We start from the raw sequence: 176,400 nt of genomic DNA on the forward strand, positions 1-176,400 counted from the left end.
AGAAGCGCTGGTCGCAGTCATCGGCCTTGACGATGTGGCCGTGATATCGACCCGCGACGCGGTGCTGGTGACACCCAAGGCGAAGGCCGACAAGGTCAAGGAGATGGTGGCACTGATCACGGCCCGGGGAGAATCCGAAGCCGGTGCCCATCGCGAGGTCCAGCGGCCGTGGGGTAAATATCTTTCGATCGATCTCGGTACCCGCCACCAGGTCAAGCGCATCACGGTGAAGCCGGGCGGCGTTCTGTCTTTGCAGAAGCACTACCATCGGGCCGAACATTGGGTCGTCGTGCGCGGCACCGCCGAGGTGACACGCAACCAGGAAACGATCGTGGTGCACGAAAACGAGTCCATCTATCTGCCGATCGGTTGTGTGCATCGCATGGCCAATCCGGGCAAGATCCCGCTCGAGATCATTGAGGTGCAGGTCGGGTCCTATCTCGGCGAGGACGACATCGTTCGTCTGGAAGACGTCTATAAGCGCGCCTGATCAGCTATGCCAACGCCTGTCCAAGCAAGGATGGAATTGATATGCTTGGTCGACGCGCCTCGACACGCCATCCGAACGCAGATAAGCAGATCATGAGGTGGTGGAGCCCTGCTCCACCATTACGATTTCCTCGATGGGTCGTGCGGGCCGTCGGCATCAAGGCGGACAGCAGAGAGGCCTCTCGCATCGGCAACGCCTGGTCGGGAAATAGCCGGACGCAACGCGCGCCACGTTGACTTTCAGGCCATGCCGCGGGTACCAGCGCCCGCATCGACCATTCAGCACTGCGGACAAAGCGGAGCCACTTCACGACATGACTCAAAAGCGTGCTCTCATCACCGGGGTGACCGGGCAGGATGGTGCCTATCTATCCCAACTCCTGCTGTCGAAAGACTATGAAGTCCACGGCCTCTTGCGCCGGAGCGCCTCGGCAGATGTCGTCAACAGCCGTCTGACCTGGCTTGGAATTGCCGACAAGGTGATCCTTCACGACGGCAATCTGACCGACCTTTCGGGCCTGATCCGCACCTTTGAGGAGATTCAGCCGGACGAAATCTACAATCTGGCCGCGCAATCCTTCGTCAAATCTTCCTGGCAGCAGCCGCTCCTGACAGGGGCCGTCACCGGGCTCGGTGCCGGAAACATGCTGGAAGCGACCCGCATCGTCTGTCCCAAGGCGCGCTATTATCAAGCTTCCTCTTCCGAAATGTACGGCTTGATTCAGGAGCCGGTGCAGTCGGAGAAAACGCCCTTCTATCCGCGCTCGCCCTATGCCGTGGCCAAACTCTACGCGCACTGGATGACGGTGAACTACCGCGAGAGCTTTGGCCTGCATGCTTCGAGCGGCATCCTGTTCAATCACGAATCGCCGCTGCGTGGCATCGAATTCGTGACACGCAAGATCACCGACGGCGTTGCCCGCATCAAGCTTGGCCTGCGCAAGGATCTGGCGCTGGGCAATCTCGATGCGAAGCGCGACTGGGGACATGCTCGTGATTATGTCAAAGCCATGTGGCTCATGCTGCAGCAAGAAACGCCTGACGATTACGTTGTAGCCACAGGTCGTACCGTTTCGGTGCGCGAGTTCTGCGAACTCGCCTTCGGCCATGTCGGGCTGAATATGGAAGACCATGTGGTGATCGATCCGCGCTATATGCGGCCTGCCGAGGTCGAGGTTCTGCTGGGCGATCCGGGCAAGGCCCGCAAGGCACTGGGTTGGGAGGCGGAAACCCGTCTCGAGCAGCTCGTTGCCGAAATGGTCGAGGCCGACCTCGCTCGCCTGAAACAGCACGCGCATCTTTGATCGCGCCATGCCGACGATGATGCGCGTTCTGGTCACAGGTGCTGCCGGCTTCGTCGGCTCCCATCTGGCGCAGGCTCTGAAGCGCGCCTGCGGCGATGATGCTCTCGTCCGCGCAACATCGAAAACGGCGGGGCAGCACCCGGACTATGGGCCAGTCAGCGCCCTGGATATCGAAGATGCGGCGGCCGTCGCGCAAGCAATCCAGGACCATGCACCGACGCATGTGATCCACCTCGCGGGCATCGCCGCCCCATCTGCGGCCAACGCCAATCCGCGCCTCGCCTGGAACGTCCACCTCGGCGGCGCCCTCAATCTCGGCGAGGCCATTCTCCGGCATGCCCCGGCCTGCCATTTGCTGCATGTCGGGACCGGGCTCGTTTATGGCGCCACGGCAAAATCGGGACAGCCGCTCAGCGAGGATGCCCTGCTCGCGCCAACCGATGGATATGCGGCCAGTAAGGCTGCCGCCGACCTCGCACTTGGCGCGATGAACCAGCAGGGGCTCAAATGCATTCGCCTGCGGCCATTCAATCATTCCGGGCTCGGGCAGAGCGATGCCTTTGTGATTCCGGCCTTCGCGCGGCAGATTGCCGAGATCGAGGCGGGGCTCTCCCCGCCGCAATTGCGGGTTGGCAATCTCGACGCCGAACGCGACTTCCTCGACGTGCGTGATGTTGCGCGAGCCTATATACTCGCGATGCTACGTGCGGACACGCTCGAGGCAGGCGCGATCCTAAACATTGCTTCCGGCATGCCTCGACGTATCGGCGATGTTCTCGAAACCCTCCTAACGCAAGCGAAAGTCAAGATCGAAGTGGTCAGCGATCCTGCGCGCATGCGACCGAGCGACCTGCCCCGAATCGTTGGCGACGCCAAACGTGCCGAGAATATCCTCGGCTGGTCGCCGCAACATGGCTTCAGCGACATGATCCAAGTCGTCCTGGATGATTGGAGAACGCGTACAACCGTTCGCTAACGCTCAAAGTGGAGCTGCTTGAGCCCACGGGAGGAGAATATCCATGCCCCATTCGAGCACAACAAATCATGCGCCGCGAACAAGAACCCGCCATTGGCGCTGAGCGGGACCAAGCATCACACGGGTTGCTCCGTCCGTCCAGCTTTTTGAATTAATCCGGACCTGCCAGCCATTCCCCTGTCGGTGCGTCCGCATCGTTCACGCGGGGAAGGCCGGTCTGGCCCACTTGCGGTCCGCAATATCGAAGGTCCCGCCGAGAACGAGGATTCGGGAAACGATGACGATCCATTCGAGCGGGAACTTGGTCATCCTCAGCACCTATCCGATCGCGGAAGCTCGCCATGGCGGACAGCTACGTGTCGCCAATATGAAACGCGCCTATGAAACCGCGGGTTGGGCAGTCACGACGTTGGCAGTCTATCAAGCAGAAGCCTACGGCGCCTCACAGGTCGGTTCCCGCGACGTCCCTTTTCCGATGAGCAGCACTTATCGGCGGTTTGCGGGACAAGACGTTCCTTTCATCGCGGACCTCCAAACTGGCGCATTTGCAGTCGCGGCGGACGGTGGCTTCGATCATATTCTGGACAATTTGCCAACCAGTGTTGCCGTGTTTCAAGTGGAACACCCCTGGCTCTGGCCATTGGTTGCGAAGCTAAGGCAGCGACCTGAATTTGCGTCCAGTCTCGCGGTCTATTCCTCGCACAATATCGAAACCCCTTTAAAAGAAGGCATCCTTGCGCCTTTCGAAAATAAGCTGATACCGCAAGCAATCGAAGCGGTCGAAGCTGCAGAAAAACGCGCGGCCCGCGAGGCGGATCTAACGATTGCGGTATCGGCAGATGATGCGAAGACACTGCGCAAATGGGGGGCACGCCAAGTTGTCGTAGCGCCCAACGGCATTGCTCCCTGGCAGGCGACAGAGAACGATTTGCGGCGCTGGAGAGAACGGCTGCCCGCATTCCCTTGGTTGCTGTATATCGCCAGCGGACATCCGCCGAACTATTCTCATTTTCTGGAGATTTTCGGTGGATCACTGGCGTGCTTTCCGCCGACGAGCCGGCTGGTCGTCGTCGGGGGCGTCTGTGAGCCCCTCTATCACCTGGTTGCAACGTCCAAATGGAACAGCCTCAATCTGTCGCGTCTTCAACTACTCCATCAGATCAATGACGAGGACCTTGCGGCGGTCAGATCCCTTGCGCATGGCTTCATCCTGCCAATTCCCTTTGGCGGCGGAACGAACATAAAAACGGCTGAAGCTCTTTTTTCCGGTAAGCATGTAGTTGGCACTCAAGCAGCCTTCCGCGGCTACGAACACTATCTGGACCTTCCGGGTGTTGTGGTCTCGTCAACAGCGCAGGGCCTGCAGGCAGCAATACGGAAGATAATCCTCATGCCACCAAAAGCTGCCGACAACGACCCGACAAATCGCGAGCGACGTCAGTCGCTGCGATGGGATAAAAGCCTGGAACGAGCAGTTCAGGCCGTTGACGAATTGACTAGAAGGGAAAGCGCTCGTGGGTAAGATCTGGCTCGATGTCACGACAATCCTCAGCTGGAACCGTCCAGCTGTCGGAATCGTTCGCGTTGAGGCCGAATGCGCGCGGTTTGCGCTCGCGGAGCGGTCTGACGACATTCGTTTTTGCCGTTACGAACATGGCACGGGTTATCTGCCGGTCTCCACGCAAGCCGTCGAGCAAACAATCGAGCGTATCAGTCAAGGCCATCCGGCCCGTGCACATCTGGTTTCGGATGCTCACAGTTCTTTTCCCGAGCCAAGGCGCCCGCTTGAGAAAAGGCTTGGAGCGCTCGTGCAACGGCTGACTAGCTATCTGCCTGATGCCACAAAGGTCCGCCTCCTGACCTTTCTCGGAAGCAAGCGCGAATCGGCAGGCGCGGTCATCAATGCCGCAAGGGAACTCCGGCGCGCACTCCGGACCTGGCGTACTTCGAGATCCGTGGGCCTTACAGAAACGCCAGGTATTCCGCTGCGCGATTCCGTCTGCTGCCCCTTCGCAACCGGGGACGTCTACATGACCCTCGGCCTTGATTGGGACCAAAAGGAACTACCCGTTATTCTTGAGTTGAAAGCGGCAATAAATTTCAAAGCAATATTTTGTTGCTACGACATCATTCCGGTCAAATTTCCACACCTCTGCGTTGGCGACGTCGCTGCAATATTTGCGCGTTATTTTTCCGACGTTGCCTGGTGTGCCGATGAAATCTTGTGTATTTCAGAGTGCAGCAAGCGCGATCTCGTTGACCTCCTTCGCACGCTCGGCGCCCCTACTCCCCAAGCAACGGTCTTCCGGCTTGGTAGCAACATCTCTGTCGCGAACGGGGCGGAGGTATCTGAAAACATCAAGAAGACGGTTGGAGATCGCTTCGTTCTATTCGTCTCCACTATCGAGCGGCGTAAAAATCACGAGACTCTCTACCGAGCCTATACGCGCCTTGTTGATAAGGGTGAAACCGACCTTCCAAAACTCATCTTCGTCGGGATGCCAGGTTGGGGCGTTATAGATTTTTTGGCCGATATAAGACTTGATCCGCGCGTACAAGGGTTGATCGAAAATCTGAGTAACGTAAGCGATTCAGATCTCGCGTGGCTTTATCGGAATGCCCTGTTCACCGTATTCCCCTCGCTTTATGAAGGGTGGGGTCTTGCCGTAGCCGAGAGCTTGGCCGCTGGGAAGTTCTGTCTTGCATCCGATCAAGGTTCCATTCCGGAAGTCGGAGAAGATCTAGTTGAGTACCTTGACCCATGGGATGTTCCGCTCTGGGCCGAGCGTTTGAAATGGTATCTCGACAATCCGACCGCTCTCAAAAATGCGGAAGAGCGAATCCGGATGCACTATGTGCCGTCGCACTGGGACGCAGCAGCAAAAAGCGTATTTGAGCGAGCCTATCGCCTCGTCACACCGACAACGGCGCTCCAGATCGCGCCAAACGGCCCGTTTAACGATGGCCGCTCTAGGCAAAAAATGGCCGCGGACGAGACGTCCTCAAGAACAGAAGCCCCGCTTCATCCATCAATGAAGCAATCTCACACACCATGTACCAGCGCAACATTGACATAACGCAAAAACGGGAGGTTATTGACCCCGCGGGTTCTTGTCCGCCACTCGACGGGACCTGTTCGATCACGTTCAGGGCCAGGCCATAGGGCCGCAGAGCGGGCAGCTTTGCACCGAAAGGCTAAGTGCATCTTCTATCCTTTTTTGCTGCCGAGATTGTTGACGACGACAATGTCGCCGGGCCGCAAGGGCGGCAGCAGCGGTTTTTCGACATAAATCGCGAGGCCGCGCCTTTGATCAACGTGCCGAAGACACAAGACGCCTCGATGCCGATGCAGCGGTGCACTGCCAGAAAGCTCCGCCTCTCCGGGGGATGCGCCAGCCTGGCGGCCAGCTGTCGCCGCGCGATCTCCAGCCTCGAAGTGGAACAATATTGGTCTTGACCCCGGTCTCGCCAACGAAGACTGGGTGGCATGGATCCTGCTTGCCCTAATGACACTTCCAAAGGCCCAGCGACAGGCGATTTTGGCAAGGTCCTATTCGCGCACCAAACCTCCTCTAATCGACCGAGTCTCTCAGCGCGAACAAATTCTCAAACCGCCCTATAGCTGAGCTTGGTGTCCCACGCCGCCAGCGCCGCCTGTAGCCGCCGCAGGTTCACTAGGCATCCAGCGTCTCATTCCATTAGCCAAGCACGGCGCACGGCCGCCCAAAGTGGCGTTGCTCGCCCATTGGATAGGATGCTGCGCCCGCGGTTTGCCCACAGCGCCGCCACCATTTCACGACATTGCATCGCCTACCTGAAAGACCTATGCTACCGAGCGAATTGTCTCGCTGCGGCAACCATCCACTCGCGCTGGTGAAAGAAATAAGACTTCACCATACTCTACAAACCTCGGTCCAGCCGATCATTTGAATAGATCCGCGCCTCCAAGGCAGCCCCTTCGATTCGACCTGAGACGTCACCAACTGGCACTTCCGCACGGCTTTGCGATGCTTCCGCTTGGCTGCCGACTATCTTGCAGATTCTCGCTCCTTTCCCCACGCCTATGGCGCCTTGCTAACAGTAAGATGGACTCATTCCACGACGAGACACTTATGAAAACGGGAGCATATATCTCACTGAATTATTTCTGCTTTACTCGCGCAGGCAGCTCAGTCGGGTGCTCCATTCCAAGAGATTTCTCCGGTACAATTGAAATACGTTTCACCGGGCTCTTGATAGCGGCAGTGACGCCAGATAAATTCGCGCTCAAATCTGCCTGACAGATCTCTCACCTTATGGCGGGCAGCTTCTCCCACTTCGGAAGCTGGATCTCCATGCTGTCTCTTGAAATACTGATCGTTGTCCAGGAATAATAATATAAACTTCGCTCAGTGTGAAAGCGTCAAATCGATGATTTCGTATGCCCAGAACTTCGAAGATGTTATTCTGTCACGTGCCCTTAAGCATGTCGTTGACGGATTTTATATAGATATCGGCGCGCAAGATCCTATTATCGATTCGGTGAGCCTCACGTTCTACGAGCGAGGCTGGCGCGGAATTCACGTCGAACCAAATCACGTCTATGCTAATGCACTCCGCGAGGCACGCCCTCACGAGACCGTCATACAGGCTGCGATCGGCCGCAAAGGTGGCATCATTCAGTTTTGGGAGTTTCCAGAGACGGGATTGAGCACGGGCATTGCGGAGATCGCTTCACAGCATCGAAGCGACAATCGGCCGAGCAAATCAACTGACGTGCCTTGTATTTCCTTGGCTGATCTTCTTGATACTTATGGCAATCGTCCTGTTCATTGGCTCAAAATCGATGTTGAAGGCATGGAAGCCGATGTCATCGGCAGTTGGGCACCATCCTCTATCAGGCCATGGATTGTCGTCGTAGAAAGCACAAAACCCAATTCGCAAGAGCCCAGCTTTATGGCATGGGAACCAGCACTTAAGGAGTTGGGCTATCAGTTTGTTTACTTTGATGGATTGAATCGTTTTTATGTTAACTCTGAGCAGGAGGATCTAAAAACGTTCTTTGGGGCCGGCCCCAATCTTTTCGATGCTTTTGAACTTTCAGAGCGCTCGATATTTGTTCGGAACGTCATCGCAGCGCACGCGGCGCGCGATCAGGAACGCACACAGGAGATTGCGCGACTCGCCAACGTCGCGGACGGAATGAGTCGTGATGTCTCCGTGGTCGACGCGGCGCTGGATCGAGCGCTCGGCTTTTTAGCCGATCTCAGAGGGGCCACGAAGGGCGTGCAGGGCGAGGCCGGTCAACATCCGACGTCGGGATCGGAGAATCGCGCGGAGTTTCATGCGCTACTGGCCGACCTCGCGCTCGAACGCGTAGGACGACCTCCCGAGTGTTCCGAACAACTGAAACTGACCCTTCAAAAAATAGCAGATCTTGTCGAGATCGAGGTGCACAACATTTCCTCGCTTAGCCACCGTGTCCAAACGGCAGAATGGCAGGTCGAAGCAGCACGCCAGAGGAGCACGGCAGACCTTGGCACGATTGCTGATCTATCTGGCATGCTGGAACAAAAGACGAGAGAACTAGATCTGGTCAGCGGCCAGCTGTCAGCTGTGCTAGCCTCCACTTCATGGCGGGTGTCGGCACCAATTCGATGGACTGGTCGGCGCGTTCGTTGTGCGCTCCGCCCCCTTCTTGAGCAACTTTACACCGCTGCGCGGCGCTTCCCAGCGCTGAAGCCGTTCGCTTGGTCGCTGGTAAGCACGGTTCCGCCACTCAAACGCAAGCTCGTTCATTTCGCGCAGGCGCGGGCTTCCGCGGCGCCCGAGCAGCATGAAGCGAAGCTAACCGAAGCGGCGGGCTCTGCTGCCGACGCGCCCGCTATTCCAATACGCGATGTGCCACTTTCACTTCGCGCCAGGCAAATCTTCACCGACCTTAGCCGTAATTGAATAGTCGGAAGTGCAATGAAATTGGTCGTTGACTTAGCGGGATTGGATTCCGCTAGCCGTTTTCGCGGCATCGGGCGCTACACGCGTGGTTTAGTTGCGGGGCTTTTGCGCAATAAGGACCAGCATGATGTCTGGCTCGTCGCCAGCGCCAGCCAGACTGAATCCCTGGCTGCGATCCGTGCGGATTTCAGCGAGTTGATTCCGTCATCGCATATCGTCCCTTATGAAACCTTGCGCTGCGATTCATATCATGAACCTACAGATCGCTGGCGCCGAATGGCAAGCGAGCTGGTAAAGGAACATGTTTTAGCGAGCCTCGAGCCAGACGTTATTCTGCATACTAGCATTTTTGAGGGGTTTCGAGGTGATGTCTTTACGTCGATCCAGCCCCTGGCCGGAACGGCGCGCCGTGTCGCGATCGCGTACGATCTGATACCGGCACGGAATCCAGATCACTATCTTCCGTCGCCCGCTATTCGGGCCTGGTACGCGGATAAGCTGCGAGCATTCAGTAGCAGCCACCTTTTCCTCGCCATCTCCGATTCGGCGGGTAAGGAGGTCGCCGCAGATCTCAAGATTCCACCCGAGCGCATCATCAGCATTATGGGGGGTGCAGATGAATTTTCGGAGCGATCGACCTATCGGTCGTCACAAAAAATATTAACCGCGGAAGATTGGCATATTGATAAACCATACTTTATTTACACAGCGACATACGAAAAGAGAAAAAATTTCGAAACACTGTTAAAAGCCTTCGGACGGCTCTCGAAGCGAATCGTAAATTCCTACAAACTCGTTCTTGTGACTTCTAACGAACCTGCCGTGATTTATGAAATCAAGCGAATTACACAGATGGCGGGTGTAAACTATGCTGATATTGTCATCACAGGCAACATTTCTGACGCACACCTGCGGCATCTTTACGAAAATTGCCTAGCAATGGTATATCCATCAACCCACGAAGGATTCGGACTACCTATACTCGAAGCAATGCACTGCGATGCAGCCGTTATCGGCGCTAATACTTCTAGTATACCCGAGATCATCGGCCTACAAGAGGCGATGTTCGACCCCTATTCCGTCGAAGCGCTTGCCGAAATGATGATGCGTATCACGAGCGATGAAAAATACCGTCAACGGCTCAAGAAAAATGCAGTTGCCCGACGGGCCTTGTTCAATTGGGACAGGACGGCGCGTGCGGCATGGCGAGCACTAGAACGTATTCCCGATCTCGGGGACCAACGAGGTCGTACGAGTCGGTCTTCTTGCTATGGGGCGCTCATCTCTGCCATCCGCGCGATACCTCCCGCCCACGCACATCCGACTCCCACCGATCTGCGGGAATTAGCTAACGTCGTGGCGACCAATCTCGATGCAATCGACTCCGTATCTCCTCGAACGGCGAACGGCGGCCGGCGGGCCTACCGTTTGGAAGGACCGTTCGATTCAACTTATAGTCTTGCTCTTCTCAACAGGGAAACAGCGCGGGCGCTCAAGGCCAAAGGAGAGTTTGTTGTCCTCCACTCAACTGAAGGGCCAGGCGACTATCGACCTGATGAGGCGTTCTTGCAAAAGAACCATCCGGATATTTTGCCACTTTTCGGGAATAACTTGGAAGACTGGCAAAATAGATCGCTCATCATATCGCGAAACCTCTATCCGCCGCGCGTGAATGATGCTGCGGGCGCGGGTAACTTCCTCCATCACTATGCTTGGGAAGAGAGCCGCTTCCCCACCGAATGGGTGGACCAGTTCAATCTTCACCTCGATGGGCTGACCTGTCTGTCCACGCACGTGATGAAAGTGCTGCAAGACAATGGCGTTGCCGTGCCGATGAAGGTATCGGGGGCCGGCGTCGATCACTGGGAGAGCATCGTCCCCGGTCCGGAGGTGGATTTCCCGGGCAAGACATTTCGCTTTCTTCACGTATCGTCTTGCTTTCCGCGGAAGGGCGCCGATGTCTTGCTTGCTGCTTACGGGAAGGCCTTTCGTCAAGCAGACGACGTAACTCTCATAATCAAGACGTTTGAGAATCCACACAATACGATTCGAGCCGATCTGCAGGCATTGCAAGCCAGCGACCCAGACTTTCCCGACGTTTTGTTGATTTTCGATGATCTGCCTGACGCTAAGCTCAAGGCCCTTTATCGGCACTGCCAGGTTCTTGTGGCGCCGAGCCGGGCGGAGGGCTATGGGTTGCCTCTGGCCGAGGCCATGCTGACCGGCATACCGGTCATCGCCACCGGATGGAGCGGACAGCTCGATTTCTGCAATGAAGAAACCTCGTGGCTTGTCGATTACCAGTATGTACCGGCGAAGACACATTTCGAAATGTCATCGTCCGTCTGGGCCGAGCCCGATTGCCACCACCTTGCGGAACGCATGCGCGAGGCGCATGCCGCGTCGCCAACAGAACGGGCACGGAAGGCGGCGGCGGGGCGCGAGTTGCTCTTGGCCCAACACAAATGGAGCGACGTCGTAGATAGATTCTGCAGCGCTGTAGACGACTGGGCCGCACAGAGGCCTCCGCCGCCTCACCGGATCGGCTGGATTACGACTTGGAACTGTGAATGCGGAATTGCAACCTATTCCGAGCATCTCATCCGCTGGCTTGCACCGAGGCCGATTATTTTCGGTGCCATCGACGATGCTTTGATCACGCCCGACGAGGATGGCGTTGTCCGTGCTTGGCAAAAAGCCGCCCCGGGTTCATCACTCCAACCTTTAGCCGAAGCCGTGGAGCAATCGAAGGTTGATGTTATCGTTATTCAATTCAATTTCGGCTTCTTTGATTTTGAGAATCTCAAATCATTTGTCCTGGAGCAAAAACAAAACGATCGAACGGTTCTCATAACCTTGCATTCGACAATAGACCCGCCCGGATATCCCGAAAAGAAATTATCCAATCTTGCCGATGTCTTGAGAGCTTGCGATCGTGTTCTGGTGCATTCCCACCACGACCTGAACCGGTTAAAAGAGATCGGGGTTGTGACCAATGCGACGCTTTTCCCGCACGGGGTTATCGACGGACCGGCTTCCAATTTTGCAGCGCCTCCATCTCATGCTCCCTTTACTGTTGGCAGTTATGGGTTCTGCTTGCCTCACAAGGGGCTCCGCGAGTTGGTGAAAGCCTTTAGCATTCTAGCGCAAGCAGATCCCTTACTCACTCTACAGCTTTTCAACGCGGAATATCCGGTCGACCTATCCAAGGATCTTGCGCGTGACCTGCGCGCCGATATCGAAGCGCTGGGCCTTACGGAGAGGGCACAATTGCGGACCGAATTCTTGCCGGATGAGACCGCACTTGCGCATCTGAGTCAGTGTAATCTTCTCGTTTTTCCCTATGAAAAAACAGGCGAGTCGGCGAGCGGCGCCGTTCGGTTTGGTCTGGCGACGGGGCGGCCCGTCCTCACGACAGATTTGCCGATCTTCGAAGACGTCAAAGCATTGGTCTTTCAGGCAACAAGTAACGAGCCCGCCACTCTGGCAGGCGATATTGCCGAGATCATCAACCGCCTCCGCGTCGGAGATTCCTCCATCGCGGATCGCGCTCGGGCTGCCGAAAAGTGGCGCCGGGAGAATTCCTACGAGGCGTTAGCCTCTAGGCTGGCGGGCTTGATCAAAGCATTGCGACTAGAGCGTTTCCGTGGTTGATCGAATCGGGAGGGATTCCCGCGGTCATTGGATTGTGATTCAAGATGCCGGCTGAGCGGAGGCCAGCATCTAATGGTCCGACCTCTTTCGAATGATCTGCGCGAACGAGTGGTGGTGGCTGTGTTGGCCGGCGAGACGAGCCGGTCGGTTGCGGTTCGGGGCGGCGGTGTCTTCCTTGGTGAAATGGTCACAGCGCCAGCGGACGACCGGCTCGGTGGCCCCGGGCCAGATGGGTGGCCACCGCAAGTGGGTACTGGAACCCCATCGTGCCGTCATCGCCGAGCGGATCGGCCAGAATTCAAGCCTGACGCTGCATGCCCTGAAGGCGGAGCTGGCGGCGCGGGGGATCGCGGTCTCGCATGATGCGATCTGGCGCTTTCTGCGCCGCGAGGGCCTGCGCTTCAAAAAAAAAACGATACTCGCCCTTGAGCAGGCCAGAGCCGACGTGGCCGCAAACGCCAGCGCTGGCGGGCGTGGCAGGCGCGGCTGGATCCCGGCAAACTCGTTTTCATCGACGAGACCTGGATCAAGACCAACATGGCTCCGCTCTATGGCTGGGGCCAGAAGGGCAAGCGCCTGAGGGCGTCGCGCCGCACGGGCACTGGCGCACCCTGACTTTCCTCGGCGCCCTTCGCGCCGGCGCGCTCGCCGCCCCTTGTGTCTTCGATGGCCCGATCAACGGTTCATGCTTCCGCGCCTATGTCGCGCAACTGCTCGTCCCCACGCTGAACGCCGGCGACATCGTCATCATGGACAATCTCGGCAGCCACAAATCCCCGGCGATCCGTCCGCTCATCAAGGCCGCCGGCGCAAGGCTCCGGTTCCTGCCGCCCTATTCGCCCGACCTCAATCCGATCGAGCAGGCCTTCGCCAAGATCAAGCACAGGATGCGCACAGCCCGGAAGCGAATCGTCGACGACACTTGGCGGCACATCGGCACACTCGTCGCCGGCATCGGCCCTGCCAAATGTACCAACTACTTCGAAAGTGCCGGCTATGCTTCAATCAAAACATGAAACGCTCTAGGTGGTGGACTCATAAGTCCTAAGCCAGAGGCGGGTTGAAGCGAGCAGCACGGCGGCGAGGAAGTTCCTGGCGAGCTTGTCGAAGCGCGTTGCGACGCGCCTGAAGTGCTTGAGCTTGCAGAAGAAGCGCTCGACCTGGTTGCGTTGACGGTAGATGGTCGGATCGACGGAGCGCTGGATTTTCCGATCGCGCTGGGTCGGGATGTGAGGGCAACCTCCGCGATCTCGAACCAGGTCGAGGATGGCTTGGGCGTCGTAGCCCCTGTCGGCGACGAGAGCTTGCGTTGGCGGCAAGCCGTCGATGAGGGCCTCAACGGCAGCCTTGTCGGAGGCTTGGCCAGCCGAGAGCACGATCCGGAGCGCTGGCACTCCATTGCACCTGGCCAGCCGATGCAGAACGGCTTCATCGAAAGCTTCAACGGCCGGCTGCGTGACGAGTTGCTCAACGAGACCCTGTTCTCGTCGCTGTCGCGGGCGCGCACCGCCTCGGCCAACTGGCGCGTCGACTACAACACCGCATGCCCTCATTCGCAACTCGGATGGCAGACCCCAACTGTCTTCGCCTCGACCTTCACCCCGCGTCGGCCGCTGGCGCCGCGCCATGCGACAAGCACAGCGCCAGAACTCGCCGCTTCACCTGCCCCAAAGGGCTCCACAACCGCCAGAAACGAACTCAGAACTGGATAAAAACTGGGGGCAACGTCAGCAACGACAAATTCACTTCAGCATACCGCGATACTTGTTGCCCCAATCAACTTTATTCGACTAAATTGCCTGTGAAAATCCCTTCACGTCTTCTTCCGCAAGAAGACCATGAACGATGTCCATTGGACAAAGCCGTCATTTAAAATCACATGTCGACGCCTACGGTGAACTCCATCGCTTCTGAAACAGATCTGGTCAATAAGGTAATCCAATGGAGGCAAGTCCCAGCTCATACCATCCACCAACTCCAATTCGGGCGATGCACCGATAACATATTTCTCTATCTGATCTCGCGTAAAAAATTCCGCATGCCGATACTCAGGAAGAAGAAGATATTCGGTCGCAATACATACAATTCCGCTTGGCTTTACCACTCGACCCATTTCCCGGACCGCACGGGCCGATGCCTCGTGTCCACCAAAATGCTCAATTGATGATAGAGACCAGCAAAAATCGAACGAATTTGAAGCATAAGGAATATCGGTTCCGTCGACATTAGCGAATGTTACCTTTTTAGAATTAAATTCCCTTGCGCAAAATCTCTTGGCATCTTTTACAATTTCGGCAGGCGCTTCAGCCCCATTGCTGCCTGCCCAAGCCTCGTTTCCATAGAGATCGGTCGCTGTGACGTGGCCGATTCGGTCGGCAAGCCAAAATATGACCGGCTCGCGCCCCGCTCCTACCCCAAGCGCCTGCGCATTCGGTTGTAATGCACCAAGCTTTTCGAGACCGTATAAGCAATGCGTCCATTCCCATCCCTTTCGGTATATCTCTCCTTCGTGCGTCTTAAAAACATGCTTGTCTATCGAATATGTTTCGAGCTCAAGATGTAGAGATAGCCATCGCTCATCACTGTAACGCGAAACGTTCATGACTTCAGATAGGGGCACGAGCGAATTCCTCGGAGCAGATATGACAATAGTGGAGCGAGGTTTTTACGCCACCTGGTGGACGCTTGCGAACGACTCGCCCGTTCAACTGAGAAAGCACGAAATGGGTTTCTATTGCAATGAGAACGAGAATTACATGCGATCCCAATGCTACTAACGTGTCTTGACAGCAGTGTCGACGATATCTTGAACCTAATCCCAGCCTCCATCCGATGGCCCCGGGCCACGCTCTGTCGTGCAAGGATGCGCCGGGACGGGTGGTTCGCTATGAGACGCCTTTCTCAATCGAATATAGGCACCCCCTTCGTGATCACTCCGCTTTTCCAACTCTTGCATCACCATGTCTGGCGTCGATTGCCGGTTGGACCGCGACGAGCCCTCTTCGCACGCATTTCGGCTTGGCGGGCGCCTGCCATCAGCACGGAAGCCCAGGCCAGGCAGCCGTTTATCATCGTTGGCTTTCTGAATCAGACCTCCGGCCTCGGCGATGCGGCGCGCAAGTCGCATGACGCGCTGAAAGCGGCTGGCTTCGAGGTCTATGGCATCGACGTCACCGCGACGCTGATGCATGAGGCGAACTACCCCGATTTCCGGTTCGACGATGGCCGCGAGCTGGTCGGCGCCGGCACCCTCATCATCCACGTGAGCGGCCCGTCGATCCCGCGCGTCATGGCCTTTCTCGGCAGACGCCTCGTCACCGGCAAGCGCGTCGTCGCTCACTGGTTTTGGGAACTGCCGAAACTGCCGCGCGACTGGCGAAGGGCGCTTCCCTTCGTCCACGATTTCTGCGCCAGCACACGCTTCGTTGCCGATGCCATCCGACCGCTCGCGGAAGCAAGGCCGGTGCATGTCGTCAACTATCCACTGACGGTGCCGGCGAGTGGCGGGCGCGCGCCCAAGGCGGCCGCAAGCCCCTTCACCGCCCTCGTCCTGTTCAACATCGCGTCGAATTTCGCGCGAAAGAACCCGTGCGCGGCCATTCGGGCCTTCCGTCGAGCCTTCGGTGACGATCCCGGCGTCAGGCTGGTGGTCAAATATCTCAACGCTGCGGCCTGGCCCGAGGCGATGAAGGAGATGCGTGCGGCCGCCGGCGGCGCGGCGAACATCGTCATGAACGGCGAGGTGCTCGACGATGCCGGTATCGATGCCCTCTATGCCGAGGCCGACGCGGTCGTCTCGCTGCACCGGGCGGAAGGGCTGGGGCTCGCGGTTGCCGAAGCGATGATGCGCGGCATTCCGGTCATCGCCACCGACTGGTCCGGCAATACCGATTTCTTCTCCGCCCAGTGCGGTTTCCCGATCGGCTACCGCCTGGTTCCGATCGAGGATCCGCAAAGCAATTACGCCGGCAAGGGCGTTGCCTGGGACGACCCTGCGGACGCCCGTTGGGCCGAGCCCGATATCGAGGAAGCCGCCGACGCGCTGAAAATCCTGCGTTCCGACCCCGATCTTCGCCAGCGCCTCGGCGCTGCCGGGATCCGGCAGGCGCGGGCCTTCTTCGACCCGGCCCTGCATGTGGAACGGCTTTCGGCCCTTCTCCTCAGCGAGCCTCCGCGCTGAAGGCCCCTCACCTCACCACCCACGCCACCCCAAACATCGCCAGCCCGAAAATGGTGTGGCTGACGATGTTGAGGGCCCGGATCTGGCCGGCATTCGGGCGGCGCGACGCGGCGATGCCGGCGCCCATGCCGGGCTGGAGGATGAACCAGCCGCAGCCGACGGTGACGAGGCCGACGACGAGCGGCCAGGCGGGGGTCGGGGCGAGGCGCCAGGCGGGACCTGCGAGAACGAGGGTCGCCGCGGCGAAGAGGATGCCGACGGCATAGTGGCAGAGCCAGCCGAGCGCGAGCTCGTTGGCGATCGGTTCGGCCTTGGCGATGTCGGCATGGACGACGGTGCCGCGCGGCAGATGGCCGAACCAGCGGCCGACCATGGCCCAGTTGGCTGGCGGAATGCCGAAGGCGCGCTTCAGGACCAGCGCCCAGAGATCGATCACGGCGGTCGCGGCAAGGCCGATCACCACCGCGCGCCAGATGAAATCCACCATGCCCAGCCCCTCGGACGCCCGTGTGCGGCCTCGAGGCACGCATCCCCGCCATGGTTGCAGCGATTCGCCGAAAGGGAAAGCAAGGCGGCTGCAGAGCCAGCCTGCATGAGCGGCGCGTGGCGCGTGGGGCGTGGGGCGTGGCGAGCGGCGAGCGGCGCGTGGCGCGTGGCGCGTGGCGCGTGGCGCGTGGCGCGTGGCGCGTGGCGCGTGGCGAGTGGCGAGTGGCGAGTGGCGAGTGGCGAGTGGCGAGTGGCGAGTGGCGAGTGGCGAGTGACAGATCCCGCGATCCCCGGCCGCCCCGCAACCCCTTTTTGCCCCTTCCCTGATCCCCATTCGCCACTCGCTATTCGCCCACCCCCTACCGCAGCCCCGCATTGATCCGGTCGAGGGCGGCGGCGCCCGGCACGAGGTCCCGGTCGCCGAGGGCGTTCAGGGGCCGCGCATCGGTGTTGAGCCGGGCGTGCAGGTCGCCCGCCCCTTCCTCGAGATAGATGAGGCCGGTGGCGATCTCGCCGGAGGCCTGGACGCGGTAGAGATGGCCGAGCGCGGCGGCGCGGTCGGCAATGTCGTAGTCGCCGTTCAGCTTGCGCAGGCGGATGGTCGAGCCGTCGTGCAGGGCGATCTCCTGCATCGCGCCCTCCGCATAGTCGGCGGTGATCGGCGCCTTGCCGGTCATGAAGTCGAGGCTGTTCAGCGCGGCATTGTGGGCGCGCACATAGTCGAAGCTCTTGGTCGAGCCGTCATGGTTGTTGAAGGCGATGCAGGGCGAGATGCAGTCGATGAAGGCAGCGCCCTCGTGCTCGAGCGCCGCCTTGATCAGCGGCACGAGCTGGTCCTTGTCGCCGGAGAAGGAGCGGGCGACGAAGGTCGCGCCGAGCTGCAGCGCGATCGTCACGAGGTCGATCGGCGAATCGGCGTTGAGCACGCCCTTCTTGCTCTTCGAGCCCCGGTCGGAGGTCGCCGAGAACTGGCCCTTGGTCAGGCCGTAGACGCCGTTGTTCTCGACGATATAGACCATGTTCACCGCCCGGCGGATGGCATGGGCGAACTGGCCGAAACCGATCGAGGCGCTGTCGCCGTCGCCGGACACGCCGAGATAGATGAGGTCGCGATTGGCAAGGTTCGCCCCGGTCAGCACCGAGGGCATGCGGCCATGCACCGAATTGAAGCCGTGCGACTGGCCGAGAAAGTAGGTCGGCGTCTTCGACGAGCAGCCGATGCCGGAGAGCTTGGCGATGCGATGCGGCGGCAGGCTCAGCTCGAAACAGGCGCGCATGATGGCGGCGGAAATGGAATCGTGGCCGCAGCCGGCGCAGAGCGTGGAGATCGCGCCCTCGTAGTCGCGATGGGTGAAGCCGAGCGCGTTGGTCTCGATCGCCGGATGATGGAACTTGGGCTTGGCAAGATAGGTCATGACAATACCTCGCGCCGGGCGGCGGCTGGCACCACCGCGGCCTTGGCCTTGATGTCGCGATGAATGAAGCGGGCGGTGATCGGCGTGCCGTCATAGTGGAGCACCGGCACGAGCTGCGCCGGGTCGATGCCGCACTCGGCGATCAGCAGCGTGCGCAGCTGGGCGTCGCGGTTCTGCTCCACCACGAAGACCTGCTCGTGCGCCGCGATGAAATCGGTCACCTCCCGGCCGAACGGAAAGCCGCGCACCCTGAGCGTGTCGACATGCAGGCCGTCGGCGCCGAGCAGGGCCGCCGCCTCGTCCATCGCCGGGCCGGTCGAGCCGTAATGGATGACCCCGAGCCGGGTCGGCTGGGCTGCGCTGGCCAGAACCGGCTGCGGCACCAGCGCCTTGGCGGTTTCGAACTTGCGCAGCAGCCGCTCCATATTGTCGACGTAAGGGGCGCCCTCTTCCGTATAGCGGGCATAGCGGTCGCGCGTCGAACCGCGGGTGAAGAACGAGCCGCGGGTCGGGTGGGTGCCGGGATAGGTGCGGTAGGGAATGCCGTCGCCGTCGACGTCGAGATAGCGGCCGAAATCGCGCCCCGCCTCCAGTTCCTCCGCCGTCATCACCTTGCCGCGGTCCATCGCGCGGGCATCGTCCCAGGCGAAGGGCGCGCAGAGGTGCTGGTTCATGCCGATGTCGAGATCGAGCATGACGAAAATCGGCGTCTGCAGCCGGTCGGCCAGGTCGAAGGCGAGTGCCGAAAAGGTGAAGGCCTCGTTCGGGTCGCGCGGAAACAGCAGCACATGCTTGGTGTCGCCATGGGCTGCATAGGCGGCGATCAGGATGTCGGACTGCTGCGTGCGCGTCGGCATGCCGGTCGAGGGCCCGCCGCGCTGCACATCGAACAGCACGGCCGGGATCTCGGCGAAATAGGCAAGGCCGAGAAATTCCTGCATCAGGGAGATGCCCGGCCCCGAGGTCGCGGTGAAGGCGCGCGCGCCGTTCCAGGCCGCGCCCACCACCATGCCGATGGAGGCGAGCTCGTCCTCGGCCTGGACGATGGCGAATTTCTTCCGGCCCGTCTCGGCATCGACGCGCAGCCGGCCGCAATAGCGCTCGAAGGCCTCGGCGAGCGAGGTCGAGGGCGTGATCGGGTACCAGGCGCACACCGTCGCGCCGCCATAGACGGCGCCGAGGCCGGCCGCGGCATTGCCCTCGACGAAGATGCGGTCGCCGATGCCGTCGGCGCGGCGCACGCGCAAACCGATCGGACAAGCGAAATGTGCCTTGGCATAGTCGTTGCCGATCGCCAGCGCCTTCAGGTTCGGCTGGATCAGCTTGTCCTTGCCCTTGAACTGCTCGCCGATCAGCGTCTCGATGACACCGATCTCGATGTCGAGCAGGGCGGCGAGCGCGCCGACATAGATGATGTTCTTGAACAGCTGGCGCTGGCGCGGATCGGAATATTCGCGGTTGACGATGTCGGTCAGCGGCATGCCGATCACGCTGATGTCGTCGCGCAGCCTGGAGGCCGGCACCGGCCGCGAGGAGTCATAGAAGAGATAGCCGCCCGGCTCGATCGACGCGATGTCCTTGTCCCAGGTCTGCGGGTTCATCGCCACCATCATGTCGGTGCCGCCGCGGGCGCCGAGATGGCCCTGTTCGGTCACCCTGACCTCGTACCAGGTCGGCAGGCCCTGAATGTTCGAGGGGAAGATGTTGCGCGGCGCGATCGGCACGCCCATGCGCATGATCGATCGCGCAAAGAGGAGATTGGCGCTCGCCGAACCCGACCCGTTCACATTGGCGAAGCGAATGACGAAGTCGTTCACGCTCTGGATTGGCATGCATGCCCCGCATGGATCGTGTCGATGATCGATTTCTGCATGTCCCAGGCCCCGGTCGGACAGCGCTCGGCGCAGAAGCCGCAATGCAGGCAGACGTCCTCGTCCTTGACCATGACGCGGCCGGTCTTCAGCCCGGCCGAGAGATAGATCGCCTGGTCGCGGTTCTCGGCCGGCGCGTTGAGCCGCCCGCGCAGGTCCTCCTCCGGTCCGTCGCCGGTGAAGGTGATGCAGTCCATCGGGCAGATGTCGACGCAGGCATCGCATTCGATACAGAGCTTCGGCTCGAACACGGTCTGAACGTCGCAGTTCAGGCAGCGCTGCGCCTCGGCATAGCCGAGCTTGCCGTCGAAGCCGAGCTCCACCTCGGTGCGGATGTCCTTCAGCGCGATGGCATTGTCGAGCGTCGGCACCTTGAAGCGCAGGTCGTTCGCGATGGCATTGTCATAGGACCATTCGTGGATGCCCATCTTCTGGCTGATCAGGGTCACCGTCGGCGGCGGCCGCACGGCGACATCGGCGCCACGGCAGAAGGCATCGATCGAGATCGCCGCCTCGTGGCCGTGGGCGACCGCCCAGATGATGTTTTTCGGGCCGAGCGCGGCATCACCGCCGAAAAACACGTTGGGCAGGCTCGACTGGAAGGTCTTCGGATCGACCACCGGCAGGCCCCAGCGGTCGAACCGGATGCCGGCATCCTCCTCGATCCAGGGAAAGGCATTCTCCTGGCCGACCGCGATCAGCACGTCGTCGCAGGCGATATGCTCGTCCGGCTCGTCCGTCGGCACCAGCTGGCGCCGTCCCTTGTCGTCATATTCGGCCTTCACCTTCTCGAAAATCATGCCGGTGAGCCGGCCGTTCTCATGGGTGAAGGCCTTGGGCACCCGGTAGTTGAGGATCGGGATGCCCTCGTGCATGGCATCCTCCTTCTCCCAGGGCGAAGCCTTCATCTCCTCGAAGCCCGAGCGCACCACCACGGTCACCTCGACGCCGCCGAGACGGCGGGATGAACGGCAGCAATCCATCGCGGTATTGCCGCCGCCGAGCACGATGACGCGCCGGCCGATCGTGTCGACATGGCCGAACGAGACGGAGGCGAGCCAGTCGATGCCGACATGGATGTTGGCCGCCGCCTCGCGTCGGCCGGGCAGGTCGAGATCGCGGCCGCGCGGCGCGCCGGTGCCGACGAAGACCGCGTCGAAGCCCTCGGCGAGAACGCTCTTCAAGCTGTCGATGCGCTTCGCCCCGCGAAAGGTGACGCCGGTCGCCATGACATAGCCCACCTCCTCGTCGATGACGCTGTCGGGCAGCCGGAATTTCGGGATCTGCGAGCGCATCATGCCGCCCGCCTTGGGATCCTGGTCGAACACCACCACGTCGTAGCCGAGCGGCGCGAGATCGCGGGCGACCGTGAGCGACGCGGGACCGCCGCCGATGCAGGCGATGCGCCGGCCGTTGCGGACCGGCGCCGGGCCGGGCATCAGGCCTGCCACCTCACCCTTGAAATCCGCTGCGACACGTTTCAGGCGGCAGATGGCGACCGGCTCCTCCTCGACCCGCCCGCGCCGGCAGGCCGGCTCGCAGGGGCGGTCGCAGGTGCGGCCGAGGATGCCGGGGAAGACGTTGGACTTCCAGTTGATCAGATAGGCCCCGGTATAGTCTCCCGCGGAGATCCGCCTGATATATTCGGGGACCGGCGTATGTGCGGGGCAGGCCCATTGGCAGTCGACGACTTTATGAAAGTAATCGGGATGCGCGATGTCAGTAGGCGTCACTCATTCCTCCTGGAGCAATGAATTCGCCTTCCGCCGGCTGGCTGGCGCTTCGACGCGCCGCAGCGGCATCGGACGACATGACGGGCCAGGTTCCCTTGAGGCGCCACCATGTTGGAACCAGTCTGAACAGAATTCAGGCAATATGTCGATGACCTGACACGATCTTTTGTTCAGGCCCGGCATGAACGCCACGCGCGGCGACGCCTCATGTGCATCGCTGCCGAATTGTTGTGCATCTGCTTTGCGACACCTTTCGCTGCTGCGGCGATTTCGACGGCACTGCAAAAGGAATATTGTCCGACACACTCACGACGGTGCCCTGCGATCCCCACCGTCGCACCAGCACCGCCAAGCATTCGCGGGGCGCGGACCGCTCCTTGTGCGGATGCGAAAAGAATAAAACTTCCCCATGCGCGGGTTTGGCATCTAGGAGGCCGGCGAATTTTATCGTTTACTGACCGCCGTCGTCCGAGCCTCACGGGATCCATGAACCGCGCTCGCCTGTCTGAGACGCGCTCATCATCCACAACAATCAGGGGCCGGCGCGCCCATGCGCGGGAACCTGCCGCGCATGCCGAGAGAGGGAGGATCAAGGCGATGCACGGGAAGACTGTACAGGGGAAGACTTGGACGCGGCGCCGCTTCATGGCGAGCACGGCCGCATTGACGACGGTGGCGCTGGCCGCGCCCCATGTGCGCGGCGCTCACGCCGCCGGCAAGCTGTCGCTCGGCCTGTGGGACCACTGGGTGCCCGGCGCCAATGCGGCGGCCACCGCGGTCATCAACGAATGGGCGGCCAAGGAACGGGTCGAGGTGACGATCGACTTCATTCCCTCGCAGGGCAACAAGAACCTCCTGACGATCGCCGCCGAGGCCCAGGCCAAATCCGGCCACGACATCCTGGCCATGCCGACATGGTGGCCGCATGCCCATGCCGAGCAGCTCGAACCCTGCAACGACATCATGACGCAGCTGATCGCCGAGAACGGGCAGGTCAACGGCACCGTGCAGTATCTCGGCAAGCTCGGCGACAAATGGCTCGGCGTGCCCTCCACCATCGGCTCGCAGATCAAGGGCCCGGTCGCGCGGCTCGACCTGATGAAGCAGCATGCCGGCATCGACATCCAGGCCATGTATCCGGCCGGCGCCGCGCCGAAGGCGGATACCTGGAACATGGAGACCTATGCCAAGGCGGCGGAAGCCTGCAGCAAGGCCGGCTTCGCCTTCGGCGTCGGGCTCGGCGAGACGACCGATTCCGTCGACACGGCGGGCGCCTTCTTCCACGCCTTCGGCGCGGCACTGGTCGATGCCAAGGGCGAGGTCACGGTCAAGTCCGACGCCGTGCGCCAGGCGCTCGAATATGGCGCGCGGGTCGCCAAGTTCTATCCGCAGGACGCGCCGGCCTGGGACGATTCCTCCAACAACAAATGGATCGTCTCCGGCCGCGGCGCGATGGTGATGAACCCGCCGAGCGCCTGGGCGGTCGCCAAGCGCGACGCGCCGCAGGTCGCCCAGCAGCTCTGGCACCATGGCTTCCCGTCGGGCCCGAAGGGACGCTATGCACCCTTCCTGCCCTATTTCTGGAACATCTGGAGCTTCTCGCAGAACAAGGCGGCGGCGAAGAGCGTGCTCGTGCACATGTCGACGGCGGCGGCGGCGGCCAAGTTCGTCGAGGCCTCCGGCGGCTACGACATCCCCTCCTTCGAAAAATTCCTCACCTTCAAGACCTGGGCCGAGGCCGAGCCGCCCAAGGGAACGCTCTACCACTACCCGAACCCGCACAACCACCAGACGCTGTCGATCGCGGCCGCCCCGGCGCCGCCGAAGATCGCCCAGCAGATCTACGCACAGGCGACGCTCACCAAGATGATCGTGCGCCACATGCAGGGCGAGGCCATCGACCGCACGCTCGCCTGGGCCGAAAGCGAGGTGGAAGGCTTCCTGCGCGGCTAGGCCGGCGGAGCTGCCCCTTCCCCCGCCGCAGCGCGCGGCGTTCCGTCCTCGTCGCTCCGCCGGGCCATACCGCCCGGCGGACCCGATCCTTCATCATGCGAGGCAGCCCATGGTCGATGCGGCCCTGTCTTCGAACTCCACCGGAACGACGGCACGAGCCGCCAAGGCCCGGCCCTCGGCGCTCAGGCGCTTCTTCCAGCGCAAGTCGACCATCGCCTTCCTGATGGCGCTGCCGCTGATCCTCCTGATCCTGGTCCTGGTGGTCTATCCGGCCTTCTATGCGATCTATCTCTCGACCCTGCGCAAGTCGATGACCAGCATCGCCTGGATGCGCAACTGCACGTGGGTGACGCAGAGCATTTGCGGCTACATCCCGTTCGGCAACATCCAGTTCCTGTTCACCCGCGAAACCTTCTGGATGGTGGTTTGGCAGTCGTGCCTCTTCGCCATCACCGCGGTGATCTTCAAGGCGCTGATCGGCTTCATCGTCGCCCATTTCGTGCACAACATTCCGGCCAAGGGCCAGCGCAAATGGCGCGGCATGCTGCTGATCCCCTGGGTGATCCCGCCGGCCATGAGCACGCTCGCCTGGCTCTGGCTGTTCGACCCCTCCTACAGCGCCTTCAACTACACCCTCTCGCTGTTCGGGCTCGGCCCCATCGCCTGGACCGGCAATGCCAACTGGGCCCGCTTCTCGGTGATCCTGGTCAATATCTGGGTCGGCGCGCCGTTCTTCATGATCATGTATCTGGCGGCGCTGAAATCGGTGCCCGACCAGCTCTACGAGGCCGCCGCCATCGACGGCGCCAACTGGTGGCAGCGCATCTGGTACGTGACGCTGCCGATGATGCGCAACATCATCGCCATCACCGCGCTGTTCTCGACCATCGTCACCTTCGCCAATTTCGACATCGTGCGGGTGCTCACCGCCGGCGGACCGCTCGACAAGACCCATCTCTTCGCCACCTGGGCGTTCCGGCTCGGCATCGAGGGCAGCGACATCCCGCTCGGCGCCTCGGTGTCGCTGTTCATGGTGCCGATCCTCGGCATCGCCGCGATCTTCATCCTGCGCGACATCAACAAACGGGGGAACGAAGCCTGATGGCCACAGCCGTTCTCGACAAGGGCGCGCCGACCCGCAAGACAGGCTACGGCTCGATGAGCCGGGACCGCGCCTGGGCGCTGCGCTGGTCCTATTTCTTTCTCGTCCTGTTCGTCATCTTCTTCCTGGTGCCGCCGCTCTACATGCTGATCACCTCGCTGAAGGGCAGCGCGGAGATCTCGGCGGCGACCAATCCCTGGTGGGTGTTCAACCCGACCCTGGAGAACTACCGCGCCCTGCTCGGCTCCGGCCAGTTCCTCACCTTCGCGCGCAATTCGGCCGTCGTCTCGACCGTCGTGGTGGCGATCACCATGCTGATCTCGATCCCCGCGGCGTTTGCCCTGTCGCGCATGCGTTTCTGGGGTTCGGCGACGCTCGCCACCGGCGTGTTCCTCACCTATCTCGTGCCTGACACGCTCCTGTTCATCCCGCTGTTCAAGATGTTCGCCGTGTTCCACGAATGGACCGGCATCCAGCTGCTCAATCGCTGGTGGGTGCTCCTCGTGGTCTATCCGACCCTCACCGTGCCGTTCTGCACCTGGATCATGATCGGCTATTTCGCCTCGATCCCGAAGGAGCTCGACGAGGCGGCGATCATCGACGGGGCGAGCTGGCTGCAGACGCTCACCCGCATCTTCGTGCCGGTGGCGCTGCCCGGCATCATCGCAGCCACCATCTTCGCCTTCACGGTGAGCTGGGCGCAGTTCCTCTATCCGCTCGCCTTCACCACCTCGGTCGACCAGCTCGTCCTGCCGGTCGGCATCATCACGACGCTGATCAAGGGCGACGTGTTCAACTGGGGGCAGATCATGACCGGGGCGCTGCTCGGCGCCGCCCCGCCGCTGATCATCTACGCCTTCCTGATGGACTATTACATCGCGGGGCTCACCGCCGGCGCGACCAAGGGCTGAAGAGGGACATATGGCAGGCGTTACCCTGACCGACGTCGTCAAGCGCTATGACGACGTCGAAGCCGTGCGCGGCATCAATCTCGACATTGCCGACCACGAATTCGTCGTGCTGGTCGGCCCGTCCGGCTGCGGCAAGTCGACGACGCTGCGCATGATCGCGGGCCTCGAGGACATTTCCGGCGGCGAGATCGCCATCGACGGCGAGGTGGTCAACGACGTGCCGCCGAAGGACCGGGACATCGCCATGGTGTTCCAGAACTACGCGCTCTACCCGCACATGACGGTGGCCGAGAACATGTCCTTCGGCCTGCGCCTGAAGCGCTTCCCGAAGGCCGAGATCAAGAGCCGCGTCGACGAGGCCGCGCGCATCCTCGACATTGCCGAGCTGCTCAACCGCAAGCCGAAGGCGCTGTCCGGCGGCCAGCGCCAGCGCGTCGCCATGGGCCGCGCCATCGTGCGCCACCCGAAGGTCTTCCTGTTCGACGAGCCGCTGTCCAATCTCGACGCCAAGCTGCGCGTGCAGATGCGCACCGAGATCAAGAAGGTGCACCTCAGGGTGCGCACCACCACCGTCTATGTCACCCACGACCAGATCGAGGCGATGACGCTCGCCGATCGTGTGGTGGTGATGAACAACGGGCGGATCGAGCAGATCGGCCCGCCGAACGAACTCTATCACCATCCGAAGACACGGTTCGTCGCCGGCTTCATCGGTTCACCGGCCATGAACTTCGTGCCGGTCCGGCTTGAAGAGGCGAGCGGGGCGCTGCGCGTCCGGCTCACCGACACGATCGCGCTCGCCGTGCCCGAAGCCAAGACCGCGCGCTACAGGCCGCATGCCGGCAAGGCGGATCTCCTGCTCGGCATCCGGCCGGAGCATCTGACCGAGACCGACCCGCACATGCCGCCCGGCAAGGAGCCGTTCGAGATCAAGCTCGACGTGATCGAGCCGATGGGCAACGAGACGCTGGTCTATTTCACCATTGCCGGAGCCCAGCTCTGCGGCCGCGTCGATCCCAATGCCGGTGCCGCCGACGGCCAGCCGATGCGCCTTGCCGCCGACCTCAATCACATGCACCTGATCGACGCGGCGACCGGCCTCGTGCTCTGAGGCCGGGCGGCCCGGCGCGCCGCCTATTCCGGCCTGAAATTCATCGCCACGCCGTTGATGCAATAGCGCAGCCCGGTCGGCGGCGGGCCGTCCGGGAAGACATGGCCGAGATGGCCGCCGCAGCGGCTGCAATGCACCTCGGTGCGCACCATGCCGTAGGACCTGTCGATGCTTTCCTCGACGCTGCCGGCCACCGGCGTGTCGAAGCTCGGCCAGCCCGTGCCGCTCTCGAACTTCTTGTGCGAGACGAAGAGGTCCTGGCCGCAGCCGGCGCAGGAGAAGGTGCCGGCGCGCTTTTCGTAGTTGAGCGCGCAGCTGCCCGGCCGCTCGGTGCCATGGCCGCGCAGCACGGCATATTGCTCCGGCGTCAGCAGGCGGCGCCACTCCTCGTCCGTATGGGTGACGGGATAGCGGCTGGCCTGTTCGGCTGATGAGGTCATGGTTCCGATCCTGGCGCTGTGCGGGCGGCGGCCGGCGCACCTTCGGCGCGCGCCGGCCGGAGGCCGCGTTTCAGGTCCAAAGATGTGGTGCCGGACCCGACTTGTCGAGCCCGGCCAGCCGATCCGCCCGTGCCGGACCCGTCCGGCGCGAAAGGCGGCTACCGTAGCGGCCGTTGCGCCCGCGGGCCGCGCCGAAGCACCGAATGGCGGCTGCCATAGGCGGCATAGATGACAAGCCCGATGGCCAGCCAGACGATTAGCCGCAGCCAGGTCTCCCAGGGCAGCGCGATCATCAGGGCAAGGCAGCACAGGACACCGCCGAGCGGGACGACCGGCACGGCGGGGGTGCGGAACGGCCGGGCGATCTCGGCGTCGGAGCGCCGGAGATAGATCACCGCGCAGCAGACCAGGATGAACGCGAACAGCGTGCCGATACTGACCATTTCGCCGAGGATGTGGATCGGCACCAGGGCGGAGATGGCGGCGACGACGACGCCGACCAGTCCGAGACTCGCGCTCGGCGTGCCGAGGCGCGGATGAACGCGGCGGAACAGGCCCGGCAGGAGGCCATCATTGGCCATGGTGAAGAAGATGCGGCTCTGGCCGTAAAGCAGGACGAGAATCACGGTGGTGAGGCCGGCAAGCGCCCCGACCTTGATCAGCACGGCGAACCAGGCCCAGCCGATGACGTCGACGGCGCGAGCGATGGGGTCGGCCACGTTCAGCTGCTGGTAGGAGACCAGGCCGGTCAGCACCGCCGAGACGAGGACATAAAGCGCCGTGCAGATGAACAGCGAGCCGAGAATGCCGATCGGCATGTCCTTCTGCGGGTTCGCGGTTTCCTGCGCCGCCGTCGAGACCGCATCGAAGCCGATGAAGGCGAAGAACACCACCGACGCGCCGCGCAGAATGCCGGACCAGCCGAAATGGCCGAACTCGCCGGTATTGGCAGGAATGAACGGCGTCCAGTTGCTGGACGTGACGAAGCCGGCGCCGATCAGGATGAAGGCCAGCACCACGGCAAGCTTCACCGCCACCATGATGTTGTTGAGGCGAGCCGATTCCTTGGTGCCGCCGATCAGCATCGCGGTGAGGAACAGGATGATGAAGGCGGCCGGCAGGTTGACGATGCCGGTCACCGTCGAGCCGTCGACAAGCCTGACGACCGTACCGGGCGCGGCCGCATAGGCGGGCGGGACATGGATGCCGAAATTGGCGAGCAGCGAGACGGCATAGCCGGACCAGCCGACCCCGACCGTCGCCGCGCCCATGGCATATTCCAGCACCAGATCCCAGCCGATGATCCAGGCGACGAGCTCGCCGAGCGTCGCATAGGTATAGGTATAGGTGCTGCCCGAGACCGGCAGAAGCGCCGCGAGCTCGGCATAGCACAGACCGACGAAGGCACAGGCGATGCCGCCGACGACGAAGGACAGCATGATGGCGGGTCCGGCATATTGGGCTGCCGCCGTGCCGGTCAGCACGAAGATGCCGGCGCCAATGATGCAGCCGATGCCCAGCGCGGTGATGCTCCAGGGCCCGAGTGTCTTCGGCAAGGTGTGATGGGCGCCTTCGGCAATGATGTCCGACACTGTCTTGCGGCACATCATGCCCGGGTCGACGGCCCGGTCGGCCAAACCTTGGTCAGCCATTGTCCATGTCCCCTTCACTGCCGCTTCGTCGGGCCGGTGCAGCGCTCCCCCTTGGCTTTCCGCCGCTGACGAACGGATGGCCGGCCGGTATTGGCCGGTCGCCTAGGGGTAGGCCCAAAGGGAAGTCATGTCTACAGATCTGTCATAGGACAATATCGGCAGTCTCGACAGACGATTTTCCCTGCCCGCACGCGCCGTTCCACCCGATCACTCCGCCGCGCTGCCGGCGGCGGCCGGCACCGGCCGTGTCCGGCGCCGTTCCGGCGCGCGTGCCGCACGGCGGACCAGCGCGAGGGCCGAAACGACAAGGCCCGCGATCAGCACCCAGGCGGCCGGCCTCAGGCCGATATCGATGGAGAAATTGGCCATGAACACCCGGGAAGCCATGACGCCGGTGCGCAGGGCGTACCAGGCGGTCTCCAGGAGCGCGGTCGCCGCGCTCGCCGCGACCGCCAGTCCGGCGAGCTGCAGCGGCGTCGCGGCCAGGTTCAGCCGGCGCATGAGCCGGAAGCCCATGAGCCAGAGGAACAGGCCCGCCATCAGCGTCGGCTCGGTGACGTCGATCTTGCTCTGCAGGAAGAAGTGCAGGATGGCGAGCACCGCCAGCCCATAGACGATGCGGTGCAGCCGGTTCCACCGGGCGGCCCCGAGGCGGCGGATCATGGCGTCGGTCGAGGTCGCGCCGAGCACGGCAAGGCCGACCAGCGCGGCAAAGCCGATGGTGAGATAGAAGCGCAGCACGATCTCGCTGGCGACCTTGGAAAGATCATAGGCCTGATCGACGACATAGAGGCCGAGATGCAGCACCGCATAGGCGAGCGCCGCGACGCCGACCATGCGGCGGACGAGGATCAGCCGCGGCCAGTTGAAAATGTGGCGGGCCGGCGTCACCGCGAGCGACAGCAGCAGGAGCCGCACCGTCCAGTCGCCGGTCTGGTGGATCGCTTCCGTCACGGGCTTGGAGCCGAGCAGCCCGCCCGCCGCCTGGACGGCGAGCCAGAGGCCGGGCGCGATGACGCCGGCAAAGGCAGCGAGTTTCAGCCAGGACAATCGGCCGGTCCGGTCGTTCCATGGCAGCATGCGCCCGATCTCCGCGAAGGTTGCGATGTGACGCCATACGGTGGCGCACGGCAAGCCGTTACGGCACCGGCCTCACGAATCGGTGATGCCCGGCGGCCGGCCGCCCCCTTCGCAGGCCCGGGCAAATAGCGGATACAACATGAAACAATAAAACTGTGCCCGGAACCGAGCGGCCGCGCGATAACACAGCCATGTCCAGCCAACCGCACATTCTCGTCGTCGAAGACGACAATGAAATCAGCAAGTTGCTGACACGCTACCTGCGCAGCAACAATTTCCGCGTCACCGTCGCACCCGATGGCCGGGATTTCGATCGGCTGCTCACCGACAACCGTTTCGATCTCATCATCCTCGACATCATGCTGCCGGGCGAGGACGGGCTGAGCCTTTGCCGGCGGGTCCGGGCGCAGAGCTCCATTCCCGTCATCATGCTCTCGGCGCGCGGCGAGGATCTCGACCGCATCATCGGCCTCGAAGTGGGCGCCGACGACTATCTCGCCAAGCCGTTCAACCCGCGCGAGCTGCTCGCCCGGATCCGCGCCGTGCTGCGCCGGACCAGCGAGACCGCGGCCGCCCCGGCCCGCCCCGAGGGCGTGCGGCAGTACCGCTTCCTCGGCTGGACGGTCGATACCATCCATCGCACGCTGACCAATGCCAGCGGCGCGCGCATCGCCATCACCAGCGCCGAATTCGACCTCCTGCACGTCTTCTGCGAGCGGCCCGGCCGCACGCTCAGCCGCGAGCAGATCGTCGATCTCACTCAGGGCCGCGCCGTCGGCCCGTTCGAGCGCAGCGTCGACATCCTGGTCAGCCGCCTGCGCGGCAAGATCCGCCTCGGCCCGGACGAACCGAGCATCATCGTCACGGTCCGCTCGTCGGGCTACCAGTTCACCCCGCAGGTGGAAGCGGCCTGATGCGCTGGATGCTCGATCTCCGGCCGCGGCGGATCACGGTGCAGATCGCCGCGCTGGTGGTCAGCGCGGTGGCGATCTTCCATCTCATCGTGACCATCGTCTATTCCTTTTCCAATCCCGAGCTCGGGCCGCGCCATCCCGGCGAGCTCGCCGGCCGGGCCGCCGCGCTCCTGTCGCTGATCACCGCGACGCCGCCCGCCGAGCGCGACCGGCTGATGGCGAACCTCGCCAGCGCGCGCCCGGACATCACCATCCGCCGCGAAACGGCGGCCGTGCCGCCCGACAGGCCGCCCGCGGTGCCGGACCGGTTCCGGCGCATCGGCGCGGTGCCCGGCATTTCCGTCTGGTCGCTGGGGCGTGTCGCCGAGCCGCGGCCAGATGCGGCCGAAGACCTCCTGGTGCGGCTGCGCGACGGCGACATCTACCGCGTCACCTTCCCGCCGACCCTGCGGCCGAAGCCGTTCGGACCGGGCGTCTCGACGCTGACCTTCCTCGGCATCAGCGTGATCATCCTCAGCCTCTGGGCCGCCCATGCGCTGGCCGGCCCGCTCAACCGCATCGCCGAGGCGGCGCGGCGCTATTCCGCCGACGGCGTCGCCATCGACCTGCCAGAGCGCGGCCCCGAGGAGGTGCGCCAGCTCGCCCGCGCGATGAACCAGATGCAGGCGCGCATCTCCAAGTTCGTCGCCGAGCGCACGCGCATGCTGGCCGCCGTCAGCCACGACCTCAGGACGCCGATCACCCGGCTGCGGCTGCGCGCCGAGTTCATGGACGACCAGAGCCAGAAGGCCGCCATGCTCAACGACCTCGACCAGATGGAGACGCTGGTGCGCGGCACGCTCAGCTATCTGCGCGACGGGCGCGGCGGCGAGCCGCTGACGCCGACCGAGCTGCCGAGCATCCTGATGGCGGTGAGCGACCAGTTCTCCGACATGGGCGTCAACGTGCCCTACGAGGGGCCCGAGGCGCTGCGCATGGACGTGCGGCCGACGGAGATCCAGCGCGCCGTGACCAATCTCGTCGAGAACGCGCTGAAATATGCCGGCGGCGCGCGCATGCGGCTCGCGCTCGAGCCGGCCGGCGGCGTCGCCATCGAGGTGCGCGACGACGGCCCGGGCATTCCCGACAACGAACGCGAACAGATGCTCGAGCCCTTCGCCCGCGGCGATGCCGCCCGTAACCTCAACAGCGACACCGGCTTCGGCCTCGGCCTGACCATCGCCCGCGCCATCGCCGAGGGCCATGGCGGCCGCCTGGTGCTGACCAACCGCGCCCCGCGCGGCCTGACCGCGCGGCTGGAGCTGAACACGGCACGGATGGCGCAGCCGGCGTGAAGGGCTTGAGCGGAACCGCGGCGAGCGGCCCGCCGCTCAGCATCATCGCCTGCGCCTATCGCCCTTCCCGACTCAATTCGCGAAAATGAAGTCGTCAGCATGCAGGTTCGACAGGCCGACATTCTTCAACAACAACGTGTCTCCGCCTCCTGTCGAGATCAGGACATCGCTGCCGTTTTGGGTCGCGGCCGCCATCACCGCAGCGAAGTCGGCGAAAATCGACGACTTGAACTGAATGATGTCGGGTGATGCAGCGCCTGCGATGAAATCAGCAATCGTGTCCTGGCCGAAATTCGGATCGAACACAAAGGTATCGCTGCCCCCTCCACCGGAGAGGAGGTCGTTTCCGCCACCGCCTGAAATGACGTTGGCAGCGCCGTCGCCATAAATCCTGTCATCACCGGCGCCCCCCACGAGCGATTTCTGGAAGAGCACGGAACGATCCCAAAGAGTGCCATCGGCAAACCGCACCTGATCGACGCCGCCCCAGGTGCCTGCCAATTGATCATCGAGAACAATGCTGTCGCCGTCGGCGATGGAGAGCACAAGGTCCTGTCCGGCATCGGCCTGCGTTACTGCAACATCGGCGGCGCCGATCCCTCCGCCAAAGACCAGTTCGTCGACATCCAAAGACGAGCCGCTGTCTCGGATGCGATCCTGACCGTCGCCGAGACTGAACAGATAGGTGTCGTTGCCGTAGTCCCCCTGCAGATAGTCGTTGCCCGTACCACCGGACAAGGTGTCGCCGTCGAGCCCACCATGGAGCTTATCGTCGCCAGCTCCGCCCGACAGCGTGTTGGTGGAGAAATCACCGTAGAACGTGTCGTCTCCGGCGGTCGGCTGGGTTGCGCTCGCGAGCAGCGCTATCCTGTCCCACACCGTGCCATCGGCAAAATGCACTTTATCGACGCCTCCCCAGGCCCCGACCAACTGGTCGTCGAGAACAATGCTCCCGCCGCCGACAATCGAGAGGACGAGATCCTGCCCCGAATCGGCCTGCGTTACCGTTACATCGCCGCTGCTGATCCCTACTCCGAGAATCAGTTCATCAACATCCAAAGACGAGCCGCTGTCTCGGATGCGATCCTGGCCGTCGCCGAGACTGAACAGATAGGTGTCGTTGCCGTAGTCCCCTTGCAGGTAGTCGTCACCCGTGCCACCGGACAAGGTATCGCTGCCGTTGCCGCCGTAGAGCTTGTCGTTACCAGCCTCGCCAGACAGTGTGTTGGCGGAGAAGTCCCCGTAGAACGTGTCGTCACCAGACGTTGACTGGGTCGCACGTGCGAGCAGGGCTTCCCTGTCCCACACCACACCGTCTGCAAAGCGTACCCGGTCGACGCCTCCCCAGGTCGCGACCGACTGGTCATCGAGGATGATGCTGCCACCCCCCGCAATCGAGAGCACGAGGTCTTGACCAGCATCTGCCTGCATTACCGTGACATCGCCAGTGCTGATGCCTGTTCCCAACACCAGCTCGTCGAGATCCGAAGACGAGCCGCTGTCGCGAATACGATCCTGCCCATCGCCAAGGTCGAACAGATAGGTATCGTCGCCATAGTCCCCTTGCAGGTAGTCGTCACCCGCGCCGCCGGACAAGGTATCGCTGCCGTTGCCGCCGTAGAGCTTGTCGTTACCAGCCTCGCCAGACAGTGCGTTGGCGGAGAAGTCCCCGTAGAACGTGTCGTCACCGGACGTTGACTGGGTCGCACGTGCGAGCAAGGCTTCCCTGTCCCACACCGTACCGTCGGCAAAGCGCACCTGCTCGACGCCTCCCCAGGTCGCGACCAACTGGTCGTCGAGGATGATGCTGCCGCCCCCCGCAATCGAGAGCACGAGGTCTTGACCAGCATCTGCCTGCGTTACCGTGACATCGCCAGTGCTGATGCCTGTTCCCAACACCAGCTCGTCGAGATCCGAAGACGAGCCGCTGTCGCGAATACGATCCTGCCCATCGCCAAGGTCGAACAGATAGGTATCGTTGCCATAGTCTCCCTGCAGGTAGTCGTTACCAGCTCCGCCGGACAGCATGTCGGCACCGGATTCGCCATACAGTCTGTCGTCGCCACCATAACCCGAGATGACGTCGTTGCCCGCACTACCATAGAGTGTATCAGGGCCCGACGTTCCCGCATGCGTGTCCGGCCAGGCCATCACGCGCGTCTCGATGTCCGCCCGGCTCCAGGAAGAGCCATCGCCGAACACAATAGCCTCAAGGCCTCTTCCTCCAGCACCAAACTGGTCGACGACGGTAATGACGTGCCCGGTTGAATTGACCTTGATGAAGAGGTCCGCCGCGGATCGCGACCAGGAAAGGTCCGCGAGCACCAGGTCCGCCAACTTCAGCTTGTCCGTCTCGCTCGCGACCGTCGACGTCTCGACAATCCGGTCGGAGCCATCACCGGCGCGATAGATGAACGTATCGCTACCACCGGCAGACTGGATGGTATCGTCGCCCTCGCCTCCGACGAAGGTATCGGCGCCGTCAGTGCCGCTCAACGTATCGTCGCCTGCGGTTCCGCGGAAAGCAGCCTCGCTGCCGATCCGGGTGCGATCCCAAATCTCTCCATTGGAAAAGACTATGCGATCGAGGCCGTAATGAACAGACGAAGAAGAAAAATGCTCCTCGTCCTCGATAACCTCCCCGGTGGCCAGGATCTTCAGCAACAGGTCATTGCCGGATCTTGCCAGCTCGACGCCGTCGGCATCGATATCGACGAAGCGTAACGTGTCGATCTCGGACGTTGAACTCGACCATTCCCTGATGATGTCATTGCCGTCGCCCATGGCATAAATAAACGTGTCATTACCAGCCGACGAGTGGAAGACGTCGGCACCGCCAGCACCACGAAATCGATCATCTCCATCGGTACCGTAGAGCGCCTCGCCACCGTCCCCCCCACCGATAAAGACCCGACTTTCGATTTCGGCACGATCCCAAATCTCTCCGCCGGCGAATGTGATCCGGTCCAGGCCATAATTAGCATCTGCTGAATAAAAATGATCGTTATCTTCGATCATTTCACCAGAGCAGAGCGAGTTTGATTTCCGTATTCATTGCATGCTCCCCAATTCTGTCTTGAGGCCAAAACGTCCATTCGCCCATAGATATTCATCATTCTCGACGATGGTCATTCCCGGCAATAGCGAGGAAAGACCCGGCGCCTCTGCGACCAGATTGCCGTCGATGAAGTATCTCTGATCGCGTGGCGGAAGCCGATTGTTCGAATCCCTCAGAAAGAACGCGGACCCCGCGTCGCGGAAGCAATAGGCAAACCCCTGATCCGCACCGCCTGCGGTATCGATGTTCAGATCAAGCGTCCGTTGAAGATGAAGCCGTTGATCAACCCAGGGATAACCAGTCTCGACGCGATAAGGGATTCGTGGAGCTTGTCCCGCGGCCACATCTCGCCCTCGGACACCGAGATGCCCCGTGCCTGAAGGACGCAGGAGACCAAGGCCGGGTTCGAGAGGCCCAGGCCCCCCATTCGTATCGCCCCAAGTGCCGAAGTTGCGCCGGTTGACCTCATCCCTGAGTTCGACGTGATAGCGGGCCCTCAAGGTTGCCGCGGTCTGATGGGGTATGAGCCAAAAGCGAGGCTCCCCGGGCGGACGCAGGGCGCGCAGCTCGGCGCGCATGACCTCGGGCAGGGGCAGGCGCAGATAGTAATGGCAATAAAGGATCGACGATATGCCAAAGGATCGAAGGTCGTCGCGTGGGAAGAAGCGGTCGCCTCGAAAATACTGAACGCCCAGGAGCTGGTCGTCGTAACGATCCGCCAGCGGAATGATGTTGTCCTTCCACCTGGTCGCGCGCCACGCCTTGTGATCCGCTTCGGTCACCTCGGTAATCGTCGCGCGAACGAATTTCAGCCTGGAAACCGGTTGCTCGTAGGCTCGCTCGTGGAGATAGGCGATCAGAAATTCGAGATTGTTCGCATCAGGCGCCCAGAAGATGATGGGGAGGTAGTCGTCCGGCACCGGGAAGCGCTCGAAATTGCGCTGGCAAATGCTGGGCGACTGCACCAGCACGCCATGACCGCCACGCACGCGCACCCCGAACATATAGGGCGCATAGACGGCGCGCACGCTGCGTCCCTCGCCGAAGATCTGGCGCGCCTGGGAGGCACAGGCGACGATGATCTCGATGTCGAGCGGTTCGTTCTCGTAGATGAGCTGAACATTGACGCGGTAGAACCAGCCGAATTTGAGTTGCCACCGATACTTGATGAAATCCGGGGTCAACTGCTCCAGGAGGGCCCCGGCCGGCATGACGGCCGTGACGACATAGGCGCCAGCAAGCATGCCCGCGCCGAGCAGAACGGCCAATGCCAGCACGACCCTCTTGAGACCCTTGCTCACGACGAGAACTCCGAGGCAATCCGGACCATCCAAAGGAACATCGCTTCAGATTTCACGAAATACCCTCTTCACCTGATCCATCAGCGGCTTCATCAGATAGGACAGCGTCGTGCGCTCCTCCGTCCGCACAAAAACCTCCGCCGGCATGCCCGGGACGATCTTCATGCCGCGCAGCTTGGCGAGTTCGGTTTCGTCGACGGCGACGCGCGCCAGATAGAACGGGATCTGGTTCTGCGGATCGCGCGCGACGTCCGCCGAAAGGCGGATCAACCGTCCCTCCACTTCCGGCGTCGTGCGCTGGGGGAAAGCCGTCAGCCGGATGAACGCGGACTGCCCCGGCGCGACATGGTGGATGTCGTTCGGCTGGACGCGGATCTCGATGACGAGCCGATCATCGCCCGGCACGACCTGCATGATCGGCTGACCGGCCTGAACGACGCCGCCAATGGTGTGATAGGCGAGCTGATGGACGAAGCCCGATTGCGGCGCGCGGATATCGATGCGTTTCAACTGATCTTCGGCCGCCACACGCCGTTCGATGAGTTCGCCGAGCTTCATTTGAACCTCGCGCAGCTCGGTCGAAACCTCGCGGCGCATGTCCTGGTCGATCTGCAGCATCTGCAATTCGGCTTCGGCGATACGCCCCTCGGCACGGGCACGCTCGGCGACGAACTGGCCGACCTCGCCATCGAGGCGAGCGGCCTCGCGCTCCAGTTCGACGAGGCGGGTGCGCGGCACCAGGTTCTGCCGGAACAGCGCCCTGATATCGGTGAGCTCCCGCTTGATCAGTTCGACCTGCCGGCGCCGGGCGGCTTCCTGCGCCTGAAGGCCGACCATCTCCTCGCGGATCTGCGCGATGCGCTCGCGCAACTGGCCGCGCTGGCCGTCGCGCGCAGCGCGGCGGTCGGAGAAGAGGCGTATTTCGCCGTCGAAGGCCCGGCGCGCATCGCCGTCCTGGTCGGCCTCTCGCAAGGCCGGCGGCAGGGTCAAAACGATGCCGTCGCGTTCGGCCTCCAGCCTAACGCGCCGCGCTTCGCTCTCGTGCAACTGCTTGACGACGACCTGCAGGTTGGCGCGGGTCACGGTGTCGTCGAGCCGCATGACGAGGTCGCCCTCGCGCACCGCCGTGCCGTCGCGCACCCGGATCTCGCCGATCACCCCGCCGAAGGGATGCTGCACCGTCTTGACGTTGGAATCGACGACGACGGTCCCCTGCGCAACCACCGCGCCCGCTATCGGCACGGTCGCGGCCACCACGCCGCCGCCGCCGACCAGCACCACGGCGACAGCAAGACCGAAACGGATATGCCGCGCGATCGAGCGATCCTCGCCGCCTGTAGCCACACGATCCGGCCGGCTCACAGCCTCGCCCGTCATGGCGCCCTCGTTCCGGCGCGCGGCGCCAGCACCTTGTTCAACACTTCGTCCTTCGGGCCGAAGGCAGCGATGCGCCCCTCCTTCATCACCGCCACCATGTCGACGGCGGCGATCGCGCTCGGCCGATGGGCAATGACGATGGCGATGCCACCGGCCTGCCGCACGGCCTGGATGGCACCGGTCACGGCGGCTTCGCCCTCCGCGTCGAGATTGGCATTGGGTTCGTCGAGCACGACGAGGAAGGGACTGCCGTAGAGCGCCCGGGCAAGCGCAATGCGCTGGCGCTGGCCGCCCGACAGCGTGATGCCGCCCTCGCCGATCCGCGTGTCATAACCGTCGGGCAGGCGGCGGATGACCTCGTCGGCGCCGGCGGTCCGGGCGGCCTCGACGATGGCGTCCGCCTCGGCATCGAGACGGAACCGGGCAATGTTCTCCGCCACAGTGCCGTCGAACAGGCCGATATCCTGCGGCAGGTAGCCGATGAAGCTGCCGCGCGCTTCGTCGCTCCACTGGTCGAGTTCGGCGCCATCGAGGCGCAGGGAGCCGCGCAGCGGTTTCCAGGCTCCAGTCAGCACACGCGCAAGGGTCGATTTGCCTGACGCCGATGGCCCGATGACGCCGAGGGCCTGGCCGGCCAGAAGCGAAAAGGAGATCCCCGAAATGATCGCGTCCTGCGCGCCCGGCGGGCCGGCAAAGATCTGCTCGGCCGTCAGCATGCGTTTCGGCGCCGGCAGCGCCATGGGCTCGCGCGCCACGCCAACGGCGCCGAAGATCGTCTTGAGCCGGGCCAGGGCCTGCCGCGCCGCGACGAACCCCTTCCAATGGGTGACGCACAATTCGATCGGCGCCAGCGCGCGTCCCATCAGGATGGAGGCGGCAATCATCACGCCGCCCGTCGCTTCGCCGCGGATCACCAGATAGGCGCCGAGCCCCAGCACGGCCGACTGCATGAACATGCGGAAGACCCGCGACACCGTGCCGTAGCCGGCGCCGGCATCGGCCTGACGCCCGCTGGCCGCGAGGTAGCGGCCATGCACCGCCTGATAGCGGGCGCCGAGGGCCTGGCGCATGCCCATGGCGGCAATCGTCTCGGCATTGCGCCTGACGGCTTCGGTCAGGCGGCCGCGGCTGGCAGCCTCCTGCGCGAGATCGCGCGTCGGCGCGCGCGTCGCACGGTCGGTGAGGAGCGTGACCAGGATCAGCAGCACGGCCGCGATCAGCACGGCAATGCCGATCCAGATGTGCAGGAAAAAGCAGAGCACGAGAAAGAGCGAAACCCAGGGCAGGTCGAAGAACGCCGTCGGCCCGAGGCCCGACATGAAGGCTCTGATGGCGTCGAGGTCGCGACTCGGCTGGAGGGCATCATGGCGCGCACCGGCGCGCACCGGAATCTCGGCTGTCAGAGCAAAAATATCGGGCGCGAGGCGCCGGTCGATAGCCGCTCCAATACGGGTCAGCAGCCGCTGGCGCGTCACATCGATCAGGCCCTGCACCAGAAAGACGGCGAAAAGCATCAATGTGAGCGCCACGAGCGTCGGCACGCTGTGGCTTGCCAACACCCGGTCATAGACCTGCAGCATATAGATCGAGCCGGCGAGCATGAGCAGGTTCATGACGCCGGAGAACAGCGCGACCCAGCCGAGCGCCCCGCGATAGCCGGCAAAGATCATGCGCAGCGGATCGCCGCGTGCAACTGATGACGAACCGCGCATGCGCCCCCGCATTGCCAACGGCAGATTCTCAGCCCCGATGCAGTCAGCCAAGCATGTCAGCTTTCCGTAAGCTAGCCCCCCTTTTCTGCGCAGTCGAACAATAAAGCGACTTCCCCTTTATAGTGGCAGAGACGATACACAATAATTCGAGATAAAAATACACTTGGAATGTATGTATTTTCAGACAGGCGCTCGAGCTGCCAGAACGCGGTCTCTGCCGATCACGCCTTGAAGCTGCCGATCAGGCGAAAGACCGCCGCGTCTTCCTCACCGGCATGGCCGGCGGCAAGCCGCTGCAGCGCGGCCTCGTCCGTGCCATCGGCCAGGAGCACGCCGCCGCCCTTTGGCACTGGCGGCGCGAGCGGATGGCCGGGCGCGTCGGCGGCCACCCGGCCCCATTGCACCGCGCAGCCCGCAGGGGACGCGACGGCGACCCGGGCATTCCCGACAACGAACGCGAACAGATGCTCGAGCCCTTCGCCCGCGACGATGCTGCCCACAACCTCAACAGCGACACCGGCTTCGGCCTCGGCCTGACCATCGCCCGCGCCATCGCCGAGGGCCATGGCGGCCGCCTGGCGCTGACCAAGCGCGCCCCGCGCGGCCTGACCGCGCGGCTGGAGCAGAACACGGCACACGGATGGCGCAGCCGGCGTGAAGGGCTTGAGCGGAACCGCGGCAAGCGGCCCGCCGCTCAACATCATCGCCTGGGCCCATCGCCCTTCCCGACTCAATTCGCTAAAATGAAATGCCGCACATCGGCCGGTGATTTCGATGTAGCGGTATCTGTTAGTGTACGCCGCAAGTTCAAAAATACCGGATCGTTCGTAGCTTTGTAAGAAATGGAGTTTATCGTGCCCGAACTCGACAACTTCGGAAGGTGCTCAATGTTTTGCGACCGAACAAACGTCAGCGTGTGATCTCCTCTTGTATCTCGGCGATCAGTCGCGAAATGATTGTTTTGCGACGGCCAATCCGGCAGCGTCATTTATTAGACCGGAATAATCAGGAGTATTTGTCTCAGTGGCAAAAGCGGCCGCTGTGGCCTCTGCGTTTCGCAGCAAATTGCGCGAATTTTCCGTACCTAGAAACACCTAGCCAAATATTTGTCAAATTGACATAACTTGCGTATTCTGTACTTGCATCATTTGAAGCACTACTTGCATACTTGCGATATTGGCTTGAATGCGAGCCAGCGGCGCTTCGCCGAAATTTGTCATTCTTCGCTCCAATTCTACGTTCAGCCTAATTTAGAAGCGCAAAAAGCCCACTCGCGCATACCACCGACGCAAAGCTAAGAATAAATGCAACTGAAATCCAAAAAATTATCCCCAGCCAATACTTAAATGGACTCTCTGATTTTGAATAAACAGCGCCTCGCGCCAACAGATAACCTGTCTTAATCGCAACAAAAACAATAGGAATTCCTACACGTAAAACTATATAATTTGCATAGAAGACCGCGAAACTTGTAAAAAATATCCCAAAACTCATCGAGCACCCCACTGGGAAAATAAGATTATTTCCCGCATTTGATATATAAAATTATATTATTTCTACATTCTACTCAATTTTATGCTATAAACACTGAAGTCCATGCGTGCTAAATTTCCCTAAATGCACGTCTCACCTGATCATTCAGCGGTTTCAGCAAGTATCATAGCGTCGTTCTATTTTTCGTCCTCACAAAGGCGTCCGCTGGCATCCCTGGCACAATCTTCAAGCCCTGAAGCTTCGCCAACTCTAATTCGTCCACCGCACGTCCGGAAGCTGCCGATCAGGCGAAAGACCGCCGCGGCTTCCTCATCGGCAAGTCCGGCGGCGAGCCGCTGCAGCATGGCCTCGTCCGCTCCGTCCACCAGGAGCACGCCGCCGCCCGACGGCACCGGCGGCGCGAGCGGATGGCCGGGCGCGTCGGCGGCCACCCGGCCCCATTGCACGGCGCAGCCCTCAGGAGATGCGACGGCGGCCGGCTGGCCGCCCAGAACGATCGGCGCGAGAAAAGCCCCGGCCGGTGACGGCTCACGCCGATCGAGGCGGCAGACGATGCGGCTGAAATGGGTGAGATGCGGGCGCATGAGCCGGCTCATCGGGCTCGGCGTGTCGACCAGCCGGCGGTACTCGGCGCTGTCGAGCACGCCGACGCCGGCAAGATCGTAGAGCGTGAAGAAACGGGCCTCGTCCCCGTCTCTCGCCTGGTAGCGCCATGCGGCGAGGATGCCCGGCACGGTGAGCCGTTCCGGCACGTGCTCGATGCCGTGCCAGGCCTCATAGGCGTCGAGCCGACCCGGCGCGACGCCGTTCCACAAGGCGAGGAAGGCCGAACCCTGAAGCTTCATGCCGCCGTCTCCGGCCGCAGCATGACCTTGACGCCGGAACGGTCGCGCATGGCCGCGAAGCCGTCGAGAGCCGCGACCAGCGGCAGGCGGTGGCTGATCAGCCCGCGGAAGCGCTCGGGCTCGGCGGCGAGGGCGGCGAGCACGCGCGGCCAGGTGGCGAGCGGCGCGCGATAGGAGCCGCGCACGGTCTGGCCGGAGCGCACCAGCCTGACGAGATCGAGCGAAGCAGCCCGGGAATGGATGCCGACGACGATGAGCGTGCCGTCCTGGTCGAGCACCGCCAGCGCCTCGCCGACGAGCCGGGCGACGCCGGTCGCCTCGATGACGGCATCGAAGGGCCGCCCCTCGTTGGCCGCCGTCAGCGCCTCGGCCAGCGGCCGCGCGCCGACATCGACAAGCCTGTCGAAGCCGAGCGCGCGGGCCACGACGAAACGGGCGGCATCGTCGCGCCCGGCAAGCACGATCTCGCCGGCGCCTGCGCTTTCAGCAAACAGCGCGACGCCGAGGCCGATCGGCCCCGGCCCGAGCACCAGGACACGGGCGCCGGGACGGAGCGCGGCCCGGTCGACCGCCTCCGCCGCCACCGTCATCGGCTCGGCGAGCGCGGCGATCTCGGCATCGAGCTCCGCCGGCACGGCGACGCAATTGACGGCGGGAACGGCGACCTCGGCGGCAAAGCCGCCATCGCGGCGAATGCCGATGCCGGTGCGCGCCGCGCAGCGTTCGGCGGTTCCCGCGCGGCAGGCCGGACAGGCGCCGCAGACGACCGAAGGCCTGACGACGACCCGGGTGCCGGCGGCAAGGCCGGCGCCCGCCACGACACGGCCGGAAAATTCATGGCCGAGGGTCACCGGCATGGCGCTCGTCATGGCCTCATAACCGCCGGTCCAGTCGGCAATGTGCAGGTCGGTGCCACAGATGCCCGCTGCCTCGACGGCGACGATCACCTCGCCGGCGCCCGGACGGGGCCGCGGCACCTCGACGCGGCCTATGCCGGGAGCCGGTTCGAATTTGCGCAGGGCCTGCATGGGCAACCTCCTGACGTGGCCATGGTTTGCACGGAGACGCATTGCACCAAAGCTGGCGGTCCTTCGCAGCTCGCGCCTCGGGATGAGGACGGTATCGTTGTGGATGCCGCGAGCTTACGCGGCGCGACTCAACGAACCTCATCCCGAGGCGGGCGCGTCAGCGCGGGCCCCGAAGGACAGCTGACCTTGCTTGGGATCGATCAATTCCCTGCTCGCCGCTCGCCGTTCACCACTGGCCTTCACTCCGGCTTCAGGCCGATGGCACGCACCACCTCGGCCCACTGGGCGGCCTCCTTGGCCATGAAGGCGGCGAGCTCGGCCGGGGTTCCCGGCACCGGCTCGGCGCCCAGCACCTTCATCCGATCGCGGACGGACTGGGTCGCCAGCGCCGCGGCGAAGGCCCTCTGCATGGCGTCGATCGCCTCCTGCGGCGTGCCGCGCGGCGCGACCAGGGCGAGCCAGGCGGAGACGTCGTAGTCGGGGTAGCCCTGCTCGACCAGGGTCGGCACGCCGGGCAGGAGGCCCGTGCGGTCCTTGGTGGTGACGCCGAGCGCCTTCACCGTGCCGCCCTCGATCTGGCCGGAGACGGAAGCAAGCGTCGCGAATGAGACCTTCAGCGTGCCGCCGATCAGATCGGAGAGCGCCGGCCCCTCGCCGCGATAGGGCACGTGCTGCAGCTTGATGCCGGTGCGCAGCGCGAACAGCTCGCCGGCAAGATGCGCCACCGTGCCGGTGCCGCCGGAGGAGAAGGTGAGCGGGTCGCGCGCCGCGCGCGCGGCCGCCTCCAGCTCCCTCATGGTCGAATAGGGCGCATCCCTGCGCGCCACCACGACGAGCGGCAGCTTGGCGATCATCGAGACCGGGACGAGATCGGTCTTCCAGTCGAACGGCAGGTTGTCGCGCGAGGCGGCGTTGATCACCATGGTGGTCGGCGCGGTCAGCACGGTGTAGCCGTCGGGCGCTGCCCGCACCACCGCGGTCGTCGCCGTGATGGTGGCGCCGCCGCCGCGGTTCTCGACGACGAAGCGCTGGCCGATGAGATCGCCGGCGGCCTCGGCCGCGACACGCATGGTGACGTCGACGCCGCCGCCGGCGGCGAAGGGCACGATCACCTGGATCGGGCGGCTCGGAAAGCCCTGAGCGAAAGCCGGGCCGGCAAGGCCCGCCAACGCCAGCGCGCCCAGGCCGCGCCGCGACAGAACCAGTTCCCGCTCACCCATGACGTCCTCAGGTCCCATGCCCATGCTCCCATGCGGCGCGCGGCGCGCCAGGCGCCATTGCGAGAGCCGCCCGCGCCGGCAGATCCAAGGACATAGCATAGCCGGCGCCGACCGCACCCGCGGCCTGCGCTTCGGGGGCATTTTGCTGCACCGCACAATTCATCGGTGGCGTTTTCCGCGCCGATGGCTTAAGGGCAAGGCTTCAGCGTTCAATCGAGCCGACCGCAGCGCGCCTCGCGCGGCATGGCATCGGCCGTGCCCTTCCAGTCTCCGAACCAAGGCCATATCCGCCCGTGACGATCTCCGCCGCCATTTCCCCGCCGCTGGCCGAAGCGCTGGCCGAGCGCAACTACACCGACCTCACCCCGGTGCAGAGCGCTGTGATCGGCCCCGGCGCGCTCGACCGGGACCTGCTCGTCTCGGCCCAGACCGGCTCGGGCAAGACGGTTGCCTATGGCCTTGCCCTCGCTCCCACCCTGCTCGGCGGGCTCGAGCGGATGGCGCCGGCCGGCGATCCGCTCGCCCTGATCATCGCGCCGACGCGCGAGCTCGCCCTGCAGGTGCAGCGCGAGCTCGCCTGGCTCTATGCCAAGGCGGGCGCGCGCATCATCGCCTGCGTCGGCGGCATGGATCCCCGGCGCGAAAGGCGCCTGCTGGAGGAAGGCGCCCATATCGTGGTCGGCACGCCCGGCCGCCTGCGCGACCATATCGAGCGCAATGCGCTGATCCCCTACGGCGCCCGGGCCGTGGTGCTGGACGAAGCCGACGAGATGCTCGATCTCGGCTTCCGCGAGGATCTCGAATTCATCCTCGGCACCCTGCCGGAGGACCGCCGGACGCTGCTGTTCTCGGCCACCCTGCCTTCGGGCATCGTGACGCTCGCCAGGCGCTTCCAGCACGATGCCTTCCGGATCGAGGCCTCGCGCGGCGAGCGCGGCCATGGCGACATCGAATATCGCGCCATCAGGGTGGTGCCGAACGAGGTCGAGCATGCCGTGGTCAACGTGCTCAGGCTGATCGACTCGCCGAGCACCATCATCTTCTGCAACACGCGCGAGGCGGTGCGGCGGCTGCAGGCCATGCTGGCCGAGCGCGGCTTCTCGGCCGTGTTCCTGTCGGGCGAGCTCGGCCAGCACGAGCGCAACATGGCCCTGCAGGCGCTGCGCGACGGCCGGGCGCGCATCTGCGTCGCGACCGACGTCGCCGCCCGCGGCATCGACCTGCCCAATCTCGGCCTGGTCATCCATGCCGAGCTGCCGACCGGACCGGAAACGCTGCAGCACCGCAGCGGCCGCACCGGCCGGGCCGGCCGCAAGGGCATCAGCGTCCTGATCGTGCCGCCGGCGCGCCACCGCCGCGCCGAGAGCCTGCTCGCCAACGCCGGCATCCGCGCCGAATGGTCGGGCCCGCCGAGCGCCGAGGAGATCCGCAAGCTCGACGGCGAGCGGCTGGTCGAGGATCCCCTGTTCAGCGAGGAAGCGACCGACGAGGACCGCGACATGGCGGCGGCGCTGATGGAGAAGAAATCGGCGGAGGAGATCGCCATCGCCTTCGTCCGCAGCTACCGCGCCCGCCAGCCGGAGCCGGAAGAGGTGACCCAGCCCGGCTTCGGCCGCGAAGGCCGGGGCAAGCACGAACGCGACCGTGACGGCGACGGCGAGCGTCCGGCCCGCTCGGCCGCCGGCATGGCCTGGTTCCGGCTCGATGCCGGCCGCGACAACAATGCCGATCCGAAATGGATCCTGCCCATGCTGTGCCGGCGCGGCAATGTGACGAGGCGCGATATCGGCGCCATCAGGATCTTCGACGACGTCACCGAGTTCGAGGTGGCCGAGGCGGTGGCCGAGGCCTTCGCGGTCAATGCCCGGCGCGCCAACAGCGAGGATATCCATATCGAGCCGATGAGCGGCTCGCCCGCCGAGCAGCGGGCGCTCAGGCCGGGCCGCAAGCCCGGCGGAAAGCCGTTCGGCAAGGGCGGCAAGCCGTTCGGCGACGGCAAGCGGCCGCGCCCGAAGGGCAAGGCCGAGCGCGGCGGCTTCAAGCACCGCCGCGGCCGGTGAGGTTACGGGCATGAGCGCGCCGGCCAAGCCGATCGCGGTGTTCGTCGACGCCGACGCTTGTCCCGTGAAGGACGAGGTCTACCGCGTCGCCCAGCGCTGCGGTCTCATCGTGCATGTCGTCGCCAACATGCCGCTCGCCGTGCCGCGCGAAAGCTGGATCCACCGCGTCGTGGTGAGCGAGGGCCCCGATGTCGCCGACGACTGGATCGCCGAGCGGGCGGGCGCCGGCGACGTGGTGGTGACCGCCGACATTCCGCTTGCCGCCCGCGCGGTGAAGGCCGGCGCCGTGGTGCTCGCGCCCGACGGGCGCCTGTTCGACGAAGCCTCGATCGGCCTCGCGCTCGCCACCCGCAACCTGATGGATGGCCTGCGTTCGGCCGGCGAGACGACGCGCGGCCCGAAACCCTTCGGCCCGCGCGACCGCTCGGCCTTCCTCTCGGCGCTGGACCTTGCGGTGAACCGGCTGAAACGCGCGGGTTTCGTGACGCGATAAGGGGATGCGTGCTATCGCATTCTTCCCGTCGATGGGCTCAACGGAAACATTGCGACGTCGTCGTACCAAGGGTCGAACACCGCGGCTCCCGACAGTCTGACATCCCTTGCATTGCGGGCCGCCAGGTAGAGATCATGCGCGATCGCCGTCGCTGCAAGCATCGTACCGATCACCGGCGGGGCATGGCCGCTGGCCCGCTTCACCTCTCCCGACAGGCGCCCCCAGGACCTGACGATCGCATCGCTCAATGACAGGACGCGCCCATCGAACCGGGCCGCCAGCGCGTCGCGCGCCGCCACATAGCGTGGCCGATCCGGATCGCCGGGAGCGAGATTGTGAATACCCTTGTCGTATTCGGCGAGGGTCAGCACGCTCAGATGAAAGCTCGCCTCATCCTGCCCGGCCGCCCATGCCTTCACCGAAGCCGCGCCGCGTGGATTGACCAGGGCGGCAACGACATTGGTGTCCAGCAACCACCCCTTCACAGCTCGACATCCCGTCCGCGGTCCGTTTCGCGTTCCAGGTCGAGGCCGCCAAGATGCAAGCTCGCCATGAACTGGAGGAACGGCATTCTGGGCGTCTGCGGCACAAGGCGCTCGAAATCCTCGACGCTCAACACGACAACCGCGTCCTGGCCGCGCACGGTCACCCGCTGCGGCCCCTTCTGGCGCGCCCACCGCACCACCTCGCTGAAACGCGCTTTCGCGTCTTCGAGCTTCCACAGGTTCGCCGCGACACGGCTGCCGGCCCCTTTCGCCGTGGTCATGTCCGCCACCTGTCCATTCGCGCCAATCTAGTCAGCTGGTCAGATATATGGCCAGTGCGGCGTCGAATGGCCAGCGCGGGCCTCATGCCACGTCACGACGGTGACAACGCATCCGCGCCTTGAACACATCGCTATTTCCGACACCAAATGCCTGGCGGAAATAGCGAGTCGGAACCACGAGTCATTTCTTGATGACTCGCGGTGTCACGCCACGCGCGGCCTCGGCGCCGTGGCGCGGTTGAGGAGCACGAGGCCGGCAATGATCGCGGCGAAACCCGCAACATGGAACCAGGCGAGCCGCTCGCCGAGCCAGAGCATGGCGAAACCCGCCGAGAAGACCGGGCTGAGATAGAGGAAGACGGCCGCGCGCTGCGGGCCGTTGGTCATCACGCCATAGAGATAGAAGAGATTGCCGAGCATGGTCGGGCCGAGCCCGACATAGGCGATGGCCGCCAGCGCCGTCCCGGGATCGGCCTCCGGCCAGGCGAGCCAGGGGCCGCCGAGGGCGAGCCAGACGAGATAGACCGGCAGGAAGACGAGGAGCAGCGCTACCCAGCCGGTGGCGACCGACAGCGGCAGCGCATCGATGGTGCGCGTCCAGTCGCGCAAGCGCAGCGAGAACCAGGCGAACGTGATGGCCGCGCAGAGCGAGAGCAGGTTGCCGAGATTGAAGTCGAGCCCGGCGAGGACGGCCGGATCGCCCTTGGTGATGATCAGCACCGTGCCGGCGAAGGCGATCGCCAGCGACATCCAGGTCAGCGGCGCGACCCGCTCGCCGCCCGAAAAAAGGCCGATCAGCGCCACCCAGATCGGCGTCGTCGCATTGATGAAGCCGACCTCGATGGCGATGCTGCGATAGGCGCCGCCGAGCAGCAGGTAGGAGAACAGGCCGACGCCGACGATGCCGCCGACGACGAGATCGCCGGCGCGGGCGCGGATCGCCGGAAGGGCCGCCCGCAGCGTCGGCAGGGCGACAAGGGTCAGGACGGCGAGCCCGATCGCCCAGCGCCAGAACACCAGCGACGGCAGGGGCACGATGTCGCGCGCGGCGCGCGCCACCACATGGTTGCTGCCCCAGAGCGCGCCGGTCGCAATCAGCGCGGCGATGCCGAGGAGAGCGCGGGGATGGGGTGCTTGCGGATCGTTCATGCCAGTCCCGGTGACCTTCGCGGAGCGAATGCGACATCCCCTATCACGATCGTCGGACGCCTCGCGCGAAACGCAGCCCTGCATCAAAACGGGCCGTGCGGCACGCCCCTTCGCGCAGGTTCACTGCATCAGGACCGGTGGTCGGGTGCGGCACCGCGGGGACGCATGAACCAATGGGTTAGCGCGCATTCTGCACCCTCGTCGAGGCCATGACTTTTCCATCCCTCATGGCAAGGTGCGAGCCGAAGGCGAGCCTCGAAACGGCCGCCCTCGCCGCAGCACCCGTCATCCCGAAGCGCCCACGCTGTGGCGGGCGCGCTGCGAGACGTGCCAGGGCAGGAGCAGGCGCTCGGCGAAGTCGACCAGGAAGAACAGGATGGTGCCGACGATGCCGAGCAGCATGAGCGAAACGAAGACGCGCACCGTGTCGAACTGGCCCTGGGCCAGCAGGATCTGGAAGCCGAGGCCCTGGCTGCCGGCGACGAACTCGCCGACGATGGCGCCGACCAGCGCGAAGGAGATGGCGACCTTCATGCCGGCGAAGAGGCTCGGCAGCGCGCAGGGAAAGCGGATCTTGAACAGAATGGCCCAGGGCGAGGCGCGCGAGACCCTGGCGAGATACAGCATGTCCGGGTCGACAGAACGCAGGCCCAGCACGGTGTCGATGACGACGGGAAAGATCGCCAGCATCAGCGCGATCGCCACCTTCGGCTCGGTGCCGGTGCCGAGCCAGATGACGAAGAGCGGCGCCAGCGCGACCTTCGGGATCGAGTTGAGCGCCACCAGCATGGTGTAGACGGTGCGCTCGAGCAGCGGCGAATAGACGATGCCGACGGCGAGCGCGACGCCCAGCGCCACCGCCAGCACGAAACCGAGCGAGGTCATCGCCAGGGTGAAGCCGAGATGGCGCAGGAACAGGCCGGGCGTCTCCATGAAGGCGGCGACGATGGCGGTCGGCGACGGCAGGATCAGGGGCGAGGGCTGGAAGATCAGGACGCCGATCTCCCAGAGCACCAGGGCAGCGGCCAGGACCGCGACGACGTCCCGAACCTCGTTGTCGGCGGCGAACAGCCGTTTCAGGGCGCGCATCATGGGCTATTCCTTGACGATCCCGAGCTCGGCGAAGTGGTGGCGGATGCGTTTCACATAGGCCGCGAATTCCGCGCTCTCGCGAATGGCGAGCGAGCGCGGGCGCGGCAGGTCGATCGCGACGATGTCGATGATCCGGCCCGGTGCCCTGCCCATCATCACGACACGATCGGAGAGGAACACGGCTTCGGCGATCGAATGGGTGATGAACAGAAGCGTCTTGCGCGTCTCCTGCCAGATCCGGGCGAGCTCGATGTTGAGGTCGTCGCGGGTCATGGCGTCGAGCGCGCCGAACGGCTCGTCCATCAGCAGCAGGTCGGGATCGGCGAGCAGCGCCCGGCAGATCGAGGCGCGCTGGCGCATGCCGCCGGACAGCTCCCAGGGGTAGCGATGCTCGAAGCCGCCGAGCCCGAAACGGTCGAGCAGGGCCAGCGCCCGGTCGTGATAGTCGGCGCGCTTGAGGCCGAGGAACTCGATCGACAGGAGCACATTGTCGAGGACGCTGCGCCAGTCGAGCAGCACGTCGCGCTGGAACACCACGCCGAGGCCCTGCGGCGGGCCGTCGATCGGCGCGGAGCCGACCCGGATCTCGCCGGAAGAGACCGCTTCGAGGCCCGCGACGCATTTCATCAGCGTGCTCTTGCCGCAGCCCGAGGGCCCGACCACGCTGACGAACTCGCCCGGCGCGATGTCGAGATCGATATCGGCGAGCGCCGAGACCGGGCCGCGCGGCGACATGTAGGTCTTGCCGGCGCCGCGAACCGAGACATAGGCTTCGGCCACGACGGGCGTGCTCATCCGGATCGTCATGGCCTGGCGACCCACTGGCTGGTGAAACAGTCGGTCATGGCCGGCCGGCCCGCTGGTTGGTGAGGCGGATCGTCATGGTCACTCGACCAGCTGGTTGGTGAAGTAGTCGGTGACCGTCCATCCCGGGCGGACGACGCCGGCCGCCTCCAGCGATTTCAGCGCCGCCTCCCAGTCCTCGCGCGCCTGCCAGCCGATCGGCCGGCCCTGCGACGCCGGCGTGTCGAAATAGTCGATGGTCAGCTTGATCTGGCCGCGCAGCACTTCGGGATCGAGGCGCGCATCGGGCCGCTCGGCGATCATGGCGCGTACACCGTCGTCGGGATTGCCGCGCAGATGCTCCCAGGCGCGCTGCTGCACCGCAATCAGCCGGCGCAGCACCGGGCCGCGGCTCGCGATGACGTCCTCGCGCGCGACCAGGCCATAGCTCGGGAAGGCGATGCCCTCGTCGGCCGCGAGCAGGCATTTCGAGGGGCGAGAGCGCTCGGCGATCGGCAGGGCCGAGCCGACCGTCGACATCAGCCCGTCGGCCCGCCGGGCGGTATAGGTGCCCCAGAGCGCTGCGGGGTCGACGAAGTCGACCTTGACGTCGTTGCGGGTGAGCCCACCGGCCTTCAGGTAGAGATCGATGAACGGCGCCCAGGGGCTGGCGGCGAAGACGACCAGCGAGCGGCCGCGCAGATCCGCCGCGCGGGCGGCGGTCGCGGTGCGATCGACCAGGATGCAGAGATCGGTGCGGCGCTGGAAGGTCGCGATCGCGCGGATCTTGGCGCCTTGGGCCCGCGCCGAGCCGACCAGCCCGACCTGGACCTGACCGATATCGGCCTGGCCGGCATTGACGAGCTGGATCGTGTTGCCGGAGCCGCGGCCGTCCTGGATGTCGACGTCGAGATTGGCCTCGCGGAACCAGCCGCGGTTGCGGGCGAGATGCATCGCGGCCTGCACGCCCCAGGGCGAGAAATCCAGCCGCACCGAGACCTTGTCGGGCGGCCCGGCGGGCGCTGCCGCCTGGGCCGCGGCCGGCGCGGCCTTACAGGCGAATACCGCTGCAACGAGCAGCGTGGCCGTCACCAATCGCTTCATGGTCCATTCTCCGTTCACCTCTGGTTTTTTGCGCCGTCCGCCTCTCCGGGCGAACTTTGCGTCAAATAGCTCAGCACCATCTCGACGACATGCCGCCGCCGGCCCGCGATGCGCTCGGGCGCGACGAAATCGCGCTCCAGGAGCCAGGACAGGGTGTGCTGGTTGGACAGGAAGAAATAGGCGAGGCCCGAGATCGAGAGGTAGAGATCGACCTCGTCGACATGGGCGCGGAACACGCCCTCGGCCTGGCCGCGCCTGAGGATCTGGCGCAGCGTGTCGAGCAGGCGGCCATAGAGCGGCCGGATCGCCTCGGAGCGCTTCAGGTGCTGGCCGTAGTGGATGTTCTCCACGCTCATCAGGCGGATCAGGTCGGGGGTCGCGACGAAATGGTCGAACGTGTTGCCGACCAGCCGGCGCATGCCTTCGAGCGGCGGCAGGCCGCGCAGGTCCTCGTCCTTCTGGCTCTCGCGCAGGCCCGCATAGATGCGCTCCAGGACGGCGAGATAGAGCGCCTCCTTGGAGCCGAAATAGTGGTAGATGAGGTTCTTGTTGGCACCCGACTGCTCGGCGATGCGATCGACGCGGGCGCCGTTCAGGCCATGGGTGACGAACTCGATGCGCGCGGCCTCGAGGATGCGGGCGCGGCTTGCCTCGGGGTTGCGCGTGATCTTGTCACGCACGCCCCCGGTTCCAGGCCTGACCGCCGCGCCGGCCATGTCAGGCGACCTCGGCAATGGCGGAACGGTTCGCCCGCGCGTCGGCCGTCGCCGCCAGATCGAGAACGCCCGCGGTGTCGATGACGACGCCATGATGCCGCGCCGCAAAGGCGGCGGTGATCTTGCCGTCGATCACATCCTCGCGGACGAGCGCCGGATCGCGCTCGAACGGATCGCCGAATCCGCCGGCGCCGGCCTGCTCGTGAACGATCAGCGTGTTCGCGCCGACGGTGGTGGTGATCTTGCCGGGCAGGTCGCGCCTGACGCCGTCGACCTCCATGCTGTTGCGCGAGGGGCCGCCGGGCTCGCCACCGGCAAGGCCATAGGGCCGGAAGGCCACCCGGTCGGTGCGCATCTGCAGCAGCGCCTCGGGGGCGAGAATGCGGTAGGAGCGGCGGATGCCGACGCCGCCGCGCCAGCGGCCGGCACCGCAGCTGTCGGTGACGAAGCCATAGTCCTCGATGCGCACGGGATGCTCGGCCTCCATCACCTCGACCGGCATGTTGGAGAGGTTCTGCGAGGCGTTCGTCACCGCCTCTAGCCCGTCCTTGTCGGGCCGGCCGCCCCAGGCGCCGCAGATCATGTCGACGATGATGAACGGCTGGCGGTTGGGCCTGAGGCCCGAAATGCAGATGACGCTATTGCCGCCCTCGCCGGCCGCCGGCACCTTGTCCGGCACGATCTTGGCGAGCGCGCCGAGCATGGTGTCGAAGACGCGGTAGCCGGTGAGCGCGCGCGCCGCGCAGGGCCCGGGCATGACCGGATTCAGGACGGAAGCCTCCGGCGCCCTGACCTCGACGCAGCGGAACATGCCGACATTGTTCGGAATGTCGCGGGCGAGCACGCAGCGCACGCTCAGATAGGTCAGCGAATGGGTGAAACTGAGCGTCGCATTGAGCGCGCCGCGCACCTGCGGCGAGGAGCCGGTATAGTCGACGAACAGCGAGCCGTCGTCGCGCACGGTGATCGCGACATTGATCGGGATCGGCCGGTCCGAGAAGCCGTCGTCGTCGATATGGTCGGTGAAGCGATAGGTGCCCTTCGGCCAGGTCCTGATTTCCTGGCGGGTCAGCCGCTCGGCATAGTCGAGCAGTTCCTGCATATAGGCGTCGACCTCGTCGGCGCCGTAGCGCTGGATCAGCTTGTCGATGCCGCGCCTGCCGACCTGGGCGGCGGCGAACTGGGCCGAGAGGTCGCCCCAAACCCGGTCGGGCACGCGGACATTGATCTTGATCATCGTCTCGAGGGTCGTGTTGAGCACGCCGCGCTCATAGAGCTTGAGCGGCGGGATGCGCAGGCCCTCCTGGTAGATCTCGGTGGAATCGGAAGCGTTCGATCCCGGCACCCGCCCGCCGACATCGGTGTGGTGGCAGATCACCACCGCGAAGGCCCGCCGGCGGCCGGCGGCGAAGATCGGCACGAACATGAAGATGTCGGGCAGGTGCATGCCGCCGTGATAGGGGTCGTTCATGATCACGACGTCGCCCTCGGCGAGGTCGTCGCCGAACTTGTCGAGCACAGCGGCCATCGCCTCGGGAATCGCGCCGAGATGCTGGGCGATGGTCTTGGCCTGGGCGACCATCTGACCGTCGCCCGCGCAGATCGCCGCGGAGAAGTCCATCACGTCCTTGACGATCTCGGAGCGCGCGATGCGCACCACCGTATAGGCCATCTCGTCGGCGATCGAATCGAGCCCGCTCTTGATGACGGCGAAGGTGATGGGATCCACTTTCATCCTCAGGCTCCGAATTCCAGCACGATGCAACCGATGGCGTCGCGGTGGACGCGGGCATCCGGCGGCACGACGATGGTGGCGTCATATTCCTCGATGATCAGGGGACCCTGCTGCGGCTCGCGGCCGACCGCCGCGCGCGGCACGATGCCGACCGGCACCGGCTTCTCGCCACGGGCGAAGGCGACCTCGCGGGTGCGCGCCTTCGCGGCGCCCGGCCGGTGGGCGATCGTCATGGCGGCGAAATCCAGCCGGTTGCCGCGCAGGCCGCGGCCGATGACGCGCAGCTTCATCAGCTCGATCGGCGTCTCGTCGCGATAGCCGTAGGTCTTGAAATATTCGGCGACGAAACGCTCGGCGATCTCGCCGATATCCTCGCCCTCGAAGGCGACGGGCAGTTCCGTCGCCTGCCCCTCGTGGCGCAGGTCCGCCTCCCAGAGGAAGGCCTGGCGTTCGGGCGGATAGCCGTCGCCGGAGAGCCGGCCGGCCACCTCGGCGGCAAGGCCCGCCTTGAGGGCGGCGAGCTCGGCCGGCGTCATGGCCGCGAGCGGCCGGGTGACGGTGGCGAGGGCGGTGTGCTCGACATCGGAGGCGAGCATGCCGACTGCGCAGAAGATGCCCGAGAGCGGCGGCACCACCACCCGGGGGATGCCGAGCTGACGGGCGAGGTCGGGCGCGTGCACGCCGCCATTGCCGCCGAAGGCCATGAGGGTGAGGTCGCGCGGGTCGCGGCCGCGCTCGACGGTGACCGCGCGCACGGCCCGCGCCATGGCGGCGTTGGCGACCTGGCGGATGCCGTGGGCGGCGTCGGCCATATCGAGGCCGAGCGGCCGCGCGACATGCTCACCGATGGCCTGTTCCGACAGGGCCCGGTCGATCGCCAGGCGCCCGCCGGCCAGTTCCTCGGCATTGACGAAACCGAGCACGACATTGGCGTCGGTGACGGTCGGCCGGTCGTTGCCGAGGCCATAGCAGGCCGGGCCCGGCACGGCGCCGGCCGATTGCGGCCCGACGGTGAGAAGGCCGCCCTTGTCGATGCCGGCCATGGAGCCGCCGCCGGCGCCGACCTCGGCAATGTCGATGGCGGGAACCTTCAGCATGTAGCCACCGGCCTTGATGAACCGGCTGGAAGCCGACATGCCGTCCCGGAACTCGTATTCCGAGGTCATGGTCGGCCGGCCGTCCTCGATGATCACGGCCTTGGCGGTGGTGCCGCCCATGTCGAAGACGATAATGTCGCGCTCGTCGCGGGCAAGGCCGAGCCTTGCCGCGCCGACCACGCCGCCGGCCGGGCCGGATGCGACCACCAGGACCGGCTTCTCGCAGGTGGCGCCGGCCGCCAGCATGCCGCCGTTGGAGGTCATGACCAGGATCGGTGCGGCGATGCCGGTGGCGCGCAGGCCCGCTTCCAACTTCTGGAGATAGGCGCGCATCGCCGCCAGCAGATAGGCGTTCACCACCGTCGTGCTGGTGCGCTCGTATTCCTTCATCTCCGGCAGCACCGCGCAGGAGGTGGTGATGAGCAGATCGGGGAAATGGCGGCGGAGAATGTCTTCGGCGGCCCGCTCGTGGACGGGATTGCGGTAGCTGTTGATGAAGCAGATGCCGACCGCCTCGATGCCGGCCTCGACCAGCGCGCGCCCGGCGGCGATCACCTCGGCCTCGACCAGCGGCTCGACCACCGTGCCGTCCGCGGCGAGCCGCTCGGTGACCTCGAGCCTGTGGCGGCGCGGCACCAGCGGCTTCGGCTTGTCCCAGGTGAGGTCGAACATGTCGGGCATCCGGATGCGGCCGATCTCCAGGACGTCGCGAAAGCCGCGGGTGGTGATCAGGCCGGTGCGGGCGCCCGAGCGCTGCAGGATGGTGTTGGAGCCGACAGTCGTGCCGTGCAGCACCTCGGCGACGCGCGCCGGCGCGATGCCGAGCTCGGCGAGGAGCTGGGCGAGCCCCTCGACCACGGCCCGGCTCGGATCGTCCGGGGTCGAGGACACCTTGCTCTCGTGGACGAGGCCGTCCTCGGTGGTGAGCGCGATATCGGTAAAGGTGCCGCCGATATCGACGGCAACCCGGACATGCCCGCTCGTCTGATCGCCCGCCATCGTCCCCTGCCGTCTAAACTAACCAGTTAGTCAATAACAGCGCCAAGCGGGGATGACGTCAAGAGGCGATAAGGGGTGGCGACCAGAGAATGGTCAGGCGAGCGCGCCGAGGGCCGTGCGCAGGCCCTTGCCGTCGATCGTGCCGAGTTCCGCGTCGACTGCCGCGTGGGTGTCGCGCCAGATCGGCACGGCCGCGGCGAGCAGTGTCCTGCCCTCGGCAGTCAGCGCCAGCAGGCGGCTGCGCCGGTCCGCCGGGTCGACCTTGAGGACCACGAGCCCGCGCCGCTCCAGGGGCTTCAGGTTGGCCGTGAGGGTCGTGCGGTCCATGGCGAGCAAGGTCGCCACCGAGCCGATCGGCGGCGGATCCGGCCGGTTGAGCGACATCAGGAGCGAAAACTGGCCGCTGGTGATGCCGACCGGCCGCAGGGCCACGTCGAAGCGGCGGGCGAGCGAGCGCGCGGCCCGCTGCGTCGCAAGGCACAGGCAATGATCGCGGACGTGATGGGTGACTTCGAGCGGGACGGCGTTTGACATGAATCAAATATGTTGATATCAACCTATCTCGTCAAGCACAAAGCGGCCCGCCAGGCGGCGCCGGGGGCCTTTCCGACCCGACAATCATCAGGATGACGTCATGGCCTATGTGGAAGGTTTCGTCGCGGCAGTCCCCGCTGCGAACAAGGACGCCTATCTGGAGCACGCAACCGAAGCCGCGGTCATCTTCAAGGATCACGGTGCAACGCGGGTGGTCGAAGCCTGGGGCGACGCGGTGCCCGAAGGCAAGGTGACCGACTTCAACCGCGCGGTGAAGGCCAAGCCCGGCGAGGTCATCGTCTTCTCCTGGATCGAATTTCCGAGCAAGGCGGTGGCCGAGGAGGCCTTCCAGAAGTTCATGGCCGATCCGCGCGCCGAAGGCATGGGCGCGCGCATGCCGTTCGACGGCCAACGCATGATCTATGGCGGCTTCAGCCCGATCGTGGACAGCAAGGGTAGCATCAAGCCGGGCTACATCGATGGGATGCTGCTGCCGGTGCCCGAAAGCAACAAGACTGCCTACCAGGAACTCGCCAACCGGGCGCAGGCGATCTTCGTCGAGCATGGCGCGAGCCGCGTGGTCGAGGCCTGGGGCGAGGATGTGCCGGACGGCAAGGTCACCGACTACAAGGGCGCCGTCAAAGCGGAAGGCGACGAGAACGTCGTCTATTCCTGGGTCGAGTGGCCCTCGAAGCAGGCCCGCGACGATGGCTGGCAGAAGATCATGGCCGACGAGCGCATGAACGGCGGCGGCGGGCTCTACGACGGCAAGCGCATGGTCTATGGCGGCTTCGCGCCGATCCTCGACGCCTGAGGTCGGGGTCGGCCGCGCCTGCCCTGACGCCGACGTTCGCCTCGTTTCCTTGGTGAGGCCGAGGCGAACTTCGAGGCCAATAGGCGCTTGAAGCTGAAGCTCGCTCGGCGCTCGCGGCGCGCTTCAGGTGCGCGCCCGGGCACCATGCGACCGACAGCGCGCCTTTCGGCCTCAGCCCCTGGCGCCGGCGACGGACGGCATGTCCATCGCGGCCGCCACGACGGCGCGTCTCAACCATCTATGCCGCGGCGCATCCTGCTGCCGCACATGCCAGGCAAGGCTCATCGTGACACGCTCGAGATCAAGGGGCGGCGGCAACGACACGAAGCGCCTCATGTCGGCGGCCGCGCGTGCCAGGCTCGACGGCAAGGTCATGACGAGGTCGGAGCGCGCGGCGATCTCGACCGCCGCGAAGAAGTTCGGTACGCGCAGCCTCACCCGCCGCGTTCGTCCCATTTGCGCCAGCGCCTCATCGACCGGCGCGGACCCGACCCCGGTAACGCTGACCACGATATGCTCGAGCGCGAGGAAGCGATCGAGCGTGAGGTCTCCGGCGAGCGCAGGGTGATGTGCCCGCATGAGCGTCACGAGCTCTTCGTCATAGAGACGGCGTCGCCGGATGCCAGCCGGCGCCTCGTCGATCAGCGCCACCATCGCATCCGCGGCGCCGTGCTCCAGCGCTTCGATCGGGTTCACGCCCGGCGCGATGATATCGAGATCGAGCAGTGGCGCCTCGCCCGCAAGGCGGGCGAGCAGGCGCGGCGCGAGCACGACGGCCTGCAGATCCGGCATGAGAAGCCGGATCCGCCCCGTCGCGGTAGCCGGATAGAACCTGTTCGCCTCCAGCATGTCGCCGACATCCGCCAGGATCCGGCGCAGCGCGGGCCGCGCCCCTTCGGCACGGGCGCTCAGGACATAGCCACCGGGCCCATCGACCAGCAGCGAATCCGAAAACAGCGCACGCAATCGCGCGAGCGCCCGGCTCGCGGCCGGCTGGCTCATGCCGAGCCGGTGGGCGGCACGTGTGACATTCCTCTCGTCCAGCAGCGCCTGGAGCACCACCAGCAGATTGAGATCGGTCCCACGTAAATCCACTTCGCGCATTTTGACTATATAGAGCATGCATTGGACGCATGGAACGACCACACCTATCCGTTTTCGCCATTGAACAACGGATGGAGGTGCCATCATGCATGTCGTGCTTGGAGCAAACGGACGGGCCGGCGGCGAGGTCGCCCGCGCCTTGATCGGCAGCGGCGAAGCCGTGCGTGTTGTCCTGCGCCACCGGGAGCAGGGCGAAAAATGGTCTGCCCTCGGCGCGGAGGTCGCCGTCGCGCGCATCGAGGATATCAGCGCGATGGCCGCGGCGCTGAACGGCGCCACGGGCGCTTTCCTGCTCAATCCGCCGCCGGTGGCGGGGGATCCTTACGCCCGCACGGAAGAACTCGGCGCTGCGCTGGCCGAAGCGGCGCGGCGGGCGGCCCTGCCGAAGGCCGTCGTCCTGTCGTCGGTCGGAGCGCAGCATGCCACCGGCACCGGCGTCATTGTGACGCTCAACCGGCTCGAAGCCCTGCTCGACGGCGTGGCCCCGGCGACCGCCTTCCTGCGGCCGGGCTATTTTGTCGAGACCTGGGGCGAGGTGGCGGAAGCGGCAAGATCGGAAAGCACGCTTCCGACCTTTCTCGAACCTTCGCAGAAAATCCCGATGGTGAGCACCATCGATGTCGGACGCACGGCGGCGGCCTTGCTTCGCGAGACGTGGACCGGCAGGCGGATCGTCGAGCTCGGCGGCCCCGCAGAGTGGAGCGCCAGCGACGTGGCGGCGGCCTTCGCGAGCGTTCTCGGCCGCCCGGTCACGCCGGTGTTCGTCGCGCCGGAGCGCCGCGCCGCATTGCTCGCCGCGGAAGGCGTGCCCGGCGAAGTGGCGAGCGCGCTGCTCGGCCTGTATGAGGGCATAGCCAACGGCCTGATCGTGCACCAGGCCGGCAACGAACACCGGCGCGGCACGACGTCGCTGACGACCGCCATAGAGCGTGTCCTCGTGCCGGTCGAACCGGCGCACCGCTGACCTCGGCCACCTCACGCGTCTTGCGCGAGCGGCCCGCCGGACAGGCTTTCGCCAGGATCCAGGGGCGCCCGGCCGCCTCCGCGCCTATCGCGTCACGCCCCGTCCTCGGCGACGAGGAAATCGAAGTCGCAGCCTTCGTCCGCCTGCAGCACGCTGTCGTGGAAGAGCCGGGCGTAGCCGCGCTTCGCCCAGGCCGGGCGCTCGGGCGGCGGCAGGGCGGCGCGACGCGCGGCAAGCTCGGCCTCGTCGACCAGCAGGTCGATGCGGCGTCCGGCGACATCGAGCCGGATCATGTCGCCGGACCGGACCAGGGCGAGCGGCCCGCCGACCGCCGATTCCGGCGTCATGTGCAGCACGATGGTGCCAAAGGCCGTGCCGCTCATGCGCGCGTCGGAAATGCGCACCATGTCCTTGACGCCCTGGCGGCCGAGCTTTTTCGGGATCGGCAGGTAGCCCGCCTCCGGCATGCCCGGCGCGCCCTTGGGACCGGCATTGCGCAGCACCAGCACATCGTCCGCCGTCACGTCGAGATCGGGATCGTCGATGCGATTGGTCATGTCCTCGACCGATTCGAACACCACCGCCCGGCCGGTATGCTGCAGCAGGCGCTGGGTTGCCGCTGCCTGCTTGATGACGGCCCCGCGCGGGGCGAGATTGCCGCCGAGCATGGCCATCGAGCCTTCGGCCTTGATCGGATTGTCGCGCGGCCGGATGACGTCCTGGCCGGGCACGTCCTCGGCCGCCGCGGCGATCTCGCCGAGCGTCCTGCCAGACACCGTCATCGCCGCGCCGTCGATGAGATCGCCGAGCTGCTTCAGGAGCTTCGGCACGCCGCCGGCATGGTGGAAATGCTCCATGTAATGGGCACCGGACGGCTTCAGGTCGACCAGCACGGGCACCTTTCGGCCAAGCTGGTCGACCAGGTCGAGATCGAGCCGGTGCTTCGTCCTGGCGGCGATGGCGGAGAGATGGATGACGCCATTGGTCGAGCCGCCGATTGCCTGCATCACGACCGCGGCGTTGCGGAAGGCGGCCGGCGTCAGCAATTCGCTGGGGCGCGGCCCGCCGGCGACGGCCAGTTCCGCCGCCCGCCGGCCGCTCGCCTCCGCCGAGCGGATGCGCTCGGCATGGGGCGCGGGAATGGAGGCGCTCATCGGCAGGGAAAGGCCGAGCGCCTCGGTGACGCAGGCCATGGTCGAGGCCGTGCCCATGACCATGCAGGTGCCGACCGAGGGTGCCAGCCGGCCGTTGACCACCTCGATCTCCTCGGCATCGATCTCGCCGGCGCGATGCATGCCCCAAAGGCGACGGCAGTCGGTGCAGGCGCCGAGCACCTCGCCCTTGTGATGGCCGACCACCATCGGTCCGACCGGCACCACGATGGTCGGCAGGTCGACGCTGGCCGCCGCCATGATCTGCGCCGGCAGCGTCTTGTCGCAGCCGCCGATGATCACCACCGCGTCCATCGGCTGGGCGCGCACCATCTCCTCGGTGTCCATCGCCATCAGGTTGCGCAGGAACATGGAGGTGGGATGGGCGAAGCTCTCGGCGATCGAGATGGTCGGGAACACCATCGGCATGCCGCCGGCCAGCATGACGCCGCGCTTCACCGCCTCGATGAGCTGCGGGGCATTGCCGTGGCAGGGATTGTAGTCGCTGTGGGTGTTGGTGATGCCGACGATCGGCCGGTCCAGCGCGTCGTCGGAATAGCCGGCCGCCTTGATGAAGGCCTTGCGCAGGAACAGCGAGAACCCCGCATCGCCGTAACTGGTCAGGCCCTTGCGCAATCCCTTGGTCATCCGCTGCTCCCGCTGCACCATTGTCGCCGGGCGATTATCATTCGCCCCGCTAAAGGATTAAACGGGGAGCGGCCACGAGGCCAGCCGCGGCACGGCAGGGAGCCCCTGCGCGCGCCGCCGGCCGGCGTCCGTCAGAACGGATAGGGCCTCGGCCCGGTCTGGATGGTGATCCAGCGCAGCTCGGTGAAGGCATCGACCGCGGCCGTGCCGCCGAAGCGGCCGTAACCGGAGGCCTTCATGCCGCCGAACGGCATCTGGGCCTCGTCATGCACCGTCGGTGCGTTGATGTGGCAGATGCCGGCCTCGATGCGCTTCGCCACCCCGAGCGCGCGGCCGATGTCGCGGGAGAACACCGCGGAGGACAGGCCATATTCGGTATCGTTGGCGACCCGGATCGCCTCCTCGTCGCCGCCGACACGCACGACCGAGACGACCGGGCCGAAGCTCTCCTCGCCATAGATGCGCATGGCCGGCGTGACATGGTCGACGATCGTCGCCGGCATGACCGTACCCTCACGCGTGCCGCCGGCGGCAATATGCGCGCCCTTCGCCGTGGCGTCGCCGATCAGCTCGACGACACGGTCGGCCGCGGCCGTCGAAACCAGCGAGCCGAGCACGACCTGGCCGCGCGGATCGCCTGACGGCAGCGACTTCGCCTTGGCGGCGAACTTCGCGACGAAGGCGTCGGCGACCTTGGCGTCGACCACGATGCGTTCGGTCGACATGCAGATCTGGCCCTGGTTCATGAAGGCGCCGAAGGCCGCCGCCTTGACCGCCTCGTCGAGATCGGCATCGTCGAGAATGACCAGCGGCGCCTTGCCGCCGAGCTCCAGCAGCGCGGGCTTCAGGTGGCGCGCCGCGGTTTCGGCAATGATCCGGCCGACCCGTGTCGAGCCGGTGAAATTGACCCGCTTGACCGCGGGATGGGCGATCAGCGCCTCGACGACGGCGGGGGCGTCGGCGGGGGCATTGGTGACGACGTTGAGGACACCCGGCGGCAGGCCGGCCTCGTTCAGCACCGCGCCGATCAGCTGATGGGTCGCCGGACAGAGTTCCGAGGCCTTGAACACCACCGTATTGCCACAGGCGAGCGGCATGGCGAGCGCGCGCACGCCGAGGATGACAGGCGCGTTCCACGGCGCGATGCCGAGGATGACGCCCACCGGCTGCCGGACCGCCAGCGCCAGGTTGTTCGGCTTGTCGGACGGGATGACGTCGCCGGTGATCTGGGTCGTCATCGCGCCGGCCTCGCGCAGCATGCCGGCGGCGAGCGAGACGTTGAACATGGCCCAGCCGCGGGTCGCGCCGATCTCGGTCAGCATGGCCTGGACGAAATCCTCGGCCCGGGCCTCCAGCGCCGCGGCGGCGGCGAGCAGTTTCGCGCGCCGCTCGTTCGGCCCGGTCGTCGACCAGGCCGGGAAGGCCGCGGCGGCGGCATCCGCCGCCGCCCGGGCATCGGCGGTGCCGGCGGCCGCCGCGCGCGAGGCGATCGCGCCGGTCATCGGATCGAGCCGGTCGAAGGTGCGGCCGTCGCTCGCCGCGACCTCGCGGGCATCGATCATCAGGTTGACGTGTTTCATGGCAGCTCCTTCATGGCTTCGGGCTCGTTCAAAGCATCAGGCTTGGCCGCCGAGATAGGCGGCGGCGACCTTCGGATCTTCGGCAAGCGCCGCCGCCGGGCCCTGGCCGACGATGCGGCCATTGGCGATGAGATAGGCACGGTCGGCCAGCTTCAGGCTGCGGCGCGCATTCTGCTCGACGATGAGGATGGCCATGCCGGCGGCTCTCACCCGGCCGAGCACCTTGAACAGCTCGGCCGTCATCAGCGGCGAGAGGCCGAGCGAGGGTTCGTCCAGCATCAGGAGAACGGGCGCCGACATCAGGGCCCGGCCGATCGCGACCATCTGCTGTTCGCCGCCCGACATGGTATGGACGCGCTGGCCGAGCCGTTCGGCGAGCCGCGGGAAGAGCGCGAGAACGCGGTCGAGATTATCCGTCTCGCCGGCCCTGGCGCGGCGCGGAAAGGCGCCGAGCCCGAGATTTTCCCTGACCGTCAGGTCGGCGAAGATGCCGCGTCCTTCGGGAACCAGCGCAACGCCGGCCTCGACGATCAGGTGCGGCGCCAGGCCGACCAGCGGCCGGCCGTTCAGCGTGATGCGCGCGCCGGCGGCCGCCGGCGTCAGTCCGGCAATGACCTTGAGCAGCGTCGACTTGCCGGCCCCGTTGGCGCCGAGAATGGCGACGGTCTCCCCGGCTCCGACATGGATGTCGACGGCATCGACGGCGACATGCGGCCCATAGGCCGCGGTGAGCGCGCCGACCTCAAGCATCGTCGTCTCCGAGATAGGCGCGGATGACGGCCGGCTCGGCGAGCACGGCGGCGGTCGGACCTTGAGCGATGCTGCGGCCGGCATTCATGACGATGCAGCGCCCGCACAGCGCGCGGATCGCGTCCATCACGTGCTCGACCATGATGATGGCGATGCCCTCCGCCGCGATCGAGCGGATCAGCGCGATGCCATCCCTGAGCTCGGTCGGGTTGAGGCCGGCGAGCCACTCGTCGAGCAGCAGCAGCTTCGGCCTGCCGGCGAGCGCGCGGGCCAGCTCCAGCCGCTTCTGGTCGATATAGGTGAGGCGCGCCGCCGGCAGGGCGGCACGGTCGCCAAGCCCGACGCGCTCGATCAGCGGCCGGGCCCGGGCGAGTGCTTCGGCCGGCGCGCAGGGCGCCGCGCCGAACATGGCACCGACGGCGACGTTCTCGGCGATCGACAGCGAAGGCATGACGCGGACGAGCTGGAAGGTGCGGGCGATGCCGGCGCGGGCGATGCGATAGGCGGGCTCCGCCTCGATCGCCCGGCCGTCGAAACGGATGGTGCCGGCATCGGGCTTCAGGTTGCCGGTGATCAGGTTGAGCGCGGTGGTCTTGCCGGAGCCGTTCGGCCCGACGAGACCGACCACCTCGCCCGGCCCGACCGAGGCGTCGAGCCCGTCGACCGCCTTCAGGCCGCCGAAGGCCCTGGCGAGACCGGAGATCGTGATGAGCGCGGTCATGGCTGCGGCTCCGCGCTCGCACGCCGGCCGGCAAGGCCGCGCAACAGGCCGGAAACGCCGTCGGGCACGAAATAGACGACCAGCAGGAAGGTCGTCCCGAGCAGGATCGAGAAATAGTTCGGGAAATTGGCCGAAAGCACCTCGAACAGAAGGACCAGCGGGATGACGCCAAGCAGCGGCCCATACAGCCGGCCGGCGCCGCCGAGCAGCGCCATGATCAAGACCTGGAACGAGACGATCGGATTGAAGGCGATGGTCGGATCGACATAGGTCCAGCGTGGCGCCATGACCGCGCCGGTCAGCGTCATGAAGGTGGCGCTGACGATGAAGACGGCGACCTTGGCGCGGGTCGCGTCGACGCCGGCATGGCGCGCCACCGTCTCGTCCTCGCCGATGGCGCGCAGGGCCCAGCCGAGCCGCGAGCGGCCGATGGCGAGGCCGGCGAGGAAGACGGTGACGCAAAGCGCGGTGAGCAGCCAATAGATGTCGCGCTGGCTGATGTCGACAAAGATGAACCGGCCCACCGTGCCGCCGAACTTGGCTTCGGCCCAGGTGACGAGCTGACGGACGAGCTCGGCGAGGCCGAAGGTGAAGATGACGAAATAGACCCCGGACAAGCGCAGGGTGGAAAGGCCGACCACCGCTGCGACGAGCGCGCCGGCCAGGGCCGCCACGGCGAGCACGGCCGGCCAGGGCAGCGCCTCGCCGAGAAAGGCCATGCAATAGGCGCCGAGCCCGAAGAAGGCGACGGTGGCCAGCGAGACGTAGCGGGTCGGCCCGGAGAACAGCGCCCAGGCGGTGGCGAGCGCGGCATACATCAGAATGTTGATGGCGAGCGACTGCCAGTAGGCGTCGAGCACGAGCGGCAGCGGCGCCAGCGCGAGCCCCACGGCGATGACGGCGAGCGGCGCTTTCAGGTCGTGCCTCATCGGGCCGCCCTGCCGAAGAGCCCGGTCGGCCGGATCAGCAGCACGACGAGAAACAGGGCGAAGTTGATGGCGAGCGTCAGGCCGGTATCGACGAAGGCGCCGCCGAAGGCCTCCGCCAGGCCGAGGATGAGGCCGGCGGCCAGCGCGCCGAGGAGGTTGCCGACCCCGCCCATGATCACCACGATCAGCGCCTTCATGGTGAAGACGACGCCCATTGCAGCATTGAAGGTGAGGAACATCGAGACGAGCACGCCGGAGGCGCCGACGAGGGCGCCGCCGAGGGCGAAGGCGAAGGCGGCGAAGGCCGCGGTGTCGATGCCGACGAGGCTCGCCGAAGCAGGGCTGGCGGCGACCGCCCGCACCGCGGTGCCGATGCGCGTGCGGGTGAGCAGAAGATAGAGCCCCGCGCCGAGCAGAAGCGCGACGAGCGCCGCGAGCAGCCGGTTGGCGGCCATGGTCGTGCCGACGATCTCGACGGGGACGGCCAGATAGGAATAGCTGAAATAGGTGCCGCCGAAGATCACCAGCAGCACGCCCTGCACGACGAAGAGCAGGCCGAAAGTCGCCAGGATCGTATCGACCTCCAGCGCGCCGGCATCGGGCGCGCGGCGCACCAGCGGCGTCATCAGCCAGCGATAGACGAGCCAGTTGGCCGCGAACGAGGCCGGCATCACCACGGCGAGCGCCAGGATCGGGTTGATGCCGACCGCGGTGAACAGGACATAGGCGGCGAAGGCGGCGGCGACGGTGAATTCGCCATAGGCGAGATTCATGATCCGCGCGACGCCATATTGCAGCGACAGGCCGATCGCGATCAGCGCATAGATGCCGCCGAGGACGAGGCCGGACAGTACGACATCGACAAGATGCATGGAGAACCCGTTGTTGCCGCGGCGGCCCGCGAGCCGCCGCGCCGCTTGGCGATCCCGTCGCGTCAGGCCTGCGACCAGGCGGGTTTCGGAAATTTCGCCGCCTCGACGCCGGCAAGGCCTGGCGGGGCGACGGCGACGAACTGGTCGCCCTGCCACTGGCCGACCCAGGCCTGCTCGATGCGCTGGTTGTCCTTCAGCTTGATGGTGCCGACGATGGTCTCGAAGGTGCCGCTGCCGATCTCCTTGATCAGCGCGGCGCGATCGACCGAGCCGATGCGCTCGATCGCCTGCTGCAGCACTTCGAGCGAGGCATAGGTGACGGGAGAGGCCCAGCCGTCCGGCGGCCGGCCGACCGCCTGGACGTGGCGGGCGACGTAGTCCCGGATCTTCGGGCTGGACATGTCGACGCCGCCGATGCCCATGACGCCCTCGGCATTCGCCCCGAAGCGCTGCTTGAACAGCGGAAAGGCGGTGCCGACGGCGGTGTAGAAGACCTTCGGATTGAGCTTGGCGATGCGGGCCTGCTCGGTCAGCGCCAGCGTGTCGGGCGGATAGGAGAAGGCGATGAACACCTCCGGATTGAGCCGGGCCGCCTCGACCGCGAGCGGCGCGAGGTCCTGGCTGCCGAGCGGGTACTGGCGGTCCATGACCAGCTCGAAGCCGGCCTGTTTCAGCGCGGGACGCGCGACATTGACGAGCTCGATGCCGAACTGGTCCTGCACCGAGACGAGGGCGACGGTCTTGCCGAGGCCGTTCGAGCGGGTGAGCGCGGTGAGCTTGGCGACCAGCGCCTCCGCTGCGGCCGAGGAACGGCCGAGAAAAAAGAAGGCGTTGGGCCAGCGCTTGGCGAGCTCGGGAATGCGCTCGGTGACCGAGGTGACGGCCAGGTGAGGATAGCCGGCGCGGTTGAGAATCGGCCCGACGGCGAGATTGAGCCCCGTGCCCCAGGGCGGCAGGACGATATCGACCTTGTCCTGGTTGATCAGCCGCTCGACGTTGCGTACGGCCTCTTCGGACTGCGAGCGGTCGTCATATTCGACGAGCTCGACCGGCCGGCGCGCACTGCCGACGCGCAGGCCGCCGGCGTCGTTCACGGTCTTCGCCCAGAGCTGGTAGTTCGGCAGCGTCGTGACGTTGGCGCCGCCGGCGTTCGGCCCGGTCTTGGAAATCGAAAAGCCGATCCTGACCGGTCCCGTGCCCTGGGCGCGGGCACCGGTCCCAAGCACCGCGACCGCCGCGAGGCCGCCGACAGCCCCGCCGATCACACCCCGGCGATCAGGCCTGAAAAAATCCGACATGATGTCCCTCCCTCACAGGTGCCGGCGCTGTCGTCCGGCCTTGCCCCTCGATGCCGCCAGGGCGTCTTGCGCGCCCGCTGCGGCCCGTCTCCGTCATTCCGAGATCCTGATGCCGGCCGACTTGATCACCGGCGCCCACAGCTTCTCCTCCTCGCGCATCGCCTCGGCGAGCGCCTCGGGGCCGGTGGCGACGGGCGTCGAGGCGATCTCGGCGAGCCGGGCGGTGACCGCCGGATCGCGCAGCGCGGCATTGAGGCCGGCCGTCAGCCTGTCGATCACGGGCTGCGGCGTCTTCGCCGCCGTGTAGAAGGCGAACCAGGAATGCATCTCGAAGCCGGGCAGGACGCTGGCGATCGGCGGCACGCCCGGCAGGGCGGCGAGCGCCTGCCCGGTGGTGACGCCGAGCGCACGCACCTGGCCGCCGCGGATCTGCGGCGCCGAGACGGTGAGCGTGTCGATCATCATGTCGAGCCGGCCGCCGATGAGATCGGTCATGGCCGGGCCGGCGCCGCGATAGGGCGCATGCACCATGTCCACCTTGGCGAGATATTTGAACATCTCGCCGGCCATGTGGATGGAGGTGCCGATGCCGGCCGAGCCGAAGGTGAGCTTGCCCGGATTGGCGCGGGCACGCGCCAGGATGTCCTGCAGCGACCGGTCGGGCGAGGTTGCCGGCACGACCAGGACGTTGGGCACCGTGATCGCCATGGTGAGCGGCGCGAGATCCTTGAAATTGTCGATCGGCATGCGCGCATAGAGCAGGTGGTTGATCGCCACCGAGCTCGAGGTGATGAGCAGCGTGTGGCCGTCGGGGTCGCTGCGCGCGACCTCCGCGCCGGCAAGATTGCCGCCGGCCCCGGCGCGGTTCTCGACGATGATGTTCTGGCCCCATTCGGCGGTCAGCCGGTCGGTCAGGTGGCGGGCGACGATGTCGGCCGCGCCGCCGGCCGGAAAGGCCACGACGATGCGGACATTGCGCGTCGGCCAGCCTTGCGCGCGGGCAAGCGACGGCGCCGCCAGCGCCGTGCCGAAACCAAGGCCCGCTTCGAGCAGCCGCCGGCGATCGATCCGCCCTGCCGCAAGGCTCGTTCCGGGCATTCCGCCCGCGGCCCGTCTATTCAGGACCATGTCATCCTCCCTTGTCGTTTCCCCTGCCCGCCGGCGATCGTTGGTCGCCACCGATCGGGCCTTCGAGACGGAGCCCGCTACCCCTCCATGAGATGCGGCAGCCAGACGTCGAGCACGGCGGCGCGGCCTTCGCGCTTCACGGCATCGAGCCCGGCGGCGATGGCCGGCTCGAGCGCGTCCGCCGTCTCGACCTTGGCGGCGAAGGCGCCGCCCGCGGCGGCGGCGATGGCCGAATAGTCGGGCGGCGGATCGAAGGCGACGCCGATATCGTCGGACCGGCTGGCATAGCCCTGCGGATGCACGGCCAGCGTCGAATAGCGCGGGGCGCGCCAGCCGCGGTTGTTGAAGACGACATGCAGGAAGGGCGTGCGATACTGCCGCGCCATCCAGTGCACGGTGGACGGCTGCGAGAACATGTAGGACCCATCGCCGGTCATGGCGATGACGGTTCTCTTCGGGTCGGCGAGCTTGGCGCCGATCGCCGCGCCGCCGGCCCAGCCGAGATTGCCGCCGCCGGAATTGAGCATCTGCCCGGCGCGCCGCGGCGCGATGTGGTTGACCACGACGGGATAGTTGGTGATGCCCTCGTTCAGCACCAGCGTGTCGTCGTCGACATGGGCGCGGATGGCGGCGGTCAGATATTCGGCGGTGATCCGGTTGTCGGACGGCCTTGCCTCCAGCCGCCGCAGCCGAACGCGCCGCGCCTCGTGCAGGGCGGTGTAGTGGGACCGCCTCTCGGCGAACTGGCCGGCGTCGAGCCCGATCGCATCGGCGAGGTGGCTCAGCTGGTCGAGCACCGTCTCGACATGAGCGCGGAACACGCGCCGCGCCGGGATCGACCAGAGCGGCATCTGCTCCTTCAGCGGATCGACGTCGATGTGCCAGATGCGGGCATCAGCCCGCGGCCGGGAAACGGTGGGGATCCACGGCACGTCGGAATCGAGCACCAGGACGAGATCGGCCTCGGCCAGCAGCGGGTTCTGCACCGGCTCGTTCCACTGGCAGCCCTGATACATCGGGTCGTCATGCGGCAGGTTGACGGCGTTCGGCACCGATTCCAGCACGGCGATGCCGAGCCGGCCGACGAGGCGCTGCAGAGCGCCGACCGCGCGGATATTGCGGCCGAGATAGGAGGTGACGACGAGCGGCCGGCGCGCCCGCTTCAGATCGTCCAGCAGTTCGCCGACCGCGCCGGGCGGCAGCGCCGCCGGCGCGATGGGCGCCCAGTCGGCGACGTCGGCCGCGACCTCCGGCACCTCCTCCTCCATGACCTCGCGGGCACCCATCAGATAGACCGGGCCCTTGGGATCGGACTGGGCGAACTGCAGGGCCCGCCAGGTGAGCTGCTTGACGTTGCGGCCGGTGCGGATCTCGTTGTCGTATTTCATGTAGCCGCGCACCAGCCCGCGCTGGTCGTGGACGTCCTGGATCCACTGGATGAATTCGTTGCGGCTGCCGGTCATCTCGCCGAACTGGGTGAACGGCGAGGCGCCGGCGAAGATCAGCACCGGCACGCGCGCCTTGGCGACGTTGTGGACGGCGCCGGCGAGCGACTGCGTGCCGCATTCGACATGGACGATGACGGCCTGTGCCTGGCCGGAGACCTGCGCGTGCCCCTGGGCGGCCGAGAGTGCCACCATCTCGTTCGGACATGTGATCACGGCCGGTACGCGCCGGCCATGGGCGCGCGCCTCGGCCAGCGCCTCGACGAGGCCGGGATGGTCACTGCCGAGATTGACGAAGAGATAGCTGACGCCGGCGGCATCGAGAGCGTCCAGAAAGGCGGTCGAGGCTGTGTACATCAGGGATCACCGGCGGTTGCAGAAGATAGTTTGATATCCGACAGTCCATGTCAAGACGGTCTTGCATGCACCGATCCGCCATGCGATTTGAAGATCGTCAGACCGCGCGCGGCCCCTCGCCGGCGCCGACAGGAGCGACAGGGGACCTCATGGCCAAACGCCCGGCCCAGCCGGCTGCCGAAACCGCGACCGATGACGATGCGGTGCGCCTCGGCCCCTTGAGCAACCTCGTCGGCTTTCACCTGCGCCTCGCCCAGGAAGCCTCGTTCCGCGCCTTTGCCGCCCGGGTCGGCGACCCCAATCTGAAGCCGCGGCGGTTCGCCATCCTGACCCTGATCAGCGCCAATCCCGGCCTGACCCAGACCGCGCTCGGACGGGCCAGCGGACGGGACAAGTCGACACTGACGCCGGCGCTCGACGATCTCGTCAAGCGCGGCCTGGTGCACCGCGACCGCGCCGCCAACGACCGCCGCAGCTATACGCTGACGCTGACCGCCGCGGGCGAGGCGCTGCTCGCCGAGCTGACCGCCCGCGCCGCCGAGCACGATGCCGAGCTCGACCGGATCGTCGGCGCCGACCAGAAGGCCGACTTCATCCGGACGCTCCGGCGCATCACCATGGCGCTCGGTCCCGCCTGACCGCGGCAGGGCTGCGCGCCACCAGCGGTCGGGCATGAAGCTCCTCCCCTGAGCGAAATGCGGACGAGCCTTGCGCCCGCGGCATCCGGCGCGGCTGGCGGCCGGCGACCGGCGCGGGTAGAAGGGTGCCTTCTGTCACCGGCCGCGTTCCGCGCCGCGCCACGGGCGCCGCCGTGCGGCGATGAGGAGCTGTTCATGACTGTCGCCAACGGCCGCGCCCTGCTCGCGATCCCCGGCCCGACCAACATTCCCGACCGGGTGCTGCAGGCGATGATCCGGCCGGCCGAGGAGATCTATACCGGCGCGATGGTCGACCTGACCGACGGCCTGCTCAACGATCTCCGGCGCGTGTTCCGCACCAAGGCGCGCACCTACATTTACGCCGCCAACGGCCATGGCGGCTGGGAAGCGGCGATCAGCAACGTGCTCTCGCGCGGCGACAAGGTGCTGGTGCTGGCGAGCGGCCGCTTCGCGATCGGCTGGGGCGAGATGGCGCGCTTCATGGGCGCCGATGTCGAGGTGCTGGAAGGGTCCTGGCGCGGATCGGTCGACCCGGCCGCCGTCGAGGACAGGCTGCGCCGCGACACGCAGCATGCGATCAAGGCCGTGCTGATGGTGCAGATCGACACCGCCTCGGGCGTCGTCAACGACGTCGCCGCCGTGCGCAAGGCGATCGACGCGGCCGGCCATCCGGCGCTCTACATGGTCGACGGCGTCGCCTCCGTCGCCTGCATGCCGTTCGAGATGGACGCCTGGGGCGTCGATGTCGCCATGTCGGCCTCGCAGAAGGGCCTGATGACGCCTCCCGGCCTCGCCTTCGTCGCCGCCAACGACAAGGCGCATGCGGCCCACGAGAGGGCCGGCATGAAGACCCTCTACTGGGACTGGACGGCGCGCCAGCAGCCGCCCCACTACATGAAATATTGCGGCACGCCGCCGGAGCACCACCTGTTCGCGCTGAGGGCGGCGCTGGACATGATCTTCGAGGAGGGGCTCGAGGCCGTCTGGCGGCGCCACGCCCTGCTGGCGCAGGCGACCCATGCGGCGGTCGGCCGCTGGGCGGAAGGCCAGGTGCTAGGCTTCAACGTCACCGAGCCCGGCCAGCGCGCCGCCTCGGTGACGCCGGTGCTCGTCCAGGGCGTCGCGCCCACGCGGATCGCCGAATTCACCGAGAAGGTCTGCGGCGTGACGCTCGGCTCGGGCATCGGCGAGCTTGCCGACAAGGCATTCCGCATCGCCCATATGGGCCATGTCAACGCGGCCATGGTGATCGGCGCGCTGGGCGCCATCGAGACCGCGCTGAAGGCGCTCGACATTCCCCACGGCGCCGGCGGCGTCGATGCGGCGGTCGCGGCCCTTGCGGCGGGCACCGGCGCGGTGCAGCGCGAAGCCGCCGCGGCGAGCTGAGCCTGTCCTGGAACATTACGGAGCGCCAACCGCCCGAGCATCGGATAGACGCGCCGAAAATCGTTCCGGTGACGATGACGATCCGGTATTTCGACCGTCACTGTTGAACGTTCGGACTGAGCATCAAGACCGAGGAAGCGGACCGGCTGGCGCGGGAATTGTCCCGCCTGACGGGCGAAGCCATGACGGATGCCATCACGCAGGCCATGCGCGAGCGGCTGGAACGGCTGCGCGCCGAGAAGGAAGTGCAGGCTGACTATGTTTCGCGCATGAAGGCTTTCGTCCGTGCGCGCTCCCACCGCTACGACCGTCGCCCGGTCACGAAACAGGAATGGGATGAAGCGGTCGGCAGCACGCCCAAGGAGCCAGGTTTCTCCCGATGATGATCGTCGATGCGTCCGTCATCGTTGCGATCATGTTCGAGGAAGCGGAAGCGCTCGACTGCATGGCCGCCCTCCAAACCGATGCGTCGCGCCTCATATCGGCGGTGAATTACGTCGAGGCGGGCACTATCTTGGCGGGCAGGATCAAGGATGGCGATCGGCACGAGGCAATTGCCGATCCGGACGCGCTTCTAGCCGACTTCCGCATTGCCATTGCCCCTACGGATGAAAGCCTCGCGCGTGCTGCGATGAGAGCGCGTCTGGACTATGGCAAGGGATTCGGAACGCGGGGCGGCCTGAACTTCGGCGACTGCTTTGCTTATGCCCTCGCCAAACGGCATGCGGCCCCACTTCTGTATGTCGGCGACGACTTTGCGCTGACCGATGTTCAGTCCGCATTGTCGCGGTAGTGGACCGCCATAAGCTTTTTCGCCCGGATACGGCCGCTACGCACCGGCCACCCGGTCGAGCACCACCGGCGCCCCCGTCCTGGCCGCCGCATGCACGGCAAGGGTCACCTCCAGCGTGCGCGTGCCGTCGGCGGCCGAGATCACCGGCTGCTCCTCGCCGCGGACGACGGCACAGAGATGCCGGATCTGCTCGGCATAGGGATCGGCCCGCTCCACCGCCACGGTCTCGCGCGCGATCGGCTCGTGCCAGCCGGCTTCGCCCGGGTAATGCCAGAGATCGAGATGCGGCAGGGTCAGGGAGGCCTTCGTGCCCGCAAGATAGTGCGAGTTCACCCTCGCCGGCAGTTCCGGATAGAGCCGGCTCTCGCGCGAGGACATGTCCCAGCTCCATGGCGCCGCGGCCGCGTCGGACAGCGTCACCGTGACGAGGGCTCCGCCGGCGAGCCGCAGGATCACCGCGGCGCTGTCCTCGACCTCGAAGGCGCGGATCGCGTTGGAGGTGACCGCCAGGACGGCTTCCACCTCGCCGCAGACGAAACGGATGAGGTCGATCTCGTGGATGAGGTTGATCAGGACCGGACCGCCACCGGCGCGCCGGCGCCAGTCGAGTTCGAAATAGCTGTCGGGCTTCAGGAAGGTCGACAGGACCGCGACCGAGGCGAGCCGCCCGAGCGCTCCGGATTGCACGAGATCGCGCGCGCGGCGAATGACCGGATTGTGCCGGCGATGGTGGCCGACGAGCACCGGCACGCCGGCCGCCTCCGCCGCCGCGGTCAGGTCCCGAGCCTCGGCCAGCGTGCTGGCGATAGGCTTTTCGACGAGCACCGGAACTCCCGCCTCGATGAAGCCGAGCGCAACCGGCAGATGGGCCTGGTTGGGCGTGGCGACGATGGCCGCATCGACCGTGCCGGCCGCGAGCAAGGCGGCATGGTCGGCGAACCAGGGCACGCCATGGCGTTGGGCGGTCTCCCTGCCCGCCGCGGTCGGATCGACCACGGCGGCGAGCTCGGCCACCTGTCCAGCCGTGATGACATCGGCATGGGCCCTGCCGATGACGCCGGCGCCGACCACCGCGATCCTGACTTTCGACATGTCACGGCTCTCCGCTATCGGCCCCGAAGGCTCGACGCTTTCGGCTGGAATTGCAACCGCGACGCCTGACGGGGATGTCGATGCCGAAACCGTCCGGCGATGGCGGACGCGGTCAGCCGGACGCAACCCGCTCCGCATGCGCCACACCTTCGACCAGGAAGCGCGCCTTGGCCAGAGCCTCGCGATATTCGTCGCCGGCAGACGAGGTGGCGACGATCTTGCCGCCGACGCGCAGCGCGGCCCTGCCCTCGGCCAGCCAGAGCGAGCGGATGACCACCGCAAGGTCGGCCCGCCCTGGCTCGACAAGGCCGACAATGCCGCCGTAAGGACCGCGCGATGTGCCCTCGAGCTCATATCCGAGCTGCGCCGCAGCGCGCTTCGGCCATCCCGAGACGGCCGCAGCCGGGGCGAGCGCAAGGATCGCATCAGCGAGATCGCATCCCTCCGGGAGTTCGGCTTCGAGCGCCGAATAGAGATGCATGACGTGCGAGAAGCGCCGCACTTCGCGATCGACGACACGATCGACCCGACCATCGCGAGCAATCGTCGCAAGCGCCTCCCTCTCGGCCTCGACCACCACGCGATGCTCGGCAGCATCCTTGGGATTTTCCCGGAGATCCTCGGCCGCCGCGGCATCGCGCGCAGCATCGCCGGTGACCGGACGCGTGCCGGCATCGGTTTCCAGGTGCAGCCGCCGGCCGCTGAGATCGAGGAACGCCAGCGGCGAGCTTCCGACAAGCGCAGCGCCGCCATGGTTGAGCACGAAGCCGTATGGTGACGGGTTTGCCGCGGCGAAGGCGCGATAGAGCGCGAAGGGGCTGGCGGCAGTCGGACGGGAAAGGCCGACCGACAGCACGGCGCCTTCGATCATGCCGGTCGCCACTGCGTCTTTGACAGCGTCGACCCGGCGCGCGTGACCGGCGGGATCCATGTCGGCGACCCAGCCGTCGAAAGGCCCGTCCACATGCCCCCGCGGCACGGTGCCGCTCGCGTCGATGAAAGCCGGTCCGTCACCATCGCGGGCCGCGCCAAGCGTCGCCAGCTTCATACCGAGCCTGGCCGGATCCTGGCTGATCAGCCTCAATGCGCCAACGCGATGATCGATATCGAGGCCTTCGACGACGCGCAGGATGAGGTGACCGGGCAGCGCGGCTGCGACGGCCTCCCGGCCGACCAGCGTTTCGAAGCCGGCAAAGACGAAGCAGGGAAAGCTGTCGCGATCGGGCTCCCCTCGCGGCTCGCCGCGACGCAACGCCGCCGCAAAATCCACATCCGCGCCGATGATCTCGACCTCAAGGCCGGCCACCGTCCGGCAAAGCCGGCGCGTCATCGGATCGAAGCGCTGAAACAGGAAGCTGGTCGCCCCGCCGAGCCGCTCGACCGCAAGTATCGGATCCAAGCTGGCGATGTCGCCTTCCGATCGTCCTATCATCGCGGATCCCCGATTGCCTGCCGATTTGGTTCCGGTTCTTGCGGCGATGAGGCCGACGGCGGCAAGCACAGATGCTGCCGCCCCGCATAGCCAGGCGCTATCGGCCCGCGCCCCCGACGACGGTGCAGGGCTCGGCAGCGGCGATGCGGGCGAGCCGGCGGCTCAACGCGCGTTCGAACAGCTCCGTGAAATGGCTGACAGGCCGCTCGTGATTGACATGCAGAAAGATGTCGAAGGCGGGCGGGAAAGCCACCTGCCGCACCGCCACCCGCGCCCGGTCGGCCGACAAAGCCGAGAATTCATCGACGAGCGCGATGCCGAGACCGGCTTCGGCGAGCCCGACCGCGCTTTCCGCAAAACGGACGAGATGTGTGCGGCGGGGGATAGCCGAGGCCGGATCGAGGAAACGCGCCATCACCTGGCCATGCACGGTATGCGGCTCGAATGCGATCAGGGTTTGCCCGGCCAGCGCGATCGGCTCCACCGTCGCACCGAAACGGTCGGACATGTCGCAGGGGACGAGGCAGACGAGCCGCGCATTGCCGACCCGGCTGCTGCGCACGGCGCCATGCGCGATGGGAAAGATCGAAACGGCACATTCGCCAGGACCGTTGAGGACGTAGTCGAGCACCTGCGCGACCGACAGGATTTCCAGATGCACCGTCAGCCCGCCATGCTCAGCGAGCAGCGTGTTCAGGACCTCGGGAACCAGTCGGCGGCCGACGCTCGGCGCTGCGCCAAGCCGCAGCATGGCCGTTTCGCGACGCGCGACCCTGTCGACGCGGCCGACCGCCTGTTCGAGCTGGACGAACGCCCGATCGATCTCGGCCAGAATGGCCGCCGCCTCCGCAGTCGGGTAGATCCGGCCGCCCTGGCGCTGGAACAGCGGCAAGCCGAGCTTGTCCTCGATCCGGGCGATGACATTGGTGACCGTCGGCTGCGCAACGCGCAGGATGCGCGCCGCGCCGACGAAGCTCTTGGCCGTCATCACGGCACGGAACATTTCGATCTGGCGCAGCGTGAGAGACATCGGCGGTTCGGTCCGAAGAAAAGCGGCCGGAGCCTAGCACAAGCAACGAAGCCGGCCTTGGCTAAGGTCTGGACGCGAGCCGCCCTGCTGCGGCATGACTGCCATCCGCCCAGTTCCGGCAGGACTGGAATGACGGCCCTGCCCTTTCGCCGCTCCCCTCCCGGTGCCAACCTCTCCCACCGGCGCTACGAGCGAACGGGGATCGGTCGATCGGGACGGGTGCGCTATGACGATCATGATCACGGGAGGCACAGGCTTCGTCGGCGCGGCGGTCGCCGATCACCTGGCGCGGATGGGGCGGCGCGCGGTCGTCTATGCCGCGGATCCGGCACCGGAAGGCTGGCTGCCCGCGCAGGCGAGCGTGATCATCGCCGACGTGCGCGACGGCGCGGCCGTGAAGGCGGCGATGGCGGCCGAAAAGGTGACCGCTGTGATCCACGCGGCCGCGGTGACCGCCGGACCGCGGCTGGAGGCGGCGATCCCGGACGAGGTGGTCGCGGTCAATGTCGCGGGCACGGCGACCGTGCTCAAGGCGGCCCATGAAATGGGCATCGGCAAGGTGATCCTCGCCTCCTCGGTCAGCGTCTATCCGCTCGACACCAATGGCGAGGGCCGGTTCGATGCCCGCGTCGACCGCCCGGCCCCTTCGGGCCTCTACGGCACGACCAAGCTGGCCGCGGAGCAGGTGGCGCAGCGCCTCGCGGCGGTCTATGGCCTCTGTCTGCCGATCGTTCGCCTCGCCGCGGTCTACGGTCCGTTCGAGCGGCCGACCGCGGTGCGCGAGACGCTCTCGCCCCAGGCCCAGATCGTCGCGCTGGCCGAGCGCGGCGAGGAGGTGCGGCTGTCCCGCCCGGGCTTCGGCGGCTGGCTCTATTCGCGCGACGCCGCCGCCGCGCTGGTGGCGCTGATCGACAAGAAATTCCCGAGCCCGCCGCCGGTCTTCGATCTCGGCGGACCGGAAGTCTTCTCGGCGCTCGATTTCTGCGAAGCGCTGGCGGCGCGCCGGCCCGGCTGGAGCTACCGGATCTGCGAGGACGATCCCAATATCCGCTTCCTGCAGCCGGCCGACCGACGGCCGAGCGACTTCATCCGCCTGCAGGCGGCGACCGGCTTCAAGCCGCGCTACGACCTTGCCGGCGCGGTGCCGGACTATGCGGAATGGCTCGACAAGGCCCACTGAACGGGCCGACAACCGGAGGGAGCATCATGGAGGATGGCGGTCACCGCTGGCTCAACCAGCATCGCAGCGGGCAAAGGCTGCCGAAGGCGGTCGGCGGCGAAGGCGTGCATGTCATCGACGAGACGGGCAAGCGCTACCTCGACGGGTCCTCGGGACCGGCCCTGTTCTGCCTCGGCCACGGCCATCGCGAGGTGATCGAGGCGATCAAGGCCCAGTATGACCGGCTGGCCTTCGGCTATTCGGCCAATTTCACCTCCGAGCCGATCGACGCGCTCGCCGAGGCGATCCTCGAACAGGCCGGCGGCGGCATGAGCCGCGTCAGTTTCGTCTCCGGTGGCTCGGAAGCGACCGAGACGGCCATGAAGATCGCGCTGCAATACCACGTGGCGCGGGGCCATTCCGGCCGCACCCATTTCTTCGCCCGGCGCCAGTCGTGGCACGGCTACACGTTCGGCGCGCTGGCGCTGTCGGGACACCCCGCTCGCCGCAAACCCTATGCCGGCGCGCTGATGGAGGTGACGCATCTCTCGCCGGCCAATGCCTACCGGCCGCCGGCGGGCGTGGCCGAGGCGGATCTCGCCGAGCACCTGGCGCGGGAGTTCGAGCGCGAGATCCACCGCATCGGCGCCGAGCGGATCGCCGCGCTGTTCTTCGAGCCGGTGGTCGGGGCAGCCGGCGGCGCCGTGCCGGCGCCGGAAGGTTATGCCGCGCGGATGCGCGAGATCTGCAGCCGCTACGGCATCCTGATGGTGGCAGACGAGGTCATGTGCGGCGTCGGCCGGTGCGGCACCTGGCGCGCGCTGGCCCATGACGGGGTCGCGCCCGACATCATGTACACGGCCAAGGGCCTCGCCGGCGGTTATGCGCCGCTCGGCGCGGCGCTGATGACCGAGGAGGTCTACCGCACCATTGCCGACACATTCGGTACGGTCGCCAGCGTCCACACCTATTCCGGCCATACCGCGGCCTGCGCCGCCGGCCTGGCCGTCCAGCGGGTGATCCAGCGCGACGGCCTCGTCGACAAATGCCGCAGCGACGGCGACTACCTGATGGGGGCGCTGCGCGAAGCCTTCGGCCAGAACCCGCATGTCGGCGACATCAGGGGCCGCGGCTTCTTCGTGGCGCTGGAATATGTGCGCGACCGCGAGACCAAGGCACCGTTCGCGCCCGAGCTCGGCCTGCAGGCCAAGGTGAAGGAGGAAGCGTTCGCCCGCGGGCTGCTCTGCTATCCCTCGCCCGGCACGGTCGACGGCTACAACGGCGACCATGTCATCCTGGCGCCGCCCTACATCATCTCGCGCGCCGAGATCGACCGGATGGTCGATCTGCTCAAACAGGCAACCGCCGCGGCGCTCTCCCGTATCGCGCGCTGAGGGGCGCGGCCGGTCAGCGCGCGCCGCCGGCGCGTCGCTGATGGGCCGGCGCTGAAAAGCCCTGGGCGCCGGCCAGAATCCCGGCGAGATCCTCGATCGCCGCCGCGACGCCCTCGACAGTGCGATAGTCGGCGCCATGCAACGGCAGCACATCGAGCGCCCGCAGACATTCGCGCCGCGCTTCGTTCAGCGCGGCGAGCAGCCGTTCATCGTCGACCAGGGCGACGGATCGCTTGCCGCTCATCGTTTGCCGATCCCCTAGCTGTTGTGCGCCGCAGCGTGATGGCGGGCCGACATGGCCCAACCATGGCCGCCCCGGGGCGCCGGAAAGGCGCTCCGGCAGATGTGAATCCTGCGGCGCGTATGTTCTCGTTATGTTCCATTCCTGGCTTCAAGGCAAGAGGACCTTCCGGCCCCCGTCAGAATTCCACATCCAGCTCGTCGAGCTCATCCGGCTCGCGCGCCGCGGCCGCGATCCATTCGCGCATCGGCGCCCAGTCCATGATGGCGCGGCAATAGCCGGCCTCGACCGGCGCGAGCGCAACGTCATAGCTGGTGAAGCGGCCGCAGACCGGTGCATACATGGCATCCGCGACCGTTGGCCGCACGCCGAACAGGAACGGCCCGCCGTAGGTGGCAAGACAGTCGCGCCAGATCGCCGCAATGCGATCGATGTCGGGCTGGGCGCCGGCCCAGACCTTGAATCCGGGAAACCGGTTCTTGAGGTTCAGCGGCAGCGCCGAGCGCAGATTGTGGAAGCCGGAATGCATCTCGCCGGACACCGAGCGGCAATGCGCACGTGCGGCGACCGGCGCCGGCAGCAGGCCGGCCTGCGGAAATCGCTCGGCGAGATATTCGGCGATCGACCAGGTGTCCCAGATTGTCACGCCCTCGTCGGTGAGGCAGGGCACGAGGAAGGACGGCGACAGCAAGAGCAGCTCCGCACGCGCGTCCGGATCGTCGATCGAAACCTGGACCTCGTCGAAGTCGAGCCCCGCCAGGCGGCAGAGCAGCCAGCCACGCAGCGACCAGGACGAATAGTTCCTGCTGGAAATGGTGAGCTGCGCCTTCGCCATCGTCACCCCCGCCGGAGACCGCCGCCGCCGTGCTGCAGCAATGCGTGGCAAGAATTATCTCGCAGCGCAGCAAAAAGTACACTAGCTTTTTTCGAGGACGCGCCCGTCCGGGGACCGCGCAGCGGGTGGACCGATGATGTACCACGCCTTCGAAGCGCAGCGCCGGCTGTTCGCGCCGGCGCAGACCATGGCGCGCTGGATCCTGGCGGCCTGCGGGCCGGCCATCGAGGGCATGGAGCTGCGCCTCGGCCGCGAGTTCCTGGCAACCTGCGAGCTGACCGCCCGTGCCGCCTTCACCCATCACCGGCCGGCCTTCGGCATCGACAGCGTCAGGATCGGCAATCGCGAGGTCGCTGTCACCGAGCGGCCGGTGCACAGCACCGCCTTCGGCACGCTCCTTCATTTCCGCAAGGACAGCGGCGTCACCCAGCCGCGCGTCATGGTGGTGGCGCCGCTGTCGGGCCATTTCGCGACGCTGCTGCGCCACACGGTGAAGACCCTGCTGTCCGACCACGACGTCTACCTGACCGACTGGCACAATGCCCGCGACATTCCCTGTGACGAGGGCGCCTTCGGCTTCGACGACTATGTCGAGCACCTCGTCACCTTCCTCAAGGTGCTGGGGCCCGGCGCCCATGTCGTCGCGGTCTGCCAGCCCTGCGTGCAGGCGCTGGTGGCGGGCGCGGTGATGGCCGAGGCCGGCGATCCCGCGCAGCCGCGCAGCCTGACGCTGATGGCCGGCCCGGTCGACGTCCGGATCAACCCGACGAGGGTCAACACGCTCGCCTTCAGCCATCCCTATTCCTGGTTCGAGGACCGCCTCATCTCGACCGTGCCGCTGCCCCATGCCGGCGCCGGCCGCCGCGTCTATCCGGGCATCCTGCAGGTCATCGCCTTCATGGCGATGAACCCGCAGCGGCACGTCCGGGCCCATCTCGACCTGCACGGCCATATCGCCGCCGGCGACAAGGCCAAGGCCGACGCGATCCGTGCCTTCTACGACGAATATTTCGCGGTGCTGGACCTGACCGCCGAATTCTACCTGGAGACCATCGACCGCGTGTTCCAGCGCGCCCTGCTCGCCAAGGGCGAGATGACCTATCGCGGCCAGCCGGTGCGCCCGGCGGCGATCACCCGCACGACGCTGCTGACGGTGGAAGGCGAACGCGACGACATCTGCGCGCTCGGCCAGACCGCCGCCGCGCACGACCTGCTGACCGGTCTCAAGCCGTTCCGCAAGCGCCACCACATGCAGGCCGGCGTCGGCCATTACGGCGTGTTCAGCGGCCGGCGCTGGGAGAGCCAGATCTACCCGATCGTGCGCAACACGGTGCTGGCCAGCGAATAAGCCGGCGGCGGGCCGGCGCGCCAGGCGCCGCATTGCAGGCATGCCCTAACGCGTCAGCTTATCCCCCGTCCGGGGGTGTGTCATACCGTTGACACTTTCATGGCCGGGGCAGATTCATGGCCAGGGTAGAACGCTCTGCCCCGAAAATCGCCCAGCGGAGAACGCCATGACTGCCCCGAACCCCCCGCAGGTCAGCGCGGAGATGCGCCGTCGCGTGGTCATTTCCTCGACCATCGGCAATGCGCTCGAATGGTTCGACTTCACGGTGTTCGGCCTGTTCGCCGGCGTCATCGCCAAGCATTTCTTCCCGGCCGACAATCCCTCCAACTCGCTGCTGCTGACGTTTGCCACCTTCGGCATCGCCTTCGCCGCCCGGCCGATCGGCGGCCTCGTCTTCGGCATCTATGCCGACAAGAACGGGCGCAAGCGGGCGATGATCGTCATGATCATGATGATGGCGGTGGGCACCGGCCTGATCGGCATCCTGCCGACCTACCAGGCGATCGGCATCGCCGCGCCGATCTGCGTGCTGCTGGCCCGCCTGATCCAGGGCTTCTCGGCCGGCGGCGAGTTCGGCAGCGCGAGCGCCATGCTGATCGAATTCGCCCCTCCGGGCCGGCGCGGCTATTACGGCTCCTGGCAGATGGTCTCGCAGATGCTGGCCTTCGCCATCGGCGCCTCGTTCGCCTTCACGCTGTCCTCGCGGCTGTCGCCGGAGGCCTTCGACAGCTGGGGCTGGCGCGTGCCCTTCATTCTCGGCGTGCTGATCGGGCCGGTCGGCTTCTACCTGCGCCGCGCCATCGACGAGACGCCCGAGTTCAAGGCGCTGATGGCAACGCGCGGCACGGTGGAGAATTCGCCCCTGTCCGACGTCATCAGGCAATATCCGCGCGAGCTGGTCACCGCCTTCTGCATGATCGCGGTCGGTACCGCCATCAACTATGTCGCAGGCGTCTACATCACGACCTATGCCGTCACCGAACTGAAGCTGAAGCTTGCCGACGCGCAGTTCGGGCTCATCGTGTTCAGCGCCCTGAATGCGGTCGTGGTCGTGTTCTCCGGCTGGCTGTCCGACAAGATCGGCCGGCGCAACGTGCTGCTGCCTTCGGTCATCCTCTACTGCATCCTGTTCTATTTCATGCTGTCGCGGCTCGTCGCCAATCCGACGGTCGAGAACCTCTACTGGCTGCAGGCGACCTCGCTGCTGCTCGGCATGCTGGCCGGCCCGGCCCCGGCCGCGATGAGCGAGATCTTCCCCGTCCGCCTGCGTTCGACCGGCGTCTCGCTGGTCTACAATCTCGCGGTCATGCTGTTCGGCGGGCTCGCGCCGTTCATCAACACCTGGCTCGTCCAGTCCACCGGCAACAAGCTTGCCCCGGTCTTCTACATCTTCTTCGCCGCGGCGGTGGGCATTGTCGGCTTCGTGCTCTATCGGGAGCCGCCGCCGGCGGGGCTCGCCAAGGGCGACGACAACCGGTCCTCGGCCCCGTCGCCGGCGGGCGGCTGACGCGCCGGCCGCAATCGGGCGCGGCCGGGCGATCGGACGCCCGGCCACGCGCGCCGCAGGCGGTGATCACGCCGCCGGACTTGGCCCGGCGACAGCCTTCCGGTTAGCATGGGCCTCCTGCCCGGAGCGGACGAACCGCCCGGGCGCTTGGGGGAAAAGACATGCCGCCGTTCCTGTCGCGCCTCGGCCTTGCCGGCGCTCTCCTGGTCCTCGCCCACGTCGCGCCTGCCGCGGCCGAAAGCCAGGCACCGATCCCTCTGCCGGAGGCGATCCGCAGCGCCGGCGTGATCCGGGTCGGCATCGAGGCCACCTACCCGCCGATGGCCTACAAGGATCCGGCGACCAATGAGCGCCGCGGCCTCAATGTCGACCTCGTCACCGCCATCGCCAAGGAACTGAACGTCACCATCCAGTGGGAGGAGATGACGTTCGAGCAGCTCATCACCGGCATCAATGCCGGCCGTGTCGATTTCAGCGGCAGCTCGATGACCGACCTGCCCGCGCGGCGCGAGAAGCTCAGCTTCGTCGACTATATCGCCACCGGCCCGCAGATCTTCACCACGTCGCGGCAGTCGGGCGGCATCGCGACGCCGCTCGACATGTGCGGCAAGACGATCGCAACCCCGCGCACCACCAATTATTTCCCGACCGCCCAGGCCTGGAGCGAAACCCATTGCGTCGCCGCCGGCCGCCCGCCCATGCAGGTGATCGGCACGGCGGGAGCCGCGGCGAGCCGGGCCGACCTGCAGCAGGGCCGCGCCAATGCCGCGCTGCTCGGCGCCGAATATGTCGCCTATCTCAGGCAGCAGGACCCGGGCACCTTCGTCGCCATCGGCGCGCCGATCGCGCGCAACCTGTCGGGGCTTGCCTTTCCGCGCAGCAATCCCGGCCTGCGCGACGCGGTCGCGGCAGCCCTGAAGCGCCTGGTCGCCAACGGCACCTATCTGGCGCTCCTGAAAAAGCATGGCCTGGAGGCGCAGGCACTGACCGAGATCACCATCGACGCCGGCCAATAAGCCTCCCGCATTGCCATGATGGCGTCCCGCTCCAGCGCGGGACCGCCTTGCCCTTGACCAATTCGCCGCCGAGATGAGCGGGCGAACAGGGCAAACCAGATCCGCAAGATGATGACGACGATCCGCTCGAAGACGTTCGATATCCTGTTCGGCCTGTGGACGGCCGTGTTCGGCCTGCTCATTCCGGTCCTGATGATCGGCCACAGCAAACGCATCGTGCGTGGCATTTCCCGGCTGTGGGTGCGCGGCACGCTGGTCCTGCTCGATCGCGTCGTCGGGCTCGGCTACGTCGAAAAAGGGCGGGAAAACCGGCCCGACGGTCCCTGCATCATCGTCATGAACCACCAGTCGACCTGGGAAACGCTCGCCTCCAACGTGCTGTTTCCCAATGTCGCCATCGTCGCCAAGAAGGAACTGCTGCGCGTGCCGGTATTCGGCTGGTACCTGCGGCGGCAGCCGATGATCACCATCGACCGCGACCTCGGCACTCAGGCGCTGCGCCGGATGATCGACGGGGCGCGTGCCGCCATCGCCGAAGGGCGGCCGGTGCTGGTCTATCCCGAGGGCACGCGCAAGGATCCGGACGAGCCGATCAGCTTCAGGCGCGGCGTCGAGATGATCTATGCCAAGCTCGGCGTTCCCGTCCTGCCGGTCGTGGTCAATTCCGGCCGCTTCTGGGGCATTGCCGGCGGCGCGCGCCGGCCCGGCACGATCACCGTCTCCTATCTGCCGGCGATCGCGCCCGGCCTCTCCGGCGCAGAAATGGTGGCGAAAGCAAGCCAGGCCATGGAGGCCGAACGCCTCCGCATCGGCTGATCCCGCGCGCGGCCCGAACGGAGTGGAACCGGGCAAAGCCCGGCGATCGGCGCCGGCACGCGATCACGCGTGGGGCCGAGCCCTCATACGAACAAACCCTAAGGCATGGCCCAGCGTTTGACAGGGTCCGGTCTGTCGCGATATTTTCATATTATAGAACTTAAGTTCCATTTTATGGAACAAATGAAAGGCTTGGTCAAGGCATGTCCATCCTTTCCGCAGCGGCCGACGTGCTCCGCCTCTTCTCCGTCACGCGCAACGAGCTGACGGTGACCGAGGTGTCTCAGGTGCTGGACCTGCCGAAGAGCAATGTGTCGCGCCTGCTGCGCGCCATGCGCGATGCCGGATTCCTGGAAACGATCGGCGACAGCAAACGCTACCGGCCGGGGCTGCTGCTGCACCAGACCGGCCATATCTACCGGTTCGCCACCTCGCTGATCGACCGGGCCGACGCGGTGGTCGCGCGGGTCGCCGACGAGATCGGCCATACCGGCTATATCAGCATGCGCCGGGGCAACGACGTCGTCGGCATCACCTTCCATCCCGGCCGCCATGTCCTGCGCGTCGTCTCGACCATCGGCGACCGCATCGCGGCCTTCGCCTCGAGCACGGGACGCGCGCTGCTCGCCCGTCTCCCGGACGCAGAAATCGCGGCGCTCTACCCGCGCGGCTTCACGCCGCCGTCGGCGACATCGCCGCAAGGTCTCGACGACCTCATGATGCGCATTGCCGAGGTCCGGCGCAGCGGTTTCGCCGAATCGCATGACGAGGCCGTGCGCGGGGTCGGTGCCATTTCGGTGGCGGTCGGCGATCCGCTGACCGGCGACGAGGCCGCGCTCTGCATCTCCTATCCGGCCTCCACCGTCACGCGCGAGGAGCGGAGCCGGATCATCGCCGCGCTCGGCGCCGGCGCCGCCGAGATCGCGGCGCTCACCGGCGACAAACGCTTCATTCCCGTCACAGCCCTGACCGAGGACGCAATCTCATGACCTCGCCCATGACCTCGCTCATGACCTCGCCCACGACCATGCGCTGGCGCATCGGCTTCGACATCGGCGGAACCTTCACCGATTTCATCCTCTACGACGGCACCGGCAAGACGGTGCGCCTGCATAAGCGTCTGACGACGCCGCACGACCCCTCCGAGGCGGCCCTAATCGGCCTCGAAGAGCTGACCGCCATGGCTGGCATCTCGCTCGCCGATGTCGGCGAGATCGTCCACGGCACCACGCTCGTGACCAATGCCGTGATCGAGCGCAAGGGCGCCAAGCTCGGCCTCATCACCACCCGCGGCTTCCGCGACATCCTGGAGATGGGCACCGAGCAGCGCTACGATATCTACGACCTGTTCCTGGGCTTTCCCGAACCCTTCGTGCCGCGCGACCTGCGACTGGAAGTCGACGAGCGCATGGACCGCGACGGCCATGTGGTCACGGCGCTGGACGAGGCCGCGGTGCGCCAGCAGGCCGAGCGCCTCGCCAGCGCCGGCTGCGAGGCGATCGCCATCTGCTTCCTCAACAGCTACCGCAATCCCGCCCATGAGCAGGCGGCGGGCCGGATCGTACGCGCGGCGCTGCCCGGGCTCACGGTTTCGCTGTCGAGCGAAGTGGTGGCCGAGATCTGGGAATATCAGCGGTTCGTCACGACCGCGGCCAATGCCTATGTGCAGCCGCTGATGGACCGCTACCTGAAGCGGCTCGAGCGCGAACTGGCCGCGCGCGGCTTCCACGGCGCGCTGCGCCTGATGCACTCGGCCGGCGGCCTCGTCTCGCCCGACACGGCGCGGGCCTTCCCGATCCGCCTCCTGGAGAGCGGACCGGCCGGCGGCGGCCTCGCCACGGCGTTGTTCGGCACGCTGGCCGGCCACAAGGACGTCATTTCCTTCGACATGGGCGGCACCACCGCCAAGGCCTGCATGATCGAGGACGGCCGCGCCGAGGTGGCGCCGATGATCGAGGCCGGCCGCGTCCACCGTTTCTCCAAGGGTTCCGGCCTGCCGATCAAGGCTCCCGTCATCGACATGATCGAGATCGGCGCCGGCGGCGGGTCGATCGCCGCCATCGACGAGGTCGGCCTGCTGAAGGTCGGGCCGCATTCGGCGGGCTCCGATCCGGGCCCGGCCTGCTACGGCATGGGCGGCACCAGGCCGACCGTGACCGATGCCAATCTGGTGCTCGGCTACTACGACCCGGCCTTCTTCCTCGGCGGCCGCATGTCGCTCGACGCAAAGGCCGCGGCCACCGCGGTGGCCAGCGTCGCCGGGCCGCTCGGCCTGTCGGTCGAGGAGGCCGCCTGGGGCATCCACAAGGTGGTGGTGGAGAGCATGGCGGCCGCCGCCCGCGTCCATCTCGTCGAAAAGGGCAAGGATCCCAGGCGCTATGCCATGGTCGGCTTCGGCGGCGCGGGACCGGCCCATGCCGCCGATGTCGCGCGCGTCCTCGGCGTGCGCGAGGTGATCATCCCGCCGGCCTCGGGCGCGGCCTCCGCGCTCGGCTTCCTGGCGGCGCCGCTCTCCTTCGATCTCGTCCGCTCGCTGCCGGTGGAATTTTCCGAGGGCTTCGACGCCGTTGCGCTCAACGCGCTGCTGGCCGAGCTTGAGGCGGAGGGCCGCAAGCACCTCACCGCGGCCGGCGTCGCGCCGGAGGCGATCACCGTCGAGCGCAGCGCCGACATGCGCCTCGTCGGCCAGATGCACGACATCGCCGTGCCGCTGCCGTCGGGCACGATCGGGCCCGACAGCCTCGATTCCATCCGGGCGGCCTTCGCCCGCGTCTATTCTGCCCGCTACACCTCGGTCTATGCGGGAGCGCGGCTCGAGGCGATCAATTTCCGGGTGCGCTGTGCCGGCCCCGCGGCAGAGCTCTCGCTGTCAGGCGCGACCGGCGACGGCGATGCGAAGACCAAGGTCAAGGGCACGCGGCGCGCCTGGTTCGAGGGCGGCTGGCGCGAGGCGACGGTCTATGACCGCTATGCGCTGCGCCCCGGCGACCGGCTGGACGGCCCGGCCATCGTCGAGGAGCGGGAATCGACCACCATCGTCCCGCCGGGCGACAGCGTGACGGTCGACGCGGTGCAGGACCTGATCATCCATATCGGCGCGGCCGCGGCCGTCGAGACCGTCATCACCGCCGACATGCCTGTGGCCGAAGCCGCGCGCCGGATCGAAGCCGATCCGATCGCGCTCGAGATCATGTGGAGCCGCCTCGTCAACGTCGTCGAGGAGATGTGGCTGACCGTCTGCCGCACCGCCTTCTCGCTGGTCATCTCCGAAGCGCAGGACTTCGCCTGCGAGCTGCTCGACCCCGAGGGCGAGACGCTCGCCCACAGCCCGCGGGCCATGCCGGTGTTCAACCTGACCCTGCCGCGCGCGGTGAAGGCGCTGCTCGCCCGCTATCCCGCCGAGACGCTGAAGCCCGGCGACGTCCTGATCACCAACGATCCATGGCTGTGCGCCGGCCATCTCTTCGACATCGCCGTGGTCACGCCGGTGTTCATGGGCGAGCGCGTCGTCGGCCTGATGGGCACGGTCGGCCATGTCTCCGACATCGGCGGCACCAAGGACAGCATGCGCGCCCGCGAGATCTACGAGGAAGGTTTCCAGATCCCGCCGATGAAGCTCTACGAGGCGGGCAAGCCGAACGAGACGCTGCTGCGGCTGCTGGCCGAGAACGTGCGCAACAGCGAGCAGGTGCTGGGCGACCTCCATTCCTTCGTCGCCTCCAACGCCATCGGCGCAGAGCGGCTTTCCGCCTTCATGGCCGACTACGGCATGCAGGACCTCAGGGCGCTCGCCCAGGTCGTGCAGAACCGCTCGGAGCGGGCGATGCGCGAGGCGATCGCCGCGCTGCCCGACGGCACCTATCACGGCACGGTCAGCAACAATCCGCTGGGCACGCCGATGACCTATCCGCTGGCGCTGACGGTCAAGGGCGACACCATCGCTCTCGATTTCGCCGGGGCGCCGAAGCAGCTGCCGCAGGGCGGGCTCAACTGCACGCTGAACTATACGACGGCGCATGCGACCTATCCGCTGAAATGCATGCTGACGCCGAATGTGCGGGGCAATGCCGGCTGCTACCGCGCGTTCACGGTGACGGCGCCCGAAGGCTCGATCCTCAACTGCGACAAGCCGATGGCGGTGAACCTGCGCACCCGCACTGGCTGGTACATCGCGCCCAACATCTTCCGCGCCCTGTCGGAAGCCGCTCCCGCCCAGGTGCAAGCGTTCACCGGCCTGCCGGTGGCCGCCAACGTCTATGGCCGCGACCGCGACGGCAACACCTATTCCGACATGCTGTTCATGGGCGGCGGCCAGGGCGGCTCGGCCCATGGCGACGGCAAGTCGGCCCTGCTGTACCCGACCTCGGCCGCCAATACCTCGATCGAGACCTTCGAGGCGCGCGTGCCGGTGCTGGTCACCGAAAAGACCTATGTCGCCGACAGCGGCGGGCCCGGCCGGCAGCGCGGCGGGCTCGGCCAGAAGGTCAGCCTGCGCAAGCTCGTCGACGACGGCCTGCCGACGCTCGTCTCGGTCTATCCCGAAGGCGTCGCCAATCCGATCCCGGGCCTGTTCGGCGGCAGGCCGGGCGGCGGCGCGAGCGGCCGCGTCGTCGCCGCCGACGGCCGGCTGATCAAGGATCTCGGCACCGGCGACCTCGTCGAGATCGTCGAGCCCGACCAGCGGGTCGAAGTGGTGCTGGCCGGCGGCGCCGGCTTCGGCGATCCGGCCGAGCGCCCGCGCGCGGCGGTCGCGGCCGATGTCGCGCTCGGCCTGGTGACGCCGGAAGCGGCGGCCCGCGACTACGCCGCGCCGAAGCCTGCGGCGGCCGCCGGCTGAGCCGCGAACTGCATGCCGGCCGGCAGCCGCGTCGCCCGACGCGCCGGCCGGCGTGACCAAGACAAGACGAGGGGGACCTTCGACATGAACGACATGACCCGGCCGGACGAGGCCCCAGTGCATCAGCAGCGCCATCCGAGCCTGTTCGAGCCGGCGACCTTCGTGCTCATCGCGGTCCTCTCGATCTTCGGCGCGATCATCGGCATGCAGCTCCTGGTGTCGCTCGGTGTCACCGCCAACACCTCGCTGATCGGCGCCATGGCCGCCATGGCGCTCGCCCGCGTGCCGCTCGGCCTGTTCCTGCGCTACCGGTCGATCCACGTGCAGAACCTCGCGCAGAGCGCGATCTCGTCGGCCACCTTCGGCGCGGCCAACAGCCTGCTCCTGCCGATCGGCGTGCCCTTCCTGCTCGGCCGGCCCGACCTCATCATGCCGATGTTCGCGGGCGTGTTCCTCGCCATGCTGCTCGACGGCTACCTGCTCTACCGCATGTTCGACTCGCGCGTGTTCCCGGCGACCGGCGCCTGGCCTCCCGGCGTCGCCGCGGCCGAGGCGATCAAGGCCGGCGACCAGGGCGGCCGCAAGGCCGTGCTGATGGGCATCGGCGTGCTGTTCGGCGTCGTCGGCGCCTTCTTCAAGGTGCCGATGTCCGCCTTCGGCGTCGCCTTCATCGGCAATGTCTGGGCGCTGACCATGTTCGGCATCGGCCTGCTGCTGCGCGGCTATTCGGACGCGCTGTTCAACACGCCGCTGTTCGCCACGCTGATTCCGCGCGGCGACCTGATGGCCGCCTACATTCCGCACGGCTTCATGATCGGCGCCGGCCTCGTCGCGCTCGTCCAGGTCGGCCAGATCCTTCTGAACCGCGACAATTCGACGGATGAGACCGCCGGCCGGCCGGATGCCGAGGTGCGCCGCGCGCTCGGCCTCGGCACCGCCGGCTACATCGCCATCGCCGTGTTCCTGGCGCTGGCCGGCGGCCTGATGAGCGACATGACGCTCGGCATGCTGGTCCTGTTCGTCGTCTACGCCGCCTTCGCCGCCTATGTGCACGAGCTGATCGTCGGCCTCGCCGCCATGCATTCGGGCTGGTTCCCGGCCTTCGCGGTGGCGCTGATCACGCTGATCATCGGCATGCTGATCGGCTTTCCCCTGCCGGCGCTCGCGCTGCTCGTCGGCTTCTCGGCCGCCACGGGACCGGCCTTCGCCGATATGGGCTACGACCTGAAGGCGGGTTATCTCCTGCGTGGCAACGGCGCCGACCCCGCCTTCGAGCGCGACGGCCGCCGGCAGCAGCTGTTCGCGGCCATGCTCGCCTTCGTCGTCGCCGGCCTCGTCGTGTTCTTCAGCTACCAGGCCTATTTCGCCCAGAACCTGGTGCCGCCGGTCGACCGCGTCTATGCCGCCACCATCAAGGCGGGGGTTGCGCCCGGCGTCGCCTGGCAACTGTTCCTGTGGGCGATCCCCGGCGCGCTCCTGCAGTTCATCGGCGGGCCGAAACGCCAGATCGGCGTGCTGTTCGCCACCGGCCTCCTGATCAATTTCCCGGTCGCCGGCTGGGCCGTTCTGGTCGGCATCGCCGCCCGCCTCGTCTGGGAGCGCCTGAGCGGCGCCGACGGCGACGGCGACATGGAGGTGTTTGCCGCCGGCGCCATTGCCGGCGACGCCCTGTTCAGCTTCTTCGATTCGGTTGTCAAAAACTTCCGGCGCTGACGCGCCGCCCGAGGATCGTCCCATGAGCCTTTCGCAAACCCTCCAGGTCTTCGACGCGTTCGACAGCGCCCATGCCTCCGGCAAGACCGTCGTCGACCTCTTCGCCCGCTATCCCGAAGCCCGGGTCACCGTCCGCGAGATCGCCGGCCCCAAGGGCAAGACCGATTTCGTCAAGATTGTCCTCGCCGGCACCACCGGCAAAAGCTGGGGCGGCGAAGCGCCGACGCTGGGCATCGTCGGCCGGCTCGGCGGCATCGGCGCGCGGCCGAGCCGCATCGGCCTCGTCTCCGACGGCGACGGCGCCATCGCGGCGGTCGCGACCGCCCTCAAGCTCGCGGACATGCAGACGAAGGGCGATGCCCTGCCCGGCGACGTGATCGTCACCACCCATGTCTGTCCGGACGCGCCGACCCGGCCGCATCAGCCGGTCGACTTCATGGACTCGCCCGTCGAGACCGAGGACATGAACGCCGAGGAGGTGCTGCCTGACATGGAGGCGGTGCTGTCGATCGACACCACCAAGGGCAACCGCATCCTCAACCACAAGGGCATCGCCATCTCGCCGACGGTCAAGCAGGGCTATATCCTGCGCGTCGCCGACGATCTCGTGCGGATCATGGAGATGACCACCGGCCGGCCGGCGGTGACCTTTCCGATCACCACGCAGGACATCACGCCCTACGGCAACGGCGTCTACCACCTGAACAGCATCCTGCAGCCCTCGATCGCCACCGTGGCGCCGGTGGTCGGCGTCGCCATCGCCGCCGAAAGCGTCGTGCCCGGCTGCGGCACCGGCGCGAGCCACGAGGTCGACATCGCGCTCGCCGTCAAATTCGCGGTCGAGGTGGCGAAGGAATTCACCCGCGGCACCTGCCGGTTCCACGACACCGCCGAATACGAGCGGCTGATCCAGCTCTACGGCTCGCTCGCCCACCTGCAGAAGCGCTGACAGCGGGAGGCCACCATGACGGCAAGGAAGCTTGGAACCCTCACCATCGGCCAGGCGCCGCGGGCCGACATCACGCCGGTTCTCGACGCCCATATCGACGCGGCGGTGCCGCGCCGCCACGCCGGCGTGCTCGACGGTCTCGACCGTCAGGCCATCCTCGCCGGTTTCGCGCCGCGCCCGGGCGAGCCCGTGCTGATCACCAAGCTGCTCGACGGCACGTCGGTGGTGATCGACCGCGAGGCGACCGAGATGGCCGCCCGCGCCAAGGTGGCCGCGCTCGAGGCGGAAGGCTGCACGACGGTGCTGATGCTTTGCACCGGCACCTTCGCGACCCTTCGCTGCGAGCGCGCCCGGCTGATCGAGCCCGACCACATCCTGCCGCCGGCGGTCGCCGCCCTCGCCGGCGACAGCCAGGTCGGCATCATCGTGCCGCTCGCCGAGCAGATCGACAGCGAGGCCGGCAAGTGGGCGGCGCTGGCCCGCGCCCCGCTCTATGCCGCAGCCTCGCCCTATGCCGGCGACGAGACGGCGCTGCGGGCGGCCGCACAGGACCTGCGGCAGCGCGGCGCCGGGCTGCTCTTGATGGACTGCATGGGCTTCGCCGAGGGTCATCGCACGGCCGCCGCCGCAGCGTCCGGCCTGCCGGTCATCCTGTCGAACGCGCTGATCGCCAAGCTCGTTTCCGAGGTCGTCTGAACGGCGCGCCCGCGTCCGATCGCCGCGCCGGCGCGACAGCCGGCGCGGAAGGCGCTTGACGCAATGCAGCAATAAACATACATACGTGTTTGTATATAGCAGCCTAGGCGTGTCCATTGACCGCGCCTGCCGGCTGCCCCCCGATTTCAAGCCGCCCGTCCGACGAGCGGCTTTTTCGTCTTTTGAATCAAGGCATAGCCGCTCCGCCTTCCGCACGTCCTGTCTGTCCTGCGCCCTCCAGGCGCTCATTGTCCGGATCCCCCGATGCCCTTCCAACGCTCGCGCCTCGTGCTCCCGATCGCCCTTGCCCTCGGCCTCGGACTAGCAGCGTGCAACAACCAGCAGCAGGGCGGCGGCCCCGCCATGCCGCCGGCGCCGGTCGCCTTCGTGACCACGGTCGCCGAGGACATTCCGATCACCAACGAACTGCCGGGCCGCATCGCGCCGACGCGCATCGCCCAGGTTCGCCCGCGCGTCTCCGGCATCATCGTCGAGCGGGTGTTCCAGCAGGGCACCCAGGTCAACGAGGGCGACGTGCTCTACCGCATCGACCCCGAGCCGTTCCGCGTCGAGGTCGAGCGCAGCAAGGCCACCCTGCAGCGCGCCGAGGCGACCCGCGTCCAGGCCCAGCAGCAGGCCGAGCGCTATGAGCAGCTGCGGGCCCGCAACGTGGCGAGCCCGCAGCAATACGAAAGCGCCGTGGCCGCCCTCGCGCAGGCCGACGCCGATGTGGCGAGCGGCAAGGCCGGCGTCGCCGCCGCCGAGCTCAACCTGCAATATGCCAATGTGACGGCGCCGATCCGTGGCCGTACCGGCCGCGCGCTGGTCACCGAGGGCGCGCTCGTCTCGACATCCGGCGACCCGCTGACGGTGATCCAGCAGCTCGACCCGGTCTATGCCGACTTCACCCAGTCCGCGACCGATCTGGTGCGCCTGCGCAACGCCCTGCGCCAGGGCCTGCTGGAGAGCGCCGGCCCGGATGCCGCCAAGGTCCGCCTGGTGCTCGACGACGGCACCATCCATCCCCATGTCGGCCGCCTCCTGTTCTCGGAAGCGACCGTCGACGCCACCACCGGCCAGGTGACGCTGCGCGCCGAATTCCCCAATCCGAGCGGCGACCTGCTGCCCGGCCTCTATGTCCGCGTCAGGATCGAGCAGGGCGTGCAGCGCAATGCCATCGCGGTGCCGCAGCAGGCGATCCAGCGCGACACGGCCGGCCGGCCGCAGCTCTATGTCGTCAAGGCCGACGATACCGTCGAGCTGCGCCCTGTCACCACCAACCGGGTCGTCAACAACCGCGCGGTCATCAACGAGGGCGTGAAGGTCGGCGAACGCGTCGTGGTCGACGGCTTCCAGCGGCTGCGTCCCGGCGCCAAGGTCAATGCCACGGCCTGGACGCCGCCGGCTGCCTCGACCGTCGAAGCCAGCAACAGCCCCGCGCAATAAGGTCGGCACGCAATGCCCCAGTTCTTCATCCAGCGCCCAGTCTTCGCCTGGGTGGTCGCGCTGCTCATCGCCCTCGGCGGTGCGATCGCGATCCCGCTCATGCCGGTGGCGCAATATCCGAACGTGGCCCCGCCGCAGATCTCGATCTCGACCACCTATCCCGGCGCCTCGCCTGAAAGCATCTATCAGGGCGTCACGCGCCTGATCGAGGAGGAGCTGAACGGCGCGGTCGGCCTGCTCTATTTCGAATCGACCTCGGATGCGTCCGGCGCGGTCGAGATCACCGCGACCTTCAAGCCGGGCACCGACCCGCAGCTCGCCTCGGTCGACGTGCAGAACCGCATCCGCCGCGTCGAGCCGCGCCTGCCGCAGGCCGTGCGCCAGCAAGGCATCACCACCGAGCAGACCAGCGCGGGCTTCCTGATGGTGGTCTCGCTCACCTCGCGCGACGGCTCGATGGACGACATCGCGCTCGGCGACTACATGGCCCGCAACGTGCTGGCCGAGATCCGCCGCGTGCCGGGTGTCGGCAAGGCGCAGTCCTTCTCCACCGAACGCTCGATGCGCATCTGGCTCGATCCCGACAAGATGGTCGGCCTCAACCTGACCGCCGACGACGTGACCGCGGCGATCGGCGCGCAGAACGCCCAGGTGTCGGCCGGCAGCATCGGCGCGCTGCCCAATCCGATCAACCAGCAGATCTCGGCGACCGTGCTGGTGCGCGGCCAGCTGACGACGCCCGAGCAGTTCGGCGCGATCGTGCTGCGCGCCAACCCCGACGGCTCGACGGTGCGCCTGCGCGACGTCGCGCGCGTTGAAATCGGCGGCATGACCTATGCGGTGACCTCGCGCCTCAACGGCAAGCCGAGCGGTGCCATCGGCGTCATGCTGTCGCCGACCGCCAATGCCATGGCGACGTCGGAAGCCGTGCGCGCCCGCATGCAGGAATTGTCCACCTTCTTCCCGCCGGGCGTCGAATTCTCGATCCCCTACGACACCTCGCCCTTCGTGAAGGCGTCGATCAAGAAGGTGCTGGAGACCCTCGGCGAAGCCATGCTGCTGGTCTTCCTGGTGATGTTCCTGTTCCTGCAGAACATCCGCTACACCATGATCCCGGCGCTGGTCGTGCCGGTCGCTCTGGCCGGCACCTGCGCGGTGCTGCTGCTCGCCGGCTTCTCGATCAACGTGCTCACCATGTTCGCCATGGTGCTGGCGATCGGCATCCTCGTCGACGATGCCATCGTCGTGGTCGAGAACGTCGAGCGCATCATGGCCGAGGAGAAGCTGCCGCCCCGGGAAGCGACCAAGAAGGCGATGCGCCAGATCACCGGCGCCATCATCGGCATCACGCTGGTGCTGGTCGCGGTCTTCGTGCCGATGGCCTTCTTCCCCGGCTCGGTCGGCATCATCTACAAGCAGTTCTCGATCACCATGGTGGTGTCGATCCTGTTCTCGGCGCTGCTCGCCCTCAGCCTGACGCCGGCGCTCTGCGCCAGCTTCCTGAAGCCGGTTCCGGAGGGCCATCACGAGAAGCGCGGATTCTTCGGCTGGTTCAACCGGGTGTTCGATGCGACCTCCCACGGCTATTCGGGCTTCGTCAACAAGCTGATCCGCCGTGCCGGCCGCTTCATGATCATCTACGCCATCCTGCTGGTCGGCCTCGGCTACCTGTTCGTGCGACTGCCGACGGCGTTCCTGCCGAACGAGGACCAGGGCTATGTGATCGTCAACTTCCTGGGCACGCCCGATGCGACCGCCAACCGCACGCTCCGGGCGATCGAGACGGCGGAGAAGCACTTCCTCGCCGAGCCCGGCGTCGAGCGCATCATCGCCATTACCGGCTGGAGCTTCTTCGGCAACGGCCAGAACGCGGCTCTCGCCTTCGTCACGCTGAAGGACTGGGCCCAGCGCGGCCCCAACGACAGCGCGGGCGCGATCGCCATGCGCGGCACGATGGCGCTGAGCCAGATCCGCGACGCGATCGTCTTCGGCCTGTCGCCGCCGCCGATCCAGGGCCTCGGCACGTCGAACGGCTTCGCGTTCCGCCTGCAGGCGCGCGCCGGCCAGACCCAGGCCCAGCTCGCCGCCGCCCGCGACCAGCTGCTGGCCGCCGCCCAGGCCAGCCCGATCGTCACCGGCCTGTTCGTCGAGGGCCTGCCGGATGCCGCCCAGGTCCAGCTGATCATCGACCGCGAGAAGGCCAACACCTTCGGCGTCACCTTCGCCGCGATCAACTCGACGCTGACCACCAATCTGGGCTCGGCCTATGTCAACGACTTCCCGAACAGCGGCCGCCAGCAGCGCGTGATGGTGCAGGGCGACGCGGGCAGCCGCATGCAGACCGCCGACCTGCTCAATCTCAATGTGCGCAACACCAATGGCGGCATGGTGCCCCTGTCGGCCTTCGCGCGCATCGAGTGGCAGACCGGCCCCTCCCAGATCGTCGGCTACAACGGCTATCCGGCCGTGCGCATCAGCGGTCAGGCCAAGCCCGGCTATTCCTCGGGCGACGCCATTGCCGAGATGCAGCGGCTGGCCGCCGAGCTGCCGCCCGGCTTCGGCTACGAATGGACCGGCCAGTCGCTGCAGGAAATCGAGTCCGGCTCGCAGGCGCCGATGCTGCTGGCGCTGTCGTGCCTGCTCGTCTTCCTCTGCCTTGCCGCGCTCTACGAGAGCTGGTCGATCCCGATCGCGGTCATGCTGGTCGTGCCGCTCGGCATTGTCGGCTCGGTGCTCGCGGTGACCATGCGCGACATGCCGAACGACGTCTATTTCAAGGTCGGCCTGATCGCGATCATCGGCCTGTCGGCCAAGAACGCCATCCTGATCATCGAGTTCGCCAAGGACCTGCGGGCCGAGGGCCGGAGCCTGTTCGACGCGACCATCGAGGCGGCGCATCTCCGGTTCCGCCCGATCATCATGACCTCGCTCGCCTTCGCGCTCGGCGTGGTGCCGCTGGCGATCGCCAGCGGCGCCAGCGCCGGCAGCCAGCAGGCGATCGGCACCGGCGTGCTCGGCGGCATGATCACCGCCACCGTGCTCGCGGTGTTCTTCGTGCCGATCTTCTTCGTCGTCGTGTCCCGGCTGTTCGGTGGCCGCGACGAGACGAAGGGCGACGCGCCGGCCGCCCCGCCCGCCGGAGGCCACGCGGCACCGGCGCCCGGCGAGAACGCGCCGAGCCCCCAACACTGATCTCTCGATCGGAACCGGCCGCGGGGCGACCCGCGGCCGTTTCGCATGGGCGGGCAGCGCCTGCCCCCAGACCGCCAGGTGCGGAGACAGGACGGCCAAGTGCGCAGGACCAAGGCAGATGCGGAGGAGACCCGGCAGGGCATCGTCGATGCCGCCGAGCGGCTGTTTTTTCGCAACGGCGTCGACAGGACCTCGCTGGAGCAGATCGCGGCCGAGGCCGGCGTCACCCGCGGGGCGATCTACTGGTACTTCGCCAACAAGACCGACCTGTTCATGGCCATGGTCGACAGCGTGCCGCTGATCTGGGAGGACGTGATCGCCCGGGCGGTGGTGGAGGACCATCCCGATCCGCTCACCCTGCTCGAGACCATTGCGCTCGACGCGCTCGACCTGCTCGCCAGCGACCCGCGCCGCCAGCGCATCTACAGGATCATGACGCGCTGCACCTATCAGGGCGACCTCGCCCGCGTGCGCGACCGCCAGCAGGAGGCGATGACCCGCCAGCGCGCCCTGTTCATCGCCGCCTTCAACCTCGCCGCCCAGAAGGGCCAGCTCAACCCTGCCTGGCATGCCGAAACCGCCGCCCGCTCCTTCGACTGGCTGTTCTGCGGCATGATGATGGAATGGCTGCATTTCGAGCAGAACTTCGACCTCGTGAATGCCGGCACGGCCAGCATCCGAGGCCTGTTCGCCCAGTTCCGGACGGCCGCCGTACGGACGATGGAGACGGTCTGAGACCGGCCGCGGGCCGTCCGCGCACGTTCAGCCCGAAATGCGGATGCCGGTCCGCGCCGCGACCGCCTTGAACCGGCTGAGCTCGGTCTCGACCCGCGCCTGCGCCACCGCCGGCGTATTGTCGCCCGACCAGGCCTCCATGCCTGCGCCGATGAAGCGCTCCTTGAGCCCCGCCTTCAGGATGCCGCGGGCGGTCGCCGCGGCCAGCGGCGCGACGACCGGCGCCGGCAGGCCCGCCGGTCCGTGCAGGAGATAGTGGATGTTCAGCTCCATCTCCGGCACGCCGCTCTCGACGAAGGTCGGCACGTCGGGAAATTGCGGGAACCGCGTCGGGCTCGTCACCGCCAGCGCCCGCACCATCCGGCCCTCGATGAGGCCGGCGGCCGAGCCGAGCGAGGCGACGCCCCAGGCCGTCTCGCCCTTGGCGACGCTGAGCACCGCCGGCGCGCCGCCGCGATAGGGAATGTGCGGCGACTTCGCGCCCGGCCCCAATGCATGACGCAGCAGTTCGCAGCCGATATGCGGAATGGAGCCGGCACCGGAACTGGAGAAGGCGAGGCTCTCCGAGCGCGGCGACCGCAGCACGTCGAGCGTCCCGGCAAGATCACCGGCCGGAAAGTCCGGGCTGACGATGAGCACCATCGGCGAGGTGCAGACCATCGCGATCCAGGTGAAATCCTCGAGCGGCCGATAGCGCGTGCCCTCGACATGCATGGTCGGCCAGATGGCGAAGGAGGAGGATTCCGACAGCATCAGCGTATAGCCGTCGGCCGGCTGCCGCCGCAGCCAGTCGCTCGCCAGCGTGCCGCTGGCGCCGGCGCGGTTCTCGACGACTGTGGCGGCGCCGTTGAACTCCGCCGACAGCGCCTGGGCGACCAGCCGCGCGGAGACATCCGTCGAGCCGCCCGGGGCATAGCCGTTGACGATCGAGATCGGCCGCTCCGGATAGCCGGAACCGCGGGCCCGGCCGATCCACGGCGCCCCGGCGAGCGGCGCCAGCGCCAACCCGCGGACGAGATCGCGACGATGCATGTGAGTCCTCCCTGGCCTTGGCCTTCCCTCATTCGATCGGCGGCCTGTTCCCGGCCGTCCGATCCCTGTTGCCGCCCGTCGGCCGGGCGTTCAGCGCCCGCGGAACACCGGAGCGCGCTTTTCGTTGAAGGCCAGCACGCCTTCGCGCCGGTCCTCGGTCGGAACCATGCGGTTATAGGCTTCGATCTCGAAGGCGAGCCCATCGCGCAGTGACAGCTGCGAACCGCGATGGATGGACTGCTTGGCCTGGCGCACCGCGATCGGCGCGTTGCCGGCGATCTCGCCCGCCGCCGCGAGCGCGGCCGCCATCAGATCGGCGGCCGGCAGTACGGCATTGACGAGGCCCCATGCGGCCGCCTCGGCCGCGCCGAACGGCCGGCCCGTGAGGATCAGCTCCTTCGCCCGGCGCTCGCCGACGGCGCGGGCCAGCGTCTGGGTGCCGCCGGCCCCCGGCATGATGCCGAGCGTCACCTCGGTCAGGGCAAAACGCGCCGTATCCGCCGCGTAGAGGAAGTCGCAGGCCGCAGCGATCTCGCAGCCGCCGCCATAGGCCGCGCCGTTGACGGCCCCGATGATCGGCACCGGACAGTCGATGATCGCCCTTGCCATGCGCTCGAAGATCACGTGCTGGCGCAGCCAGGCCTCGTCGGTCATGCCCTTGCGCTCGCGCAGGTCGCCGCCGGCGCAGAAGGCGCGCTCGCCGGCTCCGGTCAGCACGATGCAGCGCAGGTCGCCGGGATCGAGCGCGACCTCCTCGAAACAGCGAACGAGATCGCGGCCCATCTGCGTGTTCAGGGCATTGGCGACCTCGGGCCGGTGCATCTGGACGACGGCGACATGCGGCCGCGGCTCGGAAATGCGCAGGGTTTCGAATTGCATCATGGCTTCAGTGTCCGGATCATCGGGGCGTTCGGGTGTGCCTCAACGGACAGAATAGGCCGAACCGGCGGGCGCGACAGCGCCCGACAGCGCATCGAGCCAGCCATCGATGCGCGGCGCTGCCGCCAGATCGATGCCCTCCGCAAAGAGCCGGCGCGCCGCACCGCCGTCGATGCCGGGCCGGGCCCGCTCCAGGCAGTCCAGCCATTTCGCCTCGAGCTGCGCGAGGGTCAGCGGATCCTCAAGCGAGCCCGGCGAGGCGCTGACCGTGCGCGTCCTGGTGCCACCCGCCTTCAGCCGCAGCGTCACGGTCACCGGCGCGGCGCCGACATCGGCCCCCTGCAAGGCCGTCCCCTCGGCCTCGACCACCGCGACATCGCCGAGGCGCTGCTGGATCACCGGGCGCAGCACGGCGGCGTCGGTGAAGCTCTTCAGGTCGATCCGGCCGTCGGCAAGGCTTGCCAGGATCGCATAGGGCGCGCTGAACAGCGCGTTGAGCCCCGATCTCGGCCGCGGGTGAATGAGCGGCCGCGTGCCGCCGGCAGGCATGTCGACACGCGCCGAGGCAACGTCTTCGAGCGAGCAGCCGGTGTCGCGCACGAGGCCCAGTGTCGCCTCGATCATCTTGTGCAGCAGGTAGCAGCAGGGATAGCGCTTCTGCTCGAAGCCGGGCGCCGCCAGCACGAAGGGAGCGCCGAGCGCAAGATCCGCCGGCCAGCGCTCCACCGCGCCGCCGGAAAAGGCCTTCAGAAAGCCCTCGCCGTCGAAGGGCTCGGCCGCGCCTTCGATGCCGGCGGCGGCCCAACGCACGGCCCTGACGCCGTTGGCGGCGGCGATGCCGACATGCAGCGATTTGACCATGGAACCGAAATTGCGGCGCAGGCCCGAGGCAAGGCTCGCCGCGATCGCCAGGGCATGGCGGGTCGCCGGCCGATCGAGCCGCAGGAGACGCGCCAGCGCGGCGGTGGCGCCGACCGTGCCGAGCGTCGCGGTGGCGTGGAAGCCGAGCGCATAGTGGCGGAAGCCCATGGCCTCGCCGAGACGGATCATCACCTCGGTGCCGACGGCAACCGCATCGAGCAGATCGCAGCCCGATGTCGCCGGACGGGGGCTTGCGGCGAGCACCGCGCTGAGCACCGGCGCGGTCGGATGGCACACCGCGAGCATGCTGACGTCGTCATAATCGAGCACATGGCTCGCCATGCCGAAGAGCAGGGCCGCGTCCTCGCCCCGGTAGCGGGCATCGCTCCAGAACGAGGCGATACCGGCGCTTCCGACACGGTCGAGCGCGCCGGCAAGCGACCTGACCGGCGGCTCGACGCCGCCGGCGAGGGTCACGGCGAGCGTATCGACCACGGCGGCGGCGGCGCGCCGGCGCGTGAGGTCGTCGACCATGGCGTCATGAATGAAGGTCGCGAACATGGCCGAGGTTCGGTCCGCGGCGATCGATGGCGAGGCTCCGGTCCGCATCAGCCGATCACTCCCTCCGCGCGGAGGCGCTCCACCGCCGCCACGTCATATCCGAGTTCCGCCAGGACCTGGTCGGTCGCAGCGCCGAGCGCCGGCGGCGGATTGCTGGCTCGGCTGCGCCGGCCTCCGGCCTTGAGCGGCAGCGCCACGACCTGATGGTTCTCCGCGCCGGCCACCGGCAGGTCGCGGATCATCTCGGCCGCCGCGACCTGCGCGTGCCCGAGCATGCCGGCGACGTCGTTCATCTCGCTGCAGGGCGCGCCAACGGCGCGCAGGGCGGCGACGATCTCGGCCGTCGACCGGCCCGCGGTGACTGCCTCGATGGCCGCCTTCAGCGCCGCGCGGTTGGCGACGCGCATCGGGTTGCTGGCGAAACGCGCGTCGCCTGCGAGCTCCGGGCAGCCGAGGCCGGCGCAGACCTTGCCGAACAGCCGGTCGTTGCCGGCGGCGATGAAGACATGGCCGTCGGCGGAGGCGAAGAGCTCGTAGGGCGCGGTCATCGCCATGGCCGAGCCGAGCTTGGCCGGCAGCCGGCCGGTCGCCAGATAGCTCGCGACGAAGACGGTCATCCAGCTGATGCCGGTATCCATCAGGCTCGCCTCGACCGCCATGCCCTCGCCGCTGGCTGACCGGCGCATCAGGCCGGCCATGATGCCGAGTGCGGCCCAAAGTCCGGTGCCCATGTCGATCAGTGACACCCCGACACGCACGGGGTCGCCGCCGGCTTCCCCGGTGGTGCTCATGATGCCGGTGAAGGCCTGCATCAGCGGATCGTAGCCGGGCAAGGCCTTCAGAGGGCCGACGGCGCCGAAGGCGCTGATCGCGCAATAGACGAGACGCGGATTGGCGCCCCGCAGATCGCCGGCGCCGAGGCCGCGCGCCTCCGCACTGCCCGGCTTCATCGAATGGACGAAGACATCGGCGGTGGCCGCGAGCTCGCGCACCAGCCGCCGGCCTTCGGGCCGGTCGACATCGACCGTCATGCTCGCCTTGTTGCGGTTGAGCGCAAGGAAGGTCGCCGACTGGCCGCCGGTCTCGGGCGGCCGCCAGTCGCGCGTGTCGTCGCCCCGCCCCGGACGCTCGATCTTGATCACCTCGGCACCGAGGTCGCCCAGAACCTGGGTGCAGAACGGGCCCGCGACGTTCTGCGTGAGGTCGACCACCTTTAGTCCGGACAAAATCGTTTCGAGCATGCGCGCCGACAGCCCCCGCTCCTGCCGCGAGCACAGCGCACGGCCGCCTGGATCTATTTGTTCGAACTTAATGAGGGAAAAAGAAACATGCAATCCGCCGGCCCGCGGCGGCGTCAGGCGCGCTGCCGCAGCAGGCTGCGCATCGAATAGCGGCCCGCGGGATAGAGGTTCTGCGACAGTTCGAAGGTGGCGCCGGTATGGGCGACATAACGCCTGACCACCCGCAGCGCCGGACTTTCGGGATCGGCTGCGAGCAGGGCCGCGATGGGTCCGGGCAGCGCCACCGCGGTGACGCTCTGCTCGACATATTCGAGCCTGAGCCCATGCCGCGCCATGACCTGCTCGTAGACCGCCCGCTCCGATCCGCGCAGGCCCTCGCGCTCGGGCGCGAACCGATCCGGCACGTAGATCTCGGCCCAGCACAGCAATTGCCCGTCGCCACGCCGCCGGCGCACGCCGGCAAGGCGCAGCCAGCGCTTGTCCGGCAGGCCGGCGAGCTCGTCCGGCGCCCGGTCGGCGGTCGAAACGAAGCTCTCGTAGCGGATGTCGAGCACGGTGCTCTCGGCGAAATCGAGCAGCCCCTTGAGGTCGCGCAGGCTGTGCGCGTAATGCGAGACGGGCCGGGCGGCGAGCACGACCGTGCCGGTCTTGCGGCGGCGGCCGATCAGCCCCTGCTCGGTCAGGATCTTCAGCGCCTCGCGCACCGTATGCCGGCCGACGCCGAAACGCGCACGCAGGTCCGCCTCGGTCGGGAAACGCCCGCCGACCGGATAGGCCGCCGCGCCGATCTCGTCGGCGAGCGTTGCGGCAAGGGCGATATGCCGGGGCTGGCCGGCGCTGGCTGTCTCGGTCATGGCCCTGCATGGATAAGCCAGAATCAGGGCGCTGGCCAAAGCCGGCGCGCGGCTGCGGCTCGATCGCCAGCGCCGCGGCGCGCCGTCTCCCGCAGAGCCGCGACGACAGGGGGATCGCGCGCGATGGGGCCGCGGTCATGCCCCGCCAGCGAAGGTCGGCGCAAGCCTGTCGACGGGTGCTTCGCTGCCATGGTGACCTTCGCCGGGGCCGGCTACAGTGCCGGGCAGGCCCACAGAAGGGCTCGCGACAATACGGGATTGCAAGGAGCAGCGCCGATGACGGACTATCTCGCGGGAGCCGAACCGTTCGCCTTCGAGGGCGACGACCGGGGCGTGCTCGTCCTGCACGGCTTCACCGGTTCGACCCAGAGCATGCGCTATCTCGGCGAAGCGCTGCACAAACGCTTCGGCTTCAGCGTCGAGGGCCCCTGCCTGGCCGGCCACGGCACCTCGCCGGACGACATGGAAAAGACCGGCTATCTCGACTGGCTCGGCACGGTGGAGGCGGCACTGAAACGCCTTGCTGCCCGCAAACGCAAGGTGTTCGTCACCGGCCTGTCCATGGGCGGCACCCTGACGCTCAATCTCGCCGCGCGCTTTCCCGATCTCGTCGCCGGCATCGCGCCGATCAATGGCGCCGCCGGCATTCTCGGACCCGATCTCGCCCAGCTGATCACGAGCCCTGAGGCCCCGGCACGCGTCCCCGGCATCGGCTCCGACATCAAGGCGCCGGGGGTCACCGAGCTCGCCTATGCCGAGGTGCCCGTCGCCTGCATCAAGCAGATCTACGTGCTGATCGGCGCCACAGCCGATCTCATGCCCAAGATCACCTGCCCGACGCTGATCGTGCAGTCGCACGAGGATCACATTGTGCCCGCGGCCAATGCGCGCCGCATCGCCGAGCGGATCAGCTCGGCCGATACCCGCCTGCTCTGGCTCGACAATTCCTACCATGTCGCGACCCTCGACAACGACAAGGACCTGATCGTCGACCGGGTCGGCCGCTTCTTCGCGGAACTGGGCTGAGCCCTCCGGACGGGCCGGCCGCCGCCACGGCGACGACCGGCTTCCCGGCTATTTCAGCATGCCCATCTGCCGCGGCAGCCAGAGCGTCAGTTCGGGAATGAAGGTGATGGCAACGAGCGAGAGCACGAGCGGCGCCAGCCAGGGCAGGATGGCGACGGTCGTGCGCTCGACCGAAAGCCCGGATATGCGGGCGAGCACGAAGAGCACCATGCCGAGCGGCGGGTGCAGGAGCCCGACCATCAGGTTCAGCGTCATGACCACGCCGAAATGGATGGGATCGACACCGACCTTGATGAGGATCGGCATCAGCACCGGCACGAGGATGCTGATCGCCGCGATGGTCTCCAGGAAGCAGCCGACCACCAGCAACAGGAGGTTGACCAGCACCAGGATGATATAAGGGTTGGTGGTGATCGAGAGCAGCGCGTCGGCAGCCTGCTCGGTGAGGCGCGTCGTCGTCAGCACCCAGCCGAACAGCGAGGCGGCGGCGACGATCAGCAGCACGCCGGCGGTGGTCTCCACCGTGTCCAGCGTCACCTTGTAGAGCTGCTTCCAGGAAAGCGAGCGGTAGAGCAGCGCGCCGAGGATGAGCGCCCAGGCGCACGCGGCGATCGCCGCCTCCGTCGGCGTGAACCAGCCGAAGGTCATGCCGCCGATGATGATGACCGGAGTGAGCAGCGCCGGCACCGCGGCGATGAAGGTGTAGCCCAGCACCCGCCAGCGGAACGCCTGGTCCCGGCCCATGCCGTATTTGCGCGCGCACCACCAGACATAGCTCATCATGAAGACGGTCATGACGAGCCCGGGAATGATGCCGCCAAGGAACAGCGCGCCGATCGAGACATTGGCCATCATGCCGTAGATGACGAAGGGCAGCGACGGCGGGATGATCGGCCCGAGGGTTGCGGAAGCCGCGGTGACGCCGACCGAGAATTCGGTCGAATAGCCGTGATCCTTCATCGCCTTGATCTCGATCGTGCCGAGGCCGGCGGCATCGGCGATGGCGGTGCCGGACATGCCGGAGAAGATCACCGATCCCACGATGTTGACCTGGGCGAGGCCGCCGCGCATCCAGCCGGCGATCGCCACCGCGAAATCGTAGATGCGGTTGGTGATGCCGGCCGAATTCATCAGGTTGCCGGCCAGGATGAAGAAGGGCACGGCCAGCAGCGGGAACGAATCGAGGCCGCCGGCCATGCGGTGCAGCACCACGAAATCGGGAATATGGGCGATGAAGTGGGTGTAGATCAGCGAGGAGCCGGCAAGAGCGATGAACACCGGCAGGCCGGCGATCAGGGCGGCGAGAAAGATGAAGATGACGATGGCCATGGCGCGTCCGCTCAGTCCGCCTTGGAGGTCGGGTGGGGCAGCGGCCGGCGGAAACCGCCGCGCGCCTCGCGATAGAGATTGAGCCCCTGGCGGAGCAGCATCAGGAAGCAGCCGACGGCGATACCGCCATAGACCAGCGACATCGGCCAGTCGACGACGGTCATGTAGAGGTTGTGCATGCGCTCGGTGATCAGGATCGAGAAATAGGCAAGCAGGCCGAGGAAGCCGAACTTGACGATCTCGACAGCGGCGATCAGCAGCCGGCGCGGCCAGCCGTCGCGCATGACGTTCATCACCAGCTCGACCGAGATGTTGCTGTTGCGCCGCATCACCATGGCGCCGCCGACAAAGACCAGCACCATCAGGAGATAGCGGGCGATCTCCTCGGTCCAGGCCAGACTGTCGTTCAGCACGTAGCGGGTGAAGAACTGCAGGAAGATGATGGCGGCGAGGCCCCAGAACAGGGCGATCGACAGCCAGTCCTCCAGGAAATATTCGACCGTCACCTCCTCGTCCTCGGCAACGATCAGGTGGACGTCCTCGGCCGGGTCGGCCTCTCGTTTCGACGGCTCGTGCATGGCGGGCCCCTGGCTGGCATGCTGGCTGCGGAGTGGCGGCAAACGGCTTTCGCCGCAGTGATCCCCGCGGCGGCGAACGACCGCCGCGGCCGCTGCGGCACGGGCGGGAATCCCCGCCCGGGATTCAGGGCTCAGCTTGAGGGCGCGAGCGCCTGCAGCGCGTCATATTCGGCGCGCGACCAGCCAGCCCCGGCGGAAGCGTCGTTGTGCAGGGGAACCGCGACCGCCCGGAACGCCGCCCGGTCCGGCTCGATAACGGTCTTGCCGAGCTTCCGGAGCTCGTCGGCAAGCTGGCCCTCGGACGCGCGGATCGCCTCCGAGGCGCGCGAGGCCGCCTGCATCAGCACCTCCTGGAAGGCCGTCTTCTCGGCGTCGCCGAGGCGCGACCAGACGTGGCTGCCGACCACGGAAACGAGCGATTCCGTGATGTGGCCGGTGAGCATGATATGGCTCTGCACCTCGTAGAACTTCTTCGCCATGATGGTCGGCAGCGGGTTCTCCTGGCCGTCCACCGTGCCCTGCTGCAGGGCGAGATAGACCTCGGCGAAGGCGATCGGCGTCGCATTGGCGCCGACCGACTTCGTGAACATCAGGAACAGCGGCGCCGGCGGCACGCGCAGCTTCATGCCACGCATGTCCTCGGGCTTGTTGATCGCCTTGTTGGCGGTGACGTGGCGGGCGCCGTAGTAGGTGAGCGCCGCCACCTTGTGGCGCGTGCGGCTCTCGTAGCCCGAGGCGATCTGCCGGAACAGCGGCGCGTCGCGATAGGCCTTCCAGTGATTGTAGTCGCGCAGCACATAGGGCGCGTTGGTGATCGCCAGCGGCTTGTGGATCGAGCCGGCGAAGGCGACGCCGGTATAGATCAGGTCGACAGTGCCGAGGCTCAGGCCCTCGTTGATCTGGTTCTCGTTGCCGAGCTGCGAGGCCGGAAAGACGTCGATCTGGAACTTGCCGTTGGTGCGCTTGGCGATCTCCTGCGCGGCCCACTGCGCCTCGGTGTGATAGGGCTCGTTGATCTCGTAGACATGCGCCCATTTCAGCTTGGTCGCCTGGGCCCGCAGCGGCGTTGCCGCGACGATGCCGAGGCCAGCCCCGGCTGCCAGCGCGCGGCGGCGTGTGATGGTCATGGGTGATCCTCCCTTGTGCCGTGTTTCCTCATTGCCGGGCGGTAGACCCGCCACTTCGATCCGCGGCCGTGTGCCCGACCTCGCGGCATGTTCCTGTGGCGACCCGCCACGCCGGCGCGCCGGGCCGGCGAGGCATCCCGGGCCTGGCGGCACAAGGGCCGCAGCGGCCGGGGCGGCATCGGCGGCACGGGCGATGCCCGCCGCCGTCAGGCGACGATACGCTCGATCGCCGCGACATCCTCCTCGAAATGACTGGGATTGATCCGCAGGATCTCCTCGAGATTGAGGTTGAGGCCGGCAATGTGCCGCCCCATCGCTTCGGCGGCGGCATCGGCCGAGCGCCCCTCGATCGCATCCAGAACCGCCCCGTGCTCGCGGATCACCAGCGCCATGCGGCCCGGCTGCGGCAGGGTCAGCCGCCGGTAGCGGTCGACCTGCAGCTTGACGTTCTGCACCAGCGTCCAGATGCCGGGAAATCGGCCGGCCCGGGCGATCGCCTCGTGAAAGGCCTCGTCCGCGAGGTGGAAGGCGGCCTGGTCGCCCGCCGCCATGGCCTCGACCTGGCGCGCCAGAACGGCGCGCAGCCCGATGATCTGGCTCTCGGTCGCATGCGCCACGGCCGCGCGCACCGTCACCTCCTCCAGCGCCTTGCGCACCACGATGGTCTCGGCCAGCGCCGACAGGCGGATGCGCGAGACATAGGTGCCGGCCTTCGAGACGATGTCGATGAGCCCTTCGCCGGCGAGCCGCAGGATCGCCTCGCGCACCGGCGTCCGGCTGACGCCATGGGCCAGCGCGATGGCTTTCTCGTTGACCTGCGAGCCCGGCTTCAGCGCCAGCGAGACAATGTCGTCGCGCAGCGCCGCATAGACTGCCTCGGCCGCGGTGCGGCCGCGCGGCGAGCGCGCCGGTCGTGCGTCCGGAAGCGGCATGGCCACCTCGTTTCCCCTCACAGGACGAGAGCATGTATGCCTTATATATAAGATGCAAGCAGGAAATGAACGGGGCTCGCCGGCACCCGGTCGCCGGGCTCAGCCGGCGATCACGCCCTTGCGGATGAGGAAGCAGCCATAGGGCCTGACATCGCCGACCTGGACGATGGCGAAGGCCTGCTCGGCCGCCTCGTAGAAGGCGAAGCGCTCAAGGCCGGCCATGGCGAGCGGACGCCCGGCGGCGCCGTCGATTTCGGCCTGCACCTCGCGCTGCACTGCGGGGATAGCGGCAGCCTCGCCGACCACCTCCATGCGCCGGACCGGATCGGCGACGAAATCGTCGATCGGCAGCACGGAAAGGATCGCGCGGGCCGCGCGGGCCATGGTCAGGCCCGGCAAGCGCACGATGCGGCCGGATACGGTGGCCTGCGCGATGCGCTCGGCCGGATGATTGGCATCGACCAGCGCGAGATCATCGCCATGGCCCATGGCGGCCAGCACCCAGAGAAGATCGGGCGACAGCAGCGGATCGAGACCCTTCAGCATGATGGTGTCCTGTTCGGCGCGGCGGCGCGCGGGGTAGGAGGGTGAATCAGGCCGGCGTCGGCGCATCCGGCGGCAGCAGCCCCTCGGCCTTCAGTTCCTGCCAGAGCGCCGGCGGCACCGTTGCCGCGGCGGCCGCGACATTCGCGCGGATCTCGGCGGCGGCGACCGCGCCGAGCACGATGGAGGCGACGGCCGGATGCGCGGCCGGAAAGGCGAGCGCCGCATGCGCGAGCGGCGTGCCATGGGCACGGCACACCGCCTCGATGCGCCGCGCGCGGTCGAGGATCGCCGGCGGGGCCGGCGCATAGTTGTAGTAGGCGCCCGGCCTCGGACCGCTGGCGAGGATGCCGGAATTGAACACGCCGGCCAGCATGACCGCGATGCCGCGTGCTTCGGCGAGCGGCAGGAAGCGGTTAAGCGCGCCCTGCTCCAGCAGCGTGTAGCGGCCGGCAAGCATCATCACGTCGAAATCACCGGCCTGGGCGAAGCGTTCGCACATCCCGGCTTCGTTGACGCCGACCCCGATCGCCCCGACCGCGCGCTCCTCGCGCAGCCGGACGAGCGCCCGATAGGCGCCGTTCATCGCCGCACGGAAATGGTCCTCGACAGCCTCGCCATGGGTCCAGCGGTCGACGTCGTGAATGAGGAGAATGTCGATGCGGTCGGTGCCGAGCCGGATCAGCGACTGCTCGAACGCCTTGAGCGCGCCGTCATAGGAATAGTCGACCACCGCCCGGTGCGGCAGGCCGCCGACATAACCGGAGCCGTCGCCGCGGCCCGCGCGCGGATCCATCCAGCGGCCGACCTTGGTGGAGAGGATCACGCGCTCGCGCGGCACGCCGCGCAGCGCCGCGCCGATGCGCTGCTCGGAGAGGCCGTGGCCATAGAGCGGCGCGGTGTCGATCAGGTTGATGCCGGCGTCGAGCGCCGCGGCCACGGCGCCCTGCGCGGCCGTCTCGTCGAGCCGGGCGTAGAGGTCGCCGAGCGGCGCGCCGCCGAAACCGATCAAGGTCGGCTCGAGGCGGTCGCCGATGCGGCGGCGGGGCAGCGCTGCGGCTGACGGCGTCCGGGCGGCCACCACCGTCACCTCGGATCGATCGGCCGCGCCGGCAGGCCGAGCTCGCGCTCGATCCAGGCGGCGAGGCGGAACAGCGCCGCCTCCTGCCGGGCATGGGCCAGGATCTGCACGCCGATCGGCAGACCTTCGGGCGAAAAGCCGATGGGAACGGCAATGGCCGGCAGGCTCGGCATCGACCAGATGGCGGTGATCGCGATCCAGTCGAGATAGGATGTCGACGCAACGCCCTCGATCGCCGCAGGATAGAGCGTCTCGACGGGGAAGGGCATGGCCTGGGCCGCTGGACAGACGAGGAAGCGATGCTCGTCGAGAAAGTCGGTGGTGCGCCGGAACAGCTCGGCGCGATAGCGATGGGCCTCCGCGAGCGCCGCGCCCGGCTGGTCCCGGCCCCGGTCGAGATCGGCGAGCACGGCGTCGGGAAACTTGTCGCGCTCGGCCGGCAGGAACGGCTTCCAATTGCCATAGAAGCCGGCGCCGCGCAGGGCGCGGAACGCGGTCATGGCCTCGGACACGTCTGGCGCTCCGCGGTGCACGGCGACGCCGGCCGCGGCCAGCCGGCTGGCGAAGGCCTCGAGCGCGGCACGGATCGGGGCTGCTACCGGCAGCACGCCGAGATCGGCCGAGACGGCGAGGCGTGCCGGCCTTGCCGGCGCAAGCGCAGCCTCGAGGAAGGGCGGCTCGGCCATCGGCGCGGTCAGCAGATCGCCCGGATCAAAGCCGACCATGGCGTCGAAGAACAGGGCGAGGTCGGCGACGCTGCGCGCCATCGGGCCTTCCACGGCGAGCGTGTCGAAGGGATCGGCGAGGCGCTTGCGCGGCACCCGGCCCGGCGTCGGCCGGAGGCCGACGACATTGCAGAAGGCGGCCGGAATGCGCAGGCTGCCGCCATAGTCATTGCCATGGGCGAGCCAGGCCTCGCCGGTCGCGAGCGCCACCGCCGCGCCCCCCGAGGATCCGCCACAGGTCAGCCTGACGTCATAGGGATTGCGGGTGGTGCCGAGCACCCTGTTGGTGGTCTGCGCGCCGCCGAGCTCGGAGAGATTGGACTTGCCCAGCACGACGCCGCCGTTGCGCTCGATCAGCGCCACGGTGCGGTCGGAGGTTTCGGCGACACGGTCCTTGAACAGCAGCGTCCCGCCGGTGCTGCGCACGCCGCCGACATCGTTGTTGTCCTTGATCGCGAGCGGCAGGCCGGCGAGCACGGTGGCCTCGCCCTGGCGGCGCGCCCGATCGGCCGCGGCCGCCTGTTCGCGGGCCCGGTCGAGGCAGAGCGTCGGCAGGGCGTTCACCGCCGGCTCGACCGCCGCGATGCGGCGCGCCGCGGCCTCGACGAGGTCGAGCGAGGTCACGTCGCCGCGCCGGAGCAGGTCGCGCGCCTCCAGCGCGCCGAGGCGGATCAGGTCATCGGTCATGGATCACTCTCGCACGAGGTGGGGCGGCGCAGGAATTGCGGGCGACGAGCCGCGGCGCCATGACCCTGGTGGTGGCCGGCGTCACCAGGCTGCCGGCAATGCGCTCGACCACCCGCTCCAGCGCCGCCTCGCCCATGGCGCGCACGGGCTGCGCCACCATGGTGAGCCGTGGCGTCACCGCCTCTGCCCAGGGCAGGTCGTCGATGCCGACGATCGAGACGTCGCCGGGACAGGCGAGTCCCAGATCGGCGAGCGCCCTCAGCGCACCGATCGTCATCTTGTTGTTGGCCGCGAGAATCGCGGTCGGCGGCTCGGCGCCGCCGAGCAGGTCGATGGCCGCGTCATAGGCGGCCTGTTCCTGAAAAGCCGCGTCGCGCACCAACGCCGGATCGAAGCCGATGCCGGCGCCGATCAGCGCCTCGCGATAGCCCTGCAGGCGGTCCGCCGCGGTGCGCACCACGTCCGGACCGTTGATCAGGCCGATGCGCCGATGGCCGTGGCCGAGAATATAGGTGGTCGCGGCATGGCCCGCGCGGTGATTGTCGAGCACCACGGCATCGTAGCCGAGACCGTCCATGGCGCGGTCGACCAGCACGACCGGGATCTCCAGCGCCGCGAGCAGCGCCGCCCGGTTCATCGACACCGCGCCGGTCGGCGCCAGGATCAGGCCGTCGATGCGCTGCGAGCGCAGCATGCGCAGATGCGCCTCCTCGCGCTCGACCCGCTCGTTCGAATTGAGGAGGAGGACGAGATAGCCCCGCGCGGCGGCGGCATCCTCGACCGCCTCGAACAGGTCGGCGAAGAACGGATTGGTGATGTCGCCGACGATCAGCCCGATGAGGCGGCTCGCGCCCTTGCGCAGGCTGCGCGCTGCGGCATCCGGCGCATAGCCGAGCTTGTCGACCGCGGCCCGCACGCGCGCCAGCAGCTCCGGGCTGACCCGCCCGGCATTGTTCAGCGCGTTCGAGACCGTGGCGACCGACACATTGGCCAGCCGCGCCACGTCGCGGATCGTCGCCATGGCACCTCGCTTCGTCGGCCGGCGGGATTGGTTTCATTGCCTTTGTAAAACGTTACAAAGACGTCTGTCATTCTTGGCTCGGCCTCACCGCGAACGCAATAGCTTACACTGAAAACATTTTCCTTGTGCATCTGCCGGGCGTGTGACAGCTTAATTGAAACGTTTTACAAGAGTGCTGGCGGGAGGGTTCGATCATGCTGTGGGGCAAGCCCCCGTCGCGGTCTGCGGCGGCCTGACGTCCATGCTCGGCTATGTCCTGCGACGCCTGGTGGCGACCATTCCAGTGCTGGTGCTGGTGGCGCTCCTGGTCTTCTTCCTCCTGCGCCTGACGCCCGGCGACCCGGCCATCCTCATCGCCGGCGACCAGGCGACGACCGCGCAGATCGCCGAGATCCGCGAGAAGCTCGGCTTCGACCGGCCGCTCACCGAACAGCTCTTCACCTATGCCGGTCAGCTCGCGCGCGGCGATCTCGGCACCTCGATCTTCTCCGGCATGGCGGTGACCCGGCTCATCGCCATGCGGGTCGAGCCGACGGCCATGCTGGCACTCGTCGCCATCGTGCTGGCGCTCGTCATCGCGGTGCCGCTGGGAACGCTCGCCGCCGTGCGTGCCGGCAGCGCCTTCGACCGCGCGGTGATGGCCTTCGCCATGCTCGGCTTTTCCTCGCCGGTCTTCGTCATCGCCTTCCTGCTCGTCTATGTCTTCGCGCTGGGGCTCGGCTGGTTTCCGACGCAGGGCTACGTGCCGCTCGCCAAGGGCCTCGGCCCCTGCCTCAACAGCCTCGCCCTGCCCGGCCTGACGCTCGCCCTGCTCTATGCCGCGCTGATCGCGCGGATCACCCGGGCGAGCCTGCTCGAAGTGCTGGCCGAGGACTATATGCGCACGGCTCGCGCCAAGGGCCTGATGCCGGCCCGCGTGGTGCTGCGCCATGCGCTGAAGAACGCCGCCATCCCGATCGTCACGGTGGTCGGCGTCGGTATCGCCGCCCTGCTCGGCGGCGTCGTGGTCACCGAGACGGTGTTCAACATTCCCGGCCTCGGCCGGCTGACCACGGATGCCATCCTGCGCCGCGACTATCCGGTCGTGCAGGGGCTCATCCTGGTGTTCTCGGCGCTCTATGTGCTGATCAACCTGCTGGTCGATCTCAGCTATGTGCTGTTCGATCCGCGCGTGCAGTATTGAGGCGGCCATGACGACCATCGAGGCGAACGGCCGCGCCCGCCGTCCGAGATCCGTCCTGGCCCGGCGGCTCTCGGCCTCGGCCGGCTTCCTGCGCGCTCAGCCGGTGGTGCTCGCCGGCTTCGCCATCCTCTTCCTGTTCGTCGCGCTGGCCGTCGTCGCCGCGCTCGCTCTCCCCGATCCCGCACGGGTGAACCCGCTGGTGCGGCTGCGTCCGCCTGGCGCCGAACACTGGTTCGGCACAGACCAGCTCGGCCGCTCCACCCTGTCGCGCACGCTGAACGGCACCGCCGTGTCGCTCACCGTCGGCGCTCTGGTGACGCTCGCCACCACCTCGCTCGGCCTTGCCATCGGCCTCGTCTCGGGTTTCGTCCGCTGGCTCGACGGCGTCGTGATGCGTGTGATGGACGGCATCATGGCGATCCCCGGCATCCTGCTCGCCATCGCGCTGATGTCGCTGTTCGGCTCGAGCATCCAGAACGTCGTCATCGCCGTCAGCATCGCCGAGATCCCGCGCATGGCGCGGGTGGTGCGCAGCTCGGTCCTGGTCATCCGCGAACAGCTGTTCGTCGAGGCGGCCCTGACCAACGGCACCCCACTCGGGCGCCTGCTCGTCCGCCACGTCCTGCCGAATGTCGCCGCCCCGGTCATCGTCCAGGCGACCTATGTCTTCGCATCCGCCATGATCGTCGAATCCGTGCTCTCCTTCCTCGGCGCCGGCACGCCGCCGACCATTCCGAGCTGGGGCAACATGCTCGCCGACGGCCGGCAATATCTGCAGCGCGCACCCTGGCTCGTCGCCTTTCCCGGCATCGCGCTGGCGCTGCTCGTGCTGACCGTCAACGTGCTCGGCGATGCCCTGCGCGACGCGCTCGACCCGCGCCTCGCACGCCGGCCGCGCAGCTGAGGATGCGGAGATGACCATGCTCGCTCCCGTCCTCTCGGTCGAAAACCTCACCGTCTCCGTGCACTCCTCGACCGGCTGGGTGCCGATCGTGCGCGACCTGTCGATCAGCGTCGATGCGGGCGAGACGCTCTGCCTCGTCGGCGAATCCGGCTGCGGCAAGAGCATCACCGCGCTCGCCGTGATGGGCCTTCTGCCACGCGGCGCGCGCATCGACGGCGGCATGCGCCAGCGCGTGATGATCGCGATGGCGCTTGCCTGCCGGCCGAAGCTGCTGATCGCCGACGAGCCGACCACCGCGCTCGACGTGACGATCCAGGCCCAGATCCTGGCGCTGATCGCGGAGATCCGCGAGGAGCTCGGCACGGCGGTCGTGTTCATCACCCACGATCTCGGCGTGGTGGCCGAAATCGCCGACCGGGTCGCCGTGCTCTATGCCGGCAAGGTGGTCGAGCAAAGCGACGTCTTCACGCTGTTCGACGGCGCGCGCCACCCCTATACGCGCGGCCTGATGCGCTCGACCCCGCGGCTCGCGGCCGGCACGGACCGGCTGACCGAGATCCGCGGCATGGTGCCGCCGCCGAACGCGCTGCCCTCGGGCTGCGCCTTCGCGCCGCGCTGCGCACAGGCCGACGAACGCTGCCAGGCCGAGCCGCCGCTCGCGCCCGGGGCCGGCGGCCGGCGCGTCGCCTGCTGGCATCCCGCCGCGGCGGACACCCCCTCCGCCGAGCAGGTTCCGTCATGACCAGTCTGCTCGCGGTCGACCATCTCTCGAAACATTTCCCGTTCCGGCGCGGCCTGTTCCGAGGCGCGGGCGTGGTACGCGCCGTCGACGACGTCTCGTTCACGCTCGGCCGCGGCGAGACGCTCGCCATCGTCGGCGAATCCGGCTGCGGCAAGTCGACGGTGGCGCGGCTGATCCTGCGCCTGATCGCGCCGACCGCCGGCACGATCCGGCTCGACGGCGCCGATATCACCAAGGCCTCGGGCGCGAGCCTGTTCGCCGCCCGGCGCAACATGCAGATGGTGTTCCAGGACCCGTTCGCCTCGCTCAATCCGCGCCTCACCGCGCGCGAGATCATCGCCGAGCCGCTGATCAACTACGGCGCCGCGGCCGGCGAGGCGCTGGAGGCGACCGTCGACACGCTGTTCGAGCAGGTGGGCCTCGCGCGCTACCAGGCCGACCGCTATCCGCACGAATTCTCCGGCGGCCAGCGCCAGCGCATCGGCATCGCCCGTGCGCTGGCGCTCGATCCGGCGCTGGTCGTGGCCGACGAGCCGGTGGCAGCCCTCGACGTCTCGATCCAGGCCCAGATCCTCAATCTCATGCAGGACCTGCAGCGGGCGCGCGACCTCGCTTACCTGTTCATCAGCCACGATCTCAGCGTCGTCGAACATGTCAGCCGCACGGTTGCGGTCATGTATCTCGGCGCGATCGTCGAGATCGCTCCGCGCGAGGCCTTCTTCCGCGCGCCGCTGCATCCCTATTCGCGGGCGCTGATCGACAGCGTGCCGATCACCCATCCGCGCCAGCGCGGCAGCCGCCGGCTGCTCGCGGGCGAGATCCCGAGCGCCAGCGCCCTGCCCTCAGGCTGCCGGTTCCGCACGCGCTGCCCGCTCGCGAGCGCGGTCTGCGCCGAGGTGCCGCCGCCGCTCCAGGAGAAGCGGCCGGGCCACAAGGTCGCATGCCACATGGTGGCTTCGGACATACCGCCGGCTGCAACAGGCGGGACAGGCAAGATGTCAGTTCAAGGGAGAGAGGCATGATCACATTGAGGGGCCGGCTGAAGGCGGCGCTCGCCGCCGCGGGCCTGGCGATCGCGGGATCGCTGGCAGCGGTATCGGCGCAGGCGCAGACCGTGCTGCGGGTGCGCCCGTTCGGCGATCTGAAGACCATCGATCCGATGGTGACCTCGGACTACATGGTCCGCAACCACGCCTACATGATCTACGATACGCTGTTCGCCCAGGACGAGACCGGCGCGATCAAGCCGCAGATGGTCGAGCGTTTCACCACCTCGCCCGACGGCCTGACCTGGACCTTCGTGCTGCGCGACGGACTGAAGTTCCATGACGGCGCCGCGGTGACCGCGACCGACGTCGTCGCCTCCCTGAAGCGCTGGGGCGAGCGCGACGGCCTCGGCCAGCAGCTGATGGCCCATACGGCTTCGCTGACCGCGACCGATCCGGCGACCGTCACGCTCGTCCTGAAGGACCGCTGGGGCCTGGTGCTGGACGCGCTCGGCAAGCCGAGCTCGATGCTGCCGGTGATCATGCCCGAACGGATCGCGCGGACCCCATCGAGCCAGCCGATCACCGACCCCGTCGGCTCGGGCCCGTTCATGATGGTGCGCAGCGAATGGTCGCCGGGCGCCAAGATCGTCTATGTCCGCGCGCCCACCTATGTGCCGCGCGCCGAGCCGCCGAGCGGCCTTGCCGGCGGCAAGCGCGCCAATGTCGACCGCGTCGAGTGGCTGGTCATTCCCGACGCCCAGACCGCGCTCAACGCGCTGCAGGCCGGCGAGATCGACATCTTCGAGGAAATGCCGCCGGACATGCTGCCGCTGGTCCGCAACAACCCGAAGATCACAGTCGGCCGGCTGTCGGCGCTGCAGGGCGTGATGCGCTTCAACCAGTCGCAGCCGCCGTTCAACAACCAGGTGCTGCGCCAGGCGATCCTCCGGCTGGTCGACCAGGAGCAGGCGCTGAGGGCCTATGTCGACGACAAGGGCCTCTATGCGGTCTGCGCCTCCTTCTACATGTGCGACTCGCCCTATTTCACCCGCGCCGGCTGGCCTGCCACCGACATTGCCGCCGCCCGCCGGATGGTGCGCGAGAGCGGCTATGACGGCGCCAGGATCGTCGTCCTCGACGCCACCGAGACGGCGCTCAGCCCGGCGACCCAGGTGGTGGCGCAGGCCATGCGCGAGATCGGCCTCAATGTCGACTATCAGGCGATGGACTGGGGCACGCTGTCGAGCCGGCGCACCAGCAAGAACCCGGTCGCCCAGGGCGGCTGGTCGATCTTCCTGTCCGGGCCGGCGGCGCCCGACATGAGCGATCCGGTCGGCCACCTGGCGCTGCGCTCGAACTGCGATGCCGCCTGGTTCGGCTGGCCCTGCGACGAGACGATCGAAAAGCTGCGCGCCGCCTTCACCATGGAGCCGACGCTGGAAGGCCGGCGCAAGATCGCGGAAGCCGTACAGGAGCGCGCGCTGACGACCGTGCCCTATGTGCCGGTCGGCCAGTTCTGGCTGGTGCGGGCGCACCAGGCGAACCTCACCGGCCTGCTCACGCCGGGCCTGCCGGTCTACTGGAACGTCGCCAAGCCACGCTAAGGCGGGGCGCACAACGAAAAGGCCTCGCTCCGACGGAGCGAGGCCCTGATCGACCAGCCGGCGGGCGATTGCCTCACCCTGCGCTGTCGGCGATGTGGCGGAACATGTTGCTGCGGGCCGCTTCGTCCATCTCGGTCTTGAACACGAAGCGGTTCTTCAGTTCGCCGGCGCGCATGGCGGCCGGACGGGCGCTGATCTCGTCGAAGAGGCGCTTGAGGTTGGGGAAGCGCGCCCAGGCCTCCTCGCCGAGGATGAACGGCACGAGGCGCGCCCAGCCCCAGGCCGCCATGTCGACGATCGAATAGCTGTCGCCGACGACGTAGCGGTGATGGGCGAGATGGGCGTCGAGGACGCCGAAATGGCGCTCGGCCTCGTACTGGTAGCGGTTGAGCGCGTAGGGCACCTTCTCCGGCGCGAAGTGCTTGAAATGCACCGCCTGGCCGGAATAGGGGCCGATGCCGGTCGCAACGAACATCAGCCAGGACAGCATCTGCCCACGCAGCGCCGGTGTCGAAGCGGGCAGGAACTTGCCGGTCTTCTCGGCCAGATAGAGCAGGATGGCATTGCTGTCGAACACCACCGCGCCGTCATCGTCGACGATCGCCGGCACCTTGCCGTTCGGATTGATGGCGAGGAAGGCCGGATCGAACTGATCGCCCTTGCGCACGTCGATCGGCACCGGCTCGTAGGGCAGGCCCGCCTCTTCGAGGAACAGCGCCACCTTGGCCGGATTGGGCGATCCGTTGAAATAGAACTTCAGCATGTCGGTCAGGTCTCCCCCCGTGTCGCGATTCCAGCCTTCGCTGAAGAGAGCGATACCAGACGGCGGCGAAAGCGGAAATCGCGAGGTCACGGGGACCTGACATGCTCGAGGGGCGGCGCCCGCCCCTCACCGCGCGGACGGGAAGAAACGGTTTTCCGGCCGGGCGAGACCCAGGCGGTCGCGCAGCGTCCGCCCCTCATATTCGCGCCGGAACAGGCCGCGCCGCTGCAGCACCGGCACGACCTTGTCGACGAAGTCGTCGAGCCCTTCGGGCAGATAGGGGAACATGATGTTGAAGCCGTCGCTGCCCTCCGTCTCCAGCCATTCCTGCATGGCGTCGGCGATGGTTTCCGGCGTGCCGACGAAGGCGAGCCCGGCATAGCCGCCGAGCCGCTGGGCGAGCTGGCGCACGGTGAGGTTCTCGCGTTCTGCGAGCGCGATCGCCCGTTCCCGCCCGCTCTTCGAAGCATTGGTCTCGGGGATGGCCGGCAGGGGTCCGTCCGGATCGAAACGGGAGGCATCCGTGCCGAGCGCGATCGACAGCGAGGCGATGGCGCTGTCGTAATGCACGAGGCTGTCGAGCAGGGCCCGCTTCTCGCGCGCGGCCTCGACGGTGTCGCCGACCACGACGAGCGCGCCGGGCAGGATCTTCATGCTGTCGCGATCGCGCCCGAGCGCGGCCATGCGTCCCTTGACGTCGGCATAGAAGCGCTGGCCGTCGGCGAGCGTGCCGACCCCGGTGAAGACCACTTCGGCGGTCTCGGCGGCGATCTGGCGACCCGCCTCCGAAGCGCCGGCCTGGACGATGACGGGCCAGCCTTGCACCGGCCGGGCAATGTTGAGCGGTCCGCGCACGGCGAGCTCCGGGCCGCGGTGATCGAGCACATGCATCCGGTCGGGGTCGAAATAGACGCCGCTCTCGACGTCGCGGATGAAGGCGTCGTCGGCCCAGCTGTCCCAGAGCCCGGTGACGACGTCATAGAATTCGCGCGCCCGCTTGTAGCGCTCGCCATGCTCCATGTGGGCGTCGAGGCCGAAATTCCGGGCGACGTCGGGATTGGCGGTGGTGACCAGGTTCCAGCCGGCGCGGCCATTGCTGATATGGTCGAGGGACGCGAATTTCCGGGCGATGTGATAGGGCTGCTCGTAGGTCGTCGAGGCGGTGGCGATGAGGCCGATATGTTCGGTCACCGCGGCGAGCGCCGGCAGCAGGGTGAGCGGATCGAACGAGGTCACCGTGGCGCTGCGCTTCAGCGCCTGGATCGGCATGTTCAGGACCGCCAGGTGATCGGCCATGAAGAAGGCGTCGAAACGACCGCGCTCGAGCGTCTGGATGAAGCGCTTGAGATGGGCGAAATTGAAATTGGCGTCCGGGTAGGCGCCGGGATAGCGCCAGGCAGCCGTGTGGATGCTGACCGGGCGCATGAAGGCGCCGAGGCGAAGTTGGCGCGCCATGGCTCGAAGACCTCATGTCTGGAAGAACCTGCCGGTCCGCCCGCCCGCGGAAAGGTCCAAGGCCGGCCGTCCCTTGACATCGAAGGTGGCGGTGGCCGCCACCGGGGTCAAGGCGCCGGCCGGCCGCGCGCACCCCTCTCCGCCGTCGACCGCCGGTCCGGCCCAGGCGGCCCGGGTGCCGGCGCAGAACAGCACGGCTGCGACCGCCCCCGGGTGCAGGACCTGCATGCTGCACGCATGAGACAATGGAGATTCATTTTTCTATTTTTCACAAGAGATTGATCTCCCATGACAAAATTATTTTAGTCGGCCCCGGTTTTTTGCCCGCGAGGCCGTCATGTCCGCACTCTCCCGCCGTTCCGCCGCAGCGCTCGTCCTGGCAAGCCCCGTCGTCCTCGCTGCGCGCGGGGCGGGCGCCAATGTGCGCGAGCTGCGGGTCGACTACGCCACCTACAACCCGGTCAGCCTGGTGCTGCGCTCCAAGGGCTGGCTGGAGGACGAATTCCGCGGCGACGGCATCGCCATTCGCTGGGTATTGTCGGCGGGCTCGAACAAGGCGCTCGAATTCTTGAATGCCGGCTCGCTCGACATCGGCTCGACCGCCGGCGCGGCGGCGCTGGTGGCGCGCATCAACGGCAATCCCGTGCGCTCGGTCGGCGTCTATTCGAAACCCGAATGGACGGCACTGGTGACGCGTCCCGACAGCGGCATCGCCAAGCCGGCCGACCTGCGCGGCCGGCGCGTCGCGGTGACGCGCGGCACCGATCCGCACATCTTCCTGGTGCGGGCGATCGCCGCCGCCGGTCTCAGCGAGCGCGACATCAAGGCCGTGCCGCTGCAGCATGCCGACGGGCGCCTCGCCCTGGTGCGTGGCGACGTCGATGCCTGGGCCGGCCTCGACCCGATCATGGCCGCAGCCGAGATCGAGAACGGCGCGACGCTGTTCCATCGCGACGCCGAGGCCAATACCTGGGGCGTGCTCAATACGCGCGAGGCCTTCCTCGCGGCCCAGCCGCAGCTCGTCGCCCGCGTGCTCAAGGTCTACGAGCGGGCACGGGTCTGGTCGCGCGCCAATGGCGCGGAACTCGCCGAGATCCTCGGCAAGGAGGCCAAGCTCGCCGAGCCGATCATCGCCCGGCAGCTCGAGCGCACCGACCTCAGCCATGCGCGCATCGGGCCGGCCCAGATCGCGACCATCAAGGCGGCGGGCGAGGCGCTGCAGGCGGCCGGCGTGATCGCGGCCAATGTCGACATCGCCGCGGTCAGCCGCGAGCTCGTCGACGCCTCGCTCGGCCCCGCCGCGAGCTGAGGCGGCCGTGACCTTCCCGGTTGCCGAACAGGCCGCCACGCAGCGCCCGGCCCGGCCGAGGCTCAGCATCGGCCGCGCACCGCTCGGACTGGTCCTGCCGGCCGCGGCCGCGCTTGCCTTCGAGCTGGCGGTACGCTTCGGTCTCGCCGAGGGGCGCCTCATGCCGCCGCCGTCGCGGATCGCCGCGACGCTCGTCGCGCTGCACCAGTCCGGCGACCTCTGGCTGCATGTGGCGACGACGCTCGCCCGCGTCGCCGCCGGCTTCGGCCTGGGCGTTGCCGCAGGTACCGCGCTCGGCGCGCTGGCCGGCGCCTCGTCGCTGGCGCGCCGCATGATCGACCCGACATTGCAGGGCTTGCGCTCGATTCCCTCGATCGCCTGGGTGCCCCTGTTCATCCTCTGGCTCGGCATCTTCGAGGCGTCCAAGGTAACGCTGATCGCGGTCGGCGTGTTCTTCCCCGTCTATCTCGGTGTTTCCGGCGCGATTCTCGGCATCGACCGGAAGATCGTCGAGGTCGGCCTGATCGCCCGGCTGTCGCGCCCGCGCCTGGCGACGCGCATCCTCCTGCCAGCGATCCTGCCGGCCTATGTGCTGGCCCTGCGGGCGGGCCTCGGGCTTGGCTGGATGTTCGTCGTCGCGGCCGAGTTCATGGGCGCGTCCGAAGGCCTCGGCTATCTCCTGGTCGACGGCCAGCAGCTCGGCAAGGCCGACCAGATCCTCGCCACCATCCTGGTCTTCGCGGTGCTGGGCAAGCTCACCGACAGCCTGATCCAGGCTGTGGCGCGCCCCTTCCTCGTCTGGCAGGACGTCGCAGAGGGGGCGCGCTGATGCTGATCCTCAGCGATGTCGGCAAGACCTATCCGAACGGCACACGCGCCTTGAGCGGCGTGTCGCTGACCATCGAGCGCGGCGAGACGGTGGCACTGGTCGGCGGCTCCGGCTGCGGCAAGTCGACCCTGTTGCGTCTGATCGCCGGGCTGGACAGTCCGTCCGACGGCCGGCTCAGGATCGACGGCGAGACCATTTCCGGCCCGCATCCGAAAGTGGGTGTCGTGTTCCAGGAGCCGCGCCTGCTGCCCTGGCTGACGGTCGAGGCCAATGCCGGCTTCATGCTGGAGGGCTATCCTTCCGCCTGGCGGGCCGCGCGCGTCGCCGAACGGCTCGCCGCTGTCGGGCTCGCCGACAAGGCCAAGTCCTGGCCGCGCGAATTGTCCGGCGGCCAGGCCCAGCGGGTGGCGATCGCGCGCGGGCTTGCTCCCGACCCCGAAGTGCTGATCCTGGACGAGCCCTTCTCAGCGCTCGACGCGCTCACCAAGGCGGCCCTGCAGGACCAGCTCGCGGCACTCTGGGACAGCGCGGACGAAACCCAGACGACCCTGCTCATCGTCACCCATGACGTGGACGAGGCGATCGTGCTCGCCGATCGGATCATCGTCATGCAGCCCAATCCCGGCCGGTTGTTCACCGAGATCGCCAACACCCTGCCGCGCCCGCGCGAGCGCACCAGCGACGGCTTCAACGCCCTGCGCCGGACCGTGCTGGCCGCGCTCGACAGCTCGCTTTCGGGCGCGCTAGAGAAGGCGGCCGGCCGGCACCGCGAAGCCGCCGCCGGCTGAGGAGACAGGACCCATGGACGCCACCGCCCTCCGCGCCCTGCAGGCGCCGATCAAGGATCGCTACAAGACCGATCCGGACGCCGCCGTGATCGTGCTGAAGGCGCGCGGGCGGATCGACGACCAGGCGATCGCCTGCAAGGTGGAGACCGGCCGGGCCCTCGCCACGGCCGGGCTGCATCCGGCCTCGGGCGGCTCAGGTCTCGAGCTCTGCTCGGGCGACATGCTGCTGGAGGCGCTCGTCGCCTGCGCCGGCGTCACGCTGAAGGCGGTCGCGACTGCGCTCGAGATCGGCCTCGACGATGCCGTGGTGAGCGCCGAGGGCGATCTCGACTTCCGCGGCACGCTGGGCGTCGACAAGGAAGCGCCGGTCGGCTTCCGCGCGATCCGCGTCACCTTCGAGGTGAAGACCGACGCGCCGGAGGAGAAGCTCGCAAGCCTCCTGAAGCTCACCGAGCGCTATTGCGTCGTGTACCAGACGATCAAGGGCGGCACGCCTGTCAGCGTCGATCTGAAGCGCGCCGCGTGAGCGGCGCCGCTCGCGGGGTTCCCGTTCCGGCCCTTGCCGGCGTCGGGCGCCCTGCCGCAGATGCTGATCGGCATCCACGACGCTCGTGACCTTCCCGTCGTCGCCTCGCAAAGGTTGAATCCATGGCCCAGGCCGGATTGATCGGGGCTGTCCTCTACGCAAAGGACATGCCCCGCCTCGCCGAATTCTACGCAGCCGTGACAGGCCTCCCGATCCAGGCCATCAACGACGGCCACGCCGCTCTCGGCTCCGGCGCGCACCAGCTCGCGATCGTCAAAATTCCGCAACGCATCGCAAGCTCGATCACCATCGAGACGCCGCCCGTGCGCCGCGAGGGGACGCCCATCAAGCTCGTCTTCTCGGTCGCGAACATCGCCGCCGCCAGAACCAGCGCGGCCGAACGCGGCGGCGCCGTCAATCCGGCGGAGCGCGAGTGGACGTTCGAAGGTGCGACCGTCTGCGACGGCCATGATCCCGAAGGCAATATGTTCCAGCTCAGATGTTCGCGCTGACGGGCGCAGCGGCGCCCGCGCCCGGCAGTGCCCGGGCAGGGCTCGCCTGCAAGCATGGCTGTTACCCGGCCGGGCGGGGCGCCAGCGTTTTCCACCAGGCCCGGTGCTGTGCCACCATGGCCGCCGCGCAGGGTGCGCCCCCGCTGCGGCGGCCGACTGCCACCTTGTCCCCGACAGTTCACCGGAGCCCGTCATGAACCACCGTCCGCTCGGCCGTTCAGGCCTCTCGATCGCGCCGATCATGTTCGGCGGCAATGTCTTCGGCTGGACCGCGGACGAGGCGACCTCGTTCGCCCTGCTCGATGCCTTCGTCGCCGCGGGCTTCAACGCGATCGACACGGCCGATGTCTATTCCGCTTGGGCGCCGGGGCATTCCGGCGGCGAGTCCGAAACCGTGCTCGGCAACTGGCTGAAGCGGCGCGGCAGGCGCGACGACGTCGTGATCGCCACCAAGGTCGGCATGTGGGCCCGCCATCCGGACCTGAAGGCCACCACCATCGCGGCGGCGGTGGAGGAATCGCTGACGCGGCTGAAGACCGACTACATCGACCTCTACCAGTCGCATCAGGACGACGAGAAGACGCCGCAAGAGGAGGTGCTGGAAGCCTATTCGCGCCTCATCAAGGCCGGCAAGGTCCGCGCCATCGGCGCCTCCAATTTCAGTGCTGCCCGGCTCGGCTCGGCCCTCGATCTGGCCGAGGCCAAGGACCTGCCGCGCTATGACAGCGTGCAGCCGGCCTATAACCTCTACAATCGCCGGGAGTTCGAAGGCGACCTCGCCACGGTCGCGATCGAACGCAGCGTCGGGGTCATCTCCTATTTCGGCCTCGCCGCCGGGTTCCTGACCGGCAAGTACCGGTCCGAGGCCGATCTCGCGCAGAGCCCGCGCGGCGCGCGCGTAAAGGCCTATCTCGACGAGCGCGGCTTCCGCATCCTGGCCGCGCTCGACGCGGTGTCCACAGAACTCGGCGCGACACCCGCCCAGGTTGCGCTTGCCTGGCTGATCGGCCGGCCCGGCGTCACCGCGCCGATCGTCAGCGCGACCAACCTCAACCAGCTCGCCGAAATCCTAAAAGCCGCCCGCCTCGTTCTGCCCGCGGAAGTTGTGGCAAAGCTCGACGCGGCGAGCGCCTGAGCCGCGGCAACCGATATCAACCGATTGCATTGCTGCCCTGCCGGGCCCGGCGCGCGTTGCCGAGCCCGGCAGGGCGCGCCATTCTGCGCTCCGGGGCGTAGAATTCCTGCTGAAAATACAAGATTTAAGACAGAGTTCGCCCCGAACCAGAACGGGGACAGATCATGGCAGTCGGAGAACAGGGCAAGAGCCGCAAGGCGGTGACCGCGGCGGTCGTCGGCAACGTGCTCGAATGGTACGATTTCGCCGTCTACGCCTATGTGGCGGCGATCATCGCCCGCAAATTCTTTCCAGCCCAGGACGAGGTGACGGCGCTCCTGTCGACCTTTCTCGCCTATGGGCTCGGCTTCCTGGCCAGGCCGCTCGGCGGCATCGTCATCGGCCGCATGGGCGATGTCAGCGGCCGCAAGAACGCGCTTCTGCTCACCATGTTCCTGATGGCCGCCGGCACGGTGATGATCGGCCTTCTGCCGACCTATGAGAGCATCGGCTTCCTCGCCCCGCTCCTGCTCGTCGTCGCCCGCCTGCTGCAGGGCTTCTCGGCCGGCGGCGAATGGGGCGGCTCCACGGCCTTCATCGTCGAATGGGCGCCGAAGGACCAGCGCGGCTATTACGGCAGCTTCCAGCAGACCAGCGTCGTCGCCGGGCTGCTGCTCGGCTCGGGCGTCGCAGCGCTGATGAACACCGTGCTCACCGCGCCGCAGATGGAGAGCTGGGGCTGGCGCATCCCGTTTCTGATCGGCGGCATTCTCGGCCCGATCGGGCTCTACATGCGCCGGACCATCGAGGAGACCCCGGCCTATCGCGCCGTCTCCGAGGGCACGCCGACGCCGCCGAGCCCGGATGCCGCGGTCAGCCCCTGGCTGCTCGCCGGCCGCGCCTTCGGCTTCACCATCGTCTGGACCGTCTGCTTCTACGTCCTGCTGAACTACATGCCGACCTGGACGCAGCGCTATATGAGCCTGACGCCCTCGCAGGCCCTGTGGGCGAACACGATCGGGCTGCTGGCGCTGATGGTGGCGATCCCGGTCATGGGGCGCCTGTCCGACCGGGTCGGCCGCAAGCCGCTGCTGATCGCCTGCTGCCTGTGCTTCATCGTCGTGCCCTATCCGGTGTTCAGCTATCTCCTGTCGGCCAATGTCTCGCTCGGCAGCCTGATCGCCGTACAGGTGCTGTTCGCCATCATGATCGCGATGTTCTCCGGCGCCGGGCCGGCCGCCATCGCCGAGATCTTTCCGACCCGCAACCGCTCGACCTGGATGACCACGGGCTATGCGCTGGCGGTGGCGATCTTCGGCGGCTTCGCGCCGTTCATCTCGGTCTGGCTGATCAGCACGCTCGGCTCGCCGATCGCCCACACCTACTATCTGGTGGCGGCGGCGGTCGTCTCCACGGTGGTGATCTGGCAGCTGCGCGAGACCGCCTTCGAGGACCTGCAATAGCGGGCCGGGACCGGCCGACATATCAACGGCCGGGAATGCCGACGCGCCGGGGCGTCGGCCTTAGGCCGCGCGCATACGCGCGGCCAGGACTTCGCCGATGACGACGGTGGTCAGGTGCGTGTTGGCCCGGCAGTCGGCGGGCATGATGGAGGCATCGGCAACCCTCAGCGCGCCGATGCCCTTGACCCGCCCGTCGGGATCGACGACCCCGCTGTCGTCGCCCGCAGCCGTCATGCGGCACGAGCCGGCCGCGTGCTGGATGTCGCCGGTCTCGCGGCGCAGCACGGCTTCGAGCTCGGCCTCGGGCAGCGCCGCGGCCTGCGGCATGGTCAGGTCGGTGTCGCCGAGCCGGATCGAGCGGGCAATGCCGGCGAGTTCCGGCTCCTCGACAAGAATGGCCAGCCGCCTCACCGCATCGACCATGCGCAACATGTCGCGCGGGTCGTCGAGCATGTTCTCCTCGACGACCGGATCGATCGCGGGATCCGTTGAAGCGAGCTGCACCGTACCGCGCGAAAAGGCGTTGAACAGGCCGGCGCCGATCGCCCCGGAGCGCGCCGGATCCTCGATGCCGCGATGGTTGAAGGCGATCAGGATCATGTCGCGCTTGCCGCCGCCGGCAAGGCCGGAACTGTAGGTGACGCAGCAATTGGTGTGGCGCGCGTCGGGATCGGTCGGCCGGTGCCATTCGTCGAGCTCGACGGTGGCACGGAACAGGGGATGGTCGAAGAAGTGCCGGCCGACCGGCATGTCGCGCTCGACTGCGATGCCGAGCGCCTTGAGCTCGGCTGCCGGACCCAGCCCGGAGCGCATCAGGATGGCCGGGCTGTGGATGGCGCCGGCGCAGAGCACCACCTCGCGCGCGGCGACCTCGGTCCAGCCCTGCCCGGCCAGATGCACCCTGACGCCGGTCGCCCGGCCGTTCGACAACAGCACCCGGTCGACCAGGGCATCGCCGCGAATCTCGAGATTGGGACGACCGCGCGCCGGCTCGATATAGGCCTCGTTGGTCGAGACGCGGCGAAGATCGCGGCTGTTGATCGGATAGCAGGCGACGCCTTCGCCGTCGGGGCCGTTGACGTCGTCGCACCAGTCGTAGCCGACGGAGAGCGCAGCATCCCTGAGGCCCCGGTCGATCGGCCCCCAGGTCTCCTGCGGCGCGCGATAGATCGGCAGCGGTCCGCCGCGGCCATGGCCCGGCTCGTCGCCGCGGACGGGATCGTCCTCGATGGTCGCGAAGAACGGCATGATCTCGCGCGCCGACCAGCCGGCGCAGCCGAGCGCCGCCCATTCGTCGAAGGCCTCGGCGACGCCGCGGATGGCGATCTGGCCGTTCATCATCGACGAGCCGCCGAGCCCCTTGCCGCGCCAGTAGAAGCGCTGCTCCTGGCCGACGATGCGGCGCGTGTTCAGGTCGGGCCACTGCCATTTTTCCTGGAACACACGCCGGTGGATGATCGGGATCGGGTTCGGCGTGGTGATCTCCCAGGGTGCCTCCGCGGCCCGCCAGTCACGGCCGGCCTCGAGCAGGAGAACGCGGCGGGCCGGATCCTCGGAAAGGCGCGCCGCGAGCACGGCTCCCGCCGAGCCGCCGCCGACAATGATCACGTCATGCATGGAGGGACTGTCCCGAGGTTCGTCTGAAAAGGCGTGCGGCGAGAATGGCCACGGCATGACGGCATCGGCCAGGGCCGGCCGCGCGGCAGTGCCATGCGCCCGCCGCGGGCGGCGTCAGCCGCGCAGGTGGCAGGCGACCCAGTGACCGTCGGCCGTCTCGCGCAAGGGCGGCGCGGATGCGCTGCAGCGCGGCAGTTCGCGGATCGGGCAGCGGGTGTGGAAATGGCAGCCGCTGGGCGGGTTGATCGGGTTCGGGACGTCGCCCTGCAGCATGATGCGCTTGCGCTTGACCTTCGGGTCGGGGATCGGCACGGCCGAAAGCAGCGCTTCCGTGTAGGGATGCAGCGGCGTCGTATAGAGATCGCGGGCGCGGGCGATCTCCACCACCCGGCCGAGATACATCACCGCCACGCGGGTGGAGATATGCTCGACGACGCTGAGGTCGTGGGCGATGAACAGATAGGTCAGGCTGAACTTCTCCTGGAGATCCTCCAGGAGGTTGATGACCTGCGCCTGCACCGACACGTCGAGGGCGGAGACCGGCTCGTCGCAGACGATGAGCTTGGGCTCGACGGCGAGGGCCCGGGCAATGCCGATGCGCTGGCGCTGGCCGCCGGAGAATTCATGCGGATAGCGGCTCATATGCTCGGCGCGCAGCCCGACCGTCTCCAGGAGCTCGACCACGCGGCCGTCGAGATCGGCCTTCGACTTGGCAAGGCCGTGGATGATCAGCGCCTCGGCGATGATCGCGCCCACCGTCATGCGCGGATTGAGCGAGGCATAGGGGTCCTGGAAGATGATCTGCATGTCGCGCCGGAGCGCGGTCAGCGCGTCATGGCCGAGCGCCGTGACGTTCTTGCCCTCGAACCAAACCTCGCCGGCCGTCGGCTCGATCAGCCTGAGGATGCAGCGCCCGGTGGTCGACTTGCCACAGCCGGATTCGCCGACGAGACCCAGCGTCTCGCCGGCCTTGATCTCGAAGCTGACGCCGTCGACGGCGTGGACGCGGCCGACCTCACGGGCCAGCAGACCGCCGGTGATCGCGTAGTTCTTGACGAGGTTGTTCACCTTGAGGAGAGGCTCGGTCATCTCAAGCTATCCGATCTCAGGCAATGTCTTCGGCGCGGATGCACGCCACCTTGTGGCCCGGCTCGATCTCGCGCAGTTCGGGCATGGCCTCGCTGCATCTGTCCACCGCGAACCGGCAGCGGGCGGCGAAGCGGCAGCCCGGCGGCGGCCGCAGGAGGTTCGGCACCGTTCCGCCGATCGCCTCGAGCCGCGGCTTGTTGACCGCCGCCGTGTCGATGCGCGGGATCGACCGGATCAGGCCCTGCGTATAGGGATGACGCGGATTGCCGAAGAGGTCGTCGACGGAGGCTTCCTCGACCACCCGCCCGGCATACATCACCACCACGCGCTCGCAGGTCTCGGCGACCACGCCCATGGCATGGGTGATCAGCATGATCGCCATGCCGAACCGCTCCTTCATGTCGGCGAGCAGTTCGAGGATCTGCGCCTGGATGGTGACGTCGAGCGCGGTCGTCGGCTCGTCGGCGATCAGGAGCTGCGGCCGGCACGACAGGGCCATGGCGATCATCACGCGCTGGCGCATGCCGCCGGAGAACTGGTGCGGATAGTTGTGGACGCGCTTTTCCGGATTGGGGATCTGGACGAGGCGCAACATTTCGATGCTGCGGTCGATCGCCTCGCGGCGGTTCAGCTTCTCGTGCAGCCGCAGCACCTCGGCGATCTGCTCGCCGACCGTGTAGACCGGGTTGAGCGAGGTCATCGGCTCCTGGAAGACGATGGCGATCTCCTTCGACCGCACCCGGTTCATCTCGGCCGAGGAGAGCGGCACGAGGTTGCGCCCCTGCCAGAGGATCTCGCCCTCGACGATGCGTCCCGGCGGCATGGCGATGAGCTTGAGCACCGACATGGCGGTGACCGTCTTGCCGCAGCCGGATTCGCCGACAATGCCGACGGTCTCGCCGCGCCGGATGGCGATGTCGACGCCATCCACCGCCCGCACCATGCCGTCCTCGGTGGCGAAGTGGGTCTTCAGGCCCCTGATGTCGAGCAGCGGCGCGGCCGCGCCGGCGCCTGGATTCATGTCCGCCATCACATCACCTTGCGGGGGTCGAGCGTGTCGCGCAGACCGTCGCCGATGAAATTGATCGCCAGCACGGTGAGGAAGATCGCGGCGCCCGGGAACAGCGCCCAGTGTGGCGCGTGATCGAGATAGTCCTTGGCGTCGAACAGGATGCGGCCCCAGGTGGGAATGTCGGGCGGAAAGCCGAGCCCCAGGAAGGACAGCGTCGATTCGGCGATGATCGCCGCCGCGACGTCGATCGTGCCGGCCACGATCACCGGCCCGAGCGCATTGGGCAGGATGTGCCTGACCACCTGGCGCCATTTCGAGGCGCCGAGGGCGCGCGCCGCCTCCACGAACTCCTTCTCGCGCAGCGACAGGAACTGGGCGCGCACCAGCCGGGCCACCGGCATCCAGCGCAGGCCGCCGATGACCACGACGATCAGGATGAAGATGCCGCCCTCGACGCCGAACGCGTCCTTCAGCGCATCGCGGAAGAGGTAGATGACGAGGAGCAGCAGCGGCAATTGCGGCAGCGACAGGAACAGGTCGGTGACCCACATCAGGGCGGCGTCGACGCTGCCGCGCGAAATGCCGGCGATCGCGCCGATGATGGTGCCGACGACGATCGCCACCATCATGGCGGCGAGCCCGACGGCGAGCGAGATGCGGCCGCCATAGAGCATGCGGGCGAGCAGGTCCTGGCCGAGATCGTCGGTGCCGAAGGGATGCTCGGCCGAGGGCCCGGCGAGGCGCGCGGTGAAATCGATCTCGTTGATCGGGACCGTCCAGATCCACGGACCGACGGCGATCGCCAGGATCATCACGAACAGGATGACGGCGCTGACGACGGCCAGCTTGTGGCGCCGGAAGCGGCGCCAGGCGTCGAGCGCCGGCGAGACGTGGCGGGGCGCCGAGACGGCGCCGATGCCGACGTCAGCGGAAGGAGATGCGTGGGTCGAGCCAGCCATAGAGGATATCGGCCACCAGGTTGAAGAAGACCACGAGACAGGAGAAGACGAAGGTCACTGCCATGATGACTGGCGTGTCGTTGGCGAGGATCGCATCGATCAGCAGCGAGCCGATGCCGGGCACGCGGAAGATCTGCTCGGTGACGATGGCGCCGCCGAAGATGGCGGGCATCTGCAGCGCCACCAGCGTCACCACCGGGATCATGGCGTTGCGCACCACGTGCTTGACGACGACGATGCGCTCGTCGAGCCCCTTGGCGCGCGCCGTCGTGACGTAGTCGAGCCGGATGACGTCGAGCACGGCGGAGCGGATGTAGCGGGTATAGGAGGCCGCCTGGAACAGGCCCAGCACGGCGATCGGCATGATCGCCTGGCGGATATGTTCCCAGTACCATTGCCAGCCGGTCGCCGCGATGTCCGAGCGATAGACGAAGGGCAGCCAGTCGAGCCTCACGCTGAACACCAGGATGAACAGCAGTCCGGTGAAGAAGGTCGGCAGCGAGAAGCCGATGAAGGCGAAGGTGTTGGCGATCTGGTCGAAGATCGAATAGGGCCGCGTCGCCGCGATCACGCCGATCGGCAGGGCGATCATCAGGGCGAGGATCTGCGACGTGCCGACCACGAAGAGCGTCGTCGGCAGGCGCTGCAGGATCAGCGTGTCGACATTGATGCGGCTGGCGAAGGAAAAGCCCCAGTCGCCCTGCGCCATGGCGAGCAGCCAGCGCAGGTAGCGCACCATGATCGGGTCGTCGAGGCCGAACTTGACGCGCAGCGCCTCCCGGACTTCGGGAGGCACGTTGGGATTGGTCGCGAGTTCACCGAAAGGGTCGCCCGGCGCGAGCGCCAGGACGGTGAAGAGCACGAGGCTGATACCGAGCAGGCTCGGTATCGCAATGAGGAGGCGCCGGAGGAGGTAATTGCCCATCAGCCGCCTCGCCAGTCGGAACGCTCCGCGCGGAGGCACGCCATGGTCATGCCTCGCGGAACCATTCCCCGATCAGCCAGAGCGAATTGTCCCAGCCGCTCACATTGGTCTTGAGCTTGTTGATGACGGCTGCGGCTTTCGGCCGGTTGACGACGCCCATGACATGGCCGTCGGCAATGACGAGATCGTTCATCGCGATGAACAGGGCGGCCCGCTTGACCGGGTCGAGCTCGGCCTCGCCCTGTCGGTAGAGCTTGTCATAGTCCGCGTTGCGCCAGCGCACGATGTTGCGGCCCTGCCACTTGTTCTCCTTGGTCGCCGCCTCCCACGAGCAGTACTGGTTCATGAAGCGGCCGGCATCCGGCTGCGTCATGGTCGTGGTGAACATCTGAATGTCGCAATAGAACTTGGTGTAGGTGTCGGGGTTGGCGACGTCGGAGGAGAAGAACACCGAGCCGACAACGGATTTCAGCTCGAGATCGATGCCGGCACGCTGGCAGGCCTGCTTGATGATCGCCTGGGTCTTCTGGCGCGGCGCGTTGATCGAGGTCTGGAAGACGAATTTCAGCCGCTTGCCGTCCTTGGCGCGGATGCCGTCCGAGCCCTTCCGCCAGCCGGCGCCTTCCAGCAGGGCGGCGGCCTTCTCGATGTTGAAGTCCCAGGTCGTCTTGGCCGAGCGGAACTGCTTCGGATTGGTCAGGAAGTTCGGCGTGGCGATGCCGGTCCGGCCATAGATGAACTTCTGGATCGAGGTGCGGTCGATCAGCATGCCGATCGCCTGGCGCACCGCCTTGTCGGTGAAGATCGGGTGCGGCACCTTCAGGCTCGCCCGCTCGCCGTCGACCTCGGTCCAGGGATCGCAGGTCTGCAGCTGGATGAACTCGATGTCGCCACCCTCGGTGATGGTGGTCTTGCCCTTGCCGCCGTTCTCCATGCGCAGCAGGACTTCGTCCTCGACCTGGGTGTTCCAGGCATAGTCGAACTCGCCGGTCTGCAGCACCGCGCGCGCCGCCGAGACGGCATCGCCGCCGCCCTTCAGCTCGACCGTGTCGAAATAGGGCCGGTTCGGCATGTGGTAGTCGGGATTGCGCTCGCCGCGGACGATGTCGCCCGGCTTGAACTCGACGAAGCGATAGGGGCCGGTGCCGACCGGCTTCAGGTTGGTCGGCGCATCGCGCGACTTCGACCCGATATAGTCCTCGAACAGGTGCTTCGGAATGATCATGCCGAGAGCGGCGACGAAGGCATCGCCCCAGAACGGCGTCGGCTTCTTGAACTTCACCACCACCGTGTGGTCGTCGACCTTCTCGGTGACGATGTCGACATAGCTGCCCGAGGTGACCGCCGCGGTCTCCGGTGTCGAGGCATATTTCCAGGTGAAGACGACGTCGTCGGCGGTGAACGGCTTGCCGTCATGCCATTTGACGCCCTGCTTCAGCTTCCAGGTGACCGACATGCCGTCGGCGGCGAGCCCGCCATTCTCGCGGCTCGGCACCTCGGCGGCGAGGATCGCCACCATGTTGCCTTCCGGGTCCCAGCCGGCCAGCGGCTCGTAGAACAGGCGCGAGCCTTCCTGGTCCTTGGTGCCGACGGCGAAATGCGGGTTGAGCAGGGTCGGCGCCTGCCAGAACAGGAGCCGGAGCGGCCCGCCGCCGCCTGCCTTGGTCGGCGCATAGGCGCTGCTCGCCGTCTGGGCCATGGCGACGCCGTGGTGGGCCAGCATCATGGTCGCCATCGGCGCGGTCAGGCCCAGCGACACCATGCGCTGGACGAAACCGCGCCGCGACAAGGCCCCATCCTTGACCTGGTCGATCAGGCCACGCAGTTCCCGTTCCTTCATCGAAATGCCCCTCTTCCTGCCTCTGGCAAGTGTGCTGCTTGGCGCAGCTTGATCTCTGCCGGCACGGTCCTCTGATCACGGCTCCCGGCCGCGCCATCCGGACGGCCGCGGAGGAAGTGCGCCCACCCGCCATGCTGCAACGCAGCAAGCAAGGCCCGGGCCACTTCCGCCGGGGGGCGAGGTTAGCGCGCCCATCGCAAAGTGTGATCCGGTATTTGGCGGATGGAAAAAACGCTTGCCCGCCCTGCCGGCTTTGGCGGCACAGGCCGCCGCAACGACGCGCGAGGCGCCGTCCCGCCTGGATTTTCGGCAGACCGCCGGCTTCGTCATCATGAACGGCGGACGCCATGCTATGAGCGGCCCGACACAGATGGGCGCAGATGCGATGGCGAACAACCGGTTCCCGGTCTGGCGACTGATTCAAAGCGAGCTCGAGGCCGAGATCAGATCGGGCCTGATCGGGCCGGGCGACCAATTGCCGTCCGAGAGCGAGCTGGCCGAGCGGTTCGGCGTCAACCGCCACACGGTGCGCACCGCGCTCGCCAACCTCGCCATTGCCGGGCTCGCGCGCGCCCGGCGCGGCCGCGGCGTGTTCGTCGAGGACAGGCCGCCGGAATACCGCATCAGCCGGGAGTCGCGCTGGAGCGAGATCGAGCGCGAGATGAACGCGACGCCGTCGGGCCGGCTCGTCGGCGTCTCGGAGCGCCCCGCTTCCGCGGCGGTCGCCGACATGCTCGCCATCGGGCTCGGCGCGCCGGTCCTGCTGGTCGAGACGGTGCGCGGCTCGACGCCGGCCCTCCTGATCTACAGCTACCACGTCTTCGACCGCGCCCGCTTCGCCGGCATCGACCAGGCGGTCGCGCGCACCGGCAGCTATACCGAGGCGCTCGCCGCATTCGGCGTCGAGCGGTTCTACCGCGCCTCGACCTGGATCGACTGCCGCATGCCGCGGCCGCGCGAAGCGGAGGCCCTGTCGATCCCGCTCGACGCTCCGGTCCTCGTCATGATGTATGTCGACCGCGACGCCGGGGACCGGCCGATCCTCTACGGCAATGCCGTCATTCCGAACGGCAGCATGGTGGTGCGCGTCGACACGCTCTGACCCGCCCTCCACGGCCGCCCACGAACGGCCGGTTCCGTCACACGCCCGTTAACTTGTCTGGCTATTGCAGACAAGTGAGGCATCAAGCCTCGCGGCAAGAACGGACGGGCTCGCATGGCCGGCATTTCCATCCAGGGCATCACGAAGCGCTTCAAGGACGCCCAGGTCCTGCGCGACGTATCGCTCGAGATCGCCAGCGGCGAATTCCTGTCGCTGGTCGGCCCCTCGGGCTGCGGCAAGACCACGCTGCTGCGCATCCTGGCGGGCCTGGAGACGCAGGATGCGGGCGACGTCCACATCGGCGGCGTCATGGTCGACGACCTGCCGCCCAAGGCGCGCGACATCGCCATGGTGTTCCAGTCCTATGCGCTCTACCCCTATATGACGGTGGCGGAGAACATCGCCCTGCCGCTGACCATGCGGCGCCTGTCGGCGGTCGAGCGCCTGCCGCTCGTCGGCCGCCTCGTGTCCGGCACCGGCGCCCGGCGCGCCGCGATCGCTGCCGACGTGCGGCAGGTCGCCGAAAGCCTTGCCATCAGCCATCTCATGGACCGGCGGCCGGCGCAGCTTTCCGGCGGCCAGCGCCAGCGCGTCGCGCTCGCCCGCGCCATGGTGCGCCGGCCCAAGGCCTTCCTGATGGACGAGCCGCTGTCCAATCTCGACGCCAAGATGCGCGTCCAGGCGCGCGCCGAGATTGCCGAGCTGCACCGTGCTCTCGGCAGCACCTTCGTCTATGTCACCCACGACCAGGCCGAAGCGATGACCATGTCGAGCCGGGTCGCCGTGATGATGGGCGGCGAGCTGCTGCAGGTCGCACCGCCCCAGGCGATCTACGACGATCCCGCCGATCTCAGGGTCGCTACCTTCATCGGCACGCCGGAGATCAACGTCTTCGCCGCGGCCGCGCGCGGCGACGGCACGCTGGACGTGGCCGGCCGGGCCTGGCCCGTCGGCTTCGCGGCGCCCGCCGGCACCCCGGTGACCGTTGCCGTGCGCCCGGAAGCCTTCGTCCTGATGCCGGAACCGCGCGCCGATCTCGGCGCGGTGGCCGGCACCATCCGCCATCTCGAATATCTCGGCGCCGAAACCATGGTGCACCTCGCGGTGCCGCATGTGGCAAAGCCCGTCATCGCGCGCGTCGAGCCGCTCACCGGCGCCGGTCTCGCGATCGGCGCCCCGGCCACCTTCCGTGTCCATGCCTCGCGCGTGCTGCTGTTCGGGGCCGACGGCAAGCGCCTCAAGTCCAGCCGGGCCGCGCCGCCGGCCGCGCGTGCCCTGCCCGCCGAGCTCAGCCATGTCTGAGGCAAGCCTCGCCCTGCCGGCCCTCACAGCCGAAGCCGGCCGACCGCGCTCCAAGCCGCGCGCCGGCGCCCGCGCCGAACGCCTCGCCGCCTGGGTCCTCGCGGGCCCGGCCATCGGCCTCATGTGGATCATGCTGCTGGGACCGGCCGCCGCCGCGCTCGCCCTGTCGTTCACCGACTGGACCTTCGGCATGCCGGCGATCGGCTGGAACGGCCTCGGCAACTACCAGGAGATGGCGGCCGATCCGGTGTTCTGGAAGACGCTGAAGAACACCCTCGTCTATGTCGCCTTCGTGGTGCCCCTGTCGGTGTTCATCGGCCTCGGCGCGGCATTGCTGATCGAGGCCGGCACCTCGCTGCGCGGTTTCTACCGCGCCGCCTTCTTCCTGCCGGTCACCTCTACCCTGCTCGCCATGGCGCTGGTGTTCCAGTTCGCCTTCCATCCGAGCCTCGGCGCGGTCAACCGCGTGCTCGGCTTCCTCGGCGTGCCGACGACCGACTGGCTGAAGAACCCGGACACCGCGATCTTCGCCCTGGGCGTCATCGGCATCTGGCAGGCGGTGGGCCTTGCCATGGTGCTGTTCGTCGCCGGCCTGAAGGCCGTGCCCCGAGAACTCTACGAGGCGGCCGCCGTCGACGGCGCCGACAGCGCCTTCGAGCGCTTCCGGCGCGTGACCTGGCCGATGCTCGGGCCCGCCAGCGTCTTCGTCGTCACAATCACCGCGATCCGCGCCTTCCAGGTGTTCGACACCGTCTCGGTGCTCACCGACGGCGGCCCGAACAAGGCGACCAGCGTGCTCCTGTTCCAAATCTACCAGGAAGGCTTCTCCTTCCTGCGCTCGGCCTATGCGGCGGCGCTCACCGTCGTGTTCCTCGGCTTCGTCCTGGCGATCACGGTCGTCCAGGTGAAGCTGCAGGAGCGCAACACCCACTACGTCTGACGGGGCTTCCGATGCGCACCAAGACCCAGCCCGCCGACAGCATCGCCTTCGCGCTGGCCAGGCACGTCGTGCTCGGACTCGGCGCCGTGCTGATGCTGGCCCCCTTCGTGCTGATGGTCTCGGTCAGCCTGAAGCCGCCCGGCGAGATCTTCTCGCCCGACTTCACGCTGCTGCCGAAGGTCTGGCACGCGGTCGAAAACTATTCGGCTGCCTTCAGCCGCCAGCCGCTCGCCCGCTTCATCCTGAACGGCTTCATCGTCACCGGCGCGATCTTCTTCTTCCAGCTGATCGTCGCGCTGCCGGCCGCCTATGCGCTCGCCAAGCTGCGCTGGCAGGGCCGCGAGACCGTGTTCCTGATGGTGCTGCTCGGCCTGCTCATTCCGCACCAGGTGACCGCGATCCCGCTCTACATCCTGTTCTGGAAGTTCGGGCTGATCGACACCTATGCCGCGATCATCCTGCCCTCGACCATCTCGGTCTTCGGCATCTTCCTGATGCGGCAGTTCTTCCTGACCGTGCCCGACGACCTGATCAATGCCGCGCGCCTCGACGGCCTCGGCGAGTTCGCCATCGTCTGGCGCATCATGATGCCGACCGCGGTGCCGGCGGTGATCTCGTTCGGCGTGCTCTCGCTGGTGTGGAACTGGAACGAGTTCTTCTGGCCACTGATCGTCATCCAGTCCGAGCACCTGGCCACGCCGCCGCTTGGCGTCGTGTTCTTCAACAATGCCGAGGCCGGCACGAACTACGGCCCCCTGATGGCGGCGGCGACCGCCATCACCGCGCCGCTCGTCATCGCCTTCCTCGCCGCCCAGCGCTGGTTCATCGACGGCGTCACCATGACCGCCGTCAAGTGAGTGCCTCACCCCGTTTTCCCCGACAGGATACCCCTCCCATGGCCTTCACCCGCCGCCGCCTCGTCACATCCACGGCCGCGCTTGCCGGCACGCTCGCCCTGCCCGGCTATCTCCGGGCGCAGAGCCAGACGGTCGAGCTGACCTGCCAGTATTCGACGCCGGTCCTGTTCAAGGACCTGATGGAGCGCCTCGTCCGCGACTTCCAGGCGGCCCATCCGGCAATCAAGATCACCCTGCGCGCACCGGAGACCGACTACGAGGCGATCCTGCAGCGCAATCTGCGCGACGTCGTGACCAACAACCTGCCCGACATCGCCTTCCACGGGCTGAACCGGCAGCGCACGCTGGAGGAACGCGGCGTTCCCGTCGACCTGAAGCCGTTCATGGCGGCCGATCCCGAGACGGCCTCGCTCGGCTTCTCGCCGACCCTGCTCTCGCTCGGCCAGGTGGGTGCCAAGCAGACCGGCATCGGCTTCGCCCTGTCGACGCCGATCCTCTATTACAATACCGAGCTGGTGAAGGCCGCCGGCGGCGATCCCGACAAGCTGCCGAGCTCCTGGCCGGAACTGATCGCGCTGGCCGGCGCCATCGCGGCCCCCGCGCAGAACCGCACCGGCCTGTTCTTCGACTGGACGATCACCGGCAACTGGTCGTGGCAGGCGCTGGTGCTCTCCCACGGCGGCACCATGCTCAGCGCCGACGAATCGAAGGTCGCCTTCACCGAGGCGCCGGGCCGGCAGGCGATCGGCGTGCTGCGCGACATGGTCGATCGCGGCCGCATGCCGGACATTCAGGCCGCCACCGCCTTCCAGGACTTCTTCTCGGGGCGCCTCGGCATCTCGATGCAGTCGACGGCGCAGCTTGCCCGCTACAACCGCGAGATCGGCGGCCGGTTCAAGCTCGTCTGCGGCCGCTTCCCGCTGTCCGCCGCCACCCCCCGCCTGCCTGCCGGCGGCAATGTCGCGATGATGTTCGCCAAGGACCGCGCGCGCCAGGAGGCGGCCTGGAAGTTCATCAAGTTCGCCACCGGACCGATCGGCGCGACCGCCATGGTCAATTCAACCGGCTACATGCCGGCGACCACCGTTCCGGCCGAGCGCGAGGACCTCCTCGGCAAGTTCTACCGCGACAATCCGAACCATCTCGTCGCCATCCGCCAGCAGGACGTGATCACCGGCTGGTACGCCTTCCCCGGCCAGAACGCCCTGCGCATCACCGACGTGATCAACGACCACCTGCAGACGGTGGTGAACAAGTCGCGTGAACCGGAAGCCGCGCTGACCTCCATGGCGAATGCCGTGCAGGGCCTCCTGCCGCGCCGCACCGGCTGATCGGTCCGCCGACTGGATCGTGCCCTCCTATCCCCAACCCGGCTGTGCCATGTCCCGTCCCATCCGCCTCTGCCTCGTCACCGACATCCACCACGGCAAGCCCTCCTTCACCAAGGCGGGGCCCGCCGCGCTCGGCCTGATGGAGGAGTTCCGCCGCTTCGTCGCCGAAACGAGACCCGATGCGGTGCTCGATCTCGGCGACCGCATCTCGGACGAGGCGCGCGACAGCGATCTCGTCCTCGAACAGGAGATCGCCGAGGCCTTCGCGCCGATCGCCTGTCCGCGCTTCCACATCGACGGCAACCACGATCGCGACCACCTCGACGTCGCGGACAACGACCGGATTCTCGGCCGCACCGCCCATCACGAGACCGTCGATCTCGGCGACTGGCGGCTGGTGCTGTGGCGGGCCGATGCGAGGCTGCACCGGCCGGACGGCTTCGCGCTGGTGGAAGCCGACCTGATCTGGCTCGCGCGCATCGTGCGCGCCGCCGACCGGCCGCTGGTCATCGTCAGCCATGTTCCGGTATCCGGCCATGCGCAGGTCGGTAACTATTGGTTCGAGAACAATCCGCTCTATGCGACCTATCCGTCCGCCGACCGGATCCGCGCCGTGCTGCGCCAGGCGCGCGTGCCGGTCATCTGGTTCTCCGGCCATGTCCACTGGAACACGCTGACCATGGTCGACGGCATCGCCCACATCACGCTGCAGTCGCTGACCGAAACCTTCACGACCCATGGCGAGCCGGCCGGCGCCTTCGCCCTGCTCGAACTGTCCGACCGCGTGCTGTGGCGGGTGCACGGCCGCGATCCCTTCGAATGGTCGGCCGAGCGCGCCGACCTCGCCCGACGCTGGATGACACCGCTGCCCGCCTTCAGCACCCTGTTCGGCAGCCGCATGAGACAGGCCGCCGAATAGTCCGCGGCGGGCGAGCCGCCGCTGGGGATTGTCACGGCGCTGTCGTCGATCCGAGACGGGCCTGACACGCAGCGGCGGTTTGATGCCCGCCATTCCTGATCCGGTGCGCAATGCGTGCCGGAATCGCCTTTGGAGCCTTCCCGATGAGCTTTCTCGCCGACGCCCTGCGTGCCGGCGCGACGGCGCTTGCCCTCGTGGCCGCGCCGCTCGCCGCCTTCGCGCAGCAGCAGGACACCCGCCCGACCATCACGGTCGCAGTCCAGCAGATCTCCAATTCCAACGCGCTCGACGTGCTGCAGGAACAGTCCAATGTCGGCGCCCGGGTGTTCTATTCGATCTTCGAGCCGTTGATCGACAATGAGCGCCAGACCCCCGAGCTCAAGCCGAAGCCGGGTCTTGCCACCGCCTGGCGGCGGATCGACGACCGCACGCTGGAAGTGACCCTGCGCCAGGGTGTCAAGTTCCACGACGGCTCGGAGATGACCTCCGACGACGTCGTCTTCACCTATTCGCCCGATCGTACCGGCGCCGGCGTGCAGCGGCCGAGCGCCACCACGGGCAGCGATGCCAACGCGACCCAGGGCAAGCTGCCGCCGCCCGCGGTGACCGGCTATTTCGCCCGCCTCTTCCCCAATCTCGAACGGGTCGAGGCGGTCGACCGCTACACCGTCCGCTTCATCAACAGGATCCCCGACGTGACGCTGGAAGGCCGGCTTGCCCGCAACGGCGCCGAGATCCTGCCGCGCGCCGCCTTCGCCGCCGCCGCCGACTGGACGGCATGGGTGCGCAAGCCGGTCGGGACCGGGCCCTATCGGGTCGTCGAGTTCCGCGCCGACAACATGCTGGTGCTGGAAGCCCATGACGACTACTGGGGCGGCCGCCCGCCGATCAAGACGCTGCGCTTCGTCGTCGTGCCCGAGCTTGCGGCGCGGGTGAACGGGCTCCTGTCCGGACAGTACGACTTCATCACCGACATCCCGCCGGACCAGGTGGCGACGATCACCGCCAACAACCGCTACGAAGTGACCGGCGGACCGGTGACCAACCATCGCCTCCTGGTGTTCGACAAGAACCATCCGCGGCTCGCCGATGCGCGCATCCGCCGGGCGCTGACCCATGCCATCGACCGCAAGCTGATCGCCGACACCCTGTTCGACGGCCGGGTGAAGATCCCCGCCGGCCTGCAGTGGGAGTTCTACGGCCCGATGTTCCTGTCCAACTGGACCACGCCGGCCTACGATCCAGAGCTCGCGCGCCGCCTTCTGCGCGAAGCCGGCTACAATGGCGAGCCGATCCCGTTCCGGGTGCTCAACAACTACTACAACAACCAGGTGCCGACCTCGCAGATCCTGGTCGAGATGTGGCGCCAGGTGGGGCTCAACGTCCAGATCGAGATGAAGGAGAACTGGGCGCAGATCATGGAGCGCACGCCGACCCGCGCGATGCGCGACTGGTCGAACTCGGCGCCGTTCAACGATCCGGTCTCATCGCTCGTCAACCAGCACTGCCCCGGCGGCTTCCAGCAGGCCTCGGGCGAATATGCGAACGAGGAATTCAACCGGCTCTGCAAGGTGCTCGAAGAGGCGACCGATCCGGAGATCCGCCGCTCCGCCTTCGCCCGCATGCTCGAGATCGCCGAGCGCGAGGACCCGGCCTATACCGTCCTGCACCAGACGACGCTGCTCTACGGCAAGCGCCGCGACATCGAATGGACCTGGTCGGGCCTGCAGTCGATGGACTTCCGCGCCGGCAATTTCCGCATCCGCCGCTGATCATCTCATGAGCCGGCTCACTGTTTGCCGTCTCAGCCCTTCGCACATCTGTCACAGGCCGGGCGCATCATGGCGCCCGGCTCTTCGGCCACGCCAGCCCGAGACGCACGACCATGAGCTCACCGACCCGCCGCGACTTCACGATCGGCCTCGCCGCCGCCGGCACGCTGGCCGCATCCGGCCTTCCTGCCGAGGCACAGGGGGCGCGCCGCCTGGTGGTCGGCATCCAGGTCACGCCGCGCTCGCTGGAGCCCTTGCGCGAATTCTCCAACGTCGCCTGGCGCATCGGCTACAACATCTTCGAGAGCCTGCTCGGCATCGACTACAAGAACGGCCTCGCGGTGGTGCCGGCGCTCGCCGAGAGCCACCGGCGCATCTCGCCGACCGTCATCGAGTTCACGCTGAAGGACGGCGTGCGCTTCCATGACGGCGAGGTGATGACCGCCGAGGACGTCGTCTTCTCGTTCGGACCGGAGCGCATGACCGGCGACAAGGCGCCGGGCCGCGCGGTCGCCAGCGTCTTCGTCGGAACGGTCGCCAGGGTCGAGGCCGTCGACCGGCGCACGGTGCGTTTCGCCACCCGCACCACCGATCCGCTGATCGAGCAGCGGCTCGCCGGCTGGGGCGCCCAGATCGTCTCGCGCAAGGCCTTCCTCGCGGCTCCCAGCTTCGAGGCCTGGGAGCGCAATCCCGTCGGCACCGGGCCGTTCCGCGTCAAGGACTTCCGCATCGACGAGCGCTGCATCCTGGAAGCCCATCGCGACTATCACGGCGGCCGGCCGCCGGTCGACGAGATCCAGTTCCGCGCCCTGCCGGAACTCGCCGCGCGCATGAATGCGCTCGCCGCCGGCGAGGCCGACATCGTCACCGAGGTCTCGCTCGACCAGGCTGCGAATATCGACACCATGGCAGGCCGGCATCTCGTCGGCGGCCCGATCCTCAACCTGCGCGCCCTGGTGTTCGACAAGCAGCATCCGCAGCTTGCCGATCCGCGCATGCGCCGCGCGCTGTCGCTCGCCATCGACCGCAAGGCGATCGTCGACGGCCTCTATGGTGGCCGCACCGTCGCGCGCGCGACCCAGATGCATCCGGCCTTCGGCGCGCTCCATGACGCCACGCGGCCTGGCTCGGCCTTCGATCCCGCGCTGGCCCGCAAGCTTCTCGCCGAGGCCGGCTACAAGGGCGAGCCGATCCCCTACCGCACCCATGCGAGCTACTACACCCAGCAGGTCCAGACGGCCCAGGTGCTGGTCGAGATGTGGCGCGAAGCCGGCATCACGGTCGACCTGCAGGTACGCGAGAACTGGCAGCAGATCTACGACACCTCGTCGCCGCGCGGCATCCGCGACTGGTCCAACTCGATCCTGTTCCAGGATCCGGTCGGCACGCTGGTGCGGCTCTACGGCCCGGCCGGCTCGGTCCAGACGGTGACGCGCGAATGGACGAGCACGGCCTTCAACGAAGCGGCCACGGTGCTGGAGACGAGCCTCGACGTCGCCGAGCGTCGCCGCGCCTACAATCGCCTCCTCGACATCTACGAGGTCGAGGACCCGCCTGGCTGCACCCTGCACGACCTCGTCATGTTCTACGGCAAGAAGCGGTCGGTGAACTGGACGCCCTATCCGGTCGAAAGCATGGATTTTGGACCGGGCAACCTGTCGCTCGGAGCCTGATCCCATGACCGAGATCCTGGTATCCCTGGAAGGCCTGACGGTCGATTTCGACCAGGGCGCCGGCCATGTCCGCGCGCTCCACGGCGTCGACCTCGCCATCCGCCGCGGCGAAGCGGTGGGGCTCGTCGGCGAATCCGGCTGCGGCAAGTCGATCACCTGGCTCGCCGCCCTGCGCCTGATCGGCTCGCGCGCCCGGCTCGGCGGCCGCGCCGTCATCGGCGGCGAGGACCTGCTCGCCCTGCCCGAGGCAGCGCTGGCGCGGATCCGCGGCAAGCGCATCGCGATGATCTTCCAGGATCCGGCCTCCTCGCTCAATCCGGTGCACCGGATCGGAGCGCAGATCGCCGAGTCCCTCGGGCTGCACCGCGGCCTGCACGGCGCCGCCGCGCGCATCGAGGCCAAGCGCCTGCTCGACAGGGTGCGCATCCCGGCGGCCGCCGCCCGGCTCGACGCCTATCCACACGAGCTCTCCGGCGGCATGAACCAGCGCGTGATGATCGCCATGGCGCTGGCGGGCGAACCCGATCTCTTGATCGCGGACGAGCCGACCACGGCGCTCGATGCGACGATCCAGGCGCAGATCCTCGACCTCATCGACGAGATCCGGCGCGAGAGCGGCATGGCCCTGGTGCTGATCTCGCACGATCTCGGCGTCGTCGCCGACCTGTGCGACCGGGTGGTCGTGATGTATGCCGGCCGGATCGTCGAGGAGGCGCCGGTCGAGGCCCTGTTCGACGCGCCGCGCCATCCCTATACGCGCGGCCTGCTCGCGGCCCTGCCCGATCTCGACGGGCCGCTGCGCCGGCTCACCGCGATTCCCGGGACGGTGCCGGCACCCGGACGGCTGCCGCGCGGCTGCGCCTTCGCACCGCGTTGCGCCCATGCCGAGGCCGCCTGCCGCGGCGCGGTGCCGATGCTCGCCGGCGCGGCCGGCCACCGCACCGCCTGCCTGGTCGAGATCGCGGAACCGGCGCCTGCCGCGCCCGCGCGCGAACGGACGCTGATTCCGGCATGACCCGGCTCCTCGACGTCGAAAATCTCTCGCGCAGCTTCGAGGTCCGCCTCGGCGGCGGCCTGATGCGCCGCAGCGCGACGCTGAAGGCCGTCGACGGCGTGTCGTTCGGCCTCGACGCCGGCCGCACGCTGGGCATTGTCGGTGAATCCGGCTGCGGCAAGTCGACCACCGCCAAGCTGGTGCTCGGCATGATTCCGGCAAGCGGCGGCCGGATCTCCTTTGCCGGCGAACCGGTCACCGCAAGGCACGATGCAGGCTGGCGCGCGCAGCGGGCCAAGATGCAGATGATCTACCAGGATCCGCTCGCCGCCCTCGACCGTCGCCTGACGCTGGCCCAGCAGATCGCGGAGCCGATGATCATTCACGGCCTCGCCGCGACCAGGGCGGAACGGCAGGACAGGGTCGGCGCGCTGATGGCCGCCGTCGGCCTCCGGCCGGACATGGCGACGCGCTATCCGCACGAGATCTCGGGTGGCCAGCGCCAACGCGCGGTGATCGCCAGGGCCCTGGCCCTGGAGCCGAAGCTGATCGTCTGCGACGAGCCGGTCTCCGCGCTCGACGTGTCGATCGCCGCCCAGGTGGTCAACCTGTTCCAGGACCTGCAGGAGCGGCTCGGCGTCGGCTACCTGTTCATCTCGCACGACCTGAAGGTGGTGCGGCAGGTCAGTCACGAGGTGGCCGTGATGTATCTCGGCCGGATCGTCGAGCGCGGCGCCCCCGATGCGCTGTTCCACCGGCCGGCCCATCCCTATACGCGCGCGCTCGTCGCCGCCGTGCCGAGCGTCCATCGCCGCCGGCAGCGCGAACGGATCATCCTCGCCGGCGACCCGCCGAGCCCGGTCGACGTGCCGCGCGGCTGCGCCTTCCACCCGCGCTGCCCGCTGGCGACCGGCGCCTGCCGCGAGGTGACGCCCATCCTCAAGCCAGGCGACGACGGCCGGCTGGTCGCCTGCCATGCCGTGCACGACGACCTGAAGGCGGCAGCCTGACATGACGCGCTTTCTCCTGACCCGCCTCCTGCGCGCCGCGCTGACGCTCGTCTTCGTCGTCACCGCCGCCTTCGTCATCCTCCGGCTGTCGGGCGATCCGGCGCTGACCATCCTGACACCCGACGCGCCTCCGGAGGCGCTCGAAGCCTTCCGCAAGTCCTGGGGCCTCGACCAGCCGCTCTGGGTGCAATATCTCGAATATTTCCGGGCCATCTTCGAAGGCAATCTCGGCCGCTCCATGCGCGACGGCCGACAGGCGGTGGAGATCGTCGCCGAACGCGTGCCGCTGACGCTGGCGCTGACCATTCCCGCCTTCCTCCTGAAGCTCGCGATCGGCATTCCCGCCGGCATCCACGCCGCGCTCCACCGCAACAGCTGGATCGACCGCACCATCATGACGCTGTCGGTGATCGGCTTCACCGTGCCGAGCTTCGTGCTCGGCCTGATGCTGGCGCTGATCTTCGCGGTCAAGCTCGGCTGGCTGCCCTCGGGCGGCTCGGAAACCTGGCGCCACGCCATCCTGCCGGTCGCGACGCTGAGCCTGGTCGGCGCCGCGGTGATCGCCCGCTTCACCCGCTCGGCCATGCTGGAAGTGCTGGGCCAGCCCTATATCCGCACCGCCAGCGCCAAGGGCGTCACCTGGCGCGACGTGATCAATCACCACGCTCTGCCGAACGCCGCCATCCCGACCATCACCATCGTCGGCTTCCTGGTCGGCTCGCTGGTGGCCGGCGCGGTGGTGGTCGAGAGCGTCTTCTCCTGGCCCGGCGTCGGGCGGCTCCTGATCACCTCGGTCGCCAACCGCGACCTCGCCGTCGTCCAGTGCATCCTGCTGCTGGTCGGCGTCACCATGGTCTCGGCCAATCTCATCGTCGACATCGCCTATGGCTGGGTCGACCCGCGGCTGCGCACCGGCACCGCGCGCCAGGGAGGCCACTGATGGACGCGCGCACCTCCGACAGCGCCGCCACCCTCGCCGAGCCGCCGATGGACGGCGCGGTGGTGACGCCCAAGGGCCGGCTCGCCCATGTCCTCGAGCGCTTCCCGCCCGTCGTCATGCTCGCGCTGTTCTGGCTCGTCCTGATGCTGGCCGTCGCGCTCGCCGCCGACCTGATCCAGCCCTACGACTTCAAGGCGCTGGACCTGCGCGGCCGGCTCAATCCGCCGGTCTTCATGACCGGCGGCTCCTGGCGGCACCTGCTCGGCTCGGACGAGCTCGGCCGCGACGTGCTCTCACGCCTCATCGTCTCGATCCGGCTGTCGCTGTCGCTCGCCTTCATGGCGACGCTCATCTCGGCGACGCTCGGCGTCAGCCTCGGCTTCCTCGCCGCCTATTTCCGCGGCCGGGTCGAGCAGCTCGTGCTGATGATCATCGACGCCCAGGCCTCGATGCCATTCATGATCATCGCGCTCGCCGTGCTCGCCTTCTTCGGCAATTCGCTGGTGCTGTTCACCCTGCTGATGGGCTTCCACGGCTGGGAGCGCATCGCGCGCATCGCCCGAGGCCTGGCGATCGCCGCCAACGAGCACGGCTACGCCACCGCCGTGCGCGATCTCGGCGCCTCGCCCTGGCGCATCTACGGCCGGCACATCCTGCCGAACATCGCCTCGACGCTGATCGTCTCGATGACGCTCACCTTCCCGGAAGTGATCCTGCTCGAATCCGGCCTGTCCTTCCTCGGGCTCGGCGTGCAGCCGCCGCTGACCTCGCTCGGCAACATGGTCGGCTACGGCCGCGAATACATCCAGACCGCGCCCTGGATCCTGATCGCCCCCTGCGTCGTCATCGTGCTGACGACGCTGTCGGTGTCGATCCTCGGCGACTGGCTGCGCGACCGGCTCGACCCGACGCTGAAATGACCGTCCCTCCCGCCCTCCGAACCCGCCCCTTGCACAAGGACACCAAGCCATGACGGACAAGACCCTCGGCGTCGGCCTGTCGATCGACGTGAAGGACCCGAACTTCCGCGACATCGGCAGCCAGATCGACGAAGCGCGCCATCTCGGCGCCAATTTCGTCGAGCTGCCGCTGCACAAGCTCGACATCGTGGTCGGCGGCCGGATCCTCAAGGACCGGCTCGCGGACCTGAAGGAACGGATCACCAATCACGGCGTCGCCTATACGCTGCACGGCCATCTCGGCATCAACCTGATGGAGGACTCGCACCTGATCGGCCTGCACAGGGACGTGCTGAAGGCCAATCTGGAGATCGCCCAGGCGCTCGGCGCGGTGCACCTCGTGATCCATTCGGGCTTCTGCCGGCCGCAGCAGGCAAGTTCGGTCGAACATGCCTACGACCGCCAGCGCGAGATCCTGGCGAGCCTCGGCGGCGAGGCAGAGGCGGCCGATGTCGTCATCTGCGTCGAGAACATCTTCACCTACGACTTCGCCCGCCATACGGCGCTGCCCTCGCGCCTTGCCGCGGAGCTCAGGCTGGTCGACCACCCGTTCATCCAGGCGACCTTCGATTTCAGCCACGGCTACCAGCATTGCGCGCAGGTCGGCGCCGATTTCGTGACCGAGGCCAAGGCGCTGACGCCGTTCTCCAAGCACCTGCACCTGCACGACAGCTTCGGCCGGCCGAAGGATTTCTGGACCTATTCGCTCACCGAGGACCTCGCCTTCGGTGCCGGCGACCTGCACCTGCCGATGGGCTGGGGCTCGATCCCCTGGGACCGGATCGCCGCCGAATGCGCCTTCCCGGACGGCGTCGTCGGCGATGTCGAGCTGCAGTACCGCTACTGGTCGGAAGCCCGCGCCACCGTCGAGGCCGCCCGCGCCTTCTGCGCGCGGCTTGGCGGCGCGCCGCTGGCGGTCGCGGCGGAATAGGCCGGACATGCGACCGGGCGGCCCTCGTTGCCCCGTCTCCCCGCCCACCCCGGCGGCCGGCCCCTCATGGCCGGCCGCCGCCGTTTTTGCAGTGCAAATCAGCCTTGCATTTCGCAAAGCTCCGGCGATCGAGGGAAAACAATCCCCCGAAACGGCAGATGGGGACTGCAAACAGCCGTGAGTTGACTGGCGTGTGCCGCCATGCAGCAATGGCGGGTGAGGAATGCGTCCAGAAGAACCGAATGCATGGCTGAAGCGAAAGACGACAATATCCTGGTGACGGAGGGCCTGACCAAGGACTTCAAGGGGTTCACGGCGGTCAGCGAGGTCGACCTGAAGGTGCGGCGCGGCTCGATCCACGCGCTGATCGGGCCGAACGGCGCCGGCAAGACCACCTGCTTCAACCTTCTGACCAAGTTCCTGATCCCGACGCGGGGGCGGATCACCTATAACGGCCGCGACATCACCGCCTCCAAGCCCGCCGACATCGCCCGGCAAGGTCTCGTCCGCTCGTTCCAGATCTCGGCCGTGTTTCCGCACCTGACCGTGCTGGAGAACGTGCGCATCGCACTGCAGCGCAAGCGCGGCGACAGCTTCGACTTCTGGGTGTCCGAACGCGTCCTGCAGAGCCTCGACGGCGAGGCCCTGCGCCTCGTCGAGGCGGTCGGCCTCAGCGAATTCGCCCAGACCCATGCCGGCGAGCTCGCCTATGGCCGCAAGCGCGCGCTGGAGATCGCCACGACACTCGCGCTCGACCCGGAAATGATGCTGCTCGACGAACCGATGGCCGGCATGGGCCACGAGGACGTCGACCGCACCGCCGCCCTGATCCGAAAGGTCTCGGCCAACCGCACCATCTTGATGGTCGAACACAATCTGTCCGTCGTCGCCGAGCTCTCCGACCGGATCACCGTGCTCGCCCGCGGCCGCGTGCTGGCCGAAGGCGACTACGCGACCGTCTCCAAGGACCCCCGCGTCGTCGAAGCCTATATCGGGGGAGTTGGCCATGGCTGACACGACCATCGACAAGACGGCCGCCCGGCCTCAGCCGGCGGCCGGAGCCGAGCCTATGCTCGCCGTCAAGGATCTCCACGGCTGGTATGGCGAATCCCATGTGCTGCACGGGGTCGACTTCCATGTCGCCGAGGGCGAGGTGGTGACGCTGCTCGGCCGCAACGGCGCCGGCAAGACCACCACGATGAAGTCGATCATCGGCGTCCTCAGCAAGCGCCGCGGCTCGATCCGCTTCCGCGGCGAGGAGACCATCTCCTATCCCTCGCGCCGCATCGCCAAGCTCGGCCTCGGCTACGTGCCCGAGGAGCGCGGCATCTATTCCACCCTGTCGGTGGAGGAGAACCTGCTGCTGCCGCCGGTGGTGCAGCCGGGCGGTCTCAGCCTCGACCAGATCTACGAGCTGTTCCCGAACATCCGCGAACGGCTGACGAGCCAGGGCACCAAGCTGTCCGGCGGCGAGCAGCAGATGCTCGCCATCGGCCGGATCCTCAGGACCGGCGCCAAGCTCCTGCTGCTCGACGAGCCGACCGAGGGCCTCGCCCCGGTCATCGTCGAGCAGATCGGCCGCACCATCGCCCGGCTGAAGCGCGACGGCTTCACCATCGTGCTGGTCGAGCAGAATTTCCGTTTCGCCCAGACGGTGGCGGACCGTCATTATGTCGTGGAGCAAGGCCGCGTGGTGGATATGATCCCGAACGCGGACATGGACAACAGCATCGCCAAGCTGCACGCCTACCTCGGCGTCTAGCGCCGCGAACCAAGGCGTTCGCCACATTTTTTTGATATCGGGGACCCCAAGCGAACGTCGAAATCGAAGCGACACTGGATTTCAATGGACCGGTCATGTCCATTGAGACCGACATTCGCCCCGCATCCGCAGTCGAAATCAATCGGATTTCGCCGGAACGCGCGGCGCAAGACCAAAAAACCCAGACGGGACTTTCGGAGGATCAAAAGATGGATCGTCGTTCTCTTCTTGCCGGCGCGCTGGCGACCGGCTTCTCGATGAAGGCCATGGCGCAGACCCAGGCCCCCATCACCATCAAGCTCGGCGTGCTCAACGACAGGTCCGGCCTCTATGCCGATCTCGCCGGCGAAGGCTCGGTGGTGGCGGCCCGCCTGGCGGTCGAGGACTTCCAGGCCGCGGCCAAGGGCATCAACGTCCAGATCATCTCGGCCGACCATCAGAACAAGCCCGATGTCGGCGCCAATATCGCCCGCCAGTGGTGCGACAACGAAGGCGTCGACGCGATCCTCGACGTGCCGACCTCCTCGGTCGCGCTGGCGGTCAACCAGATCGTCCGCGAGAAGAACAAGATCATGATCGACTCGGGCGCCGCCACGTCCGATCTGACCGGCGCCCAGTGCTCGCCCAACACCATCCACTGGACCTACGACACCTATGCGCTGGCGCAGGGGACCGGCGGCGCCATGGTGAAGGCGGGTGGCGACACCTGGTTCTTCCTGACCGCCGACTACGCCTTCGGCCATGCGCTGGAGCGCGACACCAGCGCGGTGGTGCAGAAGGCCGGCGGCCGCGTCCTCGGCGCGGTGCGCACGCCCTTCCCCGGCACCGACTTCTCGTCCTTCCTGCTGCAGGCCCAGGCCTCCAAGGCCAAGGTCATCGGCCTCGCCAATGCCGGCGGCGACACGGTCAATTCGATCAAGCAGGCGGCCGAGTTCGGCATCACACAGGGCGGCCAGAAGCTCGCCGGCCTGCTCGTCTTCCTGACCGACGTGCATTCGCTCGGCCTGCAGACGGCGCAAGGCCTGGTGCTGACCGAGACCTTCTACTGGGACCTCAACGACAGCACCCGCGCCTGGTCGAAGCGCTTCGGCGCGCTGCGCGGCGGCGCCATGCCGACCATGGTGCAGGCCGGCGTCTATGCCGGCACGCTGCACTATCTGAAGGCCATCGCGGCGACCAAGTCGCGCGAGGCGGCCGCCAACATGGCCTGGATGAAGGGGAACCCGACCGACGATCCGCTGTTCGGCAAGAACCAGGTGCGCCAGGACGGCCGTTTCGTCTGCCCGGCCCATCTGTTCGAGGTCAAGAAGCCGTCCGAATCCAAGGGCCCGTGGGACTACTACAAGCTGATCTCGACGCTGCCCGGCGACCAGGCCTTCCGCCCCTTGAACGAAGGCGGCTGCTCGCTGGTCCGCACCTGATCTGAACCCTTTTCATCGGGGAGCGCCCGAACAAGGCGCTCCCATCTCCCTGTCTGGATCGATCTTCATGTTCGAGCTTCTCGGCGTGCCACCCCAGGCCCTGTTCGGGCAATTGCTGCTCGGCCTGATCAATGGCTCGTTCTACGCCATCCTGAGTCTTGGCCTCGCCGTCATTTTCGGGCTGTTGAACATCATCAACTTCACGCACGGCGCCCAGTACATGATGGGTGCCTTCATCGCCTGGATGCTGCTCAACTGGCTCGGCCTCGGCTATTGGTGGGCGCTGGTGCTCGCCCCGGTCATCGCCGGCGTCACCGGCGTCATCATCGAGCGGGTGCTGCTGAAACGGCTCTACCATCTCGACCATCTCTACGGCCTGCTGCTGACCTTCGGCCTCGCGCTGATCATCGAGGGCCTGTTCCGCAACCAGTTCGGCTCCTCGGGCCTGCCCTACCAGATCCCGGCCGAGCTGCGCGGCGGGCACAATCTCGGCTTCATGTTCCTGCCGAACTATCGCGGCTGGGTGGTGGTGGCCTCCCTGGTGGTGTGCCTTGCCACCTGGTTCGTCATCGAAAAGACCAAGCTCGGCGCCTATCTGCGCGCCGCCACCGAGAACCCGACGCTGACCCAGGCCTTCGGCATCAACGTGCCGCTGCTGATCACGCTGACCTACGGTTTCGGCGTGGCGCTCGCCGCCTTTGCCGGCGTGCTTGCCGCGCCGATCTATTCGGTCAATCCGACCATGGGCGCCAATATCATCATCGTCGTCTTCGCCGTGGTGGTGATCGGCGGCATGGGCTCGATCCTCGGCGCCATCATCACCGGCTTCGGTCTCGGCCTCATCGAGGGCCTGACCAAGGTCTTCTATCCGGAGGCTTCGGCCACCGTCATCTTCATCATCATGGCGATCGTGCTTCTCGTGAAGCCGGCCGGCCTGTTCGGGAGGACCGCCTGATGGCCGATACCGCCTACGACACCACGCCGGCCGCGCTCGTTACCGCCGAGCCCAAGGGCACCGGCGCCCTGCACCGGACGATCTTCATCGCCCTCATCGTCGCGCTCGCCGTCCTGCCGTTCATCCCGGTGATCGGCTATCCGTTCTTCCTGATGAAGGTGCTGTGCTTCGCGCTGTTCGCCTGCGCGTTCAACCTGATGCTCGGCTATGGCGGCCTCCTGTCCTTCGGGCACGCGGCCTATTTCGGCCTCGCGAGCTATGTCGCGGCCTATACCGCCAAGCATTGGGGGCTGACACCGGAGGTGTCGATCCTGCTCGGCACCGCCTCGGGCGCCGTGCTCGGCTTCGTGTTCGGCTCGCTCGCCATCCGCCGCCAGGGCATCTATTTCTCGATGATCACACTGGCGCTCGCCCAGATGGTGTTCTTCTTCGCGTTGCAGACACCGCGCTTCACCGGCGGCGAGGACGGCATCCAGGCGGTGCCGCGCAACCATCTCTTCGGCTTCATTCCCGTCGGCACCGACCTGCAGATGTACTATCTGGTGGCGGTGATCTTCATGGCCGGCCTGCTGCTGATCTACCGCATCATCCATTCGCCCTTCGGCCAGGTGCTGAAGGCGATCCGCGACAACGAGCCGCGGGCCGTCTCGCTCGGCTACCGGGTCAACCAGTACAAGCTGACGGTCTTCGTCCTGTCGGCGACGCTGGCGGGCCTCGCCGGCTCGACCAAGGCGATCGCGGTGCAGCTCGCCTCGCTCACCGACGTGCAATGGCAGATGTCGGGCGAAGTGGTGCTGATGACCCTCGTCGGCGGCATGGGCACGGTGTTCGGCCCGATCGTCGGCGCCGCCGTGATCATCTCGATGCAGAACTTCCTCGCCGGCCTCGGCGCCTGGGTGACGGTCGTCCAAGGCGCGATCTTCGTGGTCTGCGTGCTGGTGTTCCGCGAGGGCATCGTCGGCGTCATCGGCAAGCTGCTGCGCCGGCCGCTCTGAACCGGCGCCGCCGGGCGACACCGAAGGCGGGCCCCGGCGGGCCCGCCTTTTTTCTTGGGCCACTCGGCATCTTCAGGCTGCCTCGAGCGGATGCGGCTGGCGCGCGATCCTGCCGCCGCAGCGCCAGCCGCCGCCGACGCGAAGCCCGGACGGCCGCCGCTGCGATGAGGAGCGCGGCGCGCCCAACAGCGCCCGTCCGCAGGCCGCGGTTGGCCACGCCCGAGCCCCGCCCGCCTCCCCTTCCGACACGTGCCGGCATTCCTCGATTGCGCCGGGGACGAGATGCTCTGGCTCAACTCTTGCGCCAAACTGGCTCAGGCCTTTGAGCCAAATCTGGACCTTTCGGTTGTGATAATGTCTGCGAATGTCTGAGCCAGAATAACAAGATCGAACGTCGAACGACGTCGACTTCAAGATCGACCAGAGGGGTCAAGACCATGAATTCCCATCCCTGGGCCTTCACCCGCAGGCGGGGTCTGAAGGCCGTTTTCGCCACGGCCGCCGGCGCGGCGCTCGGTTCCCTTGCCGGCCCCGGCCCGGCCGCGGCCCAGTCTCGGGCCCAGACGCTGCGCCACGTGCTGGCCGGCACCATGAACACGCTCGACCCGACCATGCCGGGCGCCACGCGCGAGTCCTTCGGCCTCGGCATGGCCGTCTATGACCGGCTCGCCTCATTCGGCCAGAAGGAGGCCGACGGGCTCAGGACCTTCGACTTCGCCAATATTCGCGGCGAGCTGGCCGAGAGGATCGACCGCTCGGCCGACGGCCGCACGCTCACCTTCCACCTGCGCAAGGGCGCCACCTGGCACGACGGCTCGCCGGTGACGGCGGCGGATGTCAAATGGTCGCTCGACCGCGCGGTTTCGGCCAAGTCCCTGTCGGCGGCGCAGGTCGCCTCCGGCTCGCTCGCCAGGCCGGAACAGTTCAAGGTGCTCGGCGACGGCGTGGTGGAGGTCGGCCTCGAACGGCCGGACCGGCTGGCGCTCGCCAATCTCGCCATTCCGCTGTCGCCCATGTTCAACAGCACGCTGGCGCGCAAGCACGCGACCGCCGACGATCCCTGGGCGCAGAACTGGCTGAAGGAGAACACCGCCGGCGGCGGCGCCTATGTCGTCGAGCAGTACAAGCCGGGCCAGCAGACCATCCTGCGCCGCAACGAGGCCTGGAAGAACGGCCCCGACGGCAAGCTGCCCTTCTTCCTCAGGATCATCGCGCAGACCGTTCCCGAGGCGGCGACCCGCGCCAATCTCATCGAGCGCGGCGATGCCGACCTCGCCATCGACCTGCAGGCGAGCGACATCGAGGCGCTCAGGTCGCGCGGCAAGGTGAAGCTGGTCGCCACGCCCCAGATCAACGGCTTCAACAGCCTGGTGTTCAACACGCGCATGGCGCCCTTCGACAATCCCAAGGTGCGCCGCGCCGTCGCCGCGGCGCTGCCCTACCAGGCGATGTTCGAGGCGGCGCTGTTCAACCGGGGCCGTCCGCTGTTCGGCGCCGACTGGAGCGAGGCGCCGAGCGAGGACTTCCCGCAGCGGCTGCCGTTCCGCACCGACGCGGCCAAGGCCAAGGCGCTGCTCGCCGAAGCCGGCCATCCCAGCGGCTTCAGCACCAGTTTCTCGTTCTCGGCGGGCGCCGCCGCGACGGCCGAGCCGATGGCGGCGCTGATCAAGGAGGCCCTGGCCAAGATCGGCGTGGAGGTGGCGATCCAGAAGCTGCCGCCGGCGCAGATGACCACCATGGAGGTGGAGCGGCGCGTGCCGTTCTTCCTCGCCGCCGGGACGGCCTGGCTGCCGGCGCCGGACTATTTCCTGCGCACCTATTTCACTGCCGACCAGCGCTGGAACTTCAGCGGCTACCAGAATGACGAGCTCAACGGCCTGGTCCAGGCGGCACGCTTCGAGACCGACGCGGCCAAATACGCCCAGGCCTGCCGGCGCATGATCACCATCGTCGCCGAGGACGCCCCGATGGTCATGGTCTGGCAACCGAACCAGGATGCGGTGATGGCGCCGGCGATCGAGGGCTACACCTACTGGTTCCATGGTCAGGTCGACTATCGGGACCTGCGCAGAGCCTGAACCATGTCCGCCATTCGCAATATCGGCAGACGGGCCGGCCGGCAGCTTCTCGCATCCCTGCCGGCCCTTCTCGGGGTGGTCGTCTTCACCTTCCTCATGATGCGCGTGCTGCCCGGCGATCCCGCGACGTTCTTCGCCTCCGGCCCGAATGCCGGCCAGGCGGAGATCCAGCAGATCCGCGAGCAGATGGGCCTCGACCGGCCCATCCCCGAGCAGCTGGTGCGCTATCTCGCCGATATCGCCCGCGGCAATCTCGGCCGCTCGATGACCACCGGCCAGCCAGTCGTCACCGACCTCGCGCAGCGCCTGCCGGCCTCGCTCGAGCTCACCTTGTTCGCGCTCGTGATCGCCCTGTCGCTCGCCCTGCCGCTCGGCATCGTCGCCGCGCTCAGGCCCAATTCGCTGATCGACCATGGGGTGCGCTTCCTGTGCACACTCGGCGTCTGCGTGCCGACCTTCGTCTCCGGCCTCATCCTGATCTACGTGTTCTACTATCTCATCGGCATCGCGCCGGACCCGACCGGCCGGATCGACATCTTCGCGGCGCAGCCGCCGGATATTTCCGGCTTCCTGCTGATCGACTTCCTGCTGCTCGGGGATCTCGCCGGCTGGCGCGCAGCCTTCGGCCAGCTCGTCCTGCCGGCCGCGACCATGGCGCTGTTCGTGCTCGCCCCCCTCGCGCGCATGACCCGCGCCTCGCTGCTCGCGGTGCTCGGCAGCGACTTCATCCGCACCGCGCGGTCCGTCGGCATGGCCGACTGGCGCGTCGTCATCGTCTATGGCCTGCGCAATGCGCTGCTGCCGGTGCTCACCATCGTCGGCATCGTCTTCTCCACCATGCTCGGGGCCAATGTGCTGGTCGAAAAGGTCTTTTCCTGGCCGGGCATCGGCTCCTACGCGCTCGACGCGCTGCTCGCCTCCGACTATGCCCCGGTACAGGGCTTCGTCCTGCTGATCGCCGCCATCTTCGTGATGGTCAATCTCACCATCGATGTGCTCTACGGCATCGTCGACCCGCGGATCAGCCTCGAATGAGCGCCACGCTTCGCCATATGGGCTGGGTGCTGCGCGGCAATCCGGTGACCGCGATCGCGACGCTCGGCGCGCTCACGCTCGTCGCGGTCGCCGTGTTCGCGCCCTGGCTGATGCCGCACGACCCGGTCGCATCCAATGTCCCGAACGCCCTGAAGCCGCCATCGGCAGCCCATTGGGCCGGCACCGACCAGCTCGGCCGCGACATCTTCAGCCGCCTGATCGCCGCCACGCGGCTGGACCTGACCATCGCCGCCTCGGCGGTCGGCCTGTCCTTCGTGGTCGGCGCGGTGATCGGCGCGCTCTGCGGCTATGCCGGCGGCCTCGCCGACCGCTGGGTCGGCCGCCTGGTCGATGTCGTCATGGCCTTCCCGCTGTTCGTGCTCGCCATGGCGCTGGTCGCAGCGCTCGGCAACCGGGTCGAGAACATCATCATCGCGACGGCGCTGATCAATCTGCCGTTCTACATCCGCTTCGCGCGCGCCGAGGTGAATGTGCGGCGTCATGCCGGCTGGGTCGAGGCCGCCCGCGCCGGCGGCGAGAGCCATCTGTCGATCGTGGTCTTCTACCTCCTGCCCAACATCCTGCCGGCCATGGCGGTGCAGATCTCGCTCAATCTCGGCTGGGCGATCCTGAATGCGGCGGGCCTGTCCTTTCTCGGGCTCGGCGTCCAGGCGCCGACACCGGAATGGGGCATCATGGTCGCCGAGGGCGCCCGCTTCATCAGCACCGGCCAATGGTGGCTGGTGGCCTTTCCCGGCCTCGCGCTGATGCTGGCGGTGCTCTGCTTCAACCTGCTCGGCGACGGCCTGCGCGACATTCTCGACCCGCGGATGCGCACATGACCGGCCTTCTGCTCGACGTGCAGGACCTGCATGTGTCGTTCGCCACCCGCGGCGGGACGGTCGAGGCCGTGCGCGGCGTCGATCTCCAACTCGCGCCGGGCGACACGCTGGCGGTGGTCGGCGAGAGCGGCTCGGGAAAATCGGTGACCGCCTATGCGGTGACGCAGCTGCTCGACCGCGCCGCGCGCATACCGAAAGGCCGCATCCTGTTCCGCGGCGAGGACATCACCCGCGCCGACCCGGCGCGCATGAAGGCCCTGCGCGGCGCCGCTGTCTCGATGATCTTCCAGAGCCCGCGCACCGCGCTCAATCCGATCCGCTCGGTCGGCCGGCAGGTCATGGATGCCATTGCCGCGCACCAGGACCTCGGCCGGGCCGCGCTGCGGCAGCGTGCCGTCGATCTGTTGAACGCGGTGCGCATCCGCGACGCCGAGAAGCGGTTCGACGCCTATCCGGGCGAGCTCTCGGGCGGCATGTGCCAGCGCGTCATGATCGCCATGGCGATCGCCTGCGATCCGGCCCTGCTGATCGCCGACGAGCCGACCACGGGCCTCGACGTGACCACCCAGAAGACGGTCATGGACCTGCTCGCGCGGCTGACCGCCGAACGCCGCATGGCCCTGATCCTGATCACCCACGATCTCGGACTCGCCGCCAGCTATTGCCGCGACGTCGTGGTGATGCAGCAGGGCGAGGTGGTCGAGAGCGCCCCCTCGGCGCGGATCTTCCGCCGCCCGCTGCATCCCTATACGCAACGTCTCGTCGCCGCCTCGCCGACCTTCGAGTCGACGGTGGAGGATCTCGTCGGGATCCCGCGCGCCGAGGCGACGGCCCGCGCGCCGGTCGCGGCCGAGGCGCCTCCGCTTCTGGAGGTCGCCGGGGCCGTCAAGCGCTATGGCGCGACGGCGGCCGTCGACGACGTCTCGCTGACCCTCCGCCGAGGCGAAAGCCTGGGGCTGGTCGGCGAGTCTGGATCCGGCAAGAGCACGCTGTCACGGATCATCTGCCGCCTGATCGATGCGGATGGCGGGCGCTTCGCCTTCGACGGCGTCGATATCGGCGCCATCCCCGCGCGCTCGTTCCATGCCTCTCCCCTGCGGCGCCAGATCCAGATCGTCTTCCAGGATCCGCACGAGAGCCTGAACCCGCGGTTCTCCGCCTTCGACTGCATCGCCTATCCGCTGCGCCGGCTGGCGAAGCCGCGCGACGAGGCCGAGGTGAAGCGCAGCGTCGCGGAGGCGGCCGAGCGCTGCGGCCTGTCGCGTGAGCTGCTGTCGCGCTTCCCGCACCAGCTCTCGGGCGGCCAGAAGGCCCGCGTCGGCATTGCCCGGGCGGTCGCTGTGAAACCGCGCCTGATCGTGCTGGACGAGCCGACCGCGGCGCTCGACGTCTCGGTCCAGGCGCTCGTGCTGAAGCTGCTGGATGACCTGAGGCGCGACGACGGGCTGGCCTTCCTGTTCGTCAGTCACGACCTCAACGTCGTCCGCATGATGTGCGAGCGCACCATCGTCATGCGCCACGGGCGTATCGTCGAAGAGGGCGTCAGCCGCGATCTCTTTGCGGCGCCGCAGGCGGACTATACCCGCGAGCTGCTCGCCGCCATCCCCCATTTCGAGCCCGGACCGGCGCTGGCCGTCTGATGCCCGGTGCACAGGACGCAAGGCAGGAGAGGACTGACGTGAAGACGAGGTTGTGGGACATCGGCACGGATATCGGCGGCACGTTCACCGATATCATCGCCGTCAGGTCCGATACCAACGAGACGCGGATCGCCAAGGTCCCTTCGCGCCCCGACGCGCCGGTCACCGCCATGCTGGAGGCGCTGGCCGCGGTGCGGGTCGGGCCCGATGACGTCCGCCGCTTCGTCCACGGCACGACACGCGTCACCAATGCCCTGGTGGAGGAGCGGCTGCCGAAGGTCGCCCTCGTCGCCACCGCCGGCTTCGAGGACGTGCTGGAGATCGCCCGCTACCGGCGGGAGGAGCTCTATCGCCTGGACGTCCCGCCCAAGGCGGCGCCGCTGGTTCCCGCTTCCCTGTGCTTCGGCGTCAAGGAGCGCCTCGACCATCGGGGCGAGGTGATCGAGCCGCTTGCCGACGCGGAAATCGACCGGCTGATCGCCTGGCTCGAAGCCCATGCGGTCGAAAGCGTCGCGGTCTGCCTGCTGCACTCCTACGCCAATCCGGCGCACGAGAAGCGGATCGCTGAGAGGCTCGCCGGCGTGGTGCCGCACGTCTGCGTGTCCCACGAGATCAATCCCGAGGCGCGCGAATACGAACGGGCCTCGTCGACCGCCTTCAATGCCGCGGCGATGCCGATCGCCGTGGAATATCTGACCGAGCTCGAACAGCGCCTGCCGCTCGGCGCCGGTCTCCAGGTGTTTCATTCCGCCGGGGCCATGGTGCCCGTGCCTGCGGTCAAGCGCCGCCCGCTGGTCATGGCCATGTCGGGACCGGCGGCCGGCGTCTCGGCCTCCGCGCGCATCGCCCGCGATCTCCAGCGGCCGCGCGTCCTCACCTTCGACATGGGCGGCACCACCACCGACGTCTGCCTGATCGTCGACGGCGTGGCCGAGATGACCGATACCCGCATGATGGGCGGCCGGCCGCTGCGCCAGCCCATGCTGGCGGTCCATTCCATCGGCGCCGGCGGCGGCTCGATCGTCGATCTTGGTCCCGGTGGCCTCACCGTCGGCCCGAAAAGCGCCGGCTCCGTGCCGGGCCCGGCCTGCTATGGGCGCGGCGGCGACCGCCCGACCATCACCGACGCCAATGCGGTGCTCGGCTATCTCGACCCCGAGGCGCGGCTCGGCGATACCATCAGCCTCGACGTCGAAGCGGCGCGGCGCGTGATCGCGCCGATCGCGCGGCAGCTCGATCTGGGGCTCGCCGAGACCGCGCTCGGCATCGTCAAGGTCGCGGGCGCGGCCATGGCGCGGGCGCTGCGGCGGGTCACCGTCGAGCGCGGCGTCGATGGGCGCGACTGCACGCTGCTCGCCTTCGGCGGCGGCGGTCCGATGCATGCGGCGGGCCTCGCCGACATCTACGGTCTCTCCGAGATCATCGTGCCGGCGGCCTCCAGCGCCTTCTCGGCGCTCGGCTGCCTGACCGCCGATTTCAGCTTCCTGCAGCAGCGGACCGTGCGCATGTCGCTGGCCGACTTCCCGCACGAGGCCTTCGCCGCGCGCGTCGCGGAGCTGTCGGCGGAGGCGACCGCGCCGCTGATCGCCAACGGCATCGCGCCCGCCGACATCGCCATCGAGCATGTCGCGCTGATGCGCTACGCGGCGCAGAGCGACAGCATTCCCATCGGTTTTGCCATGCCGCTCGACCGCGGCGTTCTGGAAGCCGACTTCCATCGCCGGCACCAGGACCTGTTCGGCTATGCGACGAGCGAGGATTGCGTGATCGAATCCGTGCGCATCCAGGCGCTGAAGCCATCCTCGGTGCCGTTCTCGCGCCCCGATGTCGGTCGGGCGCCGGTCCAGCCGCGACAGCGCGACTGCGTGTTCGAGGCGTCCGGCCCCGTCGCCACCGCCATCGTCGCGCGCGAAACCCTCGCCGGCGCGGTCACCGGCCCGGCCATCATCGAGGATGCCTGGTCGACGGTCGTGGTGCCGCCGGGCTGGCAGGCGCGGCCCGACGCCCTCGGCAATCTCTTCATGACGCGGAGCGCAGCATGAGCACCCTGGATCCGTTCATCGTCGAGGTCATCCGACACGGCCTGTCGGCGGCCGCCGAGGAAATGAGCCTGGTCATGACGCGCTCGGCGCGCTCGCCGCTGCTGCGCGAGGCCGGCGACCTGTCCTCCGCCATCACCGACGCCGAAGGCGGACTGGTCGGCCAGGGCCGCGACATCCCGATCCATCTCGGTGCCATGGCCTATACCGTACGGGAGCTCCTCAAGGTCTGCCCGGCCGAGGCGATGCGCGAAGGCGACGCGATCATCTACAATGTCGGCGCGCTCGGCGGCAATCACCTCAACGACGTCAAGGTGGCGCGGCCGGTCTTCGTCGACGGCCGGCTGGTCGCCTTCGCGCTCAGCCTCGCGCACTGGCCTGATGTCGGCGGCACCTGGCCGGGCAGCTATCTCGCGCAGGCGGTTGATACGTTCCAGGAGGCCATGCGCATCCCGCCCCTGCCGCTCGCCAGCGCCGCAGGGATCAACCGGCCGGTCCTCGACTTCATCCTGGCCAATGTGCGCGATCCCGTCTCCTGCGAGGGCGACGTGCTGGCCCAGCTCGCCGCGACCGCCGCCGCCGAGCGGCGGATCCGCGAGATGTGCGCCCAATACGGCACCCAGACCTTCGTCGACACCATGGCGCGCCTGCACGACCTGTCCGAGGCCGAGATGCGGGCCGCCATCGCCGGCCTGCCCGACGGCATCTACGAGGGCGAGGACTTCCTCGACGATGGCGGGCCGGACGGCGAACCGGCGCGCATCCATGTCCGCATCGAGATCCGCGGCGACGAGGCGACCTTCGACCTTTCGGGCTCCGCCGACCGGGTCGCCACCTTCTGCAACACCACGCCGTTCATCGCGCGCTCGGCGGTGGCCTATGCGGCCCGCATCATGAGCGGCCGCGAGATGCAGCAGAATGCCGGCGCGCTGCGGCCTTTGACCATCGTCACCCGCCCGGGATCGATCCTCGAGCCGGGCTGGAAGGCGGCGGTCGCCGCCGGCAATCACGAGACCTCGATGCGGGTGGTCGATGCGGTGTTCCGGGCCATGGAGCACGTCATTCCCGAGCGGCTCTCCGCCGGCGGCCCGGCGACCTCCGGGCTGCTCGCCTTCGCCGAGCCGCTGCCCGACCAGTCCTGGCGCATGCTCTACGAGGTCCATGGCGGCGGTGAAGGCGCCCGCCACGACCGCGACGGCTGCCCCGCGACGCGCGTGCACCTCGCCAATACGTCCAACACGCCGGCCGAGGTGATCGAGGCCAATTATGCCATTCGCGTCGAACGGCAGGCCATCCGGCGCGGCGCCGGCGGTCGTGGGCGCCACCGGGGCGGCGACGGCGTCGTGCGCAGCTACCGCGTGCTGGCGCCGTCCATGTGGCTGACCACCTGCGTCGAGCGGACGAAAATCCCGACCTACGGTCTCAAGGGCGGCGAGCCGGGCCGGCCCTATGAGATCACCCTCGATCGGGACGGCAGGTCCGAAGCGCTTCCCGGAAAGGCCAATCTCATGCTGAAGGCCGGCGACCTCGTCACGCTGGAAGGCTGCGGCGGCGGCGGTTACGGGCCGCCGGCGGCGGAGGTCTGAGCCTTGGCGGGGCCGTCGACGGAACGCCGCCTCGCCGGTCCGCGCCAGAGCGGCCATCGCATGTCGATGGCCGGCATGGGACTCGATCGCGGCTCCGACCTGCCGCTCTACCAGCAGGTCGCGGCGCATCTGCGCAACCAGATCCTGGACGGGCGGCTGGCTGCCGGCACCCGGCTCGCGGGATCGCGGCTGCTCGCCGCCGAGCTCGGCTGCTCGCGCGCCATCGTGCTCACCGCCTTCGACCTGCTCTATTCGGAGGGCTATCTGCGCTCCGTACCGCGCGGCGGCGTCGAGGTCGCCGCCATTGCCCGCCCGTCCGGCCGCGGCGCGCCCCAACCGGAGGCAGGCACCGAAGGCGAGTGGGTCTCGGAGGCCTGGCGTTCGGTGCTGGACACCGGCTACGAATTCGACCCCGCCTCTCCGTTCAGCCCCGGCACGCCCGACATTTCCGAGTTCCCCTTCGATGTCTGGTCGCGCCTTCTGCGCCAGACATGGGGCAACCCGGCCTCTTCGGCCTGCATCGACATGCCGCCGCTCGGCTGGCGCCCGCTGCGCGAGGCGACGGCCGAATATCTCGGCACGGTGCGGGGCCTGCTCTGCCAGCCGGACGAGGTCGCGATCACCTCGGCCAGCTCGGGCGCGCTCAATCTGTGCAGCCGCATGCTGCTCAATCCGGGCGACGAGGTCTGGGTCGAGGAGCCGGGCTTCATCGAAGCGCGCTGGAGCCTGCGCGCCGCTGGCGCCAAGCTGGTGCCAGTGCCGGTCGACGACAAGGGCCTGATCGTCGCCGAGGGCATCCGGCGCGCGCCGCGGGCAAAGCTCGCCGTGGTCACCCCCTCGCACCAGTTCCCGCTCGGGATCCCGATGGCGCTGGAACGCCGGCAGGAGCTGCTCGAATGGGCAAACCGCCAGGGCAGCTGGATCATCGAGGACGACTACAATTCCGAGTTCCGGCATCGCGGCAGCATGACCGCATCCCTGAAGTCGCTGGACCGATCCGGACGGGTGATCTATCTCGGAACCTTCTCCAAGGTGATGTTCCCGAGCCTCAGGATCGGCTATCTCGTCGCCGGGCCGCGCTTCATCGAGGCCTTCGGCCGCGGCCGCGCGCGGATCGACGTCCATCCAGCCGGGACCGCCCAGCTGGCGCTGGCAAGGTTCCTCCGCGACGGCCATCTGCTGCGCTACCTCCGGCGGATGCGCAAGGTCTATGCCGACCGCCAGGCCGCCGTGCTGAATGCGGTCGAGCGGCTGATGGGCGCCGACGTCGAGGTCATGTCGCAGCGCGCCGGCCTGCACCTCACCGTGCTGTTCCGGCCGGCGATGACGGCACGCATCAGCGACCGCGAAGTGTCGCGGCGCAGCCGCGGCACCGGCCACTTCGTCCAGCCGCTGTCCCAGTGCTATCTCGGCGAACCCGACCGCCAGGGCCTGGTCCTGGGCTACGGCCGGCTGCGCGCCGAGGAGGCCTTTCCGCACCTGTCCGCGCTGGCCGGCCTGATCGGCCCGGCCACTTGAACTGGCCTATCGAATATCCCGGAAACTGGTGCTGTCGCGATCCAGGCCGCGTTCCTACTGTCCGGACCCACGACGAATGAAGGATTGGGCAATGGCCAGACTGCTTCGGACGGGCCTCAACGCCGGCACGGCCGCCCCTCAGGTGGTGGGCGGCCAGGGCGTCTATTTCCATCTCAGCGACGGCCGCAAGGTGCTCGACGGCAGCAATACCGGAGGGCCGCTCGGCCACGGCCATCCGCGCCTGGCCGAAGCCCTGCGCCAGGCCGCGGGCCTGCCCATGGTCAACGAAGGCTGGAGCTGGCAGGGGCGAGACGAAGCCGCCGAGAGCCTGTTCGAGATCGGCCTTGCCGGCGAAGAGCACTGGGCCGGCGCCGTGCGCTTCTGCCTGAGCGGCAGCGAGGCCAACGATCTCGCGCTGTCGCTGTCGCAGGCGCTCACCGGCCGCAAGGCGATCGCGACGCGCGAGCGGGCCTATCACGGCCTGGTCGGCCTCAGCCGCGCCGTCACCGTGCAGCCGCACTGGCATGGCGGCATCGCCGCGCCGAATGGCGGCACCAAGGTCCCGCCGCCTGGCGCGCTCGTGCATGTGCTGCCGGCGCCCGAGGGCGCACTCTATCTCGCCGGCGGCAGCGCCGCGCCGCGCCCGGCCCCGCTCGAGCAGCGCCTCGCCGGCGCCGAGGCCAAGCTCGCCGATTCCGCGGCGATCATCGTCGACTATACCCAGGGCGGCTTCTACCATGACGGCGACTATCAGGACGCCGTGGCCCGCCTCGCCCGCAAGGCCGGCGCGCTGTGGATCGCCGACGAGGTGGTCACCGGGCTCGGCCGCGCCGGCCGGCCCTTCGCCTTCCAGGGCGGGCAGAGCCGGCCTGATGTCGTGACCCTCGGCAAGGGGCTCGGCGGCGGCATGGTGTCGGTCGCGGCCATCGTCCTGTCCAAGGACGTGGCGGCCGAGCTGTCCGGCCGGAGCTGGCAGAATTTCGGCACGCTGCGCGGCCATCCCATGGCCATGGCGGCGGTCAGCGCCTATCTCGCCATCGTCCGCGACGAAGGGCTGTTCGCCCGCGTCGCCGCGCTGGAAGCGCTGTTCGCGCGCCGCCTGTCGGAGATCGCCGCGCGCCATCCGAGCGTCGCCCGCGTCGCCGGCAAGGGGCTGCACTGGACCGTCGAGCTGCACGGCCCGGACTGGCGCGACTGGCTCGCCGACACGCCGGAACCGCCAATCGCCTCGCGCGTCGCCGCCGACGCCCTCGACAGGGGCGCGGTGATCGGCACCAGCGGCGAGCAGGTCTCGCTGTTCCTGGCGCCGCCCCTGGTCATATCGGACGCGGAAGCCGAGCAGCTCCTGGCCATTCTCGACGACAGCCTCGGCCTCGCCGATCGCGAGCACAACTTGATGATGGAAAAGGCCTGACGATGAGCGAACTGACAGCCGTTCTGACGACGGTGCAGGGCTATTTCGACGCCCTCTACGAGGGCAGCGTGGAGAAGTTCCGCACGGTGTTCCACCCCGAGGCGCAGCTGTTCTCGGCCGAAGGCGGCAACACCGCGGCGCTTGGCATGGATGCCTATATGGAGCGGGTCGCCGGGCGGCCTTCGCCGGCCTCGCGCAACGACCCGCGCTACGACGAAGTGGTCAGCGCCACCCTGGCGAGCGCGACGACGGCCCATGTGCGGGTGCGCGACGCGCTGCTGCCGAACCGTTTCATCGACGAGCTCCTGCTGGTGAAGTTCACCGATGGCTGGAAGATCGTCTGCAAGTCCTGGGCCTACGCCTGACCGGCGATCATTCCAGGGTGATGCCGTTCGAGGCGATGGTCTCCCGCCAGCGGGCCCGCTCCTCGGCAAGGAACCGGTCGATCTCCGCGGGCGCGTTCACCGGCCGGACGATGAAGCCGAAAGGCTCGAGAGCCTTGCGGAAAGCCGGATTGTCGAGGGCCGCGACCGTCGCGCTGCCGAGCCGGCCGGCGATCGCGTCGGGTACCTTGCGCGGCACCGCGAGCGCATACCAGACCGAGGCGCGATATCCGGGATAGCCGCTTTCCGCCACCGTCGGCACGTCGGGCAGTTGCGGCAGGCGCTCGGGCGTCGTCACCGCGAGCGCCCTCAGATTGCCCGCCTGGATGTGGGGCAGCGCGGTGGAGATGGTGTCGAACATGACCTGGACCTGGCCGGCGACGAGGTCGGTCAGGGCGGGGGCGCTGCCGCGATAGGGCACATGGGTCATGCGCACGCCGGACGCCATCTTGAAGCGCTCGGCAGCCAGATGCAGCGGATTGCCGATCCCGACCGAGGCGAAGTTCAGCCGGTCGCCGTGCTCGCGGCCGTAAGCGACGAACTCGGCGAGCGTCCGGGCGGGCACGGAGGGATGAACGACCATGACCAGCGGCACCTCGGCGAGCAGGCTGACGAGCCTGAGGTCGCGGTCAGGATCATAGGGCAGCCGGCGATAGAGCAGCGGGTTCAGCACCATGTTCGCGCCGCTCGCCAGGAACAGGGTATGGCCGTCCGGCTCCGACCGGCTCACCGTCTCGGCGCCGAGCGAGGTGTTGGCGCCGGGCTTGTTCTCGACCACGAGCTGCTGGCCGAGATCGCGCGAGAGCAGCTCGCCGAGGCTGCGGGCGAGCTGGTCGCTGGCGCCGCCCGCTGCATAGGGCACGACGAAGCGGATCGGCCGCGTCGGATAGTCCGTGGCGAAGGCGGGCATGACGGCGGCGAGCGCAAGCGCGAGGCCATAGAGCCGGGCGCGGATAGGCAATGCCATGGAAGGTCCTCCCTGGACGTCGTGTCGTTCTGATGGTGTGTCCGCCGGATGCGGCGGCAGAGGATGCGGCTAGATCCGGCGGCCGCTCCTGGCCCAATAGGCCTCGCGCAGCCGGCGCTTGGCGATCTTGCCGTTGTCGTCGCGCGGCAGTTCGGCGACGATCTCGATGCGACGCGGCACCTTGTAGCCGGCGAGCGTCCGGCGCAGTCCTTCGGCAAGCCCGGCAGGATCGGGCGACGCGCCGGGATCCGGCTGAACCAGCGCCAGAAGCTGCTCGCCGAACTCGTCGTCGGGAATGCCGAACACCGCGCAGTCGAGCACGCCGGGCAGCCGCACCAGCGCATGCTCGATCTCGGCGGGATAGATGTTCACGCCGCCGGAGATGACCATGTCGGATGCGCGGTCGCAGACATAGAGATAGCCGTCGCGGTCGAGATAACCCATGTCGCCGAGCGTGATCATGCCGTCGCGCTCGATCTTGCCGCGCGCCTCCGGCAGGTTGCGGTAGGTGAAATCGGGATAGGCCGGCTGGCGCACATGGATGAGGCCGACCTCGCCGGGTGCGCAGGGCCTGCCGTCCTCGGTGAGGATCGCGACGCGCGCCGCGCCGATCGGCCGGCCGCTGCTGCCGGGCCGGGCGAGCGCCTCCTCCGAACCGATCACGGTCACCATGCCGCTCTCGCTGGAGGCGTAGGTCTCGTGAACGACCGGGCCGAGCCAATCGATCATCGCCCGCTTGACCTGCGGTGCGCAGGGCGCGCCCGTCGAGGCGACGAAGCGCAGCGAGGAAAGATCGTAAGCCGTCCTCACCGCCTCGGGCAGTTTCAGGAGGCGCACATACATGGTCGGCACGAGATAGACGACGTCGATCCGATGCCGTTCGATCAGCTGCAGCACCTCCTCCTCGCGGAAGCGCGGCGTCAGCACGACGAGCTCGGCCTGCAAGGTCGCCATCTGCGCGATCAGGCTGGGCGCGCTGTGATAGAGCGGCGCCGGGATCAGCACGCGGCAGCCCGGCTCGATGCCGAACGCGGCCCTGGCGACCTCACGCGCGCGCTGCTGCACCGCCTCGGCCTCGGCGAGCGGCACGGCCTGGCGCACGATGCCCTTCGGTCGACCGGTCGTGCCCGACGTATAGGCCATGTGGCCACGCGGCGAGACCGCCGGCCCGTCATAGGGCGGCGCCGCCGCGAGCCAGGCGGCATAGTCGACGGCACCAGCACCACCGCCGACCGACAGCACCGGCAGGCCGGGCGGCAGGGCATCGCCAGCCGCCGCAAGCAGCGACGCATGGCCGATCACCGCGCGGGCACCGCTGTCGGTGACGAGAAAGGCGATCTCGGCCGGGGTGAAATGCCAGTTGATCGGACAATAGGTGAAGCCGCCGATGCGGCAGGCGAGGATCACGTCGATATAGGCAGGACAATTGTAGAGCAGGACGGCAACGACGTCGCCCTCCTTCAGACCGAGCCGGGCCAGCCCGCCGGCCAGTCGGCGCCCGCGCGCCTCGACCTCGGCGCCGGACCAGGTCTCGCCTTCGAAAAGCAATGCGGCACCGGCGGCCTGGGTCATGGCGAGACCCGCGCCGGCCGCCGTCCCGCGATGCCGGACCCATTCGCCCGGTCGAAGCCGGCCCCTTCCCGCACGTGCGTCATGTTGCGTCCTCTCTGCGCCGGAGCCGGCCTTCGGCCTGTTGTTGCCCCTATTGTACGACGGCATAGTGCGAGGACAATCCGGGCGGGCTCGACATCACTGTCAAGCAGAACTGGACAATGACAAGACGTTCCGGGAGGGGGCCTTGGCCGTCGATCTCAACCTGCTCATCCTGTTCGCCGAGATCGCCGAGACCGCCAATCTCGCCGAAGCCGCCAAGCGCCTCGGCGTGTCGCGTTCCAGCGTCAGCCAGCGCCTCAAGGTGCTCGAGAGGCAGGCGGGGGCGCAACTCCTGCGGCGCACCACCCGCCGGGTCGAGCTGACGGAGGCCGGCCGCACCGCGTATGAGCACGCTATCCGCTTGCGCGAGGATGCGAGCGCCGCCGCGGCCGCGCTTGCCGGCCACAGCAAGCATCCGCGCGGCCATGTCCGTCTCAGCGTGCCGACCGGCCTCGGCCGGCACGTCCTCACGCCCCTGCTGATCGATTTCCTCGCCGCCCATCCCGACATTTCGGTGCAGCTGAGCTTTTCCAACCGGGTCGGCGATCTCATCGCCGGCAATCTCGACGTCGCCGTCAAGATCATGTCCGAACCGCCCGACACGGTGGTGGCGCGGACGCTCGGCCCGGTCGTCTGGCGGCTCTGCGCCGCGCCGGCGCTCGCCCGAGCCCAGCCCGTGACCCGTCCGGAGGATCTCGCCGGGCGCGCCTTCGTCGTGCCGCCGCCCGCCGGCCGCGACATGACGGTCCGGCTGAGGCGGGGCGGACGCAACCGGCTGGTCGCGGTCACGCCGCGGATCCAGGCCGAGGATTTCCTGTTCCTGCAGGATGCGCTGCTGGCGGGCGCCGGCCTCGGCCTTCTGCCCGACTACATGGCCGACCCGCTCATCGCGGCCGGGCAGCTCGTGCCGCTGCTGACCGACCACGAAGTGCTCGGCCCCGGCGACCGGATCCTGCTCCTGACGACGCCGACGGCGCATCCCGCGCCGGCCGTGCGCGCCCTGGTGGAGTTCCTGCGCGCCGAGACCGCCGCCCGTCTGCGCCAGGTTGCGACGGGCCGTTCGGCTTCGTCACCGCCGGCTGAATGCGCCAATTCGTCGCACCTCGTGAACGCTTTGCGCAACGGCAGCGACACAGCGTGACATGAGACAGAAATTCGGAGCCGCTAGCTGAACATTGGCTTACACCGCCAAGAATGCGGTTGCCGAGCGTGGAATTACTCCGTTTTTTCCACACCGGCGGCCCATGGCAAATCTCGAAAGGTGGCGTTAACGGTCAGAGTGATGCCACATATTTCAACATAATGCTGGATTTTCGCTACGTCAGACCGATAGACTCACGATCCGTCAGTCGAGACGTATCTGGCTTCCTCATGCAAGGTGCTGTCGACAGTACCGTTTCAGGAGAGCGTTCGATGAACGTCACAATCAGCAAGACATTCGCGTGGTCGACCGCCGTCGGTGCGCTGGCCTTGTGCGCAGCCATGGTCCTGCCCTCGGCAGGGGCCCGGGCGGCCGAGTTCGGAGGCCGCGCCGCGATCGGTGCCGCTCAGGACGCCGCTCCGGTGGAAATGCAGCATCGTCACCGTCACTTCGGCGGCCATCGTCATGGCGGCTATCGCCATCACCACCATGGCCGTGGCTGGCGCGGCGGCAATGGCGCGCTGATCGGCGCCGGCGCCGCGGCGCTGATCATTGGCGGCGCCGCCGCGGCGGCGGCCGCCTCCGGCCCGCGGGACTGCTGGGTCGAGCGCCGCTGGGTCGAAGGCCCCTACGGGCCGGAGCGTCGCAACGTCCGCATCTGCGATTGATCCAGGGCCTGCCGGCCCGAGCCGGCAGCCGACATGTGATCCGCCCCGCCGCCGCAAGGCGCCGGGGCGTCGTCTTTCCGGACGCCGGAGCAGGTGAGCCCTGCGGCGGGCCGGCTTGCGGGGGCCGGTCGCGATGGCGCAAGAGAGCGCGCCGCCGCCGCTCCGGTGCGCTGCCCGAAGGACCCGCCGTGACGCAGAGCCAGGACCAGACCGCCCGTGCCACCATGGCATCGCCGCGGGAGGCCGCCGCTGCGCCGGTCTGGCTCGGCTTTGCCTGCGGCGCCGGCGCCGCCCTGATCTGGGGCATCCAGGCCGTCGTGTCGCGCCAGTCGGTAGCCGACGGGCTCTCCGCCGCCGACGTCACCGTGCTGCGTTTCCTTGCCGCCGGCCTGGTTCTGCTTCCCTATGCCCTGCCCCGATTGAGGCCGTTCCCGGTCGGCGATCTCGGCTGGTGCCGCGCGCTCATCCTCACCCTGCTCGCCGGCGCGCCCTATAGCCTGGTCCTGGTCGGCGGCTCGACCTTCGCGCCCGCGCTGCACACGGCGGTCGTCACGCCCGGCCTCATCCCGGTGCTCGCCGCGCTCCTTGCCTTTCTCGTCGGCGGCGAGCGGCCACCGCCGGCCCGGCTCGCCGGCCTCGGACTGATCGTCGCCGGCATCGTCGTCTTTTCCTGGCAGGCTTTCGGCGGCGGCGCGGCGCGCGCCGGCGCCTGGCGCGGCGACCTCCTGTTCGTCCTGGCGGCCGTCATGTGGGCGGTCTTCGGCCTGCTCGCCAAGCGCTGGCAGACCGACGCGCTGCGGCTGACGGTGACGATCTGCCTGCTCTCGCTCGTCTCGGCGCCGCTGCTCGCGCTCGTCGTGCCGCTGCACATGGCCGGCGCGAGCGCCGGGGCCCTCGCGCTGCAGGCGATCTACCAGGGCCTCCTGGTCGGCGTCGTCTCGCTGTTTCTTTATGCCAAGGCCAATGCCGTGCTGGGCGCGGCCCGGGCGGCGCTGTTCCTGCCGCTGGTGCCGGTGGTGACGGCGACCGCCGGCGCACTGATCATCGGCGAATGGCCGTCGCCGCCCGAGATTGCCGGCATGACGATCGCCATGGCCGGTATGACCCTGGCGCTGCGCGCCGGCGAACGGCGCCGCTAGCCGGCGCGGGCCCGGTTGCGGCCTTCGGCCTTGGCCCGATAGAGCAGCTCGTCGGCGCGGTGGACCAGCCTTGCGAGCGGCTCGCCGGCGCGATGGGCGGTGACGCCGAAGCTCGCGGTCACCCGCGCCGCGCCCTCCGGCAGGGGGAAGTCGGCCGCCGCAATGGTCCGGCGCAGGCGCTCGGCGAATTCGACCGCGCCGGCGGCGGTGCAATTGGCCAGCAGCACGACGAATTCCTCGCCGCCGATGCGGGCGACCACGTCGCGGTCGCGCGCAGCGCCCGCCAGAACGCGTCCGAGCTTGCGCAGCACGGCGTCGCCGACCGGATGGCCGTAGCTGTCGTTGATGGCCTTGAAGCGATCGAGGTCGCAGACGATCAGGCCGAGCGGCCAGGCGTGGCGGGCGGCCATGAGGCGGGCGGCCCGATCCTCGAAGCCCCGGCGGTTCAGGAGGCCGGTGAGCGGGTCGGTCGTGCTGTCGCGGCCGAGTTCCTCCATTCGGTCGACCAGCGGCAGGGCGAGCAGGATCAGCGCCAGCGCCACGGCGAGGACCGGCAGCACGATCTGCAGCGAAACCCAGAAGACGGACTGGCCGAAGCGATCGGCGGTGGGCGTCCAGCCGCCGGCCGACAGCATGGTGCGCGGAAAGAAGTGCAGCGCGAAGATGGTCACCGCCCAGAAGGCGAGCCGGTCGATGACCCGGCCGGCGGCAAGCTCCCGGAGCGCCAGGATCCCGTAGAGCAGGATCGCGCCGAGGCCGAAATTCAGGACGTAGACACGTGCCAGCAGATTGCGCTCGCCGTAGAAAAAATAGGCGATCGGCACGACGATCAGGGCGATCAGCAGCCCTGCCCTGGCCATGCCGAGGCTGCGGCCCGAGCGGCGATGAAGCCCTTCGACCAGCGCGACCGCGCCGCCGGCATAGAGCAGCGCCGACAACACCGCATTGAGCCCGGCATCGGCGGGCATGCGGAAGATCTGGCTTGCTGCCCCCAGCGAATAGAGGACGATCGCCAGCGAAAACAGCCAGACATAGGCGCGCTTGCGATCGAAGTACCAGACGAGAACGAAACCGAAGGCAAAGACCGAGAGGATGCCCGGCCCGACAAAACTCAGGATCTGTCGCGCGATTGCGGAAGACAACACAATGAGTCTGCCCCGATGATCCGCCCGATAGGGCCGGCGACGCGGCCTTGCCGGCGCGCGTCCTTCCTAGTCGGTGATGCGCCCAAGGTCGACTGCCCCGGCGAACAGATCCGGACGGCATGGTGAAGGACCCGCTGACGAAAAGGAGCACAGGCCCCGAACGCTCACGCCGCGGCCATGCCGTCGACCAGGGCGGCGGCCGGCATCGGCCGCGCGAACAGCCAGCCCTGGGCCATTTCGACTCCGGCCTCGCGCAGCATGGCGGCCTGCCGGTCCTGCTCGACGCCTTCAGCGACAAGCTCGAGGTGCAGCGACTTGGCAAGGTCGATGATGTGGAAGGCGACATGGCTGGTCACCGCCTCGGTGCCGAGCCCCTGCACGAAGGCCTTGTCGATCTTCAGGAGATCGAAGCGGAAGGCGGTCAGATATTTGAGATTGGAAAAGCCCGTGCCGAAATCGTCGACGACGACGCCGATGCCGAGCGCGCGGATCCGGCTGATCATCTCGCGGCCGCTCTCTTCGTCGAGAATGCTGCGCTCGGTAATTTCCACCTTGAAGCGCGCCGGCGACACACCGGCCCGCTCGACGAGGCGCTGCAGCAGGGGAATCGTCGCCGCCGACTTCATGTCGGCGCTGCTCAGGTTGAGGCTCAGGGAAAAGGTGTCGGACCGTGCGAAGATGGCCGGCGCGTCGCGGGCGACCAGCTCCAGCAGCCTTTGGGTGAACTGGCAGATCAGGCCGGTCTCCTCCGCCGCCGGGATGAAGATGTCGGGCGGGATCTCGACGCCGTCCGAGACACGCCAGCGCATCAGCGCCTCCGCCCCGACCCAGCGGCGCGTCCTCAGGCACACGATGGGCTGGTAGACGAGGTAGATCTCGTCGTCCCGCAGCGCCCGCCGCAGCCGCCAGGACGAAATGATCAGACGCTGCCGGGCCAGGTGCAGGATCCAGGCGGCGATGCTGATGCCGCCGACAAGGGCGATGCCGATGCCGACGATCTCGGTGCTGCTGCCGGCCGGTCGTACCTGCGCGATCGGCAGGGCGGCGACGACGCCGGTCGCGTAGCGCGGCGATTCGACCACCGCGACGATGCGCCCGTCCTCGATGAAGGTGACCTCCTCCCCCGTCCTGCCGGCAGCCATCCAGTCCGGACGCACCGATCCACGCGATGCGCGGAAGGCGCGGGCGACCGGCGAATAGGTTGCGATCGACAGATGGTCAGGAATGGGAATGTCGAAGGACTGGGCCGCCGGAATGAAGAGGATCCAGCCCGACTGCTGCACCGTCGCATAGGCGACGTCCGGCGCCACGGGCAGCCGGACCTCGCGTCGCACCGCGTAACGACCGACGAAACTGACCGGGCCGAGATCGATGCCGCTGAGGTGCTCGCCATAGGACGAGCATTGCAGGACATTGCCCTCGATGCGGCCGATCAGGGCGAAGTCCAGCGACTGCAGCGTCAATTGCCGCATGAGCGCGATGGTCTCGGCCGAGCAGGGAGGCCGGTCCCTGACCGCCTCGAGTTCCGCCAGTTGCCGGTCGAGATCGCTCGACGTGCGGTCGGCGCGGCGCAGCACGTCCCGCGCGTAGTCGAGCACGAGACGCTCGCCGACCTGCAACAGCTGGCGGTTCAGCGTCAGATGGATGGCAAGCGGCGGCACGACCAGGGCCGCCGCCAGCGCGACGACGGTCAGCGCGTAGAATCTTACGCGATCGCTGGTCCGCTTGAACGGCACTCGCATCGTCTATCGACCCGATCAGGGCATGCCGGCATGCCTATCGGACAATTATGACGTGAACTCTGCCAAAACTGCTACTGCGCTGACAATTGCCTGGCGATCCGCCGGTGAACGGCAGGAACGCCGGCAAAAGGAAGGCCGTCTCAGGGGTAGCAAGACGGCCTTGTCTCGATCGCCAAGTTTGGAGGAGCAGCAAGTTGCCGAGACGGCTGCATTCAACCCTTTGTCGCCTTGCTGGATGCTGACGAAAGCCCGCGCGCGGCCGCCTTGCGCCTCAGAGCCGATCCAGGCCGCAAGCGCGTGCGCTTCCG

General features: G+C 67.6%; 148 protein-coding genes and 2 pseudogenes (1 of these 150 cut by a window edge). 83 read left to right on the forward strand and 67 right to left on the reverse strand.

Translation table 11 applies throughout. The annotated features are described in order from the left end of the window. The 9 genes and pseudogenes from OZ671_RS02020 to OZ671_RS02060 form a co-directional block, all read left to right on the forward strand. On the forward strand, window positions 1–490 hold the 3' end of the coding sequence (locus OZ671_RS02020; RefSeq protein ID WP_268859163.1) for a mannose-1-phosphate guanylyltransferase/mannose-6-phosphate isomerase. 923 nt of this gene lie to the left of the window's left edge; 490 of the gene's 1,413 nt are visible here — the last part of the coding sequence; the start codon falls outside the window, past its left edge; it ends in the stop codon at window positions 488–490. A gap of 313 nt (window positions 491–803) precedes the next feature. After that, complete coding sequence (gmd, locus tag OZ671_RS02025) at window positions 804–1,793, forward strand: GDP-mannose 4,6-dehydratase (RefSeq protein WP_268859164.1); 990 nt, start codon at window positions 804–806, stop codon at window positions 1,791–1,793. Between the two features lie 7 nt (window positions 1,794–1,800). After that, window positions 1,801–2,769: a GDP-mannose 4,6-dehydratase gene (locus OZ671_RS02030; protein WP_268859165.1), complete on the forward strand. Its 969-nt coding sequence runs from the start codon at window positions 1,801–1,803 to the stop codon at window positions 2,767–2,769. A gap of 277 nt (window positions 2,770–3,046) precedes the next feature. After that, window positions 3,047–4,291, forward strand: a complete 1,245-nt coding sequence (locus OZ671_RS02035; RefSeq protein ID WP_268859166.1) for a glycosyltransferase — start codon at window positions 3,047–3,049, stop codon at window positions 4,289–4,291. Next, a complete protein-coding gene (locus OZ671_RS02040) occupies window positions 4,284–5,846 on the forward strand; it encodes a glycosyltransferase family 4 protein (RefSeq protein WP_268859167.1) in 1,563 nt (520 codons plus the stop codon). Before OZ671_RS02035 ends, OZ671_RS02040 begins: the two co-directional genes overlap by 8 nt. A 122-nt stretch (window positions 5,847–5,968) precedes the next feature. After that, window positions 5,969–6,226, forward strand: a complete 258-nt coding sequence (locus OZ671_RS02045) for a hypothetical protein (protein ID WP_268859168.1) — start codon at window positions 5,969–5,971, stop codon at window positions 6,224–6,226. A gap of 953 nt (window positions 6,227–7,179) precedes the next feature. Further along, window positions 7,180–8,703, forward strand: coding sequence for an FkbM family methyltransferase (locus tag OZ671_RS02050; RefSeq protein ID WP_268859169.1), 1,524 nt, complete (start codon window positions 7,180–7,182; stop codon window positions 8,701–8,703). A 15-nt stretch (window positions 8,704–8,718) separates the two neighbouring features. Next, window positions 8,719–12,357 (forward strand): glycosyltransferase, encoded by a 3,639-nt coding sequence (locus OZ671_RS02055; RefSeq protein ID WP_268859170.1) that lies wholly within the window; start codon window positions 8,719–8,721, stop codon window positions 12,355–12,357. Between the two features lie 72 nt (window positions 12,358–12,429). Then, a pseudogene (locus tag OZ671_RS02060) lies at window positions 12,430–13,373 on the forward strand (IS630 family transposase). A 6-nt stretch (window positions 13,374–13,379) separates the two neighbouring features. On the opposite strand, the gene OZ671_RS32030 reads toward OZ671_RS02060, so the two are convergent. Further along, window positions 13,380–13,751 (reverse strand): IS5 family transposase, encoded by a 372-nt coding sequence (locus OZ671_RS32030; protein ID WP_442957047.1) that lies wholly within the window; start codon window positions 13,749–13,751, stop codon window positions 13,380–13,382. On the opposite strand from OZ671_RS32030, the pseudogene OZ671_RS02065 reads away from it, so the two are divergent. Further along, window positions 13,746–14,069, forward strand: a pseudogene (locus OZ671_RS02065) (integrase core domain-containing protein); the annotation flags it as partial. The gene OZ671_RS32030 and the pseudogene OZ671_RS02065 overlap by 6 nt on opposite strands. Window positions 14,070–14,170: 101 nt before the next feature. On the opposite strand, the gene OZ671_RS02070 reads toward OZ671_RS02065, so the two are convergent. Then, the gene (locus OZ671_RS02070) at window positions 14,171–14,977 is read right to left on the reverse strand and encodes a class I SAM-dependent methyltransferase (RefSeq protein ID WP_268859171.1); all 807 of its coding nucleotides are present in this window, start codon (window positions 14,975–14,977) and stop codon (window positions 14,171–14,173) included. A gap of 243 nt (window positions 14,978–15,220) precedes the next feature. Between OZ671_RS02070 and OZ671_RS02075 the strand changes: the two genes are divergently transcribed. Then, on the forward strand, window positions 15,221–16,537 hold the full coding sequence (locus OZ671_RS02075) for a glycosyltransferase family 4 protein (RefSeq protein WP_268859172.1): 1,317 nt from the start codon (window positions 15,221–15,223) through the stop codon (window positions 16,535–16,537). A gap of 7 nt (window positions 16,538–16,544) precedes the next feature. On the opposite strand, the gene OZ671_RS02080 is transcribed toward OZ671_RS02075, so the two are convergent. The 4 genes from OZ671_RS02080 to OZ671_RS02095 form a co-directional block, all read right to left on the reverse strand. After that, window positions 16,545–17,024, reverse strand: coding sequence for a DUF2938 domain-containing protein (locus tag OZ671_RS02080; protein WP_268859173.1), 480 nt, complete (start codon window positions 17,022–17,024; stop codon window positions 16,545–16,547). A 358-nt stretch (window positions 17,025–17,382) separates the two neighbouring features. Then, window positions 17,383–18,438: a 2-oxoacid:ferredoxin oxidoreductase subunit beta gene (locus OZ671_RS02085; RefSeq protein ID WP_268859174.1), complete on the reverse strand. Its 1,056-nt coding sequence runs from the start codon at window positions 18,436–18,438 to the stop codon at window positions 17,383–17,385. Then, window positions 18,435–20,270, reverse strand: coding sequence for a 2-oxoacid:acceptor oxidoreductase subunit alpha (locus OZ671_RS02090; RefSeq protein WP_268859175.1), 1,836 nt, complete (start codon window positions 20,268–20,270; stop codon window positions 18,435–18,437). Before OZ671_RS02090 ends, OZ671_RS02085 begins: the two co-directional genes overlap by 4 nt. Continuing rightward, entirely contained in the window at window positions 20,252–22,042 is a 1,791-nt protein-coding gene (locus OZ671_RS02095; protein ID WP_268859176.1) for an FAD-dependent oxidoreductase, read from the reverse strand. The genes OZ671_RS02090 and OZ671_RS02095 overlap by 19 nt, the downstream gene beginning before the upstream one ends. A 597-nt stretch (window positions 22,043–22,639) precedes the next feature. Between OZ671_RS02095 and OZ671_RS02100 the strand changes: the two genes are divergently transcribed. The 4 genes from OZ671_RS02100 to OZ671_RS02115 all read left to right on the forward strand — a co-directional run bounded on the left by OZ671_RS02100 (window position 22,640) and on the right by OZ671_RS02115 (window position 27,119). Beyond that, the gene (locus tag OZ671_RS02100; protein ID WP_442957048.1) at window positions 22,640–23,995 is read left to right on the forward strand and encodes an ABC transporter substrate-binding protein; all 1,356 of its coding nucleotides are present in this window, start codon (window positions 22,640–22,642) and stop codon (window positions 23,993–23,995) included. Between the two features lie 109 nt (window positions 23,996–24,104). Beyond that, window positions 24,105–25,097 (forward strand): carbohydrate ABC transporter permease, encoded by a 993-nt coding sequence (locus tag OZ671_RS02105; RefSeq protein WP_268859178.1) that lies wholly within the window; start codon window positions 24,105–24,107, stop codon window positions 25,095–25,097. After that, window positions 25,097–26,008 carry a carbohydrate ABC transporter permease gene (locus OZ671_RS02110; protein ID WP_268859179.1) on the forward strand — a complete coding sequence of 304 codons (912 nt, stop codon included), beginning with the start codon at window positions 25,097–25,099 and terminating at the stop codon, window positions 26,006–26,008. Before OZ671_RS02105 ends, OZ671_RS02110 begins: the two co-directional genes overlap by 1 nt. Window positions 26,009–26,018: 10 nt before the next feature. Continuing rightward, the gene (locus OZ671_RS02115) at window positions 26,019–27,119 is read left to right on the forward strand and encodes an ABC transporter ATP-binding protein (RefSeq protein WP_268859180.1); all 1,101 of its coding nucleotides are present in this window, start codon (window positions 26,019–26,021) and stop codon (window positions 27,117–27,119) included. A gap of 23 nt (window positions 27,120–27,142) precedes the next feature. Here the strand turns inward: OZ671_RS02115 and msrB are convergent, their stop codons facing one another. From msrB to OZ671_RS02130, 3 genes are all read right to left on the reverse strand, one after another. Further along, window positions 27,143–27,559: a peptide-methionine (R)-S-oxide reductase MsrB gene (gene msrB, locus OZ671_RS02120; protein ID WP_038304020.1), complete on the reverse strand. Its 417-nt coding sequence runs from the start codon at window positions 27,557–27,559 to the stop codon at window positions 27,143–27,145. 158 nt (window positions 27,560–27,717) lie between these two features. Then, window positions 27,718–29,211 (reverse strand): amino acid permease, encoded by a 1,494-nt coding sequence (locus tag OZ671_RS02125; protein WP_268859181.1) that lies wholly within the window; start codon window positions 29,209–29,211, stop codon window positions 27,718–27,720. Between the two features lie 207 nt (window positions 29,212–29,418). Beyond that, entirely contained in the window at window positions 29,419–30,291 is an 873-nt protein-coding gene (locus OZ671_RS02130; protein WP_268859182.1) for a sulfite oxidase heme-binding subunit YedZ, read from the reverse strand. 191 nt (window positions 30,292–30,482) lie between these two features. Here OZ671_RS02130 and OZ671_RS02135 point away from each other — a divergent pair, with 191 nt between their 5' ends. Both OZ671_RS02135 and OZ671_RS02140 read left to right on the forward strand, forming a co-directional pair. After that, the gene (locus OZ671_RS02135; protein WP_268859183.1) at window positions 30,483–31,205 is read left to right on the forward strand and encodes a response regulator; all 723 of its coding nucleotides are present in this window, start codon (window positions 30,483–30,485) and stop codon (window positions 31,203–31,205) included. Next, a complete protein-coding gene (locus OZ671_RS02140) occupies window positions 31,205–32,539 on the forward strand; it encodes an ATP-binding protein (RefSeq protein WP_268859184.1) in 1,335 nt (444 codons plus the stop codon). Before OZ671_RS02135 ends, OZ671_RS02140 begins: the two co-directional genes overlap by 1 nt. A 72-nt stretch (window positions 32,540–32,611) precedes the next feature. Here OZ671_RS02140 and OZ671_RS02145 read toward each other — a convergent pair whose 3' ends face one another. The 5 genes from OZ671_RS02145 to OZ671_RS31935 form a co-directional block, all read right to left on the reverse strand. Beyond that, a complete protein-coding gene (locus tag OZ671_RS02145; protein ID WP_268859185.1) occupies window positions 32,612–35,557 on the reverse strand; it encodes a calcium-binding protein in 2,946 nt (981 codons plus the stop codon). A 33-nt stretch (window positions 35,558–35,590) separates the two neighbouring features. Continuing rightward, window positions 35,591–36,898, reverse strand: a complete 1,308-nt coding sequence (locus OZ671_RS02150) for a hypothetical protein (RefSeq protein WP_268859186.1) — start codon at window positions 36,896–36,898, stop codon at window positions 35,591–35,593. A gap of 45 nt (window positions 36,899–36,943) precedes the next feature. Further along, window positions 36,944–38,275 carry an HlyD family type I secretion periplasmic adaptor subunit gene (locus tag OZ671_RS02155; protein ID WP_268859187.1) on the reverse strand — a complete coding sequence of 444 codons (1,332 nt, stop codon included), beginning with the start codon at window positions 38,273–38,275 and terminating at the stop codon, window positions 36,944–36,946. Then, window positions 38,272–39,987 carry a type I secretion system permease/ATPase gene (locus OZ671_RS02160; protein ID WP_268859188.1) on the reverse strand — a complete coding sequence of 572 codons (1,716 nt, stop codon included), beginning with the start codon at window positions 39,985–39,987 and terminating at the stop codon, window positions 38,272–38,274. The genes OZ671_RS02155 and OZ671_RS02160 overlap by 4 nt, the downstream gene beginning before the upstream one ends. 221 nt (window positions 39,988–40,208) lie before the next feature. Continuing rightward, window positions 40,209–40,487, reverse strand: a complete 279-nt coding sequence (locus OZ671_RS31935) for a hypothetical protein (protein ID WP_328286330.1) — start codon at window positions 40,485–40,487, stop codon at window positions 40,209–40,211. Here OZ671_RS31935 and OZ671_RS31940 point away from each other — a divergent pair. Continuing rightward, entirely contained in the window at window positions 40,452–40,826 is a 375-nt protein-coding gene (locus OZ671_RS31940) for an ATP-binding protein (RefSeq protein WP_328286331.1), read from the forward strand. The genes OZ671_RS31935 and OZ671_RS31940 overlap by 36 nt on opposite strands. A gap of 831 nt (window positions 40,827–41,657) precedes the next feature. On the opposite strand, the gene OZ671_RS02170 is transcribed toward OZ671_RS31940, so the two are convergent. The 3 genes from OZ671_RS02170 to OZ671_RS02180 form a co-directional block, all read right to left on the reverse strand. Further along, window positions 41,658–42,326, reverse strand: a complete 669-nt coding sequence (locus OZ671_RS02170) for a hypothetical protein (protein WP_268859189.1) — start codon at window positions 42,324–42,326, stop codon at window positions 41,658–41,660. Then, window positions 42,323–43,354, reverse strand: coding sequence for a zinc-dependent alcohol dehydrogenase (locus OZ671_RS02175; RefSeq protein WP_268859190.1), 1,032 nt, complete (start codon window positions 43,352–43,354; stop codon window positions 42,323–42,325). Before OZ671_RS02175 ends, OZ671_RS02170 begins: the two co-directional genes overlap by 4 nt. Before the next feature lie 239 nt (window positions 43,355–43,593). Then, window positions 43,594–44,592, reverse strand: coding sequence for a Bug family tripartite tricarboxylate transporter substrate binding protein (locus OZ671_RS02180; RefSeq protein WP_268859191.1), 999 nt, complete (start codon window positions 44,590–44,592; stop codon window positions 43,594–43,596). Between the two features lie 275 nt (window positions 44,593–44,867). On the opposite strand from OZ671_RS02180, the gene OZ671_RS02185 reads away from it, so the two are divergent. Continuing rightward, window positions 44,868–46,634, forward strand: a complete 1,767-nt coding sequence (locus OZ671_RS02185; RefSeq protein ID WP_268859192.1) for a DEAD/DEAH box helicase — start codon at window positions 44,868–44,870, stop codon at window positions 46,632–46,634. 10 nt (window positions 46,635–46,644) lie between these two features. Beyond that, window positions 46,645–47,127, forward strand: coding sequence for a YaiI/YqxD family protein (locus tag OZ671_RS02190; RefSeq protein WP_268859193.1), 483 nt, complete (start codon window positions 46,645–46,647; stop codon window positions 47,125–47,127). Window positions 47,128–47,138: 11 nt separating this feature from the next. Here the strand turns inward: OZ671_RS02190 and OZ671_RS02195 are convergent, their stop codons facing one another. The 10 genes from OZ671_RS02195 to OZ671_RS02240 all read right to left on the reverse strand — a co-directional run bounded on the left by OZ671_RS02195 (window position 47,139) and on the right by OZ671_RS02240 (window position 57,102). Then, window positions 47,139–47,612 carry a type II toxin-antitoxin system VapC family toxin gene (locus tag OZ671_RS02195; RefSeq protein WP_268859194.1) on the reverse strand — a complete coding sequence of 158 codons (474 nt, stop codon included), beginning with the start codon at window positions 47,610–47,612 and terminating at the stop codon, window positions 47,139–47,141. Beyond that, window positions 47,609–47,893, reverse strand: a complete 285-nt coding sequence (locus OZ671_RS02200; protein WP_268859195.1) for a type II toxin-antitoxin system Phd/YefM family antitoxin — start codon at window positions 47,891–47,893, stop codon at window positions 47,609–47,611. Before OZ671_RS02200 ends, OZ671_RS02195 begins: the two co-directional genes overlap by 4 nt. Window positions 47,894–48,097: 204 nt before the next feature. After that, entirely contained in the window at window positions 48,098–49,042 is a 945-nt protein-coding gene (locus tag OZ671_RS02205) for a DMT family transporter (protein ID WP_268859196.1), read from the reverse strand. Between the two features lie 285 nt (window positions 49,043–49,327). Next, a complete protein-coding gene (locus OZ671_RS02210) occupies window positions 49,328–50,134 on the reverse strand; it encodes an ABC transporter permease (protein WP_268859197.1) in 807 nt (268 codons plus the stop codon). 3 nt (window positions 50,135–50,137) lie between these two features. Beyond that, entirely contained in the window at window positions 50,138–50,929 is a 792-nt protein-coding gene (locus tag OZ671_RS02215) for an ABC transporter ATP-binding protein (RefSeq protein ID WP_268859198.1), read from the reverse strand. 90 nt (window positions 50,930–51,019) lie between these two features. Beyond that, window positions 51,020–52,021 (reverse strand): ABC transporter substrate-binding protein, encoded by a 1,002-nt coding sequence (locus tag OZ671_RS02220; RefSeq protein WP_268859199.1) that lies wholly within the window; start codon window positions 52,019–52,021, stop codon window positions 51,020–51,022. 14 nt (window positions 52,022–52,035) lie between these two features. After that, window positions 52,036–52,701: a TetR/AcrR family transcriptional regulator gene (locus OZ671_RS02225; RefSeq protein ID WP_268859200.1), complete on the reverse strand. Its 666-nt coding sequence runs from the start codon at window positions 52,699–52,701 to the stop codon at window positions 52,036–52,038. A 37-nt stretch (window positions 52,702–52,738) separates the two neighbouring features. Then, window positions 52,739–54,472 carry a hydantoinase B/oxoprolinase family protein gene (locus OZ671_RS02230; RefSeq protein WP_268859201.1) on the reverse strand — a complete coding sequence of 578 codons (1,734 nt, stop codon included), beginning with the start codon at window positions 54,470–54,472 and terminating at the stop codon, window positions 52,739–52,741. 2 nt (window positions 54,473–54,474) lie between these two features. After that, entirely contained in the window at window positions 54,475–56,568 is a 2,094-nt protein-coding gene (locus OZ671_RS02235; protein WP_268859202.1) for a hydantoinase/oxoprolinase family protein, read from the reverse strand. Window positions 56,569–56,661: 93 nt separating this feature from the next. After that, window positions 56,662–57,102 carry a MarR family winged helix-turn-helix transcriptional regulator gene (locus OZ671_RS02240; RefSeq protein ID WP_268859203.1) on the reverse strand — a complete coding sequence of 147 codons (441 nt, stop codon included), beginning with the start codon at window positions 57,100–57,102 and terminating at the stop codon, window positions 56,662–56,664. 100 nt (window positions 57,103–57,202) lie between these two features. Here OZ671_RS02240 and OZ671_RS02245 point away from each other — a divergent pair, with 100 nt between their 5' ends. Then, window positions 57,203–57,916 (forward strand): DUF1428 domain-containing protein, encoded by a 714-nt coding sequence (locus tag OZ671_RS02245; RefSeq protein ID WP_268859204.1) that lies wholly within the window; start codon window positions 57,203–57,205, stop codon window positions 57,914–57,916. A gap of 171 nt (window positions 57,917–58,087) precedes the next feature. Here the strand turns inward: OZ671_RS02245 and OZ671_RS02250 are convergent, their stop codons facing one another. Further along, window positions 58,088–59,020, reverse strand: a complete 933-nt coding sequence (locus tag OZ671_RS02250) for a LysR family transcriptional regulator (protein ID WP_328286332.1) — start codon at window positions 59,018–59,020, stop codon at window positions 58,088–58,090. Between the two features lie 85 nt (window positions 59,021–59,105). On the opposite strand from OZ671_RS02250, the gene OZ671_RS02255 reads away from it, so the two are divergent. Beyond that, window positions 59,106–59,984: an NmrA family NAD(P)-binding protein gene (locus OZ671_RS02255; RefSeq protein ID WP_268859206.1), complete on the forward strand. Its 879-nt coding sequence runs from the start codon at window positions 59,106–59,108 to the stop codon at window positions 59,982–59,984. A gap of 92 nt (window positions 59,985–60,076) precedes the next feature. Here the strand turns inward: OZ671_RS02255 and OZ671_RS02260 are convergent, their stop codons facing one another. The 9 genes from OZ671_RS02260 to OZ671_RS02300 all read right to left on the reverse strand — a co-directional run bounded on the left by OZ671_RS02260 (window position 60,077) and on the right by OZ671_RS02300 (window position 70,863). Continuing rightward, window positions 60,077–61,783, reverse strand: a complete 1,707-nt coding sequence (locus OZ671_RS02260; RefSeq protein WP_268859207.1) for an IlvD/Edd family dehydratase — start codon at window positions 61,781–61,783, stop codon at window positions 60,077–60,079. Between the two features lie 131 nt (window positions 61,784–61,914). After that, window positions 61,915–63,363, reverse strand: coding sequence for an aldehyde dehydrogenase (locus OZ671_RS02265; protein ID WP_268859208.1), 1,449 nt, complete (start codon window positions 63,361–63,363; stop codon window positions 61,915–61,917). Window positions 63,364–63,399: 36 nt separating this feature from the next. Further along, on the reverse strand, window positions 63,400–64,113 hold the full coding sequence (locus tag OZ671_RS02270) for an ABC transporter ATP-binding protein (protein WP_268859209.1): 714 nt from the start codon (window positions 64,111–64,113) through the stop codon (window positions 63,400–63,402). After that, on the reverse strand, window positions 64,106–64,834 hold the full coding sequence (locus OZ671_RS02275; protein WP_268859210.1) for an ABC transporter ATP-binding protein: 729 nt from the start codon (window positions 64,832–64,834) through the stop codon (window positions 64,106–64,108). The genes OZ671_RS02270 and OZ671_RS02275 overlap by 8 nt, the downstream gene beginning before the upstream one ends. Beyond that, entirely contained in the window at window positions 64,831–65,763 is a 933-nt protein-coding gene (locus OZ671_RS02280; protein ID WP_268859211.1) for a branched-chain amino acid ABC transporter permease, read from the reverse strand. Before OZ671_RS02280 ends, OZ671_RS02275 begins: the two co-directional genes overlap by 4 nt. Beyond that, window positions 65,760–66,635 (reverse strand): branched-chain amino acid ABC transporter permease, encoded by an 876-nt coding sequence (locus tag OZ671_RS02285; RefSeq protein ID WP_268859212.1) that lies wholly within the window; start codon window positions 66,633–66,635, stop codon window positions 65,760–65,762. Before OZ671_RS02285 ends, OZ671_RS02280 begins: the two co-directional genes overlap by 4 nt. Window positions 66,636–66,697: 62 nt before the next feature. Further along, window positions 66,698–67,933, reverse strand: a complete 1,236-nt coding sequence (locus OZ671_RS02290) for an amino acid ABC transporter substrate-binding protein (RefSeq protein WP_268859213.1) — start codon at window positions 67,931–67,933, stop codon at window positions 66,698–66,700. Window positions 67,934–68,026: 93 nt separating this feature from the next. Then, window positions 68,027–69,061, reverse strand: a complete 1,035-nt coding sequence (locus OZ671_RS02295; protein WP_268859214.1) for a Bug family tripartite tricarboxylate transporter substrate binding protein — start codon at window positions 69,059–69,061, stop codon at window positions 68,027–68,029. 77 nt (window positions 69,062–69,138) lie between these two features. Beyond that, window positions 69,139–70,863, reverse strand: coding sequence for a thiamine pyrophosphate-requiring protein (locus OZ671_RS02300; RefSeq protein ID WP_268859215.1), 1,725 nt, complete (start codon window positions 70,861–70,863; stop codon window positions 69,139–69,141). A 149-nt stretch (window positions 70,864–71,012) separates the two neighbouring features. Here OZ671_RS02300 and OZ671_RS02305 point away from each other — a divergent pair, with 149 nt between their 5' ends. From OZ671_RS02305 to OZ671_RS02320, 4 genes are all read left to right on the forward strand, one after another. Next, window positions 71,013–71,501, forward strand: a complete 489-nt coding sequence (locus OZ671_RS02305; RefSeq protein WP_268859216.1) for a MarR family winged helix-turn-helix transcriptional regulator — start codon at window positions 71,013–71,015, stop codon at window positions 71,499–71,501. Between the two features lie 195 nt (window positions 71,502–71,696). Next, on the forward strand, window positions 71,697–72,908 hold the full coding sequence (locus OZ671_RS02310) for a pyridoxal-phosphate-dependent aminotransferase family protein (protein ID WP_268859217.1): 1,212 nt from the start codon (window positions 71,697–71,699) through the stop codon (window positions 72,906–72,908). Between the two features lie 122 nt (window positions 72,909–73,030). After that, on the forward strand, window positions 73,031–73,291 hold the full coding sequence (locus tag OZ671_RS02315) for a type II toxin-antitoxin system VapB family antitoxin (protein ID WP_328286333.1): 261 nt from the start codon (window positions 73,031–73,033) through the stop codon (window positions 73,289–73,291). Next, window positions 73,288–73,701 (forward strand): type II toxin-antitoxin system VapC family toxin, encoded by a 414-nt coding sequence (locus OZ671_RS02320; RefSeq protein WP_268859218.1) that lies wholly within the window; start codon window positions 73,288–73,290, stop codon window positions 73,699–73,701. The genes OZ671_RS02315 and OZ671_RS02320 overlap by 4 nt, the downstream gene beginning before the upstream one ends. A 36-nt stretch (window positions 73,702–73,737) precedes the next feature. On the opposite strand, the gene OZ671_RS02325 is transcribed toward OZ671_RS02320, so the two are convergent. The 3 genes from OZ671_RS02325 to OZ671_RS02335 all read right to left on the reverse strand — a co-directional run bounded on the left by OZ671_RS02325 (window position 73,738) and on the right by OZ671_RS02335 (window position 77,255). After that, window positions 73,738–74,793, reverse strand: a complete 1,056-nt coding sequence (locus OZ671_RS02325) for a Gfo/Idh/MocA family protein (protein ID WP_268859219.1) — start codon at window positions 74,791–74,793, stop codon at window positions 73,738–73,740. A 112-nt stretch (window positions 74,794–74,905) separates the two neighbouring features. Continuing rightward, the gene (locus OZ671_RS02330) at window positions 74,906–76,192 is read right to left on the reverse strand and encodes a chorismate-binding protein (RefSeq protein WP_268859220.1); all 1,287 of its coding nucleotides are present in this window, start codon (window positions 76,190–76,192) and stop codon (window positions 74,906–74,908) included. A 130-nt stretch (window positions 76,193–76,322) separates the two neighbouring features. After that, window positions 76,323–77,255: a LysR family transcriptional regulator gene (locus tag OZ671_RS02335; RefSeq protein ID WP_268859221.1), complete on the reverse strand. Its 933-nt coding sequence runs from the start codon at window positions 77,253–77,255 to the stop codon at window positions 76,323–76,325. 226 nt (window positions 77,256–77,481) lie between these two features. Here OZ671_RS02335 and OZ671_RS02340 point away from each other — a divergent pair, with 226 nt between their 5' ends. Next, window positions 77,482–78,435, forward strand: coding sequence for an NAD-dependent epimerase/dehydratase family protein (locus OZ671_RS02340; RefSeq protein ID WP_268859222.1), 954 nt, complete (start codon window positions 77,482–77,484; stop codon window positions 78,433–78,435). A 26-nt stretch (window positions 78,436–78,461) separates the two neighbouring features. After that, window positions 78,462–79,808: an aspartate aminotransferase family protein gene (locus OZ671_RS02345; protein WP_268859223.1), complete on the forward strand. Its 1,347-nt coding sequence runs from the start codon at window positions 78,462–78,464 to the stop codon at window positions 79,806–79,808. A 13-nt stretch (window positions 79,809–79,821) separates the two neighbouring features. Here OZ671_RS02345 and OZ671_RS02350 read toward each other — a convergent pair whose 3' ends face one another. After that, entirely contained in the window at window positions 79,822–80,052 is a 231-nt protein-coding gene (locus OZ671_RS02350) for a hypothetical protein (protein WP_268859224.1), read from the reverse strand. 175 nt (window positions 80,053–80,227) lie between these two features. Further along, window positions 80,228–80,884, reverse strand: a complete 657-nt coding sequence (locus OZ671_RS02355) for a glutathione S-transferase family protein (RefSeq protein WP_268859225.1) — start codon at window positions 80,882–80,884, stop codon at window positions 80,228–80,230. A 133-nt stretch (window positions 80,885–81,017) separates the two neighbouring features. On the opposite strand from OZ671_RS02355, the gene OZ671_RS02360 reads away from it, so the two are divergent. From OZ671_RS02360 to OZ671_RS02415, 12 genes are all read left to right on the forward strand, one after another. Further along, window positions 81,018–82,232 (forward strand): polyhydroxyalkanoate depolymerase, encoded by a 1,215-nt coding sequence (locus tag OZ671_RS02360; protein WP_268859226.1) that lies wholly within the window; start codon window positions 81,018–81,020, stop codon window positions 82,230–82,232. Between the two features lie 166 nt (window positions 82,233–82,398). Next, window positions 82,399–83,739, forward strand: a complete 1,341-nt coding sequence (locus OZ671_RS02365) for an MFS transporter (protein WP_268859227.1) — start codon at window positions 82,399–82,401, stop codon at window positions 83,737–83,739. A gap of 161 nt (window positions 83,740–83,900) precedes the next feature. Further along, window positions 83,901–84,755, forward strand: coding sequence for an ABC transporter substrate-binding protein (locus OZ671_RS02370; protein ID WP_268859228.1), 855 nt, complete (start codon window positions 83,901–83,903; stop codon window positions 84,753–84,755). Window positions 84,756–84,863: 108 nt separating this feature from the next. After that, window positions 84,864–85,571 carry a lysophospholipid acyltransferase family protein gene (locus OZ671_RS02375; protein WP_268859229.1) on the forward strand — a complete coding sequence of 236 codons (708 nt, stop codon included), beginning with the start codon at window positions 84,864–84,866 and terminating at the stop codon, window positions 85,569–85,571. 203 nt (window positions 85,572–85,774) lie between these two features. After that, window positions 85,775–86,560 carry an IclR family transcriptional regulator gene (locus tag OZ671_RS02380; protein WP_103169375.1) on the forward strand — a complete coding sequence of 262 codons (786 nt, stop codon included), beginning with the start codon at window positions 85,775–85,777 and terminating at the stop codon, window positions 86,558–86,560. Continuing rightward, window positions 86,557–90,408 (forward strand): hydantoinase B/oxoprolinase family protein, encoded by a 3,852-nt coding sequence (locus OZ671_RS02385; protein ID WP_268859230.1) that lies wholly within the window; start codon window positions 86,557–86,559, stop codon window positions 90,406–90,408. The genes OZ671_RS02380 and OZ671_RS02385 overlap by 4 nt, the downstream gene beginning before the upstream one ends. 84 nt (window positions 90,409–90,492) lie before the next feature. Continuing rightward, window positions 90,493–92,121, forward strand: coding sequence for an OPT/YSL family transporter (locus OZ671_RS02390; protein WP_268859231.1), 1,629 nt, complete (start codon window positions 90,493–90,495; stop codon window positions 92,119–92,121). 22 nt (window positions 92,122–92,143) lie between these two features. Next, window positions 92,144–93,070, forward strand: a complete 927-nt coding sequence (locus OZ671_RS02395) for a DUF1177 domain-containing protein (RefSeq protein ID WP_268859232.1) — start codon at window positions 92,144–92,146, stop codon at window positions 93,068–93,070. Between the two features lie 15 nt (window positions 93,071–93,085). After that, window positions 93,086–93,766, forward strand: a complete 681-nt coding sequence (locus OZ671_RS02400; protein ID WP_268859233.1) for an AroM family protein — start codon at window positions 93,086–93,088, stop codon at window positions 93,764–93,766. Window positions 93,767–94,030: 264 nt separating this feature from the next. Continuing rightward, window positions 94,031–95,212 (forward strand): efflux RND transporter periplasmic adaptor subunit, encoded by a 1,182-nt coding sequence (locus OZ671_RS02405; protein WP_268859234.1) that lies wholly within the window; start codon window positions 94,031–94,033, stop codon window positions 95,210–95,212. A gap of 12 nt (window positions 95,213–95,224) precedes the next feature. Next, complete coding sequence (locus tag OZ671_RS02410; protein WP_268859235.1) at window positions 95,225–98,404, forward strand: efflux RND transporter permease subunit; 3,180 nt, start codon at window positions 95,225–95,227, stop codon at window positions 98,402–98,404. A 99-nt stretch (window positions 98,405–98,503) separates the two neighbouring features. After that, the gene (locus tag OZ671_RS02415; RefSeq protein WP_268859236.1) at window positions 98,504–99,139 is read left to right on the forward strand and encodes a TetR family transcriptional regulator; all 636 of its coding nucleotides are present in this window, start codon (window positions 98,504–98,506) and stop codon (window positions 99,137–99,139) included. A 27-nt stretch (window positions 99,140–99,166) separates the two neighbouring features. Here OZ671_RS02415 and OZ671_RS02420 read toward each other — a convergent pair whose 3' ends face one another. From OZ671_RS02420 to OZ671_RS02440, 5 genes are all read right to left on the reverse strand, one after another. Then, complete coding sequence (locus tag OZ671_RS02420) at window positions 99,167–100,171, reverse strand: Bug family tripartite tricarboxylate transporter substrate binding protein (RefSeq protein WP_268859237.1); 1,005 nt, start codon at window positions 100,169–100,171, stop codon at window positions 99,167–99,169. 90 nt (window positions 100,172–100,261) lie between these two features. After that, window positions 100,262–101,053, reverse strand: coding sequence for an enoyl-CoA hydratase/isomerase family protein (locus tag OZ671_RS02425; protein ID WP_038304139.1), 792 nt, complete (start codon window positions 101,051–101,053; stop codon window positions 100,262–100,264). A gap of 39 nt (window positions 101,054–101,092) precedes the next feature. Then, entirely contained in the window at window positions 101,093–102,472 is a 1,380-nt protein-coding gene (locus OZ671_RS02430) for an MmgE/PrpD family protein (RefSeq protein WP_268859238.1), read from the reverse strand. A 47-nt stretch (window positions 102,473–102,519) separates the two neighbouring features. Beyond that, on the reverse strand, window positions 102,520–103,713 hold the full coding sequence (locus OZ671_RS02435) for a CaiB/BaiF CoA transferase family protein (protein ID WP_268859239.1): 1,194 nt from the start codon (window positions 103,711–103,713) through the stop codon (window positions 102,520–102,522). A 113-nt stretch (window positions 103,714–103,826) separates the two neighbouring features. Beyond that, the gene (locus OZ671_RS02440) at window positions 103,827–104,567 is read right to left on the reverse strand and encodes a GntR family transcriptional regulator (protein ID WP_268859240.1); all 741 of its coding nucleotides are present in this window, start codon (window positions 104,565–104,567) and stop codon (window positions 103,827–103,829) included. 276 nt (window positions 104,568–104,843) lie between these two features. On the opposite strand from OZ671_RS02440, the gene OZ671_RS02445 reads away from it, so the two are divergent. Beyond that, window positions 104,844–105,593: an alpha/beta hydrolase gene (locus OZ671_RS02445; protein WP_038304145.1), complete on the forward strand. Its 750-nt coding sequence runs from the start codon at window positions 104,844–104,846 to the stop codon at window positions 105,591–105,593. Window positions 105,594–105,641: 48 nt separating this feature from the next. Here OZ671_RS02445 and OZ671_RS02450 read toward each other — a convergent pair whose 3' ends face one another. From OZ671_RS02450 to OZ671_RS02485, 8 genes are all read right to left on the reverse strand, one after another. Further along, window positions 105,642–106,922: a TRAP transporter large permease gene (locus OZ671_RS02450; RefSeq protein ID WP_268859241.1), complete on the reverse strand. Its 1,281-nt coding sequence runs from the start codon at window positions 106,920–106,922 to the stop codon at window positions 105,642–105,644. A gap of 11 nt (window positions 106,923–106,933) precedes the next feature. Beyond that, a complete protein-coding gene (locus OZ671_RS02455) occupies window positions 106,934–107,500 on the reverse strand; it encodes a TRAP transporter small permease (protein ID WP_268859242.1) in 567 nt (188 codons plus the stop codon). Between the two features lie 131 nt (window positions 107,501–107,631). Beyond that, complete coding sequence (locus OZ671_RS02460) at window positions 107,632–108,627, reverse strand: sialic acid TRAP transporter substrate-binding protein SiaP (protein ID WP_268859243.1); 996 nt, start codon at window positions 108,625–108,627, stop codon at window positions 107,632–107,634. A gap of 206 nt (window positions 108,628–108,833) precedes the next feature. Then, window positions 108,834–109,559 carry a GntR family transcriptional regulator gene (locus OZ671_RS02465; protein WP_268859244.1) on the reverse strand — a complete coding sequence of 242 codons (726 nt, stop codon included), beginning with the start codon at window positions 109,557–109,559 and terminating at the stop codon, window positions 108,834–108,836. 99 nt (window positions 109,560–109,658) lie between these two features. Then, entirely contained in the window at window positions 109,659–110,105 is a 447-nt protein-coding gene (locus OZ671_RS02470) for an RbsD/FucU family protein (protein ID WP_268859245.1), read from the reverse strand. 46 nt (window positions 110,106–110,151) lie between these two features. Continuing rightward, a complete protein-coding gene (locus OZ671_RS02475; RefSeq protein ID WP_268859246.1) occupies window positions 110,152–111,183 on the reverse strand; it encodes an aldo/keto reductase in 1,032 nt (343 codons plus the stop codon). A 5-nt stretch (window positions 111,184–111,188) separates the two neighbouring features. Then, window positions 111,189–112,595 (reverse strand): amidase, encoded by a 1,407-nt coding sequence (locus OZ671_RS02480; protein WP_268859247.1) that lies wholly within the window; start codon window positions 112,593–112,595, stop codon window positions 111,189–111,191. Continuing rightward, window positions 112,585–113,616, reverse strand: coding sequence for a LacI family DNA-binding transcriptional regulator (locus OZ671_RS02485; protein ID WP_268859248.1), 1,032 nt, complete (start codon window positions 113,614–113,616; stop codon window positions 112,585–112,587). The genes OZ671_RS02480 and OZ671_RS02485 overlap by 11 nt, the downstream gene beginning before the upstream one ends. Before the next feature lie 241 nt (window positions 113,617–113,857). Between OZ671_RS02485 and OZ671_RS02490 the strand changes: the two genes are divergently transcribed. The 5 genes from OZ671_RS02490 to OZ671_RS02510 are packed head-to-tail and all read left to right on the forward strand — an operon-like array spanning window position 113,858 to window position 119,038. Next, complete coding sequence (locus OZ671_RS02490) at window positions 113,858–114,799, forward strand: ABC transporter permease (protein ID WP_268859302.1); 942 nt, start codon at window positions 113,858–113,860, stop codon at window positions 114,797–114,799. A gap of 7 nt (window positions 114,800–114,806) precedes the next feature. Further along, on the forward strand, window positions 114,807–115,703 hold the full coding sequence (locus OZ671_RS02495) for an ABC transporter permease (RefSeq protein ID WP_268859249.1): 897 nt from the start codon (window positions 114,807–114,809) through the stop codon (window positions 115,701–115,703). Between the two features lie 16 nt (window positions 115,704–115,719). After that, window positions 115,720–116,445, forward strand: a complete 726-nt coding sequence (locus OZ671_RS02500; protein WP_268859303.1) for an ABC transporter ATP-binding protein — start codon at window positions 115,720–115,722, stop codon at window positions 116,443–116,445. Continuing rightward, on the forward strand, window positions 116,442–117,467 hold the full coding sequence (locus OZ671_RS02505) for an ABC transporter ATP-binding protein (protein ID WP_268859250.1): 1,026 nt from the start codon (window positions 116,442–116,444) through the stop codon (window positions 117,465–117,467). The genes OZ671_RS02500 and OZ671_RS02505 overlap by 4 nt, the downstream gene beginning before the upstream one ends. Next, window positions 117,464–119,038, forward strand: a complete 1,575-nt coding sequence (locus tag OZ671_RS02510) for an ABC transporter substrate-binding protein (protein WP_268859251.1) — start codon at window positions 117,464–117,466, stop codon at window positions 119,036–119,038. The genes OZ671_RS02505 and OZ671_RS02510 overlap by 4 nt, the downstream gene beginning before the upstream one ends. Before the next feature lie 73 nt (window positions 119,039–119,111). Here the strand turns inward: OZ671_RS02510 and OZ671_RS02515 are convergent, their stop codons facing one another. Next, a complete protein-coding gene (locus OZ671_RS02515; protein ID WP_268859252.1) occupies window positions 119,112–119,801 on the reverse strand; it encodes a glutathione S-transferase family protein in 690 nt (229 codons plus the stop codon). 126 nt (window positions 119,802–119,927) lie between these two features. Then, a complete protein-coding gene (locus tag OZ671_RS02520) occupies window positions 119,928–121,256 on the reverse strand; it encodes an LLM class flavin-dependent oxidoreductase (protein WP_268859253.1) in 1,329 nt (442 codons plus the stop codon). Between the two features lie 337 nt (window positions 121,257–121,593). Between OZ671_RS02520 and OZ671_RS02525 the strand changes: the two genes are divergently transcribed. The 7 genes from OZ671_RS02525 to OZ671_RS02555 all read left to right on the forward strand — a co-directional run bounded on the left by OZ671_RS02525 (window position 121,594) and on the right by OZ671_RS02555 (window position 127,797). Beyond that, window positions 121,594–122,565 (forward strand): aliphatic sulfonate ABC transporter substrate-binding protein, encoded by a 972-nt coding sequence (locus OZ671_RS02525; protein WP_268859254.1) that lies wholly within the window; start codon window positions 121,594–121,596, stop codon window positions 122,563–122,565. Between the two features lie 7 nt (window positions 122,566–122,572). Beyond that, window positions 122,573–123,394 carry an ABC transporter permease gene (locus tag OZ671_RS02530; RefSeq protein ID WP_038304192.1) on the forward strand — a complete coding sequence of 274 codons (822 nt, stop codon included), beginning with the start codon at window positions 122,573–122,575 and terminating at the stop codon, window positions 123,392–123,394. Continuing rightward, on the forward strand, window positions 123,394–124,182 hold the full coding sequence (locus OZ671_RS02535; RefSeq protein ID WP_268859255.1) for an ABC transporter ATP-binding protein: 789 nt from the start codon (window positions 123,394–123,396) through the stop codon (window positions 124,180–124,182). Before OZ671_RS02530 ends, OZ671_RS02535 begins: the two co-directional genes overlap by 1 nt. 13 nt (window positions 124,183–124,195) lie before the next feature. Next, window positions 124,196–124,708 carry an OsmC family protein gene (locus tag OZ671_RS02540; protein WP_038304196.1) on the forward strand — a complete coding sequence of 171 codons (513 nt, stop codon included), beginning with the start codon at window positions 124,196–124,198 and terminating at the stop codon, window positions 124,706–124,708. A gap of 122 nt (window positions 124,709–124,830) precedes the next feature. Further along, complete coding sequence (locus OZ671_RS02545; protein WP_268859256.1) at window positions 124,831–125,220, forward strand: VOC family protein; 390 nt, start codon at window positions 124,831–124,833, stop codon at window positions 125,218–125,220. A 193-nt stretch (window positions 125,221–125,413) separates the two neighbouring features. Beyond that, entirely contained in the window at window positions 125,414–126,355 is a 942-nt protein-coding gene (locus tag OZ671_RS02550) for an aldo/keto reductase (protein ID WP_268859257.1), read from the forward strand. A 164-nt stretch (window positions 126,356–126,519) separates the two neighbouring features. Then, window positions 126,520–127,797 carry an MFS transporter gene (locus OZ671_RS02555; RefSeq protein ID WP_268859258.1) on the forward strand — a complete coding sequence of 426 codons (1,278 nt, stop codon included), beginning with the start codon at window positions 126,520–126,522 and terminating at the stop codon, window positions 127,795–127,797. A gap of 60 nt (window positions 127,798–127,857) precedes the next feature. On the opposite strand, the gene OZ671_RS02560 is transcribed toward OZ671_RS02555, so the two are convergent. The 6 genes from OZ671_RS02560 to OZ671_RS02585 all read right to left on the reverse strand — a co-directional run bounded on the left by OZ671_RS02560 (window position 127,858) and on the right by OZ671_RS02585 (window position 135,239). Continuing rightward, window positions 127,858–129,414, reverse strand: coding sequence for a GMC family oxidoreductase (locus tag OZ671_RS02560; RefSeq protein ID WP_268859259.1), 1,557 nt, complete (start codon window positions 129,412–129,414; stop codon window positions 127,858–127,860). Window positions 129,415–129,528: 114 nt separating this feature from the next. Next, complete coding sequence (locus tag OZ671_RS02565) at window positions 129,529–130,503, reverse strand: ABC transporter ATP-binding protein (protein ID WP_268859260.1); 975 nt, start codon at window positions 130,501–130,503, stop codon at window positions 129,529–129,531. Window positions 130,504–130,519: 16 nt separating this feature from the next. Then, window positions 130,520–131,524, reverse strand: coding sequence for an ABC transporter ATP-binding protein (locus OZ671_RS02570; RefSeq protein WP_268859261.1), 1,005 nt, complete (start codon window positions 131,522–131,524; stop codon window positions 130,520–130,522). 8 nt (window positions 131,525–131,532) lie between these two features. Continuing rightward, on the reverse strand, window positions 131,533–132,474 hold the full coding sequence (locus tag OZ671_RS02575) for an ABC transporter permease (RefSeq protein WP_268859262.1): 942 nt from the start codon (window positions 132,472–132,474) through the stop codon (window positions 131,533–131,535). Next, window positions 132,440–133,399 carry an ABC transporter permease gene (locus OZ671_RS02580; RefSeq protein WP_268859263.1) on the reverse strand — a complete coding sequence of 320 codons (960 nt, stop codon included), beginning with the start codon at window positions 133,397–133,399 and terminating at the stop codon, window positions 132,440–132,442. The genes OZ671_RS02575 and OZ671_RS02580 overlap by 35 nt, the downstream gene beginning before the upstream one ends. A gap of 46 nt (window positions 133,400–133,445) precedes the next feature. Next, window positions 133,446–135,239, reverse strand: coding sequence for a peptide ABC transporter substrate-binding protein (locus OZ671_RS02585; protein ID WP_268859264.1), 1,794 nt, complete (start codon window positions 135,237–135,239; stop codon window positions 133,446–133,448). A 352-nt stretch (window positions 135,240–135,591) separates the two neighbouring features. On the opposite strand from OZ671_RS02585, the gene phnF reads away from it, so the two are divergent. The 27 genes from phnF (at window position 135,592) to OZ671_RS02720 (ending at window position 167,619) form a co-directional block, all read left to right on the forward strand. Continuing rightward, a complete protein-coding gene (gene phnF / locus OZ671_RS02590; RefSeq protein ID WP_268859265.1) occupies window positions 135,592–136,341 on the forward strand; it encodes a phosphonate metabolism transcriptional regulator PhnF in 750 nt (249 codons plus the stop codon). 114 nt (window positions 136,342–136,455) lie between these two features. Next, window positions 136,456–137,643, forward strand: a complete 1,188-nt coding sequence (locus tag OZ671_RS02595; protein ID WP_268859266.1) for an ABC transporter ATP-binding protein — start codon at window positions 136,456–136,458, stop codon at window positions 137,641–137,643. Beyond that, entirely contained in the window at window positions 137,636–138,583 is a 948-nt protein-coding gene (locus tag OZ671_RS02600) for a carbohydrate ABC transporter permease (RefSeq protein ID WP_268859267.1), read from the forward strand. The genes OZ671_RS02595 and OZ671_RS02600 overlap by 8 nt, the downstream gene beginning before the upstream one ends. 11 nt (window positions 138,584–138,594) lie before the next feature. After that, window positions 138,595–139,440: a carbohydrate ABC transporter permease gene (locus OZ671_RS02605; RefSeq protein WP_268859268.1), complete on the forward strand. Its 846-nt coding sequence runs from the start codon at window positions 138,595–138,597 to the stop codon at window positions 139,438–139,440. A 38-nt stretch (window positions 139,441–139,478) separates the two neighbouring features. Then, a complete protein-coding gene (locus OZ671_RS02610; protein WP_268859269.1) occupies window positions 139,479–140,771 on the forward strand; it encodes an ABC transporter substrate-binding protein in 1,293 nt (430 codons plus the stop codon). Between the two features lie 49 nt (window positions 140,772–140,820). Beyond that, on the forward strand, window positions 140,821–141,690 hold the full coding sequence (locus tag OZ671_RS02615) for a metallophosphoesterase family protein (protein WP_268859270.1): 870 nt from the start codon (window positions 140,821–140,823) through the stop codon (window positions 141,688–141,690). Window positions 141,691–141,833: 143 nt separating this feature from the next. Beyond that, a complete protein-coding gene (locus OZ671_RS02620; RefSeq protein ID WP_268859271.1) occupies window positions 141,834–143,462 on the forward strand; it encodes an ABC transporter substrate-binding protein in 1,629 nt (542 codons plus the stop codon). 113 nt (window positions 143,463–143,575) lie between these two features. Continuing rightward, entirely contained in the window at window positions 143,576–145,135 is a 1,560-nt protein-coding gene (locus tag OZ671_RS02625) for an ABC transporter substrate-binding protein (protein ID WP_268859272.1), read from the forward strand. A gap of 4 nt (window positions 145,136–145,139) precedes the next feature. Beyond that, window positions 145,140–146,150: an ABC transporter ATP-binding protein gene (locus OZ671_RS02630; protein ID WP_268859273.1), complete on the forward strand. Its 1,011-nt coding sequence runs from the start codon at window positions 145,140–145,142 to the stop codon at window positions 146,148–146,150. After that, the gene (locus OZ671_RS02635) at window positions 146,147–147,139 is read left to right on the forward strand and encodes an ABC transporter ATP-binding protein (RefSeq protein ID WP_268859274.1); all 993 of its coding nucleotides are present in this window, start codon (window positions 146,147–146,149) and stop codon (window positions 147,137–147,139) included. The genes OZ671_RS02630 and OZ671_RS02635 overlap by 4 nt, the downstream gene beginning before the upstream one ends. A 1-nt stretch (window position 147,140) precedes the next feature. Beyond that, the gene (locus OZ671_RS02640; RefSeq protein ID WP_268859275.1) at window positions 147,141–148,079 is read left to right on the forward strand and encodes an ABC transporter permease; all 939 of its coding nucleotides are present in this window, start codon (window positions 147,141–147,143) and stop codon (window positions 148,077–148,079) included. 47 nt (window positions 148,080–148,126) lie between these two features. Then, complete coding sequence (locus OZ671_RS02645; protein WP_442957050.1) at window positions 148,127–148,999, forward strand: ABC transporter permease; 873 nt, start codon at window positions 148,127–148,129, stop codon at window positions 148,997–148,999. A 49-nt stretch (window positions 149,000–149,048) separates the two neighbouring features. Next, window positions 149,049–149,969 carry a sugar phosphate isomerase/epimerase family protein gene (locus OZ671_RS02650; RefSeq protein WP_268859276.1) on the forward strand — a complete coding sequence of 307 codons (921 nt, stop codon included), beginning with the start codon at window positions 149,049–149,051 and terminating at the stop codon, window positions 149,967–149,969. Between the two features lie 246 nt (window positions 149,970–150,215). Next, complete coding sequence (locus tag OZ671_RS02655; protein ID WP_268859277.1) at window positions 150,216–150,983, forward strand: ABC transporter ATP-binding protein; 768 nt, start codon at window positions 150,216–150,218, stop codon at window positions 150,981–150,983. After that, window positions 150,976–151,731, forward strand: coding sequence for an ABC transporter ATP-binding protein (locus OZ671_RS02660; protein WP_038304273.1), 756 nt, complete (start codon window positions 150,976–150,978; stop codon window positions 151,729–151,731). Before OZ671_RS02655 ends, OZ671_RS02660 begins: the two co-directional genes overlap by 8 nt. Before the next feature lie 209 nt (window positions 151,732–151,940). Continuing rightward, a complete protein-coding gene (locus OZ671_RS02665; protein ID WP_442957049.1) occupies window positions 151,941–153,152 on the forward strand; it encodes an ABC transporter substrate-binding protein in 1,212 nt (403 codons plus the stop codon). A 67-nt stretch (window positions 153,153–153,219) separates the two neighbouring features. After that, window positions 153,220–154,107, forward strand: coding sequence for a branched-chain amino acid ABC transporter permease (locus tag OZ671_RS02670; RefSeq protein WP_268859278.1), 888 nt, complete (start codon window positions 153,220–153,222; stop codon window positions 154,105–154,107). Continuing rightward, window positions 154,107–155,102 (forward strand): branched-chain amino acid ABC transporter permease, encoded by a 996-nt coding sequence (locus OZ671_RS02675; RefSeq protein WP_268859279.1) that lies wholly within the window; start codon window positions 154,107–154,109, stop codon window positions 155,100–155,102. Before OZ671_RS02670 ends, OZ671_RS02675 begins: the two co-directional genes overlap by 1 nt. Before the next feature lie 437 nt (window positions 155,103–155,539). Beyond that, window positions 155,540–157,180: an ABC transporter substrate-binding protein gene (locus tag OZ671_RS02680; RefSeq protein ID WP_268859280.1), complete on the forward strand. Its 1,641-nt coding sequence runs from the start codon at window positions 155,540–155,542 to the stop codon at window positions 157,178–157,180. Window positions 157,181–157,183: 3 nt separating this feature from the next. Beyond that, window positions 157,184–158,215, forward strand: a complete 1,032-nt coding sequence (locus OZ671_RS02685) for an ABC transporter permease (protein ID WP_268859281.1) — start codon at window positions 157,184–157,186, stop codon at window positions 158,213–158,215. Next, window positions 158,212–159,057, forward strand: coding sequence for an ABC transporter permease (locus tag OZ671_RS02690; protein ID WP_268859282.1), 846 nt, complete (start codon window positions 158,212–158,214; stop codon window positions 159,055–159,057). The genes OZ671_RS02685 and OZ671_RS02690 overlap by 4 nt, the downstream gene beginning before the upstream one ends. Continuing rightward, window positions 159,054–160,697, forward strand: coding sequence for a dipeptide ABC transporter ATP-binding protein (locus OZ671_RS02695; protein WP_268859283.1), 1,644 nt, complete (start codon window positions 159,054–159,056; stop codon window positions 160,695–160,697). Before OZ671_RS02690 ends, OZ671_RS02695 begins: the two co-directional genes overlap by 4 nt. Before the next feature lie 38 nt (window positions 160,698–160,735). Continuing rightward, window positions 160,736–162,739, forward strand: coding sequence for a hydantoinase/oxoprolinase family protein (locus OZ671_RS02700; protein WP_268859284.1), 2,004 nt, complete (start codon window positions 160,736–160,738; stop codon window positions 162,737–162,739). Further along, on the forward strand, window positions 162,736–164,322 hold the full coding sequence (locus OZ671_RS02705; protein WP_268859285.1) for a hydantoinase B/oxoprolinase family protein: 1,587 nt from the start codon (window positions 162,736–162,738) through the stop codon (window positions 164,320–164,322). The genes OZ671_RS02700 and OZ671_RS02705 overlap by 4 nt, the downstream gene beginning before the upstream one ends. A gap of 75 nt (window positions 164,323–164,397) precedes the next feature. Beyond that, the gene (gene pdxR, locus OZ671_RS02710) at window positions 164,398–165,840 is read left to right on the forward strand and encodes a MocR-like pyridoxine biosynthesis transcription factor PdxR (protein ID WP_268859286.1); all 1,443 of its coding nucleotides are present in this window, start codon (window positions 164,398–164,400) and stop codon (window positions 165,838–165,840) included. A gap of 91 nt (window positions 165,841–165,931) precedes the next feature. Beyond that, window positions 165,932–167,254, forward strand: a complete 1,323-nt coding sequence (locus tag OZ671_RS02715) for a class-III pyridoxal-phosphate-dependent aminotransferase (protein ID WP_268859287.1) — start codon at window positions 165,932–165,934, stop codon at window positions 167,252–167,254. Window positions 167,255–167,256: 2 nt separating this feature from the next. Then, on the forward strand, window positions 167,257–167,619 hold the full coding sequence (locus tag OZ671_RS02720) for a nuclear transport factor 2 family protein (RefSeq protein WP_268859288.1): 363 nt from the start codon (window positions 167,257–167,259) through the stop codon (window positions 167,617–167,619). Window positions 167,620–167,626: 7 nt separating this feature from the next. Here the strand turns inward: OZ671_RS02720 and OZ671_RS02725 are convergent, their stop codons facing one another. Together OZ671_RS02725 and OZ671_RS02730 are read right to left on the reverse strand one after the other, a co-directional pair. Next, window positions 167,627–168,604, reverse strand: a complete 978-nt coding sequence (locus tag OZ671_RS02725) for a Bug family tripartite tricarboxylate transporter substrate binding protein (protein ID WP_268859289.1) — start codon at window positions 168,602–168,604, stop codon at window positions 167,627–167,629. A 69-nt stretch (window positions 168,605–168,673) separates the two neighbouring features. Beyond that, window positions 168,674–170,176 (reverse strand): AMP-binding protein, encoded by a 1,503-nt coding sequence (locus tag OZ671_RS02730; RefSeq protein WP_268859290.1) that lies wholly within the window; start codon window positions 170,174–170,176, stop codon window positions 168,674–168,676. 226 nt (window positions 170,177–170,402) lie between these two features. Here OZ671_RS02730 and OZ671_RS02735 point away from each other — a divergent pair, with 226 nt between their 5' ends. The 3 genes from OZ671_RS02735 (at window position 170,403) to OZ671_RS02745 (ending at window position 173,205) form a co-directional block, all read left to right on the forward strand. Then, the gene (locus OZ671_RS02735) at window positions 170,403–171,398 is read left to right on the forward strand and encodes a LysR family transcriptional regulator (RefSeq protein WP_268859291.1); all 996 of its coding nucleotides are present in this window, start codon (window positions 170,403–170,405) and stop codon (window positions 171,396–171,398) included. Window positions 171,399–171,670: 272 nt separating this feature from the next. Beyond that, complete coding sequence (locus tag OZ671_RS02740; RefSeq protein ID WP_268859292.1) at window positions 171,671–172,066, forward strand: hypothetical protein; 396 nt, start codon at window positions 171,671–171,673, stop codon at window positions 172,064–172,066. Window positions 172,067–172,254: 188 nt separating this feature from the next. Continuing rightward, window positions 172,255–173,205 carry a DMT family transporter gene (locus OZ671_RS02745; protein ID WP_268859293.1) on the forward strand — a complete coding sequence of 317 codons (951 nt, stop codon included), beginning with the start codon at window positions 172,255–172,257 and terminating at the stop codon, window positions 173,203–173,205. Here OZ671_RS02745 and OZ671_RS02750 read toward each other — a convergent pair. Next, window positions 173,202–174,350: a GGDEF domain-containing protein gene (locus OZ671_RS02750; RefSeq protein WP_268859294.1), complete on the reverse strand. Its 1,149-nt coding sequence runs from the start codon at window positions 174,348–174,350 to the stop codon at window positions 173,202–173,204. The two genes, OZ671_RS02745 and OZ671_RS02750, sit on opposite strands and share 4 nt — an antisense overlap. A 164-nt stretch (window positions 174,351–174,514) precedes the next feature. After that, on the reverse strand, window positions 174,515–176,092 hold the full coding sequence (locus OZ671_RS02755) for an EAL domain-containing protein (RefSeq protein WP_268859295.1): 1,578 nt from the start codon (window positions 176,090–176,092) through the stop codon (window positions 174,515–174,517). Window positions 176,093–176,400: the final 308 nt, after the last annotated feature.

The organism is Phreatobacter sp. AB_2022a (genome assembly GCF_026847585.1).
In the GTDB taxonomy this organism is placed as follows: domain Bacteria; phylum Pseudomonadota; class Alphaproteobacteria; order Rhizobiales; family Phreatobacteraceae; genus Phreatobacter.

Bases quoted from the DNA above. Each gene is read 5' to 3' on its own strand.
- OZ671_RS02450 (WP_268859241.1), bottom strand. From the start codon at position 106,922: ATGGCCATCGTCATCTTCATCTTTCTCGCCGCCCTGATCGCCGGCCTG.
- OZ671_RS02030 (WP_268859165.1), top strand. From the start codon at position 1,801: ATGCCGACGATGATGCGCGTTCTGGTCACAGGTGCTGCCGGCTTCGTC.
- OZ671_RS02585 (WP_268859264.1), bottom strand. From the start codon at position 135,239: ATGAAGGAACGGGAACTGCGTGGCCTGATCGACCAGGTCAAGGATGGG.
- OZ671_RS02155 (WP_268859187.1), bottom strand. From the start codon at position 38,275: ATGACGGGCGAGGCTGTGAGCCGGCCGGATCGTGTGGCTACAGGCGGC.
- OZ671_RS02320 (WP_268859218.1), top strand. From the start codon at position 73,288: ATGATGATCGTCGATGCGTCCGTCATCGTTGCGATCATGTTCGAGGAA.
- OZ671_RS02350 (WP_268859224.1), bottom strand. From the start codon at position 80,052: ATGAGCGGCAAGCGATCCGTCGCCCTGGTCGACGATGAACGGCTGCTC.
- OZ671_RS02425 (WP_038304139.1), bottom strand. From the start codon at position 101,053: ATGATGCAATTCGAAACCCTGCGCATTTCCGAGCCGCGGCCGCATGTC.
- OZ671_RS02260 (WP_268859207.1), bottom strand. From the start codon at position 61,783: ATGACCAAGGGATTGCGCAAGGGCCTGACCAGTTACGGCGATGCGGGG.
- OZ671_RS02715 (WP_268859287.1), top strand. From the start codon at position 165,932: ATGGCCAGACTGCTTCGGACGGGCCTCAACGCCGGCACGGCCGCCCCT.
- OZ671_RS02695 (WP_268859283.1), top strand. From the start codon at position 159,054: ATGACCGGCCTTCTGCTCGACGTGCAGGACCTGCATGTGTCGTTCGCC.
- OZ671_RS02220 (WP_268859199.1), bottom strand. From the start codon at position 52,021: ATGAAGCGATTGGTGACGGCCACGCTGCTCGTTGCAGCGGTATTCGCC.
- OZ671_RS02470 (WP_268859245.1), bottom strand. From the start codon at position 110,105: ATGCTGAAGGGTCTCGATCCGCTGCTGTCGCCCGATCTTCTCTGGGTG.
- OZ671_RS02130 (WP_268859182.1), bottom strand. From the start codon at position 30,291: ATGCTGCCATGGAACGACCGGACCGGCCGATTGTCCTGGCTGAAACTC.
- OZ671_RS02135 (WP_268859183.1), top strand. From the start codon at position 30,483: ATGTCCAGCCAACCGCACATTCTCGTCGTCGAAGACGACAATGAAATC.
- OZ671_RS02740 (WP_268859292.1), top strand. From the start codon at position 171,671: ATGAACGTCACAATCAGCAAGACATTCGCGTGGTCGACCGCCGTCGGT.
- OZ671_RS02435 (WP_268859239.1), bottom strand. From the start codon at position 103,713: ATGCTCGAAACGATTTTGTCCGGACTAAAGGTGGTCGACCTCACGCAG.
- OZ671_RS02640 (WP_268859275.1), top strand. From the start codon at position 147,141: ATGACGCGCTTTCTCCTGACCCGCCTCCTGCGCGCCGCGCTGACGCTC.
- OZ671_RS02140 (WP_268859184.1), top strand. From the start codon at position 31,205: ATGCGCTGGATGCTCGATCTCCGGCCGCGGCGGATCACGGTGCAGATC.
- OZ671_RS02730 (WP_268859290.1), bottom strand. From the start codon at position 170,176: ATGACCCAGGCCGCCGGTGCCGCATTGCTTTTCGAAGGCGAGACCTGG.
- OZ671_RS02190 (WP_268859193.1), top strand. From the start codon at position 46,645: ATGAGCGCGCCGGCCAAGCCGATCGCGGTGTTCGTCGACGCCGACGCT.
- OZ671_RS02570 (WP_268859261.1), bottom strand. From the start codon at position 131,524: ATGAATCCAGGCGCCGGCGCGGCCGCGCCGCTGCTCGACATCAGGGGC.
- OZ671_RS02680 (WP_268859280.1), top strand. From the start codon at position 155,540: ATGAATTCCCATCCCTGGGCCTTCACCCGCAGGCGGGGTCTGAAGGCC.
- OZ671_RS02625 (WP_268859272.1), top strand. From the start codon at position 143,576: ATGAGCTCACCGACCCGCCGCGACTTCACGATCGGCCTCGCCGCCGCC.
- OZ671_RS02575 (WP_268859262.1), bottom strand. From the start codon at position 132,474: ATGGCTGGCTCGACCCACGCATCTCCTTCCGCTGACGTCGGCATCGGC.
- OZ671_RS02200 (WP_268859195.1), bottom strand. From the start codon at position 47,893: ATGACCACGGCGAAAGGGGCCGGCAGCCGTGTCGCGGCGAACCTGTGG.
- OZ671_RS02380 (WP_103169375.1), top strand. From the start codon at position 85,775: ATGTCCATCCTTTCCGCAGCGGCCGACGTGCTCCGCCTCTTCTCCGTC.
- OZ671_RS02635 (WP_268859274.1), top strand. From the start codon at position 146,147: ATGACCCGGCTCCTCGACGTCGAAAATCTCTCGCGCAGCTTCGAGGTC.
- OZ671_RS02420 (WP_268859237.1), bottom strand. From the start codon at position 100,171: ATGCATCGTCGCGATCTCGTCCGCGGGTTGGCGCTGGCGCCGCTCGCC.
- OZ671_RS02395 (WP_268859232.1), top strand. From the start codon at position 92,144: ATGAGCCTTTCGCAAACCCTCCAGGTCTTCGACGCGTTCGACAGCGCC.
- OZ671_RS02670 (WP_268859278.1), top strand. From the start codon at position 153,220: ATGTTCGAGCTTCTCGGCGTGCCACCCCAGGCCCTGTTCGGGCAATTG.
- OZ671_RS02525 (WP_268859254.1), top strand. From the start codon at position 121,594: ATGTCCGCACTCTCCCGCCGTTCCGCCGCAGCGCTCGTCCTGGCAAGC.
- OZ671_RS02310 (WP_268859217.1), top strand. From the start codon at position 71,697: ATGACTGTCGCCAACGGCCGCGCCCTGCTCGCGATCCCCGGCCCGACC.
- OZ671_RS02110 (WP_268859179.1), top strand. From the start codon at position 25,097: ATGGCCACAGCCGTTCTCGACAAGGGCGCGCCGACCCGCAAGACAGGC.
- OZ671_RS02385 (WP_268859230.1), top strand. From the start codon at position 86,557: ATGACCTCGCCCATGACCTCGCTCATGACCTCGCCCACGACCATGCGC.
- OZ671_RS02550 (WP_268859257.1), top strand. From the start codon at position 125,414: ATGAACCACCGTCCGCTCGGCCGTTCAGGCCTCTCGATCGCGCCGATC.
- OZ671_RS02050 (WP_268859169.1), top strand. From the start codon at position 7,180: ATGATTTCGTATGCCCAGAACTTCGAAGATGTTATTCTGTCACGTGCC.
- OZ671_RS02445 (WP_038304145.1), top strand. From the start codon at position 104,844: ATGACGGACTATCTCGCGGGAGCCGAACCGTTCGCCTTCGAGGGCGAC.
- OZ671_RS02275 (WP_268859210.1), bottom strand. From the start codon at position 64,834: ATGACCGCGCTCATCACGATCTCCGGTCTCGCCAGGGCCTTCGGCGGC.
- OZ671_RS02495 (WP_268859249.1), top strand. From the start codon at position 114,807: ATGACGACCATCGAGGCGAACGGCCGCGCCCGCCGTCCGAGATCCGTC.
- OZ671_RS02725 (WP_268859289.1), bottom strand. From the start codon at position 168,604: ATGGCATTGCCTATCCGCGCCCGGCTCTATGGCCTCGCGCTTGCGCTC.
- OZ671_RS02485 (WP_268859248.1), bottom strand. From the start codon at position 113,616: ATGGCGACGATCCGCGACGTGGCGCGGCTGGCCAATGTGTCGGTCGCC.
- OZ671_RS02455 (WP_268859242.1), bottom strand. From the start codon at position 107,500: ATGCACGAGCCGTCGAAACGAGAGGCCGACCCGGCCGAGGACGTCCAC.
- OZ671_RS02490 (WP_268859302.1), top strand. From the start codon at position 113,858: ATGCTCGGCTATGTCCTGCGACGCCTGGTGGCGACCATTCCAGTGCTG.
- OZ671_RS02375 (WP_268859229.1), top strand. From the start codon at position 84,864: ATGATGACGACGATCCGCTCGAAGACGTTCGATATCCTGTTCGGCCTG.
- OZ671_RS02650 (WP_268859276.1), top strand. From the start codon at position 149,049: ATGACGGACAAGACCCTCGGCGTCGGCCTGTCGATCGACGTGAAGGAC.
- OZ671_RS02520 (WP_268859253.1), bottom strand. From the start codon at position 121,256: ATGGCGCGCCAACTTCGCCTCGGCGCCTTCATGCGCCCGGTCAGCATC.
- OZ671_RS02205 (WP_268859196.1), bottom strand. From the start codon at position 49,042: ATGAACGATCCGCAAGCACCCCATCCCCGCGCTCTCCTCGGCATCGCC.
- OZ671_RS02145 (WP_268859185.1), bottom strand. From the start codon at position 35,557: ATGATCGAAGATAACGATCATTTTTATTCAGCAGATGCTAATTATGGC.
- OZ671_RS02400 (WP_268859233.1), top strand. From the start codon at position 93,086: ATGACGGCAAGGAAGCTTGGAACCCTCACCATCGGCCAGGCGCCGCGG.
- OZ671_RS02605 (WP_268859268.1), top strand. From the start codon at position 138,595: ATGCGCACCAAGACCCAGCCCGCCGACAGCATCGCCTTCGCGCTGGCC.
- OZ671_RS02660 (WP_038304273.1), top strand. From the start codon at position 150,976: ATGGCTGACACGACCATCGACAAGACGGCCGCCCGGCCTCAGCCGGCG.
- pdxR (WP_268859286.1), top strand. From the start codon at position 164,398: ATGGGACTCGATCGCGGCTCCGACCTGCCGCTCTACCAGCAGGTCGCG.
- OZ671_RS02250 (WP_328286332.1), bottom strand. From the start codon at position 59,020: ATGCGCGAAGTGGATTTACGTGGGACCGATCTCAATCTGCTGGTGGTG.
- OZ671_RS02345 (WP_268859223.1), top strand. From the start codon at position 78,462: ATGGAGGATGGCGGTCACCGCTGGCTCAACCAGCATCGCAGCGGGCAA.
- OZ671_RS02245 (WP_268859204.1), top strand. From the start codon at position 57,203: ATGGCCTATGTGGAAGGTTTCGTCGCGGCAGTCCCCGCTGCGAACAAG.
- OZ671_RS02055 (WP_268859170.1), top strand. From the start codon at position 8,719: ATGAAATTGGTCGTTGACTTAGCGGGATTGGATTCCGCTAGCCGTTTT.
- OZ671_RS02690 (WP_268859282.1), top strand. From the start codon at position 158,212: ATGAGCGCCACGCTTCGCCATATGGGCTGGGTGCTGCGCGGCAATCCG.
- OZ671_RS02555 (WP_268859258.1), top strand. From the start codon at position 126,520: ATGGCAGTCGGAGAACAGGGCAAGAGCCGCAAGGCGGTGACCGCGGCG.
- OZ671_RS02480 (WP_268859247.1), bottom strand. From the start codon at position 112,595: ATGACCGATGACCTGATCCGCCTCGGCGCGCTGGAGGCGCGCGACCTG.
- OZ671_RS02560 (WP_268859259.1), bottom strand. From the start codon at position 129,414: ATGCATGACGTGATCATTGTCGGCGGCGGCTCGGCGGGAGCCGTGCTC.
- OZ671_RS02540 (WP_038304196.1), top strand. From the start codon at position 124,196: ATGGACGCCACCGCCCTCCGCGCCCTGCAGGCGCCGATCAAGGATCGC.
- OZ671_RS02035 (WP_268859166.1), top strand. From the start codon at position 3,047: ATGACGATCCATTCGAGCGGGAACTTGGTCATCCTCAGCACCTATCCG.
- OZ671_RS02685 (WP_268859281.1), top strand. From the start codon at position 157,184: ATGTCCGCCATTCGCAATATCGGCAGACGGGCCGGCCGGCAGCTTCTC.
- OZ671_RS02515 (WP_268859252.1), bottom strand. From the start codon at position 119,801: ATGCTGAAGTTCTATTTCAACGGATCGCCCAATCCGGCCAAGGTGGCG.
- OZ671_RS02105 (WP_268859178.1), top strand. From the start codon at position 24,105: ATGGTCGATGCGGCCCTGTCTTCGAACTCCACCGGAACGACGGCACGA.
- OZ671_RS02080 (WP_268859173.1), bottom strand. From the start codon at position 17,024: ATGGTGGATTTCATCTGGCGCGCGGTGGTGATCGGCCTTGCCGCGACC.
- OZ671_RS02365 (WP_268859227.1), top strand. From the start codon at position 82,399: ATGACTGCCCCGAACCCCCCGCAGGTCAGCGCGGAGATGCGCCGTCGC.
- OZ671_RS02160 (WP_268859188.1), bottom strand. From the start codon at position 39,987: ATGCGCGGTTCGTCATCAGTTGCACGCGGCGATCCGCTGCGCATGATC.
- OZ671_RS02405 (WP_268859234.1), top strand. From the start codon at position 94,031: ATGCCCTTCCAACGCTCGCGCCTCGTGCTCCCGATCGCCCTTGCCCTC.
- OZ671_RS02610 (WP_268859269.1), top strand. From the start codon at position 139,479: ATGGCCTTCACCCGCCGCCGCCTCGTCACATCCACGGCCGCGCTTGCC.
- OZ671_RS02325 (WP_268859219.1), bottom strand. From the start codon at position 74,793: ATGTCGAAAGTCAGGATCGCGGTGGTCGGCGCCGGCGTCATCGGCAGG.
- OZ671_RS02355 (WP_268859225.1), bottom strand. From the start codon at position 80,884: ATGGCGAAGGCGCAGCTCACCATTTCCAGCAGGAACTATTCGTCCTGG.
- OZ671_RS02465 (WP_268859244.1), bottom strand. From the start codon at position 109,559: ATGCCGCTTCCGGACGCACGACCGGCGCGCTCGCCGCGCGGCCGCACC.
- OZ671_RS02595 (WP_268859266.1), top strand. From the start codon at position 136,456: ATGGCCGGCATTTCCATCCAGGGCATCACGAAGCGCTTCAAGGACGCC.
- OZ671_RS02675 (WP_268859279.1), top strand. From the start codon at position 154,107: ATGGCCGATACCGCCTACGACACCACGCCGGCCGCGCTCGTTACCGCC.
- OZ671_RS02295 (WP_268859214.1), bottom strand. From the start codon at position 69,061: ATGGTCCTGAATAGACGGGCCGCGGGCGGAATGCCCGGAACGAGCCTT.
- OZ671_RS02270 (WP_268859209.1), bottom strand. From the start codon at position 64,113: ATGCTTGAGGTCGGCGCGCTCACCGCGGCCTATGGGCCGCATGTCGCC.
- OZ671_RS02255 (WP_268859206.1), top strand. From the start codon at position 59,106: ATGCATGTCGTGCTTGGAGCAAACGGACGGGCCGGCGGCGAGGTCGCC.
- OZ671_RS02340 (WP_268859222.1), top strand. From the start codon at position 77,482: ATGACGATCATGATCACGGGAGGCACAGGCTTCGTCGGCGCGGCGGTC.
- OZ671_RS02085 (WP_268859174.1), bottom strand. From the start codon at position 18,438: ATGACCTATCTTGCCAAGCCCAAGTTCCATCATCCGGCGATCGAGACC.
- OZ671_RS02505 (WP_268859250.1), top strand. From the start codon at position 116,442: ATGACCAGTCTGCTCGCGGTCGACCATCTCTCGAAACATTTCCCGTTC.
- OZ671_RS02510 (WP_268859251.1), top strand. From the start codon at position 117,464: ATGATCACATTGAGGGGCCGGCTGAAGGCGGCGCTCGCCGCCGCGGGC.
- OZ671_RS02630 (WP_268859273.1), top strand. From the start codon at position 145,140: ATGACCGAGATCCTGGTATCCCTGGAAGGCCTGACGGTCGATTTCGAC.
- msrB (WP_038304020.1), bottom strand. From the start codon at position 27,559: ATGACCTCATCAGCCGAACAGGCCAGCCGCTATCCCGTCACCCATACG.
- OZ671_RS02370 (WP_268859228.1), top strand. From the start codon at position 83,901: ATGCCGCCGTTCCTGTCGCGCCTCGGCCTTGCCGGCGCTCTCCTGGTC.
- OZ671_RS02280 (WP_268859211.1), bottom strand. From the start codon at position 65,763: ATGAGGCACGACCTGAAAGCGCCGCTCGCCGTCATCGCCGTGGGGCTC.
- OZ671_RS02290 (WP_268859213.1), bottom strand. From the start codon at position 67,933: ATGTCGGATTTTTTCAGGCCTGATCGCCGGGGTGTGATCGGCGGGGCT.
- OZ671_RS02305 (WP_268859216.1), top strand. From the start codon at position 71,013: ATGGCCAAACGCCCGGCCCAGCCGGCTGCCGAAACCGCGACCGATGAC.
- OZ671_RS02500 (WP_268859303.1), top strand. From the start codon at position 115,720: ATGCTCGCTCCCGTCCTCTCGGTCGAAAACCTCACCGTCTCCGTGCAC.
- gmd (WP_268859164.1), top strand. From the start codon at position 804: ATGACTCAAAAGCGTGCTCTCATCACCGGGGTGACCGGGCAGGATGGT.
- OZ671_RS02075 (WP_268859172.1), top strand. From the start codon at position 15,221: ATGCGCCGGGACGGGTGGTTCGCTATGAGACGCCTTTCTCAATCGAAT.
- OZ671_RS02235 (WP_268859202.1), bottom strand. From the start codon at position 56,568: ATGGCGGGCGATCAGACGAGCGGGCATGTCCGGGTTGCCGTCGATATC.
- OZ671_RS02615 (WP_268859270.1), top strand. From the start codon at position 140,821: ATGTCCCGTCCCATCCGCCTCTGCCTCGTCACCGACATCCACCACGGC.
- OZ671_RS02125 (WP_268859181.1), bottom strand. From the start codon at position 29,211: ATGGCTGACCAAGGTTTGGCCGACCGGGCCGTCGACCCGGGCATGATG.
- OZ671_RS02665 (WP_442957049.1), top strand. From the start codon at position 151,941: ATGGATCGTCGTTCTCTTCTTGCCGGCGCGCTGGCGACCGGCTTCTCG.
- OZ671_RS02705 (WP_268859285.1), top strand. From the start codon at position 162,736: ATGAGCACCCTGGATCCGTTCATCGTCGAGGTCATCCGACACGGCCTG.
- OZ671_RS02620 (WP_268859271.1), top strand. From the start codon at position 141,834: ATGAGCTTTCTCGCCGACGCCCTGCGTGCCGGCGCGACGGCGCTTGCC.
- OZ671_RS02440 (WP_268859240.1), bottom strand. From the start codon at position 104,567: ATGACCGAGACAGCCAGCGCCGGCCAGCCCCGGCATATCGCCCTTGCC.
- OZ671_RS02460 (WP_268859243.1), bottom strand. From the start codon at position 108,627: ATGACCATCACACGCCGCCGCGCGCTGGCAGCCGGGGCTGGCCTCGGC.
- OZ671_RS02210 (WP_268859197.1), bottom strand. From the start codon at position 50,134: ATGATGCGCGCCCTGAAACGGCTGTTCGCCGCCGACAACGAGGTTCGG.
- OZ671_RS02360 (WP_268859226.1), top strand. From the start codon at position 81,018: ATGATGTACCACGCCTTCGAAGCGCAGCGCCGGCTGTTCGCGCCGGCG.
- OZ671_RS02335 (WP_268859221.1), bottom strand. From the start codon at position 77,255: ATGTCTCTCACGCTGCGCCAGATCGAAATGTTCCGTGCCGTGATGACG.
- OZ671_RS02545 (WP_268859256.1), top strand. From the start codon at position 124,831: ATGGCCCAGGCCGGATTGATCGGGGCTGTCCTCTACGCAAAGGACATG.
- OZ671_RS02300 (WP_268859215.1), bottom strand. From the start codon at position 70,863: ATGTACACAGCCTCGACCGCCTTTCTGGACGCTCTCGATGCCGCCGGC.
- OZ671_RS02170 (WP_268859189.1), bottom strand. From the start codon at position 42,326: ATGAAGCTTCAGGGTTCGGCCTTCCTCGCCTTGTGGAACGGCGTCGCG.
- OZ671_RS02285 (WP_268859212.1), bottom strand. From the start codon at position 66,635: ATGCATCTTGTCGATGTCGTACTGTCCGGCCTCGTCCTCGGCGGCATC.
- OZ671_RS02100 (WP_442957048.1), top strand. From the start codon at position 22,640: ATGCACGGGAAGACTGTACAGGGGAAGACTTGGACGCGGCGCCGCTTC.
- OZ671_RS02090 (WP_268859175.1), bottom strand. From the start codon at position 20,270: ATGCCAATCCAGAGCGTGAACGACTTCGTCATTCGCTTCGCCAATGTG.
- OZ671_RS02430 (WP_268859238.1), bottom strand. From the start codon at position 102,472: ATGTTCGCGACCTTCATTCATGACGCCATGGTCGACGACCTCACGCGC.
- OZ671_RS02600 (WP_268859267.1), top strand. From the start codon at position 137,636: ATGTCTGAGGCAAGCCTCGCCCTGCCGGCCCTCACAGCCGAAGCCGGC.
- OZ671_RS02720 (WP_268859288.1), top strand. From the start codon at position 167,257: ATGAGCGAACTGACAGCCGTTCTGACGACGGTGCAGGGCTATTTCGAC.
- OZ671_RS02115 (WP_268859180.1), top strand. From the start codon at position 26,019: ATGGCAGGCGTTACCCTGACCGACGTCGTCAAGCGCTATGACGACGTC.
- OZ671_RS02230 (WP_268859201.1), bottom strand. From the start codon at position 54,472: ATGAAAGTGGATCCCATCACCTTCGCCGTCATCAAGAGCGGGCTCGAT.
- OZ671_RS02265 (WP_268859208.1), bottom strand. From the start codon at position 63,363: ATGAAACACGTCAACCTGATGATCGATGCCCGCGAGGTCGCGGCGAGC.
- OZ671_RS02580 (WP_268859263.1), bottom strand. From the start codon at position 133,399: ATGGGCAATTACCTCCTCCGGCGCCTCCTCATTGCGATACCGAGCCTG.
- OZ671_RS02535 (WP_268859255.1), top strand. From the start codon at position 123,394: ATGCTGATCCTCAGCGATGTCGGCAAGACCTATCCGAACGGCACACGC.
- OZ671_RS02655 (WP_268859277.1), top strand. From the start codon at position 150,216: ATGGCTGAAGCGAAAGACGACAATATCCTGGTGACGGAGGGCCTGACC.
- OZ671_RS02180 (WP_268859191.1), bottom strand. From the start codon at position 44,592: ATGGGACCTGAGGACGTCATGGGTGAGCGGGAACTGGTTCTGTCGCGG.
- OZ671_RS02410 (WP_268859235.1), top strand. From the start codon at position 95,225: ATGCCCCAGTTCTTCATCCAGCGCCCAGTCTTCGCCTGGGTGGTCGCG.
- OZ671_RS02755 (WP_268859295.1), bottom strand. From the start codon at position 176,092: ATGCGAGTGCCGTTCAAGCGGACCAGCGATCGCGTAAGATTCTACGCG.
- OZ671_RS02240 (WP_268859203.1), bottom strand. From the start codon at position 57,102: ATGTCAAACGCCGTCCCGCTCGAAGTCACCCATCACGTCCGCGATCAT.
- OZ671_RS02175 (WP_268859190.1), bottom strand. From the start codon at position 43,354: ATGCAGGCCCTGCGCAAATTCGAACCGGCTCCCGGCATAGGCCGCGTC.
- phnF (WP_268859265.1), top strand. From the start codon at position 135,592: ATGAGCGGCCCGACACAGATGGGCGCAGATGCGATGGCGAACAACCGG.
- OZ671_RS02390 (WP_268859231.1), top strand. From the start codon at position 90,493: ATGAACGACATGACCCGGCCGGACGAGGCCCCAGTGCATCAGCAGCGC.
- OZ671_RS02215 (WP_268859198.1), bottom strand. From the start codon at position 50,929: ATGAGCACGCCCGTCGTGGCCGAAGCCTATGTCTCGGTTCGCGGCGCC.
- OZ671_RS31940 (WP_328286331.1), top strand. From the start codon at position 40,452: ATGCTCGAGCCCTTCGCCCGCGACGATGCTGCCCACAACCTCAACAGC.
- OZ671_RS02645 (WP_442957050.1), top strand. From the start codon at position 148,127: ATGGACGGCGCGGTGGTGACGCCCAAGGGCCGGCTCGCCCATGTCCTC.
- OZ671_RS02565 (WP_268859260.1), bottom strand. From the start codon at position 130,503: ATGACCGAGCCTCTCCTCAAGGTGAACAACCTCGTCAAGAACTACGCG.